This window comes from Rhodococcus sp. NyZ502, assembly GCF_041464245.1.
GTDB lineage: Bacteria > Actinomycetota > Actinomycetes > Mycobacteriales > Mycobacteriaceae > Rhodococcus_F > Rhodococcus_F qingshengii.
The window spans coordinates 3560687-3791372 of the sequence record NZ_CP167155.1; the positions used below are offsets into that span (position 1 = coordinate 3560687).

216 protein-coding genes, 3 tRNA genes, 1 other RNA gene, 1 pseudogene and 1 riboswitch (2 of these 222 cut by a window edge) are annotated in these 230686 nt (G+C 62.5%); of the genes and pseudogenes, 97 read left to right on the forward strand and 124 right to left on the reverse strand.

The window, feature by feature from the left end:
• Positions 1 to 725, reverse strand: the 5' portion of a protein-coding gene (locus ACBG85_RS16345; RefSeq protein WP_285182776.1) for an 8-amino-7-oxononanoate synthase. It extends 421 nt beyond the left edge of the window; 725 of the gene's 1146 nt are visible here — the first part of the coding sequence; its start codon is at positions 723 to 725; its stop codon lies beyond the left edge, outside the window.
• Between the two features lie 38 nt (positions 726 to 763).
• On the opposite strand from ACBG85_RS16345, the gene ACBG85_RS16350 reads away from it, so the two are divergent.
• The 5 genes from ACBG85_RS16350 to ACBG85_RS16370 all read left to right on the forward strand — a co-directional run bounded on the left by ACBG85_RS16350 (position 764) and on the right by ACBG85_RS16370 (position 8736).
• Positions 764 to 2056, forward strand: coding sequence for an adenosylmethionine--8-amino-7-oxononanoate transaminase (locus ACBG85_RS16350; RefSeq protein WP_030537108.1), 1293 nt, complete (start codon positions 764 to 766; stop codon positions 2054 to 2056).
• A gap of 57 nt (positions 2057 to 2113) precedes the next feature.
• Positions 2114 to 4453 carry a glycogen debranching protein GlgX gene (glgX, locus tag ACBG85_RS16355; protein ID WP_030537109.1) on the forward strand — a complete coding sequence of 780 codons (2340 nt, stop codon included), beginning with the start codon at positions 2114 to 2116 and terminating at the stop codon, positions 4451 to 4453.
• Between the two features lie 13 nt (positions 4454 to 4466).
• A complete protein-coding gene (gene treY / locus ACBG85_RS16360; RefSeq protein WP_007733123.1) occupies positions 4467 to 6833 on the forward strand; it encodes a malto-oligosyltrehalose synthase in 2367 nt (788 codons plus the stop codon).
• 94 nt (positions 6834 to 6927) lie between these two features.
• Positions 6928 to 7740, forward strand: coding sequence for a mycofactocin-coupled SDR family oxidoreductase (locus ACBG85_RS16365; RefSeq protein WP_007733124.1), 813 nt, complete (start codon positions 6928 to 6930; stop codon positions 7738 to 7740).
• A gap of 66 nt (positions 7741 to 7806) precedes the next feature.
• Complete coding sequence (locus ACBG85_RS16370) at positions 7807 to 8736, forward strand: NADP-dependent oxidoreductase (RefSeq protein ID WP_007733125.1); 930 nt, start codon at positions 7807 to 7809, stop codon at positions 8734 to 8736.
• 18 nt (positions 8737 to 8754) lie between these two features.
• Here ACBG85_RS16370 and ACBG85_RS16375 read toward each other — a convergent pair whose 3' ends face one another.
• Positions 8755 to 9174, reverse strand: a complete 420-nt coding sequence (locus tag ACBG85_RS16375; protein ID WP_230587613.1) for a PaaI family thioesterase — start codon at positions 9172 to 9174, stop codon at positions 8755 to 8757.
• A 55-nt stretch (positions 9175 to 9229) separates the two neighbouring features.
• Between ACBG85_RS16375 and ACBG85_RS16380 the strand changes: the two genes are divergently transcribed.
• Positions 9230 to 9823, forward strand: coding sequence for a TetR/AcrR family transcriptional regulator (locus ACBG85_RS16380; RefSeq protein WP_158646501.1), 594 nt, complete (start codon positions 9230 to 9232; stop codon positions 9821 to 9823).
• Positions 9824 to 9857: 34 nt separating this feature from the next.
• On the opposite strand, the gene ACBG85_RS16385 is transcribed toward ACBG85_RS16380, so the two are convergent.
• Positions 9858 to 10754, reverse strand: a complete 897-nt coding sequence (locus ACBG85_RS16385) for a DMT family transporter (protein ID WP_042921816.1) — start codon at positions 10752 to 10754, stop codon at positions 9858 to 9860.
• A gap of 83 nt (positions 10755 to 10837) precedes the next feature.
• Between ACBG85_RS16385 and ACBG85_RS16390 the strand changes: the two genes are divergently transcribed.
• Positions 10838 to 11728 carry a LysR family transcriptional regulator gene (locus ACBG85_RS16390; protein ID WP_063316133.1) on the forward strand — a complete coding sequence of 297 codons (891 nt, stop codon included), beginning with the start codon at positions 10838 to 10840 and terminating at the stop codon, positions 11726 to 11728.
• A 1-nt stretch (position 11729) separates the two neighbouring features.
• On the opposite strand, the gene ACBG85_RS16395 is transcribed toward ACBG85_RS16390, so the two are convergent.
• Genes ACBG85_RS16395 through ACBG85_RS16405 form a run of 3 tightly spaced genes read right to left on the reverse strand, consistent with a single transcriptional unit; the run spans position 11730 to position 13019 of the window.
• Positions 11730 to 12086 (reverse strand): PLD nuclease N-terminal domain-containing protein, encoded by a 357-nt coding sequence (locus tag ACBG85_RS16395; protein ID WP_003941757.1) that lies wholly within the window; start codon positions 12084 to 12086, stop codon positions 11730 to 11732.
• A gap of 57 nt (positions 12087 to 12143) precedes the next feature.
• A complete protein-coding gene (locus tag ACBG85_RS16400; protein WP_037129760.1) occupies positions 12144 to 12767 on the reverse strand; it encodes a TetR/AcrR family transcriptional regulator in 624 nt (207 codons plus the stop codon).
• Between the two features lie 57 nt (positions 12768 to 12824).
• Positions 12825 to 13019: a DUF1918 domain-containing protein gene (locus tag ACBG85_RS16405; protein WP_003941743.1), complete on the reverse strand. Its 195-nt coding sequence runs from the start codon at positions 13017 to 13019 to the stop codon at positions 12825 to 12827.
• Between the two features lie 179 nt (positions 13020 to 13198).
• On the opposite strand from ACBG85_RS16405, the gene ACBG85_RS16410 reads away from it, so the two are divergent.
• The 4 genes from ACBG85_RS16410 to ACBG85_RS16425 all read left to right on the forward strand — a co-directional run bounded on the left by ACBG85_RS16410 (position 13199) and on the right by ACBG85_RS16425 (position 16432).
• Positions 13199 to 15211, forward strand: a complete 2013-nt coding sequence (locus ACBG85_RS16410; RefSeq protein ID WP_030537115.1) for an MFS transporter — start codon at positions 13199 to 13201, stop codon at positions 15209 to 15211.
• Positions 15212 to 15263: 52 nt separating this feature from the next.
• Complete coding sequence (locus tag ACBG85_RS16415) at positions 15264 to 15854, forward strand: TetR/AcrR family transcriptional regulator (RefSeq protein WP_003941800.1); 591 nt, start codon at positions 15264 to 15266, stop codon at positions 15852 to 15854.
• Positions 15851 to 15982, forward strand: coding sequence for a hypothetical protein (locus ACBG85_RS16420; protein WP_256082667.1), 132 nt, complete (start codon positions 15851 to 15853; stop codon positions 15980 to 15982). Before ACBG85_RS16415 ends, ACBG85_RS16420 begins: the two co-directional genes overlap by 4 nt.
• Positions 15983 to 16105: 123 nt before the next feature.
• Positions 16106 to 16432: a VOC family protein gene (locus ACBG85_RS16425; RefSeq protein WP_230691664.1), complete on the forward strand. Its 327-nt coding sequence runs from the start codon at positions 16106 to 16108 to the stop codon at positions 16430 to 16432.
• Here ACBG85_RS16425 and ACBG85_RS16430 read toward each other — a convergent pair.
• The 4 genes and pseudogenes from ACBG85_RS16430 to ACBG85_RS16445 form a co-directional block, all read right to left on the reverse strand.
• Positions 16431 to 16820, reverse strand: a pseudogene (locus ACBG85_RS16430) (arsenate reductase ArsC); the annotation flags it as partial. The gene ACBG85_RS16425 and the pseudogene ACBG85_RS16430 sit on opposite strands and share 2 nt — an antisense overlap.
• Positions 16817 to 17920: an ACR3 family arsenite efflux transporter gene (gene arsB, locus ACBG85_RS16435; protein WP_003941673.1), complete on the reverse strand. Its 1104-nt coding sequence runs from the start codon at positions 17918 to 17920 to the stop codon at positions 16817 to 16819. The pseudogene ACBG85_RS16430 and the gene arsB, both read right to left, overlap by 4 nt.
• Positions 17917 to 18303, reverse strand: coding sequence for a helix-turn-helix transcriptional regulator (locus ACBG85_RS16440; RefSeq protein ID WP_030537016.1), 387 nt, complete (start codon positions 18301 to 18303; stop codon positions 17917 to 17919). Before ACBG85_RS16440 ends, arsB begins: the two co-directional genes overlap by 4 nt.
• A gap of 64 nt (positions 18304 to 18367) precedes the next feature.
• A complete protein-coding gene (locus ACBG85_RS16445; protein ID WP_042921823.1) occupies positions 18368 to 19252 on the reverse strand; it encodes a metalloregulator ArsR/SmtB family transcription factor in 885 nt (294 codons plus the stop codon).
• A gap of 96 nt (positions 19253 to 19348) precedes the next feature.
• On the opposite strand from ACBG85_RS16445, the gene ACBG85_RS16450 reads away from it, so the two are divergent.
• Both ACBG85_RS16450 and treZ read left to right on the forward strand, forming a co-directional pair.
• Positions 19349 to 20710 carry an NAD(P)-binding domain-containing protein gene (locus ACBG85_RS16450; RefSeq protein ID WP_372024038.1) on the forward strand — a complete coding sequence of 454 codons (1362 nt, stop codon included), beginning with the start codon at positions 19349 to 19351 and terminating at the stop codon, positions 20708 to 20710.
• Between the two features lie 69 nt (positions 20711 to 20779).
• A complete protein-coding gene (gene treZ / locus ACBG85_RS16455; protein ID WP_003941746.1) occupies positions 20780 to 22501 on the forward strand; it encodes a malto-oligosyltrehalose trehalohydrolase in 1722 nt (573 codons plus the stop codon).
• 21 nt (positions 22502 to 22522) lie between these two features.
• Here the strand turns inward: treZ and ACBG85_RS16460 are convergent, their stop codons facing one another.
• Positions 22523 to 24067: an MFS transporter gene (locus ACBG85_RS16460; protein ID WP_007733146.1), complete on the reverse strand. Its 1545-nt coding sequence runs from the start codon at positions 24065 to 24067 to the stop codon at positions 22523 to 22525.
• Positions 24068 to 24195: 128 nt separating this feature from the next.
• On the opposite strand from ACBG85_RS16460, the gene ACBG85_RS16465 reads away from it, so the two are divergent.
• Positions 24196 to 24717, forward strand: a complete 522-nt coding sequence (locus ACBG85_RS16465) for a TetR/AcrR family transcriptional regulator (protein WP_007733148.1) — start codon at positions 24196 to 24198, stop codon at positions 24715 to 24717.
• Positions 24718 to 24731: 14 nt separating this feature from the next.
• On the opposite strand, the gene ilvA is transcribed toward ACBG85_RS16465, so the two are convergent.
• From ilvA to ACBG85_RS16480, 3 genes are all read right to left on the reverse strand, one after another.
• Positions 24732 to 26087 carry a threonine ammonia-lyase IlvA gene (gene ilvA, locus ACBG85_RS16470; RefSeq protein WP_007733150.1) on the reverse strand — a complete coding sequence of 452 codons (1356 nt, stop codon included), beginning with the start codon at positions 26085 to 26087 and terminating at the stop codon, positions 24732 to 24734.
• A gap of 78 nt (positions 26088 to 26165) precedes the next feature.
• Positions 26166 to 27941, reverse strand: a complete 1776-nt coding sequence (locus ACBG85_RS16475; protein ID WP_372024040.1) for a pyruvate dehydrogenase — start codon at positions 27939 to 27941, stop codon at positions 26166 to 26168.
• Between the two features lie 97 nt (positions 27942 to 28038).
• On the reverse strand, positions 28039 to 28473 hold the full coding sequence (locus ACBG85_RS16480; RefSeq protein ID WP_003941666.1) for a nitroreductase family deazaflavin-dependent oxidoreductase: 435 nt from the start codon (positions 28471 to 28473) through the stop codon (positions 28039 to 28041).
• A 186-nt stretch (positions 28474 to 28659) separates the two neighbouring features.
• Between ACBG85_RS16480 and ACBG85_RS16485 the strand changes: the two genes are divergently transcribed.
• On the forward strand, positions 28660 to 28893 hold the full coding sequence (locus ACBG85_RS16485) for a hypothetical protein (RefSeq protein WP_372024042.1): 234 nt from the start codon (positions 28660 to 28662) through the stop codon (positions 28891 to 28893).
• A 92-nt stretch (positions 28894 to 28985) separates the two neighbouring features.
• On the opposite strand, the gene dnaE is transcribed toward ACBG85_RS16485, so the two are convergent.
• The 5 genes from dnaE to lspA form a co-directional block, all read right to left on the reverse strand.
• Positions 28986 to 32522, reverse strand: a complete 3537-nt coding sequence (dnaE, locus tag ACBG85_RS16490; protein ID WP_003941755.1) for a DNA polymerase III subunit alpha — start codon at positions 32520 to 32522, stop codon at positions 28986 to 28988.
• A gap of 99 nt (positions 32523 to 32621) precedes the next feature.
• Positions 32622 to 33575, reverse strand: a complete 954-nt coding sequence (rarD, locus tag ACBG85_RS16495) for an EamA family transporter RarD (protein WP_372024044.1) — start codon at positions 33573 to 33575, stop codon at positions 32622 to 32624.
• Positions 33572 to 34255: a hypothetical protein gene (locus tag ACBG85_RS16500; protein ID WP_372024046.1), complete on the reverse strand. Its 684-nt coding sequence runs from the start codon at positions 34253 to 34255 to the stop codon at positions 33572 to 33574. The genes rarD and ACBG85_RS16500 overlap by 4 nt, the downstream gene beginning before the upstream one ends.
• A complete protein-coding gene (locus ACBG85_RS16505; RefSeq protein ID WP_007733161.1) occupies positions 34252 to 35178 on the reverse strand; it encodes an RluA family pseudouridine synthase in 927 nt (308 codons plus the stop codon). Before ACBG85_RS16505 ends, ACBG85_RS16500 begins: the two co-directional genes overlap by 4 nt.
• Positions 35175 to 35861, reverse strand: coding sequence for a signal peptidase II (lspA, locus tag ACBG85_RS16510; protein ID WP_003941684.1), 687 nt, complete (start codon positions 35859 to 35861; stop codon positions 35175 to 35177). The genes ACBG85_RS16505 and lspA overlap by 4 nt, the downstream gene beginning before the upstream one ends.
• Before the next feature lie 68 nt (positions 35862 to 35929).
• Here lspA and ACBG85_RS16515 point away from each other — a divergent pair, with 68 nt between their 5' ends.
• Positions 35930 to 36856, forward strand: coding sequence for a hypothetical protein (locus tag ACBG85_RS16515; RefSeq protein ID WP_003941753.1), 927 nt, complete (start codon positions 35930 to 35932; stop codon positions 36854 to 36856).
• Positions 36853 to 37620 carry a sensor domain-containing protein gene (locus ACBG85_RS16520; protein ID WP_372024048.1) on the forward strand — a complete coding sequence of 256 codons (768 nt, stop codon included), beginning with the start codon at positions 36853 to 36855 and terminating at the stop codon, positions 37618 to 37620. The genes ACBG85_RS16515 and ACBG85_RS16520 overlap by 4 nt, the downstream gene beginning before the upstream one ends.
• A 259-nt stretch (positions 37621 to 37879) precedes the next feature.
• Here the strand turns inward: ACBG85_RS16520 and ACBG85_RS16525 are convergent, their stop codons facing one another.
• The 3 genes from ACBG85_RS16525 to ACBG85_RS16535 all read right to left on the reverse strand — a co-directional run bounded on the left by ACBG85_RS16525 (position 37880) and on the right by ACBG85_RS16535 (position 41506).
• On the reverse strand, positions 37880 to 38674 hold the full coding sequence (locus ACBG85_RS16525) for an NAD(P)-binding protein (RefSeq protein ID WP_372024050.1): 795 nt from the start codon (positions 38672 to 38674) through the stop codon (positions 37880 to 37882).
• 189 nt (positions 38675 to 38863) lie between these two features.
• Complete coding sequence (locus tag ACBG85_RS16530) at positions 38864 to 40279, reverse strand: DUF1254 domain-containing protein (RefSeq protein WP_372024052.1); 1416 nt, start codon at positions 40277 to 40279, stop codon at positions 38864 to 38866.
• A 285-nt stretch (positions 40280 to 40564) separates the two neighbouring features.
• Positions 40565 to 41506, reverse strand: a complete 942-nt coding sequence (locus tag ACBG85_RS16535; RefSeq protein ID WP_372024054.1) for a helix-turn-helix domain-containing protein — start codon at positions 41504 to 41506, stop codon at positions 40565 to 40567.
• Positions 41507 to 41790: 284 nt separating this feature from the next.
• Here ACBG85_RS16535 and ACBG85_RS16540 point away from each other — a divergent pair, with 284 nt between their 5' ends.
• The 5 genes from ACBG85_RS16540 (at position 41791) to ACBG85_RS16560 (ending at position 46867) form a co-directional block, all read left to right on the forward strand.
• Positions 41791 to 43260 (forward strand): MFS transporter, encoded by a 1470-nt coding sequence (locus ACBG85_RS16540; RefSeq protein WP_372024055.1) that lies wholly within the window; start codon positions 41791 to 41793, stop codon positions 43258 to 43260.
• Entirely contained in the window at positions 43244 to 44077 is an 834-nt protein-coding gene (locus tag ACBG85_RS16545; protein ID WP_063316146.1) for an SDR family NAD(P)-dependent oxidoreductase, read from the forward strand. Before ACBG85_RS16540 ends, ACBG85_RS16545 begins: the two co-directional genes overlap by 17 nt.
• Positions 44074 to 44436, forward strand: a complete 363-nt coding sequence (locus ACBG85_RS16550; protein WP_054781930.1) for a YidH family protein — start codon at positions 44074 to 44076, stop codon at positions 44434 to 44436. Before ACBG85_RS16545 ends, ACBG85_RS16550 begins: the two co-directional genes overlap by 4 nt.
• On the forward strand, positions 44433 to 44765 hold the full coding sequence (locus tag ACBG85_RS16555; RefSeq protein ID WP_218694883.1) for a DUF202 domain-containing protein: 333 nt from the start codon (positions 44433 to 44435) through the stop codon (positions 44763 to 44765). Before ACBG85_RS16550 ends, ACBG85_RS16555 begins: the two co-directional genes overlap by 4 nt.
• A 710-nt stretch (positions 44766 to 45475) precedes the next feature.
• Entirely contained in the window at positions 45476 to 46867 is a 1392-nt protein-coding gene (locus ACBG85_RS16560; protein ID WP_042452846.1) for a glutamate decarboxylase, read from the forward strand.
• Positions 46868 to 46950: 83 nt separating this feature from the next.
• Here ACBG85_RS16560 and ACBG85_RS16565 read toward each other — a convergent pair whose 3' ends face one another.
• The 25 genes from ACBG85_RS16565 to ACBG85_RS16685 form a co-directional block, all read right to left on the reverse strand.
• On the reverse strand, positions 46951 to 47439 hold the full coding sequence (locus tag ACBG85_RS16565; protein ID WP_230587603.1) for a hypothetical protein: 489 nt from the start codon (positions 47437 to 47439) through the stop codon (positions 46951 to 46953).
• Positions 47440 to 47570: 131 nt separating this feature from the next.
• The gene (locus ACBG85_RS16570; RefSeq protein WP_042452844.1) at positions 47571 to 48935 is read right to left on the reverse strand and encodes a DNA polymerase IV; all 1365 of its coding nucleotides are present in this window, start codon (positions 48933 to 48935) and stop codon (positions 47571 to 47573) included.
• A gap of 36 nt (positions 48936 to 48971) precedes the next feature.
• A complete protein-coding gene (locus ACBG85_RS16575) occupies positions 48972 to 49310 on the reverse strand; it encodes a TfoX/Sxy family protein (RefSeq protein ID WP_003941748.1) in 339 nt (112 codons plus the stop codon).
• A 68-nt stretch (positions 49311 to 49378) separates the two neighbouring features.
• Positions 49379 to 52492, reverse strand: coding sequence for an isoleucine--tRNA ligase (ileS, locus tag ACBG85_RS16580; protein ID WP_047270136.1), 3114 nt, complete (start codon positions 52490 to 52492; stop codon positions 49379 to 49381).
• A 281-nt stretch (positions 52493 to 52773) separates the two neighbouring features.
• Positions 52774 to 53088, reverse strand: coding sequence for a hypothetical protein (locus tag ACBG85_RS16585; RefSeq protein WP_007733197.1), 315 nt, complete (start codon positions 53086 to 53088; stop codon positions 52774 to 52776).
• Between the two features lie 49 nt (positions 53089 to 53137).
• The gene (locus ACBG85_RS16590; RefSeq protein WP_003941722.1) at positions 53138 to 53965 is read right to left on the reverse strand and encodes a DivIVA domain-containing protein; all 828 of its coding nucleotides are present in this window, start codon (positions 53963 to 53965) and stop codon (positions 53138 to 53140) included.
• A gap of 126 nt (positions 53966 to 54091) precedes the next feature.
• On the reverse strand, positions 54092 to 54370 hold the full coding sequence (locus ACBG85_RS16595; protein WP_003941780.1) for a YggT family protein: 279 nt from the start codon (positions 54368 to 54370) through the stop codon (positions 54092 to 54094).
• Between the two features lie 189 nt (positions 54371 to 54559).
• Positions 54560 to 55210: a cell division protein SepF gene (locus ACBG85_RS16600; RefSeq protein ID WP_003941752.1), complete on the reverse strand. Its 651-nt coding sequence runs from the start codon at positions 55208 to 55210 to the stop codon at positions 54560 to 54562.
• Positions 55211 to 55295: 85 nt separating this feature from the next.
• On the reverse strand, positions 55296 to 56045 hold the full coding sequence (locus ACBG85_RS16605) for a YggS family pyridoxal phosphate-dependent enzyme (RefSeq protein ID WP_007733204.1): 750 nt from the start codon (positions 56043 to 56045) through the stop codon (positions 55296 to 55298).
• 6 nt (positions 56046 to 56051) lie between these two features.
• Positions 56052 to 56819, reverse strand: a complete 768-nt coding sequence (pgeF, locus tag ACBG85_RS16610; RefSeq protein WP_007733207.1) for a peptidoglycan editing factor PgeF — start codon at positions 56817 to 56819, stop codon at positions 56052 to 56054.
• Between the two features lie 108 nt (positions 56820 to 56927).
• Entirely contained in the window at positions 56928 to 58115 is a 1188-nt protein-coding gene (ftsZ, locus tag ACBG85_RS16615) for a cell division protein FtsZ (protein WP_003941788.1), read from the reverse strand.
• A gap of 239 nt (positions 58116 to 58354) precedes the next feature.
• Complete coding sequence (locus tag ACBG85_RS16620; protein ID WP_007733212.1) at positions 58355 to 58993, reverse strand: cell division protein FtsQ/DivIB; 639 nt, start codon at positions 58991 to 58993, stop codon at positions 58355 to 58357.
• A 164-nt stretch (positions 58994 to 59157) separates the two neighbouring features.
• The gene (gene murC, locus ACBG85_RS16625; RefSeq protein WP_030537033.1) at positions 59158 to 60666 is read right to left on the reverse strand and encodes a UDP-N-acetylmuramate--L-alanine ligase; all 1509 of its coding nucleotides are present in this window, start codon (positions 60664 to 60666) and stop codon (positions 59158 to 59160) included.
• Positions 60663 to 61832: an undecaprenyldiphospho-muramoylpentapeptide beta-N-acetylglucosaminyltransferase gene (gene murG / locus ACBG85_RS16630; RefSeq protein ID WP_003941767.1), complete on the reverse strand. Its 1170-nt coding sequence runs from the start codon at positions 61830 to 61832 to the stop codon at positions 60663 to 60665. The genes murC and murG overlap by 4 nt, the downstream gene beginning before the upstream one ends.
• Entirely contained in the window at positions 61829 to 63307 is a 1479-nt protein-coding gene (gene ftsW / locus ACBG85_RS16635; protein WP_007730088.1) for a putative lipid II flippase FtsW, read from the reverse strand. The genes murG and ftsW overlap by 4 nt, the downstream gene beginning before the upstream one ends.
• A complete protein-coding gene (gene murD, locus ACBG85_RS16640; RefSeq protein ID WP_047270101.1) occupies positions 63304 to 64827 on the reverse strand; it encodes a UDP-N-acetylmuramoyl-L-alanine--D-glutamate ligase in 1524 nt (507 codons plus the stop codon). Before murD ends, ftsW begins: the two co-directional genes overlap by 4 nt.
• A gap of 5 nt (positions 64828 to 64832) precedes the next feature.
• A complete protein-coding gene (gene mraY, locus ACBG85_RS16645; RefSeq protein WP_003941699.1) occupies positions 64833 to 65915 on the reverse strand; it encodes a phospho-N-acetylmuramoyl-pentapeptide-transferase in 1083 nt (360 codons plus the stop codon).
• A complete protein-coding gene (gene murF / locus ACBG85_RS16650) occupies positions 65912 to 67471 on the reverse strand; it encodes a UDP-N-acetylmuramoyl-tripeptide--D-alanyl-D-alanine ligase (protein ID WP_372024062.1) in 1560 nt (519 codons plus the stop codon). The genes mraY and murF overlap by 4 nt, the downstream gene beginning before the upstream one ends.
• The gene (locus ACBG85_RS16655) at positions 67468 to 69102 is read right to left on the reverse strand and encodes a UDP-N-acetylmuramoyl-L-alanyl-D-glutamate--2,6-diaminopimelate ligase (RefSeq protein WP_042921840.1); all 1635 of its coding nucleotides are present in this window, start codon (positions 69100 to 69102) and stop codon (positions 67468 to 67470) included. Before ACBG85_RS16655 ends, murF begins: the two co-directional genes overlap by 4 nt.
• Positions 69103 to 69285: 183 nt before the next feature.
• Positions 69286 to 71160: a penicillin-binding protein 2 gene (locus ACBG85_RS16660; protein ID WP_003941764.1), complete on the reverse strand. Its 1875-nt coding sequence runs from the start codon at positions 71158 to 71160 to the stop codon at positions 69286 to 69288.
• The gene (locus ACBG85_RS16665; RefSeq protein ID WP_050655308.1) at positions 71157 to 71801 is read right to left on the reverse strand and encodes a hypothetical protein; all 645 of its coding nucleotides are present in this window, start codon (positions 71799 to 71801) and stop codon (positions 71157 to 71159) included. Before ACBG85_RS16665 ends, ACBG85_RS16660 begins: the two co-directional genes overlap by 4 nt.
• Positions 71798 to 72811, reverse strand: coding sequence for a 16S rRNA (cytosine(1402)-N(4))-methyltransferase RsmH (gene rsmH / locus ACBG85_RS16670; protein ID WP_007730079.1), 1014 nt, complete (start codon positions 72809 to 72811; stop codon positions 71798 to 71800). Before rsmH ends, ACBG85_RS16665 begins: the two co-directional genes overlap by 4 nt.
• A gap of 190 nt (positions 72812 to 73001) precedes the next feature.
• Complete coding sequence (gene mraZ, locus ACBG85_RS16675) at positions 73002 to 73433, reverse strand: division/cell wall cluster transcriptional repressor MraZ (RefSeq protein WP_003941779.1); 432 nt, start codon at positions 73431 to 73433, stop codon at positions 73002 to 73004.
• Between the two features lie 557 nt (positions 73434 to 73990).
• Entirely contained in the window at positions 73991 to 74437 is a 447-nt protein-coding gene (locus ACBG85_RS16680; protein ID WP_003941660.1) for a DUF3040 domain-containing protein, read from the reverse strand.
• A 237-nt stretch (positions 74438 to 74674) separates the two neighbouring features.
• Entirely contained in the window at positions 74675 to 75226 is a 552-nt protein-coding gene (locus ACBG85_RS16685; RefSeq protein WP_232329871.1) for an SAV_6107 family HEPN domain-containing protein, read from the reverse strand.
• Between the two features lie 147 nt (positions 75227 to 75373).
• Between ACBG85_RS16685 and ACBG85_RS16690 the strand changes: the two genes are divergently transcribed.
• The 3 genes from ACBG85_RS16690 to ACBG85_RS16700 all read left to right on the forward strand — a co-directional run bounded on the left by ACBG85_RS16690 (position 75374) and on the right by ACBG85_RS16700 (position 78439).
• Positions 75374 to 75979: an N-acetyltransferase gene (locus tag ACBG85_RS16690; RefSeq protein ID WP_003941672.1), complete on the forward strand. Its 606-nt coding sequence runs from the start codon at positions 75374 to 75376 to the stop codon at positions 75977 to 75979.
• Complete coding sequence (locus ACBG85_RS16695) at positions 75976 to 77574, forward strand: NAD(P)/FAD-dependent oxidoreductase (RefSeq protein ID WP_042452826.1); 1599 nt, start codon at positions 75976 to 75978, stop codon at positions 77572 to 77574. The genes ACBG85_RS16690 and ACBG85_RS16695 overlap by 4 nt, the downstream gene beginning before the upstream one ends.
• A 70-nt stretch (positions 77575 to 77644) precedes the next feature.
• Entirely contained in the window at positions 77645 to 78439 is a 795-nt protein-coding gene (locus ACBG85_RS16700; RefSeq protein ID WP_064444269.1) for a hypothetical protein, read from the forward strand.
• A 48-nt stretch (positions 78440 to 78487) separates the two neighbouring features.
• Here ACBG85_RS16700 and ACBG85_RS16705 read toward each other — a convergent pair whose 3' ends face one another.
• Entirely contained in the window at positions 78488 to 79477 is a 990-nt protein-coding gene (locus ACBG85_RS16705) for a methylenetetrahydrofolate reductase (RefSeq protein WP_003941803.1), read from the reverse strand.
• A 170-nt stretch (positions 79478 to 79647) separates the two neighbouring features.
• Between ACBG85_RS16705 and ACBG85_RS16710 the strand changes: the two genes are divergently transcribed.
• The 4 genes from ACBG85_RS16710 (at position 79648) to ACBG85_RS16725 (ending at position 85013) form a co-directional block, all read left to right on the forward strand.
• Entirely contained in the window at positions 79648 to 80787 is a 1140-nt protein-coding gene (locus ACBG85_RS16710; RefSeq protein WP_372024066.1) for a polyprenyl synthetase family protein, read from the forward strand.
• A 2-nt stretch (positions 80788 to 80789) separates the two neighbouring features.
• Entirely contained in the window at positions 80790 to 82382 is a 1593-nt protein-coding gene (gene crtI, locus ACBG85_RS16715; RefSeq protein WP_372024068.1) for a phytoene desaturase family protein, read from the forward strand.
• A gap of 98 nt (positions 82383 to 82480) precedes the next feature.
• Positions 82481 to 84058 (forward strand): alpha-(1->6)-mannopyranosyltransferase A, encoded by a 1578-nt coding sequence (locus tag ACBG85_RS16720; RefSeq protein WP_003941737.1) that lies wholly within the window; start codon positions 82481 to 82483, stop codon positions 84056 to 84058.
• A gap of 10 nt (positions 84059 to 84068) precedes the next feature.
• Positions 84069 to 85013 carry a phytoene/squalene synthase family protein gene (locus ACBG85_RS16725; RefSeq protein WP_064689161.1) on the forward strand — a complete coding sequence of 315 codons (945 nt, stop codon included), beginning with the start codon at positions 84069 to 84071 and terminating at the stop codon, positions 85011 to 85013.
• 20 nt (positions 85014 to 85033) lie between these two features.
• Here ACBG85_RS16725 and ACBG85_RS16730 read toward each other — a convergent pair whose 3' ends face one another.
• Positions 85034 to 85402, reverse strand: a complete 369-nt coding sequence (locus tag ACBG85_RS16730; RefSeq protein WP_075833441.1) for an Rv2175c family DNA-binding protein — start codon at positions 85400 to 85402, stop codon at positions 85034 to 85036.
• 303 nt (positions 85403 to 85705) lie between these two features.
• On the opposite strand from ACBG85_RS16730, the gene pknB reads away from it, so the two are divergent.
• Both pknB and ACBG85_RS16740 read left to right on the forward strand, forming a co-directional pair.
• The gene (pknB, locus tag ACBG85_RS16735) at positions 85706 to 87769 is read left to right on the forward strand and encodes a Stk1 family PASTA domain-containing Ser/Thr kinase (protein ID WP_003941667.1); all 2064 of its coding nucleotides are present in this window, start codon (positions 85706 to 85708) and stop codon (positions 87767 to 87769) included.
• A 27-nt stretch (positions 87770 to 87796) separates the two neighbouring features.
• Positions 87797 to 88225 carry a protein-tyrosine phosphatase family protein gene (locus ACBG85_RS16740; protein ID WP_003941706.1) on the forward strand — a complete coding sequence of 143 codons (429 nt, stop codon included), beginning with the start codon at positions 87797 to 87799 and terminating at the stop codon, positions 88223 to 88225.
• Between the two features lie 84 nt (positions 88226 to 88309).
• Here ACBG85_RS16740 and ACBG85_RS16745 read toward each other — a convergent pair whose 3' ends face one another.
• The 8 genes from ACBG85_RS16745 to ACBG85_RS16780 form a co-directional block, all read right to left on the reverse strand.
• On the reverse strand, positions 88310 to 89695 hold the full coding sequence (locus tag ACBG85_RS16745) for a class II 3-deoxy-7-phosphoheptulonate synthase (RefSeq protein ID WP_007730070.1): 1386 nt from the start codon (positions 89693 to 89695) through the stop codon (positions 88310 to 88312).
• A gap of 90 nt (positions 89696 to 89785) precedes the next feature.
• A complete protein-coding gene (locus ACBG85_RS16750; RefSeq protein WP_003941683.1) occupies positions 89786 to 90277 on the reverse strand; it encodes a polyadenylate-specific 3'-exoribonuclease AS in 492 nt (163 codons plus the stop codon).
• 66 nt (positions 90278 to 90343) lie between these two features.
• Positions 90344 to 91150, reverse strand: coding sequence for a 1-acyl-sn-glycerol-3-phosphate acyltransferase (locus tag ACBG85_RS16755; RefSeq protein WP_218694892.1), 807 nt, complete (start codon positions 91148 to 91150; stop codon positions 90344 to 90346).
• Positions 91151 to 91244: 94 nt separating this feature from the next.
• Positions 91245 to 92285 carry an ROK family protein gene (locus ACBG85_RS16760; protein ID WP_020969875.1) on the reverse strand — a complete coding sequence of 347 codons (1041 nt, stop codon included), beginning with the start codon at positions 92283 to 92285 and terminating at the stop codon, positions 91245 to 91247.
• A gap of 124 nt (positions 92286 to 92409) precedes the next feature.
• The gene (locus tag ACBG85_RS16765) at positions 92410 to 92805 is read right to left on the reverse strand and encodes a hypothetical protein (RefSeq protein ID WP_372024072.1); all 396 of its coding nucleotides are present in this window, start codon (positions 92803 to 92805) and stop codon (positions 92410 to 92412) included.
• On the reverse strand, positions 92802 to 94052 hold the full coding sequence (locus ACBG85_RS16770; RefSeq protein WP_218694893.1) for an ArsA family ATPase: 1251 nt from the start codon (positions 94050 to 94052) through the stop codon (positions 92802 to 92804). Before ACBG85_RS16770 ends, ACBG85_RS16765 begins: the two co-directional genes overlap by 4 nt.
• Positions 94053 to 94490, reverse strand: a complete 438-nt coding sequence (locus ACBG85_RS16775) for an SRPBCC family protein (protein WP_003941701.1) — start codon at positions 94488 to 94490, stop codon at positions 94053 to 94055.
• Between the two features lie 63 nt (positions 94491 to 94553).
• Positions 94554 to 94940, reverse strand: coding sequence for a hypothetical protein (locus tag ACBG85_RS16780; RefSeq protein ID WP_003941776.1), 387 nt, complete (start codon positions 94938 to 94940; stop codon positions 94554 to 94556).
• 159 nt (positions 94941 to 95099) lie between these two features.
• Here ACBG85_RS16780 and ACBG85_RS16785 point away from each other — a divergent pair, with 159 nt between their 5' ends.
• Positions 95100 to 96911: a long-chain fatty acid--CoA ligase gene (locus tag ACBG85_RS16785; protein WP_007730067.1), complete on the forward strand. Its 1812-nt coding sequence runs from the start codon at positions 95100 to 95102 to the stop codon at positions 96909 to 96911.
• 82 nt (positions 96912 to 96993) lie between these two features.
• Here the strand turns inward: ACBG85_RS16785 and ACBG85_RS16790 are convergent, their stop codons facing one another.
• The 4 genes from ACBG85_RS16790 to ACBG85_RS16805 all read right to left on the reverse strand — a co-directional run bounded on the left by ACBG85_RS16790 (position 96994) and on the right by ACBG85_RS16805 (position 101567).
• On the reverse strand, positions 96994 to 98121 hold the full coding sequence (locus tag ACBG85_RS16790) for a glycosyltransferase family 4 protein (protein WP_003941734.1): 1128 nt from the start codon (positions 98119 to 98121) through the stop codon (positions 96994 to 96996).
• Positions 98122 to 98199: 78 nt separating this feature from the next.
• On the reverse strand, positions 98200 to 99558 hold the full coding sequence (locus ACBG85_RS16795; protein WP_372024075.1) for a peptidase MA family metallohydrolase: 1359 nt from the start codon (positions 99556 to 99558) through the stop codon (positions 98200 to 98202).
• Positions 99559 to 99632: 74 nt separating this feature from the next.
• Positions 99633 to 100685 carry a C40 family peptidase gene (locus tag ACBG85_RS16800; RefSeq protein WP_003941704.1) on the reverse strand — a complete coding sequence of 351 codons (1053 nt, stop codon included), beginning with the start codon at positions 100683 to 100685 and terminating at the stop codon, positions 99633 to 99635.
• A gap of 324 nt (positions 100686 to 101009) precedes the next feature.
• Complete coding sequence (locus ACBG85_RS16805) at positions 101010 to 101567, reverse strand: C40 family peptidase (protein ID WP_003941754.1); 558 nt, start codon at positions 101565 to 101567, stop codon at positions 101010 to 101012.
• 14 nt (positions 101568 to 101581) lie between these two features.
• Positions 101582 to 101760, reverse strand: a riboswitch (cyclic di-AMP (ydaO/yuaA leader).
• Between the two features lie 522 nt (positions 101761 to 102282).
• On the opposite strand from ACBG85_RS16805, the gene ACBG85_RS16810 reads away from it, so the two are divergent.
• Both ACBG85_RS16810 and ACBG85_RS16815 read left to right on the forward strand, forming a co-directional pair.
• Complete coding sequence (locus ACBG85_RS16810; protein WP_167349886.1) at positions 102283 to 104043, forward strand: DEDD exonuclease domain-containing protein; 1761 nt, start codon at positions 102283 to 102285, stop codon at positions 104041 to 104043.
• A 78-nt stretch (positions 104044 to 104121) separates the two neighbouring features.
• Complete coding sequence (locus ACBG85_RS16815) at positions 104122 to 104397, forward strand: Lrp/AsnC family transcriptional regulator (protein ID WP_003941677.1); 276 nt, start codon at positions 104122 to 104124, stop codon at positions 104395 to 104397.
• 8 nt (positions 104398 to 104405) lie between these two features.
• Here ACBG85_RS16815 and trpD read toward each other — a convergent pair whose 3' ends face one another.
• Together trpD and ACBG85_RS16825 are read right to left on the reverse strand one after the other, a co-directional pair.
• Positions 104406 to 105497, reverse strand: a complete 1092-nt coding sequence (trpD, locus tag ACBG85_RS16820) for an anthranilate phosphoribosyltransferase (RefSeq protein ID WP_372024078.1) — start codon at positions 105495 to 105497, stop codon at positions 104406 to 104408.
• Between the two features lie 139 nt (positions 105498 to 105636).
• Positions 105637 to 106125, reverse strand: a complete 489-nt coding sequence (locus tag ACBG85_RS16825) for a hypothetical protein (RefSeq protein ID WP_030537046.1) — start codon at positions 106123 to 106125, stop codon at positions 105637 to 105639.
• A 127-nt stretch (positions 106126 to 106252) separates the two neighbouring features.
• On the opposite strand from ACBG85_RS16825, the gene ACBG85_RS16830 reads away from it, so the two are divergent.
• From ACBG85_RS16830 to ACBG85_RS16845, 4 genes are all read left to right on the forward strand, one after another.
• Positions 106253 to 106864, forward strand: a complete 612-nt coding sequence (locus tag ACBG85_RS16830) for a heme-copper oxidase subunit III (RefSeq protein WP_007730060.1) — start codon at positions 106253 to 106255, stop codon at positions 106862 to 106864.
• Positions 106865 to 106928: 64 nt separating this feature from the next.
• Positions 106929 to 107780 (forward strand): cytochrome c, encoded by an 852-nt coding sequence (locus ACBG85_RS16835; protein WP_003941682.1) that lies wholly within the window; start codon positions 106929 to 106931, stop codon positions 107778 to 107780.
• Entirely contained in the window at positions 107777 to 108919 is a 1143-nt protein-coding gene (locus ACBG85_RS16840) for a ubiquinol-cytochrome c reductase iron-sulfur subunit (RefSeq protein ID WP_007730058.1), read from the forward strand. The genes ACBG85_RS16835 and ACBG85_RS16840 overlap by 4 nt, the downstream gene beginning before the upstream one ends.
• Positions 108920 to 108978: 59 nt before the next feature.
• The gene (locus ACBG85_RS16845) at positions 108979 to 110583 is read left to right on the forward strand and encodes a cytochrome bc complex cytochrome b subunit (RefSeq protein ID WP_372027869.1); all 1605 of its coding nucleotides are present in this window, start codon (positions 108979 to 108981) and stop codon (positions 110581 to 110583) included.
• Positions 110584 to 110732: 149 nt separating this feature from the next.
• Here the strand turns inward: ACBG85_RS16845 and ACBG85_RS16850 are convergent, their stop codons facing one another.
• Positions 110733 to 111029, reverse strand: a complete 297-nt coding sequence (locus ACBG85_RS16850; RefSeq protein ID WP_019748908.1) for an antibiotic biosynthesis monooxygenase — start codon at positions 111027 to 111029, stop codon at positions 110733 to 110735.
• Between the two features lie 66 nt (positions 111030 to 111095).
• On the opposite strand from ACBG85_RS16850, the gene ACBG85_RS16855 reads away from it, so the two are divergent.
• The gene (locus ACBG85_RS16855) at positions 111096 to 111485 is read left to right on the forward strand and encodes a DUF3224 domain-containing protein (RefSeq protein WP_030537047.1); all 390 of its coding nucleotides are present in this window, start codon (positions 111096 to 111098) and stop codon (positions 111483 to 111485) included.
• A gap of 109 nt (positions 111486 to 111594) precedes the next feature.
• Here the strand turns inward: ACBG85_RS16855 and ACBG85_RS16860 are convergent, their stop codons facing one another.
• Complete coding sequence (locus ACBG85_RS16860; RefSeq protein ID WP_003941723.1) at positions 111595 to 112011, reverse strand: cytochrome c oxidase subunit 4; 417 nt, start codon at positions 112009 to 112011, stop codon at positions 111595 to 111597.
• 39 nt (positions 112012 to 112050) lie between these two features.
• Positions 112051 to 113115, reverse strand: a complete 1065-nt coding sequence (locus ACBG85_RS16865) for a cytochrome c oxidase subunit II (RefSeq protein WP_030537048.1) — start codon at positions 113113 to 113115, stop codon at positions 112051 to 112053.
• A gap of 319 nt (positions 113116 to 113434) precedes the next feature.
• Between ACBG85_RS16865 and asnB the strand changes: the two genes are divergently transcribed.
• On the forward strand, positions 113435 to 115360 hold the full coding sequence (gene asnB, locus ACBG85_RS16870; RefSeq protein ID WP_003941790.1) for an asparagine synthase (glutamine-hydrolyzing): 1926 nt from the start codon (positions 113435 to 113437) through the stop codon (positions 115358 to 115360).
• 63 nt (positions 115361 to 115423) lie between these two features.
• On the opposite strand, the gene ACBG85_RS16875 is transcribed toward asnB, so the two are convergent.
• The 3 genes from ACBG85_RS16875 to ACBG85_RS16885 form a co-directional block, all read right to left on the reverse strand.
• Complete coding sequence (locus ACBG85_RS16875) at positions 115424 to 116401, reverse strand: carbohydrate kinase family protein (RefSeq protein WP_003941700.1); 978 nt, start codon at positions 116399 to 116401, stop codon at positions 115424 to 115426.
• 196 nt (positions 116402 to 116597) lie between these two features.
• The gene (locus tag ACBG85_RS16880) at positions 116598 to 116948 is read right to left on the reverse strand and encodes an iron-sulfur cluster assembly accessory protein (protein ID WP_007730053.1); all 351 of its coding nucleotides are present in this window, start codon (positions 116946 to 116948) and stop codon (positions 116598 to 116600) included.
• A 150-nt stretch (positions 116949 to 117098) separates the two neighbouring features.
• A complete protein-coding gene (locus ACBG85_RS16885) occupies positions 117099 to 118166 on the reverse strand; it encodes a glycerate kinase (protein ID WP_064075446.1) in 1068 nt (355 codons plus the stop codon).
• A 134-nt stretch (positions 118167 to 118300) separates the two neighbouring features.
• Here ACBG85_RS16885 and ACBG85_RS16890 point away from each other — a divergent pair, with 134 nt between their 5' ends.
• The 6 genes from ACBG85_RS16890 (at position 118301) to ACBG85_RS16915 (ending at position 123415) form a co-directional block, all read left to right on the forward strand.
• Positions 118301 to 118957, forward strand: a complete 657-nt coding sequence (locus ACBG85_RS16890; RefSeq protein WP_007730051.1) for a DUF3043 domain-containing protein — start codon at positions 118301 to 118303, stop codon at positions 118955 to 118957.
• A gap of 2 nt (positions 118958 to 118959) precedes the next feature.
• On the forward strand, positions 118960 to 119547 hold the full coding sequence (cobU, locus tag ACBG85_RS16895) for a bifunctional adenosylcobinamide kinase/adenosylcobinamide-phosphate guanylyltransferase (RefSeq protein WP_054828420.1): 588 nt from the start codon (positions 118960 to 118962) through the stop codon (positions 119545 to 119547).
• Between the two features lie 23 nt (positions 119548 to 119570).
• Positions 119571 to 120716 carry a nicotinate-nucleotide--dimethylbenzimidazole phosphoribosyltransferase gene (gene cobT / locus ACBG85_RS16900; protein ID WP_047270132.1) on the forward strand — a complete coding sequence of 382 codons (1146 nt, stop codon included), beginning with the start codon at positions 119571 to 119573 and terminating at the stop codon, positions 120714 to 120716.
• 2 nt (positions 120717 to 120718) lie between these two features.
• Entirely contained in the window at positions 120719 to 121486 is a 768-nt protein-coding gene (locus ACBG85_RS16905; protein WP_372024083.1) for an adenosylcobinamide-GDP ribazoletransferase, read from the forward strand.
• Between the two features lie 9 nt (positions 121487 to 121495).
• Positions 121496 to 122470, forward strand: a complete 975-nt coding sequence (locus ACBG85_RS16910) for a GlxA family transcriptional regulator (protein WP_058226930.1) — start codon at positions 121496 to 121498, stop codon at positions 122468 to 122470.
• A 123-nt stretch (positions 122471 to 122593) separates the two neighbouring features.
• Entirely contained in the window at positions 122594 to 123415 is an 822-nt protein-coding gene (locus ACBG85_RS16915) for a dienelactone hydrolase family protein (RefSeq protein ID WP_372027871.1), read from the forward strand.
• On the opposite strand, the gene ACBG85_RS16920 is transcribed toward ACBG85_RS16915, so the two are convergent.
• Together ACBG85_RS16920 and gcvT are read right to left on the reverse strand one after the other, a co-directional pair.
• Positions 123409 to 124512, reverse strand: a complete 1104-nt coding sequence (locus tag ACBG85_RS16920; protein ID WP_372024085.1) for a branched-chain amino acid aminotransferase — start codon at positions 124510 to 124512, stop codon at positions 123409 to 123411. The genes ACBG85_RS16915 and ACBG85_RS16920 overlap by 7 nt on opposite strands.
• Before the next feature lie 32 nt (positions 124513 to 124544).
• The gene (gcvT, locus tag ACBG85_RS16925) at positions 124545 to 125645 is read right to left on the reverse strand and encodes a glycine cleavage system aminomethyltransferase GcvT (protein ID WP_372024087.1); all 1101 of its coding nucleotides are present in this window, start codon (positions 125643 to 125645) and stop codon (positions 124545 to 124547) included.
• Positions 125646 to 125803: 158 nt separating this feature from the next.
• Between gcvT and ACBG85_RS16930 the strand changes: the two genes are divergently transcribed.
• Positions 125804 to 127321 carry a leucyl aminopeptidase gene (locus ACBG85_RS16930; protein ID WP_372024088.1) on the forward strand — a complete coding sequence of 506 codons (1518 nt, stop codon included), beginning with the start codon at positions 125804 to 125806 and terminating at the stop codon, positions 127319 to 127321.
• A gap of 55 nt (positions 127322 to 127376) precedes the next feature.
• Here the strand turns inward: ACBG85_RS16930 and ACBG85_RS16935 are convergent, their stop codons facing one another.
• On the reverse strand, positions 127377 to 127727 hold the full coding sequence (locus ACBG85_RS16935) for a hypothetical protein (RefSeq protein ID WP_003941713.1): 351 nt from the start codon (positions 127725 to 127727) through the stop codon (positions 127377 to 127379).
• A gap of 364 nt (positions 127728 to 128091) precedes the next feature.
• Here ACBG85_RS16935 and sucB point away from each other — a divergent pair, with 364 nt between their 5' ends.
• The 5 genes from sucB (at position 128092) to ACBG85_RS16960 (ending at position 133533) form a co-directional block, all read left to right on the forward strand.
• Positions 128092 to 129840, forward strand: a complete 1749-nt coding sequence (sucB, locus tag ACBG85_RS16940) for a 2-oxoglutarate dehydrogenase, E2 component, dihydrolipoamide succinyltransferase (protein ID WP_118603049.1) — start codon at positions 128092 to 128094, stop codon at positions 129838 to 129840.
• Between the two features lie 120 nt (positions 129841 to 129960).
• A complete protein-coding gene (locus ACBG85_RS16945; protein WP_003941584.1) occupies positions 129961 to 130848 on the forward strand; it encodes a TIGR01777 family oxidoreductase in 888 nt (295 codons plus the stop codon).
• Between the two features lie 29 nt (positions 130849 to 130877).
• Positions 130878 to 131639 carry a lipoyl(octanoyl) transferase LipB gene (gene lipB / locus ACBG85_RS16950; protein ID WP_209447544.1) on the forward strand — a complete coding sequence of 254 codons (762 nt, stop codon included), beginning with the start codon at positions 130878 to 130880 and terminating at the stop codon, positions 131637 to 131639.
• Between the two features lie 51 nt (positions 131640 to 131690).
• Positions 131691 to 132701, forward strand: coding sequence for a lipoyl synthase (gene lipA, locus ACBG85_RS16955; RefSeq protein WP_151098073.1), 1011 nt, complete (start codon positions 131691 to 131693; stop codon positions 132699 to 132701).
• Positions 132702 to 132777: 76 nt separating this feature from the next.
• On the forward strand, positions 132778 to 133533 hold the full coding sequence (locus tag ACBG85_RS16960) for a DUF4191 domain-containing protein (RefSeq protein WP_003941625.1): 756 nt from the start codon (positions 132778 to 132780) through the stop codon (positions 133531 to 133533).
• 71 nt (positions 133534 to 133604) lie between these two features.
• Here ACBG85_RS16960 and ACBG85_RS16965 read toward each other — a convergent pair whose 3' ends face one another.
• Positions 133605 to 134078, reverse strand: a complete 474-nt coding sequence (locus ACBG85_RS16965) for an RDD family protein (protein WP_003941579.1) — start codon at positions 134076 to 134078, stop codon at positions 133605 to 133607.
• Between the two features lie 213 nt (positions 134079 to 134291).
• Between ACBG85_RS16965 and glnA the strand changes: the two genes are divergently transcribed.
• A complete protein-coding gene (gene glnA / locus ACBG85_RS16970; protein ID WP_003941609.1) occupies positions 134292 to 135728 on the forward strand; it encodes a type I glutamate--ammonia ligase in 1437 nt (478 codons plus the stop codon).
• 56 nt (positions 135729 to 135784) lie between these two features.
• On the opposite strand, the gene ACBG85_RS16975 is transcribed toward glnA, so the two are convergent.
• Both ACBG85_RS16975 and ACBG85_RS16980 read right to left on the reverse strand, forming a co-directional pair.
• Positions 135785 to 136774, reverse strand: a complete 990-nt coding sequence (locus ACBG85_RS16975) for a tyrosine-type recombinase/integrase (RefSeq protein WP_372024091.1) — start codon at positions 136772 to 136774, stop codon at positions 135785 to 135787.
• A gap of 124 nt (positions 136775 to 136898) precedes the next feature.
• Positions 136899 to 137570, reverse strand: a complete 672-nt coding sequence (locus ACBG85_RS16980) for a helix-turn-helix domain-containing protein (protein ID WP_372024093.1) — start codon at positions 137568 to 137570, stop codon at positions 136899 to 136901.
• A gap of 26 nt (positions 137571 to 137596) precedes the next feature.
• Between ACBG85_RS16980 and ACBG85_RS16985 the strand changes: the two genes are divergently transcribed.
• The 11 genes from ACBG85_RS16985 to ACBG85_RS17035 all read left to right on the forward strand — a co-directional run bounded on the left by ACBG85_RS16985 (position 137597) and on the right by ACBG85_RS17035 (position 150662).
• The gene (locus ACBG85_RS16985; RefSeq protein ID WP_372024095.1) at positions 137597 to 137896 is read left to right on the forward strand and encodes a helix-turn-helix transcriptional regulator; all 300 of its coding nucleotides are present in this window, start codon (positions 137597 to 137599) and stop codon (positions 137894 to 137896) included.
• A gap of 1 nt (position 137897) precedes the next feature.
• On the forward strand, positions 137898 to 138107 hold the full coding sequence (locus ACBG85_RS16990; RefSeq protein ID WP_372024096.1) for a hypothetical protein: 210 nt from the start codon (positions 137898 to 137900) through the stop codon (positions 138105 to 138107).
• Positions 138108 to 138288: 181 nt separating this feature from the next.
• Entirely contained in the window at positions 138289 to 140196 is a 1908-nt protein-coding gene (locus ACBG85_RS16995) for a hypothetical protein (protein ID WP_372024098.1), read from the forward strand.
• 69 nt (positions 140197 to 140265) lie between these two features.
• Positions 140266 to 140430, forward strand: coding sequence for a hypothetical protein (locus ACBG85_RS17000; RefSeq protein ID WP_372024100.1), 165 nt, complete (start codon positions 140266 to 140268; stop codon positions 140428 to 140430).
• Positions 140431 to 140509: 79 nt separating this feature from the next.
• On the forward strand, positions 140510 to 142417 hold the full coding sequence (locus tag ACBG85_RS17005) for a DNA methyltransferase (protein WP_372024102.1): 1908 nt from the start codon (positions 140510 to 140512) through the stop codon (positions 142415 to 142417).
• The gene (locus ACBG85_RS17010; protein ID WP_372024104.1) at positions 142414 to 145350 is read left to right on the forward strand and encodes a DEAD/DEAH box helicase family protein; all 2937 of its coding nucleotides are present in this window, start codon (positions 142414 to 142416) and stop codon (positions 145348 to 145350) included. Before ACBG85_RS17005 ends, ACBG85_RS17010 begins: the two co-directional genes overlap by 4 nt.
• Before the next feature lie 298 nt (positions 145351 to 145648).
• Positions 145649 to 146434 carry a hypothetical protein gene (locus ACBG85_RS17015; RefSeq protein ID WP_372024106.1) on the forward strand — a complete coding sequence of 262 codons (786 nt, stop codon included), beginning with the start codon at positions 145649 to 145651 and terminating at the stop codon, positions 146432 to 146434.
• A gap of 181 nt (positions 146435 to 146615) precedes the next feature.
• Positions 146616 to 147164: a recombinase family protein gene (locus ACBG85_RS17020; protein WP_372024108.1), complete on the forward strand. Its 549-nt coding sequence runs from the start codon at positions 146616 to 146618 to the stop codon at positions 147162 to 147164.
• Between the two features lie 309 nt (positions 147165 to 147473).
• The gene (locus ACBG85_RS17025) at positions 147474 to 148283 is read left to right on the forward strand and encodes a hypothetical protein (protein WP_372024109.1); all 810 of its coding nucleotides are present in this window, start codon (positions 147474 to 147476) and stop codon (positions 148281 to 148283) included.
• 96 nt (positions 148284 to 148379) lie between these two features.
• The gene (locus ACBG85_RS17030; RefSeq protein ID WP_372024110.1) at positions 148380 to 149120 is read left to right on the forward strand and encodes a hypothetical protein; all 741 of its coding nucleotides are present in this window, start codon (positions 148380 to 148382) and stop codon (positions 149118 to 149120) included.
• A gap of 744 nt (positions 149121 to 149864) precedes the next feature.
• The gene (locus ACBG85_RS17035) at positions 149865 to 150662 is read left to right on the forward strand and encodes a hypothetical protein (RefSeq protein WP_372024111.1); all 798 of its coding nucleotides are present in this window, start codon (positions 149865 to 149867) and stop codon (positions 150660 to 150662) included.
• A 348-nt stretch (positions 150663 to 151010) separates the two neighbouring features.
• Here the strand turns inward: ACBG85_RS17035 and ACBG85_RS17040 are convergent, their stop codons facing one another.
• Both ACBG85_RS17040 and ACBG85_RS17045 read right to left on the reverse strand, forming a co-directional pair.
• Positions 151011 to 151283 (reverse strand): YdeI/OmpD-associated family protein, encoded by a 273-nt coding sequence (locus ACBG85_RS17040; protein WP_372024113.1) that lies wholly within the window; start codon positions 151281 to 151283, stop codon positions 151011 to 151013.
• 469 nt (positions 151284 to 151752) lie between these two features.
• Positions 151753 to 152718 carry a YafY family protein gene (locus ACBG85_RS17045; RefSeq protein ID WP_064444137.1) on the reverse strand — a complete coding sequence of 322 codons (966 nt, stop codon included), beginning with the start codon at positions 152716 to 152718 and terminating at the stop codon, positions 151753 to 151755.
• 110 nt (positions 152719 to 152828) lie between these two features.
• On the opposite strand from ACBG85_RS17045, the gene ACBG85_RS17050 reads away from it, so the two are divergent.
• Positions 152829 to 153770 carry an alpha/beta fold hydrolase gene (locus ACBG85_RS17050; protein ID WP_372024114.1) on the forward strand — a complete coding sequence of 314 codons (942 nt, stop codon included), beginning with the start codon at positions 152829 to 152831 and terminating at the stop codon, positions 153768 to 153770.
• A 42-nt stretch (positions 153771 to 153812) separates the two neighbouring features.
• Here the strand turns inward: ACBG85_RS17050 and ACBG85_RS17055 are convergent, their stop codons facing one another.
• The 3 genes from ACBG85_RS17055 to ACBG85_RS17065 all read right to left on the reverse strand — a co-directional run bounded on the left by ACBG85_RS17055 (position 153813) and on the right by ACBG85_RS17065 (position 155401).
• A complete protein-coding gene (locus tag ACBG85_RS17055; RefSeq protein ID WP_228232664.1) occupies positions 153813 to 154130 on the reverse strand; it encodes a hypothetical protein in 318 nt (105 codons plus the stop codon).
• Positions 154131 to 154450: 320 nt separating this feature from the next.
• Complete coding sequence (locus ACBG85_RS17060; protein WP_042921868.1) at positions 154451 to 154909, reverse strand: DUF5994 family protein; 459 nt, start codon at positions 154907 to 154909, stop codon at positions 154451 to 154453.
• A 96-nt stretch (positions 154910 to 155005) separates the two neighbouring features.
• Positions 155006 to 155401 (reverse strand): PPOX class F420-dependent oxidoreductase, encoded by a 396-nt coding sequence (locus tag ACBG85_RS17065; RefSeq protein WP_042445944.1) that lies wholly within the window; start codon positions 155399 to 155401, stop codon positions 155006 to 155008.
• Between the two features lie 187 nt (positions 155402 to 155588).
• Here ACBG85_RS17065 and ACBG85_RS17070 point away from each other — a divergent pair, with 187 nt between their 5' ends.
• The 5 genes from ACBG85_RS17070 (at position 155589) to ACBG85_RS17090 (ending at position 158978) form a co-directional block, all read left to right on the forward strand.
• Entirely contained in the window at positions 155589 to 156776 is a 1188-nt protein-coding gene (locus ACBG85_RS17070; RefSeq protein WP_003941590.1) for an inorganic phosphate transporter, read from the forward strand.
• A 14-nt stretch (positions 156777 to 156790) separates the two neighbouring features.
• Positions 156791 to 157072 carry a hypothetical protein gene (locus ACBG85_RS17075; protein ID WP_003941641.1) on the forward strand — a complete coding sequence of 94 codons (282 nt, stop codon included), beginning with the start codon at positions 156791 to 156793 and terminating at the stop codon, positions 157070 to 157072.
• A gap of 34 nt (positions 157073 to 157106) precedes the next feature.
• Positions 157107 to 157433, forward strand: coding sequence for a DUF3349 domain-containing protein (locus tag ACBG85_RS17080; RefSeq protein WP_003941653.1), 327 nt, complete (start codon positions 157107 to 157109; stop codon positions 157431 to 157433).
• A gap of 11 nt (positions 157434 to 157444) precedes the next feature.
• Positions 157445 to 157783 (forward strand): DUF3349 domain-containing protein, encoded by a 339-nt coding sequence (locus tag ACBG85_RS17085; protein ID WP_007735437.1) that lies wholly within the window; start codon positions 157445 to 157447, stop codon positions 157781 to 157783.
• Positions 157784 to 157934: 151 nt separating this feature from the next.
• A complete protein-coding gene (locus ACBG85_RS17090) occupies positions 157935 to 158978 on the forward strand; it encodes an alpha/beta hydrolase family protein (protein ID WP_172827113.1) in 1044 nt (347 codons plus the stop codon).
• A gap of 72 nt (positions 158979 to 159050) precedes the next feature.
• On the opposite strand, the gene ACBG85_RS17095 is transcribed toward ACBG85_RS17090, so the two are convergent.
• Positions 159051 to 159443 (reverse strand): VOC family protein, encoded by a 393-nt coding sequence (locus tag ACBG85_RS17095; protein WP_058039444.1) that lies wholly within the window; start codon positions 159441 to 159443, stop codon positions 159051 to 159053.
• A gap of 56 nt (positions 159444 to 159499) precedes the next feature.
• On the opposite strand from ACBG85_RS17095, the gene ACBG85_RS17100 reads away from it, so the two are divergent.
• Both ACBG85_RS17100 and ACBG85_RS17105 read left to right on the forward strand, forming a co-directional pair.
• The gene (locus tag ACBG85_RS17100; protein WP_207624275.1) at positions 159500 to 160279 is read left to right on the forward strand and encodes an AraC family transcriptional regulator; all 780 of its coding nucleotides are present in this window, start codon (positions 159500 to 159502) and stop codon (positions 160277 to 160279) included.
• 2 nt (positions 160280 to 160281) lie between these two features.
• Positions 160282 to 160632, forward strand: a complete 351-nt coding sequence (locus ACBG85_RS17105) for an inorganic pyrophosphatase (protein ID WP_047270827.1) — start codon at positions 160282 to 160284, stop codon at positions 160630 to 160632.
• On the opposite strand, the gene ACBG85_RS17110 is transcribed toward ACBG85_RS17105, so the two are convergent.
• From ACBG85_RS17110 to ACBG85_RS17120, 3 genes are read right to left on the reverse strand one after another with little or no spacing between them, the layout of a single operon-like run.
• Complete coding sequence (locus ACBG85_RS17110; protein ID WP_058039443.1) at positions 160625 to 161734, reverse strand: LLM class flavin-dependent oxidoreductase; 1110 nt, start codon at positions 161732 to 161734, stop codon at positions 160625 to 160627. The two genes, ACBG85_RS17105 and ACBG85_RS17110, sit on opposite strands and share 8 nt — an antisense overlap.
• Positions 161734 to 162579 (reverse strand): hydroxyethylthiazole kinase, encoded by an 846-nt coding sequence (gene thiM / locus ACBG85_RS17115; RefSeq protein WP_058039442.1) that lies wholly within the window; start codon positions 162577 to 162579, stop codon positions 161734 to 161736. The genes ACBG85_RS17110 and thiM overlap by 1 nt, the downstream gene beginning before the upstream one ends.
• A gap of 43 nt (positions 162580 to 162622) precedes the next feature.
• Positions 162623 to 163543: a sulfurtransferase gene (locus ACBG85_RS17120; protein ID WP_082661509.1), complete on the reverse strand. Its 921-nt coding sequence runs from the start codon at positions 163541 to 163543 to the stop codon at positions 162623 to 162625.
• A gap of 128 nt (positions 163544 to 163671) precedes the next feature.
• On the opposite strand from ACBG85_RS17120, the gene ACBG85_RS17125 reads away from it, so the two are divergent.
• Positions 163672 to 164358, forward strand: a complete 687-nt coding sequence (locus ACBG85_RS17125; RefSeq protein WP_058039441.1) for a GntR family transcriptional regulator — start codon at positions 163672 to 163674, stop codon at positions 164356 to 164358.
• Positions 164359 to 164406: 48 nt separating this feature from the next.
• Here ACBG85_RS17125 and ACBG85_RS17130 read toward each other — a convergent pair whose 3' ends face one another.
• From ACBG85_RS17130 to ACBG85_RS17145, 4 genes are all read right to left on the reverse strand, one after another.
• Complete coding sequence (locus ACBG85_RS17130) at positions 164407 to 164928, reverse strand: hypothetical protein (RefSeq protein WP_165638822.1); 522 nt, start codon at positions 164926 to 164928, stop codon at positions 164407 to 164409.
• An 18-nt stretch (positions 164929 to 164946) separates the two neighbouring features.
• On the reverse strand, positions 164947 to 165978 hold the full coding sequence (locus ACBG85_RS17135) for a cupin domain-containing protein (protein WP_075833459.1): 1032 nt from the start codon (positions 165976 to 165978) through the stop codon (positions 164947 to 164949).
• Positions 165979 to 166038: 60 nt separating this feature from the next.
• The gene (locus ACBG85_RS17140; protein WP_003941629.1) at positions 166039 to 166860 is read right to left on the reverse strand and encodes an alpha/beta fold hydrolase; all 822 of its coding nucleotides are present in this window, start codon (positions 166858 to 166860) and stop codon (positions 166039 to 166041) included.
• Between the two features lie 188 nt (positions 166861 to 167048).
• On the reverse strand, positions 167049 to 168176 hold the full coding sequence (locus ACBG85_RS17145) for an NDMA-dependent alcohol dehydrogenase (protein WP_003941634.1): 1128 nt from the start codon (positions 168174 to 168176) through the stop codon (positions 167049 to 167051).
• Positions 168177 to 168342: 166 nt separating this feature from the next.
• On the opposite strand from ACBG85_RS17145, the gene ACBG85_RS17150 reads away from it, so the two are divergent.
• Positions 168343 to 169203: a spermidine synthase gene (locus ACBG85_RS17150; RefSeq protein WP_083059123.1), complete on the forward strand. Its 861-nt coding sequence runs from the start codon at positions 168343 to 168345 to the stop codon at positions 169201 to 169203.
• 9 nt (positions 169204 to 169212) lie between these two features.
• Here ACBG85_RS17150 and ACBG85_RS17155 read toward each other — a convergent pair whose 3' ends face one another.
• From ACBG85_RS17155 to ACBG85_RS17165, 3 genes are all read right to left on the reverse strand, one after another.
• A complete protein-coding gene (locus ACBG85_RS17155; protein ID WP_372024120.1) occupies positions 169213 to 172227 on the reverse strand; it encodes a bifunctional [glutamine synthetase] adenylyltransferase/[glutamine synthetase]-adenylyl-L-tyrosine phosphorylase in 3015 nt (1004 codons plus the stop codon).
• Complete coding sequence (locus ACBG85_RS17160; RefSeq protein ID WP_003941637.1) at positions 172224 to 173564, reverse strand: glutamine synthetase family protein; 1341 nt, start codon at positions 173562 to 173564, stop codon at positions 172224 to 172226. The genes ACBG85_RS17155 and ACBG85_RS17160 overlap by 4 nt, the downstream gene beginning before the upstream one ends.
• 107 nt (positions 173565 to 173671) lie before the next feature.
• Positions 173672 to 175243 carry an alpha/beta hydrolase gene (locus ACBG85_RS17165; protein ID WP_007735453.1) on the reverse strand — a complete coding sequence of 524 codons (1572 nt, stop codon included), beginning with the start codon at positions 175241 to 175243 and terminating at the stop codon, positions 173672 to 173674.
• A gap of 207 nt (positions 175244 to 175450) precedes the next feature.
• Between ACBG85_RS17165 and panB the strand changes: the two genes are divergently transcribed.
• From panB to pip, 3 genes are read left to right on the forward strand one after another with little or no spacing between them, the layout of a single operon-like run.
• On the forward strand, positions 175451 to 176320 hold the full coding sequence (gene panB / locus ACBG85_RS17170; RefSeq protein ID WP_007735454.1) for a 3-methyl-2-oxobutanoate hydroxymethyltransferase: 870 nt from the start codon (positions 175451 to 175453) through the stop codon (positions 176318 to 176320).
• Between the two features lie 51 nt (positions 176321 to 176371).
• Positions 176372 to 176809, forward strand: a complete 438-nt coding sequence (locus ACBG85_RS17175) for a hypothetical protein (RefSeq protein WP_007735455.1) — start codon at positions 176372 to 176374, stop codon at positions 176807 to 176809.
• Positions 176809 to 177801 (forward strand): prolyl aminopeptidase, encoded by a 993-nt coding sequence (gene pip / locus ACBG85_RS17180; RefSeq protein WP_070160789.1) that lies wholly within the window; start codon positions 176809 to 176811, stop codon positions 177799 to 177801. Before ACBG85_RS17175 ends, pip begins: the two co-directional genes overlap by 1 nt.
• A gap of 4 nt (positions 177802 to 177805) precedes the next feature.
• Here the strand turns inward: pip and ACBG85_RS17185 are convergent, their stop codons facing one another.
• From ACBG85_RS17185 to rnpB, 3 genes are all read right to left on the reverse strand, one after another.
• The gene (locus ACBG85_RS17185) at positions 177806 to 179215 is read right to left on the reverse strand and encodes an RNB domain-containing ribonuclease (RefSeq protein WP_007735456.1); all 1410 of its coding nucleotides are present in this window, start codon (positions 179213 to 179215) and stop codon (positions 177806 to 177808) included.
• Between the two features lie 108 nt (positions 179216 to 179323).
• Positions 179324 to 179509 carry a hypothetical protein gene (locus tag ACBG85_RS17190; RefSeq protein WP_007735457.1) on the reverse strand — a complete coding sequence of 62 codons (186 nt, stop codon included), beginning with the start codon at positions 179507 to 179509 and terminating at the stop codon, positions 179324 to 179326.
• 320 nt (positions 179510 to 179829) lie between these two features.
• Positions 179830 to 180244: RNase P RNA component class A (gene rnpB, locus ACBG85_RS17195), an RNA gene on the reverse strand.
• Between the two features lie 54 nt (positions 180245 to 180298).
• Here rnpB and ACBG85_RS17200 point away from each other — a divergent pair.
• Both ACBG85_RS17200 and ACBG85_RS17205 read left to right on the forward strand, forming a co-directional pair.
• On the forward strand, positions 180299 to 180826 hold the full coding sequence (locus ACBG85_RS17200; RefSeq protein ID WP_007735458.1) for a DUF1697 domain-containing protein: 528 nt from the start codon (positions 180299 to 180301) through the stop codon (positions 180824 to 180826).
• A gap of 28 nt (positions 180827 to 180854) precedes the next feature.
• On the forward strand, positions 180855 to 182090 hold the full coding sequence (locus ACBG85_RS17205; protein ID WP_372024123.1) for an SLC13 family permease: 1236 nt from the start codon (positions 180855 to 180857) through the stop codon (positions 182088 to 182090).
• 29 nt (positions 182091 to 182119) lie between these two features.
• On the opposite strand, the gene ACBG85_RS17210 is transcribed toward ACBG85_RS17205, so the two are convergent.
• The 4 genes from ACBG85_RS17210 to cobC form a co-directional block, all read right to left on the reverse strand.
• Complete coding sequence (locus tag ACBG85_RS17210; RefSeq protein ID WP_030537561.1) at positions 182120 to 183259, reverse strand: bifunctional RNase H/acid phosphatase; 1140 nt, start codon at positions 183257 to 183259, stop codon at positions 182120 to 182122.
• Positions 183256 to 183993 carry a zinc ribbon domain-containing protein gene (locus tag ACBG85_RS17215; protein ID WP_003941604.1) on the reverse strand — a complete coding sequence of 246 codons (738 nt, stop codon included), beginning with the start codon at positions 183991 to 183993 and terminating at the stop codon, positions 183256 to 183258. Before ACBG85_RS17215 ends, ACBG85_RS17210 begins: the two co-directional genes overlap by 4 nt.
• 108 nt (positions 183994 to 184101) lie before the next feature.
• Entirely contained in the window at positions 184102 to 185235 is a 1134-nt protein-coding gene (locus tag ACBG85_RS17220; protein WP_372024125.1) for a Nif3-like dinuclear metal center hexameric protein, read from the reverse strand.
• Positions 185232 to 186266: an Rv2231c family pyridoxal phosphate-dependent protein CobC gene (gene cobC / locus ACBG85_RS17225; RefSeq protein ID WP_064074748.1), complete on the reverse strand. Its 1035-nt coding sequence runs from the start codon at positions 186264 to 186266 to the stop codon at positions 185232 to 185234. The genes ACBG85_RS17220 and cobC overlap by 4 nt, the downstream gene beginning before the upstream one ends.
• A gap of 56 nt (positions 186267 to 186322) precedes the next feature.
• Between cobC and ACBG85_RS17230 the strand changes: the two genes are divergently transcribed.
• From ACBG85_RS17230 to ACBG85_RS17240, 3 genes are read left to right on the forward strand one after another with little or no spacing between them, the layout of a single operon-like run.
• Positions 186323 to 187018, forward strand: coding sequence for an HAD hydrolase-like protein (locus tag ACBG85_RS17230; RefSeq protein ID WP_372024128.1), 696 nt, complete (start codon positions 186323 to 186325; stop codon positions 187016 to 187018).
• Positions 187005 to 187496: a low molecular weight protein-tyrosine-phosphatase gene (locus ACBG85_RS17235; RefSeq protein WP_030537565.1), complete on the forward strand. Its 492-nt coding sequence runs from the start codon at positions 187005 to 187007 to the stop codon at positions 187494 to 187496. The genes ACBG85_RS17230 and ACBG85_RS17235 overlap by 14 nt, the downstream gene beginning before the upstream one ends.
• Positions 187497 to 187544: 48 nt before the next feature.
• Positions 187545 to 188483 (forward strand): SURF1 family protein, encoded by a 939-nt coding sequence (locus ACBG85_RS17240; protein ID WP_372024130.1) that lies wholly within the window; start codon positions 187545 to 187547, stop codon positions 188481 to 188483.
• Here ACBG85_RS17240 and ACBG85_RS17245 read toward each other — a convergent pair.
• The 6 genes from ACBG85_RS17245 to ACBG85_RS17270 form a co-directional block, all read right to left on the reverse strand.
• Positions 188424 to 189443 carry a cobalamin biosynthesis protein gene (locus ACBG85_RS17245; RefSeq protein ID WP_372024132.1) on the reverse strand — a complete coding sequence of 340 codons (1020 nt, stop codon included), beginning with the start codon at positions 189441 to 189443 and terminating at the stop codon, positions 188424 to 188426. The two genes, ACBG85_RS17240 and ACBG85_RS17245, sit on opposite strands and share 60 nt — an antisense overlap.
• Before the next feature lie 65 nt (positions 189444 to 189508).
• On the reverse strand, positions 189509 to 189733 hold the full coding sequence (locus ACBG85_RS17250) for a hypothetical protein (RefSeq protein WP_050656439.1): 225 nt from the start codon (positions 189731 to 189733) through the stop codon (positions 189509 to 189511).
• 91 nt (positions 189734 to 189824) lie between these two features.
• Positions 189825 to 189896: transfer RNA gene (locus tag ACBG85_RS17255), tRNA-Val, on the reverse strand.
• Between the two features lie 32 nt (positions 189897 to 189928).
• Positions 189929 to 190393, reverse strand: a complete 465-nt coding sequence (locus tag ACBG85_RS17260) for a peroxiredoxin (RefSeq protein ID WP_003941619.1) — start codon at positions 190391 to 190393, stop codon at positions 189929 to 189931.
• Positions 190394 to 190428: 35 nt separating this feature from the next.
• Positions 190429 to 190854, reverse strand: a complete 426-nt coding sequence (locus ACBG85_RS17265; protein ID WP_003941575.1) for a DUF3052 domain-containing protein — start codon at positions 190852 to 190854, stop codon at positions 190429 to 190431.
• 177 nt (positions 190855 to 191031) lie between these two features.
• A complete protein-coding gene (locus tag ACBG85_RS17270; RefSeq protein WP_372024135.1) occupies positions 191032 to 191562 on the reverse strand; it encodes a hypothetical protein in 531 nt (176 codons plus the stop codon).
• Between the two features lie 262 nt (positions 191563 to 191824).
• Here ACBG85_RS17270 and aceE point away from each other — a divergent pair, with 262 nt between their 5' ends.
• The 6 genes from aceE to ACBG85_RS17300 all read left to right on the forward strand — a co-directional run bounded on the left by aceE (position 191825) and on the right by ACBG85_RS17300 (position 200304).
• Positions 191825 to 194680, forward strand: a complete 2856-nt coding sequence (aceE, locus tag ACBG85_RS17275; RefSeq protein WP_042445740.1) for a pyruvate dehydrogenase (acetyl-transferring), homodimeric type — start codon at positions 191825 to 191827, stop codon at positions 194678 to 194680.
• Between the two features lie 99 nt (positions 194681 to 194779).
• Positions 194780 to 196108, forward strand: a complete 1329-nt coding sequence (locus ACBG85_RS17280; RefSeq protein WP_003941635.1) for a CdaR family transcriptional regulator — start codon at positions 194780 to 194782, stop codon at positions 196106 to 196108.
• 127 nt (positions 196109 to 196235) lie between these two features.
• The gene (locus tag ACBG85_RS17285; RefSeq protein ID WP_064689135.1) at positions 196236 to 197144 is read left to right on the forward strand and encodes an ACP S-malonyltransferase; all 909 of its coding nucleotides are present in this window, start codon (positions 196236 to 196238) and stop codon (positions 197142 to 197144) included.
• 84 nt (positions 197145 to 197228) lie between these two features.
• Complete coding sequence (gene acpM, locus ACBG85_RS17290) at positions 197229 to 197504, forward strand: meromycolate extension acyl carrier protein AcpM (RefSeq protein WP_003941649.1); 276 nt, start codon at positions 197229 to 197231, stop codon at positions 197502 to 197504.
• Between the two features lie 7 nt (positions 197505 to 197511).
• Positions 197512 to 198762, forward strand: a complete 1251-nt coding sequence (locus ACBG85_RS17295; protein WP_003941591.1) for a KasA/KasB family beta-ketoacyl-ACP synthase — start codon at positions 197512 to 197514, stop codon at positions 198760 to 198762.
• Positions 198763 to 198870: 108 nt separating this feature from the next.
• On the forward strand, positions 198871 to 200304 hold the full coding sequence (locus ACBG85_RS17300) for an acyl-CoA carboxylase subunit beta (RefSeq protein ID WP_003941597.1): 1434 nt from the start codon (positions 198871 to 198873) through the stop codon (positions 200302 to 200304).
• A gap of 110 nt (positions 200305 to 200414) precedes the next feature.
• Here the strand turns inward: ACBG85_RS17300 and ACBG85_RS17305 are convergent, their stop codons facing one another.
• The 13 genes from ACBG85_RS17305 to ACBG85_RS17365 form a co-directional block, all read right to left on the reverse strand.
• Positions 200415 to 200924 (reverse strand): DUF3145 domain-containing protein, encoded by a 510-nt coding sequence (locus ACBG85_RS17305; protein WP_003941617.1) that lies wholly within the window; start codon positions 200922 to 200924, stop codon positions 200415 to 200417.
• Between the two features lie 128 nt (positions 200925 to 201052).
• Positions 201053 to 201892 carry a serine hydrolase gene (locus tag ACBG85_RS17310; RefSeq protein ID WP_007735479.1) on the reverse strand — a complete coding sequence of 280 codons (840 nt, stop codon included), beginning with the start codon at positions 201890 to 201892 and terminating at the stop codon, positions 201053 to 201055.
• Positions 201893 to 201928: 36 nt separating this feature from the next.
• Positions 201929 to 203056, reverse strand: coding sequence for an NDMA-dependent alcohol dehydrogenase (locus tag ACBG85_RS17315; RefSeq protein ID WP_007735481.1), 1128 nt, complete (start codon positions 203054 to 203056; stop codon positions 201929 to 201931).
• A 310-nt stretch (positions 203057 to 203366) separates the two neighbouring features.
• Complete coding sequence (locus tag ACBG85_RS17320) at positions 203367 to 204665, reverse strand: DUF222 domain-containing protein (RefSeq protein ID WP_372024140.1); 1299 nt, start codon at positions 204663 to 204665, stop codon at positions 203367 to 203369.
• Positions 204666 to 204690: 25 nt separating this feature from the next.
• Positions 204691 to 205404 (reverse strand): response regulator transcription factor, encoded by a 714-nt coding sequence (locus ACBG85_RS17325; protein ID WP_217017324.1) that lies wholly within the window; start codon positions 205402 to 205404, stop codon positions 204691 to 204693.
• Positions 205401 to 206603, reverse strand: coding sequence for a sensor histidine kinase (locus tag ACBG85_RS17330; RefSeq protein ID WP_372024142.1), 1203 nt, complete (start codon positions 206601 to 206603; stop codon positions 205401 to 205403). The genes ACBG85_RS17325 and ACBG85_RS17330 overlap by 4 nt, the downstream gene beginning before the upstream one ends.
• 18 nt (positions 206604 to 206621) lie before the next feature.
• Complete coding sequence (locus tag ACBG85_RS17335) at positions 206622 to 208838, reverse strand: MMPL family transporter (protein ID WP_372024144.1); 2217 nt, start codon at positions 208836 to 208838, stop codon at positions 206622 to 206624.
• Positions 208839 to 208933: 95 nt separating this feature from the next.
• The gene (locus ACBG85_RS17340; RefSeq protein WP_042921922.1) at positions 208934 to 209851 is read right to left on the reverse strand and encodes a carbohydrate kinase; all 918 of its coding nucleotides are present in this window, start codon (positions 209849 to 209851) and stop codon (positions 208934 to 208936) included.
• Between the two features lie 95 nt (positions 209852 to 209946).
• Complete coding sequence (locus ACBG85_RS17345) at positions 209947 to 211041, reverse strand: ABC transporter ATP-binding protein (RefSeq protein ID WP_125051414.1); 1095 nt, start codon at positions 211039 to 211041, stop codon at positions 209947 to 209949.
• Between the two features lie 27 nt (positions 211042 to 211068).
• Complete coding sequence (locus ACBG85_RS17350) at positions 211069 to 211935, reverse strand: carbohydrate ABC transporter permease (protein WP_165638834.1); 867 nt, start codon at positions 211933 to 211935, stop codon at positions 211069 to 211071.
• The gene (locus ACBG85_RS17355) at positions 211935 to 212885 is read right to left on the reverse strand and encodes a carbohydrate ABC transporter permease (protein WP_372024147.1); all 951 of its coding nucleotides are present in this window, start codon (positions 212883 to 212885) and stop codon (positions 211935 to 211937) included. Before ACBG85_RS17355 ends, ACBG85_RS17350 begins: the two co-directional genes overlap by 1 nt.
• Positions 212882 to 214234: a sugar ABC transporter substrate-binding protein gene (locus tag ACBG85_RS17360; RefSeq protein WP_003941577.1), complete on the reverse strand. Its 1353-nt coding sequence runs from the start codon at positions 214232 to 214234 to the stop codon at positions 212882 to 212884. The genes ACBG85_RS17355 and ACBG85_RS17360 overlap by 4 nt, the downstream gene beginning before the upstream one ends.
• 63 nt (positions 214235 to 214297) lie before the next feature.
• A complete protein-coding gene (locus ACBG85_RS17365) occupies positions 214298 to 215296 on the reverse strand; it encodes a sugar-binding transcriptional regulator (protein WP_165638836.1) in 999 nt (332 codons plus the stop codon).
• 139 nt (positions 215297 to 215435) lie between these two features.
• Here ACBG85_RS17365 and ACBG85_RS17370 point away from each other — a divergent pair, with 139 nt between their 5' ends.
• Positions 215436 to 216446: an NAD(P)-dependent alcohol dehydrogenase gene (locus ACBG85_RS17370; protein WP_039973217.1), complete on the forward strand. Its 1011-nt coding sequence runs from the start codon at positions 215436 to 215438 to the stop codon at positions 216444 to 216446.
• Between the two features lie 7 nt (positions 216447 to 216453).
• Complete coding sequence (locus ACBG85_RS17375) at positions 216454 to 217926, forward strand: mannitol dehydrogenase family protein (protein WP_338925169.1); 1473 nt, start codon at positions 216454 to 216456, stop codon at positions 217924 to 217926.
• Here ACBG85_RS17375 and ACBG85_RS17380 read toward each other — a convergent pair whose 3' ends face one another.
• Positions 217927 to 218445 carry a DinB family protein gene (locus ACBG85_RS17380; protein WP_165638838.1) on the reverse strand — a complete coding sequence of 173 codons (519 nt, stop codon included), beginning with the start codon at positions 218443 to 218445 and terminating at the stop codon, positions 217927 to 217929.
• A gap of 49 nt (positions 218446 to 218494) precedes the next feature.
• Between ACBG85_RS17380 and ACBG85_RS17385 the strand changes: the two genes are divergently transcribed.
• On the forward strand, positions 218495 to 218785 hold the full coding sequence (locus tag ACBG85_RS17385) for a hypothetical protein (RefSeq protein ID WP_165638839.1): 291 nt from the start codon (positions 218495 to 218497) through the stop codon (positions 218783 to 218785).
• Between the two features lie 370 nt (positions 218786 to 219155).
• On the opposite strand, the gene ACBG85_RS17390 is transcribed toward ACBG85_RS17385, so the two are convergent.
• The gene (locus ACBG85_RS17390) at positions 219156 to 219560 is read right to left on the reverse strand and encodes a hypothetical protein (protein WP_372024150.1); all 405 of its coding nucleotides are present in this window, start codon (positions 219558 to 219560) and stop codon (positions 219156 to 219158) included.
• Between the two features lie 932 nt (positions 219561 to 220492).
• Positions 220493 to 220566, reverse strand: a tRNA-Ile gene (locus tag ACBG85_RS17395).
• 177 nt (positions 220567 to 220743) lie between these two features.
• On the opposite strand from ACBG85_RS17395, the gene ACBG85_RS17400 reads away from it, so the two are divergent.
• Together ACBG85_RS17400 and ACBG85_RS17405 are read left to right on the forward strand one after the other, a co-directional pair.
• A complete protein-coding gene (locus tag ACBG85_RS17400) occupies positions 220744 to 220941 on the forward strand; it encodes a hypothetical protein (RefSeq protein ID WP_223304512.1) in 198 nt (65 codons plus the stop codon).
• 132 nt (positions 220942 to 221073) lie between these two features.
• Positions 221074 to 221697 (forward strand): HAD-IA family hydrolase, encoded by a 624-nt coding sequence (locus ACBG85_RS17405; protein ID WP_223304513.1) that lies wholly within the window; start codon positions 221074 to 221076, stop codon positions 221695 to 221697.
• A 72-nt stretch (positions 221698 to 221769) separates the two neighbouring features.
• Here the strand turns inward: ACBG85_RS17405 and ACBG85_RS17410 are convergent.
• Positions 221770 to 221842: transfer RNA gene (locus ACBG85_RS17410), tRNA-Asn, on the reverse strand.
• Positions 221843 to 221978: 136 nt separating this feature from the next.
• On the opposite strand from ACBG85_RS17410, the gene ACBG85_RS17415 reads away from it, so the two are divergent.
• A complete protein-coding gene (locus ACBG85_RS17415; protein WP_003941570.1) occupies positions 221979 to 222230 on the forward strand; it encodes a hypothetical protein in 252 nt (83 codons plus the stop codon).
• Between the two features lies 1 nt (position 222231).
• On the opposite strand, the gene dnaG is transcribed toward ACBG85_RS17415, so the two are convergent.
• Positions 222232 to 224151 (reverse strand): DNA primase, encoded by a 1920-nt coding sequence (dnaG, locus tag ACBG85_RS17420; RefSeq protein ID WP_030536590.1) that lies wholly within the window; start codon positions 224149 to 224151, stop codon positions 222232 to 222234.
• A gap of 84 nt (positions 224152 to 224235) precedes the next feature.
• On the opposite strand from dnaG, the gene ACBG85_RS17425 reads away from it, so the two are divergent.
• Positions 224236 to 225774 carry a serine/threonine-protein kinase gene (locus ACBG85_RS17425; protein ID WP_372024153.1) on the forward strand — a complete coding sequence of 513 codons (1539 nt, stop codon included), beginning with the start codon at positions 224236 to 224238 and terminating at the stop codon, positions 225772 to 225774.
• Between the two features lie 13 nt (positions 225775 to 225787).
• Here the strand turns inward: ACBG85_RS17425 and ACBG85_RS17430 are convergent, their stop codons facing one another.
• Both ACBG85_RS17430 and ACBG85_RS17435 read right to left on the reverse strand, forming a co-directional pair.
• Entirely contained in the window at positions 225788 to 227086 is a 1299-nt protein-coding gene (locus ACBG85_RS17430) for a deoxyguanosinetriphosphate triphosphohydrolase (RefSeq protein WP_003941643.1), read from the reverse strand.
• 5 nt (positions 227087 to 227091) lie between these two features.
• On the reverse strand, positions 227092 to 227670 hold the full coding sequence (locus ACBG85_RS17435) for a YdcF family protein (RefSeq protein ID WP_128638009.1): 579 nt from the start codon (positions 227668 to 227670) through the stop codon (positions 227092 to 227094).
• Positions 227671 to 227850: 180 nt separating this feature from the next.
• Between ACBG85_RS17435 and ACBG85_RS17440 the strand changes: the two genes are divergently transcribed.
• Together ACBG85_RS17440 and ACBG85_RS17445 are read left to right on the forward strand one after the other, a co-directional pair.
• Entirely contained in the window at positions 227851 to 229917 is a 2067-nt protein-coding gene (locus tag ACBG85_RS17440) for a TPM domain-containing protein (RefSeq protein ID WP_165638841.1), read from the forward strand.
• A gap of 99 nt (positions 229918 to 230016) precedes the next feature.
• A protein-coding gene (locus ACBG85_RS17445; protein ID WP_003944487.1) for a polyprenol monophosphomannose synthase crosses the window boundary here: on the forward strand, positions 230017 to 230686 show its 5' portion. Its footprint extends 68 nt past the window's final position; 670 of the gene's 738 nt are visible here — the first part of the coding sequence; it begins with the start codon at positions 230017 to 230019; its stop codon lies beyond the right edge, outside the window.

The following is a 230686-nucleotide window of genomic DNA, read 5'->3' on the forward strand; positions in this document are numbered from 1 at the left end:
CCACCCTGGCTGGCGAGCGACTTGGACAGTGTTGCCGTCACGACGACGTCGGGTTCACCGGCCAGGCCCGACTCGTGGACGAGTCCACGTCCACCGGCACCGCGCACACCGATGCCATGCGCCTCGTCGACCAACAGGATCGCCCCGTACTCGCGGCACACCTGATGCATCTGCCGCAGTGGCGCAAGGTCTCCGTCGGCGCTGAAGACCGAATCGGTGACGACCAGTGCTCGCTCTTCCACTCTGCTGCGCAACGTGTCGGCGAGAAAGCCCACGTCCGAATGCGGAGCCACGGCAACCCGAGCACGTGACAGGCGGCAGGCATCCACCAGCGAGGCATGCGATCCCGCATCGGAGACGATCAACGACCCTGGACCCGAGAGCGCCGTCACCGCGCCGAGATTGGCTGTGTAACCGGAGGAGAAGACAAGTCCGGAGTCCGCCCCGACGAATTCGGCCAGTTCGACTTCGAGCAGTTCGTGTTCGGTGGTGGTGCCGGTGACCAGACGCGAGCCCGTGGCGCCCGCGCCCCAACGGCGCAGAGCCGCCGCGGCACCCTCGATCACATCGGGGTGCCGCACGAGTCCGAGGTAATCGTTCGACGCCAGGTCGATCAACGGGGAGTCGACCGTGCGAGGACGGAGTTCGCGACGCAGTCCAGCGGCCCTGCGGTCCGCTTCGACGGCCGTCAGCCAATTCAGCGAGGTGTTCACTTTTCCGACCATACTTGAACACCGTTCAACTCAATGGCTAGGGTGCATCCGTGCTCACAACCGGACTTGATCCCCATGACGTCTCCGCCATCGATGCCGATGTCCTCTGGCATCCGTACGGATCGTTTCCCGCGTCGACTCGTCCGCTGATCGTCGACTCTGCGCAGGGGGCTACCCTGACGCTCTCCGACGGCCGCCGATTGGTCGACGGGATGAGCTCGTGGTGGGCCGCCATTCACGGCTACCGCAATCCCGTGCTCGACACCGCCGCCGCACGGCAGCTCGGCAAGATGAGCCATGTCATGTTCGGTGGACTGACGCACGAACCCGCCGCTCGCCTCGGGCGACTGCTCGTCGACATCACACCACCTCACCTCGACAAGGTGTTCCTCTCCGACTCCGGTTCGGTGGCCGTCGAAGTCGCAGTGAAGATGTGCCTGCAGTACTGGCGGAGCCTCGGAAAGCCGTCGAAGAATCGTTTGATGACCTGGCGCGGCGGATACCACGGTGACACCTTCACCCCCATGAGCGTCTGCGATCCCGACGGCGGCATGCATTCTCTCTGGACCGACGTCCTGCGCCCTCAGGTCTTCGCGCAGGCTCCCCCGGCGGGCTATCTCCCCGAATACGTGCAGGAGTTGGAATCGCTCTTGGCCGAGCATCACGAGGACCTCGCAGCGGTGATCGTGGAACCGGTGGTTCAAGGCGCCGGCGGAATGCGTTTCCACGATCCCGCGTACCTGATCGACCTGCGTAACCTCTGCGACAAGTACCAAGTCCTCCTGGTCTTCGACGAGATCGCGACCGGATTCGGACGCACCGGAGAATTGTTCGCCGCCGATCACGCCGGCGTCAGTCCCGACGTCATGTGCGTCGGCAAGGCACTGACCGGCGGGTACATGAGTCTGGCGGCAACGCTGTGCACCACGGAGATCGCGGAGACCATCACTGCCGGTGAGGGCGGCGGGCTGATGCACGGCCCCACCTTCATGGGCAATCCACTCGCGTGCGCCGTCGCGGTGGCGTCGACCGAACTTCTGCTTGCGATGGACTGGCGGCGTGACGTCGCAACCCTCGAACGTGGCCTCGCTCGAGGCCTCGCCGAAGCCGTCACAATTCCCGGGGTCGTCGACGTCCGCGTCAAAGGCGGAATCGGAGTGATCGAACTCGAACAGCCGGTCGACATGCAGAGCGCGACCGATGCAGCCGTCGACGCCGGCGTCTGGCTCCGGCCGTTCCGCAACCTCGTATACGCGATGCCTCCGTACCTGTGTTCGGAGGCAGAGGTGGAACAGATCACAGCCGGAATGCTTGCAACCGCCCGCAGCCAGGCGAAACGGTGATCGGCACCGTAGACAGTCGACGAGATTCGATCGGCTGCACCCGATAGGGTCTGATTCATGGATCAACCGCCGAGCGAGACCTCAGCCACTCCCATCCCGGTATGGCCTGGCAGTGCGTACCCACTCGGTGCCACCTACGACGGCGCGGGGACCAATTTCTCGCTCTTCTCCGAGGTCGCCGAGGCCGTCGAGCTGTGCCTGATCGCCAAGGACGGAACCGAAACCCGCATTCGGATGGACGAGGTCGACGGTTACGTCTGGCATGCGTACCTTCCGTCGGTATCCCCCGGCCAGCGATACGGCTACCGCGTACACGGGCCGTACGATCCGGCTGCAGGTCTGCGATGCGATCCGAGCAAGCTCCTGCTGGACCCGTACGGAAAAGCGTTCGACGGAGACTTCGACGGAGACCGTTCGCTGTTCTCGTACGACGTCGAATCGGCGGCGGACCCCGAACCTTCAGGAGACGACGAATCTCCCGCCGTGGGGCCGCAAGAGGCTACCGACGAAACGAGTTCGGAAGCCGAATCGGACGAGGTGGGCCTCGAAGACGACTCGCCCACGGGCGATCAGGAATCGGACGAGATCCTCGAGCCCGAACCCTTCGAGCCGGAACCACTCGTCGACGAACCCGCCACCATCCCTTTCCCCCAACATGATTCGCTCGGCCATACGATGTCGACCGTCGTCATCAACCCGTTCTTCGATTGGGCGTCCGACCACTCGCCGAAGCGTCCGTATCACGAGACGGTAATCTACGAAGCGCACGTCAAGGGTATGACCGCGACGCATCCCGGAGTTCCGGAGGAATTGCGCGGCACGTACGCGGGGCTCGCTCATCCGGTGATCATCGAGCACCTCACCGATCTGGGTGTCACGGCGATCGAACTGATGCCGGTCCACCAGTTCATGCACGATCAGGTGCTTCTCGACCAAGGTCTGCGAAACTACTGGGGTTACAACACCTTCGGCTTTCTCGCTCCGCACACCGACTACTCCTCGGCCACGAAACCCGATGCGGCCGTAGCGGAATTCAAAGCCATGGTGCGCAGCTTCCACCAGGCTGGTATCGAAGTGATCCTCGACGTGGTCTACAACCACACCGCCGAGGGCAATCACATGGGGCCGACCATCAGTTTCCGCGGAATCGACAATGCCGCCTACTACCGCCTGGTCGACGGCGACGAAGAGCACTACATGGACTACACCGGAACGGGCAACAGCCTCAACGCCCGTCATCCGCATACGCTGCAATTGATCATGGACTCTCTGCGGTACTGGGTCACGGAGATGCACGTCGACGGATTCCGCTTCGACCTCGCCTCGACACTCGCCCGTGAACTGCACGACGTGGACCGCCTTTCGGCCTTCTTCGATCTCGTGCAACAGGATCCGATCGTCAGTCAGGTGAAGCTGATCGCCGAACCGTGGGACGTCGGCGAAGGCGGTTACCAGGTCGGCAACTTCCCCGGCCTGTGGACCGAATGGAACGGCAAATACCGCGACACCGTCCGCGACTACTGGCGTGGTGAGCCGGCAACGCTGGGGGAGTTCGCCTCCCGTCTCACCGGATCCTCTGATCTCTACGAGGCCACCGGACGTCGCCCTGGCGCGAGCATCAACTTCGTCATCGCTCACGACGGTTTCACCCTCCACGACCTAGTCTCGTACAACGAGAAGCACAACGAAGCCAACGGCGAGAACAACAACGACGGCGAATCGCACAACCGATCGTGGAACTGCGGGGTCGAAGGCCCCACCGACGACCCGGAAATCCTCGAACTGCGTGGCCGTCAGAGCCGGAACATACTGGCTACGCTGATGCTCAGCCAGGGCACCCCGATGCTTGCTCACGGCGACGAGATGGGCCGAACTCAGCAGGGTAACAACAACGTTTACTGCCAGGATTCGGAACTGTCATGGATGGATTGGACTCTCGCGGAAACCAACGCCGACCTCGTCGAGTTCACCAAGCGCGCAATTGCCTTGCGCGCCAAGAACCCGGTCTTCCGGCGTCGTCGATTCTTCGAGGGGCGACCTATTCGAAGCGGCGATCAGAGTCGCGACATCGCCTGGCTCACGCCGTCTGGCGAAGAGATGACTCCGGCCGACTGGGACAGCGGTTTCGGCAAGTCGTTGGCTGTCTTTCTCAACGGTGACGCGATCCCGGAACCGAACTACCGTGGCGAGCGCGTCACCGGAGATTCGTTCCTTCTCTGCTTCAACGCCCACTACGAAGATCTCGAATTCTCCACCCCCAACGCGGACTACGCGTCGGAGTGGACCGTCGTACTCGACACCTCGGTCCCCACCGGTGAGAGCGATACCGTGATCAAAGCCGGAACAACATTGGATGTAAAAGCGCGAGCATTGACGGTACTTCGCAGAACCGCTTGAGGGAGACGTGCACATGGCCCCGATAACCAGCACCTACCGACTGCAGTTGCGACCGGATGCATTCACTCTTCGTGATGCGGCCGCACAGGTGGACTACTTCGAGGCATTGGGGGTCTCACATCTCTATCTCTCCCCCATCCTCACGGCAACGTCCGGATCGACGCACGGCTACGACGTCACCGATCCGACAACCGTGTCCGAAGGACTTGGTGGCCGCGAGGCCCTGGTGGAGCTCTCGCGCGCCGTTCGATCACGTGGGATGGGCCTGATCGTCGATCTGGTCCCCAACCATGTCGGTGTCGCCAAACCTCGCGAAAATGCTTGGTGGTGGGACGTTCTCACGCACGGGCAGTCGTCGGAGTACGCGCATTTCTTCGACATCGATTGGGCCGAGGACAACGGAGCCAACGGCGCCGACGGCAAACTCTCACTCCCGGTACTGGGCAGCCCGGACGATCTCGACGCACTGACTGTCGAGAAAGATGGCGAGGAAACACTTCTCGCGTTCTACGAGCACCGCTTCCCCATCGCTGCCGGTACTGAATTCGGATCTCCACAGGAGGTGCACTCCAGGCAGTCGTACCGACTCGTACCGTGGAACGCCGGGATCGTCAACTACCGACGGTTCTTTGCCGTCAACGAACTCGCTGCGCTGCGCCAGGAGGACCCCCAAGTCTTCGAACTCTGCCATCGGCAAGTGAAGTCGTGGGTCGACGAAGGACTGATCGACGGCGTTCGCATCGATCATCCGGACGGACTCGCGAATCCGGCGGAATATCTCGGGCGCCTGCGAGAACTGATCGGACCAGATCAGTGGCTCGTGATCGAAAAGATCCTCGGCCATACGGAACCACTCGATCCGATGCTCCCGATCGACGGCACCACCGGATACGACGCCCTCAATCAGCTGGGCGGCGTTTTCGTCGATCCCGCCGCCGAACTCGAATTGACCGAACTCTCGGCAGATCTGACCGGCGACGACGGGGACAGTACGTGGTTGCATCACACCGAACGTCAGTTCAAACGCGACACCGGGCGCGGTGACCTGGCACCGGAGGTTCGCAGGCTCGTACGTGCAATCCGACGCGAAACCGGAAGTCGTTGCAGTGAGACCGAACTGAACGACGCAGTTGTCGTCGCGATCGCTCGGATGCCGGTGTACCGATCCGACTACAGTCCCCTCGCCGGTTTGGCCGCTCGGATCGTCGGCGACATGCACGAATTGGCTCCCGGACATGAACCATCGTTCAACGTGTTGGCGCAATCCCTGGTGAACAGCGGTGAAGCCTCAGTTCGCTTCCAGCAGGTGTGTGGCGCTGTCATGGCCAAGTCCGTCGAAGATCGACTCTTCTATCGGACGGCGCGCCTGGTCTCACGTCAGGAAGTCGGCGGCAACCCGGCATCGCTTGCCGTCTCCGTCGCCGAATTCCATCTCCACAACGCGGACCGAGCGAAGCGGTGGCCGCGCGCGATGACGAGTCTGTCCACTCACGACACCAAACGCGGCGAGGACGTGCGGGCACGGATCGGTGTTGTGTCTCAGGTGCCGACGCTGTGGGCCCGGCTGATTCGCGAGTGGGAAGACGTGTGCCCCAGCCCTGATCCGCTTACCGGATTGTTCTTGTGGCAGAACATCATCGGTGTGTGGCCGGCGGACGGCCGCTCGGCAGCCTCGGTTCCAGAGCTGCGCGAGCGTTTGCACGCCTATGCGGAGAAAGCCGTCCGCGAGTCCGGCGCCAGAACTTCCTGGAACGATCCGGACGTCGACTTCGAGTCGGCAGTGCACCGCTGGATCGACGAGGTGATCGACGGCCCGGTCGGTGATTCGGTCAGCGAATTCGTCGGCAGGATCGCGCGTCACGGCTGGTCGGACTCTCTGGGCCAAAAGCTGCTCCAACTTCTCGGGCCCGGCGTTCCCGACGTCTACCAGGGCACTGAGCTGTGGGAGGACTCGTTGGTCGATCCGGACAACCGGCGGCTTGTCGACTACGGAACGAGGCGATCACTGCTCGATTCCGGCGCCGCGCCGATCGACGCAACAGGAACCGCAAAGTTGCACCTCGTTCGCACGGCACTGACACTGCGGCGGGAGAACCCCTCGTGGTTCGATCACGGTGAGTACCGGCCGGTCTTCGCTTCAGGTTCCGGATCCGGTCATCTGGTCGGCTTCTCGCGCGGCCCGGCGGGTGATCCGCCTATGGTCGTTGCTCTGGCGACGCGACATTCGCTCAGACTCTCGTCGCACGGTTGGAGAGATACGCGAGTGGACCTGCCAGATGGCGAATGGGTCGACGCACTGAGCGGACAACCCGTCTTGTCTTCGGATGCGCGGGACATCTTCGCTGCCGGGCCATGTGCCCTGTTGACCAGGGTGCGCTGAGCAGTTTCCGCTGACTGGGCATTCACCCCCGAAAAGAACTTCGTCGCGCTAACTTCCGAAGAGCAGATCATCACCACTAGTCGGAGGTTTGAGCATGGCCGCCAGTCGATTCACCGGAAAAGTTGCCTTCATCACCGGAGCCGCCCGTGGTCAGGGGCGCGCCGAAGCTGTCCGGCTGGCAGAAGAGGGCGCAGACATCATCGCCGTCGACGCGTGTGTTCAATTCGAATCCACGTCGTATGCCGGCGCCACCGACGACGACCTGGCCGAGACAGTCGAACTGGTCAAGGCCCTGGACCGTCGAATTGTCGCTACCAAGACCGACGTTCGCGACTTCTCTGCGCTGTCCGCGGCGCTCGCGGCCGGCATCGACGAATTGGGGCGACTTGACGTCGTCGTCGCGAACGCCGGAATCTGTTCTGCCAACATGTCCTGGGAAATCACGCCCGAGCAGTGGCAGGAAACGCTCGACGTCAACCTGACCGGCGTCTTCCACACCGCCAAGGCAGCGATCCCGCACCTGATCAAGCAAGGCACCGGTGGCTCGATCATCTTCACCAGCTCCGTCGCCGGCCTGCGCGGCCTCCCCTTCCTCGGCCATTACGTCGCGAGCAAACACGGCATCACCGGTCTGGCCAAGACGATGGCCTCGGAGTTGGGGCAGTACAACATTCGGGTCAACACCATCCACCCACACGGCGTGGAAACCGGAATGCAGATGACGGACATGCGGCCGCTCATCGACGCCAACGCCCACACACTCGGTCCGATCTTCATGCAGACCTTGCCCGACCCGGTCAGCCAGCCGGAGGACATCGCCGCCGCCGTCGCGTTCCTCGGTTCCGACGAGGCCCATCACATCACCGGCATCGCGATGCCGCTCGATCTGGGCACCCTGATCCGCTGATCGAATCTTCTCGAGTTTTTCCCGTCCTCGGGGAATATCGCTTCCCCGAGGACGGTTGCGCGAGACATGACCAAAACTGTTGTAGCGCAGACGTACGGCACGCCCGAGGTCCTGAAGCTGGTGGACGTCGATTTACCGGCACCGAAATCAGGTGAAGTCCTGGTCGACGTGAAGGCGATCGGCGTCAATCCCTTCGACTTCAAGCTCTACAGCGGCGCTTTCGGCACCGACCCCGAGAAACTTCCCATCCGCCTCGGCGGCGAGGCAGCGGGCGTCGTCTCGGCTGTCGGCGACGGCGTCACAAATGTGAACGTCGGCGACGAAGTGATCGTCAGCCCCGGCAACGGCCTCTACTCCGAACAAGTAGTCGTGCCGGTCTCCTCTGTCACCGCGAAGCCCGCAGGCATCAGGTGGGAACAGGCAGCCGGCCTCCTTCTGGTCGGCGGAACTGCAGTCGACGCCCTCGACACCATTCGGGTCGGTTCCGGCGACACCGTTCTCATCCACGGCGCGTCCGGCGGCGTCGGCGCGATCGCTGTTCAGCTGGCAGTTGGTCGCGGAGCTACGGTGATCGGCACTGCGGGAGCCTCGAATCAGGATTACGTGCGCTCGCTCGGCGCCACGCCTGTGCTCTACGGCCACGGCCTCGAAGCGCGTGTCCGTGAACTCGCGCCGAACGGCGTCGATGCGGCGTTCGACACCGCCGGAACGGACGAAGCCGTCGATGCATCTCTGGCTTTGGTCACCGACAAGAGTCGCATCGTCACCATCGTCGCGTTCGGACGCGCCCAGACCGACGGCTTCGCTTCCGTCGGCGGAGGCAATCCGGCAAGTGCGGAAGCGCGTTTGAAGGCTCGATCCGAACTTGTCGAACAAGCCGGTTCCGGACACCTCATCGTGAAGATCGCCAAGACCTTCCCGCTAGCGGACGTGGCACTCGCTCACACCGAGTTGCAGAGTTCGCACCCCGCGGGAAAGTTCATCCTCGTTCCGTGACCTTCAGCTCTGTCTTGCCTAGGCCTTAGGGGCGAGTGGAACCAACAGGGTGGTGCCGAACGCGACGAGCACCGATTCGCCTTCGCGTTCGGCATGTACCTCGGCAGTGACGAACACCTGCTTGCGCCCGGCCTTGACCGAGCGCGCCGTAGCGACAAATGCGGTTCCGACGCCCGGACTCACGAAATTGACCGCGCAGTTGGACGCCGCCACGACACCTACCTGGGTGAAAGCAGCAAATCCGCACGCGGTGTCGACGAGTCCCGCCACGAGCGCAGCGTGCAGGTGTCCCGAGTACTGGCCCAGATCCTCACGCCATTCGAGCCGCAGACAAACGCGACCCGGTTCGGCCTCCGTGACTTCGAATCCGGCCCACCGGTTGAAGGCCGCCGAGGCGTTGACCGCGCGCAACTGTTCGAGCATTTCAGAATTTCCCATGTAGACCAGTCTACATATATTGTGGTGGATCGCTGGGGTGTTTAAGCTCCAACTCGTGGCGACTCCCCCGAAACACCGCGAAGCACTCGTACGAGCTGCGGCCGATCTGTTTCGCCGCCAGGGGTATGCGGCAACGGGCCTCAACGAGATCCTCAAGTCGAGCGGGGCGCCGAAAGGTTCGCTCTACCACTACTTTCCCGGCGGCAAAGAGCAGATCGGCGAAGAGGTCGTCCGCGTCGGCGGGCAGTTGGTCACCGACACCCTGACCGAACTCGCCGACAGCCAATCGGACGCCGGGTCGCTGCTGCGCGAGTACGCGCGGTTGCTCGCCGGATGGGTGAGCGATTCGGATTTCCACGAAGGCTCGCCGATCACGACGGTGTTGTTGGAACTTGCCCCCGATTCGGAGAGCGTGACAGCCGCCGGACAGGCGGTGTATCGACAGTGGACTTCGCTAATGCGCGACACACTGATCGCGTCCGGGGTCGGACGTGCGCGAGCGGAACGGCTTGCCGTCCTTGCAGTGTCCGCGCTCGAGGGCTCGCTGGTGCGGGCTCGCGTCGAACGATCCGGTCAGCCGATTCTCGACTCCCTCGGCGAGGTCGCCGACGTGTTCGACGGAGCAATCGCCGCGGCGCACTCGCACTGAGCGAACGCGACCTGAGCGAACGGCACTCTCGGTCTCATGAAGGCGCCGAAAGGTACGTTCGCTCGGAATCGGAGGGTGGCTCAGTCGGCTTCCGGGCGCCACCTCGAGCACCACCGCGAGCCGCGCCGATCCCTGCGACGACGACGCACGCGATACCTGCCACGGCCAGAACACTCGGAACCTGTTGCAGCACAACCAGACCGATAAGCTGCGCGAAAGCAGGCTCGAGACTCATCAGCGTGCCGAACGCCGCCGTGGACAGCCTTCGCAACGAGACCATCTCCAGAACGAACGGCACGACGGGCAGCAAGATCGCGAGTCCGAGGCCCACGAGAATCAGATGCGGAGTCAGCCGCCCGATAGCCGAGTGGCCTACGGCAATTGTCGCGGCCAACCCGGCTACCGCCATCGACACCGCCAGCCCGTTGATACCGGCAACCTCGTCGCCGACGCGCTGGGTGAGCAAAATGTACATCGCCCAGCAGAGCGCCGCACCGAGTGCGTACGCCACACCGACCAGATCGACTGTCCCGGCCCATGGTTCGGTGAGAAGCACGACGCCCACGCCTGCCAGAACCGGCCACAGAACACGGCCACGCCCCCGGAGCAATGCAACCGTCAGCGGACCCAAGAATTCCAATGCGCTTGCTGTTCCCAGCGGAAGGCGCTCCACCGCTGCCATGAACAGGAGCGTCATGCCTGCGGTGACCACACCCAGAACCACGCAAGCCAGAAACGCCTTGCGAGTGAACGCCGAAGGGCGGGGCCTGACGATGATCAGAAGAATGATGCCTGCCCAGGCGAGTCGTAGCCACGCCGCTCCGTCTGCGCCGAGCTGATCGATCAGGCCCACCGACACGGCGAGCCCGAGCTGCACGCACAACATCGCCAAAACAGCCAGGCCCACTCCGGCCCGCGCTTTCGTATCCATAGCTGAATTGAACGGGAGGCCAACCGTTCGTGTCCACGCGATTTTGACCTACATTATGTTCACGATTAGTGAATGATCGAAGGATGGAAACCCGTCGACTCCATCTCCTCCTCGAACTCTCCCGCTTGGGTTCGATGCGTGCGGTCGCCGAAGCGCACAACCTCACGACGTCGACCGTGTCCCAACAACTCGCGGCCTTGACCGCGGAGACCGGTACCGCACTGATCGAGCCCGACGGTCGCCGGGTGCGGCTGACGCCGGCCGGTCAACGACTGGCCGATCATGCCGTCACCATCCTGGCAGCCGTCGATGCAGCTCGCCTGGACCTCGATCCGGACGCGGAACCGGTGGGGACCCTGCGAGTCGGCGGATTCGCAACTGCGATCAGAACCGCGATGCTCCCCGTCGCTCGAAGCCTGCAACGCAGTCACCCGCAGGTGGACGTGATGATCTACGAATACGAACCCGTCGAGGCTTTTGCACTCCTCGAACGCGACGATCTAGACCTCGCACTGACGTACGACTACAACCTTGCCCCCGCGTCGCCGAGCCCACTACTCGAAGCAATTCCGCTCTGGTCGACGCCATGGGGACTGTGTGTTCCCGGCGACGCCAAAGCTCCCGACAAGTCCACAGAATCCGGAATCGATCTCCGCGCCTTCGCCGACACGTCATGGATAGTGAACTCACGCAACACGGCAGACGAGCGCGCTGTGCGAACCCTCGCGTCGCTGGCCGGGTTCACCCCTCGGATCACTCACCAGATCGACAGTCTCGACTTGGTCGAACTCTTGATCCTCAGTGGTTACGGCGTGGGGCTGATGCCGCTCGAACGCAAGACTCGCGAAGGCGTGCGCGTCGAACCACTCGTCGATCCGCCCGTCATCCTCACTGCCTATGCGGTGACGCGTCGCGGCCGATCGTCGTGGCCGCCGCTTCGGCTCGTGTTGGACCGACTCACGGCCTACCGATAACTCACATCCGATCAGCGTCGCCGTCGCGGCGCTGCTGCTTGGCAATTCGACGCTGCTCTTCCGCCCGTTCGCGGCACTGACGCAAGAAGGCTTCGTCCGCCGCCGGATCCTGCGCAACGGCACGTCCCGGGCGCTCGTATTCGCCGTACCCGGTTGGGCCGACGTATCCGCGGGGCGCGTTCTGTCCGCGCCCGACCACCAGCCACAGAACCGATCCCAAAGTAGGAAGGAAGATGATGATCAGAATCCAGACGACCTTGGGTAGGTACTGGATGTAGGCGTCATCTCTCGTGATGGCGTCGACGATGCAGAAAATCCACAGCAACATCGTGATGAGGCCGAACAAGGCATAGGGCACGCTGGCGATTCCTCCCGAGAATAAAAAACCCTCGCCATGCTAACGAAAACAGACCAATTAGTACATTAGATTCTGGCGAATGTTGAACTCGAGCCATCCTCGGTACGCATCGACGTCCCATCCACTGACCCGACGCAATTGCTGATGAAGCTGAGGCGAGACGAAAGCGGCAAGTATGCCCGCAGCTTTCTCGAGCGAAATCTCAGGCCTCAACAAGCCATGCTCGGAGAGACCCTCGGCTATCGACATCGCATTGACGGCCGACTGATCCGACGACTCCTCGGATAGTCGACGCATGTCGGCATCCGCACCCGAGGATTCGACCGCGACCATCATCAGAGCGCCGGCACGTTCGAGCAGTCCGATGCCCTGAGCCACGATCTGGGAGACGATCCGGCGAACGTCATCGGGGTCCGCGGCCAGGTTCGGCGCGCCGAGTGGAACCTCTTCGGCATCGAGCGCCGCAGCGAGGGCCGCTTCGAAGATCTCGAGTTTCCCGCCAGGGAAGGCTGTGAACACCGTCCGATCGGCGACGCCGGCCGAGGCGGCAATCTGCTTGACGGTGGCACTGACATACCCGTCTCGAACAAACAAGGCCGTCGCCGCATCACGAATGAGTTCACGCGTTCGCTGCGCGGAAGCTTCACGCACGCGGGAGTGGTACTGGCGTCTGCCCTCCATTGCGCACACTTTAGCCGCATTCGATGCAACGACCATGCATGGAAAGAATCGTGCAGCTCAGGAGCCTTTTCCGGGGTGATCTATCCAGCCGTCGCTACCGGGAAACACCAACGCCTCGTGGCCGTTGTCGTACCTGACCAGATAGGGAGGACCGCCGTCCTCGCCGTGCACCTCGAGAACCTCGGCAGTTACCTCCGCCTGCCCCACCACGCGCCCCTGGACGTGGAGACGGTCACCCACTTCGGCATGCATCACTCCTCCTCGCTGCCCGCTCGCGCAGGCGCAGACCAACCACTGACGTTGTTCCCGCCATGCCGACTCGGAAACCCTGGGGCGAGTTGCCGTCGTGAGAAATCGCATATTCACCGAAGATGACAGTGACGGGTGAACAGTGGTTCACTCATCGGTGAATTCCCGTTCACCATCGCCGCGTGAAGGACCGTCTCTTGGCATTGCACTCGTCTCCGACCACTCGCCGTTCAAGTCGGCTCATTACCGCAATTCTCTGTCTTTCCGGCACCGTGGTCGCGCTGCAACAAACGATGGTCATTCCGTTGTTGCCCGATTTCCCGAAGATCCTCGGCGTCAGCGCTGACGACGCCTCCTGGCTCGTCACCGTCACGCTCCTCACGAGTGCCGTCGCCACTCCGATCGTCTCCCGCCTGGCAGACATGTTCGGAAAACGACGCATGATGCTGATCTCGATGACGATGATCGTGGTCGGATCACTGGTGGCGGCGATCGGCGGCAACTTTGTCGCCCTGCTGATCGGACGTGGTCTCCAGGGCTTCGCGATCTCGATGATCCCCGTCGGAATCAGCATCATGCGCGACGAACTGCCCAAGGAGAAGGTGGCGTCGGCAACAGCGTTGATGAGTGCCACTCTCGGAATCGGCAGCGCACTCGGGCTCCCGCTGTCCGGGTTGATCTTCGAGCATCTGGGCTGGCCCGCCATCTTCTGGCTCTCGGCGATCGTGGGCGTCCTGCTGATCATCGCGGTAGCCGTCGTCGTCCCGGAATCGAGTGTTCGTACCCGCGGCAAATTCGACTTCCTGGGCGCGGTCATGCTCTCGACAGCACTCACGGCGATCCTCCTCGCCATCTCCAAGGGCGCCCGTTGGGGATGGACGAGCGAACTGACATTGCTGATGTTCGTCATCGGAATCGTGACTCTCGCATTGTGGTTCCCTTACGAACTCCGCGTCACCCAGCCGATGGTCGATCTACGAACGTCGGCCAAGCGGCCTGTTCTGCTGACCAACGTCGCCTCGATCCTCGTCGGCTTCTCGATGTACGCGAACAACCTCTCCACCACCCAACAACTTCAGATGCCGAAGATCTCCGGCTACGGCTTCGAACTGGGCGTGATGGCGGCCGGACTGTGCATGATTCCGGCAGGCCTCGCGATGGTCTTCTTCGCGCCCGTCTCCGCGAACATCACGAAGCGATTCGGAGCCAAGATCACCCTGATCGTCGGCGGCACGGTGCTCGCGCTCGCCTACATCGCGCGAGTGTTCCTGACCGGTTCGATAGCACTGATCATCATCAGCGCGGCGGTGGTCAGCATCGGAACCGCAATTGCCTACTCCGCGATGCCGATGCTGATCATGCGATCGGTTCCGATTACCGAAACCGCGTCGGCAAACGGCCTCAATTCGCTGCTCCGCTCAGTCGGTACTTCCACGTCCAGCGCGGTGGTTGCCGCCATGCTCACGTCGATGGTCATCCCGTCCGGGCCGGGCGAGGGCCTTCCGTCGATCGACGCCTTCAAGAACATCTTCTGGCTGGCCGCCCTCGCCGCCGTGGCTGCTGCCGCTGCCGCTGCGTTCATTCCTCGCCGCGGCGCAAAACCGGAAGCGGCACTTCGCCCGGTGACCCCGGAAGGGTTCGAGCTTCCCGACGCCGCCGTGTCCGAAACGGAAATTGTGGTTGCCGGTCGTGTGATCCGGGCCGACAGCCGACCGATCCGGCAGGCCGTTGTCACCGTGATGGACATGGAGGGTCGACCGATCGATTGGAGTCGCGCCGACAACGAGGGCAACTTTTCCCTCGCCCTACCCCGGCCCGGACGGTATTTGGTAGTGACGAGTGCCGACGGCTGGTCCCCTCGGTCGCAGGTGATCGCTTTCGACAGCGCGCAATCGACGCACACCGTCGAACTCGGTGACCGCCTCACCATCTCCGGCAAGGTCGGAGTCGGCGGCCGAACAACCTCGGGAACCGTCGTCACGCTCACGAAACCGACCGGCGAATTCGTCGCATCCACCGTCACCGACGGAACCGGGCACTACGGAATCGCGCTCCCGACATCCGGCCGGTACATCCTGACCGCGCTGACCGAGAGCGGACACGGCACATTGGCTCGTCAGATAGCGGTCATCGCGCAGTCCACCGTCGTCGATTTCGACGTACCCGTCGATGCCGAGCCGTTGACGACAGTATGAACGCCAGTACGAGCAACCGAACGCATGGCGATCGGGTATCGAGGCGAGCGACATGAGCAGCGGCGAAGCCAGCATCCTCACAGCAGCGAAAGCCTTGTTCGCGGAACGAGGTTACGCATCGACGACCATCAAGGACATCGCGGTCGCAGCCGGCTACTCCCCTGCCCTGGTCATGAAGATCTACGGCAGCAAAGCTCGGCTGTACTCGGCTGCGATCCCGTCCGCACCTCCGATGGACGAGGATCCGAATGCCGACGCCACCGGAGACATCGGCTGTCAACTGGTCGAGAAACTTGTCGCTCGTAGAGAATCCGACGAAACCGATCCGTGGGCAATGCTCGCAGTACACGTTCACGAGGCGCCAGATCCGGCCGCCGCTCGGGCCGAGATCAAGCAACGATACGTTCACGGGATCGCGCGCCGCATCGGCGACACGGAGCCCGGTTTGGTACGCAGCCAGATCGTCGTCTCACTGCTGCTCGGACTGGCCACCGGCATGCGGACGCTCGAACTCCTCGGTGAGGATTCACTGTCGTCGGAGGATCTGATCCGGCGCTACGGAAGGCTGATTCAAATAGCCGTCGACGAAATCGAACCGGTATCCGAGCACGAATCGTTCATCAGTGACACGGTGGAGGAATGACTACTTACCGATACCTCGACGCCGACCGGAATCTCCTCGAAGAGAAAGATTTCGAAACCGAGCAGGACGCACAGGAATACCGACTCTCCGTCCTCGGTGCCGAACACATCGAGCCCACCGACGAATGACGCCTCCGCAAAGGAAGCCGAAGCAAGGCATTCTGTAGCGTCGAGACCATGCCTGTAGCTCGCTTGGGATCGATCACCCTCGATTGCAGTGATCCACAACGCCTTGCGGAATTCTGGCGAAATATGCTGGGCGGCGAAATCACGTACAACACTGAGAAGTTTGCGACCGTCAGCACAGGCGGTGGCCAGATCACCGCAATCCGCATCGACGAACACCGCCCGAGCACGTGGCCGATGGCTGCAATACCGAAGCAGATTCATCTGGATTTAGTGGTCGATGATCTGGACATCGCACAGGAGCAAGCTGTCAGCCTCGGTGCTCAAATCGGTAGCCGGCAGAACGCGCCGGAGCGTTGCCGCGTTCTACTCGATCCCGCTGGTCATCCGTTCTGTTTGTGTCTGGCGGGTCCGAATCTGTCGCCGTGGTCAATGCCTGGCGAATCTGCGTGAGTTCGTCGATCAAGGCTTGAACGCGACGCTCGATTTCGTCACAGATCGGGCGAACTGCTTCAAGGCCCTGTCCGGCCGGGTCGTCGAGAACCCAGTCTCGGTAACTCTTGCCGGGGAAGATCGGGCACGTGTCGCCGCAGCCCATGGTGATGACGACATCCGAATCCTGGACGGCGTCGACAGTGAGGATCTTCGGAGACTGCGCTGAGATGTCGATACCGCGCTCTGCCATCGCCTCGACCGCTGCCGAATTGACGGTCTCGGCGGGTCCGGATCCGGCGGAACGGACCTCGATGGCGTCGCCTGCGAGATGGCTCAGGAATCCCGCGGCCATCTGAGATCGACCGGCATTGTGGACGCAGACGAACAACACCGATGGTTTGCTCATGACCTCGCTCTTTCTCGACTGGATGAAACCTCTTCGACTGCAAAGCGTTTGCGTAGAGCAAGGGAGACATAGACCAGCCCGACGAGCACCGGTACCTCGATCAGCGGGCCGACGACACCGGCAAGAGCTTGCCCCGAGGTGGCGCCGTAGGTGGCGATGGCTACCGCGATCGCGAGTTCGAAGTTGTTGCCCGCGGCGGTGAACGCCAGGGTCGTGGTGCGTTCATAGCCCAATCCGATTGCGGCGCCGAGGATGTAGCCTCCGCCCCACATGAGCGCGAAGTACGCGAGCAAGGGCAGCGCGATCCGGACGACATCCCAAGGCTGGGAGGTGATCTGTTCGCCCTGCATCGAGAAGAGCACGACGATGGTGAACAGCAGACCGTAGAGCGCCCAGGGGCTGATCTTGGGGATGAACTTGTTGTCGTACCAGTCGCGGCCTTTGGCGCGTTCGCCGAAGAAGCGGGACAGAAAACCTGCCAGCAGCGGGATACCGAGGAAGATCAGGACCGATTTCGCAATCTGCCAGGGCGAGGTGTCGATGGTGGTCTGTTCGAGGCCGAGCCACCCGGGCAGGACCGAGAGGTAGAACCAACCGAGCACGGCGAACATGATCACCTGGAACACCGAATTGATGGCGACCAGCACCGCGGCGGCTTCGCGGTCTCCGCAGGCCAGGTCGTTCCAGATGATCACCATCGCGATGCAGCGAGCGAGACCGACGATGATCAAACCGGTTCGGTATTCCGGCAGGTCAGGCAGAAACAGCCAGGCGAGGGCGAACATCAGCGCCGGGCCGAGAACCCAGTTCAGGAACAGGGAGCCGGCGAGGAGTTTCTTGTCCCCGGTGACTGTGTCGAGGCGGTCGTAGCGGACCTTCGCCAGGACCGGGTACATCATGATCAGCAGACCGAGGGCGATCGGTAGCGAGATGCCGTCGATCTGCACCTTGTCCAGGGCAGTGTTCACACCGGGGATCCAGCGTCCAACCAGCAGGCCGACGACCATGGCCACGCCGATCCAGACCGCCAGATAGCGGTCGAGGGTGGAGAGTTTTCCGACGACTTCGGGGTGTTCGGTGGTGGCAGCGGTGTTGCTCATGCGGTGACCTCTACGCACGCGTCCGCGACACTCACGCTCGTACCTTCAACCAGTAGAACGGCGGAAAGCTGTTGCAGCGCAGCCGGAATAACCCAGTAGTACACCCAGGTCCCGCGTCGTTCACAATCGAGTAACCCGGCCTGGCGCAACACCTTGAGGTGATGCGAGATAGTCGGCTGAGACAGATCGAACGAGTCGGAGATGTCGCAGACGCAGGCTTCACCACCCTCGTGACTTGCCACCAAGCTGAGCAAGCGGAGACGAACCGGATCGCCGAGGGCCTTGAACATCCGAGACAAGTCGCCGGCCCAATCCTCGGTCAACGGTTCACGAACGAGCGGGGTGCAGCAAGCCTCGGAATCCGGCAGCTCTTGATTCGACATTCTTCGATATTGACAGATATCGAATCAACGCGCAATCGGGCATCCGGTCAGCCGGATCCCGGACTCATCCCTCGGCGATCGCCGTTCGACGCTCGAGCAGAACAGTGTCGCGCCACACGCCGTCGAGTTCGGCGATCTTCTCGCGAAGGCCGACCGTTCGAAACCCGGCCGAATGATGGAGCGAGATGGAGGCACGGTTCTCCGGGAACATCGACGTCTGCAGAGTCCAGAGTCCGTCGGCGTCGGCGGCCATGACTTGCTTGCGCAACAACGCCTTTCCGACGCCACGACCACGCATGCCGTCCGCAACGTACACGGAGTTCTCGGCAACCCCGCGGTAGCAGTCACGCTCGGAAACCGGACTCAACGCAGCCCATCCGACAACAACACCCCCGACAGTCGCCACCCATCGATGCTGCGGCAGCCACCGTTCGTGGAGATGCTCACGCGAGGGGACCTCAGCGGCAAAGGTGGCATTTCGGGTGTCGATACCCTCGCCGTAAATACGGCGAACCGCATCCCAGTCGTCGTCGATCATGGCCCGGACAGAGACATCGTCGGGCAGATCACTCGGGCAGCACGGACGCGGAGCAAGGACTCCCATCACCACATCCGCCGCCTGCGGCAAGGCAACGCAACACGTCGGACTCATCGCGACGACCGTGCTCGTCCCTTCCTTACGCATGGTCACAAAACCCACATCGGCGAGCTTGCGCAGGTGGTGCGACACCGTCGGTTGCCCGATCCCCAACGCCTCGGCGAGCGCTCCGACGGTAATACCACCGACCGCGCTCGCTACCCGGTGAAGCAATCGGACGCGCATCGGCTCGGCAAGGCAGGCGAACCACTGGGCGTAGGTATCGGCATCGCCCTGCGCGAGGACGGAAGAACGGATCTGATCCGGGTCCGAATCGCCGACTCGCACCGTCGGAGTCTGCAGCGAAGTCATCTCTCCATTATATCGACAGCTGTCGATGGTTGCCTACATTGATGATCGTCGATACAGTTCCCCGTAGATCGATAATCGTCGATGAAAGGCACGAAAATGAACCCCCTACCCGTTGTCGTGATCGGGGCCGGCCCGATCGGCCTGGCAGCCGCAGCAGAACTGCGCGAGCGCGGACTCACACCCCTTGTATTCGAGCGCGGAACCACAGCCGGTGCTGCGATCTCCGAGTGGAATCACGTTCGACTGTTCTCCCGGTGGTCCGAACTCGTCTCCCCCGCCGCGCGGCGACTCCTCGACCAGAATGGATGGAGCTCACCCGACGGGCAGACCTATCCGACCGGCCGGCAATGGCGCGAGCTCTACCTCGAACCACTCGCCTCGGCCCTCGCCGACCTGGTCCAGTTCGACACCGAGGTGATCGGCGTCGCTCGACGCGGACGTGACCTGGTCGTCGACGCCGGACGCGACAGCGAACCCCTCTCGATTCACCTGCGGCGCCGGGACGGAACCGAGGATCGGATGTTCGCCCAGGCCGTTGTGGATGCGTCCGGCACCTGGGGCACCCCGAACCCGCTCGGTGGTGAAGGTCTTCCTGCACTCGGCGAAGGCGCTGTGGGTACTGCGATCCGGTACCGGGTTCCTGATCTCGACGATCCGGCAGTGCGGGCACAGTTCGCCGGAACGCACACCGTCATCGCAGGTAGTGGCCACTCCGCGCTGACGGCGATCGTTGCGCTGTCAGGGTTGGCAGAGCAGGCTCCGAGCACCCGCATCACCTGGGCGGTCCGCCGAGGAAACATCGGCTCTGCATTCGGAGGCGGCGACGCTGACGAACTGCCCGCGCGCGGCGCCCTGGGATTGCGCGCAAAGAAGGCCGTCGAGGATGGCCTGTTGAGAGTCGTCACCGGCTTCCGCACCGCAGAGGTGACAACTACCCCTTCGGGACAACTCATACTTGCCTCCGATGCGGGTGATCGCATCGAGAACGTGGACAACGTCATAGCGCTGACCGGCTTCCGCCCCGATCTGTCCTGGCTCTCGGAAATTCGACTCGGCCTCGACCCGGTCTTACAAGCACCGGTCGAGCTTGCTCCGCTGATCGATCCGAACGTCCACTCGTGCGGCACCGTTTACCCGCATGGCGCGAAGGAGCTCCGCCATCCGGAGCCGGGGGTGTACTTGGCAGGAATGAAAAGCTACGGCCGGGCACCCACCTTCCTGGCGATGACCGGCTACGAGCAGGTTCGCAGCATCGCAGCCGAGCTCGCCGGCGATCACGAAGCAGCGGCCCGTGTCGAGTTGATCCTTCCGGAGACCGGAGTCTGCGGCGGCGCAGGCATTTTCGACGAACCTGACACATCAGAAACCGACACAGGGAAAGCCGAGGGCGGATGCTGCAGCGCCCCCGCTCCGAAACTGATCACGCTGTCTGCACCGTCCGGCAACACCTGCGGATAGAAACAGTCCTTGACGACGGAACCAGCCCGCCGGGCTGCCACATCCGGCCGAACAAGGCATGCTGATCGTGTGCATACATTCGAAGTCTGGGCGCCAACACCGGAATCGGTCCGGGTCGAAGTCGACGGCATCACGCACGAGATGGACCGGACCGACGACGGGTGGTGGCGCGCCGAGGTCGACTGCGACAACCGCGCTCGCTACGGCTTTGTCGTCGACGGTGAAACACTCCCGGATCCGCGTTCACCACGCCAGCCCGAAGGCGTGCACCTTCGCTCCCAGTTGCATCAGCTCGACGAGGCGTCCTGGACCGACTCTCAGTGGACCGGACGACAACTCCCAGGATCATCGGTCTACGAACTGCACATCGGAACGTTCACCCCCGAAGGAACATTCGACGCCGCGATCGAACGTCTCGATCACCTGGTAGACCTCGGCGTCGGCTTCGTGGAAATCATGCCGGTCAACGGCTTCAACGGAACTCACAACTGGGGCTACGACGGTGTGCTCTGGTACACGGTCCACGAGATCTACGGTGGCCCGGACGGATTGCAACGCTTGGTGAATGCGGCCCACGAACGCGGACTCGGCGTGATTCTTGACGTGGTCTACAACCACCTGGGCCCGTCGGGCAACTATCTCGAAAAGTTCGGCCCCTACATTGCCGATGGAGCGAACACCTGGGGCCGAACGATCAACATCGGCGGTCCGCAGTCGGGCGAGGTTCGCGAGTACATCATCGGCAATGCCCTGCGATGGATGCGCGATTTCCACATCGACGGTCTACGCCTCGACGCCGTCCACGCGTTGGTCGATCACACCGGAACGCACATCCTCGAGGAACTCGCCGTCCGAACGGAAACACTGTCGGCCCATCTGGGTCGACCGCTCACGTTGATCGCCGAAAGCGATCTCAACGACGCCACTCTGATCACGCCACGAGCGGCCGGCGGGTTCGGCTTGGACGCGCAGTGGGACGACGACATCCACCACACCATTCACACGGCCGTGTCCGGCGAACGCCAGGGTTATTACGCCGACTTCGGATCCTTGGAATCCCTTGCAAATACATTGCGGCGCGGTTTCTTCCACGCCGGAACGTATTCCTCGTTCCGTGGACGGGTTCACGGCCGGCCGATCGACATCACGCATCAGCCCGCCAGCGCCCTGCTCGCATACACGTGCACCCACGATCAGATCGGCAACCGCGCGATCGGGGACCGCCCGAGCGCCTATCTGACGCCAGGACAATTGGCGATCAAGGCGGCGCTGGTCCTGCTATCGCCGTACACGCCGATGCTGTTCATGGGCGAGGAATGGGGAGCGACCACGCCGTTCCAGTTCTTCACCTCGCATCCGGAACCGGAACTCGGCGAGGCCACTGCCAAAGGCCGCAAAGCGGAGTTCGCGGCGCACGGCTGGAACAGTGACGACATTCCGGATCCGCAAGACCCACAGACATTTCTGCGATCGAAACTGGACTGGGACGAGCGAGACGACGAGACACGCGCTCGCGTCCTGGCCTGCTATCGCGATCTACTTGCCCTGCGCAGGAAGCGAATCGAGATCACCGACCCTTGGCTGGGGCACCTGCACGTCGACTATGACGAGGACGACCAGTGGATCACCTTGCGCCGCGGCGCATTACAGATCGTGTGCAATCTGGGAACGGACGCGGCCTCGGTCCCTGCCGGTGGAACCCCCATCCTCTGGTGGGATCCGCCGACACAGGACGAGACCGCGTCCGCAACAGTGGTGCCGGGGCACTCGTTCGTCGTACTCGAAAGCTGACTAACTCTCGAGATTCCGGTATTAACGCTTCGCGTTCTCTGGTGTACTCCGCAGCATTCGCAACACCAATGCGGCACTGACGAACAGAACCAAAGCTGTTGCACCGGCAGCAACGTGCATACCGTCGACAAACGCCGACTTCGCGGAATCGGCAAGCACCGAACCGAGTTCACCAGGTAGGTACGTTGCTTCCTGCAGGGCACCGCCGAGCGTGCCCTGTGCAGCGTGCGCCTGATCTGCTTCGAGCATCGAGGTGTCGATTCCCTTGCGGAAGATCGCCATCACCACGCTGCCCAGGATCGCCACGCCGAGCGCGATGCCGAGTTCGTACGCGGTCTCCGACACAGCGGACGCAGCGCCGGCGCGTTCGGGTTCCACCGAGCTGACCACGAGATCCGATGTCAACGTCAACGCGACACCGACACCAGCACCGGCCAGACCGAAGCCGATCACGAACATCAACGGGCCGCTGTCGACGCCGAGCGCGAGCAGCATCGCAGCACCGATACCGGCAACCGCAAGGCCCGCGCTGAGCACGTGAGACACCGACCACCGGCGAATCAACCAGGCCGCCGCAACCGCGGTGAATGCGCTGAGCAACATACCCGGGAGCATCAGCAGGCCGGCGTCGAGCGCCGAGTTACCCAGCACCAACTGCAGGTACTGCGAGCCGAAGAACAGGACACCTGCCAGCGCGAAGATCGAGAGCAGGTTGGTGATGACGGCGGTGGAGAACGACGCGTTGGCAAACAGCTTCAGATCCAACATCGGATCCTTCAGCATCCGCTGACGACGCACGAACACGTAACCCGCCGCGAGACCAACGAGGCCGATCACCAGCAACGTGATGCTGACGCCGTGCACCACGGATTCCTTGACCGCGTACACCAGCGGCAACATGGTCGCCATCGACAGACCAGCGCTGATGAGGTCGAATCGACCCGGATTGGGGTCCTTCGACTCCGGGATCAGGATCGGGCCGAGTACAACCAGCGCGATCATGACCGGAATGTTGATCAAGAAGACCGAACCCCACCAGAAGTGCTCGAGCAACCAACCACCGACCAACGGGCCGGCCGCGGTACCGCCACCGGCCATCGCGCCCCAGACACCGATCGCCTCGGTGCGCTGACGCGGGTTGACGAAGATCGTGCGGATCAGACCGAGGGTGGCCGGCATCAGCGTTGCACCGGAAATACCCTGCAGCACGCGGGCGGCAATGAGCATCTCGGGACTGACAGCGAGAGCGGCGATGATCGAGGCGAGACCGAAGCCGACTGCGCCAATCAGGAGCAGTTTTCGCCTACCGATCCGGTCGCCGAGCGTACCCATGGTGATGAGCAGACCGGCGAGCACGAACGAATAGACGTCGATGATCCACAGCAACTGCGTGCTGCTCGGTTCGAGGTCGGCGCTGATGAACGGAAGCGCAAGATCGAGCACCGTGCCGTCGACTGCGATGAGCAACACAGCAAAGGCAAGGACTATCAAGCCCGCCCAGTCACGCTTTGTCGCCCGAACCTCGTCGGGATTGATTGCAGACGTGTGATCTGCCGACACTGACATTGCTCCCCTGCGACTTTCTCTGAGTTCTTTCGAAAAGACTTCACTGCACCGTCCAGCCGGTACAGTAGGTCTACGGTAACAGTGAACCGTCCGAGCGGTAAAGTTATTTCCGGGTAGGGTCACATCACATGGCTGCCGACACTCGCGATCGAATTCTCGACGCACTGGAGAAGCTGCTGCTGGTCAGCGGCGTTGCCCAAGTCACGCTCGAAGGCGTTGCCGCCGAAGCCGGGGTTTCCAAGGGCGGACTTCTCTATCACTTCCCCAGCAAGGAAGCACTGCTCGCGGCGATGGTCCGCAGACTCGGAGAACGCTCGGATCAGCAACTCGAAGACGCCGTAGCAGGCGGTACGACGGTCACCGAGTTCTATCTGCAGATCCCCGATGCGAACGAAAGCGAAGAACTCTCACTCTTCCGGTCGATCATCGCGGCACTGAGAACAGTCGACGGACAACACGACGAAATCCAGAAGGCCGTCACACATGTGATGCGGAGCTGGGACAAGGGCCTTCAGACCGAGATCGCCGACCCTGTGCAGGCCGAGATCATCCGACTCGTCGGCGACGGCCTGTATCTGGCGGCCATGCTCGGACTCCCCCAGCCGGATCCCGAACTGCATCGACAGGTAGTCGAGCGACTGCGGCCCTGACCGGGGGGCGTCCCTTACGTCAGATAGCGGTACGCCGGGCTTCCCGGCTCGAGCCTCTCGGACTGCATCGGCGCGCGCTCCATCCGCTCGAGTAACGCCGCCAACCCGTCGGCGGAACCGAGTTCGATACCCACCAACGCGGCACCCGTCTCGCGATTGTTTCGCTTGACGTACTCGAACAGCGCGATGTCGTCGTCCGGCCCGAGCACGTCCGAGAGGAAGCGACGGAGCGCTCCCGGTTCCTGCGGAAAGTCGACCAGGAAGTAGTGCTTGAGCCCGAGGTGAACGAGCGAACGCTCGAGAATTTCGCCGTAACGAGAGACGTCGTTGTTGCCACCGGAGATCAGGCACACGACGGTCGAGCCCGGCTCGAACGTCAGATTCTGCAGTGCCGCAACGGAAAGCGCACCTGCAGGTTCGGCGATGATGCCCTCGCTCTGATACAGCTCGAGCATCGCCGTGCAGATAGCGCCCTCGTCGATCTGATTGACGACAAACGATCCCGAACCGGACCGCGTCTGAAGTTGACGAGCCACGAGCGGCAACGACGCGTGCGACACGACGGCGGCACCCAGACGTGAAACGACCTCGTAGGGGACATCGCCGATCCTCTTGACCGCTGCTCCGTCGACAAATGGATCGACGTCGGGAAGAGTCACCGGGCCTCCGGCAACAAGAGCGGCCGTCATGGACGCCGCGCCGGACGGCTCGATCCCGACGATCGACGTCTTGGGCGATCGCTCGTGCAGGTAGGTGGCGATGCCCGCAATGCAACCGCCGCCTCCGACCGGCACGACGATCGTGTCGAGAGGGGCGTCCAATTGCGTGAGAATCTCCGCTGCAATGGTTCCTTGCCCCGCAGCGGTGCGCACGTCGTCGAACGGCGGAACCATGGTTGCGCCGGTTTCGGCTACGTCCTCCGCGGCCGCAGCAGCGGCGGCGTCATAGGTCTCACCGATCATGAACAGTTCGACAAATGCTCCACCGTGCGCGCGGATGCGATCACGCTTCTGCTTGGGGGTATTGGCCGGAACGTAGATCCGACCCTTGATCTGCATCGTTCGGCACGCGAAAGCAACACCCTGCGCATGGTTACCGGCACTGGCAGTCACTACGCCGGCACCGCGTTCGGCCTCGTTGAGCTGAGCGATCAGGTTGTACGCGCCACGAATCTTGTACGAACGAACGCCCTGGAGGTCCTCACGCTTGAGATACACGTGTGCCCCGGTCAACGCCGAAAGACGATCGCTGTACTGCAGGGGCGTCGCCGCAATGACGTGCTGAATTCGCTCGATGGCCGCGTCGATCTCCTGCGCGTCGAGCGCGGGGACGGTGGACTTCGTTACTACGACATCGGGCGAGTTAGACACCCCGCCATTTTCGCACGTCGGAGATCAACCTTCCCACCACCCCGCCCCGCATGGTCTGCGAGGCAGGGTGGCGGTAGGTCAGCCGCGCGGATCCAACTGTGAGGGACGTGGCACGTTCCGCAGATTCGACTTGGCCATCTGTACTGCCTCGCCGACGCCGCCGTTCATCACCATCTTCGACATCGCCAAAGCGAAGCCCTTCATCTGACCACCGGTGATGGTGGGCGGCAACGACAATGCCAACGGATCGGTCACCAGATCCACCAAGGCCGGACCGTCATGATCGAGCGCGGCGCGTAGGCCCGCTTCGATGTCCGCAGGATTCTCGATTCGGCGCGAGAAGATACCGAGCGCAGCAGCAACCGCCGCGTAGTCGACCGCGGGCACGTCGACCCCGAAATCCGGAAGGCCGTCGACCAGCATCTCGAGCTTGACCATTCCGAGCGTCGAGTTGTTGAACACCACGATCTTGACCGGCAACTTGTACATCGCGACGGTGACCAACTCACCGAGCAGCATCGACAATCCACCGTCGCCCGACACCGAGATGACCTGACGCCCCGGACTCGACCATGCAGCACCCATCGCATGTGGGAGCGCATTGGACATCGATCCGTGCAGCGCCGAGGAGATGAAGCGTCTCGATCCGTTCGGATTGAGATAGCGCGCCGTCCACACGTTGCACATCCCGGTGTCGGCGGTGAAGATTGCGTCGTCGGCCGCCAGATCGTCCAAGATCGAGGCCGCATACTCGGGGTGAATCGGCGTCCGCTGCTTGACCGGATCCGTGTATGCACCAACCACTTTGGTCATCAAAGTGTTGTGCTTGGCGAGCGTATCCTCCAGGAACCCGCGGTCGGTCTTTCGATCGAGCTGCGGAATCAGTGCGCTCAAGGTGCTCGCGACGTCGCCGTGCACAGCCAGGTCCAGGCTGGTTCGACGCCCCAACCGCTCGGCCGCGATGTCGATCTGAGCAGTGCGAACGTCGTCGGGCAAGAACTGATCGTAGGGAAAGTCCGTACCGATCAGGAGCAGGAGATCGGCGCCGTGGATACCGTCGTGCGCCGCACCGTAACCGAGCAATCCGGTCATCCCGACGTCGTATGGATTGTCGTACTGGATCCATTCCTTGCCACGCAGTGAATGCCCGATGGGAGCGCCGACGGTTTCGGCCAACGCCAGAACCTCCGCGCGCGCATCTCGCACGCCCGCGCCGGCGAAGATCGCAACCTTACGCGAGCCGTTGATCACATCTGCCAACGCCTTGACGTCACCGGCATCCGGAACGACTGTCGGCCTTCGCGTTTCGACGAGCGTCGGCGGAGTGCCCTCGGCCGGGCAGTCGGCGATGTCCCCGGGAAGCACGATCACCGAGACGCCGTTTCGAGCCACCGAATGCTGAATCGCCGACTGCACCACGCGTGGTGATTGCACTGGGGTGCTGACGAGTTCGGTGTAACTCGAACATTCGATGAAGATCCGCTCGGGATGCGTTTCCTGAAAGTAGCCCATTCCGATCTGGGCGCTGGGGATGTGCGAGGCGATCGCGAGGACCGGCGCGCCCGAACGATGAGCGTCGTACAGGCCGTTGATCAGGTGAAGGTTTCCGGGGCCGCAGGATCCGGCACACACTGCGAGTTTTCCGGTGATCTGGGCATCCGCTGCGGCCGCAAACGCAGCTGCTTCCTCATGCCGGACGTGTATCCAATCGATTCCGCCCTTCTCGGAACCACCGGTGCGACGAACCGCATCGACGATGGGATTGAGACTGTCACCGACAATGCCGTAGATCCGACTGACACCCGCGTCAACGAGCTGCTGAACCAATTGATCTGCAACGGTTTTCGGACTCATCAGACCTCCATGACACACTCACGGGAGTCGGGATCGCCGACCCCCGGGAGTGACGATTTACTTGTGATTGATGCAGCGCTTCTTGTGGAATGCGGGGTTACTTGGGTTCGAGCACGAACACCGGAATCTCACGATCGGTCTTCGTCTGATAATCGGCGTAGTCGGGGTACGCAGCGACAGCGCGCTCCCACCAGACCGCCTTCTCGTCGCCGGTGACTTCCCGAGCAACCAGGTCGAAGACCTGCGTCGCGTCACGCAGCGTGACGTGCGGGTCGGCTTTGACGTTGTAGTACCAGACCGGATTCTTCGGGGCGCCACCGAGCGAAGCCACAACGGCATACGAACCGTCGTGCTCGACCCGCATCAGCGGCGTCTTCCTGACCTTGCCGGACTTTGCGCCGATGGTCGTGAGAACGACGACGGGCATGCCGTTCATGTCGTTTCCCTCGGTGCCACCGGAGTTCTCGATGCGTGCGACCTGATCGGCGGCCCACGACGCTGGACTGGGTTCGTACTCACCTGTGATTGGCATGTGTACCAGTGAACACCCACTCGAGCACCTTGGCCACCGAACCACGCCGACCAGGCCTGTCGCCCGCGGACTTCCCTGGTTGATCGATTAAGTGAGCTGCCGATCAATAAAGTTCGCTTGCCCGAACTCTCATCTCTGGCTACTCTGAAACCACAGCTTCGAACAGCCGTATCAGAAAGGGACGAGATGACCACCGCAGATATCTCCACTCGCGAATCACGCCCCTCCCCCGACTATTGCGTCGATCTGGCCGGAACTCGGTGGCCGCTGTACAAGATCGAAGCTCTCGTGGTCGGGTTCGTGCTGTTCGTCGTCGCCGGTGCCGTCACGCAGTCGATGCAGGTGGCCGTACTGACTGCCGCAACGGCCGCTGTAGTCACGTGGTGGGTACGGCGCGTGCACTACTCACACACCACCTGATCACCGCACTCCCCCGAACTCCCGCGAACCACGAAGGGACCTTGCTGCATCAGCAGCAAGGTCCCTTCGTTCGGCTCAGGTCCGCTCGGCGGTCAGACCGTCAGGCAACTCGGTCCGAGCAATGCCTTCAGGTCGCCCATCAGTGCCGAGGACGGTTCGACCCGAAGGACGTCGTCGACCTTCCACAAGCTGATTTCGGTTCCGCCAATCAGTCGGACATGGACATCGGACGTCCCCGGATGCCTGGTCAACACCTGCTTGAGAGCACTGAGCTTGTCCTTGGTGCATTGCCGAAGCGGCAGCGAGACCGACAGCGGACGCGCAACCCCTATCGCCGAAATATCAGGTACCGCAAGGTCGTTGCCGATCAGTGACATCCGATCGTCTCGGATCGAGACGCGAGCCTTGACCAACACGATGGCATCCTCGGCGATGTCCATTCCGTACACGGCGTACGCCTGCGGGAAGAACAGCACCTCGATTCCACCCACGAGATCTTCGAGCTGCACGATGCACCAGGTCAGACCGTTCTTGTTGACCCGGCGGTCCACCGAGGCGATGATGCCGCCGAGAGTTACCTGGGCACCGTCCTGGACGCCGCCTTCGAGTATCGCGGCGATGGACGTGTCGGACTGCTGGCGAAGAATGTGCTCGACGCCGTTGAGCGGGTGACCGGAAACGTACAGCCCCAGCATCTCTCGTTCGAGCGCCAGGCGATGCTTGGAATCCCACTCTTCGTCAGGAATCTTGACGTCGAACACCGAGGTGATCGACTCGTCCGCCTCGGCACCGCCGAAGAGGTCGAACTGTCCGATCGCCTCCGCCTTCTTGGTGCTCATCACGGAATCGATGGCGTCGGCATGAACCAACATCAGGCCCTTGCGCGGATGACCCAACGAGTCGAAAGCACCGGCCTTGATGAGCGATTCGGTGACCTTCTTGTTGCAAGCCATCGCGTCGATCTTGCCGAGATAGTCGGAGAAATCTGTGAACTTCGACTTCTCGGTGCGCGCCTTGATGATCGAGGCGACGACGTTGGCGCCGACGTTGCGCACCGACCCCATACCGAAACGGATGTCGTCGCCGACGGTCGCGAAGTCGACGCGTGACTCGTTGACGTCCGGCGGGAGAACGGTGATACCCAACTTGCGGCAGTCGGCGAGATAGATCGCGGACTTGTCCTTGTCGTCACCGACGGAGGTCAGCAGACCCGCCATGTACTCGGCCGGGTAGTTCGCCTTGAGGTACGCAGTCCAGTACGACACGAGTCCGTAGCCGGCGGAGTGCGACTTGTTGAACGCGTAGCCGGCGAAGGGAAGGACCGTGTCCCACAGCGCCTTGATGGCGGCTTCGCTGAAGTTGTTGTCCAACATGCCCTGCCGGAAGCCGGCGTAGGCCTTTTCCAGCTCGGACAGCTTCTTCTTACCCATGGCGCGACGCAGCAAGTCGGCCTGGCCCAGGGTGTACCCGGCCACCTTCTGCGCCAGTTGCATGATCTGCTCCTGGTAGATGATCAGGCCGTATGTCTCCGAGAGGATCTCCGCGAGCGGCTCCTCCAATTCGGGGTGAATCGGCTTGACGTCTTCCAAGGCGTTCTTGCGCTTGGCGTACGAGATGTGGGCGTCCACACCCATCGGTCCCGGTCGATACAGCGCCAAGGCGGCGACGATGTCGCCGAATCCGGTGGGCTGCATCAGTTTCAGCAACTCGCGCATACCGCCGCCGTCGAGCTGGAACACACCGAGAGTGTCGCCGCGGGCGAGCAGTTCGTATGTTGCCGCATCGTCCATCGGCAAAGTGTCGAGGTCGAGGTCGATGCCGCGGTTGGCTTTGATGTTCTCGAGCGTGTCGCCGATGACCGTGAGGTTTCGCAGACCGAGGAAGTCCATCTTGAGCAGGCCGATGGCTTCACACGAGGGGTAGTCCCACCCGGTGATGATGGCGCCGTCCTGGGCGCGCTTCCAGACCGGGATTGCGTCGGTGAGCGGTTCGGACGACATGATGACCGCGCAGGCGTGCACACCGGCGTTACGGATCAGCCCCTCCAGACCCACCGCAGTCTTGTAGATCTTCGCGACGTCCGGGCTGGAGTCGATGAGTGCTCGAACCTCGACGGCCTCCTTGTACCGCTCGTGCTTCGGATCGGTGATACCGGAGACAGAGATGTCCTTGGCCATGATGGGCGGCGGGAGTGCCTTGGTGATCTGATCGGCGATGGCGAAGCCCGGCTTGCCGAACTGGACGCGAGCCGAGTCCTTGATGGCAGCCTTGGTCTTGATGGTGCCGAAGGTGATGACCTGGGCGACCTTGTCGTTGCCCCACTTGTCCGTCGCGTAGCGAACCATCTCGCCGCGACGGCGATCATCGAAGTCGATATCGATATCGGGCATGGACACACGCTCGGGGTTGAGGAATCGCTCGAACAGCAACCCGTACGGGATGGGGTCGATGTTGGTGATACCCATCGCGTAGGCCACCAACGAACCGGCAGCCGATCCACGGCCGGGCCCGACACGGATCCCGACGTCCTTGGCGTGGTTGATCAGGTCGCCGACCACGAGGAAGTAGGCCGGGAAGCCCATTTCGTTGATGACGCCGATCTCGTAGTCGGCGCGGGCGAGGTACTCCTGCGGCGGTCCGCTCGGGAAGCGGCGATCGAGTCCGCGCATCACCTCGGCGCGCAGGAAGGTCTGCTGCGTGTGTCCCTCCGGGACCGGGAAGATCGGCATGCGGTCGTGGAACGCCCACACGTCCTCGTACGACTGCACACGCTCGCCGATGGCAACGGTGTTGTCGCATGCCCCCGGTACCTCGTTGTCCCAGATGGCGCGCATCTCGGCAGCGGACTTGAGGTAGTAGCCGTCGCCGTCGAACTTGAAGCGAGTGGGGTCGGAGAGCGTCTTGCCGGTCTGAATGCAGAGCAGCGCCTCGTGATTCTCGGCGGCGTCCTTGGTGACGTAATGGCAGTCGTTGGTGGCAAGTGGCGGAATACCGAGTTGCTTGCCGATGTCGAGCAGACCCTCTCGCACACGGCGCTCGATCGAGAGACCGTGATCCATCAGTTCGAGGAAGAAGTTGTCCGGGCCCCAGATCTCCTGCCACTTCGCGGCAGCTTCGAGAGCCTCGCGATCGTGGCCGAGACGAAGGCGGGTCTGGATCTCACCGGACGGGCAGCCCGTGGTGGCGATGATGCCCTCGGCGTGCGCCGCGATGAGCTCCTCGTCCATGCGAGGCCACTTGCCGAGCTGTCCCTCGATGGACGCGAGAGAAGACAGCTTGAAGAGGTTTCGGAGTCCGGTCGCGTTCTCGGCCACCATCGTCATGTGCGTGTACGCACCGCTACCGGAGACGTCGTCGGACTTCTGGCTTCGATCGCCCCACAGAACTCGCTTTGTGTTGAAGCGGGATTCGGGTGCGATGTACGCCTCGATGCCGATGATCGGCTTGATGCCGGCGCTCTTTGCCTCGTTGTAGAACTGGCTGGCGCCGTACATGTTTCCGTGGTCGGTCATGCCGACTGCGGTCATTTCGAGACGAGCGGCCTCCTCGAACATGGCGCCGACCTTGGCCGCACCGTCGAGCATCGAGTACTCGGTGTGATTGTGAAGATGTACGAACGAGTCAGCCACGTGCGCCTCTCTGAAGGTCTGGGAGCGAGATCGAGTGTATGCCGCGCTGCCGACACGACCGGCGACCGACGTAGCGGAGTCGCCGTGCGCCGCCTCCGGTCACGTAACCGGAACCTCGGGTTCGGCGCTCGACCTCACCGAACGCCGCGAACGTCGACTGGCGACGAAGGTGTCTGTCGTGAAGATCACCAGTGCAGCCCAGATCAGAACGAAGCCGATCCACCGTGACGCCGGCATGTCCTCGTGCATGACGGCCACACCCCACGCCATCTGGAGCGCCGGGGTGAGGTACTGCAGCATGCCCATCGTCGCCAACGGAACTCTCTGAGCGGCGACGCCGAACAGGAGCAGCGGCAGCGCGGTGACCGGGCCGGCGGCAAGCAGCAACAGGCTGTGACCGGAACCGCTGCTGATGAATGCACCGGCCCCGGTCAGGCCGAGAAACACGAGGTAGCCGACCGCGAACGGTGCGGCAACGACTCCCTCGGCAGTCAAACTGGTTCGAGGATCGAGCGGAACCACCTTCTTGACCAACCCATAGGTGGCAAACGAGCCGGCGAGCAGCAAAGCGACGATCGGAGGTTTCCCGAAGTCGACCGTGATCACGACAACTGCCATGGCAGCGAGAACGAGCGCGGCGATCTGGGCGGGACGCAATCGTTCGCGGAAGATCACGACGCCGAGCAGAACGGTGACCAGCGGGTTGATGAAGTACCCGAGAGCCGCCTCCACGACGCGGCCTGACACCACGGCATAGATGTACGTCCCCCAGTTCACGGCGATCGCCGCTGACGCCGCGGTCACCAGCAGCCAGGTGCGTGCGCTGATTCCGCGAAGCGATCCGAGGCGGCCGGCAAAGGCCAACACGATCAGCATCAACAGAAGGGTCCACACCACCCGGTGCGCCAGGATCTCGACCGGATCGGCGAAGTCGAGTAATCCGAAGAAGGCCGGGAACGTTCCCCACAACAGGAAAGCCGCCACACCGTAGAAGATCCCCGAGGACGAACGGGACTCAGCGCGTTCGTCCTTGTTCACAGAACCGGAGTTCACGGGACCGGTCCGTCGTCGGGGCCGGGAGCAACGACGTCCACGTACTCCGGCAGCAAGGGACGGACGGCCGCCAACCACGGCGAGGCGTCGGACGGCAACGCTTCCACTGCACGGACGTTCGAGTCATGTTCGACCGCTTCGAGTCCTTCTGGAGTAGCTCGCACCAGCACGCCCACCGCGCAGGCGCACCCGCCGGACAATCGCTTCGCCGACGCGAGCGCCACCTGTTGCTGACGATCGGTGTCGCCGCCGAGCGAGACCAGTCGCGTGGCTGCAACCCCGGGCGATCTGCGCACTGCTTCGTCGTTGTCGGGAACGGGCACCGACATGAGCGGCGTCTGGACGCGCTCGATCGGAACTCGGAACATGACCCTGGACACGCGAACGCCCGAGACCTCAGCGCCCGGCACCTGAACACTGCTGGTCGTCGTCATGACATCGTCGACGGTGAGTGCCTTCGTGAACGAGACCAACGCCCACACCGGCCCGTCGACCGACGCAACAGAATCTCGCGCTCGGTCGAGGTAGTCCGGGACAGCTTCCCCGCTGTCCGGACCCAGAGTGTCCGTCCGGATCGGCGGGGTCGGCACGGGATTCGCGAACCCCACGCCCACCACCGCCGCCACACCGACCACCACCGCGACGACGGCCGGCGCGGGGGTAAGCCCGCGCGGTGTCATGAGGACCGGAGAACTTCGAGTGCGTGTTCGAGATCCTTCGGGTACTTGCTCTTGATCTCGACCCAGCGACCGTCCGCCGGATGTGCGAATCCAAGAGACACGGCGTGCAGCCACTGGCGCTCGAGGCCGAGCCTTTCGGCAAGTCGAGGGTCCGCGCCGTAAGTCAGGTCGCCGCAGCACGGATGGCGCAACGCCGAAAAGTGGACACGGATCTGGTGTGTGCGACCGGTTTCGAGGTGCACGTCCAGCAGACTCGCTGCCTGGAACGCCTCGATGGTGTCGTAGTGCGTGACGCTGGGCTTGCCGTCGGCCGTGACCGTGAATCGCCAGTCGTTCCCGTGATGGCGTCCGATGGGCGCGTCGATCGTTCCGCTGCTCGGGTCGGGGTGTCCCTGCACGAGAGCGTGGTAGCGCTTGTCGATGGTCCGCTGCTTGAAAGCGCGCTTGAGCAACGTGTACGCGCGCTCGGATGTGGCAACCACCATGACACCCGACGTTCCGACGTCCAGGCGGTGGACGATGCCCTGACGCTCGTGGGCACCGGACGTCGAGATGCGGAAACCGGCCGCGGCAAGTCCGCCGATGACGGTCGGTCCCGTCCACCCGACGCTGGCGTGCGCGGCAACTCCGACGGGCTTGTCGACTGCCACGACGTCGTCGTCGGCGTAGAGGATCTCCATTCCCTCGACCGGTGTCGCTTCGATGGTCAGGGGCCGCGGCGGTTCGGGCAGGACTACCTCGAGCCACGACCCTGCGGTCAGACGATCGGACTTGCCGACGGCCACACCGTCGACGAGTACCGAGCCTTCTTCCGCGAGTGTCGCGACCACGGTGCGCGAGAGTCCGAGAAGGCGCGCGAGGCCGGCATCGACGCGCATGGCATCGAGACCGTCGGGCACGGGCATCGAACGGGATTCCCTCACTTGGTTTCTCCCTCGGCTGCAGCCTTCGATTCGGTGAGCTTCTTGTCGTCCGCCTTGTGATCACGCAGGCGTTCACCGTTGGGTTCGAAGCCGAACAGTGTCAGGACGACGAGCAGAATCGCGCCACAGACGATCGCGGAATCCGCGATGTTGAACACCGGCCACCAGCCGACGGAGACGAAATCCACCACATGTCCGCGCATGATTCCGGGAGAGCGGAAGAATCGGTCGACGAGGTTACCCAGCGCGCCGCCGAGAACGAGGCCGAGACCGAGCGCCCACCACGGTGATCGGAGCGTGCGACCGATCTTGATCACACCGATGACCACACCGATTGCGACGAGAGTGAGGATCCACGTCATCGACGTCGCCATCGAGAACGCTGCCCCCGGATTGCGCACCATCGTGAATGTGACCACGTCACCGATGATTTCGATCGGCTGCCCCGGTTTGACCGCGGCGACTGCCCACACCTTCGTGAGAATGTCCGAGAGCAGGATGACAGCGGCGATGGCAATGAGCATGGTCAGCCGGCGGGGCTTTTCGACCGGCGCAACCGCCAGGTCACCGTCTTCCGATTTCACGGCTTCCGGTTTCACGGTTTCGGGCTCGTCGGCCTTCGAGATTTCGGTAATCGGCTGATCCTCCGCGTTGACATCTCGGTCTGGGTGGTCTGTACTCACGCAACCATCATCCCTCATGTTCACCGCACCGGGTCACGCACTCTGCAACTGCGGCTAGCCTGGAGCGCGTGCCACTGCTGTCCACGACCGGCCGACGCGTTCCGTTCGCCCTCGCTGCCCTCGCTCTCACCACCGTTCTCACCGCTTGCGGCGACTCGGATCAACCTCCGAACACCCCGACCTCCTCGCCGAGTGAGGTGACTGTTCCGGTGACCGCCGCGACGGTCGAAGTTCTCGAGGCGGGAAGCGAGCCGCGCGAGGTTTTGCGTACGAACTTGCCTGTCGGCACCACGCAGACGGCGACGCTCGTCACCCAGGCCGTCGTGAGTCAGCAGATCGATCAACAACCGGCGCAGGATTTCTCTTCGCCGGAGATCACGATCCCGCTCTCGGCAAACGTGACCGCTGACGATCCCACCGCAGTCGTTGACCTCACGCTGTCGTCGATGACCTCGCCCGATGCAACGCTGCAGGCTGCGCTGAGCGGGGCCGACGGGTCTGCGGCCGGATTGTCGGTCACGGATTCGGGCGCCATCACCGCCCTACGGTTGAAGCCCTCCGCCAACTCGGCCAATGCTGCCCGCGCTGCAATCGAACAAGCGCTGGGCCAAGCGGTCTACCGGACCGTCGCACTCCCCGACGCTCCGGTCGGTGTCGGCGCACGTTGGGTGGTTCGGCAGCAAGTCAGCAGCGAAATCCTGCTCGATCAGACAACCACCGTCACGCTCACCGCGCGCGAGGGCAATCGGCTTTCGCTCGCGGTGGACGTATCGCAGACCCCGCAGAGCCCGGTCTGGAACCTGGCCGGTGACGCCGGAACGCTGAACATCGATCAGTACGTCATGGCCGGCTCCGGAAACCTCACCGTCGACCTCTCACTCCCCTTGCCGATCGACGGACAGATGACCGTCGGCGGCGACCAGGCATACGGCGACCCGGACAGCTCCTCGGTGATCCGGCAGACCATCTCCAACAGCATTCGGTGGGAATCGTGACACGCCGGTCGCTTCTCGCACTTGGTCTGACCGCAACGGCGGCACTGTTCGTCGTGACCGGTTGCGGCTCGGACGACTCGCCTGGTGCCGACACGACTACGCAGGTTTCCGCCCCACAGGTCGGCTTGGCGCCGTTCACGGCTGCTCCGGCCGCACCGCTGAGCGGGGCGCCTCTCGACCGTGACGGCCTGCAACGAGCCGCGCTCACCCTGTCCGAGCTACCTGCCGACTTCGACGTAGTTCCCGACCCGGTCGACGACCTCGGCCTCGCACCGGCGCCGGAGAATTCGGAGGCGGACAAGTCGAGCACCGACCCCGCCGTCTGCGCCCAGGTTCTGGCGTCGATAGCCACCCAGGCTCCCGGATCGGTCGCCGACCTCTCCGACATGTTCACCGGCCCCGATTTCACGAGCATCGATCAGGACTCTGCTTCGTACGCCGACGGCACCGCGGCAGCAGCAGCTTTCGAGAAACTTCAGACCACGCTGGCCGGGTGCGCGGAATATTCAGGAACCGATGCCGACGGAACGACAATCACCTATCGCGTCGGCGGAGCGTCGGACCCGAACATCGGCGACGCGTCTTTCGCTTTCCGAATCATCACGGAGAGTGGCGGTTTCACCTTGGTTGCCGACGCGATCGTGGCCGCAGTCGGGACGACGTTGACTCAGCTGTCCGCGACGGCGCCGAGTCCGATCGCCCCCGATGTTCTCCACTCGATGGCATCGGCCGCCGCCGATCGCCTGCGCGCCCAGTCACCGTAAACAGTTCGGCCGGAAACACTCTCGCGAACCTCCGGACTATGTTCTTGTGAATGGAATTGCCTCGCTGACGCTTCTGTGGTCTGTCAGCGCTCGGAAGATCGCTGTCTTCGGCCTTGGAACACGAAAAGGACGGCGGCGTTCGCAGAGCGCCGACAGCCCTCGATTCCGTTCCGTTCACCGGCACCCTGGCGAGCGTGCGAATGCATCTACGACCGCAGTGAACAGCACCGTCTCGAACATCTACGCCGAGCAGGGAATGTCAATTGGTGACGGCCACCGCGCCCGCGTCGACCAACTGGCCGTTAAGGCTCGCAAAATATCGGCTCGATGTCCGCACGCGCCGGCGTATCGAGATCAGGGTGCCACATTCGGCAGGCGTCATTATGCACACGTGCTCACGCTCGGCGAATCCGCGGCCGGCGGCGTACAGCTCGCCAACCTGGGTACGGGCCCATGCCTCGGCCTGTTCCGTCTCCGGCTCGTGTACCCAGTAGATCGCAAGGTACGAACCGTCCGCGATCTCGGCCGCGACCGGTCCGCTCGCCGGGAAGCGCAGGTCTTTGAGTCGCATCGGCGCCACCCAACGGCGACCTGCGAACCAGCCTGGACCGATCATGCAGCCCGAGTAGATATGCTCAGTCGGGATGTAACCGGTCTTTTCCAGGTAAGGCAGGTAGACGTACGACTCGACGTCACAGCGCACACCCGGGTACCGATTCCAATACCAGGTGCCGCCGAAGTCCGTTGCGACATCAAGAATCTTGAAGTTGGTGACACCGACTTTCTTCAGTTCGACGCCAGCACTGATACCCATGAAGCCGGCGCCGACGATGAGCACGTCGAGATCGGCGGTCAACGGCGGTGCGGTGCGAGAATCGCTCGCATTCGGATCGCTGTCGAACGATGCGAAAGTACCTTCGAAATCAATCGCCTGAACGGTGTCGGCCCCGGTATTCGGCAGACGTTTGTCGCGCTCGGCCGCGTACTTCTCCCGAAACGATTCGAGATCTTCCACCTTCCGTTGTGATACCCAGAGGTGCGGATCTTCTCGCACAGGTTGCCTTCGACAGTCGCGGAACCGATACGGTCCGGCAGATTTCCACTACTGCCGGACCGCCTCGGCACTGGGTCCGGCTCGCATCATGGATCCGACTCAACTTGTACACCAACTCAATTCATACACAGACAGTCGATGAAAGAGTGGCCATTCGCGCCTACGAAGGCGGGGACCGGAACCCGAGGGTCATGCCCCCGCGCGCACCACCGGGGGCATCGGATAGGTGCCGTCGATCAGCTGCGCCAGGGGGCCGTAGAAGCGAGCCGCAATCCGGAAGCCATCCGTCGCGGAGACAGGAAGCCAATTCCTGGCAAGATCAGAATCAGAGGGTCGCTCAGCCTGGAGGTAGAACGTCAACTTCCCGTCCCGAACGGCGTATTCTCCGGCTCGCGCGAGGTAACTCGTTGCGCTGTAACGGTTCTCAGAGTTTTCGATAAAGTAGCCCTGAGAGTCGTATACCGGGAGCTCCCAGAACTCGGTGACCGGCGGCAAATCCTCCACGTCGAATGTAATGGTGTAGCAGTTCGCACCATCGAGAGGGAAACCCTCGGCGTCGTCGAACAGGTAACCAATTGTGTGGGACTGAAAGGGCACTGGGGTGCCCCACGCCACGTCGTTAGCACCAGCTTTGGCACGGTAGTCGAGATCGTCGTAGAAAAGGCTGGATTGCAACTTCCACCCGCTCATATCCACCTGCGTCTTCTCGAATGCCTGCCTGGCATCGGTCCGCGCCCGCGCGAATCCGCGATCGATCACCTCGCGCTGTTCATCGGTGATCTGCGAGGGGTCGAAGCAAGTCCCCGGACGCAACCCGAGCCGAGCGAGATTCGCGAGGGCTTCCCGCTCCTTTACCGAATCCGACCGGCGAGTCATGGAAGGATCGTTGATTACCAAACTCAGGAGCTGTAGATAGTCGATCGCGGTCATCGACTTTCCGATGTCGGCAATCAGGTCCATCCGCGGAAACGTGGCGTAGTCGGACTTGACAATTGGCTGATCCACGAGGTCCGGAACGCGGCCACCGCCGGCGTGCCACAGCGAAAGTGGAGCCGCGCGGACGCCCGTCACCGCGGCCCGTGCACCGGCCAGGTCCTGCTCAGTTCGACTCGTCACTGCCACGCGAATAGTGAGCACGAATGCATCGGACGGTGATCGCACGACCTCAGTGCCAGCGAACCCGGCAGGTAGGAGGCCTCTCCACCTCGGACCAACGATCACGTATCGCTGCGGCCCATTTCCGGTGAATTGCGATCCGGCCATGAAGAACCAGTCAATGTTCGGGCCAAGTGCCTGAATACTCCAGTACCGACCGTCAGCTACGCCCGGAGCTTCGATGACGACCGGATCGTTCGACAAGTCGAACATCCCACCGGAATAGAGCGTCGAGGCATTTACTGTCGTGGCGATGCGAACCTTGGCGTCGAACAAATCGAGGATCGGCTGGAGACGATTGAGCCCGCGATATGCCGGCTGCCCCTCCAAACCCGTGTAGACGTGCCGCAATTCGTAAAACCCGGCAAGATGTATGCCCCAGTCGAAGGCATCGGCGATCAGATCGCTGACATCGTCGACACTCAAAGACTGGTCGATCATGGTGGTCATCAAGGAACTCCTCGGGAGTCGTTACGTGTCAGTGAGATTCGCTCGACGCAAAGCCCCACACATCGCCGAAGAGGCGTCAGCGACAGCCTCCTCGCACGGCCGCAGCCTTAGCGTCGATACGCCTCACACAAATTGCGTCCCAGAACTGAACGACCCGGGCAGTGCGGCGACCGGGAGCAATCGGACTCGGGCGCCGCAACTTCCATTGACGGTCTAAATATCGACCAGCATGGTCGGATATGGGAACGGATTGAGGTTACAAGCCAATTCCTGACCAGTCAACGGTCAATTTCCGCGGCCGGCAAAGGGATTGCGGCCACCGACGTCGGATGTCACCGCGTCGGCCACCTGTTTCAGTGCCAACGCTCGGTTGGCGATTTCAAGGTTGCTGATCTCGCCGCCGACGTAGACGGTCAAAACGAGAGACTGGTGACCGTCCGCGTCGAAGGTCGGGGCCGCTACCAGGCTGACTGGGTGTATTCCAGCGGAAGCGCGAACCGCTTCCCCGAGGAATCTCCGCTCGCCCAGACTCGACACCAGGTCACCGACAAGCTCGAGTACGGCAGGCGGCACGTCGTGCGCAGCAACCCCGGCCATCAGCCGGTGCAACCGCTGAACGGTCGGCGAGAGGTTCTCAACCAGATATCCTTCCGCCCGGCACTCGGCGGCCATCAGCCGGATGTGTTCGAAGTCTGTCCCGACAGCCAGCGCGGACTCGCTCCGCAGCCAACGTTCCAGCTCCTCGTCCGGTTCCCACAGCATGAACATGAGCCCCAGCGGCGGCGCGAACGGATACACGTCGCCGACACTGGCCGGCGGCTCGACGCCCGGGGGCGCGACCATCTCGAGAACCATGACATTGTCGCCAACCACGGCCGATGCCATACAGATAGCGCTGAACTGCTCACTCAGGCCCTCGAGACGGTCGCGCACCATCGAGCCCAGCGCAAAATCGCGCTGGGCCGCCCGCCCGGCCGAGACCAATGCTGGCCCAAGCCCGTAAGACTTGGTCTGTGTGTCACGAATGAGATATCCGCACGCGGTCAGTTCGGTCACGATGCCGAGACAGGTCGGTTTGGTGATTTCGCATCGGCGCGCAAGCTCTGAAAGACCGAAGCGCTTCCCCTGGTTACGCACCAAAAAGTCGATAACCTGCACTACGCGCGCAGTGGGCGGCGACACGACCTCCCTGCCTGCCGAGCGGTCCGCCACTTCGGAATCAACCATTGACCAATCCTTCCCAAGGCACTTACAGTAACGCGCATCACCTTACCGCATCGGTCGATATTTCGACCAATTGCGACACAACCTTGATACGCGCACTCCGTGCTACCAAAGTCCCTCACGGCCGACATCGCCGAATGTTCCGGGTCCGCGGACTCATGGATCGACGTTCGAATCGCCACGAAACCACAACTCAAGGAAACGAGACTGTCGTGACTCGACCTACCCCCCCACCGCCGCAACAACGCCGAGCGCCTGAACGATCAACCAAATACTATGTGGGCCTGTTGATCTCGATCGTTCTACTGTTCGAAGTCGCTCCCCTCGAATACAGCATGGTGTACCCATCACTGCGATACATGGCGGCCGAATTCAACACTCCTGACATCGGCTGGGTGGTGACCATCCTCGGTCTTGTCGGGGTCGTCAGCTTGCCGATCATCGGCAAGCTCGGAGACATCTACGGCAAGAAGCGCATGCTGATGATCGTCGCCGGCATATTCGCCATCGGAACGCTGACCTGCGCCCTCGCCCCGACCTTTCCGATTCTGCTGCTCGGGCGCGCCCTCGAGGCCGCGAGCGTCGGCATGACCCCGCTCGCTTACGGCCTCATCCGCGATGTCTTCCCACGACGCATGATCCCCGTGGCCCTGTCGGCAGTGTCCACCGGCATCGGATTCAACGGTATCGCCGGCCCGCTCATCGGCGGCTACCTCTCGACCGAGTTCGGTTACCGCGCAATCTTCTGGTTCCTCCTCGCCTATGTCGCCGTCATCGCCCCGGCGGTCTATTTCACCGCGCCGGAATCGCCGCTGCGCCTGTCCCACCAGCTCGACTGGGTAGGCGCGGGCCTGCTGGGCGGCGGATCATTGCTGCTGATGCTCTCCATCAACCAGGGTCGCTCTTGGGGATGGGACTCACCAAAGACGCTGATTGCGTTCGCGGTCTCTGCGGTCCTGATCGCGGTGTTCGTCCTCTACGAATTGCACACCACGCAACCTCTGATCGACATGCGGGTGCTGTGGGCGCGTGCCATGCGCAGCACGATGCTCGCAAGCTTACTCGGCTCATTCGCTATCGGTGGATACGCGTTCGCGTTGCCACTGATGCTCATGACGCCACGGGTTGACGGCATCTCTTACGGGTTCGGGCTCACTGCCTTCGCCTTCGCGCTGTGGACTCTCCCACATGGCATCCTCGCCATGGCGAGCGGCCCCCTGGCCGGACTGCTCGCGCGCAGCAGTGGCCCCCGGGCGAGCCTCATCGTCGCCATGACCGCGATCATGATCAGCCTGAGCCTGCTGGCCTTTGTGCACGACCAACAGTGGCAGATCATCACACTGGTCGCCATCTTCGGCGTCGGCCAGGGATTCTTCTACGCAGCCAGCGCCAACCTTGTCGTCGAAGCGGTACCGCCATCTCAGACGGGGGCGAACGCCGGCGTACTCGGCTCCAGCAACAGCCTCGGCGCTGCATTCGGCGTCACCATCCTCAGCGCGATCCTCTCCGCGCACATTTGGTCCGTCGACCAAGGCACACGCCAGATCATTTACACGGATGCGGGATTCACCTACGTCTTCCTACTACTCGGTGCACTCGGCGCCATCGGTCTCATAGTGGCGTTCACGATGAGTCACGGACGCGCCCCCGCCTCCGGCGGAGCAACGATTGGCGCGAATACTGCACGTCCTGCCGCCGCGACAATACCGGTCAAGCAACAGTCCCCCACGGAGGCCACAAGTGACTATCACGCATGACAAGTTCTCCGGCGGCACCGCCGTCATCACCGGCGCGGCATCCGGAATCGGCGAGGGGCTCGCACGACACGCGGCCTCCATCGGAATGAACGTGGTGTTAGCGGACATCGACATGCCCCGGGCCGAACAACTCGCGGCCGAACTGTCAACGGCAGCCACCGAGGCCACTGCGGTCCAGACGGACGTCAGTGACCCGTCGTCGGTGGAGGGGCTGGCCCGGGCCGCGTACGAGCGGTTCGGCTCTGTCCGATTGCTCGTCAACAACGCCGGGATCGAGGCCCCTGGCCTATTTTGGGAGGTTCCGATAGACCGCTGGCAGCGGTTGCTGTCGATAAATGTGGGCGGTGTGCTCAACGGGGTCCACGCATTCCTCCCACGAATGATCGCGTCTGGCGAGGAGGCATACGTGCTCAATCTCAGCTCTATCGGTGGCCTCAGCGCGGGCGCACTGCAATCGCCATATCTCACGAGTAAGCACGCGGTGCTAGCCCTGACCGAGACGCTCTACCTGGACGTGAAGACCGTCGGCGCTCCCATTCAGGTATCGGCAGTGCTCCCGGGCGCGGTACGGACCCAGATCTATTCAGGTGCGTCAGCCAGCGGCCTGGCCGGTGAAGCGCTTCGCGAGCAACTCGACCGGTACCTCGGCCAGGGCCTGACACCCGAGCAGGCTGCAGAGAGCATCTTCGCTCAGCTCGCGAAAGGCGCATTCTGGATCGGCACACAGCCGGAGGTCCTCGAGGCCTTCGCCGCATATCACGCGGATCATCTCACGAAGCTCACCCCGCCGGCCCCCTTCGTCGCCGTCGCCAAATGAGACCGTTCTGGTGCCCCGGTGCGTTCCGGGTCGGCGAAGACCCGGACCCTCGATTCACCCTGGCCAACGAACGCACATTCCTCGCCTGGATCCGGACCGCCCTGGCTTTGGTTGCCGCCGCCGTCGGCTTCGAGGCATTCGGCTCCGAGATGGTTGGCCCCACCGTTCACGCCACCCTGGTAGTTGGCGTGTTGACTGGGTCAACCATGCTGTCTGTCAGTGCATTTCATCGATGGATCGCGGTCGAACGCGCTTTGCGGTTGGGGCGAAGCCTCCCAGTCCCTACGTTCGCAGGCATCGCCGCGGGGCTTGTACTGGGATCCGCGCTGACGTTGTTGATGGTCGAGGTGACGCGGTGACACCCCTTCAACCCACACATGCCGACCGAGGGCTACAGCCAGAACGAACCACGATGGCATGGGTTCGGACTGGTACCTCCTTGGCTACGGCGGCGCTGATCTACCTGCGCTATGTCCCCGGCCCAACAGTCGCAATCGGTATTCTCGGGGGAAGCACGCTGATCGGTGCAGTCGGCATTATTGCAATCAGTCACCGAGGGCACCGCCGCAGATCCGACGATTTCGGGATCGGCCGCAGCTTCCCGGGGCCAACACGAAATTCAGCGCTGGTGTTGCTGGTCGCCACCTTGGCCATCAGCGCCGGGATCTTGGTGCTCGCCAGCCTGTGAATCGATGATGCTCCACGACCAAGCACGGCGCCCTGAACGCAATTTCACCAAAGGAGCCGAGCGCCGAGGCCAGGCGCCCCCGACACCCGAATCACCAAACCTCCAAAGTTCGACGGTTTTCGAAGATGTGGAATCCGCTGGCGGACAGGCTCACCGGCGATCAGGTCGCCGCGGGACAGACATGCGAACTCGCTCGCTGCACTGACGAGCGATGGGCAGGATCCTGTCGGCCGAAGGGTGTTTGCCGACAGGATCCGGCCCGAAGCTTCACTCGCGCTGTCGCAACTCGCGTTCGATCGTGCCTGCGTACCTCCAGCCACGAAATCTCCCGGGTGACGCTACTAAACCGTCGGAGTCGCGGTGACTCTGCGAATTCATGTCAACCCGTGGATCGCTCCAGGAGGCAAGCCATCTGCGATCCGGCCCTTTCGTCGCAGTTGCGATCAGCGAAACAGAAGTCCGTCCTCGATTGCGGCGCGGCGGGCGCAGGGCCTCTGATTCTCGCCTGTCCTTGCCTCGCATCGTAGGCCCACTCATGATTGTCACCACCGTGTGTTCTTTCGCCGCTTTCTACGATGTGTGCAGACTAGGACTTCAGACCGGATACTTGATTGATCATGGACCCTTTGACAACTGCCCGTCCACACTGAACGGTGAGAGTAGGTACGAAACAGACCAACGCGACACACTGATGTGAGGAGCCAGAGTTCATGCCGGAACCCAGAAGGTCAGATCACACCGATTACGTAGCCGTCAATCCGATCTTCTCGAGGCCTGGCGAGGATTCGGTTGCATCGAAGTACACACTCGAACCCGACGGCATGCTTCCCGAGACCGCGTATCAGATCGTCCACGACGAAACGATGCTCGACGGCAATGCGCGGCTCAATCTCGCGACGTTCGTCAGCACGTGGATGGACGATCACGCCACCAAACTGTATGCCGAGTCGTTCGACAAGAACATGATCGACAAGGACGAGTATCCGCAGACCGCCGCGATCGAAACCTATTGCTGGCGTATCCTTGCCGACCTCTGGCACTCACCCTCCCCCAAGGACGCAATCGGCACCTCGACGATCGGTTCGTCCGAAGCCTGCATGCTCGGCGGCCTGGCGATGAAACGACGCTGGCAGCACGCACGAAAAGCCGCGGGCAAGTCCACCGAAAAGCCAAATCTCATCATGAGTTCCGCGGTCCAGGTGTGCTGGGAGAAGTTCTGCAACTACTGGGACGTCGAAGCGCGTTACGTGCCGATCAGCGAGGAACACCGGACCCTCGACGGTCACGATCTGGACAAGTACGTCGACGAGAACACCATCGGCGTAATCGCGATCATGGGTGTCACGTACACCGGGATGTACGAGCCGGTCCTGGAAATCTCGAAGGCACTCGACGCGATCCAGGAAAAGACGGGACTCGACGTTCCCATCCACGTCGACGGCGCTTCCGGCGCAATGATCGCCCCGTTCCTACAGCCCGAACTCGAATGGGATTTCCGACTACCGCGCGTCCACTCCATCAACACCTCGGCGCACAAGTACGGACTCGTCTACCCCGGCCTCGGCTGGGTGGTCTGGCGATCGCAGGATCTACTTCCCGACGACCTCGTCTTCAAGGTGAGCTACCTCGGCGGCAGTATGCCGACCTTCGCACTGAACTTCTCGCGACCCGGCGCTCAGGTGATCCTGCAGTTCTACTTGTTCCTGCGTCTCGGCCACGACGGCTATCGCGCGATCCAGCAGTCCTCCCAGGACGTGGCGAAATTCCTCGCCGAAGGAATCGGGAAACTCGACGCCTTCGAACTGTGGAACGACGGTTCCGACATCCCGGTCTTCGCGTGGCGCCTCGCCGAGGGCCACACGTCCAACTGGACGCTGTACGACCTCTCGGACCGGTTGCGAGGCAAGGGCTGGTTGGTGCCGGCCTACCCCATGCCGGACGATCTCGCGGATCTGACAGTGCAGCGCATCGTGGTTCGTAACGGACTGAGCATGGACCTGGCGGCCAATCTGCTGCGCATCATCGAAGAGGAAACCGCGTTCCTCGACGAACTGGACAGCCCGATGCCGCGGCCGCGCGTCACCGAGGGATTCCATCACTGACGTCGCTTACCACGTGAAGAGCGGCCGCCCACTCCACTTCGGGAGTCGGCGGCCGCTCTGGTGTTTCAGGTGTTACCGAGAGATCAAGCAGCGCAAGCCGGCGAGGTCAGACCTGCAACGCCGACGATCTGGCAAGCGGTGGTCTTCGAGAGCTTCCAGACGCCGTCTTCGTAGACGAACGACGCCTGCAGGCCCTGCTGCAGCGGCTGGCCGTTGACGACGATGTTCAGCGAAGCTGCTGCCGTCTCGCTGCCTGTGTCGGTGACCGGGTCGAGGATCTCGACCTGCGCGCCGGCAGCCTTGGCGGCAGCAGCGACCTGGTTGATCAGCTCGGGATCCTGCTCGGCGCCCTGGACGAGGTTGACCTTGTCTGCGGCCGGAACGGTCTCGTCGAGTGCCTGGGCGACCTTGCCGTTGAGCTCAGCAGACGTCGGCAGTTCAACGGTGGTCGTCGCTGCCGCAGAGGTGGTGGTCGTAGGCTTCGCCGAAGTCGTCTTGTCGGAGTCTCCTCCGTCTGAACCACACGCGGTCATCGTCAGGGCTGCTGCGATCGCCACGGCTGCAACGGTCATCTTCTGAAGCTTCAACTTCTCAGTCCTATCCATTCGGGTGTTCACATTCGAGCGTCAGTCGAACATCGTGCTTGCTCGAGGATCGTCGACAACATTACCCAACGGTAAGCGGAAAAAGTCTAAGGACATCCTCAGAGAAGGCTGTCGACCGCATCTGCTACCTCGAGCACCTCATCGGATTCGGCAAAGGTTTTGGCGATTCCCGTTCCGCTGGAACGGGTTTCGAAGCGAACTGTCACCACTCCGTGCCCGGCACCCTGCACCCAACCGTGTCCGTATTCTGGATGCTTCACGTCCAAACCGGGGTGCCAGTAGCGCTGAGGGACACGTGCTGCCACCGGAACGTCGAGTTCGGCCTCATCGAGGGCACCCGTGAGAGTCTCGACCGGATAGCCGGGAACATCCTGATCCAACTCGGGAAAAAGTGATCCTTGCCGAACGGTGGACAAACCGGCGAATCCCACACCGACCAGGCGAATCGGCCCCAATTCCTGTGGATCGATGACCTGTTTCTGCGCAGTCGCGATGAGGATTTGGCGGTCGATGGTGGCAAACGGCAGCGTCACGGATCGAGTCAAGATACTCATATCGGACTTCTTGAGCTTCAGTACGACGGTGCGAGCAGCTCTTCCGTCCTTCTCCAGCCTGGAAAATGCTGCACGACCACTACTTTCGACGGCGGCGCGCAGTTGCGCCATCGTGACGATGTCTGCGGCGAACGTGGATTCCGCGCTGATCTGCTTGGATTCGGCACGCTCGGCGACCGGCCGATCGTCGATCCCCTGTGCGAGCCGATGCAACCCCGGTCCGACAGTGGTTCCGAGTATCGACGCCACCTCCGCTATGGGAGTGCGGGCAAACCCTCCGATGGTTTCGATGCCGAGACGCTTGAGCTTTTCCTCGGCAACAGGGCCGATCCCCCAGAGCTTCCGCACCGGCAGTGGATCGAGCAACTCGTGCTGCATCCCGGGAGGAATGACTGCGACGCCGTCGGGCTTTGCCAGTCCCGACGCGATCTTGGCGACCTGCTTACCTGCGCCGGCCCCGATCGAAGCGACCAACCCGGTCTCGGCTTTGATCAACGCCCGCAGGTCCTCGCAAAACGCGCGGACCTCGTCAGCTCCGACACCGGCCAACTCCACCGGTTCACCAAAGGCTTCGTCCACCGACAATTGCTCGAGGATCGGCATACGAAGGCGCAACGCGTCGAACGTGCGTTTACTGAGAACCGAGTACAGGGACATCCGTGGCGGCAATACCACCGCTCCACCACCGACCATCCGGCGTGCTTGATGCATCGGCATTGCCGATCGCGCACCGAAAACTCTCGCTTCGTAACTTGCCCCGGCCACCACCCCGCGCCCACCCAAGCCGCCGACCAGCACCGGGCGACCTCGCAGAGTGGGGCGGGTCAACTGCTCGGCGGAAGCGAAAAACGCATCCATGTCGAGATGCAGCACCCACCTACGACTTCGTGTGGGATCACCTTGATTCATCGGGCGTTACGGTTCTCTCAAAAGTAGGTGCAGAATTTACGTCCGCGCCTTCTTCTTCGGCGACTTCTTCTTCGGCAGGGGCAATACGTCGGCAGTCCGTTGAATGAAGGCGTGCAGGTGATCGAGGTCCTGCAACCGTTCCTCCGTCACCCGGTAATAATCCTTCGCTCCCGGGTACGGCGGAGCCAGATCGGCCTCTGATCCGAACTCCGTACTGACCTCGGTGGGTTTGACGAACAGAACGTCTCCGCAGATCAAGCCCACGATCTTCTCGTCGCAATACAGTCCGTACTCGCCGAACATCGCCCTTGCCCGCACGTCGAGCGGTTCCAACTGCTCGAGAATGCGCGCCACGGTTTCCTTGCTCGTGCTCATGAGAGCAAACTACTCCGGCACCCCGACATACAGACATTCATCGGGGAGCCGGAGTAGCTATGGCGGTATTAGACCTTCGTGATCGCGGCGCGGATACCGTCACCGAGATCGACGGCGTCGTCTCCCGCTTCACCCACCGAGAAGGAGGTGGCCAGAACCTCACCGGCGATCAATTCGCGATGACGCTCCGCCCACTCCTTGCAGTCCTGCGGAACCTCGAGCACGACGTTGATCCGGTCCGAGACGTCGAAACCGGCGGCGCGGCGCGCATCCTGCAACTGACGGATACGGTCCTTCGCCCATCCCTCGGCTTCGAGTTCCTCCGTCACCGCGGAATCGAGTACGACCAGTCCCGCACCGTCCGGCAGTGCAGCCGTCGAATCCGGCTCGGCCGCAACCAGTTTCTGCGTGTACTCCTCGGGCAGCAGTTCGATGCCCGCCGCAACCACGACGCCGTCCGCGTTCTCGGTCCAGTCGCCCGCCTTGACCGCCTTGATGACAGTCTGAACGGACTTGCCCAGACGCGGTCCTGCAGCACGCGCATTGACCGCGATCTCGAAGCGCCCGTGCACGTCGACGTCATCGGTCAGATCAACCTTCTTGACGTTGACCTCGTCGGCGATCAGTCCGAGGAACGGACGCAGACGCTCGGCATCCGGCGCCGCAACCGTGACCTCGGGCAGCGGAAGACGAACACGCAGATTCTGCGCCTTGCGCAGGCTCAGCACCGTGGAGCACACGGTCCGGACGTCGTCCATCGCCGCTACCAGCTCGGGGTTCGCGGGGAGCTCCGACGCCTCGGGCCAATCAGCCAGGTGAACCGAGCGCTCCCCGGTCAGCCCGCGCCAGATCACCTCGGACACCAGCGGCAACAGCGGCGCAGCGAGACGCGTCACGACCTCGAGCACGGTGTGCAGGGTGTCGATCGCGTCGCGATCCTCGTCCCAGAACCGCGAACGAGACCGTCGCACATACCAGTTGGTGAGCGCATCACAGAACAACCGAAGCTCGTCGCACGCGCCGGCGATGTCGTTGACCTCGAGGGCCTCGGTGATCACGTCGCGGGTGGTAGCGAGCTTGGCCAGGATGTACTGATCGAGGATGTTCTCCGAGTCGGTACGCCACACACCGGATTCCGGGGCGTACAACTGCAGGAAGCTCCAGGCGTTCCACAGCGGGAGCAATGCCTGACGCACACCTTCGCGGATGCCCTGCTCGGTCACGATGAGGTTTCCGCCGCGCAAGATCGGCGAAGACATCAGGAACCATCGCATCGCATCGCTGCCGTCGCGGTTGAACACCTCCTTCACGTCCGGGTAGTTGCCCTTGGACTTGCTCATCTTGAGTCCGTCGTCGCCGAGCACGATGCCGTGCGCAGCAACGGTTTTGAACGCCGGACGATCGAAGAGTGCGGTGGCCAGCACGTGCAGCGTGTAGAACCAGCCGCGAGTCTGCCCGTTGTACTCGACGATGAAATCGCCCGGGAAATGACCCTCGAACCATTCACGGTTCTCGAATGGGTAGTGCACCTGCGCGTACGGCATCGAACCGGATTCGAACCAGCAGTCGAGCACCTCGGGAACGCGGCGCATCATCGACTTCCCGGTCGGGTCGTCGGGGTTCGGGCGGACCAGGTCGTCGATCATCGGGCGATGCAGATCGGTCGGACGCACACCGAAGTCTGCCTCCAACTGATCGAGCGATCCGTAGACGTCCGTACGCGGGTACTGCGGATCGTCCGACACCCACACCGGGATCGGGCTGCCCCAGTAGCGGTTTCGGCTGATGTTCCAGTCGCGTGCACCTTCGAGCCACTTGCCGAACTGGCCGTCACGGATGTGCTCGGGCACCCACGTGATGTCCTTGTTCAGCTCGACCATGCGATCGCGGAACTTGGTGACCGCGACGAACCACGAGGGAACCGCCATGTAGATGAGCGGCTGCCCACTGCGCCAACTGTGCGGGTACGAGTGCTCGATCGTCTCGTGCCGCAGCAGCTTTCCAGCGGCCTTGAGGTCCTTGATGATGACCGGGTTGGCGTCGAAGACCATCAAGCCCTCGTACGGCGGAACCATCGAGGTGAACTTTCCACCCGGATCGAGCGGCTGCACGACCTCGATACCGTTGGCCGTGGCGACATCCATATCCTCCTCACCGAAAGCCGGTGCGAGGTGGACGATTCCGGTTCCGGAATCGGTTGTCACGTAGTCGGCCGAAAGCACGACGTGCGCGTTCGGATGTCCGAGGAAGAAGTCGAACGGCGGTGTGTACGACAGTCCGACCAATTCGGCGCCCTTGTGGCGGGAAACGACCTCGGGGTCCTCCCCCAGCTCACGTGCGTAATGAGCTACCCGTGCTTCCGCGAGCACGTACCGCTTTCCGTCCTCGCCGAGCACCTGGACGTAGTCGACCTCGGGATGAACCGCAGTGGCCAAGTTGGACGGCAGTGTCCACGGAGTCGTGGTCCAGATGATCGCGTTTGCGCCGTCCAATGGTGAACCCGGAGCGACCAGCGGCATGTCGACCGTGACTGCAGGATCCTGACGCATCTTGTACGCGTCGTCGAGACGAGTCTCTTGATTGGACAGCGGAGTCTGCTCGTACCAGCTGTAGGGCAGCACGCGGAAGCCCTGATAGATCAGGCCCTTGTCGTGCAGCTCCTTGAAGGCCCACATGACGGACTCCATGAAGTCGACGTCCAGGGTCTTGTAGTCGTTGTCGAAGTCGACCCAACGTGCCTGGCGGGTGACGTAGTCGCGCCACTCGTCGGTGTACTTGAGCACCGAGGCCTTGCAGTACTCGTTGAACTTGGCCAGACCCATGACTTCGATCTCGGCCTTGTCCTTGATGCCGAGTTGCTTCTCCGCTTCGAGTTCTGCGGGCAGGCCATGGCAGTCCCAGCCGAAGCGTCGCTCGACCTTGCGTCCACGCATGGTCTGGAAGCGCGGCACCAGGTCCTTGACGTACCCCGTCAGCAGGTGACCGTAATGCGGCAAGCCGTTTGCGAATGGCGGTCCGTCGTAGAAAACGAACTCTTCGCTGCCGTCCCGATTGGAAACCGACGCACGGAAGGTGTCGTCGTCGTCCCACTGTTTCAGGACTTTCTGTTCCAGTTCGGGGAACTTGACTCCGGTGTCGGCGGGGACACCGTAGTCGACTTTGGGATACCCGTTACTCGCCATGGCGATCTCCTCGTGCCAGTCGGACTCGGCACGGGGACGACGTGGCGCTTGTGCGCCGACACCGCGGTACCACCCCGTTTGCACCCCGTAGATCCGCGCTTGGATCCCGAGGTGCCACTCGATCGAGCTGTGACGGGCTCACCCGTTCGGTTCTACTGAGTTCTGGGCGCCTGAAGCGACAAGAACCGTTCTTCCGAAAGCTCCCCGGTGATTGCCGGATCACAGCCTGGTATTCGTGTTGGACAGTCTAATACTCGTCCTGGACCTTGTCGGAACTCGCCCTAGGACTTGTCGGGGCCACCCGGCGACTCGCCATGATTTCTCTGATTGTCATCGTTGGCGGTGGCTGCATCGTCGATCGACGAATTCGAGGAACTCTCGACTCGACCGTAAGGCGACGACATTCCGCTGCCCGATGCCGGGTCATCCAACGAAGGAACCGCCTTCCTGCTGGTCAGCGCACTGACCAGCAGGAGGACGGCACCTGCTACACAAATCGCGATACATGCCCACGCCCAGATCAACGACCCTGTGGTCAGGGCGACGATCAGGAGAGCGAAACCAACTCCCGCGAGAACCAACGTCACGACCAGCACGTATCAACCTTTGTCCGGTCCGATAGCTGAGCCGACGGGGCGCTCTCGGTCAGCTGTTTCCCTTGGCGAAGGACGGGCTGTAGGAATCCTGTCCACCGTCGACCGGAACGGCCGAGCCGCGCTGTTCGAGCTCTTCGAGCTGCGATTCCAGGTAGGACTTCAGGCGCACCCGGTACTCGCGTTCGAACGTCTTGAGCTGCTCGATACGGCCCTCGAGGACCGAACGCTGCTGGTTGATGGTCGCCATAATTTCGGTGTGCTTCTTCTCGGCGTCCGCCTTGAGAGCGTCTGCCTTCTCCTGAGCCTGGCGAAGCTGGGTCTCGGAGCGAGTCTGAGCGTCGGTGAGCATCGCCTCCGACTTGTTGCGCGCATCCGCGATCATGCCGTCAGCCTTGCTGCGAGCCTCGCTCATGAGCTGCTCGGAGTTGGTGCGGGCACTGCCGAGCAGCTGCTCGGACTCGGTCTTGGCATCGTTGGTGAGGCGATCCGCCATCTCCTGAGCCAGTCCGAGGACCTTTGCGGCCTGCATGTGGGTGTCGCCACTCTGCGGCGCTGCAACGGCAGCGGCGGCGGGAACCGGCGCTGCAACAGGTGCAGGCTTGGGCGGTTCGACGACCCGAGCGGGCTCCGGCTTGGGCTGCGCTGCGACGGGTGCTGCCTGCTGAGCAGGTGCCGGCGACTTCTTGGCAGCCGCGAGCTCCTGATCCAGCTCACCTACGCGCTGGCGCAGGTCCGCATTCTCTTCGATGAGCTGCGACAGCGCCTGCTCGACGAGGTCGAGGAATGCGTCGACCTCGTCCTCGTTGTAGCCACGCTTGCCGATAGGCGGCTTGCTGAACGCAACGTTGTGCACGTCAGCTGGAGTCAGTTGCGGCATGGAAGGATCCCTTCACGCGTCATTTGGCGGTCTAGCAAGCATTCAGTTGCAACACAGTCTACGTAGTGGCGAACCACTGGATGAGTTATGGCATCCATTCTGGCATACCACTCACTCGGACTGCGCTCAGCGAACAACCGACATCAGGATGATGACGATGAAAAGCAAGACCATGATGGATAGATCCAAGCGAACTCCACCGAGGTTGATCGGAGGGATCAACCTGCGGAGCAGTTTCACCGGAGGATCGGTGATCGTAAAAATGGTTTCGAGAATGACTGCGACCAATCCGGTCGGTCGCCAATCTCTGGCAAACGAACGAACGAACTCGACGATCACTCTGCCGATCAGCAACAGCCAGAAGACAACCAGCACCAGATAGATCACAGAGAGAAGCGCGTCCACACCCTCACTCTGCCTGACTTCTGCGGTGTGTCCAAAACAGACACACCGCAGCAATTCCGGAACCGGTCCGCATCGAGTCCGTCTTGTAACGGCCGGCGATGGGTCCGAATGCGGCGTCCGCCGAGGCGGGCCGCCGTTCGAATGTGCTCACGTCACCCCTGCTCAGGGGCCGGACTGCGGTCGAGACCATCATTTCTGGCTGTAGAAACCCGTCTCGGCGATCCGACGGCGCTCCTCGGCGGAAACGTCGATGTCGGCCGGTGAGAGAAGAAACACTTTGGTGGCTACCTTGTCGAAAGAACCACGCAATGCGAACGCCAGGCCGGCCGCGAAATCGACCAGACGCTTCGCGTCGGCGTTGCTCATGTCGACCAGATCCATGATGACGGGAGTGCCGTCCCGGAACCGCTCACCGATCGTGCGGGCCTCTGCGTAGCTCTGCGGACGCAGTGTCGTGATCTTGGCGAGCGGGCCGCCGTCGTCGACAACCGGCGCACGTCGCGCTTCGGGTCGCTCTGCGCGCGCGTCGACCGCGAGGTTGCCACGGCTTGCCGGGCGCGGCGCCATCGCCGGGCGGCTGCTGCGGCTGGGAACGGTGTCGACGCGGGGCCGGGAATCGTAGCGATCGAACTCCGCGTCCTCTTCGTCACGACGACTGGGCGCGTAGCTCGCCTTCGAGAAGGCAGGTTCGACGAACTCGCGGTCGTCGCGCTCGGCATAGCCGTCGTGACTACGACGGGGTGCGCGGCGAGCCTGATCGGGCTCCTCCACGTATTCGTCCTCGTAGTCATCGAGGGGAACCATGCCGAAGTAAGCCTTGAACTTATGCAGGTTGCTCATTGATCGACCTTCCTTGGCGCGGCGGAATCAATCCGACTGCGACCGGTCGCAGCGGTGTGGACGGGTTGGGCGATCACCTGAGCGATCACCTCGAGATTACTGGTCGTGAGCCGAGCAGTGCGGTTCCGACACGCACGCAGGTTGATCCGTGGCGCACTGCAGCCTCCAGATCGCCGGTCATACCGGCCGAGAGTTCGGTTGCCCGGGGATGCGATTCGAGGATCAAAAGATGTGCCCTGCGGAGGATTTCGAACTGCTCGTCCGGATCTGATCCAAGCGGCGGGACGGCCATCAGTCCCGCGAATTCGAGACCTTCGGCTGATTCGATCCGCTCGGCGAGAGGCGTTAGCTCGCCCGTCGGAACTCCGCCACGCGCGGGGTCTCCGTCGAGACTTACCTGGATGAGCGCCCGGAGCGGCTCCGTGCGCTCACCGTCCGACAAAGCACTCAGCGCAGCCCGATCGAGTGCATCGACCAGTCGCGCACTGTCCACCGAGTGAATTGCATAGGCCCACTTCGCTACCGACCGAGCTTTGTTGCGCTGCAACTGTCCGATCATGTGCCAGCGAACCGGATCATCGATCGCGCCCGTCTGTGCAGCGCCGTCGAAGTCCGCGACCTTCTCCACTGCTTCCTGCTCACGAGACTCACCGAATTCACGGCAACCCAGTTCGTACAGGATTCGAGCGTCGGACGCCGGAAAGAATTTGGTCACCGGCAGCAGTGCTACGTCGGAAACCTCGCGACCGGCGGCAAGGCAGGCGGCCGCCAATCGCGCCCTCACCGAGTCGAGTGCCGTCGATATTTCTGTCAGCCGCATTTCCGTCTCGCGCATTTCTGCCTAGACGGTTTCCTGCGCTGCGGGCGCTTCCATCCAGATCACTGCAGCTTGACGCCCGGTCAGAGATTCTCGGCGATGACTGAACAACGCGCGATCCTCGATCGTGCACCGCGGGTCCTCGGCGACACCGGACACACCCGCGGCGAGCAACTGCTTACGCAGTCCCGCACGCAGATCGAGCCCCGGCGTGCCCTTCTCGGTGCGAGTTGCGCTGCCCGGCAAGTGCTTTTCCACGTCCGCGCGCATCGCAGCGGGAACCTCGTACTGGCGTCCGCTCGCAGCCGGACCGAGGAAGGCGCCGATACGCGAAACGTCCGCGCCCTGACGCACCATCTCCGCGAGGACGCGCGGGACGATACCGATGCGGGCACCGATCCGTCCGGCATGAACGGCCGCGATCACACCGGCCTCCTCGTCGGAGAGCAGAACGGGAACACAATCTGCACTGAGGGTGGCTAGCGCCAGGCCGGGAACAGTGGTGACCAGAGCATCCGTCACCGGAATCACTTCGTCGGTCGGTTCCGTCACGACAGTGACGTTGCGCGAATGGATTTGTTCCATCCACACGAGATGGTCAGGCTCGACGCCTATTTCGCGTGCCAGACGTCGGCGATTCGCATCGACGGCTGCCGGATCGTCTCCGACGTGATCGCCCAGATTGAACGACTCGTACGGTGACGCGGAAACACCACCGGCTCGGCTGGTCACGACGCGGCGAATGCGGGTGCGGGTGGTCGACTTCTCGGTACTCAAGATAAGTGTGCTCACAAACGTCGAAAGTTGTCGTCCGGCTCAGACGTGACCGGACATCCAGTCAAGAACAGGGTACCCAGAAATTCCGGGCACCCTGTTCTCGAAACTGTTTGTAGCCCTACGTCAGCGACGCATGAAGACCGGCACGTCGACGTCGTCGTCGCCCTCGTCTTCCTGGACCGGCGCATGGCGGGGGCCACCGATCGGAGGCAAGCTGCCCGAACCGGTGGTCTCGCGCGCTGCGGAAATCGGCTGCTCGCCAGCAGGTTCGGCGGCCACCGGCGACCGGCCGACCTCACCCGCGCGCCCGGCGCCGATAGCTCCACGTCCCTGCGCGGTCGACTCCACGGGACGACGAGCCGGAGCTCCTCCGTCGAATCCCGCAGCGATGACCGTCACACGAACCTCGTCACCGAGTGAATCGTCGATGACCGTTCCGAAGATGATGTTGGCGTCGATGTGGGCAGCTTCCTGCACCAGCGAAGCCGCCTCGTTGATCTCGAACAGACCCAGATCGCTACCGCCGGCGATCGACAGGAGCACGCCGCGGGCGCCTTCCATCGAAGCTTCGAGGAGCGGGGAATTGATCGCGGATTCCGCCGCCTTGATCGCGCGTCCCTCACCCCGCGAGGAACCGATTCCCATCAACGCACTACCGGCACCGGACATGACACCCTTGACGTCCGCGAAGTCGACGTTGATCAGACCCGGAGTGGTGATGAGGTCGGTGATGCCCTGGACGCCGTTGAGGAGAACCTCGTCCGCGCTGCGGAACGCGTCCATCAGGCTGACGGCCGCGTCACCCAGCTGGAGCAGGCGATCGTTGGGAATGACGATCAGCGTGTCGCAGGACTCGCGGAGCGCCTGGATTCCGGTATCCGCCTGTCCCCCACGACGCTTGCCCTCGAAAGAGAACGGTCGCGTCACGACACCGACGGTGAGTGCGCCCAGCTTCCGGGCGATGCTTGCCACGACAGGGGCACCACCGGTTCCGGTGCCACCGCCCTCGCCTGCGGTCACGAACACCATGTCGGCGCCCTTGATGACCTCTTCGATCTCGTCCTTGTGATCTTCGGCTGCCTTGCGACCCACTTCCGGGTCGGCACCGGCGCCGAGGCCACGGGTCAATTCACGACCGACGTCGAGCTTGACGTCGGCGTCACTCATCAGAAGGGCTTGCGCGTCCGTGTTGACCGCGATGAACTCGACTCCCTTGAGTCCCTGTTCGATCATGCGGTTGACTGCGTTCACGCCGCCGCCGCCGATGCCGACGACCTTGATTACGGCGAGGTAGTTGTGCGGGGGCGTCATCGGCTCTCGCCTTCCGTGTCGTGTTTCACGCTGCTTGTCAGTGCTGCTGTCTTTGTTACTGCTGTTTTTGTAGCTTCATGCTCTTCGAGAACAACCCTAAACCTCAACCACAGGGTTAGAGTTATGTCAAGTATTCGATCTGAAACGAAACGCTATGCACCGTCGTCGCGTTCCGCCATTAGGCGCGCCGAGACACACCGAAGTATTTGCTGCGCACTGACGCACGGCTGCACCGTGCGCTATCGGACCGTCGGCAGATCGGGACTGGACACGTCGTACGTCTGCCCCGGTTGGGTCAACAGCGGAAGCGTCACAGCAGCCTTACGATCCGAGTGCTCGACACCGCCCCAGTTTACGACGCGACCGTCGAGCAGAGTCAGCGTGACACTCGAAATCGACCGAGCGGCAACCTCTCCCACCTGAAATCTCAGATCCGGCGGCAACACCGACAACACCTCGAGCGCGGCAAGCGTCGGCTCGTCGTTCCACCCGGGCGTCGGTGTCACCAGACGCGGAACCCCGGGCGGCGGGACGCCCATCTCGAAGTCGACGCCCTTCTCGTCCAGCAGGTGTGCACCCTCAGGTGAGTCGACGAAGACGACCGGTACCCGTTCGGTGACGGTGACGCGGATAGTCGACGGATACATCCGCTGCACACGAGCCGAGGCCACCTTCGGAATCGTCGCCACACGTGCGGCGGCGGCGCCGGTGTCTACCCGCATCAACGGCTGACCGGTCGGTACGGCCAGGAGCGAAAGGATCTGTTCCTCACTGACGGTCGTCGCACCGAGAACTTCGGTGCCCCGGACCGAGAGCACCGGAGACAACCAAGCCGTCAACGCAATTCCCACCACCAGCACGATTGCCAGCGGTGCCACGATCAGCGGTCGCTTGAACCACTTACGAGTCGGTGTGGGTTCGGGAGCCGGCTCCGTCGACCGTGTCGAGTATCGCGATTCGGTGCGAGTACTGCGCCGACGCGTACTGGTGGCTTGTCTGGCTCGAGGATCTCGACGCCCGCGCCGACTTCGTGCGTCGGGTGTCATCGCGGCGCGGGATGCGGCGCCGAACGCAAAGCATCGAGGATCTGTTTGCCGAGCATGGTCACGTCACCGGCACCCATCGTGATGACGATGTCGCCGGGGTGAGCCAACGCCGCCACCTGCTTCGGCGCCTGTGACAGATCCGGTTGATAGTGAACAGGTTTCGTGACCGACTGAGCGACCAGCGCACCACTGACGCCCGGCATCGGCTCTTCGCGAGCGCCGTAGACATCGAGAACGACAACCTCGTCGGCCAAGTCCAGCGCCTGCGCGAACTCCTCGGCAAACGCGGCGGTGCGTGAATAGAGATGAGGTTGGAAGACCACGATCACGCGTCCGGCTGCCGAATTGGTCGACGACGAATCGTCCTCCGGTCGAACCAGATCCGCCGCCGCGCCGAGAACCGCACGAACTTCGGTCGGATGGTGGGCGTAGTCGTCGAACACCCGGACACCACGCTCGCGGCCGGTGAACTGGAACCGGCGGTGTACGCCACCGAATCCGGCGAGCCCCTCGACGATCTCCTCCGTCTCGGCGCCGGCGTCACGGGCAGCCAGTAGAGCCGCAAGTGCGTTGAGCGCCATGTGACGACCCGGCACTGCCATCCGCACGGTTCGCGCGGCGCTCTCGCCCGCCAGGTGGAACTGCAGGACTCCCCCGACGTCGTGCGCATGGAAGCCCAGTAGTCGGACTCCGACCTCGACACCGTCGACAGGCTCGAAGGCGGTGCCCGCCTCCACTTCCTGCGCGTCTGCCGATCCGTAACCGAGTACCCGGATGTCCGAACGGCCCGAGGCCACGATTCGCTTCGCGAGATCCGCCGATCCCGGGTCGTCGAGGCAAGCAATCAAGAGCCCACCCGGACGCAACTTGTCGACAAAATCGTCGAACACCTTCACATACGCTTCGACACTCCCGAAATAGTCGAGGTGATCGGCCTCGATGTTGGTCACGACGATCACGTTGGGGTCGTACTGCAGCAGCGACCCGTCACTCTCGTCCGCCTCCGCGACAAAGACGTCACCGCTGCCGTGATGGGCATTCGTTCCCGCTTCGTTGAGTTCGCCGCCAACGGCGAACGAAGGGTCGAAACCACAGTGCTGCAGGGCGACCACGAGCATCGACGTTGTCGACGTCTTGCCGTGTGTACCCGAAACCAGGAACGTGCGATTGCCCTGCATCAGTGATGCAAGGACAGCCGGACGAAGAATCACCGGGATTCCGCGGCGAGCGGCCTCGACGAGTTCCGGGTTGTCCTTCGGGATAGCCGCGTGCGTCGTGACGACGACGGTCGGACCACCCGGCAGCAGGTCGAGAGCATCGGCGTCGTGGCCGATCCGGACCTGTGCCCCGCGTGCACGAAGCGCCAGGACTCCTCGGCTCTCCTTGGCGTCCGAACCCGAGACGAGGCCCCCGCGGGAAAGCAGAATTCGAGCGATGCCGGACATACCGGCACCGCCGATTCCGACCATGTGTACTCGCTCGAGGTGGGCGGGCAGCGCGGTCATCGGTTTCCCCTTGCGTTTTCCTGGACGGCGTTTTCCTTTGCCGCGATGTCGAGCACGATCCGTGCGATCTCGGTTGCCGCGGTGCGGTGCCCGACGTTGGCAGCACCACTGCTCATCTTGTCGAGGCGCGCGCTGTCGCTCAGCATCGGGACGACGGTACCGGCGACGAACGTCGGCGTGAGCTCGTTGTCGGAGACGATGATCGCACCGCCCGCTGCGACAACGGGTTTCGCGTTGAGTTCCTGCTCACCATTGCCGTGCGGCAACGGAACGTAGACGGCCGGAAGCCCGACCGCCGAGACCTCGGCGACCGTCATCGCGCCCGAACGACAGATCGTCGCGTCGGCTGCGGCATACGCGAGATCCATCCGCGAAAGATAGGGAACAGCCACATACGGTGCCGTCTCCGAGTACTGCGTGACTTCGAGAGAGTTCTTGGGTCCGTGTGCGTGAAGGACCGAGATCCCGGCCTTCGCCAGTTCTTCCGCTGCTCCGGACACCGCGTCGTTGAGCGACTTCGCGCCTTGCGATCCGCCGAAGACGAGCAGAACGGGACCGTCCTGAGGTAGTCCGAAGTACTCGCGAGCTTGCGAGCGGAGTCCCGCTCGATCGAAATTGGCGATCGACGCGCGAACCGGGATGCCAACGATCTCGGCGTCCTGATCGCCGCGGTTCTTCACTCCGGAACCCGGAACAGCAGCAAGCACCCGCGTCGCCAGGCGAGCACCGATCTTGTTCGCGATGCCGGCACTGGCGTTCGCCTCGTGGATGACGATCGGAATCTTGCGGCGGCGCCGAAGAACACCGCCACGTGCGGCAAGATACGCCGGAAGCGCGACGTAACCACCGAAACCGACGATCACGTCGGCGTCGACGGAATCGAGTACCTCACGGGTCTTGCGCACCGAGGCAAGGATGCGTGTCGGCAGTTTGACGAGATCCATCGTGGGCTTACGAGGAAGCGGAACCGGGGGAATGAGCTCGAGCGTGTACCCGCGAGCCGGCACCAAGGTGGTTTCGAGACCACGCGCCGTCCCGAGCGCAGTGATTCTGGTGTCGGGCGCAGCGGCCTTGACCGCGTCCGCGACAGCAAGTGCGGGTTCGATGTGACCAGCCGTGCCTCCCCCTGCCACCACTACCGACAGAGCCGATTTGTTGCCGCTCACCTACGAATTCCTCGCTCTCGAACTTCTCGTGGATCTTGTGCCCTACGTGTCGGCGCCTGCCGACGCTGACCATTCTGCCCTCCCGCGGTGCGCTTCCGTGACCCAGCGGCCGCACCTCGGTTGGAATCCGAGGAAGGGCGAGCACCTTGATCTGCCCGCTTGCGTCGATCGCCCGTCTCGATCGCGCGCCGGCCGTCGCGTCCGCGTGCCGGTTCGATCTGCCGTGCGGGCTTCGGTCGACGGATCGGCCGGCCCCCTGACGGCGGGTGGTACAGCACGGGCTTCGGCAGTCTGAGCAACTTCGAGATCTTGCCGTCCTGCCCGGAGTTCAGAGCGGCAACTGCTTCGGGCTCGTGGCGCGCTGCATTGGCGATGACACCGAACATGAACAATGTGATCGCCAAGGACGAACCGCCGGCGGAGACCAAGGGCAACTGGAGTCCGGTCACCGGCAGCAGTCCGATGACGTAACCGATGTTGATCATTGCCTGGCCGACGATCCAGGTAGTTGCAGTGGCCGACAGGAGCCGCCAGAACGGATCGATGCTGCGGGCTGCGATCCGCAATCCCGTGTAGACGAATACAGCGAACAAACCGATCACCACTGCGCAGCCGACAAATCCCAACTCTTCGCCGATGATCGCGAAGATGAAGTCGTTGTGCGCGTTGGGTAGGTAGTTCCACTTGGCGACGCTCTGACCGAGTCCGCGTCCGAAAAGGCCCCCGTCGGCGAGCGAATACAAAGCCTGCTTGGCCTGATAGTTGTTGCCCTGCAGGTCGTCGCTCTTGTTGAAGAAGGCTTGAACTCGATCGGAACGATAACCGGCCGTCATCGCCAGCACGCCCGCCACGACGACGCCCGTCACCGCGATCGAGCCGAAGAGCTTCAGTGGCAGCCCACCGAACCACAGCAGGGCCCCGACGATGATTCCCAATGCGATGGTCGTACTGAGGTTCGGTTGCGCGACGACCAGCGCGAAGACCAGCATTGCTGCGGGCACGAGCGGAATCAGGATCGACTTCACGGATCGGTCGTCCGGCCGCCGCGAAGCCAACAGATGGGCGCCCCAGATCGCCAACGCGACCTTCATGATTTCCGAGGGCTGCACCGAGAACCCGCCGACGTTGAACCAGCGACGCGCGCCCTGCGCTTCTGTGCCGATTCCCGGAATCAGGACGAGTACCAGCATGATCAGCACGACGACGAACAGCGGAAACGAATACTGCCGGAGCACTCTCGCCGGGATCCGCAGCGCGACGTAGAAGAGCACAGCTCCGAGAATCGCGAAGATCAACTGCTGGGTGAACAACGAATACGCCGAGCCACCGGACACGTACTGCTCGACGCTCGACGCCGACAGAACCATCACGAGCCCCAAGACAGTCAACATCGTGGCAATCGTCACCACCAGGTGGAACGACGCCAACGGCCGCGCCAACCAGGCACCGATTCGGGTCTTGGGACCCTTGGTCATAGCAAGTTCCCGGCTTGGCCAGGCGAATCCGTGAACGGATCGGGTAATGCGGCGACGGCGGCGGCGAAGCTGTCACCACGATGTCCGTAGCTGGCGAACATGTCCAAGGACGCGGCGGCCGGGGCGAGTACAACTGCATCACCGGGGGACGCCAACTCGGCAGCTTCGACTACCACTGCGGCCATGACGGCATCCGCGTCGGCACCCGACGGCAGCCGGATGGTGAGAGTCGAGTTGCTGCTGTTTTCGCTCACCACTGCATCGTCCCCCGACATCACGTGCACCACGGGAACATCGGGCGCGTGTCGCGCGAGCGCGTCCTCGATCACACCAGCGTCACGCCCGAGAAGGACAGCGCCGGAGAGTCGAGGGCCGACTTCGCTCACCAATTGGTCGACGCTGGCTCCCTTGAGCAGACCGCCTGCAACCCAGACGACGCGATCGTGCGCGAGTATCGACGGTCGGGCTGCGTGCGGATTGGTGGCCTTGGAGTCGTCGATGTACACAACGGACCCGACACGGCCGACCAGCGCCCCTCGGTGTGGGCCGACCTTGTGTGCGGCCAGACCGCGTTCGACGACGTCTGCCTCGAATCCGAGTGCCCGCGCCAACGCGGCGGCGGCCAGCGCGTCCATGACGCCTGCCGGGCCGGCGGGATCTATCGACGCTGCTTCGGCCAAGCGGACGTGATCGCCGAATGCGTTGTCCACGAGGTGTCCCGCTTCGACACCCAGTTCTCCTTCGCCCGGTTCACCCAATCTGAACCCGGTGACAATGTCTGCAGTTGCGCGAGTTCCCAGTTCGGAAGCGATCGCGTCATCGAGGCCGACCACCGCGACCTTTCCGCTCAGCGCCCGCGACTTGGCCTCGGCGTACGCGCTCATTCCGCCGTGCCAGTCGAGGTGATCCTCGGCGACGTTGAGGACCACGCCGGCATCCGGACGCACCGAAGGCGCCCAGTGCAATTGGAAGGACGACAGTTCGACAGCGAGGTACTCCACGCGCGGCGACGTCTCGGCGAGTGCGTCGAGTATCGGCAGCCCGATGTTTCCGCAGGCTCGGCCGACAACTCCGGCGGCGTCGAGAATCGAGGCCAGCATCGACGTCGTCGTGGTCTTTCCGTTCGTCCCCGTCACGACGAGCCATTTACGGGGTGTGCCGAAGTGCCCGCTGTGGTCGACGCGCCAGGAGAACTCGACGTCTCCCCAGATGGGAATCCCGTGACCGGCGGCGGCTGCAAGGATCGGTGCATCCGGCCGAAAGCCCGGACTGGTGACTACGAGCCCGTACTCGGTGATCGAATCCGGAGCATCCTCGATCGAGGTGGTGGTCACCATGTCCGCGCCGAGCTCCGCGCAGCGCTCCGCGAAGTCCAAGGTCGAATCGGCAACCGTCACGACAGCACCGAGGGCGACGAGAGGTTCGATGGTCGCTTGACCGGACACCCGCCCACCGGCGACCAGCACTCGCGTACCGCGGAGCCAGGACAGGTCGTTCTCGGAATCCGCTGAGCTGGTCATGGTTTTCAGCCTCCGAGCGCTGCGAGGTATTCGCTGTAGAAGAGTGCCAATCCGATAGCCGACGCAATAGCCGCCAGCAACCAGAATCTGATGATGACCGTGGTTTCAGCCCACCCGGCGAGTTCGAAGTGGTGATGGAACGGCGCCATTCGGAAGACCCGCCGTCGGCTGGACCGGAACACCGCTACCTGGATCACCACCGACGCGGCCTCCGCGACGAACAGTGCACCGATGACCACCATCAACAGTTCCGTGCTGGTGGTGATCGACAATCCGGCGAGCATGCCGCCGAGGGCAAGTGAACCAGTGTCGCCCATGAAGATCTTGGCGGGTGCGGCATTCCACCAGAGGAAACCGATGCACGCGCCGGCGCCGGCCGCGCAGAGCACCGCGAGATCGAGCGGGTCTCGGACGTCGTAGCAACCCTTACCGGGATTCGTCTCGCACGAGTAGCGGAACTGCCAGAACGTGATGATGACGTAGGCGCCGAGAACGAAACTCATCGCACCGGCGGCCAATCCGTCGAGGCCGTCGGTCAGGTTGACGGCATTGGACCAGGCGCTGACCAGTAGGTAGCAGAAGGCGATGAAGACCACGGACCCGAGTGAGACGGTGGCGATGTCGCGGACGTACGACAGATGAACACTGCCCGGAGTCAGCCCGTCGTCACCGCGGAACTGAAGGGCCAAAATTCCGAAGGCAATGGCAGCGACGAACTGGCCGACCAGCTTCGCTGTCTTGTTCAGTCCCAGATTGCGCTGCTTGCGGATCTTGATGAAGTCGTCGAGGAAACCGACTCCACCGAGCGCGGTGGTCAGACCGAGAACGAGTAGGCCGGACGCCGATGGCCCCTCCGCGTTGTCCATGCCGAGACCGATGAGGTGTGAGCCGAGATAGCCGGCCCAGATTCCGGTCAGGATCGCGACGCCGCCCATTGTCGGCGTGCCGCGCTTGGCCTGGTGACTGGCTGGACCTTCGGTTCGGATCTCCTGCCCGAAACCTTGTTTCGAGAACGCCTTGATCAGAATCGGCGTGAGCATGATGGAGACCGCCAGCGCGATGCCTGCGGCGAGAAGAATCTGGATCACTGCGAATCCCCGCCGTTCTCGCCATCGGTGTTCGCGTCACCGGTGTTGTCGCTGGGCGTTGCGGCCAGAATCGCTTCGGCGACCGTCCACAGTTCAACCGACTTGGACGCCTTCACCAGGACGAGATCGCCCGGTTCGAGTTCCGCTTCGAGAATGGCGATTGCCGCAGCTGCGTCGGGCACGACGACGGACTCGTCACCCCACGACCCCTCCATCACTGCTCCTTGATGCATCGCACGCGAGGTGCGGCCCGTCCCGACGACGATCAACTTGCTGACATCGAGTCTGACGGCCAGGCGACCGATCGCGTCGTGCTCGACAACTGATTCCGGTCCGAGCTCACCCATCTCTCCGAGCACAGCCCAGCTACGGCGACCGAAGTGCCGATCCGATCGCGCCATGGACACCAACGCTTTGAGGGCGGCGCGCATGGAATCGGGATTGGCGTTGTAACTGTCGTTGACGACGGTGACGCCGTCGGCGCGCTCGGTGACTTCCATCCGCCTCGCGGACGCTGCCTTCGTGCCCTCGAGGACACGCGCGATGTCTGCAACCGCGAGGCCGTTCTCGAGTGCGACGGCCGCCGCGGCCAGGGCGTTGCTCACGTGGTGTTCGCCGTGAACGGCCAGGCGAATACGTGCAGAACCCTGTGAACAGTTCAGTGTGAAGGAAGCCCTGGCCTGGTCGTCGACAACCACGTCGGTCGCCCGAACGTCGCAGTCTTCGGACTGACCGACGAATACGATCCGGGCCTTGGTTCGACTCGCCATTGCGGCGACCATGCGGTCGTCGGCGTTGAGGACCGCAACTCCACCGTCGGCTGCCGACGGGAGTGCTTCCACCAGTTCACCTTTGGCGACCGCGATCGCTTCACGCGAACCGAACTCACCGAGATGGGCAGTGCCCACATTGAGAACTACGCCGATCTTCGGCGGCGCGATCTTCGTCAGTTCGCCGACATGACCGACCCCACGGGCCGACATCTCGAGAACGAGGAAGCGGGTCCTCTCGTCGGCGCGGAGCACTGTCCACGGCAGACCTAATTCGTTGTTGAACGACCCGGGGGGCGCAACCACCTCGCCGCACTCGCGCAGCAGCGCTGCTATCAGATCCTTGGTCGAGGTCTTGCCGGCAGAACCGGTGACACCGACCAGCGTCAGTCCACCATCGGCCGGTGTGCCATCAGTTGCCAGTTCGTCGACGACTGCTCGGGCCAGAAGGCCGAGGGCATGCAGGACCGCGGCTCCGGACCCGTCGGTGTCGTGTTCGAGCAGCATCACTGCACTGGGACCGTCGTTCGGCACCGATGGAACGACAATTGCCGGAACTCCGACCGGCCGCGCCGCGAGCACCGCCACAGCGCCCGCTGCCACCGCCGCTTCCGCGTGATCATGACCGTCGACACGCGCTCCGGGTAGGGCGAGGAAGAGCCCACCTGGAGATACTTTGCGCGAATCGAATTCGACGGTTCCAGTCACCTGCGTCGACGAATCGTCGACGTCGTGCAGGGTTCCTCCGACGATCTCGGCGATCCGAGAGAGCGTCATCGGGATCATTGCTTGCCTCCATGTGCTGTGTTGATCGCGAATCGGCCGATCATTTCGCCCAACACCTCGCGGTCGTCAAACGGGTGTTTGACCCCGTCGATTTCTTGACCTACTTCGTGGCCTTTGCCTGCCACCAGGACGACATCTCCTGGCTGTGCCCACCGGACTGCTTGCTCGATCGCGGCGGCCCGGTCCCCCACTTCGCGAACCTCGCCGCGTTCGGATTCGGGCACGTCCATGGCGCCTTGCATCACCGAAGCGCGAATCTTCGCCGGATCCTCGGTGCGTGGGTTGTCGTCGGTGACGATCAGCAGGTCTGCGCCTCGCGCACCCGCTTCACCCATGAGTGCCCGTTTGCCGGCGTCGCGGTCACCGCCCGCACCGACCACCACGGCCACTCGGCCGGGAACCTGGTTGCGCAGCGTGGCGATCACGGCTTCGAGCGCTGCCGGCTTGTGGGCGTAGTCGACCACGGCGAGAAAGCTCTGCCCCCGGTCGATCCGCTGAACTCGCCCCGGGACGTCCACGGTCCCGAGCGCTCGAACAGCCGCGTCCGGGTCGAGTCCCGCAGCAAAACTGACGGTCAACGCCAGCGCAGCGTTGGCCACGTTGTATCGCCCGGGGAGACGAAGTGAGACTGGCCACGACTGTCCGTCCGGCCCGACCAACTCGAAGGTCTGCGAGCCGTCCTCGGCAACCTCGACTGCGCCGACCGTCCACTCGGCCTCGGCCGTCGAGGTCGAGACCGTGGTCACCGCGTCGCTCTCGTCGGTCGCGGCCAACTCGGCCATCCGTCGACCCCACACGTCGTCGACGCAGACGACGGCATGCTCGGCTCGCACCGTCGACTCAGGATCGAACAACCGAGCCTTGGCCTGGAAGTACTCCTCGAAGTCCCGATGGAAATCCAGGTGGTCCTGCGAAAGATTGGTGAACGCGCCGATGTCGAAGCGGATGCCGTCGACGCGTCCGAGAGCAAGAGCGTGACTGGAGACCTCCATGACGACGGTATCGATCCCCTGCTCTGCCATCACGGCGAACAGAGCATGCAGTTGCGGAGCTTCCGGCGTGGTCAGAGCGCTGGGCACCCGGCGGCCGTCGATTCGAGTCTCGATGGTCCCGACCAGGCCGGGCTTGCGGCCGGCTCCGGCAATCGCAGCTTCGAGCAAGTACGACGTCGTGGTCTTGCCTGATGTACCGGTAATGCCGACGACCTGCATCTTCTCCGAGGGCCGGCCGTAGATTTCCGCGGAGATCTCACCGAGCACATCCCGAGGGTTCGGATGAACGAGAACTGGGACGGACCGGTCAGGCGCCTTGTCCGCGGCCTCGATCAGTTCGAGGCCGGCCTCGTCGGTCAAGATCGCGGTCGCACCGCGCCCCAGAGCGTCGACGGCGAACTGAGCGCCATGGGTCCGTGCACCGGGCAGAGCGGCGAAGAGGTCATCGGTCACGATTCCCTGCGCACGCAGGTCGACGCCCTTGACGACGACCTCCGAGGACTGTGATCCCGGTTGCCCCACCCATTCGAGGCGAGCCCCGGACAGTTCGGAGAGCGCCGTGATCGCGGTAGCAACCGGTTGTGTCGGACGCGTCCCGGGAGCGCCGTCCGAGTTCGACGATTGCAAACGATTCGGCACTGTCACTCGACTCCTGGCAATTGTCGTTGTTCTATCGCGGTCGTTGTCTATGGCGGTCGTTGTCTATGGCGGTCGCAACGCAAGCAAAGTTCGGCGCACTGCGATGAATGAGGTTACTGCGACGTTTGAGATTACCGTGTCCGGGATTCACCCGAAGACCGTGTCGAAACCGACACACCGCAATCAGTCCGCCTGCAACACCAACTTGCGACCGGGGTCCGGCGACATCGGGACACTGTCACGCTGGAGCATCCACGACGCGATGTTGTGGAACAACGGTGCCGCCGACTGACCGCCGCCGCCGTCCACGCCGCGAACCGGTGCGTCGAGCATGATTCCGATCACGAATCGAGGATTGTCCGCAGGCGCGATTCCCGCGAAGGTGATCCAGTAGTTGGAGTTGGAGTAGCACTTGCACGCGGGATCCACCTGCTGCGCGGTCCCGGTCTTTCCACTGACCTGGTATCCCTCGACGCCCGCGGCAACACCGGTTCCTCGTTGGTTGCCGGTGTCTTCCTGAGTGACCGACCGGAACATGTCCCGAACGGTCGCCGCTGTCTGGGCGCTGACCACCTCGACGCCCTCGGGCTGCGGCGTCTCGGTCCGCGTGCCGGAAGAGTCGACAGTCGACTTCACGATCCGCGGAGGAATTCGCACGCCGTCGTTGGCAATGGCCTGGTACATCCCGGTCATCTGCAGGGTTGTCATCGAGAGACCCTGCCCGATCGGCAGGTTCGCGAAGGTTCCGCCGGACCACTGGTCGCGACTCGGAACGCTGCCCGCGCTCTCGCCGGGAAGTCCGACGTCGGTGCGTTGTCCGAGGCCGAACCTGTTCAGCATGTCTGCGTAGCGATCCTCGCCCACTCGCTGAGCGAGCATCAAGGTGCCGACGTTCGAGGACTTTCCGAACACACCGGTAGAGGTGTACGGGGCCACACCGTGATCCCACGCGTCCTTGACTGTGGCACCGGACATCGTGATGCTGCCCGGGACCTGCAGAACTTCGTCCGGAGTTGTCTTACCGTCCTCGATGGCCGCTGCTGCGGTGACGATCTTGTTCACCGATCCGGGCTCGAACGGCGTACTGACCGACGGATTGCCCATTTCGGCTGTCGGCGCGTTCTTGTCGATGCCGATTGCGGGGTTGAAGGTGCTGTCGTTGGACATGGCCAACACCTGTCCCGTCTTGGAGTCCATGACCACAACCGAAGCGTTCTTTGCGCCCGACTTGTCCTTGGCGATCTGGACCTGCTGCTGAACGTAGAACTGGAGGTCCGAATCGATGGTCAGCTCGACACCCGAACCGTTGACTGCCGGTTGCTTGTCACGCCAGCTACCGGGGATCACAGCGCCGTCGGAACCGCGGTCGTACGTTTCGGATCCATCGGTTCCGGCGAGCGTGGAGTCCATCGAATCTTCGAGACCGAGCAAACCGTGCCCGTCCCAGCCGGTCGCGCCGACGAGATTCGCGGCCAGAGAGCCACCGGGGTACTCGCGGATGTCCTGACGCTCGAGGCCGACCTCCCGGAACTTGTCCGAGATCTCGGCAGCAACCGCCGGATCCACGCTGCGCGCGAGGTACGTGAAAGTCTCGTTGCTGTTCATCTTCTGAAGCAGATCTTTTTCCGGAACGGTATCGCCGAGCTTGGCGTGGATTCCGGCGGCGATCTCGGCGAGGCGATCGCTCACTTCCGGCGCCTGCTTGTCACCCTCGGCGCCCTGCTCGATGCTCTTGGCGCGCGCTTCCTCGAGTTCCTTGCGTACCCGCACCGGCTGGAAAGTCAGCGCCTTGGCTTCCATGGTGAAGGCGAGGGGGTTTCCGTTGCGATCGGTTATCGAGCCACGTACAGCCGGATCGACCTGGGTCGTGGTTCGTTGATTGGCAGATTCCGCAGCCAGACTCGGCGCGTCGATTCCCTGAATCCACAAGAGCTGCAATGCCGCAACGGCGAGCGCACCACACATGGTGATACGACCGACTCGCTGACGAAACGGAAATGAGGCGGTGGCCGAGCGGCGCGGACGCCGACCGGGGTTGTTACGGGAGTTCTGACTCACCGACGTTCCTCAGGCGGAGCAGGCACCGCCGTCGTGGTGGCGGGTGCTGTCGTCGTGGGGATCACAGGAACCAATTGTTCACTCTGCGCGAGGTTTCGCGTGTTATTCGGAACGCTCGGCGTGGCTCCGGGAGCAACCGGCGTTGTGGTGCGCGGGGGTGTCGCAGTCGGTGCGGGCACCGATGCGGGCGCATCGAGCGGAGGCATAGCTCCGGCAGTCGCGGGAGTCGGCGTTCCGACGACCTCGACCGAACCGTCCGGATGAACTACCAGTCGTGCAGGGTCCTTGGCGGGGACCATGCCGAGAGCGCTTGCCTGATTTGCCAACTCCGGAGCCGAGTTACGCGACTGGAAGTCACGTTCGAGCGCTGCTTTCTGCTCGACCAAAGACTGGTTGTATGCACGTGCATCACTGAGTTGGTACGAATCCTCGGCAGCGCGAGTGGTCAGCAGCAGAGTCACCGCGAGACCGATGGACAGAAGTCCGATGACGGAGGCCACGAACGGCACTCTCCCCTTGAGCATCGCCCGAGGAGAGATAGACGGGCCGGCAGCAGCGACAGTTCCGGTCCGGCCTGCCGCCCGTGCGGTGCGCTTGTCGTATGCACGTTGCGCTGCACCGGATTTGCCCTGACGACTCATGCCCGCCTCCTGGAAATGCGTTCTGCGGCACGCAAACGCACCGGAGCTGATCGTGGGTTCTCTTCGATTTCCTGCTCTGACGCACGTTCTGCGCCACGGGTGAGAATGCGGAACTCCGGTCCCATACCCGGCAACTCGACCGGTAGTCCTTCAGGACTGGTGGACTTCGAGCGGGGAACCAACTCCGCCTTCACAACTCGATCCTCGAGCGACTGGTAGGACATGAACACCACTCGCCCACCGACTGCCAGTGCGTCGAGCCCGGCAGGAACGGCTGCACGAAGCGAATCCAACTCGGCATTGACTTCGATCCGCAGCGCTTGGAAGGTGCGCTTGGCCGGGTGTCCCCCCGTACGCCGCGTGGCTGCCGGGATTGTTCGGTACAGCAATTCGACCAGAGCTGCACTGGTGGTGAAGGGTTCACGCTCACGCTGCCGAAGGATCTCGGACGCAATCTTTCCCGCGAACCGTTCTTCGCCGTACGTGCTCAGAATGCGAGCAAGGTCGCCGTGACTGTAGGTGTTCAGGACCTCTGCCGCGGTCAGCCCGACCGTCTGATCCATCCGCATGTCGAGAGGAGCGTCGATCGAGTACGCAAAACCTCGGTCGGCTTCGTCCAACTGCATCGACGACACACCCAGATCGAAAAGGATCGCGTGAACCGACTCCGTCGACGGCAGACCTGCCTGTTCGAGCGCGTCCTCGATCCCGTCGTACGTGGTGTGCACGAACGTCGTTCGGTCCGCGAATGGCGCCAGACGCTCGGAAGCGATCCGGAGTGCGTTGGTGTCGCGATCGAGACCGATGAGGTGAAGGCCCGGGTACTTGCCCAGGAAGAATTCGGAGTGGCCACCGAGCCCCAACGTCGCATCGATCATGTATGCGCCCGCTCCACCGTCACCGACGGCGGTGATGGCAGGGCCGAGAAGATCGTCGGCGCGGTGCAGAAGTACAGGGACGTGCGCGAAGCCATCGGCATCCGAGGGTTCGTTCACCTCGTGATCCACCATGATTGCTCCGGCTCCTACTTTCATGATTTCCGATGACTTTTCGAAAAGGTGCTGACTTTCCGAGAAGGCGATGACTGTTCGAGAAGGCGAATGCTTCGAGGTCCCTGCCCGAAGGAGAACCTGGCGCTGGGGAAGTGCGTCAGGGTCTTTCCGGGCAGAGGCCTCGCGGCATTCGCCGGGGGCTCTTCGCCTAGACGATCTCGCTGAGAGATTCGCCTGTTGCCTGCGAATAGTCCTCTTCGTTGTCTCCGAGATACCTCTCCCAGGCTGCTAGATCCCAGATCTCGAGGTAATCGACGGAGCCGGTCACTACGCATTCCTTGGACAGGTTTGCGTAACGCCGATGATCAGCCGAGAGGGTGATTCGCCCCTGGGCATCGGCGTGCTGTTCATCTGTGCCGGCGGCCAGAGCACGGACATACGCCCGAGCTGCCGGATCATTGCGTGGAGCTGCCGCTGCCTTTCGAGCAAGCTTGACGAACTCGTCCCGGGGGTAGATGGCGAGGCTGTGATCCTGACTCTTGGTGATCATCAATCCTCCTGCCAGTTCGTCTCGGAACTTTGCCGGCAACGTGAGCCGACCTTTGTCGTCGAGCTTCGGCGTGAAGGTACCGAGGAACACTCGACACCTCCTGCGAGCTTGCGCTGAAACCCTCCCTATCGAGCGGATCGTGCTTCAGCTCTCCGCCCGAACCCACAGTACCCCACTTTCCCCCACAAACAAGGAGCACATGGTCCCTATTCAGCATCATTTGCTGATAAATAGCAGGTCAGCGCAGGTGGGGAGACGTGGGGGAAATTTGTAACCGTGTCCCGGCCCACACCGCCGTCAGATCGACCCTTTACGCCACGATCTGTTGCTCCCCCACACAAAATCGCAGTACAAGCGCGGTTTTCGAATAGACGTGAGCGGGACGAGGTCTGGTCGTGCGTTGCAGTTCGACCAGGGTGGAGGAAAGTGGAGGGCCGAGTGGAGCGAAGTGGAGGAAGCCCGCGGGCATGCCCTGAGGCAGCAGGGAGTGGCGAGTGATTCGCTCGCACGTCACTGATTCACTCGATGGATTGCCGGCGCACACGTACAACACCCACAGCAACGGCGTGTGGTCGTCCGTGCCCTGAAGAGGGCGTCACGTCCGAACTGCATCACTCTCGAAGTACGCCCGAAGAAGGGCGGGAGAGCTAGTCCTGCTCGAACCTGCGTTTGAATCGATCTTCCATCCGCGACGAGAATCCACCGCCGGACTTCCGGCCGCGTCCCCGCCCGGATCCGCCGGCACTACCCCTACCCGGCGGACCGGAGGGATGATTGCCACCTTCGGAAGCGGAGTCGGCGGCCGGCGCAGACTTACGTCCACCACCCCAGAGGAACAACACCCCTGCGCCGAACATGAACAAGAAACCGAACAGGCTGATGATCGGAAAACCGCCCGGCTTGAGCGGGAGTGCAACCCCCGCGATCAGCAGGACCAGACCCAGCACGAATAGAGCCGCTGCTTGGAACCGCCGTCTACTCGACGGCGCCCGCATACGGCCGCCCCTCACATTGGAGGCGAACTTGGGGTCTTCGGCATAGAGAGCGCTCTCGATCTGATCGAGCATGCGCTGCTCGTGCTCGGAGAGTGGCACGGTACCTCCCCCGGCACTGGAAGTTTGGCAACCACCCCACGGTGTGAGGCGGCGGGTAATCAAGTTGGACGATTACCTGTTTTCATAATACGAGCAGTTTAGGTCTCGGACCACCAACTCCGGGTACGAGTTCCGCCACAAGCGTACGTATTCGTGCCGAAGGGCCCCGATTCGGCTCCATTTGCCTGTGCGGACCAGGAAATTCCCCGGAAACAACTGCCGACACGGACCATTTGTTCACGACGCTCGCAAATGCTCGGACGCGTCCTGACCGATGAAATCTTCGACCGCCGTGAGAAAACGGCCGACCTCGGCGAAGAATGCGTCGGAATCGGAGTCCGTGATCACGATCGACACGCCGGTTTCCACGGCCGCACGCGTAGAGGACCACCCTGCGAAGAACTTCGACCACGCTCCGAACGCGGGCGCTGCGGCGTCCATCAGAACCCACGCGTTTCCGCTTCGCTTGCGCCTCGAGCCGGCACCGGCAGGAGCTGCGGCCAACACTGCCCCGGCACCACGTAGGGCCGCCAGGTAGGCACACCGGAACCGGTCGGCAGGATCGCCCGCCCCAATCGCTTCCTCTAAAAGCGCATCCGCCTTCCGGAGCAGCCCCCACGCCACACCGGACTTTCCCACTCGAGCAGTGCGGTCGCTGGCGTCCCTCGCGCCGAAGGACCGCCTCGCCGACATCGGCAATCGAGAAATTGCGGCATCCGACGGACTCGACAACTCGGCAGGAAGAGTTCGTTGGCACTTCACACGTTCAGGCTTCACACGCTCGGACATCGGGGCACCTCCTGCACCGTGAGGATCCAAGACCAGGTGGGCCGGAGATGCCCGCTTCCCTTCGGGCATCTCCGGATCACCCACATCGAACATCTGTTCGACCTATTCAATATAACTGCACCCACCGACACGCCGTCAAGAGAAGAGGTGAGACCGGTCGACCCGCAGATCGCCTGGACACCACATACGGTCGACCTCGATCGCGCAGAATTCGCGAGTCGACTCCACGAGGCACTGGCCGTGTACGTCACCGCGATGGACTATCCGCGAGGAACCGAGTTCCATCGCGCACCGATGTGGCAGGAGCACGCGAACCGGCCTGGCTGGAAGGCCGTCGGCGCATTGGCGGTTCCTCAGCAACCGTCACACGAAAATCTGCCGCTGGTGGGGATCGCTTACGGGTATCGCGGGAGCCCGGACCAGTGGTGGCATCAACAGGTACTGCACGGGCTTCGGCGCTCGGGTCGTCCCCAGAGCGAGATCGACGCGATTCTGAGCGACTACTTCGAACTCACCGAACTCCACGTGCATCCGAACGGACAAGGTCACCGGTTGGGCGAATCGCTCTTGCGTCACCTCCTCGTCGATCGACCCGAACGCAGTGTTCTGTTGTCGACACCCGAGGTGTACGACGAGGACAACCGAGCCTGGCGGCTGTACCGTCGCCTCGGCTTTCGTGACGTGCTCCGCAGATTTCGTTTTGCCGGCGACAACCGGCCGTTCGCAGTCCTCGGCCGTGGACTGCCGCTGTGAGCGCGCTTCTCGACGCCGTCGTCGTCGGCTCCGGACACAACGCGCTCGTATCGGCCGCCTACCTCGCACGCGAGGGTTGGTCGGTCGAGGTTCTGGAGAAGGACACGGTTCTCGGCGGCGCCGTCTCGACCGTCGAGCGATTTCCCGGATACAAGGTGGACCGGGGGTCGTCGGCACACCTCATGATCCGACACAGCGGCATCATCGAGGAACTCGGACTCGGCGCGCACGGACTGCGCTACATCGACTGTGACCCGTGGGCGTTCGCGCCGCCCGCCCCGGGCACCGACGGGCCGGGCATCGTGTTTCACCGCGACCTCGACGCAACCTGCTGGTCCATCGAACGAGCATGCGGGACAAAGGACGCCGACTCCTACCGGCGATTCGTCGCGGTCTGGTCGGAGCGCAGTCGACATGTCATGAAAGCGTTTTCCGCACCGCCCACCGGATCGAACCTGATCGGTGCGTTCGGAGGTCTCGCCACCGCACGCGGCAACAGCGAACTGTCTCGGCAGTTCCTCGCGCCTGGCGACGCACTGCTCGACGAGTATTTCGACAGTGAGGCACTCAAAGCAGCGCTTGCGTGGTTCGGCGCCCAGTCCGGGCCTGCGATGTCGGAACCGGGAACCGCTCCGATGGTCGGCTTCGCGGCCCTCATGCACGTCTTGCCGCCAGGGCGAGCAGTCGGTGGAAGCGGCGCACTGAGTGCTGCGTTGGCCTCCCGGATGGCTGTCGACGGCGCCACGGTCGCGCTCGGTGACGGCGTGACGTCGATCCGTCGAAACTCGAGTCACTGGACCGCCACAACCGAGAGCGGTCGAGAAGTTCACGCTCGCAAGGTAATCGCCGGGTGCCACATCCTGACCACGCTCGACCTCCTGGGCCGAGGGGGCTTCGACCGAACCACGCTCGATCACTGGCGGCGGAAAATCAGGGTCGGCCCCGGCATCGGCGCGGTACTTCGACTGGCGACATCCGCGCTTCCGTCGTACCGCGGCGACGCCACGACACGGGAAAGTACCTCGGGATTGCAATTACTCGTCTCCGATCGCGCACACTTGCGCACTGCACACGGCGCAGCACTGGCGGGGGAACTTCCTCCTCGCCCTGCGGTTCTCGGAATGAGTTTCAGCGGAATCGATCCCACGATCGCCCCGGCCGGGCGGCATCAGGTGACACTGTGGTCGCAGTGGCAGCCGTATCGCCTCAGCGGACATCGCGATTGGGCATCGGTCGCCGAGGCGGAGGCCGACCGGATCGTCGGCGAGATGGAGGCTTTCGCACCCGGGTTCGCCGATTCCGTCCTCGACCGATTCATTCAGACTCCCCGGGACATCGAGTCGGAATTGGGGATGATCGGCGGAAATGTCATGCACGTCGAGATGTCACTCGATCAGATGATGTTGTGGCGACCGCTTCCGGAACTGTCCGGCCATCGCGTTCCGGGAGCAGACGGGTTGTATCTGACCGGAGCATCGACTCATCCCGGTGGCGGTGTGTCCGGAGCCAGTGGTCGCAGTGCGGCTCGAATCGCACTGTCGGACAGCCGCCGCGGCGCGACTCGTCGTTGGATGCGTCGTTCGAGCAGGTCGTGAAGGTCACCCGCCGAACTTCACCCGCCGACACGCCCCCGCCTCGATGACTGGCTACGCCACGGCTGGCACGATGACCACTGTGCAACAGTCCACCGATCCCGCCGCCAAGCCGACCAGTCGGAAACGTTTCCTGACGGTTGCCGCGCTCGCCCTCATGCTTGTTCCCTTGCTTGCCGGGTGCATCCGCGTGCAGGTGTCGATGGGAGTGTCCGCGAACGATCGTGTGACCGGACAGGTGGTAGCTGCCGCTATTCCGGCGAACGAGGCGGACAAGGGTCCGCAGCTGACCCCACCTTCGTCGCTGGAGGACAAGATACGGGTTCAGGAGTACAAGAAGGACGGGTACGTCGGCAGCCAGGCGTTCTTCAGCGACTTGTCCTTCGGTGACGTCGCCCAACTGGGCTCCATGTACGCCGAGGGGTCCGGGTCGTTCCAGATCACCCTCAAGCGATCCGGGGACACCGTCACGCTCGACGGCAAGGCAGACCTGAAGACGGTTCCAACTCAGGGCGCCGACGTCCAGGTCAGCATCGCCTTCCCGGCACGGGTCGGCACGACCAACGGAACACGAGACGGCGATTCCCGGGTGTCGTGGACCTTGCCCGCCGGCGAGGTGTCCACGATGCGCGCCGAGGTCAACTACGCGGACCCAAGCACCCGAAGCTTCGCCGGGTGGGCAGGAATCATGGCCGGGCTGGCGCTCGGTGTCGCGATTGTCGTCGGTGCGATGGCCTGGATGGCGCGCAATCGAGCACCGATCAAGCGCGCGCCCGCCGCGAAAGCACCGGTCATGAAGACGCCTGTCACGAAATCACCTGCCAGCAAGCAAGCTGACAACAAGAATCCGAAAAACACCACGAAGTAGCGCCTGGCGATTGCCCCCCTCGATTGGTGTCGAGCGGGGCAACCGGGATCAGACGGCTTGTGCTGTCCCGACAGAGGTGTCGGGGGTGAGACCGAGTCGCTCGAGGACCTCACTGGTGGCGCGCGCGAAGTTCAACGTGATGAAGTGCAGGCACGGAGCGCCTTCGGCGATCAACCGCTCACCCATCTCGGTGGCCAAATCGATGCCGAGTTCGCGGACCGCTGCACGGTTCTCGTCCGGACCGCTTCCGGCCGCGGCGTCGAATCGACGCTCGAGAGCGGGGGGCAATGACGAGCCCGAGAGCTCGAGCATGCGCCGCACCGAGCGTAGCGACGTCACCGGCATGATCTCCGGGATGATCGGCTTGGCGCCCTGTTCTGCGTCGTACGCACTCACCCGGTCACGAAGACGCAGGTAGTCCTCCACGTCGAAGAACATCTGTGTGATCGAGTACTCGGCGCCGGCACGCAACTTCGACACCAGGTACTTCGTGTCGTATGCCAAGTCCGGAGCACGGTAGTGCCCCTCGGGGAACGATGCGACGCCGACGTGGAAGTCGCCCAGGTCACGGACCATCCGCACGAGTTCCTCGGCGTACTCGACGCCTTCGGGATGCTTCTTCCACTCGCCGAGCGGATCGCCGGGCGGATCGCCGCGCAATACGAGGATGTTGCTGATCCCACGATCGGCGTAGGCACCGACCATGGCGCGAAGCTCTTCGGTGCTGTGTGAGACAGCAGTCAGGTGAGCAACCGGCAGCAGGGTCGTCTCTTCGGCAAGTTCGCCGGTGACACGCACCGTACGATCGCGCGTCGAGCCACCTGCGCCGTAGGTCATCGAGACGAACGCCGGTCCGAGCCGCTCGAAGGTACGCACCGCACGCCACAGGCGCGCTTCGGCGTCCGCGTCACGCGGCGGCGAAAACTCGACCGAGAACGGAATACGGCTACCTGTCGAGGAAGCGATCCGATCGACGATCGACGGTGTTCGGGTGGCCCACCCCTCGCTGGAGCGGCCCCTGACTGGATCGAATGTCACCGGTCAAGCATATGTTTTCCAGCTGCAAACAAGCTCATCGCCCAGTACTGCGTATCCCGAATGTCAGGATCGCGCAGTTCACGGCCCGACCCGCCGTTGATTCCAACCCCTACTAAGCTGGGCTCCAAGCTCGCTTCCGTGTAACCCTCCGGCGCGAGAACATACCGATCTTGGAGGCCACCCTGTCCGCAGGAACCGCGCGCGTTGGACAGAGTTCGACCAACACCGCACCGCATCCGACCTCACTCGAACTGCCAGGTCTGTTCGAAGCAGCGCTCCGCGACTTCTTCGCTTCACGCCGCGAACCCGTCTCGAACATCGGCGGTGGATACGAGGAGGCCGTCAGCACCCTCGAGGCCTTCGTCCTGCGCGGAGGAAAGCGCGTCCGACCGTCGTTCGCCTGGACGGGATGGCTCGGCGCCGGAGGCGACCCGAACGGTAAGGGCGCAGACGCGGTGATTCGTGCGTGCGCCGCCCTCGAACTGGTGCAGGCCTGCGCGCTCGTCCACGACGACATCATCGACGCATCCACGACCAGGCGCGGCTTCCCGACCGTTCACGTCGAATTCGAGAACCAGCACCGAGACGAGGAGTGGAGCGGCGATTCCGCGCACTTCGGCGAGGCCGTCGCCATTCTTCTCGGCGACCTGGCCTTGGCCTGGGCGGACGACATGATCCGAGAATCCGGGATCAGCCCCGAGGCGGCCGCACGTGTCAGCCCGGTCTGGTCGGCAATGCGCACCGAGGTGCTCGGTGGCCAATTCCTCGACATCAGCAATGAAGCCCGAGGCGACGAGACCGTCGAGGCAGCCATGCGGGTCAACCGCTACAAGACCGCCGCGTACACGATCGAACGCCCACTGCACCTCGGCGCCGCGCTGTTCGGTGCGGACGCCGAGTTGGTCGATGCCTACCGGACCTTCGGCACGGACATCGGTATCGCCTTCCAACTTCGCGACGACCTGCTCGGTGTCTTCGGAGATCCGTCCGTCACGGGCAAACCGTCGGGCGACGATCTCATCGCCGGTAAGCGAACTGTCCTGTTCGCGATGGCGCTTGCCCGCGCCGACGCCGCAGATCCGGCGGCAGCAGAACTGCTCCGCAACGGAATCGGCACCCAGCTGACCGACACCGAGGTCGACACTCTGCGCCAGGTGATCACCAATCTGGGCGCCGTCACCGACGTCGAAACGCAGATCGACACCCTCGTCGAGGCAGCTGCGAACGCCCTCGACTCGAGCACGGCAACGGCAGAGTCCAAGGCTCGCCTGACCGACATGGCGATCGCGGCCACGAAGCGAAGCTACTGACTGTGGCACACGTGCACCGCACTCGAACCGTCAGCTCGCCGACCGATCGAGTCGTGATCGTCGGCGCGGGACTTGCCGGACTGTCTGCGGGGTTGTATCTGCGTGGCGCCGGCCGCGACGTCACGATTCTCGAGAGCAACAGCTCGGTCGGTGGGCGAGTCGGTGTCTACCAGGGCAATGACTACAGCATCGACAACGGCGCAACGGTGCTCACGATGCCCGAACTCGTCGAAGACGCGCTTGCCGCCGTCGGTGCCGACCCAGCCTCGACAAACCCCAAATTCGTTGTGCACAAGCTCGATCCGACGTACCACGCGCGATTCGCAGACGGCACCGCTCTCGATGTCCACGCCGACCCAGAAGACATGGCTGCCGAGGTCTCCCGTGTCTGCGGGCCGGAAGAAGCGCAGCGATACCGTGCATTGCGGCGATGGCTGAACCGGATCTTCGACGCGGAATTCGACCGCTTCATGGACGCCGACTTCGATTCTCCCCTCGGACTGGTCAATTCGCGTGACGCAGTCAAAGATCTGAGCCGGCTCGTCGCACTGGGAGGATTCGGGAAACTGGGCGGGCAGGTGGATCGCAAGATCCGCGACCCTCGCCTCCGGCGGATCTTCACCTTCCAAGCGCTGTATGCGGGCGTTGCTCCGTCTCGGGCCCTCGCGGTGTACGGGGCGATCGCTCACATGGACACCTCACTCGGCGTCTACTTCCCCGAGGGCGGGATGCGCACGATCGCCGAGTCGATGGCCGACGCCTTCACCGAGGCCGGCGGAATTCTGCATCTCGGCCGCACTGTCGAACGCCTCGAGGTGAGCGGACGGCGCGTGCACACCGTTCACACACGCGACGGCGAGCGCTTCGACTGTGACGCCGCCGTCCTCACTCCCGACATGGCCGTCACGGACTCGCTCTTGCGCCCACATACGCGATTGCGCCCGCGCCCGGTGCGTACATCGCCGTCCGCTGTCGTGATTCACGGCACTGTTTCCTCCGCGGTCGCCGACGAATGGCCCGCGCAGCGACACCACATGATCGACTTCGGCGAGGCGTGGAAGCGTACCTTCGCCGAGATCACGGCACGCCGCGGCCGCGGGCGGCTGATGAGTGATCCGTCACTGCTCGTCACCCGACCGGCGCAGACCGACCCGAGCCTGGTCTTCTCGCGAGACGGCCGGATCCGTGAACCGCTGTCAGTCCTCGCGCCGTGCCCGAATCTGGACAGTGCAAGGCTCGACTGGTCGACTCTCGGCCCGGCCTACGTGCGTGAAATCATCCTCACGCTGCAAGAACGTGGCTATACGGGACTGGTGGAGGGGTTCGATATCGATCACATCGACACCCCGCAGACCTGGCTCGAAAAGGGCATGGCCGCGGGTAGCCCGTTCGCGGCGTCACACACCTTCACCCAGACGGGGCCGTTCCGACGCAAGAACCTCGCCCGCGGCTTCGACAACGTCGTTCTCGCCGGATCGGGAACCGTTCCGGGGGTGGGAGTACCGACCGTTCTGCTGTCCGGACGGCTCGCCGCCGAACGTATTACCGGTACACGCGAGCGAGCCAGCGCGGTGGGCACTCGTGCGAGCAACTAAACTAGCCCCTCGTAACCGACCATTCATCCACGATTCACCGACTCGGGCGCTGCATGCGCCGATCGACACCGATCTCCTCGGGGGAGGAACCTGCACCGATGACGTCCTCTGCCGCAGCCACTGAAAGACCGTGGCACCTAAGGGCCGCCAATTTCCTTCGGACTCCCGAAGGTCACAGTGCACTGCTCGGTTTCTTCGGCGCAGTCATGATCACTTTCGGCGGATTCGGTGCCGGTAGCGTCCGGCGCCAAGATCCGCTGCTCGAGTCGATGCATCTGTCCTGGCTCCGTTTCGGCCACGGATCGATTCTGTCGGCGGCCATCGTCTGGATCGGTGTCCTGTGCATGATCGCCGCCTGGGTTCGACTGGGCCGCTCGACTCTGCGCGGTGACGTCTCGTTGCGCGGATTGCGCTACGTCGTCCCGGTCTGGACGTTTCCGCTGCTGTTCGCGGTGCCCATGTTCAGCCGTGACGCCTACTCCTACCTGGCGCAAGGCGCGTTGTTGCGCAACGGCTTCGACCCGTATGCCGTCGGCCCCGTCGTCAATCCGGGAATCCTGCTCGACAACGTCTCCAACGTGTGGACAACGACAACTACCCCGTACGGTCCGGTTCACCTTCTCCTTGCCGACGCCATCGTTCGGCTGACCGGTGAGAACGTCATCGCCGGCACGATGCTGTTGCGGATCACGATGCTCCCCGGACTCGCCCTGATGATGTGGGCCGTTCCCCATCTCGCGACGAAGCTCGGCGGAAACACCTCGATCGCCCTGTGGCTCGCAGTACTCAATCCCCTCGTCCTGATCCACCTGATCGGCGGCGTTCACAACGAGATGCTCATGGTCGGCCTCATGGCCGCAGGCATTGCGCTCGCTCTCGAACGCAAGCACCTCTTCGGGATCGGGCTGATCGCGCTTGCCGTCGCGATCAAGGCAACCGCAGGCGTCGCACTTCCCTTCATAGTCTGGATCTGGATGATCCATGAGCGGGAGGACGCCGCAGCCGCCGGGCGAGAACCGGCGTCACCGATCCGATCGTTCGTCAAAACGGCCGGCGCAGGTTTCGCGGTGTTCGTGGCGGTACTCGGATCCACCTCACTGATCGCCGGAGTCGGCCTCGGCTGGACGACGGCACTCTCCGGTTCGGCAAAGATCATCAACTGGCTCTCGCTGCCCACGATCGTGGCGCACATCGGAACCATGGCAACCTCCTGGTTCGCCGGCGACCATTTCAACGACATCCTCGAAGTCTCCCGGACCATCTCGGCGGTTGTGTTGATCGCGATCATCGCCGTCGTGTGGTGGCGCTACCGCAAGACCGAGCGCGACGCCGTCATGGGCATCGTGATCGTGATGGTCGCCATCGTCGTTCTGTCCCCCGCAGCACTCCCCTGGTACTACTCCTGGCCGCTGGCAGTAGCTGCCGGTTTCGCAATGTCGCCGACGACTCTCGCCGTACTGACCGGGCTGTCCACCTGGCTGATGCTGGTGTTCCAGCCGGACGGATCGATCGGCCTGTACACCTTCCCGCACGTGGCTCTGGCCATCGTCGCTGCCGTGATCGCGGCGATGTCCTTGCAGACGGAAGACCCACTGCGACTTCGTGGACGCAAACACGAGAAACCGATCGAAATGACGTCAGCCGCCTCGGCGCCCTCGACGTCAGGATCTGCGTGATCCGCGTGTCATGAACGCACTGCCTGCGTCCTATGAATTCTGCGAGGACGTGACGAGGGAACACGGCCGAACGTACTTTCTGGCCACCCGGTTGTTGCCCGTACCTCGACGCCGCGCAGTTCACGCGCTCTACGCATTTGCTCGCGTCGTCGACGACATCGTGGACGAACCCTCGGGTCCGCATGAACGAGGCACGGTGCTCGCCGACGTCGAACGTGCAGCCGTCAACGCACTCGACAACCCCACTGCGACAGGTGGCTTCCCGTCGACGGTTCCCCTCGACCTGACACGCGTACTCCCCGCCTTCGCGGATGCTGTGAAGACGTTCGACATCCCGCGCGCATATTTCGACGCCTTCTTCGAGTCCATGCGGATGGACGCCCCCGACACGGCGAAGTTTCGACCCGTCTACGACACGATGGACGAGCTTGCCGAGTACATGTACGGCTCCGCCGTCGTCATCGGTTTGCAGATGCTCCCGATTCTCGGAGTGAGCGTTCCGCAGCAGGAAGCTGTAGTGCCCGCGTCGAATCTCGGTGAGGCGTTTCAGCTGACCAACTTCATCCGCGACGTCGGTGAAGACCTCGACCGGGGACGTCTGTATCTACCGGCAGGCGAGTTCGCCGCATTCGGGGTCGACATCGAGATGCTCGAGCACGGGCGCAGAACCGGAACGGTGGACGTTCGGGTCAAGCGCGCGCTGGCGCACTTCATTGCCGTGACGCGGGGGCGGTATCGGTCTGCCGAATCCGGCATCCCGATGCTCGATCGGCGGGTCCAGCCGTCGATCCGCACGGCTTTCGTGTTGTACGGAGCAATTCTCGACCAGGTCGAGCGCGCCGACTTCCGGATACTGCATCGACGTGTGTCCGTTCCCGGACGCACGCGACTTCGAGTCGCTGCGCCGGGTCTGGTCCGGTCGGCAACCTACGCGGCGAAAAACCGCATGCGGTGAGTTGTCAGAAGGCCGGCAGCTCAGAAAGCCATGGCCTGTGCGCGGCGGATGACCTCACGCGCGAGATCACCATGCAGTGCGTCCACCGGGCGCCCCGGCAGGGAATCGTCGGCCAGGAACAACCAGCGGAGGATTTCGATCTCGGTGTAACCGCCGTCGTGCAGCACCGCCAGCAGACCGGGCAGCCACTTGACGATCTGGCCGTCCTCGCCGAAGAACACTTCGGGGACACCGAGAACGCCATGCCGCTTGACTGCGATGATCTTGTGATCGCGAAGCAACTGGTGAACCTTGCTCACCGGCAACCCGACGTTCTTCGCCACATCCACAAGCTGGAACAGGGAAACCGAAGAATCCAGGACATCATCACAATAAGGAATCGCGCTCACCGCGAGAAGTTTATCCGGTCCGGCGAACCCGCTGTGTACCGCCCGGTGCAGTGCTCGAAACTGCCGCTCCGCTCAGGTCACAGCGCTCTGTGACGTTGTCGAGACTTCCGCGTCGGTATCGCTGGCTACGATGGACGGGATGCGGCGTATCAGTAACCGGGATTTCGCGGTGGATGTGAATCGGTGCCCTCACTGCGGGAACCAGTACGCGGTATACAACCACCCACATGCTGACAGCTACCACCCAGACCGCAAGCAGACAGATCGCAAGCACGGAGGAACAGTCATTACGGAGGTCGAGGGTTGATCGGCGAAATGCTCGAGCGCCGCTATCGAGTGGACGCACCGATCGCGCGCGGCGGTATGTCGACCGTGTATCGAGGCCTCGATACACGGTTGGATCGGCCTGTCGCGATCAAGGTGATGGACCCGCAATTCGCCGGCGATCCAGCGTTCCTGACTCGTTTCGAGTTCGAGGCCCGGGCCGTGGCCCGACTCAAGCATCCGGCCCTTGTGGCCGTCTACGACCAAGGCAGCGATCGCAATCACGTGTTCCTCGTGATGGAACTCGTCGACGGTGGAACCTTGCGTGAACTCCTTCGTGAGCGCGGACCGATGCCGCCACACGCAGTCGCTGCAGTCGTGGCACCTGTCCTGGACGCGTTGGCGGTGGCGCATCGAGCGGGACTGGTTCACCGTGATGTCAAACCCGAGAACATCTTGATCTCGGACACCGGCGAAGTGAAGATCGCCGACTTCGGATTGGTGCGTGCAGCTGCGGCAGCAACCACCACCTCCAACAGCGTGATCCTCGGCACCGCGGCCTATCTGTCGCCGGAACAGGTGACGTCAGGAATTGCCGACACTCGAAGCGACGTCTATTCCACCGGCGTGTTGATGTTCGAACTTCTCACCGGTACAACACCGTTCACCGGCGATACGTCACTCTCCATCGCCTACCAACGCATCCACGACGATGTCCCGCGCCCAGGTTCACGTATCCCCGGTGTACCGGCGCAGTTCGATCGTCTGGTTGCCGAAGCCACTCACCGCGAGCCCGCACATCGTTTCGCCGACGCCGGTGAGATGGCAGCTGCACTTCGCAGTGTGAGCGAGCAACTGGAACTTCCGTCATACCGCGTTCCCGCTCCGCGTCGAAGCGCCCAGCACCAGAGCGCGCAAGTTGCCCCGGCCCGGCCACAACCGGCGCCTGCGCCTCCCACGGAGGTACACCCGAACTCTGCTGCGCGCCCGAACCCTGCTGCCACGACGGTATTGGCGTCCGGCGTGGCCCCGGCTGTGGCAGCCACCACGGCGCTCGGCACGGGCTCTCCTCCCCCTGGCGGTATCCAGCACACTCGCGCGGTCACCGCACAAACTGCTCGTCCGGCGACGGTCGACGGCGACTCGGATTTCGACGACGGTTCCGATTTCGGCGACGACCACCCGGGGCACGACGATCCGCATGCTCATTTTGTCGAGGCACGTCGTAAATCGCGACGAGCCACCCTGATCTGGCTGCTCGTCATCGCGGTCCTCGCGCTCGCGTTGGGCTTCGGCGGATGGTGGATGGGCTCGGGCCGCTATACAGCTGTTCCCTCGATCGACGGGCTGACCAAGGACACTGCGGTCACCGCTCTGCAGGACGCCGGGCTCTCCCCCGACGTCCAGGGTCAGTACTCCGACGCCCAACCCATCGACACGGTGATCGGGACGGACCCGGCCTCCGGCTCGAGGGTTACCAAAGGCTCGACCGTCGCGCTGCTGACTTCGCTCGGGCGTCCGACTGTCCCGCCCATTCCGGCCGGCGGCGACGTCTCGGCCCTGGGCGCACAACTCGCCGACCGCACTCTCGTCGCGGTCGACGGCGGGGACACATTCAGCTCCAAGATCCCGATCGGCGGCGTGGCCGCGCTCGACCCGGCACCGGGAACCGAAGTTGCCGTGGGCTCCTCGGTCAAGGTCATCACATCCAAAGGGTCACCGCCCGTGGACATTCCCGATGTGAAGGGCATGTCCGAGAACGCTGCGCGCGCCGCCCTCGACAAGGTAGGCATCTCAGTCAGCACCACCAGAACAACGTTCGACGACGCCGTCGAGGGCGGTAGCGTGATCGGCACCGATCCCGCAGTCGGGTCCTCCGTCAACGCCGGCACCTCCGTGGTTCTGCTCATCTCCGATTCCGTCAAGGTTCCCTCGCTGATCGGCCGCTCCGTCTCTTCAGCACGCGAAGAACTCGGCCGCCTCGGCCTCGAGATCACCGTGCGTCAGCTCACCCAGAACGACAGCTCGGTCATCATCAGCCAGAGCGTCAAGAACGACCTCGTTGCCAAGGGCACCGACATCAGCGTCGTCGCAATTCCCTGACAGTCCGCTTCGGCCTAATCTGAATTCATGGCCACGTGGGAACCCGAGAGCATTGGGATACTCGACTTGCCGTCGGGGAGATCGATTCGGGGTCGAGGACTCCGCAATCCACTTCCTTCGGGACCTCTCCCCACCTTCGGCGTCTATCTGACCGGTAAAGAACCTCCCGACACCGAGTGGGAGTCGGAGTGGGTCCGCTGGCGAGATTTCTGGTTGCCTAGCGATCCCGATGCGCTGCGCAGGGCCTTGCACGAAGTGTGGGTGCGCTCGGAAACCGAAAGAGTCGAGATCGCGTGCGGTGGTGGATACGGCCGCACCGGAACAGCGTTGGCCGCTCTTGCCGTCATGGACGGAGTGCCCAGTAAGGACGCCACCGCGTACGTTCGCGCACGTTACTCACCTCGCGCCGTCGAAATGCCCTGGCAGCGCCGATTCGTCACACGATTCACGCAATAGCGAACGCCCCCACCTGCGCGAGCGGGTGAGGGCGTTTGCCGAAAATCAATGCCGGGCGCGAATCAGCTTCGGCGAAGCAAGGTTTCAGCCTCGCAGCATCTCGGCCACGAGGAACGCGAGCTCCAACGACTGTTGGGTGTTCAATCGGGGGTCGCACGCCGTCTCGTAGCGACCGCCGAGATCGAGGTCGGAGATGTCCTGCGCGCCGCCGAGGCACTCGGTGACGTTCTCACCGGTCAGCTCGACGTGGATGCCACCCGGATGCGTGCCGAGACCGTTGTGGACCTCGAAGAATCCCTGAACCTCGTCGACGATGCGGTCGAAGTGGCGCGTCTTGTACCCGGTGGAGGCTTCGTGGGTGTTGCCGTGCATCGGATCGCACTGCCAGATGACCTGGTGACCGGTGGCTTGGACCTTCTCGATGATCGCCGGCAGCAGGTCGCGGACCTTGCCGTTGCCCATGCGCGAGATCAGAGTCAGACGACCCGGCTTGTTGGTGGGGTCGAGACGCTCGACGTATTCCACCGCCATTTCCGGCGTCGTGCTCGGGCCGATCTTGAGGCCGATCGGGTTGGACACCAACTCGGCGAAGGCGATGTGCGCGCCGTCGAGCTGACGAGTGCGGTCACCGATCCAGAGGAAGTGAGCCGACAGGTCGTAGAGCTTGGGGTGATCGCTGTCGTTGTCGAGACGCAGCATCGCGCGCTCGTAGTCGAGAACCAGGGCCTCGTGGCTGGCAAAGATCTGTGCCTGGTGCAGGCTCGGATCGGTGACGCCACACGCGTTCATGAACTGCAGGCCGCGGTCGATCTCGGCTGCCAGTTGCTCGTAGCGTGCGCCCGCGGGCGACGCTGCGACGAATTCGCGGTTCCAATCGTGCACCTTGTGCAGGTCGGCCATGCCGGCGCCGGTGAGTGCGCGAACCAGGTTCATCGCGGCGCTGGCGTTGGCGTATGCACGCACCAGTCGCGAAGGATCGTGGGCGCGGACTGCCTCGTCGGCGACGAGCGAGTTGATCATGTCGCCGCGGTAGGACTTCAGACCCAACGAGTCGATGTCGGCCGAGCGCGGTTTGGCGTACTGGCCGGCGATGCGAGCGACCTTGACGACCGGCATCGAGGAACCGTAGGTGAGCACGACGGCCATCTGCAGCAACGTGCGGATGTTTCCCTTGATGTGCGGCTCGGTGTTGTCCGCGAAGGTCTCGGCGCAGTCACCGCCCTGGAGCAGAAATGCCTCACCACGCGCGACCTGCGCGAGACGCTCTTGCAGCGCCTCGACTTCGCTGGCCACCGTGATGGGAGGCACGCTCTCGAGCACAGTCCGCATGGCGGCCGCCTGGTCAGCGGGCCACGAGGGCTGCTGAGCAGCGGGCTTCGCGAGCGCCTCGTCGAGCTGCTTACGCAGTCCGGCAGGCAGCGGCGGGAGTTCGGGCAAGCGGTCGATCGGCACGTCGACAGTCCAGTTCACCTCTACAGGATATTCGCTCGCTCGTCGGCGCGTCACACAGGCTCTCGATCGCAGCCCAATCGGAACACTTCCCGCGCACCGAAACCTGGGTCAGCGAAGTGACCGTGCAGCCGAAATGGCGTCGAACTTCACGAGGTTGTGCCTGGCGTCGGCAAGTGCGTCGTGTGCGTCGGCGGGCGCCGACGGGAGGGCAGGACTGCCGTTGTCTTCCCAGAACTGTCGGAGTTCGCGGGTGTACCGCGGCATCGACTGCGGTAGTTCCGTCATGTCGCCCCACAACTGGCACAGCGCGACGTGGTCGTAGGCGGCGACCCACGCCCAGAGCTCCGGAACCACCATCGGCCGCGGAACGAAGAATTTCAGAAGATCGTCGCGGATCTTCTCGCGTGATTTCCACAGCGGCGACGAAGGCTGCGGCAACTTCGGCAGCACGTTCTTGCGCACCCAACTACCTGCACGGGCGGGATCGAACTCCGTCGAAACCGCGTAGTACTCTCGGCCGTCCTCACAGACAACGCCGATGGACACGAGATCGATGGTTCGACCGTCTTCGATGAATTCACAGTCGTAGAAGTAGCGCACGTCCGAAAACTATGCCGCACGCGCAGGCTCTGGAGCCAATGCGCGTGCGGCCGGTGTGGGAAATCTCTAGCTGGCTTGTGCGTCCGGGAGCGAATCCTTGTCGGTCTTCGCGGATTCCTTCGACTCGGCCGAGGCCACGAGATCGACAACCGACTCGCTGCCTTCCGCCGGAACGTCGACGGCAGCTTCGGGTTTCGTGAGCGCCTGGTTCTTGAGGCTCGCCGCGTAGATGTCCACGTACTCCTGGCCGGAGAGTTTCATCAACTTGTACATCACCTCGTCGGTCACAGCGCGCTCGACGAAGCGGTTTCCGCCCATGCCTTCAAAGCGGGAGAAATCGATGGGTTCGCCGACGATCACGGTGACCTTGGCGGGACGCCACATCCGTGAGCCGATCGGATTCATCTTGTCGGTGCCGACCATCGCTACCGGGATCACCTTGACGCCCGATTCAAGTGCGAGGCGCGCCATTCCGGTCTTGCCTTTGTAGAGGCGACCGTCAGGCGAGCGCGTCCCCTCGGGGTAGATACCCAGCAGGCTGCCCGAACCGAGGACCTTGAGACCGGCGTTGAGTGCATCCTGCGCCGCGTCTGCACCGGTTCGGTCGATGGGGACCTGACCGACCGCGGTGAAGAACCACTTCTGGAAAGCGCCCTTCAGACCGGAACCGGTGAAGTACTCACTCTTGGCAAGGAACGTGATGCGGCGGTTGACGCGAAGCGGAAGGTAGAACGAGTCCAGAACCGCCTGGTGATTGCTGGCCAGAATGGCCGCCCCGTCAGTCGGAATGTTCTCGTGACCCTTGACCGTCGGACGCCCGAGCAGCCAGAGAATCGGCCCCAGCAACACATACTTGAAGAGCCAATACCACACGGCGTCCCTCCCATTCACAGCTGAATTTCGCTGAGTACGACCTTACTGCCGACCGGTAACCCCCGCTACACACGCCCCTGCAGGATCGACCCGATCACAGTCCGGCAGACGTGGTTCCAGCGCCGTCGACCCCACCGAGATCCTGAGGCACTACCGATCGGGCCAATGCGGCGGCGCCGACCATGCCCGCAGCTTCGCCCAGCTGAGCGGAACGGATGCGGGCCAGTGGGCGGTGCTTCGCCCCGGTCAACAATGTCGCGTACTGCTCGCGGGCGTCGTCGAGAAACAGTGGGGCAGAACTCGCGACGCCGCCGGCGATCACGACCAGATCGGGATCGTAGACGTCACCGACCATGGCCAGACCCACGGCCAGCCAACGGGTGAACTCGGCGATCGTTGCCAGCGCGAGTGGGTCACCGTCCTGCGCGGCGTTGGCGATCCGGCGACCGGTGAGCGAACCAGGATCCACCGCAACCTCACGCGCCAGGACCGTCGACGCGGCCGGGTCGGCGGCAAGCAGTTCGATTGCCGTGTCGACGAGCGCCGTTCCGCTGCAATAGCGCTCCCAACACCCACGTTTGCCACACGCGCACTGACGCCCGCCCGGAACGACCTGGATGTGGCCCAGTTCGGGGGCGACGCCGTGACTCCCCCGGTACAGCTCACCGTTGATCAGCAGCGCACCACCGATGCCGGTCCCGATTGCCACCATCACGACATTGCGGCCACCTGCGGCCGCGCCGAATCGATGCTCCGCGAAAGCCGCTGCATTGGCGTCGTGTTCGAGAACGACCGGCAAGCCGAGCCGCTTGCTCAAGTCACTTCCGACCGGCGCGTCCACCCACGGCAAGTGCGGAGCGAACCGAACCGAGCTTCGATCGGAGGTGATGAAGCCGGCGACCGCCAACCCCACGGCCGATACCTCGTGCCTGGTGACCAATTCGCGCACGACGCGATCGAGACCGTCTTCGAGTGCCCTGGCCGACTGCGGGGTCGGGGCTTGAATCATCTCGAGCACTTGTCCGTCGACGTCCACGACGGAGGCCCTGATACTCGTCCCGCCGACGTCGATGCCGACCGTCAAGATGTCGTCCATGGTGGAGTCGGAGACCGCTTTCAAGCGGCGCGCGCTCATCGCGACGATTCCCGCGCGAGCGGCGTCCGCTGGAGTGCGCACCCTGAATCGGTGCCTCGTGCGTCGGTGACCATTGTGTCGATTGTGCTCATCTCGGGCCGTTCGCTCTACCCGGGGTACTGAGTCAGTCCTTGACCGACACGTTGATCGGGACAAATGCCGCCGTCCGAGTTCGCTCCGCACCTGGCGTCGTCGGACCGCCTTCGGGTCCACGATCGGGACCTGACGGCCCCCCGAGAAACTCGTCGAGAATCTCACGAAGCAACGCAAGGAATGCTGCTGCTTGACCCGCGAGGAATGCCAACAGTTCGTGGTGCTCACCGCGAACCAGTGCGGCGAGGGCGCACACCGGGCACCAGCTGCAGCCGGTGAACACCGGCTGCGTGTCCGTGGACGCCGAGTCACTCGCAACGTCGGCCGTCGCTGCTGCGGCCTTCTGCAGCACCGGTTCCAGGCGCGTCAGAACGGTTTCCGCCAGCGCGCGAAACTCCGCGACGAGGCGCTCGTGCTCTTCGCTCATACCGGCCACACCGCGGGATCCGGGCTGAACCGGATGATCAGGTAACTGCCGTCCAACTCCGCCCCGTTCACGACACAACGACGCAGCACCGACGCCAAACGAACTCTGCGTCGTACGCCGTCTGCTCCCACCAGCACATCGTCCTCCACCCGGCCCAACGACAACGACGACGGATCCACGAGCGGAAGGTACATCCGCATCACGTACACCGAATCGACTCCGGTCCCGGACTCCAACGACACCACGATGTTGTCCGCGGTACCGACGGTGCCCGAATCCGTGCCCGTTCCACCCTCGAACGTGGCCGCGATCTCGCCCAGAGCGGCCAACCCTACCGGTTCGGCGCAAGCGCGTTCGACCGTTGTGACGGACATTCCATCGGTTGATCCACGCAGTTCGTCCACGACGAGTGCCTGAGCCGCCCGGATCGACGCGAGCCACTGCGCCGCCGGTGAATCGTCGACACCCTTCCCGGCGGACGAGTTGAACTGCGGGACAAGGTTGTTGACCACAATCCCGTCAACTCGCAACCCGGCCAGAGCCAGCCCGGACAACGTCCGACGAGTCGCCGCGACCGACACGCCGTCGGCCGACGTCACCACACGCACGCCGGTGTTCTCCCGATCCGAGAGGTGAACCGCGATCCGATCCACCGACGCGAGCACGCGTTCGACGACGGACACGAGCAGGAGCAGCCGCATGTCCGTACCTGTCACAGCGACCATCCGCCTGTGCCGCGGCCACAATCGCTCGAGATACTCCGACACCATCGACGGCGAGCCGAGTATCCGCAGCGCTTCGGCGGCGGCCGGACAGTCCACGATCACGAGGTCGTAGTCGCCGCTGTCCGAGAGGTCGACGATCTCGGCGAGCCCGAGCATGTCTTGGATGCCCAGGGATCCCGTCAACTCTTCCGGTTCCAAGCCCTCGAACGACGAACCGTGTTCGTGATCTCCCGCTCCGAAAGTTCCTGCAGCGTCGATCAACCCCGACAATCCTCGGAACTTGTCCTCGAGGAGCGCTGACGTGTCGAGTTGCCGGACGTCGAGACGCTCGGTGAGAGATGTGGTCGTTCGCGGATTCGGCACGGCCAGGACGTCTGCAAGAGAACCTGCCTGATCGATCGACACGAGCAGCACTCTCGCCCCATCGGTCGCAGCCGACACAGCAGTCGCTGCGGCAAGCGTCGTCGTGCCTACTCCGCCTTTACCGACGAACAGTTGGACGCGCGATCGTTGCTCCGGCACTCAGCCCTCGACTCGCTTCTTCAGTTCCTTCAGAGCTGTGTCGGTGATGATCTTCTCGGCCTTGCGCTTGAACAGTCCGATCATCGGAATCGTCAGGTCGACCGTCAACTCGTATGTGACCGACGTGGTGCCGTTCGGGCCGGGCTCGAGTGTGTACGAACCGAATTGGGACTTCTGAATCTCGCCCGAGATCAGCTCCCAACTCACCGCCATACCGTCCGGTGCCCACGAATACTGCAGTTCGTAGGTGTCCTTCACCATCCCCGCGTCGAGGACGAAACGTACTCGGTCCGCGCGGCCGCCCTGTCCCGGCGCCGTCACCTCGACGGACTTCGCCGCGGCCACCCACTCGGGGTACCGCTCGAAATCGGCGATGACGTCCATCACGGCGTCGGCAGGAGCGTCGATGCTGATCAACCCCTTGGTCTTCTCGGCCATACGACTGCGCTACCTTCCTTCGTCAAAAGTCCAGAACCTGCACAACGTGCAGTGCTTCGATTATCAGTCCGGTGCTACTCCGGCGGCACGTCCCGCTTCGAGTTCGCGTTTGAGCTGGAACGACATGACCTTGCCATCGACCCGACGCTTGCGGTTCATCCCGGCGAGGTCGAGGGTCGCCAGATCGGACGGCGATACGCCGACCGGCTCACAGTGCAGGAAGTAGTGCGCGATCGTCCCGTCCATGACCGGTTCGAGCCACACCTCCATGGTGCCGACCAGCTGACCTGACACTCCCCAACGGAATCCTGCGGGACCGCGATCTTCCCGGACTTCGAGCTCGAGATCACTGAACCAGCGACGCCACTGCGCGCGCGAGGACAACAGTTCGGCGACCCGCTCGGGCGGGGCGGCGATGAAAGTCTGGTCTGCGACCTGAATGCTGCTCACCGAAGTAGCTTCACATATCGCGTCCGCGAAGCGTCGAGGGGTGTCGCAACACTACATACCGGACAGACTGTAAGCCTGGCCACAACTGCGTCGGACATGCGACTACAGTAGGAGACGAAAACCCTACTCGTCAGTATTTCGCAGTGTCGGAGGTATTTCGTGCCTGAGTTCAGCGCACCCCAGACGTTCACCATTCCCGAGGATGCCTCCGCGGTCGACTCGGTCTTCGCCTTCGCGAAGACGAAGCCGGCGGCGGTTGTCTACAAGCGCAAAGTCGGAAATGCATGGGTCGATGTCACTGCAGGCGATTTCGCCGCTCAGGTGACTGCCGTCGCCAAGGGCCTCATCGCGATCGGAGTCGAGCAGGGCGACCGCGTCGGCCTCATGTCGGCGACGCGTTTCGAATGGCCGCTCGTCGACTACGCCATCTGGGCAGCCGGTGGCGTGACGGTTCCGATCTACGAAACCTCCGCAGCCGAGCAGGTTCGTTGGATTCTCGAGGACTCCGAAGCAATCGACCTCATCGTCGAGAACGACACTCACGCCGCGACCGTGAAGGACGTCGCTGCAGCCGCACCCGCGCTGCGCACGGTCTACCAGATCGATGCCGCGGCGGGCGGTAAGGGTGTCGTCGAGGAATTGACCGCACTGGGCGCCGACATCTCCGACGACGACGTCCACGCCCGCGTCGCGGCACTGAAGGCATCCGATCCCGCGACCCTGATCTACACGTCGGGCACCACGGGCCGACCCAAGGGCTGCCAGCTGACGCACTCCAACCTGATTGCCGAGTCGAAGGGCATCCTCGACTCCAACCTCGGCACGCTGCTCAAGACTCCTGGCGTCCGCACGCTGATGTTCTTGCCGCTCGCGCACGTTCTCGCTCGCGCAGTCAGCATCGCGTCGTTCGACGCCGGTGCAGCGCTGGGGCACACGAGTGACATCCCGAACCTCGTTCCGACGTTCGGCGAGTTCAAGCCCGACTTCATCCTCTCGGTGCCGCGCGTGTTCGAGAAGGTCTACAACAGCGCACGCGCCAAGGCGCACGGCGACGGCAAGGGAAAGATCTTCGACGCGGCCGCAGACACCGCCGTCGCGTGGAGCGAGGCGCAGGACAAGGGCGGCGCCGGCATCGTTCTCAAGGCCAAGCACGCTCTCTTCGACAAGCTCGTGTACTCGAAGCTGCGCGCAGCGCTCGGCGGGCAGTGCCAGCTGGCCATTTCCGGTGGTGCACCTCTGGGCGCTCGACTCGGCCACTTCTTCCGCGGTATCGGCGTCACGATCTACGAGGGCTACGGACTGACCGAAACCACCGCGGCCTTCGCCGTCAACACCATCGGCGCACAGAAGGTCGGTTCTGTCGGAAAGCCGTTGGCCGGCAACTCCGTTCGTATCGCAGAAGACGGCGAAATCCTCCTCTCGGGACCGGTGGTCTTCACCGGCTACTGGCGCAACGAGAAGGCCACCGCCGAGTCGATCGAGAACGGCTGGTTCCACACCGGCGACCTCGGCACCGTCGACAAGGACGGCTACATCACCATCACCGGCCGCAAGAAGGAAATCATCGTCACGGCAGGCGGCAAGAACGTCTCCCCCGCTCAGCTCGAAGATTCCCTTCGCGCGCACCCGCTGATCAGCCAGGCCATCGTGGTCGGCGACCAGAAGCCTTTCATCGGCGCCCTCATCACCATCGACGCCGAAGCTCTTCCCGCCTGGAACGAGCGCAACAACAAGGCCGCAGGAACCACAGCGGCCGACCTGGTTTCGGACGGCGAACTGGTCGGCGAAATCCAGGACGCCATCGACGAGGCCAACAAGCTCGTCTCACACGCCGAGGCGATCAAGAAGTTCCGCATTCTTCCGGTCGACTTCTCCGAGGACACAGGCGAACTCACGCCCACGATGAAGCTCAAGCGCAACGTCGTGCACGAGAGCTTTGCCGCCGACATCGAAAAGATCTACGCCAAGTAGGTTTTCGGCAAGCAGCTTCTCGCAGCAACGAACGGCCCGCACCGAATTCGGTGCGGGCCGTTTGCGTTCGAGTCCCGGTAGCTCAGCCGAGGAGATTACGCAGCTTCGAAGCGAGCGTGTCCCACTTCCAGTCTTCGGCAACCCATGCCCGGCCGGCTGCTCCCATCGCGGCCGCGCGATCACGATCGGACAGCACCTCGATCACGGATTCGGCGACGTCGCGAACAGAGGTGCCGTCGACCACGAGCCCGGTCTTGTTCTGCTGCACCGTTTCCGGAGCGCCACCACTGCGCCCGGCGATGACCGGCACACCGGTAGCCGAGGCCTCGAGGTAGACGATTCCCAGTCCTTCGACGTCCAATCCGGCGCCTCGGGTACGGCACGGCATGGCGAACACGTCGGCGATCGTGTGGTGCGCCGCCAACTCTGCGGCGGGCACCGTGCCCGTGAAGACGACGTGATCGTCCATCCCGGTCTTACGCGCCAATTGGCGGAGATGGTCCTCGTACGGCCCACCTCCGACGATCACCAGTACCGCCCCGTCAATGCTCTTGCGTACGGTCGGCAGCGCCTTGATGAGCATGTCCTGCCCCTTGCGTGGCACGAGCCGCGACAGGCACAGGATCGTGGGCCGCTCGCCCAGCCCGTATCGCTTACGCAGTTCCGCGCGGGCGACCGAGTCCGGGTGGAACACTGACGTGTCCACTCCGGAAGGAAGGTGCTCGAGCGCCGCTTGCGGGCCGAAGGCCGCCGAGAACCGCCCACGGGTGTATTTGCTGACGAACGTCACCGCATCGGTGTGGTCACCGATCACACGCAACGACTGCCGCGCACCGGGAATCATCGACCATCCGACCTCGTGGCCGTGAGTACTCGCGATCACTCGGCTCGCTCCGGCGCGTCGAACAACCGGTGCCAACAACGCCAACGGTGCTGCCGCACCGAACCAGACCGACTCGCAGTCGTGCTTCTTGACCAACTTCGCGGCTCGACGAGCGACAAAGGGCGACGGCAGCATCAGCGTCGTCGGGTGCCGAACGACCTCGAAAGGCTGTGCCGCATCGAACTTCTTGTGCGAGTCGCCCCGCCACCGCGGTGCGTACACCACCAACTTGTCCGGCGGCAGATGCCCGGCGAACGTGTGGAGATAAGACTGGATACCTCCGGGGCGAGGAGGAAAATCGTTGGTCACCAAGAGGGTCCGGCGCATCCGTCCACCGTAGGGCACTCGGTGCTTCAAACGTGCGAAGGGCACCTCGCCGCTGCAATCGACCCAGCCGCGAACTACTCAGCCCAGATGGCTGTTGGTCCAGTCGACCCATCCGGTTCGCAATTCTTCGGTTCCGACGCCAACGACCGCTCGGATCCGCGAATCGAGGTCTTCGGCCGTCATCTTTCCGGAGGCGAGAGCGCGAAAGAGGTCGGTCAGCTTTGCTTCTCCGAATCGATCGGCGATATACGCGTTGATCGACCACGCCGATTCGTACGCCAGTGAACTCACGACCGGTACACCGCTGAACTGCGTGTCGTCCGGAAACTCGGTCGGAGTATCGCCGGAGCGTACCGCTGCCGCCAGAGTCGGCGCGATCTCACCCCAGGCCCGCGAGGATCCACGGTTTCCCGCGTATTCGGCAAACCCTTCCAATACCCACATCGGCGACCCGTCACGGGTTTTCGATCGGGCGGCTATGTGCATCAGTTCGTGGCGCAACACCGTTCGCCTGGTGATGTCGGTCAACCTCGAAGCCGCGGCAGGCGAGAAGACCACTCGCTGGCCACTCACGTCGGATGACCCGTCCGCCGTCGCATCCGCGACCGACACTGCGGCAATCGAAGCGCCGTCGTGATGGGAGCCGACCAGTGCGGTGAATTCCTCAGCGGACCCCGCCACCATGAGCACCGCGCGCTCGGACCACCACGGCCCCCACAACTGCGTCGTGTTCTCGATGGCTGAGTCCACATCGGCAGCCAAAGCGTCGACGAACGCCTGCTGACCCGGGTGGCCGATCACCAGCGCGTTACCCGCAGAATTCTCGGCGACGGCAAGCGGGCCGAAGTCCCAGGGGCCGTTCCAGGATTCGCCCGCCGTTCGGGCGCCGTCCAGTCCGACGATCGACCCGTCCGCAAGAACCGACCACTGATCGCCGCGTTTCGCGAGCGTCATGGACACTGCCTTGCGCGTGGGCAATGCGTCGACGCCGTCGAGGGCGTACCGCAACAGAACTTGCGCATTCCATACTTCGACGTCTCCGTCCGGCGCACCGGTTCGCGGCGCCGGAGTCAGGCCGCCGCTGGGAATCTCGTATCCCCAGTCGGAGAATTCGAGCGCTCCCGCTGCAGTGGCTCGTCGAACTTCCGCCTCGAGCGCACCGGGTGCGGCGGCACTGTCGACGAACTTCGCCAGCCCCGACGGATCGTCGGACATCTGAGCCGCGGCCCATGCATCGAGAAAGCTCTGGACTTGAGCGCTGCGTTCCGCGTCCTGTTCGGCGGCGGCATTTTCGTCGGAATCGGACCTGTTCGTCAGGAAGATCGTCAGGCCCAGAACGAGCACCACGGCTACACCGAGCGCCACGAGGGCCGGATACTCCCAACGGCGTGGTCGATCTGCGCCGACGTCGGGCGTCGTCATCGGTTCAGTCGGCACGGTGCCGAGTGTAGGAGAACTCGACTCGACGCTTCACGGCGGCTGGCCACACGCCGCTCGGGCGCAGCAAGCCGTCAGTAACGACGCGCAGTGGAGAACTCCATGCCTGCCATCGACTGGACCTTCACCGGTACGCCGAACGTCGACGCATGCAGAATGTTTCCGTCGCCGGCGTAGATGCCGACATGCGAGTTGTCGCTGTAGAACGTCACGACGTCGCCGGGCTGTAGTTGGTCCCTCGACACCGGTACACCGCCCTGCGCCTGCGCTTGGCTCGATCGCGGCAGAGTCTTTCCGATCTGCTTGTAGGCCCACACCACCAGACCTGAGCAGTCGAACTCGTTCGGGCCGGTCGCGCCCCAGACGTACGGGTCACCGATCCGCGTGAGGCCTGCCTGCAGAGCAGCAGCACCCGAGCCAGGGGTCAAGTTAGCCAGAATTTTGCTGAGATCGACGTCCGGCGGGAAAGGCGTACCGCTCAGTTGGTTACGTTCGTCGTCGGTGAGATTCTGGAAGGCTTTGGTCACGTCGGCGATCTGCGTCTGCAGTTCACTCTGCTTGCGCTGCAAATCGTCACTGAGCGCGCGGGCTTGATCGGCGGCGGTTCGCGCTTCTTCGGCCGATCGCTTCGACGCTTCCGAGGCGGCACGCGCATCGGCAGTGGCTTGGTTGAACTGAGAGACCTGTACTGCCGCGTCGTTGGAAATCACGTCGAGCGCAGACATCTGGTCGAGCAACTGCTGCGGCGAGTCGCTCACCATCAACGCAAAGAGGCGATTGGTTCGCGCACCCTGGTAATTCGCTGTGGCAATACGGTTTACCGCCGGAGCGAACTCGGCGACGCGCGCCGAAGCCGCGTCGAGAAGACCCTGATCGGCTGCCGATCGCACGTCCGCATCATTCGCGACTGCCAGCTTCGCGTCGAGGTCGATCTGCGCGTTGTGCAGCGCTTCGTTGGTCTGCTCGGAAACCCGGGAGAGTTCACCGAGCTTGTCGAGCGCCTCGGTGGGGTTGGTGATGACGGGGTCGGCACCGGCCTGCATCGAAGGCCCTGCAACGAGTCCGAACGCCAGCACTCCCACTGTTAATGCGGCCCGTACTCGACTGTTGTTTTTCGATGAAACCACGGAATGCAACTCTCCGTCTCGGTGAAGCGACGCCGACCGGGGCCGGTCGACGATCTGTTAGCTGGCTGTCAACTATCCACAGTACCTGTCTCGGCCGCGCAATGTCTCGATAAGGTTACGGAACGGCATACGTTTGTGTCTACTCGCCGGTAGGCGTGTCGGGGTGAAGTACCGGGCGAATTGTCGCGAAACGAAAATGTGGGCCCCGAATCGAAGATTCGAGGCCCACATTCGAAGATCCGGAGCTCCCCCGAGCTCCGCCGCATCACAGCGGCGGATCGTTCCGACTGCCTACCGGAGACAGCCGTCGAGCGTGTTCAGAAATCAGTAACGGCGAGCGCCGTCGTACGGCATCGAGGACACCGGAGCGAGCTTCACGGGCTGACCAGCGGTCGACGCGTGGATGACATTGCCGTTACCGGCGTAGATGCCCGAATGCGATCCGCCGTAGAAGGAGATCACGTCGCCGACCTGAAGATCGGACTGTGCGACGGCAACGCCGGCTGCAGCCTGGTCGTAGCTCGTGCGAGGCAGGTTGAGACCGGCCTGCTTGTATGCCCACTGAACGAGACCGGAGCAGTCGAATGCGTCCGGGCCGGCTGCGCCGTACACGTACGGGGAGCCCAGCTTGCTCTCTGCGGCGCGAACTGCCTGCTCACCAACACTGGAGATGGGAGCGGCCGGTGCAGCCGGTGCGATGTCGGTGATGCCCGGAATGACCGGCAACTGAGGAATAGAAACGCCCGGAACCTCGAACGTGCCGACGCCGGGGATGGTGATGGGGTCTGCCGAGGCAGGTGCAGCGGTTGCAGCGAATGCTCCGACTGCGAGCGCGCCGGCTACTGCCAACTGCGCTGAACGCTTGAAACTCTGTGACGCCACTTAAGGGGTGCTCCATTTCTTCCATTCATCCGCCGACCGAGTTAGCTGACGGGTTCGGGCTGGGAAGATCAGCCCTACCCGCGTGGTCTGCAGCGATCCTGCGTGCTGCACCCCAGGCGGGATTCACCCCAGTGGAAACTTGGGTTCCCGGTTCGGGTTCCTCGCGGAGATCCCGATTAGGCGGTTCCTGACGATGCCGGTCCTGTTTGGTCCGGCAAGACTTCGTTAGGTCTCAGGAAGGTTACGAAATGATCGCGACGATGTCGACCGCTTCGTGACAATCGTGCCCGATTCGCCGGAAATCGTGGTGCCGCGCCCGCGATACGCCCGGCGGGTCACGGGGAGATAACAACAGGTCGGTTCGGCGACCCACTCCAGGCCGTCAAACCCGCGCCCGCTACCCACTGCCAAGGCTCACCAAACCCGACAATCCGATCTTCCATGCAGTTCAACGATGATTACTTGAAACTAGAACTTGTTCCGGTCACGGACGCGGTTTCAGCCGTCGACAGACGCACCGAAGACCCCCTCGACTCGCCCTACTCACAAGTAGGCGCGCGTCCACATTCGCGAGTTCCCACCGCAAGTGTGATCCTCGTCTCTCCTACTTTTGTCGGGCGTTCATCGACCGATTTCGCAACGGAAGTCCGTGCGGGTCGGATTCCGTGTCTGCACTCTCGAATTCGTGTCGGGGGGTACTTCTACTGTCTGCGGTGTGAGTCCCGCCTCGGCCCGAGAATTTCCGTCTCCGCCCCCGTTCTCCGACGGGGAGAAGTTCGACGTCGGGCGGCAACTGAGCTTCGACGAACTGGACACACCGCTGAGCGAGACAACATTTGTCGTCGTCGACCTCGAGACCACAGGGGGCAGCGCCGACCAGGACTCCATCACCGAGATCGGCGCCGTCAAGATCCGCGGCGGCGAGGTACTGGGCGAAATGGCAACACTCGTCGACCCCGGCCGGTCGATTCCGCCGTACATAGTCGAACTGACCGGAATCACCACAGCCATGCTGATCGGTGCACCTCCCATCGAACGTGTCCTGCCTGCTTTTCTCGAGTTCGCCGAGGGCGCGGTGCTGGTGGCACACAACGCGCCGTTCGACATCGGTTTCCTCAAAGCAGCGGCGTCACGCAGCGCGCGCCCGTGGCCTGCGTTCCGTGTCCTGTGCACCGTCAAACTCGCCCGGCGCGTACTCACACGCGACGAAGCACCTTCGGTGAAGCTCTCCGCACTCGCCCATCTCTTCCAAGTGACCACCCAGCCGACGCACCGGGCTCTCGACGACGCGCGTGCGACCGTCGACGTCCTCCACGGACTGATCGACAGGGTCGGAAACCAGGGTGTCCACAGTTACAGCGAACTAGTCGACTACCTGCCCAACATTTCCTCGCATCAACGGGCCAAACGGTCCTTCGCCGCAAACCTGCCGCGAAGCCCCGGTGTCTACCTTTTCCGCGGTCCTTCCGACGAAGCCCTCTACATAGGAACTGCTACCGACCTTCGACGCCGCGTCCGCAACTACTTCACCGGTTCGGAGACCCGCGGCCGGATGAAGGAAATGGTCGCGCTGGCCACCCGTGTGGACCATGTCGAGTGCGCGCACGCTCTCGAGGCCGGGGTGCGTGAACTACGACTGCTGAGCGCGCATGCGCCGCCGTACAACCGTCGCTCCAAGTTTCCCAAGCGAGGTTGGTGGATCACCCTCACCGACGAGGCGTTTCCGAGACTGTCCGTGGTTCGCACGCCCACGGCCGATTCGATCGGCCCGTTCACCTCTCGCGCCGACGCAGTCGACGTCGCCGACACCGTCGCAGAGTTCAGTCGTCTGCGCACGTGTACCAAGCGTCTCGGACGCGGCGCCGTTCACGGCCCTGACTGCCCCGCTCGCGAACTGGGGGCGTGTCCAGCCTCCTGGACCCCGGAAATCAACGCAGAGGACTACGCGGCCGCCCCTGAGGCCGTGCGTGGATTCTTCCGAGGAACCAACGACGCTCCCCTCCAACAGATGCAGGCCCGGATCGACGAGCTGTCCGCACACGCGTTGTTCGAGAATGCTGCTCGTCTGCGTGACCGAACGGTCGCAGTCGCCACCGCAGTGCGGCGCACTCAGCGACTCGCTGCAGTCGCGGCGATCGAACAACTCGTTCTCGCCCGCCCCACCGGAGACGGCGGCTGGGAGCTGTCGGTGATCCGGTCCGGGCGTCTCGCGTCCGCCGGGCTCGCCAGACGTGGGACTCACCCGATGCCCGTCGTCGACGCCATCACCGCGGCGGCCGAAACCGTCCTACCGGACGACGCCCCGTTCCGCGGCGCGTCACCCGAAGAACTGGGACTGATCGCAAGGTGGCTCTCGTCGGACGGTGTCCGAATCGTGTCGGCGACGTCCGGATACGTCGAACCTGTGAGCGGCGCCGGCAAGTGGGAAGCCTGGTGCCGACTCGCCCGAGCCGGAACCGAATCCGAACATCGATGACGTAACGGCGGGGCGGCACCCCTAAGCTCGATCGAAACCACCGGGTCATCACAACCCGCAGGGAAATCGAGGAGAGAAATGATCAACGCCATCGTCATGATTCACGCCGAGTCCGCTCGGATCCCGGAAACCGCGCAGGCCGTCGCCGACCTGTCCGGAGTGACCGAGGTCTACTCGTGCGCAGGTGACGTCGATTTGATCGCCATCGTGAAAGTGCGTGACCACGCCCAGATCGCCGACGTGGTCACCGGAGGAATCAACAAGGTGCCCGGCGTTCTCCGAACCGCCACACACATTGCGTTCCAGTCATTCTCCAGCGCAGACGTCGAGGCCGGTTTCTCGCTGGGTGAATAGCCCCTCGATCAGGCTTGGTCGGCCAGCTCGGCGGTGAGCGCCGCCCACTTGTGAAGCAGTTCAGCGCCCGCGCCGCTGTCGATCGCGGCAGCGGCTGCAGTCATCCCGGAAGAGATCGCACTCTCGAGATCGTCGCCGACACCGTTGAATGCCGCGATGGCTGCTCCCGCGTTCAGCAGGACCGCGTCCCGGACCGGCCCCTTCTGCCCGGAAAGCAGCGTTCTGGCGACGGTGGCGTTGATTTCGGCGTCGCCTCCACGCAACTCTTCGAGAGGAACGCGGTCGATTCCGAGGTCACGCGGATCCAGCGTGACAGTTCGCACACTTCCACCCCCGACGATGTGAACCGTCGACGTCGTCGATGTGGTCAGTTCGTCCAGTCCGTCGTCTCCCCGTACCACCAACGCCGAATTGCCGCGCTGCGCAAGGACTCCCGCGACGACCGAGATCAGTTTCGGAAATGCGCACCCGATCAGCCCGGCACGCGGACGAGCCGGATTGGTCAGTGGACCGAGCACGTTGAATGCCGTCGGAATGCCGATTTCCTTGCGAGGCACCGCCGCAAAGCGCAGTGCAGGATGGAAGACCGGCGCGAAACAAAAGCCGATGCCGACCTCTTCGACACACCTCGCAACCTGCTCCGGCCCGAGGTTGATGCGAACGCCGAGCGCCTCGAGCACGTCGGCGCCACCGCTCTTGGACGAAGCAGCGCGGTTGCCGTGCTTGACAACTCGCACACCGGACGCGGCAACCACGATCGAGGCCATCGTCGAGATGTTCACCGTGTTGGAGCGGTCACCACCCGTGCCGACGATGTCGACGACGTCGGAATCGACCGGCACGCGCCTGGAGTGTTCGAGCATCGCGGCGGCGAGCCCTTCCAACTCCGCGGGGGTTTCGCCCTTCATCTTCAGACCGACCCCGAAAGCAGCGATCTGAGCGGAGGTGGCGTTGTCCGACATGATCTCGCCCATAGCCCAGCGACTGTCGGCTTCCGACAAGTCACTGCCGTCCGTGAGCAAACCGAGAATCATCGGCCAGGACCGCACCAGTGCACTCGAATCGACGTTCACGGCGTTGGATGCGTCGGTGCCGGCCATAGTGCCTTGGTCCCCTGTCGTTCAAGTGGGCTGGATTTCGAGATGTCGTTTCGAGCTGTCGTTTCGCGCTGCCATTTTGTGCTGCCGATGACCCTCGCAGCCTAGTCAGTGAGGTAACGAGGAAACCGAATAGGGCCGCTCAGGACTTTCTGCGACCGCGTTTGGGCGGCGCCTCCGCAAGTATCGGGGGCTGGAGCGCGTCCCACCCGGCGACCGAACCACCGAGTCGCTGCGCCAGACCAGCCATTCGTGACCGCTCCTGGGAGCAATGCAGGGCGTCAAGCACCTGGACACGCTCGAAGACGACGCGAACCGAATTCTCGACCACCGGAGTCACGTCCTCGGGCCGACCCACGCCTCGCACATATCCGTCCTGGGCGACGATGCTCTCGGCATCGGCTACCGAGCCCTCCGGGAGGTCGAGATGGTGCCGCAGAACCACTTCGGACTCCGCCCTGAACTCCGGCTCGGTGGAGGCGGCACGTTCGAGAGCCGTCGAGCTCGCCTCGGCGTCGTCGAAGCCTTCGGCAACGACGACCAGATCCGACCGCCCTGCATCGAGCGGTGTCGGAATCTTCGTGCCGAAAATTCTCAGGAACCACGGTCTACTCTTGTGTGTAGCTGCCATCGCGCCAGCATATTCCGACCACGCCACCAGCGCGTTCGCCGCCCGATCCCGCGAACTCGAGCCGAGCGACGCGCCGATGGTGGACCCGAGTGGTCGTCTCTTACGACGAAGCGTCATACTTCTGTCTGTGACGAGCGCAGTAGGGACTTCAGGATCGGCAATCACCCAACGCGTGCACTCGCTGAACCGGCCGAATATGGTCAGCGTTGGCACCATCGTGTGGTTGTCAAGTGAGCTCATGTTCTTCGCAGGGCTCTTTGCCATGTACTTCGTGGCACGAGCTCAGGCGAACGGAAATTGGCCGCCGGAGCCAACCGAATTGAACCTGTATCTGGCCGTGCCGGTGACCTTGGTGCTTATCGCATCTTCGTTCACCTGCCAGATGGGTGTCTTCGCGGCTGAGCGTGGCGACGTCTTCGGACTTCGTCGCTGGTACACCATCACCTTGGTCATGGGGGCGTTCTTCGTCGCCGGCCAGGGTTACGAGTACTACCACCTCGTGCACGAGGGCACCACGATTTCGAGCAGCGTGTACGGCTCGGTGTTCTACATGACCACCGGCTTCCACGGTCTGCACGTCATCGGCGGTCTCATCGCCTTCGTCTTCTTGATCGCACGTACCCGGGTCAGCAAGTTCACGCCCGCCCAGGCCACCGCCGCGATCGTTGTTTCGTACTACTGGCACTTTGTCGACATCGTGTGGATCGCGCTGTTTGCCACGATTTATTTCATCCGTTAATCAGCTGTACGCCCCAGGCAGCCCCTGACGTCCAGTTCCGTCCCGACATACCAAAGGGATACAGATGAGTTCATCCCCCCCTCCCGCATCCGATAACTCAGCGAATGCCGCGAAGTCGCGTCGCCAGCGGAAAATCCGCCGGCGCGTCACTGGCGCGCTCGTATTGATGATGGGATTGATCAGCGCAGGTTTCCTCGCTTCGGCGTTGACACCAGCTCCGCAGGTTGCGACCGCCAGTGACGATTCAGCAGCCCTGATTCGTGAAGGCAAGCAGCTGTACGACACGTCATGCATCACGTGCCACGGCGCGAACTTGCAGGGCGTGCAGGATCGCGGTCCCAGCCTCATCGGCGTCGGCGAAGCAGCCGTGTACTTCCAGGTCTCCTCTGGTCGTATGCCGGCAGCTCGCAACGAGGCCCAGGCTGCACGCAAGGACCCCAAGTTCGATGCTGCGCAGACCGACGCCCTCGGCGCTTTCATCCAGGCCAACGGCGGCGGCCCGACGCTCATCCGCGACGAGAACGGCGAAATCGCCCAGTCCTCGCTGCGCGGTGGCGACGTCGGACGCGGCAGTGAGCTCTTCCGGCTCAACTGCGCGTCGTGCCACAACTTCACCGGCCGCGGTGGCGCACTGTCCTCGGGCAAGTACGCCCCGGTCCTGGATCCGGCCAGCGAGCAGCAGATCTACGCTGCCATGGTTACCGGTCCCCAGAACATGCCGAAGTTCTCGGATCGTCAGCTGACGATCGAGGAGAAGAAGGACATCATCGCCTACGTCAAGTCGTCGGGCGAGTCGAAGGACCCCGGTGGGTACGGGCTCGGTGGCCTCGGTCCGGCCTCTGAGGGTCTCGCCATGTGGGCCGTCGGAATCATCGCTGTCGTCGGTGCAGCATTGTGGATCGGAGCAAGGTCATGAGCGACGCTGGCCAGCATGGCGGCGATACGCCTAAGAAGTACACAGATGAAGAGCTCGACGCGATGTCACGCGACGACCTGGTCAAGCTGGGTACCAATCTCGATGGCGTCGATGTCGTCTACCGCCGTGATCGTTGGTCGGTAAAGGGCACCAGGGCGGAAAAGCGCGCCGAGCGCAACGTCGCCTTCTGGTTCGGCCTCGCCGGCGTTTCGGCGATCGCGTTCATCGCGATCTACCTGTTCTGGCCCTGGGAGTACGCAGGCGCCGGTGACGAGAACTACGGCAAGTACAGCCTGTACACCCCGCTGATCGGCTTGACCATGGGTCTGGCGATCCTCGGCGTCGGCATCGGTGCCGTTCAGTTCACCAAGAAGTTCATCCCCGAAGAGGTCTCGATCCAGGACCGCCACGACGGTGGTTCCACCGAGGTCGATCGTCGCACGATCGTCGCCGAGCTCGGCGACACCCTCGAGACGTCCACCCTCCCCCGCCGCAAGGCCATCAAGCGCAGCTTGATGTTCGGCGGCGGCGCACTCGGCGTCATGATGGTCATGCCCCTCGGCGGACTCATCAAGAACCCGTGGGCCAAGGGCGACGACTCACCTCTGTGGGTGTCCGGCTGGACCCCGAACTACCCGGGCGAGACCATCTACCTGCGTCGTGACACCGGCCGTCCCGAGGACATCGTCCTCGTTCGCCCGGAAGATCTCGATGCCGGTTCGATGGAAACGGTCTTCCCGTTCCGCGAGTCCGACCGTGGCGACGAGCACGCTCTGCTCGCAGCACTACGCGGCATTCGTAACTCGGTGATGCTCATCCGCCTCCGCACGGAAGACACCGCGCGTGTCACCAAGCGTAAGGGCCAGGAAAGCTTCAACTACGGCGATTACTTCGCCTACTCGAAGATCTGCACCCACCTGGGTTGCCCCACCTCGCTCTACGAACAGCAGAGCAACCGTATTCTGTGCCCCTGCCACCAGTCGCAGTTCGACGCACTGACCTACGGCAAGCCGATCTTCGGTCCCGCTGCTCGCGCACTTCCGCAGTTGCCTATTACAGTGAACGAAGAGGGCTTCCTGGTCGCCGACGGTGACTTCATCGAAGCACTCGGCCCGGCATTTTGGGAGCGTCGACCGTGACCACAACAACAACCAAACCGTCCAAGATCAGCGCGGCAGCGGCTGGACAAGCGGAGGCTATGGACTCCCGCTACCACCTCGCCGCAGGCATGCGCCGGCAGATCAACAAGGTCTTCCCGACGCACTGGTCCTTCATGCTCGGCGAGATCGCGCTCTACAGCTTCGTGATCCTGCTGATCTCCGGTGTGTTCCTGACGCTGTTCTTCGATCCGTCGATGGCACACGTCGTCTACCAGGGCGCATACCAGCCGCTTCGCGGTGTCACGATGTCTCGCGCCTACGAGACGACCCTGAACATCTCCTTCGAGGTGCGCGGCGGTCTCTTCGTTCGCCAGATTCACCACTGGGCTGCACTGATGTTCGCGGCGTCGATCATCGTTCACCTCGCTCGCATCTTCTTCACCGGCGCCTTCCGTCGCCCACGTGAAGCGAACTGGGTCATCGGCTGCCTGCTGCTCATCCTGGCGATGTTCGAAGGCTTCTTCGGTTACACCATCCCCGACGACCTGCTCTCGGGCACCGGCCTCCGCGCCGCCTTCGGTGGTATCACGATGAGTATCCCGATCGTCGGTACCTGGATGCACTGGCTGATCTTCGACGGCGACTTCCCCGGCGACCTCATCATCCCGCGTCTCTACGTCGCTCACGTGCTGCTGTTCCCGGGCATCATCCTGGCTCTGATCGCCGGCCACCTCGCGTTGGTCTGGTACCAGAAGCACACGCAGTTCCCCGGCCCCGGCCGTACGGAACAGAACGTCGTCGGCGTCCGCATCCTCCCGGTCTTCGCGATGAAGGGTGGCGCGTTCTTCGCCATGACCTTCGGCGTGCTCGCACTGCTCGGTGGTCTGTTCCAGATCAACCCCGTGTGGAACATCGGTCCGTACAACCCGTCACAGGTCTCGGCAGGTTCCCAGCCCGATATCTACATGATGTGGACGGACGGCCTTGCTCGACTGTGGCCGGCGTGGGAGATCTACCTGTTCAACCGGTACACGATCCCTGCAGTGTTCGCCGTCGCCCTGATCATGGGCCTCGTCTTCGCACTGTTGATCGCGTACCCGTGGATCGAGAAGCGTCTCACCGGAGACGACGCTCACCACAACATCCTGCAGCGCCCGCGCGACGTGCCGGTCCGTACCGCTATCGGTGCGATGTCCATCGCGTTCTACCTGGTGCTCACGATCTCCTGCATCAACGACATCATCGCGTATCACCTGCACATCTCGCTGAACGCAATGACGTGGATCGGCCGTATCGGCATGGTCGTCCTTCCGCCCATCGCGTACTTCGTGACGTACCGGTTCTGCATCGGCCTGCAGCGCAGTGACCGTGCAGTCCTCGAACACGGCATCGAGACCGGCATCATCAAGCGGATGCCGAACGGCCAGTACATCGAGATCCACCAGCCGCTCGGCCCCGTCGACGAGCACGGACACCCGATCCCGCTCGAGTACCAGGGTGCTGCTGTCCCGAAGAAGATGAACAAGCTCGGCCTCGCCGGCAAGCCCGGTAGCGGTAGCCTGATCACCGCTGACCCAGTCGAGGAGAGCGAGGCTCTCGAAGCCGCTCATCACGAAGCTGAGCACGAGCAGCTTCAGATCCTTCTGGACTACCAGAACCGAACCAACGGCAAGTCCGATGGTTCCAGTGGAGAACTCCACTAAGAACGTCAGTTGACCAGTGAGGCCCCGAACCGGATTCCGGTTCGGGGCCTCACTCGTTCTCTGAGCGATTCAGTATGGACAACCTCCAAGTGGGCACCACTCCCCCGGTTCGTCGTCTGAGCGCCGACAACAGCAGGCACTACGCTTTGCTAGACCTCGAGCACAGTCGAATAGTGCTCCACCGTCGGGAACGGCTCGTAGAAGTGATGGAGAAGTTCTCGCCACTTCTCGTATCCTGGCGACTTACGGAACCCGATGGTGTGTGACTCCACGTCTTCCCACTCGACCAGCAGGAGATATCGCTCCGGTGATTCCAGGCAGTGCGAGAGCCGCAGCCTGATGAATCCGGGAACCTCGGAGATGATGGTTCGGGCCACGTCGAATGCGGCCTCGAAACGCGCTGACTGCGACGGATCGACCTGCAGGACGGCATGTTCGAGAATCATCTACCGAGTGTTGCACGTTCTCGGGAGTCCCCTCGAGGCGTTGTCGCCTGGTGAGATACTCGGACCATGACATCCCATGCACGCGGCACCTTCGAGATCGATCTTCGCCCCGCCGATCCTGAGCTCTCCGGACGCGTCGGACGCTTCGAGTTCGACAAGACGTTCATCGGCGGCGTCGAAGGCACGTCGTCCGGACTGATGCTGTCCGCGGGCGATCCGACAGCCGGTGCAGCGGGCTATGTCGCTTTGGAGTTTGTCACGGGGCAGGTCGACGAAGCTGTGGGATCGTTCGCCCTTCAGCAGTTCGGTCAGATGATCGACGGAACGCAGAAGCTTCTGTACGAGATCGTGCCGGGGTCCGGAACCGGCGAGTTGAAGGGCATCGCAGGCACTCTCGAGCTGGAGGTCGTCGACGGTCTGCACCGCTACGACCTCGAATACTCGCTCCACGATTGACAGAGAGCGGTTGTTGACAGGCACCCTCCTACCACCGAAACGTACATAAACGACAACAGAGGCGCCGTACCCGGGTGGGTGCGGCGCCTCTGTTCGAGTGCGGGTGAAACTAGTGCTTCTCGGGTCCGGTGTAGTACTCGAACACCAGGCCTGCGGCTGCGGCGAGCACACAGACAACTGCGACTGCGATGAGCCACGGCTGGAAGTACGCCAGCGACACTGCCGCGAGTGCAGCAGCAGCGGCAAGCAGGATCGGCCAGAAGCTACCCGGGCTGAAGAAGCCCAGTTCTCCTGCACCATCCGAGATTTCAGCGTCGTCGTAGTCCTCGGGACGGGTGTCCAGACGACGGGCGACGAAGCGGAAGTAGGTACCCACGATGAGCGTCAGACCTGCAGACAGGACGATGGCCGTCAGTCCGGCCCACTCGATACCTGTGCGTGACAGAGCGGTGAACACTCCGTAGATGATCGCGACGAGAATGAAGAACATCGTCAGGATCTCGAAGAGCTTGGCTTCGATCTTCATATCAGCACTTGTCCTTGTTCAGTGAAGAGGCTGGCCGGCTCAGTTGCCTGCAGTGGCGACGGTTGCCTGACGGTACTCGCGGTCGGTGTTGAACGGCGTGGTCGACGTAGCCACCGGCGACTGACCGATTGCCTGCAGAGCCTCGGCGGTCGTCAGACCACCCTTGCCCTCCGCGTCACCCTTGCGCAGTTCGATGTACTTGGCGAAGTCCTCGGGCGAAACCGCACGAACCTCGAAGTTCATCATCGCGTGGAACGTGCCACACATTTCTGCACAACGCCCGACGAACGCGCCTTCCTTCTCGATCTCACTGATCTGGAAGATGTTGTCCGAGTGGTTCTCCTTGGGGTTCGGGAGAACGTCGCGCTTGAACAGGAACTCAGGCACCCAGAAAGCGTGAATGACGTCCGAGGAAGCAAGTTCGAACTGGATCCGCTTGCCGGTGGGCAGAACGAGGATCGGGATCTCCTGGCTGGAGCCGACGGTCTCGATCTTGTCGTAGTGCAGGTAGCTCAGGTCCTCGGTGCTGTTGCCGTGGATCGGGCCGGGAACTTCTTCCCCGTGTTCGTTCACGGTCGAGCCCTCGGTCTTGGCAGCCTCTTCGGCCTCGACGTCGATTCCGTTGTACTTGGCGGAACCGTCACCGAACTCGATGGAGCGGTAGCCGAACTTCCAGTTCCACTGGAAGGCCGTGACGTCTACAACGACGTCAGGGTTGTCCGTCTTGTCCAGAACATGGTTCTGAACGATGACGGTGAAGTAGAAGAGAACCGCGATGATGACGAAGGGAACTGCCGTGTAACCGAGTTCGAGCGGCACGTTGTATGCCGTCTGACGCGGGAATTCCGGCGAGTCCTTCTTCTTACGGTGGAAGATGACGGCCCAGAAGACCAACCCCCACACCAGCACACCCATGACGAGGGCGGCTACAACCGACCACGTCCACAGCTCACGCATGCGCGTCGCCTCCGGGGTGATGCCCGAAGGCCACCCGAAACGAAGCACTTCGTTGTCGATGGAGCAACCCGACAGCAGCAAGGCAGCAATGCCCAGAGATACTGCCAGCCCCGCTCGCCGAAGGATCCGACCTTGCGCCACGTTCACGCCTTCCTGATCGCCACAAAATTCAACTAGGGCATGCCCGGAGGGAAGGCCCAATTACTACGCAGCGTAGACCAAAGCCGGGCGCTATCCATCCTCGGGTCCTCGCCCGTGTCGCGGCGGACGTCACACAGCTCTCTCAGGTGCTGCTCAGGAACGGCTCAGGTCGTTTCGGCGACGCACATCACGTCGATTCGTTCCGCCGCGATCGGCAGGGACGTCGATCTGCGGCATACTTTCGTCAAGAGTTCGTTGACCTCTCCCCGACACTCGTGTCCGGGAGCCTTCTGTACAAAAATTCTGAATCGAGGAACCGGACGCTGTGTGTGGACTGCTCGGGCTACTGACATCTGGCGGAACCAGCGAGGACGCCGTCTCGCGGGTCGACCAGGCGATGCATTGCCTTCGTCACCGCGGGCCGGACGAACACGGGACGTGGAACGACGATCACCTCGTCTTCGGGTTCAACCGCCTGGCGATCATCGACATCGCTCATTCCCACCAGCCGCTGCGTTGGGGCCCACCGGAGAACCCGGAGCGTTATGCGCTCACGTTCAACGGCGAGATCTACAACTACTTGGAGATCCGCGCCGAACTGGTCAAGGACCACGACGCCAAGTTCTTCACCGAGGGCGACTCCGAGGCCATCGTCGCTGCATTCCACTACTGGGGTGAGGACGCGGTCCGGCGCCTGCGCGGAATGTTCGCGTTCGCGATCTGGGACACCGACACACGCGAGCTGTTCATCGCGCGCGATCCGTTCGGGATCAAGCCGCTGTTCATCGCGACCGGCGCCGGCGGCACCGCGTTCGGCAGCGAGAAGAAGAGCCTGCTCGAACTCACCGATCTGATCGGCATCGGTACCGAGCTGGATCCGCGTGCCATCGAGCACTACACCGTTCTGCAGTACGTACCGGAGCCGGAAACACTGCACAAGCAGATCCGACGCCTGGAGTCGGGCAGCTTCGCCCGGGTGCGTCCGGGCGAGGAGCCCACGTTCACGCGGTATTTCACGCCGAAGTTCCCGGCCAAGCCTTTTGCACCTGGCACCGAGAAGGCGCGCTACCAGGAAATCGCCGAGGCACTCGAGGATTCGGTCGCCAAGCACATGCGCGCCGACGTCACCGTCGGTTCGTTCTTGTCCGGTGGTATCGACTCCACGGCGATCGCGGCGCTGGCGATGCGCCACAACCCCAACCTGATCACCTTCACGACCGGTTTCGAACGTGAGGGCTATTCCGAGGTCGACGTCGCTGCAGAATCTGCCGCAGCGATCGGCGCGAAGCACGTCGTCAAGGTGGTCTCCCCCGCCGAGTTCGCCGCTGCCATTCCCGAGATCGTCTGGTACCTCGACGACCCGGTAGCCGATCCGGCATTGATTCCGCTGTGGTTCATCGCGAAGGAAGCGCGCAAGCACGTCAAGGTCGTGCTGTCCGGCGAGGGTGCTGACGAGCTGTTCGGCGGCTACACGATCTACCGTGAGCCGTTGTCGCTCAAGCCTTTCGAGTACCTCCCCAAGGGACTGCGTCGGGCTGCCGGCAAGTTGTCCGAACGCATCCCGGACGGCACTCGCGGCAAGAGTCTGCTCAACCGCGGTTCCTTGACGCTCGAGGAGCGCTACTACGGAAATGCTCGTAGCTTCAACGACGCTCAGCTCCGCGCCGTCCTGCGCGATTTCCGCCCCGAGTGGACTCACCAGGACGTCACTGCGCCGATCTACGCGCAGTCACGGGACTGGGATCCGGTTGCGCGGATGCAGCATCTCGACCTGTTCACCTGGCTGCGCGGCGACATCCTCGTCAAGGCAGACAAGATGACGATGGCCAACTCGCTGGAACTGCGTGTGCCGTTCCTCGATCCCGAGGTCTTCGACGTCGCGTCACGCGTACCGCTCGATCAGAAGATCACGAAGGACACAACCAAGTACGCACTGCGCCAGGCCCTGGAAGGCATTGTGCCGCACCATGTTCTGCACCGTGCGAAGCTCGGATTCCCGGTTCCCCTACGCCACTGGCTGCGCGGCACCGAACTCTTCGACTGGGCACATCTGCAGATCGAGGAGTCGGGTACCGACCACATCTTCGACAAGCAGGCCGTCGTGAAGATGCTCAACGATCACCGCGAGGGCGTGTCCGACCACAGCCGACGCCTGTGGACCGTCCTGACCTTCATGGTCTGGCACGGAATCTTCGTGGAGAAGCGCATCGTGCCGCAGATCCAGGAACCGGTGTACCCGGTCAATATCTAGGCCTTCGGCCCCGTGAGCGGTTAGGGAGTCTCCGGACTCCTCAACCACTCACGGGGCGGAGCCCTACTTCGGCAGGATCGTCGCGATCTCGTCCGCTGCCGCGCTGCCGTATGCGTCGGTAAGGCGCTTGAGTGCCTCGTCGCGATTGAACACCCACTCCTGCGTTCCCACGGTCTCGAGAATCAACACAGCGACCAAAGATCCCAACTGTGCAGCACGCTCAAAGCTCAGACCGGCGCCGTGTGCGAGCAGGAACCCGGCGCGGAAGCCGTCACCAACGCCCGTCGGATCCACCTTGCCGGTCTCGGGCACTACGTCGACGCGCACCCAATTACCTTCGGCGTCAACAATTTCCACACCCTTGGAGCCGAGGGTGGTGACACGGATGCCGACCTGCGCGCGGATCTCTTCCTCGCTCAGACCAGTCTTCTGCTGAAGCAGACCCCACTCGTACTCGTTGGTGAACAAGTACTTCGCGCCGTGAATGAGCGCCTTGGCCTCGTCACCGGACAGGCGGGCAAGCTGCTGCGACGGATCCGCTGCGAACGGAATCCCGAGCAGACGGCATTCGTCGGTATGGCGAACCATGGCCTCGGGGTCGTTGGCGCCGATCAGCACCAACTCGACTGCGCCCGCAGTCTTGGCCACTGCCGCGAGTTCGATCTCGCGAGCCTCGCTCATCGCACCGGGGTAGAACGACGCGATCTGCGCCATGTCCTCGTCGGTGGTGCACACGAAACGCGCCGTATGTGCCTTGTCCGAGATACGGACCGCGCTGCAGTCGACGCCGTTGTCCTCGAGCCACGTGCGGTACTCGGCGAAGTCGGCACCGACTGCGCCGACGAGTAGCGGGGACCCACCGAGCACGCCCATGGCGTAAGCGATGTTGCCGCCGACACCACCGCGGCGAATCACGAGATCGTCGACCAGGAAACTCAGCGAAACGTGGGCGAGCTGATCGGCGAGGAGCTGATCGGCGAAGCGGCCGGGGAAGCGCATCAAGTGGTCGGTGGCGATGGAACCGGTTACCGCAATAGTCACGGATCGTGGCCTTTCAGCGAAGTGAGTATATGAATGAAAGAGGAGCAAAAGTTCACGTTACCGCCCGTAGCGCCGTCATCGGCGCCCGAGCTGTCGGATCGGAACGGTCTACGTACGAGTCACCACAAACAACTGACGCGAAACCGAATGTCGGTTCCGCGTCAGTTGTTCGTGAATTGAGTTGTGATCGACAGACTCAGTTGAACGAGTCACCGCAGGCGCAGGAGCCTGTTGCATTGGGGTTGTCGATCGAGAAGCCCTGCTGCTCGATGGTGTCGAGGAAGTCGATGGACGCACCTTCGACGTACGGCGCGCTCATCCGGTCGACAACCAGGTTGACGCCGTTGAAGTCGACAGTGAGGTCACCGTCGAGCGTGCGGTCGTCGAAGAACAGCTGGTACTTCAGTCCGGCACAGCCGCCGGGCTGCACTGCAATACGCAGCGCGAGGTCGTCGCGACCCTCCTGATCGAAGAGTGCCTTCGCCTTGGCGGACGCGGCCTCGGTCATCTTGACGCCGTGGGTGGCGGTCTCGTTCTGCACAGTCATGGGCTCTCCCTAATGTTCGTACCAACCCGTGAACGCTTCAACGGTACGCCGCTGCCGACTTATTCCCGCCAGTCCTTTACCGGGTGCGATTCGTCTTCATCCTATCCGGTCTTCCCGACACGGCAACGGCGCGTCGACGCTTGTGGATCCTCAACTCCGGACGCCGCGCCAGATGTTCCACTCGCGCGCCGTGTGTTCGGCGAGTCCCTCGAGACACGCCGACGCCTCCTCCATCGCACGTTCCACCGACCCGGCGAAATCCGTCACCGACTTCGCCGCGACTATCGAGGTCGACGCATAGTCCGCCTCGTCGAGCGTCACCTGGCCGGCAAAGACGAGCGTCGGAACGCCGTGCGCTGCCCCCGCCGAAGCGAGCGTTGTGACGAGTTTGCCGCGCAGAGATTGGTGGTCGAACTTGCCTTCGCCCGTGATCACCAGGTCAGCGGAAGCCAGTAGCGCGGCCTGTCCGGTGCGATCCGCGACGACGTCGGCCCCGGATCGCCGCTGTGCACCGAGCGCAAAGAGCGCGGCACCGATACCACCCGCGGCGCCGGCACCCGGAAAACTCGACACTCGTTTTCCGGTGACGGACTCCAACTGTTCGGCCCATCTCGCGTTGCTCGCTTCGAGGACTGCGACGGCTTCGGCGTCGGCGCCCTTTTGCGGGCCGAACACCGCTGCCGCACCGTGCTCGCCGAGAAGTACGTGTTCGACGTCGGTGGCGGCGACCAACTGAATGCCTGCCGTAGCCGCCGTTGCAGCCTGCAGGCCGCCCAGCGCCTCCACCAGTCCACGTCCCCCGTCGGTGCAGCAACTCCCACCGAGTCCGACGACAACCGTCTTCACGCCTGCCTCGAGCGCGACAGCAATCAGCTCTCCCACACCGAGACTGTGCGCGGCGAGTGCGGTGTCCCGCGTCGGCGGACCTCCGAGCAGGCCGAGCCCGACGGCCTCGGCGGACTCGATGTACGCCGTGTCCGAATCGAACAGCCACGTGGCGTCGACGGCGGCGGTCAAAGGCCCGGACACCCGTGCAGTCCGGATGTCGCCCCCGGCCGTGGCCAAGACGTCGACGAATCCCGGACCACCGTCGGATTGTGGCGCGGTGACGACGTCGTCTTCGGGTCGGCCACGTCGCCAACCGGCAGAAATGGATTCGGCCGCTTCGACGGCCGTCAACGTCTCACCGAACGAATCTGGAGCAACTATTACCCGCATAGCCGAAGTCTAAGAGTCCCGAATGACCCCGATGTTTCACGATCTCGCGCGTTTCAGTGCCTCGGGCGATTGGGTTTTTCAGAAAGACCGAGGTCGGTTTCCCAGACCGTGCACTTATCCAATAGCCTGGAGGTGTGAAATTGTTACGCCGCGGTGACTCAGACAACTCCGACAAACGTGACGTCGAGGGCACTGAGGCATCCTCGGCCTCCGAAGAGGCGCCCATCGAGCAGGTGGGCAAGGGCCGCCCCACACCCAAGCGTCGTGACGCCGAGGCGAAGAGGCGTGGCCCCGTTGCCCCTGCCCCGCTGACCGCGAAGGAAGCCCGCGCCCGCCGCAAGGCGACCCGCGGCTCCAAGGAGGACCGCAAGGCCGAAGCCGCCGAGCGTCGCGCATCGTCGGCAGACCGCCGCGCCCGCATGCTCGCCGGCGAGGACAAGTACCTGCTCCCCCGCGACAAGGGACCGGTTCGCGCCTACGTCCGTGATTTCATCGACGCTCGCCGCAACCTCGTCGGGCTGTTCATGCCGCTCGCGTTGATCCTCATCATGACCATGTTCGTCACGCCCGCGCTCCAGCAGATCGTCACACTGGCAATGCTCGTGATGATGCTCTTCATGGTCGGTGAAGGCATCTGGCTCGGTCGCATGATCAACAACCGCGTCGCCGAGCGCTTCCCCGACAGCACCGACGGCGGCTTCAAGCTCGGCTGGTACGCGTTCGTTCGCGCGTCGCAGATCCGCAAGCTGCGCGCACCGAAGCCTCGTGTGGGGCCGGGCGACGCAATCTGAGCGTGACGAACACGTATAGAACTTTGGTCCTCGGCGGCGCGCGGTCTGGTAAGTCCGCGCACGCCGAGGATTTGGTTTGTGGAGGCCACTTACCCGAAAGTTCGGCACCGATCCGGTATCTGGCGACAGCCAGACGTGATGTCTCCGACGCAGACTGGGAGAGCCGGATCGACCAGCACCGCAACAGGCGGCCTTCCCATTGGTCGACTGTCGAAACCGCAGATGCCGGCGATCTCGCGGCGCAGCTCGAAAGCGATTCACACACAGCGACGTTGGTCGACGATCTGGGAACGTGGCTGACCACGGAACTCGATCGGCAAGGCGCCTGGGACGCACCGCGCGGCACCGTCACGCCCGCTGCGGACAGCCTGGTCGCCAGTGTCGAGAACTATCGCGGACACCTGGTGCTGGTCAGCCCCGAAGTGGGTTTGGCCGTCATCCCCGAGACGCGGTCCGGACGATTGTTCCGCGACGAGATCGGCACTCTCAACGCTCGTATCGCGGCGGTGTGCGATCGTGTCGTACTAGTGGTTGCAGGGTTACCGCTCATCTTGAAAGATACTGCTGCACAACCGGAAGGCACGATGTGAGTACCGAGGCCAATCCAGGGGCCATTTCAGGGGCGAATCCAGATGCCAACCCTGACGTCGCGCCAGTCAGTAGCGCCGACTTCGAACCCGTCACCCCGCCCGACCGCGAGGTGCGAGCGCAGGCCGATGCGCGTCAGCGTGATCTGACCAAGCCGGCCGGTTCGCTGGGCCGACTGGAGGCTCTCGCCGGCTGGGCATCAGCCTGCCAAGGAGTTTGTCCCCCACACGCTTTCGCTCGGCCTCGCGTCGTCGTGTTCGCGGGTGATCACGGAATCGCCCGCAACGGCGTCTCCGCCTATCCGCCGGAAGTGACCGCACAGATGGTCGCCAACTTCCTCGGGGGCGGCGCGGCGGTCAACGTCCTCGCCGAGGTTGCCGGCGCCACGGTACGCGTCGTCGACATCGCAGTGGACGGCGATACCGATCCGTCCGTCTCGAACCACAAGGTGCGCAGGTCTTCCGGGTCCATCGACCGCGAAGACGCCATGTCGAACGAGGAAACCCTTCAGGCCATCGCCGCCGGCCGAGCGATCGCGGACGAGGAAATCGACGGGGGCGCAGATCTCCTCATCGCCGGCGACATGGGCATCGGCAATACGACGCCCGCAACCGTACTCATCGCCGCACTCACGGACAGTGAACCCGTCGCGGTCGTGGGTCGAGGTACCGGTATCGACGACGCCGGATGGATCCGCAAGACCGCAGCGATTCGCGACGCTCTCCGGCGTGCCCGTCCGCACGTTCGCGACACAGTCGCGCTGCTGCGCACGTCTTCGGGTGCCGACCTCGCCGCGATGGCCGGCTTTCTGGCCCAGGCAGCTTCGCGTCGCACGCCGGTGATCCTCGACGGCGTAGTGGTCACCGCAGCCGCCATGGTTGCCGACGAACTGGCTTTCGGCGCACGTGAATGGTGGGTCGCCGGACACCGCTCCACCGAACCCGCCCACACCATCGCATTGACCCGCATGGGTCTCGACCCGATCGTCGAGTTCGACATGCGTCTCGGTGAAGGTTCAGGCGCAGTCACAGCGCTCCCGATTCTTCAGGGCGCAGTGGCAATCCTGGGCAAGATGGCGACATTCTCCGAAGCCGGTGTCAGCACTCAGGGCAGCGCACCTGTCGACGAACCCGAGTCGATCGACCTGACCAAGACCGATACGGCGGAGTGAGCGTGGCGGGCCCGCTGTCCGGAGTGCCGCTGGCCTTCTCGTGGCTGACGGTCCTTCCGGCTCGTGGTCCCTCCGACATCGATCGAACTGCCGGCCGTCGCGCCATCGCCGCAGCTCCGCTCACCGGGATCGCTCTCGGCATTGCCGCGACGTTTCTGCTCTGGGGCACAACCAGTATCGGCCTGAATCCCTATCTCGCAGGCTTGCTGACGGTCGGTGCGCTCGCTCTCGGGACACGCGGGATGCACGTGGACGGACTGGCAGACTCCGTCGACGGACTGGGTTGTTACGGTCCACCGGAGCGCGCCCGCGAGGTCATGCACAGCGGCGGTGCCGGACCGTTCGGGGTCGCGGCGCTGTTCATCTTCCTTGGGCTGCAATCGGTCTCCTTCGGCGTCCTCGCTGTTGCCGACTCCCCCACGCAGTGGATCGCCGTTCTCGTATCTGTCGCTGCGGGTCGTGTGGCCGTCGTTTTTGCCTGCCGCCGAGGTATTCTCGCGTCTGGCCCGAGCGGATTCGGTGCGCTCGTCGCCGATTCACAACCGTTGTGGGCCGCAATCGTGTGGTCGGTTCCGCTGATCGCCGCTTCCGGCTTTGCCACCGACCGGTGGTGGCTCGGCCCTCTCGTGACCGCGTCGGCGCTGGTGATCAGTGTGCTGTGCGTGCGTCACTGCGTCCGTAGATTCGGCGGACTCAACGGAGACGTTCTCGGATTCGCACTCGAACTCACTGTGACGCTTACGGCCGTCGGCCTCACTCTCGGACTGTGATCCGACGTCGTGCGAGTAGGTGTCCTTGCGTACGAAGGTTGCCTCGCGGCCGAGATCTTCGTTTTCACCGACCTTCTCCTGATCGCCAATCGCGTCGCTGATGGAGCGCCCGCCGACCCCTTCGAGGTATCGGTCATCGCAGCGTCCGGCACGCCCGTCGTTGCGGCAGGTGGATTTTCGCTCGGCGTGCAGGAGGGGCATCACGACATCGATCACCTGGTTGTGCCGGGGTTCGAACTCGTGCCGTCCGAAGACCCTGCGACGCGTTTGTCGCTGTGGGACAGAGAAATCGAGTTCATCCGTGCGTGCGAGGCGCGCGGCGTTCGGGTGTCGTCGGTCTGTGTCGGCGCGTATCTGCTGGGCGAGGCGGGACTGCTCGACGGACGCCGATGTACGACGTCGTGGCTGTACGGTGCGGACCTCGCAAGTCGTTACCCCGGTGCGACGGTTCGAACCGACTCGTTGATCGTCCAGGACGACGGCGTCACCACCACTGCTGCGTTCACCGCCGCGCTCGACCTCGCAACAGCACTCGTGCGCGAGCATCTCGGCGACAAGATTGCGCGTACGACCGCAAGAATTACGCTGGCGCCCGAAAACCGAACCAGTCAAGCTCCGTACATCCTCGACTCGATGCTGCCCGCCAAACACACACAGTTTGCCGACGACGTCGGAAGGTGGCTGGTCGAACGGATGGCGGAACCTTACGACTTGGATTTGCTGTCGAGTGCTTTTCACCTCAGCACCCGAACCATGCTTCGGAAGTTCAAGGACGAGACCGGGGAATCGCCGCGCAGTTATCTGCAGCGTGCACGGATCCGAAAAGCGAAACGGTTGTTGGAATCGACCGACTGGCCTCTCGGAAAGATCCTGGGGCACATCGGCTATCAGGATCCTGGAACCTTTCGTGGCCTGTTCACCGACCGCGTCGGCATCAGCCCGGCCGACTACCGAAAGCGATTCCGCAACGGCGGCGCCGGATAGGTGCGAGGCGAGCCCGCCCGAAAACATGGCGAACCGCCCTCTTCTGTAGTCGATCCCGCGCCGAAAGACTGTGCAGAGGAATTGTTTCGACTACTGAGAGGGCTCACCGTGCCGAACCGGAGCATGACCGAAGACGATCCGCTCGAAGACTTCGACCGTCGAACGATCACCATCGACGCAGTGGCGAAGTCCGTGTACGTGGCCGGCACCGGTCCCGCAGTAATCGTCATGCCGGAGATGCCGGGCATCAGCCCGCATGTAGCGCGATTCGCCCGCTGGGTGCGCGACGCCGGTTTCACTGTCTTCGTTCCGTCACTGTTCGGCCGCGACGGAGCGGTCCCCACAGTGAACGAGGGGCTGACGGTATTCAAGAGAGCCTGCGTCAGTGCAGAATTCCGCGCCCTCGCTGCCGACGAACCGAGTTCGGCGGTCCGTTGGCTGCGTTCACTCGCCGCTTCCGCCCATGAGGAGAGCGGCGGACCTGGCGTCGGCGTGATCGGAATGTGCTTCACCGGTAACTTCGCGTTGTCGATGATGCTCGAACCCTCGGTCATCGCGCCGGTTCTCGCCCAACCGTCGTTACCGCTCGATCGACCGGACGAAACCGACAGCGGGCCCGAAGAACTCGAAGCCGTGCGCTCGAGACTCGAGGCCGAAGACCTCACGGTGCTTGCATACCGCTTTCGAGGTGACTCGTTCTGCCGCGCACAACGATTCGCCGCCTATTCGAAGGCCTTGGGCGAGCGCTTCGTCGGGAAGGTACTACCCGACGAAGCGGCCAACGCGACAACGTCGCCGTTCTTCGAACACGTCATTGCCAATCCACACAGCGTGGTGACGGCTCATCTCGTCGACGAGGCGGGATCGCCCACCACCGTCGCACGAGACGAGATTCTGCAGTTCTTCCGGGAGCGATTGCTCGCGGAACGAACCAGCGATCAGTGAAGTTTCGTCATCCAGCCGTGGGTGTCGGCGAAGGTTCCGCGCTGGATACCCGTGAGGGTGTCGCGCAGTGCCATCGTCACCTCACCCGGCTCGCCGTCGGCGATGGTGAACTCGCCCTCGGCGGACTTGACGCGTCCGACGGGGGTGATGACTGCTGCTGTGCCGCAAGCGAAGACCTCGGTGATTTCACCGCTCTTGCACTTGGTGCGCCATTCGTCGGTGCTGATCTTGCGCTCCTCGACGGCGAAACCGGAATCGGCGGCAAGGGCGAGCAACGAGTTGCGCGTGATGCCTGGCAACAACGAACCGGACAGCGACGGCGTCACGAGGCGAGCGTCGGGGCCCGAGCCGAAGACGAAGAACAGGTTCATTCCACCCATTTCCTCGACGTACGTGCGCTCGATGGCGTCGAGCCAGACCACCTGGTCGCAACCCTCGTCGGCGGCTTGCGCCTGGGCGAGGAGTGAAGCGGCGTAGTTGCCGGCGAACTTGGCCGCGCCGGTACCACCGGGGGCCGCGCGAACGTATTCGGTGGACAGCCACACACTGACCGGCTTGACGCCGCGCGGGAAGTACGCACCGGCAGGCGAGGCAATCAGCAGGTAGCGGTACTCGTCGGCGGGACGGACACCGAGTCCGGCTTCGGTGGAGAACATGAACGGACGGAGGTAGAGCGCGTCCTCGCCACCGGCTGCGGGAACCCAGTCGAGATCGACGTCGATCAGTTCGGTGATGGAATCGATGAACATCTGCGACGGGAGCTCCGGCATGGCCAGACGGCGCGCAGATGCCGCGAAACGCTCGGCGTTGGCCTCGACGCGGAACGAGCTGATCTCGCCACCCGGCTGACGGTATGCCTTGAGGCCCTCGAAGATGGCCTGTCCGTAGTGCAAAACCATTGCGGCCGGATCGAGCTCGATGTTTCCGTACGGCAACACCTGGGCGTCGTGCCAGCCCTTGCCCGCGGCGTAGTCGATCGAGACCATGTGGTCGGTGAAGTGCCGCCCGAAGCCGGGCGCCGCCAAAATGTCACGGCGCTCGGCGTCGGACTTCGGGGACGAGCTCTGAACACGAACGAAATCGGCGGCACCTGTCATGGGCGCAATCCTATCGAACGTGAAAAAGCTCTCTACTTGGTGTTGGTCTCCACGAACGGAGGAGACACCACGACGCACCGAAGAGCACGACCACGGACGTCGACTTCGATCTCGTCGCCGGCCGAGACATTGGCACCGGAATCGAGGAGCGCCAACGCAATTCCCACTTTGAGCGAGGGCGAAAACGTCCCCGAGGTGGTCTCGCCGATTGCCTCGCCGTCACGCAGAACACCGAGGCCGGCACGAAGCACGCCGCGATCGAGAGCCTTGATCCCCCAGAGTTTGCGAGCCGGGCCGGCAGCCTTCTCGTCGGTCAAGGTCTCTTTGCCCCAGAATGTCGGCTTCTTCCAACCGATCGCCCATCCGCAGCGCGCTTCGAGCGGAGAAATCTCGAGCGAAAGCTCATGCCCGTGCAGCGGATACCCCATCTCGGTACGAAGAGTGTCACGGGCGCCGAGTCCGGCGGCCTGCCCACCCTCGGCGCGCACTGCCTCGAGAAGCGCGCGGAACAACGGCTCGCTGTCGTCCCACCGCGGCAGGAGTTCGTAGCCGACCTCACCGGTGTAACCGCTGCGGCACACACGAACAGGCACGCCGTTCCATTCCGCATCTTCGTACGCCATGTACTCGATCTCGGTGGGAAGTCCCAGAGCGGTCAGAACCGCCACCGATTTCGGACCCTGCACTGCCAGCACACCGTAGGCACGATGCTGATCCTCGACGGTGATTCCGTCCGGTGCCACAGCGACCAGAGCCGCAACGACGTCCGCGGTATTGGCTGCGTTCGGGACGAGGAAGATCTCGTCGTCGCTGACGTAGTACGCAATGAGGTCGTCGATGACACCACCGGACTCGTTGCAGCACAACGTGTACTGAGCCTTACCCGGCCCGATCTTCTTCAGGTCGTTGGTCAGTGCGGAGTTCACGAATTCCGCGGCGCCCGCGCCACGCACGACGGCCTTGCCGAGGTGACTGACGTCGAAGAGTCCGACATTCTCACGCACAGAGGTGTGTTCGGCCACGACGCCGGCGTACGAAACCGGCATCTGCCACCCCCCGAACGGCGCGAACGTCGCGCCGAGTTCGACGTGGACGGGGTGGATCGGGCCCTGCAACAGTTGTTCGTCGGTCATGGCCCACAACCTATCGGACTTCGCCGATCGAAACATGTCCGCAGCGAGAGCTCACCCGGCCGTGACGATCGCCCGTCCGCAAACTGCAAAGGGCCTAACATCGACTCAGGCATCCGCCAGAACCGGACGCATCGCACACTCACCTCACAGGAGACACCTTGAGCACTCGCACAGCCCGATCGTTGGGACCCGACCTCGTTCTCGCCGGCACAGTCGCCAAGCGCGCAGAGATACTGGTCGTCGGTCTGACGTCGGGTCCGGACGGCCCCGAAATCGCACTCAGCGAAGGCATCGTCGCCGAAGACGTACTCGCCGAGATCCTCGACAGCCTCATCGCCGTCGGCGCCACGGGCAAGCCCGAGCAGCTCACTCGTGTCCCGGCACCGAGCGAACTGTCGGTCACCAGCGTTCTCGCCGTCGGACTCGGCTCTGCCGACAAGCTCGGCAGCGAGCAGATCCGTAAGTCCGCCGGCGCCGCAGCTCGCTCGTTGTCCGGCATCGACACCGTCGCAACCACGCTCTCGATCCTCGACCTCGGTGCAGCCGCCGAGGGATTTGCGTTGGGCGCGTACAGCTTCACCGAATTCAAGTCGTCCATGACGGCTCCCGGTCCCGATTCGCAGCCACTGGCCCGCGTCGAACTGCTGGTGCCGTCGCCGCGCACGAAGGAGACCAAAGCGACGCTGGCACGGTCGGCTGCCATCGCCGAGGCCGTCGCCACCGCACGCGAGTTCGTCAACACTCCCCCGAGCCACCTCTACCCCGCCGAGTTCGCCGCGCGCGCGAAGGCACTGGGCGTCGAGGCCGGGCTCACCGTCCAGGTTCTCGACGAGAAGGCACTCGAGAAGGGTGGCTACGGCGGAATCATCGGCGTCGGCAAGGGCTCGTCACGCCAGCCGCGTCTCGTCCGCCTCGAATACGCGTCGAAGAAGCGTGGTGCCCGCAAGGTCGCACTGGTGGGTAAGGGCATCACCTTCGACACCGGCGGAATCTCCATCAAGCCCGCCGCCGGTATGGAGAACATGACCTCGGACATGGGCGGCGCCGCAGCCGTCATCTCCACCGTCGTGCTTGCCGCCAAGCTCGGCCTGCCCGTCAACGTCGTCGCATACGTACCGATGGCCGAGAACATGCCGTCCGCGACCGCCCAGCGTCCCGGCGACGTGCTGACCCAGTACGGCGGAATCACCATCGAGGTCGTCAACACCGACGCCGAGGGCCGTTTGATCCTTGCCGACGCGATGGTTCGCGCGGGTGAGGACAATCCCGACTACATGATCGACACCGCCACCCTGACCGGTGCGCAGATGGTCGCGCTCGGCAACCGCACCCCCGGAGTCATGGGCACCGACGAGTTCCGTGACCGCGTCGCCTCCATCTCGCAGAGCGTCGGCGAGAACGGCTGGGCCATGCCGCTGCCGGAGGAATTGCGCGGAGATCTCGACTCCAAGGTCGCCGACATGGCCAATGTCACCCAACACCGCTGGGGCGGCATGCTGGTCGCAGCTCACTACCTCAAGGAATTCGTTCCCGAGGGTGTCCAGTGGGCGCACATCGACGTCGCGGGGCCGGCCTACAACACGTCAGGGCCGTGGGGTTACACCGGCAAGGGCGGTACCGGCGTTCCCGTTCGCACGATGATCTCGGTCCTGGAGGACATCGCGGTAAACGGCTGACCCCTTGCTGTGCGCCTTTATTAACCCCCCGCGGTTAATAATGGCGCACAGCAGTTCAGGCGCCGTCGCGCAATTCCTGCTCTCGGGCCCGCTTGCGTTCGATTCGCTTACGTTCGTCGTGATCGCGCATACGCTGCGGATATCCCGTCTTGCGGACGTCGTAGACCGGGATCTTCAAGTCTTGTCCCAATTTGCGGGCGCCACGTTCGCCGCCGACACGACGACGAGTCCACTCCCCGTCCTTCGCAACCAGGACGACGGTCACCTCGGTCACCGTCGTCTGCGGTTCGACATAGGCTTCGACGCCTTCGTGCGAGTGCGCCCAATTCGCCAGATGATCCGCATCACTTTGCGCTGCGGCCTGAGCCGCACTCGGCGGACGCTTGAAACGATCGAACAGTCCCACGGTCGTACCCTCCTCGGTACCGACGCCGCGGATGCACCCCGGCGATATGTCAAGTTTGCCAGGCGATGTCCGTTGTGCCTGCGCACGACATACCGTTTGGTCCGCTTACGACGTTACAGCCGGACCCCCGACGCATACCTACTCGCCAGTAGCCGACACACCCGAAACGGACGGCATCCCCCTCATCGGACACGCCCGGCGTATCAATGGAAAGATGAACGACGGTGACGCCGCGCCCGCGCGTCGACATCGGCAAAATAGCTACAAGTAGCCGCACGTCGCGCGCCACTCGAGCACAATGCATTACGACCACAAGTCGACAAAATTCAACAACCCGAACACAACTGTCGAGGAGTCAAAAGACATGGCCTTCTCCGTCCAGATGCCAGCCCTAGGTGAGAGCGTCACCGAGGGAACTGTCACACGGTGGCTCAAGCAGGAAGGAGACACGGTCGAAGTCGACGAACCCTTGCTCGAAGTCTCCACGGACAAGGTCGACACCGAGATTCCGTCTCCCGTCGCCGGCGTCCTGACCAAGATCGTCGCGCAGGAAGACGACACCGTGGAAATCGGTGGCGAGCTCGCCCAGATCGGTGAAGCCGGCGAAGCCGCAGCACCCGCGGCAGAGGCACCCGCCCCCGCCGCCGAGGAAGCTCCCGCCGAGGAAGCGCCGGCTGCCGAAGCTCCCGCTGAAGAAGCTCCCGCTGCCGAGGCACCCGCCGCTTCGAGCGGTTCCGCTGAAGGTACCGCCGTGACGATGCCCGCCCTCGGCGAGTCCGTCACCGAAGGCACCGTCACCCGTTGGCTCAAGGCTGTCGGCGACGAGGTTGCCGTCGACGAGGCGCTGCTCGAAGTCTCGACCGACAAGGTCGACACAGAGATCCCGTCCCCCGTCGCCGGAATCCTGCTCGAGATCAATGCGCAGGAAGACGACACCGTCGAGATCGGTGGCCAGCTGGCCGTCGTCGGCTCCGGCACACCCGCCGCGGCTCCGGCACCCAAGGCCGCTCCCGCAGCACCGGCCGCACCCCCTGCCCCCAAGGCTGAAGCACCGAAGGCTGAGGCACCCAAGGCCGAGGCACCCAAGCCTGCTGCCGCACCGGCCGCCCCCGCTCCGAAGCCTGCTGCGGCTCCCGCACCGGCGGCTGCCCCCGCAGCTTCCGGCGACAGCAGCCCGTACGTCACCCCGCTCGTGCGCAAGCTCGCAACGGACAACGGCGTCGACCTCGCGACCGTCACCGGCACCGGCGTCGGCGGCCGCATCCGCAAGCAGGATGTGCTCGCCGCTGCGGAGGCCAAGAAGGCTCCCGCCGCCGCTGCTCCTGCTGCAGCACCCGCGGCCGCACCGGCCGCCACCGCAGCCGCAGGCGTCCGACCCGAACTGGCACACCTGCGTGGAACCACGCAGAAGGCCAACCGTATTCGGCAGATCACGGCCACCAAGACACGTGAGTCGCTGCAGAACACCGCTCAGCTCACGCAGACCTTCGAGGTGGACGTCACCAAGATCGTCGCCCTGCGGGCCCGTGCCAAGGCCGGCTTCATCGAGCGCGAAGGCGTCAACCTGACGTTCCTTCCGTTCTTCGCCAAGGCAGTCGTCGAGGCGCTGAAGTCGCACCCGAACATCAACGCAAGCTACGACGAGGCTGCCAAGCAGATCACCTACTACGACGCTGAGCACCTCGGCATCGCAGTGGACACCGATCAGGGCTTGCTCTCCCCCGTCATCCACAACGCCGGCGATCTCGGCCTGGCCGGCCTGGCCCGAGCCATCGCCGACATCGCCAAGCGTGCACGCTCGGGTGGCCTGAAGCCGGACGAGCTCTCGGGTGGCACCTTCACCATCACCAACATCGGCAGCCAGGGCGCGCTGTTCGACACCCCGATCCTGGTACCGCCGCAGGCGGCCATGCTCGGAACCGGCGCGATCGTCAAGCGCCCGATGGTGGTCACCGACGAGAACGGCAACGAGTCCATCGGCGTTCGCTCGATGATCTACTTGCCGCTGACCTACGATCACCGTCTGGTCGACGGCGCCGACGCCGGCCGATTCCTCACCACTGTGAAGCAGCGGTTGGAAGAAGCCTCGTTCGAAGCTGATCTGGGCCTGTAAGCAACTGCTCGGCCGGCCGGGGCGTCATCTCCATCAGGAGGTGGCGCCCCGGCTTTTTCAGTACGGTCGGAGATATACGTTCGGATATCGAAGCACGCTGAATCGAAGGAGGCTTTCCGAATGCGAGTAGTCATCGCCGGCTCGTCCGGTTTGATCGGAACGGCCTTGGTGTCATCGTTGCGCTCCGACAACCACGACGTGGTGCGTCTGGTGCGACGCTCGACCGCCGGCCCCGACGAATCGCGTTGGGACCCGGACCACGACCGTCTGGACCTCTCCGTCCTGCAGGGCGCCGACGCCGTCGTGAACCTCTGCGGCGTCGGCATCGGCGACAAACGGTGGTCGGGTTCCTACAAGCAAGCGATCCGTGACAGCCGCATCGTCGCGACCGACGTCTTGGCCGAAGCGGTCGCGAGTCAGAAGGTTCCCGTCCTCGCCAACGCGAGCGCCGTCGGCTATTACGGCGACACCGGCGACAAGATCGTCGACGAGGATTCGCCGGCAGGCACAGACTTTCTCGCCACGACGTGTCGCGATTGGGAACTTGCCACCGAACCGGCGCGTGCGGCGGGTGCCCGCGTCGTCAATCTGCGGTCCGGCGTCGTGATTTCACCTCATGGGGGCATGCTCGGTCGGCTTCGGCGCCTTTATTCGTTCGGCCTCGGCGGGCGACTGGGCAACGGTCGCCAGTACTTTCCGTGGATCTCACTCGAGGACGAGTGCGACGCGATCAAATTCGCGCTCACGAATTCCGAACTCTCCGGTCCCGTCAACCTGACCGGTCCGGCCCCTGTCACCAATGCCCAGTTCAATGACGCCATGTCCCGTGCGGTCCACCGCCCGGCTCCCTGGATCGTTCCCGGGTTCGCACTCGAAGCGTTGATCGGAGAATTCGCCAAGAGCGGCATCCTCGGTGGCCAGCGCGCCATTCCCGCAGCTTTGGAAAAGGCGGGATTCTCTTTCCGCCACAACACGATCGGCGAAGCGCTGGCGGCCGCACTCGGTTGATTCCGAAGTCGGGCGTAATCTCTACGTCCATGAGCAGCGCTGCCGTTTCCGCCCGGTTCTCGAAACTGCCGATCGCCGTCGAGCAACTCGGTTCGATCGACTACAACGCCGCGTGGGACCGCCAGCGTGAGCTCGCGGCAGTGCGGGCGGACGACATCGGACCGGACACGCTACTGCTCCTCGAACACCCGCCGGTGTACACGGCAGGACGACGCACGGAACCCGAAGATCGTCCCGTCGACGGCACGCCTGTCATCGACGTCGACCGCGGCGGGAAGATCACCTGGCACGGCCCCGGCCAGCTGGTGGGATATCCGATCGTGAAACTGGCCGAGCCCATCGACGTGGTGCGGTATGTCCGACGCATCGAGGAAGCACTGATCACGGTGTGCACGGACCTCGGCCTGAACTGCGGGCGCATCGACGGCCGCTCCGGCGTCTGGCTGCCTGCCGAACTCGCAAACGGGCAATGGAAGCCCGAGCGCAAGGTTTCTGCCATCGGCGTGCGCGTCCAACGGGGCGTGGCACTGCACGGCTTCTCCCTGAACTGCAATTCGGTCCTGACCGGATTCGACAACATCATTCCCTGCGGCATCCGTGACGCCGGGGTCACGACGCTGTCGCATGAACTCGGTCGCGACGTCACCGTGGACGAAGTCACTCCCGCTGTGACCGAGGCAGTGATCGCTGCTCTCGACGGAACCATGCCCGTCACCGAACGGAACGTCGAGCGCGTCACCTTCGAAAGCGCCTCGCCTACTCCGACTTTTACTACCGTTCAGTACAGCTGACGGGCTCGCCCGAACCCCGTTGCAGTAATCACCGGGCGTAGGATCACTGTCGTGACTATCGCCCCAGAAGGACGTAAGCTGCTCCGTCTCGAGATCCGAAACGCGGAGACGCCCATCGAACGCAAACCCAACTGGATCAAGACCCGAGCAAAGATGGGCCCCGAGTACACGGAGCTCAAGGGCCTGGTCAAGCGTGAAGGTTTGCACACCGTCTGCGAGGAAGCGGGCTGCCCCAACATCTACGAGTGCTGGGAAGACCGCGAAGCCACGTTCCTGATCGGCGGTGAGCAGTGCACACGCCGCTGCGACTTCTGCCAGATCGACACCGGCAAGCCCGAAGCCCTCGACCGCGACGAGCCCCGTCGCGTCGCGGAAAGCGTTCAGGCCATGGGCCTTCGGTACTCCACGATCACCGGCGTCGCCCGCGACGACCTCCCCGACGGCGGCGCCTGGCTCTACGCCGAGACCGTCCGCAAGATCCACGAACTCAACCCGGGCACCGGCGTCGAGAACCTGGTTCCGGACTTCAACGGCAAGCCCGAACTGCTCGACGAGGTCTTCGCCTCACGCCCCGAGGTCCTCGCACACAACCTCGAGACCGTCCCCCGCATCTTCAAGCGGATCCGTCCGGCATTCCGGTACCAGCGCAGCCTCGACGTCATCACCGCAGCACGCGACTACGGACTGGTCACCAAGTCCAACCTGATCCTCGGCATGGGCGAAACCCCTGAAGAGGTCACCGAGGCGATGGCAGATCTCCACGCCGCCGGTTGCGACATCCTCACCATCACCCAGTACCTGCGCCCCTCGCCCCGGCACCACCCCGTCGAGCGGTGGGTCAAGCCCGAGGAGTTCGTCGCACACTCCAAGGCTGCAGAAGCGATGGGCTTCGCCGGCGTCATGGCCGGTCCGTTGGTTCGCTCGTCGTACCGCGCCGGCCGCCTGTATGCGCAGGCCATGGCACATCACGGCCGTGAACTTCCCGAGGCGCAGCGTCATCTGACCGAGGGCGGCGACGCTTCCCAGGAAGCCAGCTCACTCATGGCGCGCCTGAATCGCTGATCCACTTTTTGCTGTGCGCCTTTATTAACCGCGGGCGGTTAGTAAAGGCGCACAGCAATGGACGTATCCTGGGTACATGGCGAACGGCAGCAAATCCGGTAAGGGCAAACCCACCAAAGAGGCAAAGGCTGCAGCGAAGGCTGCCCGCAAGCAGGCTTCCAAGGAACGTAGAACTCAGCTCTGGCAGGCATTCCAGATGCAGCGCAAGGACGACAAGCTCCTCCTGCCGCTGATGATCGGCACCCTCGTCGGTGCGGCTCTGGTCTTCTTCCTGGTCGGCCTCATCTGGGGCCTTCAGTGGTTCCTGCTGCCGATCGGCATCGTTCTCGGTCTCCTCGGCGCCTTCATCATCTTCGGTCGTCGCGTCCAGAAATCGGTGTACAAGAAGGCTGAAGGTCAGGCCGGTGCCGCTGCGTGGGCGCTCGACAACATGCAGGGTGCGTGGCGCGTCACGAATGCCGTCGCCGGCACTACCCAACTCGATGCCGTTCACCGCGTCGTCGGACGGCCGGGTGTCATCCTCGTCGCCGAGGGTTCGCCGCAACGCGTCAAGGGCCTCCTCGCGCAGGAGAAGAAGAAGACTGCCCGCCTCATCGGCGACACCCCGATCTACGACATCATCATCGGAAACGACGAGGGCCAGGTTCCGCTCTCGCAGCTCCAGCGCTACTTGAACAAGTTGCCCCGCAACATCGACACCAAGCGCATGGACAACATCGAGGGTCGCCTCGCTGCACTGAGCGCACGCGGCGGCGGAGCAGCGCTTCCCAAGGGCCCGATGCCCGGAGGCGCGAAGATGAAGGGAATGCAGCGAACCATTCGTCGTCGCTGACACTCCCCCACAGCAAACGAAAGACCCGGGCCCATACGGACCCGGGTCTTTCTTCGTTCGAGAAGTTTGTGTCAGCGCGATTTCACGAGCAAAGTGCCGGTCGCGCGGTCCTGCATACCGCGACCGTCGATGTCGGTGATGGTCGCGGGAATCACGAACACAAGCAGTGCCTGACGTCCGAGCGCGCGCACGAAGCCCACTCGAATCGGGCCTTCGATTCGTGCAACCTGAAGTCCGAGGACGAACTGCCCCGGTGTGAAGTTGAACAGCGCCACCGTGACGACGCCGACTGCGAACCACACCATCAGCGTGACAGTCGAGGTCATACCGTCGAAGAAGTCGCCGGTGATGAGCGAGGCCACTCCCACAGCCATCACCCAATCCACCAACAGTGCCGCGATACGACGGCCCGAACCGACCAGCGAACCCGGACCCTCCTGAGGGAAACCGAGGAGCTCGCCACGGTACGACTGCTCACGGCCGTCCGCGCTCTTCGGCAAAGCTGCTTGCGGCCCAGAGAGCCAAGTTCCGGTGATACGTGCCATGCTGTCCAGGATAGGCGTCGCAGCACCGTAGTCCAGATTTGCCGGGTTTTAACTGTGTGGCCGGTCACATGGACTTCGGAAATCCCCAGGATGCTGCGACGCGTAACACTGCCGAAACAAAGGGTTGACGAGCGGGCAACACCAGCTCCCTACCGTCTGCCTCGACGGATTCAACCGACATCACTTGGCTGAAGCGACTTAAGGAGCACAAGCGTGGCGTTCACCACGGCCGAAGAGGTCATCAAGTACATCGCGGACGAGAACATCGAGTACGTCGACATTCGGTTCAGCGACCTGCCCGGCGTCCAGCAGCACTTCTCGATCCCGGCGTCTGCTTTCAACCAGGACGTGTTCGAGGACGGCCTCGCATTCGACGGATCTTCGGTCCGCGGATTCCAGTCGATCCACGAGTCCGACATGATGTTGCTTCCCGACGTCACCACGGCGCAGATCGACCCCTTCCGCAAGGCGAAGACCCTCAACATCAACTTCTTCGTGCACGACCCGTTCACCCGTGAGTCCTACAGCCGCGACCCGCGCAACGTTGCCCGCAAGGCCGAGGAGTACTTGGTCAGCACCGGCATCGCGGACACCGCATTCTTCGGCGCCGAGGCCGAGTTCTACATCTTCGACTCGGTTCGCTACGACTCCGGCATGAACTCCGCGTTCTACGAGCTGGATTCCATCTCCGGTTCCTGGAACACCGGCGCAGAGACCAACGCCGACGGCTCCCCGAACCTCGGCTACAAAGTTCGCGCCAAGGGTGGCTACTTCCCCGTCGCTCCGTACGACCACTACGTGGACCTGCGCGACGAAATCTCCACCAACCTGACCAACGCGGGCTTCGAGCTCGAGCGCGGCCACCACGAGGTCGGCACCGGCGGACAGCAGGAGATCAACTACAAGTTCAACACGCTGCTCGCAGCTGCTGACGACCTGCAGTTGTTCAAGTACATCGTCAAGAACACCTGCTGGCAGCACGGCAAGTCCGCAACCTTCATGCCGAAGCCGCTCTTCGGTGACAACGGCTCGGGCATGCACGTCCACCAGTCCCTGTGGAAGGACGGCAAGCCCCTCTTCCACGACGAGTCCGGCTACGCAGGCCTCTCGGACATGGCGCGCCACTACATCGGCGGCATCCTGCACCACGCTCCGTCGCTGTTGGCCTTCACCAACCCGACGATCAACTCGTACCACCGTCTGGTGCCGGGCTACGAAGCCCCCATCAACCTCGTGTACAGCCAGCGCAACCGCTCGGCAGCTGTCCGTATCCCGATCACGGGCAACAACCCGAAGGCAAAGCGTCTCGAGTTCCGCGCACCCGACTCCTCGGGTAACCCGTACCTCAACTTCGCTGCACAGATGATGGCCGGCCTGGACGGCATCAAGAACAAGATCGAGCCGATGGCTCCGGTCGACAAGGACCTCTACGAGCTTCCCCCGGAGGAGGCTCGCAACATCCCGCAGGCTCCGACCAGCCTCGAGACGGTCATCAACCGCCTCGAAGCCGATCACGAGTACCTGACCGAGGGTGGCGTCTTCACCACCGACCTGATCGAGACCTGGATCTCGCTCAAGCGTGAGCAGGAAATCGCTCCGGTCAACCTGCGTCCGCACCCGTACGAGTTCGAGCTCTACTACGACGTGTGATCCGCTTGACCCACTGACCAGCACTGGAAGGTAGAAAACGTCCCTTCGGTACGCAGTCAGTACGCAGTAGTTTTAACCGAGTCCATCCGCTTCGTGATCACAGCATCGATCGCCAAGCGGGTGGACTCGTCTGCATCCGGCCACATGTGCCCATAGACATCGAGCGTCGTCTTCGCACTCGCATGTCTCATCCGCGCCTGAACAGTCTTGATGTCCGCACCCGATGCAATGAGAAGTGACGCCAAGTAGTGACGCAGATCGTGGTAGCTGAACTCATCCGGCAGATCGATCTCCCCCGCATCCTTCACCGCCCGCAAGGCTCGCTCAACCAACCACGGTGCTGCAGCCTTCCCTGCGCCGTTCGTCACCATCTGTTCGTGAGGCCACTGATTCACCGACGCCGAGAGCATGAGCGCCAGCGTCTGAGGTACCGGAATCGGAACCTCGCTCCCCCGCGTCTTCAACGGCTTGTCGGGCCACTGCTGTTTCGGGTAGACAACTCCCCTTATGAAATCAACGTCAGTCACACGGAGCGCCGACGCTTCCGCTATCCGAAGGCCAGCGAATGCACCGAGCAGGATTGCCACTCGATAATGCTCGGGCATTCCGTCGTGCAGCGCCCACAACTGTTCTGTTGTAATTACGTAGACCTTGGCGCGACCCATTGGTGGTGACGTTCTACGGGAGCAGGGATTGCGCCCGAGCAGACCATCATGAACCGCATCGCCAAGAATCTGCGCCAGACGTGAATGCAACGCGTAGACGTACGAGTCCGCGAATCCGTCTACCTTCAGTTTCGACGTCCACGCCTTTACAGCCGATGGGCGAACAGCAGAGAGTTGTATCTTGCCGAACTCGGCAACAATCTGCGCGATGTGAGTACGCGCCTGCCTGACCGTCGAGTCGCGGTGTACCGCGTAGCCGAGAATCCACTGATTACACCATTCTTGGACGGTGAGCTGTGCATCACGCGGTGCCACGTGCGTGCCCTGGGTCAGTGCCGTAGTTGCACTATCGAGCCAGTCCTGAGCGTCCGCTTTGCGCACAAACCGCTTTGTATGCTCCCGGCTTTGATCGTCTACATACCTTGCGCGCCAGCGCTTTCCCTGTCCGTCAAGCTTGGAACGCGTGCCGTCTGCCTTCTTCCAGAGATCCTCGACACCCGCACGCCTATTGCGCTTCGGCGGCACTCTCAACCCTTCCCCGACGCAGGTAATCGATCAATCCCAAGTAGTGCACAACCTCGTCCGGCACATCCTCCTCGTCGAGACCAAGGCTTTCGGCCCCCCGAAGCTTCGCCCACGAATCCGCCTTCGAAGCCTCCGCTTCGGAGACGAGTTCGTGGAAGATATCCAAAAACGAAACTTCCAGATAACCTCCAGTTCCGAAGCGGGCGAGCGTCTCAAGGTCAGTCAATTCATCCGCTGTAAATCGTTGCTCGCTCCCCGACATGATCGCAAGGCGCGCCGCAGCTGCCGCAGCGACCGAAACGTGCTCGATATCTTCCTCAAGTTCACTCACCCGCGCTTCGGCCAGAATTCTTTCTCGTCGCAGCCCTCCTTCCGTGAATTTCAGATACATCGCCGCGAGTTCTACTGGCGAATCACGGCGCCCGGGAAGGAGATCGTGAACTGGAACCCCGAAGACGTTTGCGAGGGCGTATAGCTCGAGGATGGTGGTCGGCCTAGCGCCTCGCTCCATCCGAGTGATTGTCGTGGGGTCAACATTCTTTCCGAGTTCCTCGCTGAGCCGCGTCGCTAATGCGGTTTGACTCAGGCCCTTGTCTGTACGAAGTCGTGTCACGAGCTGACCAAAGAGTTCACCTACGTCAGTTTGCTGCATGAGGATCAGTATGCAGACTGCTTGCCATGCAGGCAAGTGTGTGCAATCCTTTTGCTGCACAGGATGCAGCTTGCGTTCTGCATGAAATGCATTATCTGATGCACTACACAGGAAGGTTGTCGACTTTGGCAACGGAAATCATCACTACGAAACAGCTCTGCGCGGAATACGGGATTCCGGAGGCCACCCTGAGGTGGTGGCGTCATACGGACCAGGGACCGGCGTCGTTCAAGCTCGGTATGAAGCGCGTCGTCTACCGCAGGGGCGAAGTAGAGAAGTGGGTCGCATCGCGGGAGATCGCCACCACCCGCGGGGGGGTTGGCTGATATGGCTGACTTGATGGCCCACAGCTCCGCAGGTACCGACGTAGTTGCAATGCCCTACACAGGAAAGGTCAGTCTCCGGATCGGACAGCACTTCACGTTGATCTTGACGGTCGACGAAGCGCGCACCGTTATCGCTCAACTCGCTGAAGGCGTAAGGGAAGTCGCCGAACGCCAGACGTCACTTCGGTTCAACGCTCAGAAGATTGAATGATGGCCAGATACGAGAAAAGCGGATCCGGCCAGGGATCCGCTTCTCGAATTCTCAATTGCCGTCAGACAATCAATCAGATTCACGCTAACACAGAGAGCCTCAATATTTTGATCAGCCATGACCCGTCTTGCAGGCGCACCAGGTGTCAGTGCGCGACACGCGCGAAGTCGGAGGCCACTGCGTGAGATCGTTCGAACGTGTAATTCGGGCATTCGAGGACGCTGGAAGCATCGTCGACCTCAACTCCGCTGGCGATCGGGCCACGATTCAATCGCCTGGTCACAGCGACAAAGACAGGTCGATCAGTGCTATGTACGGACGAGATAGGACTCTGATTTACAGCCATGCGGATGATCGCGACGAGGTGCTTTCCAAAGTCGGTCTCACGATGCACGACTTATTCGACAATCGGAGTGGTGTGACCTACCGATACCAAGGTGGGCGGGTTGTGAGGCGCACGCCGGACAAGCAATTTCCGCAGTCGGGGAACAAGGATGATCGGTCGCTCTATCGCGTTGAAACCCTCCCCGAAGATCGAACCTTAACCGTTTACGTTACGGAAGGTGAACAGTGTGCGGACGCGCTCGCTGTGCTTGGTGTGGCGGCTGTATCGCCGCCCCAGGGCGCCAATACTGCAGCTAGTCGTTTTGACTGGAATCCGCTGTCAGACAGGAATGTTCAAATTGTCGCGGACAAGGATGTGGCTGGGCGCAAGCATGCCCAGGACGTCGCGAAGAACCTCAATGGGGTTGCCGAGACCGTAACGATTGTCGAAGCGAAAGTTGGAAAGGATGCCACTGATCACGTGACCGCGGGGCACGATGTCCACGAGTTTGTTCCGGTGACGGTCACGAACCATAGCGATCCTGATGACGGATTCTGGAATGAACGAAAGGTTCTGGCGCATATCCGGGACTTCGCTCGAGCGCGTCGAGCTGGTCCATGGTCGACGCTCGGCGTTGTACTCGCCCGTGCGATAGCCTCGAATGAGCCCAACGTAATGCTGCCTCCGACAGTGGGAGCTGCGGTGTCTATGAACCTCTTTCTCGCTGCAGTAGGGGCTTCCGGTGCCGGTAAGGGTGCATCGGACGGCGCAGGGTTTGCAGCTGTCGAATTCGTCGACTTCGGGAACCGCAAAATTGAGATTGATCAGCCGAACATCGGCAGTGGCGAAGGACTCGCTCGTGCATTTCGGGCACCCGACTCCGATGACCGCGAATCATCAGCTCGAACCCGTGCGTTGATTGCGGTGTCGGAAATCGACACGCTGGCAGCTCTCGCAGGTCGAAAGGGCGCCACCTTGATGGCTGAGTTACGCAAGGCCTACATGGGTGAATCGATCGGATTCAATAATGCGTCGAAGGCTACAACGTCGGCAGTGAGGAGCCACTGCTACCGCCTGTGCCTCACTGTCGGCGTGCAGCCAGAGAATGCAGCCCCGCTGCTTGATGACGCGGGTGGTGGAACCCCGCAGAGGTTCGTGTGGCTGCCTGTAAGTGACCCGAATGCACCCGACATGCGCCCCCCTGAACCTGCGCCGTGGGTGGTCAAGTTTCCGCGGTGGGAAACCACCCAAGAGCTTGTCGCTATTCCAGATAGAGCTCGCGAGGAGATGGACGCTCACAGAGTGGCCGTACTCCGAGAGAACGCCGAGAATCCACTCGACGGGCATGTGATGCTCTGCCGACTCAAGGTCGCTGCCGGATTGATGGTTCTTGATGGCCGCAGCGTCATGAGCGACGACGACTGGCGATTGGCAGAACAGGTGATGGTCGTATCGAGTCGCACCCGGGGGAAAATTGAGCAAGTGCTGTCCGAACGGAGTCGAATGCGGCGCACGGCGCAAGCAGTCGCTCGAGGTGAGGATGAGGACACGACCGCTGCCACCCGGATCGACAAACGGATCGATCGCATTGCGAAAAACATTGCCCGCCAACTGAGAAATGGGGCGATGACTCGCGGCCCGTTGCGTCGTTGCCTGAGTTCGGCGGACCGCGACGAGTTCGATCCAGCGGTTGCACTAATGATCGAGGATGGATCAGTCGCAAAGCGAACTGATGGAGATAAGGAGTGGTACAGCCTTTGCTGACGGGCTGGGGTGGAAACCTCCACCACGGCGTCCACCTCGATTTATGCAGGTCAATGCACAATTCTTAGGGTGGCGATAGGGGTGGAGGATTCCACCCCTATCGCTTCGGCCGTACGACGAGCCTTGACCGCCGGCGCCCAGACCGCGGAATCGACAGCGCTCACCCCCATTCTTGCCATGCCGAGAGCTAGATCCGGCCTGGCGAAGACCGAGCGCGAGATGTCAGCCTACTGAGGCAGAATGGCTCCAGACCAACCAGCCAACGGTAGGGTTGGCACAGAGTATTGGGATTCAATGAGAAGTCGGGGAAACCTTGAGTAAATCGCTACTGGAACAGCTGCCTGGAATCGTCTCGGATGGAAAGCGCAAGGCCGCGCAAATTCTGGAGAACCTCGAGGGCCGGAACCGGGTCACGTTGCAGACGCGTGAGCTGGTTATCCCCAATAAGGATACTTCGGAAGCGGACCTATTTCGAGAGTTTCAAAGTGGCGATATAGACCGCGACGCTCCGAATCGTCTTGTTTACGGGGACAATCTCCTGGCCATGGCCGCTCTCCTGGCTGGGGATTCGGACCATCCCTCCATGCGCGGGAAAATTGATCTAATTTACATTGATCCCCCATTTGATTCGAAGGCTGACTACCGGTCGAAGATTACACTTCCGGGTGTTACTCTAAATCAGAAGCCGACTGTCATGGAGCAGTTTGCTTATTCCGATGCATGGTCGGATGGAACGGCATCGTATCTAGCCATGATTGTCCCTCGCTTTATATTGATGAGGGAGTTACTATCGGAATCGGGATCTTTGTTTGTTCACCTCGACTGGCATGTCGGCCACTATGTAAAAATTATCTTGGACGAGATCTTCGGAAAAGAAAATTTCCGAAACGAAGTAGTTTGGCATTATTACAACAAGATGCAGGGCAATATCGGTCGATTCGCCTCGAATCACGATACCATATTCGTCTACAAGAAAGATCAAAAGCCAGTTTTTAATACGTTGAGGGAACTGCGAGACGCTCCTAAGACGCAACAAAAGCGGGCATGGGACCCAGTAACAAAGACTTTGAAGCAGGCGCGTGACGAAGACGGTAAACTTATGTACTACGAAGACACACATAGAACTGTCGATGATGTTTGGCGTTTGCCGTACATTATGCCTGCTGATAAGAAGCAAAAATTGGACTACGCAACGCAGAAGCCAGAGGCACTGTTAGAGAGAATTATTCAGTCGGCATCTAACCCCGGCGATATAATTGCCGACTTCTTCGTAGGATCTGGGACAACGGCAGCCGTGGCCGAACGGACAGGTCGTCGTTGGATTGCAACTGAGCTAGGTAAACCTGCGATGATGATAACGCGAAAACGGATGATAGACCAGCAGTCAAAACCGTTTCTCCTTCAAGCAATAGGCGATTATCAGGTCGAACAGGCCAAATCTGTCCTTGGCCGTAAATTTCGTGTTGGCGAGCTTTCTCAGGTTGTTCTTCAGCTTTTTGGGGCAGTCCCTCTGCCGCCCGAGATCAACCAAGGCGGTGCGTTGGGACGAATCCCTACAGATAAGACGCTGGTGATCGCGACGAGTCCGAATGCGCTGGTGACGGGGGCGACATTGAAGCGTGCTCAAGCTGCTCGACTCGCCACAATGGGTGGATTCGACAAGGTCATAGTGCTCGGTTGGAACTTTTCGGATTCAATTGGACACGACATTGAAGCCTTGAATGATGATCGCCTTGAAGTTTTGGTCATTCCACCGGACCTGCTCGACCGCCTCAAGAAGAAGGGGTCCGTAGAGAAGCTGGCGAACGAGGTCAGATTCGCGACGCTGCAGTACTTGCAAGCTTCCGTAGTAAGCCGAACCCAGCAGTCGGATTCAGAAACAATCACCGTAAATTTGGAGAACTACGTTTTGCTCTCTCCTGACGCTATCAACTTGGATGAGAAGAACCGGGAACAGCTGGTCAATGTTATGAACCACGAGCCGTTGGCGCTCCTCGAATACTGGGCAGTTGACCCGGACTATGACGGTCAAGTTTTCCGCTCAGTTTGGCAGGATTACCGAGGAAATATCGAAAATGACGGCGATGAGCTGCGCGTGGTTACCACTGCCGAAGTGGAAGTCCCATTCAAGCCGAGCTCTCGTCGCGTCTGTGTGAGAGCAGTCGATGTGTTTGGGTATGAGTCCGAAGTTATCATAGAGAAGGTCGAGGTCGAGGCATGAGTGTCATTCGAGACAACTTTCCTCTAGCAGCGGCACTTCAACGAATCGTTGACGAACAGATGCCCGACATCGTCAAAGGTCAGCCGACCGCATTGATTGATGAGGTTACTCCGACGACTGCGGAACTATTGAAGTACTGGTTCCAGGATGACTACGTTCAGCTACGTCCCGTAAATTTTCATGAGGGGCAGCGCGCCGCAATTTTACAAATAATCTATGCTCATGAGGTTCTGAAAGCGCCTAACCTCGAAAATCTCTACCGTCAAATAGCTTCCGAGGCACTTCTTAGCGGAGATACTCTCGCGGAAATCAGTCGAAAACAGAATAACCATCCGAAGTATGCCGCAAAAATGGCGACTGGCACTGGCAAAACTTGGGTGCTGAATGCCCTCCTTATTTGGCAATACTTGAATAAAGGCAACTATCCGGACGATGAACGGTTCACATCCAACTTTCTGATCGTCGCTCCTGGACTCATCGTGTATGATCGCCTACTTGATTCATTCCTGGGTAAAGAGCGTCATGGCGAGCGCGATTTCAAAACATCCGATATTGTCAAGCATCAAGAGATATTCATTCCCGACAATTATCGTGACCAGATATTCGGATTCGTCCAGTCATCTGTAGTAACCAAAGAAGATATCGGCAGGAAGGTTACAGGCAGTGGTCTGATAGCCATCACAAACTGGCACCTACTTGCAGGAGTAGAAGATCCCGATTTTATACTCCCGACTGACGCGCCTGGTGCTGACATCGATGCAAAGGCGGCCATTGAGAGTTTCTTCCCTATAAGTCCTGGGCTGAATGCTGGTAATAGCCTAGACGTCCTCGATCGAAAGCACTTGCGCGGCGGTCCACTGGAGTGGCTGAAAGACCTTTCAAGTCTCATGGTCTTCAATGACGAGGCGCATCACATTCACTCGATCACAAAGGGGCAGCAAGTTGATGAGGTCGAGTGGCAAAAGAGTCTCACCGAGATAGCGTCAACCAAGGGGAAGCGGTTTGTTCAGATAGACTTCTCGGCTACACCCTACAACGAAGTAGGAAAGGGCGCGAAGAAAGGGATCAAGTATTTCCCGCATATTGTAGTTGACTTCGATCTGAAACAAGCTATGCGTTCAGGGCTTGTAAAGTCCTTGGCACTTGATAAGCGCAAAGAGATTGCAGACCTTCCACTCGATTTCAGCGCCGAGCGCGACTCCGGAGGTAAGGTAACCGGACTGTCATCGGGTCAACGCACCATGCTTCGTGCGGGCCTGAAAAAACTCTCAATGCTGGAAACGAGCTTCGGTCACGTAGATCCAGACAAACATCCAAAGCTTATGATTGTATGTGAAGACACATCGGTAACGACCCATATTGAAGAATTTCTCCACTCGGAGGGGTTGGCGGAAGAAGATGTCTTAACTGTCGACTCTAACCGCAAGGGTGAGATGTCTAAGTCGGAATGGGGGCTTGTTCGGGAGCGACTGTTCGATGTAGATCGTCACAAATCGCCGAAGATTATAGTCAGTGTCCTGATGCTGCGCGAGGGGTTTGACGTTAACAATATCGCGGTCATCGTTCCACTGCGCTCGAGTCAGGCACCAATTCTCCTGGAACAGCTGATCGGACGAGGACTCCGATTAATGTGGCGCGGGGACGAAACGATCGATGAGATGAAGCGGGACACGCGAAGGCGGATCGCCAACAAGCTTGAGCCAGCGAACTACTTTGACGTTCTCTTCATTGTCGAACACCCCGCGTTCTCGGCTTTTTATGATGAACTGATGGCCGAAGGACTTGCAGGTGAAGTCGGAGACGAGTCGGACGCGACACCGCAAGCAACCGGAGACCTGGAATTGGTTGAGTTGCGGCCAGGGTACGAGAAGTTTGATTTCCATATCCCGATGATGGTCCGAGATCGGGAGGAAGAGCTCAGAACGCCGATACTCGACCCCTATCAATTGCCGCGATCCCGGGTCCTGTTTGCTGACGCTAAGAAGTTTGTCGGTAAGGGTGACCGATTCGTTTCAGTTGACGCACAAACCAAGACACAGTTTGGCGATTACCGCGTCGACGGCGGTGTCATGACGGCAACCGGATACAACGACTTCCTGTCACGTCTTACCGTCCGCATAACCGAAGCATTGGGCGGTTCGCGAGCTGAGATGACTTCCAGCGCGAAGAAGTACAACTCGTTGGCTGCATTCCCTATGCTTCAAACCTTCCGACCTCAACTTCTCGGATGGATCGATACCTACATTCGAAACCGATTCTTCAACCAGGTAATCGATCCGTTAGCGGACGAGAACTGGCGGGTGTTATTGACAGACATGATCGCGAACGAACTTGCAGGGAATATATCGTCAGCGTTGGTGCGGTCGCTGACTCAGGAAGTCGTATCGATTGCCGAAGTAAACTTACGTCGATTGTCCGAGGTTCCAACACTCAGTGTCAGAACGTCGTCGTGCGTCGAGGTCACTAAGTGCATCTATCCGAAGCTGCCATTTCCCACGCACAGTGGTGGCCTCGAACGTAAGTTCCTAGAATGGGCAAACAACGATACCAACGTTGAAGCATTTTGCAAGATTAGCGAGTACAAACATACCTTCATCCAACGACCGTATCTAAAGGCTGATGGTATGCCGGCCCGGTACTCGCCAGATTTCTTGTTTCGTACGGAAGAAATGATCTACGTCGTTGAGACGAAGGCGGATTTCGCGCTCTCAGATATCAATGTTCATAGAAAACAGGCCGCAGCAATCGCCTGGTGCGAGCAAATCAATGAACTTGAACCATCTCAACGTAGCCATCGACGGTGGGCTTACGTTTTGCTTGGTGAACAAGCCGTCAAGAACTCGATTGCAGGCAACGAGAGGACTTCTGACTTGCTTGATCGCACGCGATTAAGGACACGTGCAGAAGAAATTGCACAGGAGCAGATTTGGTAAACCCAAATGTTGATTGAACCGATATGCCTAGCTATCAGCTTCAACTATGACGGCAACGGCGGTGCGAGTATGCCACACAACCGGCCGTCGCAGGGTCAAGCGTGTCTCGCAAACGATAGAGTTCTGCGTTTCCGATCGATATTCCACCCGATACACACGCACACCGCGACACGCATGCTTCGGAGAGGTTGAGTGGCAGGTCGACTCGGCAATTGAAGGGGCAAGGGCCTATACCAGGTGGATGCAGGTGTGGAATTATGTCGGCGCAACTGACTGAATTGAAGACTGGAGTTTTTCGATGAGTACGCCTGTCGAGATCGTCAATACAGATTGGCCGGGGATCGCCACGTCAGGAGTGATCGCTGGTCTCGTTTCGACCGGAGCAGTTCTAACAACCTGGAAGCTGAGCACGAAAAGCGAGAACAAAAGACGCGACACGACAGATCTCTCTGTGTGGCGTGAATACCTTCTTCGTGCCGAAAAAATATTCGAAGACGACGCGATGCGGAGATCGTCGGAGGAAAAGGATGCAGAAAAGTCGGGTCACGTACCCCATTCTGTCTGGGACAGTAAGGCCTTCAACAATGTGGAAACCGAGTACTGGGCGATGCTGCATTCTGCACCCCCCGGTCGCGGGACCTCGGCCGATGTAATTCGTCAGTGCCTTGAGGCGGAATTCGATTTTCTGAGCAATCGTTTCGGTCCGCGCTTAGCAGAGAAGCAGGCATACGAGCTGGAAGAATCATTGCAAGCGGAAATGAAAGATGCGTTACGGAAATTTCGTGCATGTCCCGACGGCGGTGATGAGGAAAAACAGCTGAAGGTGCTGTTCGATGATGCGCATGCGCACTGGGGGTTCGCTCGTTTGGATAGTGAGGATGCATTCCGATGGTCTGCGGAATGCAGAAGTAGGACCCTGCTCCGAACGATCCGAGTACTCAAGGCCAAGAGCTTTGAATGGGCATCTGCAGGTCGAGGACTAAGAGTCAGGTCGGAGATCAGAAGGCGCCAGAGCGACCTCCGCTACAAGGCCACTCACTTGTGCGAGCGAGGGCAGGATCGTCAGGAGGGTTACTGGGAGTGATTCGCTTCTGGCGTGGCATTGACTGTCTTGAAAACGATCGATTGATGCGACTGCGACCACCCGGGTCCGTCGATTAGATTTCGCCTGGTCGCTGTCGCGCGCCACCGTCTTGTAATCCCGTCTCATAACCAATAGTCTCATAACCGAGGGGTTGACGAGATAATGAGACGGAAGCGAGACAATGGCAGTCATCGGATACGCACGGGTGAGCACCACCGAGCAGAATGCGCAGCTTCAGTTAGACGCGCTCACAGCAGCAGGTGCAGCCCGGATCTTTACCGACCACGGCGTTTCCGGTTCCAAGACCACGCGCCCCGAGTTGGATGCGTGCATCGACCACCTGCGCGAAGGTGACGTACTCACCGTGTGGAAGCTCGACCGACTCGGCCGCAACACTGTCCACGTCCTGCAACTCATAGACGAACTCACCGAGCGCAGAATCGGATTTCGTAGCGTCACCGAGGGCCTGCATACCGATGGACCGATGGGAAAGGCGATGCTGACGATCATGGCCGCATTCGCTCAGCTCGAACGAGACACGATGATCGAACGCACACGTGCCGGACTGGTTGCGGCTGCCGCGAACGGACGCAAGGGTGGACGGCCCCGCAAGGTGACCGATGCTGATGCGATCAAAGCTCAACAGTTGCGCGAAAAAGGTATCAGCGCTCCGGACATTGCACGGATGCTCGACTGCTCACGTGCGACGGTCTACCGGTATCTCGCGTAACTCTTGAACCGATATAGATACAAAACGCGTCGCAGATGTCAATTGGTCACACCGTAATTGTCAACGTAGTGCAGCATCAGATGCTGACCGTTGAAGCCAAACGCTCGCCGGACGCACATTACCCCAATCTACCTGTATAAATACACTCTTCGGCGTCAGCCTTAGCCCCGAAGTAGCCCCCTGCCAACTCTGATTGCGCCAAACGCTGCGGCGCGATGCGCGTCTCGTGAGCCGCCGACGGAAGCTTCCCGGAAACCCTTCCTGATCGAAATTTGACCCAACTGAGTTCAGGCCAGACATAATGCTCAGATGATTCTCGAAATACTCGCGCAGTCGGATGCGGGCGGCAACGATTGGTATTCAACAGTTGCTGCTGTGGCCGCCACGACAGCAACGGTAGGCGCGGCAGTAGGTGCGCTAATTGCGGCGAGGGAACGCGGATTAGATTCGGAACAGACCCTTGACCAAGCAGAGGCCCTCGCCCGGCGAGCACACAAAGTCGCCAACAACGCGAAAGCGCAACTGAGCGAGCGGCTAGAAACGTCACAGCCAGAGTTAGAGGCTGCGGAAGATTCAAGTCATCCTTCACTTCAATACTTTGATGTTTCCCATCACACGGACATTCTCGTTGCAAGCCTTGAGGCAGATTTCAGCTCCATCGCTGACGAACAAGCACAGATCTATCTCGCGCACTTGCGTGGGGCCGAGTCTCAGAACAACAAACTTCGAGCCGTTTCGCTCTGGGTTGGTTTGGTCGGAATTTTGGCAATCTTCGCTGGTTGTGGAGTCACTATGTTCGCCGCCGTAGACATCGGCGTCTTCACGGCGGCATGCGGTGCCGTTTCGACCGGAGTCGGCGCCCTAATTTTCAAGCAGGCCAATGCCGCCGAGGAAGTCGCAGCGCAGAATTTCGCCAAACTCAATGAGTCGGTTGCAGAGTCAGAGCGACTGAGAAGAGCAGTCAGTCTTGTCTCGCAACTATCGGATCAGAGTCAGCGCGAACACATCTTGTCCACCATTGCACTGTCACTAGTCTTCGACGGGGCGGCGCCTGCAGAACTTTCATCTGCACTGACAGTTGCGGTTGAGCGTTCGCGAACGGATCTACCTAGCCTTTGATTGCTCACACTTCTAGCGACTCCGGGATTGCTTGCGCGGCAAACGCTGCGGAGGCGGTCTGGCCCACTTGTCGGTACGAGGAGTCACAATGAACGAATGCCTGATCCCCAACTGATCATCAACAATATCGCTCAGTCATCCCCATGGTGGCAGGCTTGGCTGCCGTTACTCGGCTCGGCAATATTAGCGTTGGTGACCCTGCTGGGGATCTTGAAGACAAACAGCACTACCCGCGCCTCGATTACCGCAGCTGACACCCGCGAGCAGGAGCGGTGGCGTCGGGATCGCGTCATCGACTACGCGGCCGACTTCCACGATGAGTACTCACGACTCGTGGATCTTTGTGTAAAGGGTATGTACGATCCACGTTCTGTTCTCGAGGAACCGCCTGCCGCCGAGAAGTTGCACTATTACATGTGGGACTTCCACAAACTTGTCGATATCCAGGCGAAGGCTGTCGACCTGCAAGTACGGAAACTTCAACTCGTTTGCCACGAAGGGACATCCCAAGCTCTGAGCGCGGCGCATGATTTGGTGTTCGAATTCAAATCTACGACTCGAAATCGTTTCCTGGCCCAGGACCGATGGGACGGCCTCCAAAGCACTTCTACGAGTGATCCGGAGGAGATCGCACTGTCGAATGAAGTAGAAGAGACTAGAAGTCGCTCCGAAGCTGTCGTCTCGTCGATGCGCGCAGCGATTCCGGAGCTTGCCGAACTCATTCGGGCTGACGTTGGAATTTCGTCACAGCCACCATCGACTCCTAGCTCCACATCTGACGTACGTTTGACGACTCCGGCTTCGACTGCCCGAACGCCGCACCCATTGCGTCGGTAACGGCGTCGCGGGCGTCTTCGTAGAGGCGCCCGTAAATGTCCATCGTCACCTTGAATGAGCTGTGTCGGAGATGCGCCTGGATCCTGTATCGCCTTGGTCTCGGTCAAATCGTCGAGGTCGTTCGCCAATCGTTCGGCTTCATCACGAATGTCTTGGCGTCGCTTCTCCCGCAGTTCCTTTCTCCGACAGGGTCATTGACACGGAATGCAATCGATGGAATCGAGTTCCAGAGGCGATCAGGAACAATCCAAGCGCGATGCCGGTCGACCTCGATCAAGGCAGGCACCTGATCGGAGTTGACCTACTCGATGCGGTCACTCAGTTCCGAACTCGTCGTAGTCGTCTCGCCTACCGACTGCTCGTGTTCACTGTCATTCCGCATGGCTTCGATTATCGCAGTGAAGCCTGCCATACAGGGGAGCTTTGATCGTGCCCTCAGTGGTGACTCCCCTGGGGGGAGTACCTCCCCCCGGCATCGATCACGCCCCCCCGACTCGCTCACGTGATCGCAACCTGTACGGGTTTCCAGGTCTCGAATGGCATCGAACGTATCTACGTCCTACGGGTCTAAATCCGCGATGCTCAGACTTATGGCAACGGGAACACCTCACGTCGACTGATAATCGTGCGATATCGTATGTGGCACTTGCTAAACCGTATCCACTCTCTCTGCGTGCGTAAAGCCCGTGATGATTCGGCAACTTTCGCAGAGCGAGGGAAATCCGAACACGAAGGACTGCGATATTGAAGATTGACGAAATCGAAATTGGCCACGACTACGCCTACCGTGTCGGCGGTCGAGGCGCATTCACCCGTGTGAAATGTGTTGAGATTCAAAAGAGAAGTTCCCCGCCTCGCGTGGTTGTCCGTTTTGAGGCTGACGGAGTCAAGGATCGCGTAACCCCTGCCAGGTTGCACGTCGAGTGGGACCGCCGCGATGCACTCATGGAGAAGGAGAGCCGGCAAGCCGCAGTCCGTAAGGCTTCGCTCGGTTACAACGATCCGCGGGAAGACGCGTGCCATATTGTATTCGACGAACTGATTGATCGAACTATTGCTTCTGCAGGGCACAGCAGAGAGGCAGGTGTCATCACGATTTCTGATGTTGATGCGTTGGCTCGAATTCTCGAGATTGACCCTACTCATCTGGAATCTGACTCATTGGCGTTCCGTGACGGTGATGATTTGGTGGCGCCGTGGGCGACGACAAGCCTTGTCCTGTCCAGGCTATGCAAACTGAACTCCGAGAAGATTTTGAAGCGGGTGGAGTCGAATGAGCGGGAGGCCGCTGCGAGGATCCGCGAGCATGGCAGCGATGATCCATGGTGGTCGGGGTTTGAAGAAAATCAGGTGCAGGCGCGGAGTATCTTGAGGCAATGGTGCGGAACTGAAGCAGTTGAGCGGCGCGATGAGCTGATCGTGCTACGCGAGCAGGTGAAACACGCGTGGGATGCGGCTGAATCAGCGATCAAACTGCTGGGGAACTACGGGTACGACACCGATGCTGACCGACTGAGCCGCGAACTTCATTCTCTTGATTAAGGCCAAGCAACGCGCTCTGGTCATCGTGAGTTGATAGCAGCCAGAAATGACGCATTCGGTACGCAGAGAGTACGCAGTAGATCCGAAATTGTTCAGTTCATGCCAACGGTTCCAACGGCATATCCGCAGGTAGATTCATTTCTTCGACAGATGCCAACAACAGCAAACGCTGAGAACGCAGTTCGAGCTCTACTACGACGTGTGATCCGCATCCTGACGTAAGTCAGACCTGCGAGTACCGAGTCCACCCGTCCCGCTTCTGCGGGGCGGGTGGACTTGTTTCGTCCGAGGGAAATCCCTCGGACAGATGATGACCGGCCTTCATACCGGACGCGGTCGAATCGCGGATCAGCCGCGGGCACGTTGACCGATGGCCGCATTGTGGACGATATGGGCGATTCGACCTGCCCGTGTTGCGTCTCGATCGGCACTGACGATCCACCACAGCATCTGTTTGCGGGCGCTGGGCGGAAAACTGTCCCAGTTGCTTCGCGCTTGCGTGTCCAGGTCCAGCGCCGCCTGCAAGTCAGATGGTTCCTCGAGGTCTTCGACTTGGTCGAGAATCGTCCACCAACCAGTGGATTTCGCGGCAGCAATGGCACCACGACCAGCAGCGGTCATGAGGCCACGCGCCTCCATATCAGCTGCGCGTTCGCGGTTGAGTCGGGTCCAGGAACTCTTGCGTCTCCGCGGTGTGAACAGTTGCAAATTGCGCTCTTCGTCGAAGATGGTGTTAGTGGAATCGATCCACCCAAAGCAGATCGCTTCCTCAACGGCCTGAGGGTAGGGGCAGCGTGGTCGGCTGGTGGTGGTGCGCCAGGAGCACAACCACACTCCACGGCCTGACGTGTGATTGTCCGTCAACCAAGTTCGCCACTGTTCGCGAGTCTCGGCGTGGATGATCGGGTAGTCGAACTTCCACGTCGGGGGGTGGACGGAAGCCGGCGGCGATGATTTCGAATCGGTCACTTACTCTCCAAGCCTAGAGGGAATCGGATACGTGTCTCGATAGACGGGGGCCTGCGCAGGGAACACGTCCCCGCGGCAACTTGGACGTGAATGGTCTTGTCGCGCAATCCTCTTCTGACTGTCATGGTGGCGAGACCCTGAGGTGAAGGGCGAGCCGACTGACGGTGTCGGCAAGCTCGGTTGGTTCGATGACGACCACTGGGGCGGTGAGCGCAATGCGCGCAACCGTCATGGCGAGCCTGCCGAGATCTTCGCTGCGGATCTCGACAAGGCAGCGGTCCGCTGCCACCTCGATCGGTGTGTGGTCAATCCATCTGAGTACGCCCGCGAGGTCGGCGAACGTAGCTTCGATGGCGAGTTTTGCATCGTGATGACGGGGTGGCGAGCCCACTGATCTCGCGACGAAGCCTGCCGCGTCACCGCCCGGGATCTCGCGTGGCGTGAAATGACTGCCTGCCAGCCAGGGCTCCGAGAGCCGGTCCAGTCGAAATGTTCGCCAATCCGAACGATGGTGGTCCCATGCTACGAGATACCAACGACGCCCCGCCGTGACAAGGCGGTGCGACTCGACGAGTCGTCTGCTGCTCTCGCCATCACCTCGCCGATAGTCGAAACGAACGTGCTCGTGGTCACGACATGCCGCAGCGAGCACACTGAGTGCTTCGGGATCGACGATGTCGTCATTTGCCCGCCGCATGGAACTGACGCTCGAATGCAGTGCCGACACACGTCGGCGAAGTCGATGGGGCAGGAGTGTTTCGATCTTCGTCAGCGCGCGCAGCGCCGTTTCTTCGATGCCTCCGATGGCGGCCTCGGCGGCGTAGCGCAGTCCGACGGCTACCGCCACGGACTCGTCATCGTCGAGGATCAGGGGCGGCACGTGCGCCCCCGTTGCAAGTCGGTAGCCCCCGTATTTTCCGGACGTGGAATCGACCGGATAGCCGAGGTCGCGTAGGCGATCGATGTCGCGGCGCACCGTCCGCTGCGTGACATCGAGTCGTGCGGCAAGTTCGGCACAGTGCCAGAAGCGATGAGTCTGAAGGAGCGAGAGCAGTTGCAGTGCTCGGCCTGTGGGATCGTTCCGCATTTCTTCAGATTGCCAGCGATCTAGGACTTTATGTGTCCACGATGCTCCCTATCGTCGGAGCAACCGGTCGATCCAGACACGAGATCGGTACTCGACTCAAAGGAGCATCCGTGAATCCATCCGACTTCCCCAGGCCCGTCCACATCCCAGTGAACGGCGTGGAACTCGAAGTCTTCGAAGCAGGGCGACACAATGCCGGGAAACCCATCGTGTTGTGTCACGGATGGCCAGAGCACGCCTATTCCTGGCGATACCAGGTGCCCGCCCTTGTCGAGGCGGGCTACCACGTCATCGTCCCGAACCAACGCGGCTACGGCAATTCGTCACGTCCGACCGAAGTGACGGACTATGACATCGAACATTTGGCGGGTGATCTCATCGCACTTCTCGATCACTACGGCTACGACGATGCCACCTTTGTCGGTCACGATTGGGGTGCCTTTGTCGTGTGGGGCCTTACCCTGTTGCACCCGGACCGGGTAAACAAAGTGATCAACCTGAGCCTGCCCTACCAGGATCGCGGAGAGCAGCCGTGGATTGAGTTCATGGAAGCCGTGCTTGGCGGTGATTTCTACTTCGTCCATTTCAATCGACAGCCGGGCGTCGCGGACGCGGTGTTCGAAGACAACACCTTCCGGTTCCTCCGCAACCTGTACCGGAAGAACGAACCCCTCAGGGAACCTCAGCCGGGTATGGCGCTGATCGATCTCGCCAAAGCAGAGACACCACTCGGTGAGCCCCTGATGAGCGATAGAGAATTGGCCGTTTTCGTCTCCGCCTTCGAATCGACAGGATTCACGGGCAGTGTGAACTGGTACAGGAACCTTGACCGCAACTGGCATCTGCTGGCGGAGGTGGACCCGATCATCCAACAGCCCACACTCATGATCTACGGCGACCGTGACGCGATCGCGAGAGCTGAGAACCTGACAGAGTTCGTGCCCAATGTGGAAGTAGTCAATCTCGATTGCGGTCACTGGATCCAACAAGAAAGACCCGAAGAGACCAACCAAGCGATCTTGAACTGGCTGGAACGGCAGGATGCCACATAGTTTCAAGGCTAGGTGCGGTCTCAGTGAAAATGTCAGTCTCATTCAAGTCCAGTAGGGGGCTTGATCCGGACCGACCGTCTTCGAGATTTGGCGAGAGCGGCGGTAAACAAACCATGCACTCAACCCGACGATGGGCACAAGCCAAATCCCGACAGAGAAGGCGACAGCGCGCCACACACCGACTCGCCCGGACACAGAAACCACATCGGCCGTTCCGACAAGACACAGGGAAAGCCAAATCAAGGCGAGAATGAATCCGCCGCCGTACAGAAGAAAGAATGCTTCGAATCCGTCCATGCAGTCCATTCCACTGTCGGCGCAGTCCTGAAGCCCAGCCGCACCGAGTAGGGAAATGTTCACGGTGGCGATGCTACGGGCCAGGGCGTCCCGAACTGCCGAACAAGCGGGCGGATTCGGCGATGCGAACGCCGCTCAGCCCGAACAAAGTAGAAGCCCCACCCCCGTGGGGAGGGCGGGGCTTCCTCTGGTCCGGCGCTCACGCACAGTGGGAGGGTGGTGGACATGCCGGACCGACGACACGGCAGGGAGTCAAGCTGCCGCGCCCAAGCGCTGACCTGAAGGAATGCGCCTGAGATCGTGGTTACGAGAACCATCAAACCAGACAAACTGGACGCATGTTCAGGAATCGAGAGATTCGACCCCCGCACGTCAGAAAGATCTCACTGCACCCGATAGGTTTCACTGCGGACAGGATCCACCAACCGCCGCATGACCTCGTACGCGCGGTCCGGATCCGTGTACGGCGGAATCATCATCAAAACGAGTTGACGACCATAGATGTCGTCGAGATACATCAAATCGTGGGGCTGGCCAGGGTACGGACCCCGCACTTCCAGTCCGTCGACCTCGTCGATACGACGCTGCGCGCTGCTGATCGTGTTCCAGTCGAACGCAACCCGCGCGATCGGCCCCAACCTCAGCGAAAGTGCGGATATCAGATCGTGAAGCTCCGCCGTGACGTTCGTGGTCCACGGGAACCACGCGCCGTCAACCGATGCCTTGACGGCACCTTGCCCACGAAGCAGGAATCGCGGAGTCCGCGTCGGCGACGGGAAAGGTTGCCCGACATGGCGCTGCGGCGCTTCCATTGCATAGTCGAGAGTGCTGATGTGCGCCATGACGAGGCTCCTTGACGGAGGATTCGTGGAACCGTCAGGCAGAGGTGCCCGGTCGTGGGTTCCATACCTTCAGACTACTCCGCTACGCAATCCCGACTACGCATCGACGGAAATGATCACGCCGGTGTCGCCGTACGGGAACGGACCATTACCGATGTGACCAAGGGTGTTGAAGAATTTCGAAATAGGCACCATCACACCGTATTTCGCTTTGACTTTGCTGCGGATCTCGTCGAATTCAGCTCCACCGCTCACCAACTGAGCGGTCCCGGTGACCGGCGACGCACCGTCGGCAACCTTTCCGCGGTTGTTGCACGGCACTACGGTGACGCGTGGGTTGTTTCGCAGCCGCTTGGCCTTACCCGATTTCGAGGAAGTCCAGAAGCCGATACGTCCGTCAGGCAGAGGCACGACCCACGTCGGCGTGGCTACGCCGTCACCGCTCTTACGGAATGTGGTGACCGAGATCGTCTTCTCTTCGCCCAGGGACATGAAACGAGCGTATGCCTCCACAACCTCCACGACCATGCACGCGAATGAATTTTCTCTACCCCAGGAGTTTCAAAACGGACAATTATCCGGACGAAGGTGAACAACAGGTGCCGAGTGGTGGAAATGTCGCGGAACGACCACGTCTGAGGTCGATTTGAGGCCCGGAGGTGTTGGAACATGACTTCTCGTGAATGCGGAACTCATCGTTCTCCTCGTCGTCGTCGTAACCGCTCTGGGGTTCGACTTCACCAACGGTTTTCATGACACTGGCAACGCTATGGCCACGTCGATTGCAACCGGCGCCCTCAAGCCCAAGGTGGCAGTCGCTCTGTCTGCTTCCTTGAACCTGGTCGGAGCTTTCCTCTCGGTAGAGGTTGCTGCCACCGTGGCCAAGGGCGTGGTGAACCTCGGAAATGTGGGTGGCCAAGCGCTGCTCACCATCGTCTTCGCCGGCCTTGTCGGCGGCATCATCTGGAACCTGGCAACGTGGTTGCTCGGCATCCCCTCGAGTTCCTCACACGCACTGTTCGGCGGCCTGATCGGCGCCGCCATCGCGTCCCTCGGCATGAGCGGTGTCGCCTGGAGCGGCGTCCTCAGCAAGGTTGTCATCCCCGCAGTTCTCGCTCCCGTCGTGGCCGGCTTGGTTGCCGCGGCCGGCACCTGGCTCATCTACCGCATCACCTCCAACGTCGGAGAAGAAACCAAGGACAAAGGTTTCCGACTCGGCCAGATCGGTTCGGCTTCGCTCGTTTCCCTCGCACACGGCACCAACGACGCTCAGAAGACCATGGGCGTCATCTTCCTCGCCCTGGTCGCCCACGGAACCATTTCCGCCGACGCGGACATGCCGTTCTGGGTCAAGCTCACCTGTGCGCTCGCGATCGCTGCCGGAACCTACCTCGGCGGTTGGCGAGTCATCCGCACTCTCGGCAAGGGACTTGTCGAGATTGCCGCACCACAAGGCATGGCAGCCGAAGCATCCTCTGCTGCAATCATTCTCACCTCCAGCCACCTCGGCCTTCCGCTCTCCACCACCCATGTGGCGACGGGTTCCATCATGGGAACCGGTCTGGGACGCAAGGGCGCCGAAGTTCGTTGGGGCGTAGCCGGACGTATGGCGGTCGCCTGGTTGATCACTCTTCCGTCCGCTGCAATCGTCGGCGCTCTGTGCTGGGGACTGGCCAACATCGTCGGCGGCCTGCCCGGTGTCCTGGTCGTCTTCGCCGTGCTCATCGCGTTGGCCGGCTGGATGTACCTGCGCTCCCGCAAGGAGCCCATCGATCCGAGCAACGTCAACGCCGAGTGGGACGGCGGCCTGGTGCCTGCAGAGGTCCCCGGTCCGGACGCCCGCGTCACCACCGACGTCAAAGCCTGAAAGAGGGAATCGACATGGATATCTTGAAAAACACCGTCGACTCGCTCTGGCAGGTCGTACTGGTCGGCCTCCTGCTGGGCGCCGGACTACCGGCGATCTTCGCAATCGGCCTGAAGTCGCTCGACGCCGGACAACGTGGCAGTGGCGGCGGGAGCACTGCCGTCGCGGCTCGCAGTCCGTTGGCCGTGGCAGGCGCAGTGGTGTGCTTCGCGGTCGTGCTCATCGCGATCGTCACCGGAATCCTCTTCATCATGCAGGGCTTCCTCAGCCACACATTCGGCATCGAGATCTTCTGATCCCGTGCGCCCTCACGAGCGGAAAGACATCACCGTGACTGCACCGACTCCATCCCTTCCTCAATCCATTCTTGACTGGCTTCGCGCCGGCTACCCCGAAGGCATACCGCCCAAGGACCGCATTCCGCTGGTCGCATTGCTACGACGCAAACTCTCGGACGCGCAAATTCGAGACATTGCCATCGGCGCTGCACTCGCAGAACTGAGCGACGTCAACAGCGACCAGGTGATCTCGAGCGACGAGATCAGCGCTCAGATCGCCGATCTGACGAGCCAGACTCCCTCGGACGAGGACATCGCGCGCGTTGCCTCCGTCCTTGCTGCCGCCGGGTGGCCCCTCGCCGATCTCGACAACCACTGAAGCTCGATTCGTTGAGTCTTCCACCACTTCTGGCTTCGATACTCGGCTGGCTGCGTGCCGGGTATCCGAACGGTGTGCCGGAGCAGGACTACGTCCCTTTGATGGCCCTGCTCCGGCGACAACTGTCCGACGACGAGATCGCCGTTCTTGCTGACGATCTCGTCGCCGGCTTTCCGCTTCCGGTCGATCCGATCGACTTTCCCGGTTCGGTCGATCCGATCGACATCGGCGTCCTCATCACCAAGGTCACCGACGATATTCCGCACGAATCGGACGTCGCTCGGGTACGTGAACACCTGATTCGTGGAGGTTGGCAAATCGTGGCACAACCTCCGGTCGACGACGCCTGACGGCATTACGGTAAATCGGACCAGTTTGATAACGAACCGGTAACGGTGCCGTCGAGGTCAATACAGACCACTTAGTGTCATAAGGAATTCCGCGCCTCGGGGGGCTCGGTCGGATTTCGGTGTGCAAGCACCTTTGGGGCGGGAGTGATACATGCACGAGGCTCACACAGATTTGGCGAAGAACCCAGATATTTCGAACCCGGATCTTTCGAGAAACCGTATTTCGAAACGAATCAAGCGTCGGATCCTGGGCCTCGCAGCGACAGCACTCGCACTCCCCCTGACCGCAGGCCTGATCAGCGGATCGGTAGCGACCGCAGCGCCCGCGCGTACCGCCCCGGCCGGTGGCTACGAGGAAGTGTTCGTCGACTCGTCGATGGGACCGATCAAGGTTCAGATCCAGTGGGCTTCGCGCGGCGGCAACGCGGCGCTCTATCTTCTCGATGGCCTACGAGCACGCGACGACCGAAACGCATGGAGTTTCGAGACCAACGCTCTCGAGCAGTATCGCGGCGACAACGTCACCCTGGTCATGCCGGTCGGCGGGCAGTCCAGCTTTTACTCCGACTGGTATGCGAACAGCAATTTGAATCGCCAGCCGGTCACGTACAAATGGGAAACCTTCCTCACCCAGGAACTTCCCGCCTATCTGGAATCGCGCGGCGTCTCCCGAACCAACAACGGCGTGCTCGGACTGTCCATGGGTGGCAGCGCGGCACTGACGCTAGCCGCCTACCACCGCGATCAGTTCAAGTTCGCCGGTTCGCTCTCGGGATACCTCAACATCTCAGCTCCAGGCATGCGTGAGGCGATCCGGGTGGCCATGGTCAGCGCCGGGTCCTTCAATGTCGATGCAATGTGGGGACCGCCGTGGAACCCCGCTTGGCTCCGCAACGATCCCTTCGTGTTTGCACCCGAACTGGCTGGGCTCTCGCTGTACATATCCGCTGCGAGCGGCCTGCCCGGGCAGTTCGATCAACCGCGTCGGCCCGTCGACTTCGTGAATACCGGTAGTGCCATCGGGCTCGAGGCCCTTGCCTTGATGAACTCACGGGCATTCCAACTGCGCATGAACTCCCTGGGAATTCCGGCAACGTACAGCTTCCCGGCCAACGGCACTCATTCGTGGCCGTACTGGGGTGCAGAACTGTGGAAGGCCCGAGGCCAGATCCTCGACACCCTGAACGCTTGGTGAACTGACAACGACTCGATCACCGACAACCGCAGGCCCCGACCGATATTCGTTCGGGGCCTGCGTCGTTCGAATTCAGAGCGCGGCAAAGAGATCCACGGTATTGCCGTCGGGATCGAGAAGAACGGCGTAACGCTGCCCCCATACGGCGGCGAAGGGCGCCTTGTGCCCGGGGAAGTCGGCTGTCATGCGCTGATACGCCTCGTCTACTGCGGCGGGAGTCCCGAAATCGAAGGCCAAAGCGACGGGGTGTCGACCTTCCCCGACAGCGAAGTCCGGATCGAAGCTCGCGATGGTGGACAGCGCGTCCCAGGCCAGCCGAAGCCCACCGTCGAAAGTGAACTCCACATGCGGAGCGTCAGCGGGTGTTTCCGGAATGTCGAGCCCGAGGGTTCGGTAGAACGCGAGGGAACGCGCGAGATCGTTGGTGACGATTCCGACGAGATCGAGTCTCGGAGAGACGGACACGGTATTTCTCCTGTTTCGGGTCGAGAAGTGATCGGCGAGTGTGTGACGATGATCTGATGACCGGCACTGACACCCTCGCTCTCGACGGTAGTCGGACGGTAGCGTCGAGTCTTGAACAAAACGGCCACACCTATGTCGAGACTCGGATCACCGGTTCTGCCGGCCTCTTCAGTTGCACGTGGAAAAGCACCAGCGAAGCCCATACGCCCACGGAAGCAAAGCGGATTCTTCCCGATCTCTGCGCCGACTTCATCGTCGACAGCACCGGAAAGTCGTGGCTCGTCGGACCTGCCACCGGTGCCGATCTGGTTTCGGTCGCCGCCGGTACAACCATGTGGGGCATCCGGATCAATCCACCGGCTCTGCGGAGCCTGCTCGGCACAGCTGCCGACGCGGTGCAGGATTCGAAGATCGCCTTCGACGACATCCTCACTTCCAGACAAGCGCGGGTACTTGCCGACGCCCTGAGCCACGAGGCAGTCGACGCTCACCTACTGGGCCAGTTGTGGCGCGGACTGGAACCCGACCACGGAATCGAGCGTGGTTACTCCGCGCTCATCTCCTCCCCTTCCACGCCGATACGAGAGATTGCTGCAGACCTCGGTGTTTCCGAACGTCATTTCAGACGATCGATCACATCGGCGGTCGGGCTGTCCCCCAAACTGATTCAGAAGGTGCAACGAATGCAGGACGTGTTGACTCTCAGCCGCGGCGCAAATCTCACGCTGTCGTCGCTGGCCGGTCGCGCCGGCTACGCCGACCAAGCCCACCTCGCACGCGATACGCGTGCACTGGCAGGCCTGACACCGACTCAGCTACTGCGCGAGCACCGGTAACGATGAGTGAAGAACTGTTCGCCGCCCTCGATCACCTGGCTGCCACGTCAGCTGTCGTGATCGATCGCCCCCGAGGGTCGGCACACCCGCGGTACCCCGATGCGATCTATCCGCTCGACTACGGCTATCTCGACGGCACGGTCAGCGCGGACGGCGACGGGATCGATCTGTTCCGAGGCTCGGCCGTCGGCAACGGTGTTGTCGCCGTGGCCGTTGTTGCCGACATCGTCAAGAAGGACGTGGAAGTCAAGATCCTTCTCGAATGTACTGCGTCTGAAATCGACACTGCCACAGCATTTCTCCGCGACGTTCTAGGTCTCGGTGCCACTGTCTTGCGGCGCGCCGTCAGCTGAGTTCGTCGAATCGCGGAACAAGATGCTCCGCAACCCACTTCGCTTCCTCGATCAGAGGCCAACCTGCCAGGATCAGTGCAGTCAAACCGGTTCGGCTGCGAAGCGTGCGTACCGAGTCCGTGATCGAATCCGGATCGCCGACGTAGTACACGGCCGATGACCCGGTGCCGAAGATGTCGAGGGGTGACCACGCCGTGATACCCGCGTACAGCCCGTCACCGACGTACAACTCCTCCGGTTCCGGAAGTCGGCCGGAGGCAATCTTGTCCGCCCAACCCTGTCGCTGAGCGTCGCGGGCGGTGAAGGTCTTGAGGTCTTGCTTCCCCTGAGTACGACGACGCACTGCGTTGTCCAAGACATGAGCGATCTGCTCGACGCCCGTCTTCTCGAACAACGAACGGAACCGGTCGTGCGCCTGCGCCTTGGTGGGGCGAACGATCACACCGGTGAGCGCACCGAAGTCGGTGAACTCGCGCCCGGCTGCCTCCGCCGCCGCCCGTGCGGCAGAGAATTTGTCTTCGATGAACGAAGTCTCGCGCAGCATCGCCAAGTAGGTGTCGAGCACCTTGCCTGAATTCGCCAGGCCTGCAGGCGAATCACCGGTACCCCACAGCTGAACCTGATGCCCAGCGGGCGCATCGATACGCAGTGGTGTGTTGGGAAAGTTCGACTCCGTGCCTTCGGCGTAGATGCGGCGGAAGTTCGCCCAGTACTGCTCCCCCAACTCGTAACGCTCGTCGTGGGGCACGTTCATGTCGTACTTGGTCAGGATGTTCTCGCGTCCGTTGACCGAGTTGATCAACAGTCGGCCGCCGCTGAAGGCGTCGAAAGTCAATGCCTTCTCCGCCAGCAGTCGCGCCGGCGTCATGTTCGCGTAGACAGCGACGAGGAACTTCATGCGCGTGGTGTGCGCTGCCGCCCACGTCGCCGAGATGAACGGATCGTTCGGCCAGGTGGCAACAAGCGCACCTTCGAATCCGCCGTCGTCGATGGTCTTCGCGAGCTCGATCTGCCTGGCCCCGTCCACGGGGAACAGCCCACCGGGGCTCCACGGGTAGTCCCCGTCGGCCTGGGTGAGATACCAGAATGTCTTGATGCCCATCAGTTCTGCACTCCAGCCGGCAGGTCGAACGATTCGATTCGGGCACGTGAGCGGATGGTGTCCGCATTCACGTTGTAGAGCGCGTCGAGGTACGCGACCGCGAAAGAACCAGGACCTGAGGCATTTTCCTCGGCGATCTCCGATGCCACGGCAACATGCGTATGCGCGGCAACCAATCCGTCCAGCGCGGTCGGCGTCACGGCGAGGTAGGCAGCGACCAGGCCTCCCAGAGAGCAACCGGTACTGGTCACGCGCGGCAACTGAGCGCTGCCGCCGGAGACTCGGACGCCCCGGGTGTCACCGCCCGCATCGCGGCCGACGATGTAGTCGACCGGTCCGGATGCCGACACGGCATCGGCATGCTTCAAGAGTGACAGAGCGGCGGGCACTGCGTCGGCGGACGCGGAGGCACTGTCGACGCCGCGGGTGTCACCGCCGAGTCCCGCAAGCGCGATGATCTCCGACGCGTTCCCTCGGATGGCGTTGGGGTGAAAGCGCAACAAGTCCACAGCGATACCGCTCCGCCAGGGCAGTCCACCGACACCGACGGGATCCAAAACCCATGGCGTACCCGCAGTTCGCGCCGCTTCTGCTGCTATCAGGAAGGCTTCGGCAGTCCCGTCGTCCGGCGTCCCGAGGTTGACGAGCACTCCCCCGGCGACGGCAGCGAACCCACCGGCTTCGTGAACGTTGTCGATGTGAGCGTTGCTTGCGCCGGCAGCGAGCAGAACATTGGTCAAGAAGTTCGCAGAAACGATGTTGGTCAGCGACTGGACGAGCGGTACCTGATCGCGGAGTGCGTCGATCGCCGACGCGACGGTTTCGACAGAGACAGTGTCAGACATGAGAATTCCTTCAGGACGGGAGGTAATTGAGGACTGCGGCGATTCAGGACCGCGGACATCGAACATCCGCAAGCGCGCCGCCGGGCTCACCGCCGACAACCATCGGCAAAACCGGATCTGCAGTCCATTCCTCCAACGAGCCGTCGTAGACCTTGACGTCCTCATAACCGCCGCGGATCAGCGCAAGTGCTGTCAGGCACGCCGAAACTCCACCGCCGCAATAGATCACGACAGGGTCGGCGGCGGTTGGTAGAACGTCAGCAGATTTCGACAACACTTCCTCGACTGGAAGCATCCTGGAGTCGGTGTCGAGGAGACTCTTCGCGGACAGATTCACGCTTGACGGAATGTGTCCGCGTCGCGAGTATCTCGTCTTCTCCGTTCCCTCGTACTGCTCAGGCGCGAGAGCGCACACCAGCGTTCCGGCTTCTTCTCCTGAGGACAGTGAGGCAACGCGAGGTAGATCGACCCACAGGCCAAGGTCCGTCACACTCCAACGCTTCGACGCCGACGTGTGGGTGACGTCGTCGCCGCTCGCGAGGGCGAAGCCGCATCGAGTCCATTCGGCGAGGCCACCGTCGAGGACCCTTGCTTCGATGCCGGCGTTGCGAAACACCCACCAGAGCCGTGATGCCCAGGTGGTCGAACCCTGGTCGTAGATCACGATTGTCGCACCCGGTTCGATACCACTGGATTGGAGATCGGACATCAACTGCTCCGTTGACGGGCGTGTGAAATGCAGCGCCGCTTCCCTTTCGGAAAAGACGTCCATGAGGTCGACGTGTCGGGAACCCGGGATGTGCGAGGAAACCCAGCCGTCGTACCCGGACTCCGGGCGATAGTCGCCGTCGAATCGCGCGGGAGGAAAATGAACCGTCGCGTCGAGCACAGCGACGCCTCCCTCGCGCAGCATCGCGTCGAGTTCAGCAGCACTCACCAGCGGCGACGCGGTCTCTCCAGCCACTTCAGACCCTCTCCCTCGGAAACGAACAAGCACGAACCTAAATGAGTACTAGCGTATACGCAAGTACTCACTCGTCGCCGATGGCATAATCGAACGCGCTCTACTTGCATGCACAGGAATGAGGACACATGGATCTCGACGCCGATACGAGCACCACCGATCTGCTGGTGCCGGAGGCTGCGCTCGGCCGGTCCGATCAGACCTCGCGGCAGTACCTGCGCCTGCGAGCCGACATCCTGGCCGGCAAGTTCCCCCAGGGCGCTCCGCTGCACGAGACTCAATTGTGCGAATCGTACGGCGCATCGCGTACCCCGATCCGCGAGGCACTCAACTGGCTCGCGCACGACGGTCTACTCGAACGAGCCGCCCGCGGTTTTCGTGTCCGCTCCGGCACTCCCGAAGACGTCATCGAAATCTACGCAGCGCGGGTTGCCCTCGAATCGGAAGCCGCCGGCGCCGCCGCACTCCGCCACAGCGATCTCGACCTTGCCCGCCTGGACGGATTGCACGAGTTCTGCTGCACTGCAACAGAAGGCACCGAGGTTCGTGCCGGAAACTTCAAGTTTCACGAGGCCCTCTGGCAGGCCGCCCACAATTCCACGATCACCTCATTGCTGATCCGCCTCACCACCCAACTGCGAATCTACGACAGCGGCCCGCCGTCGAACTACGGCGAACCTGACCTGCTCAATTCGGAGCATCAAGAGATCCTGAACGCCATCCGCGCCCGGGACGAATCGTCCGCACGTGGTCACATGCGCAACCATCTCGAGCGCAGCCGCGACCAACGAATAAGGATGTTCGCCAGCCGCTGACTTCAGACAGCCCAGATTTCTGCACGCCGACGCCTGCGCCGCCGTCGCTCAGACGGGGAGCGTGCCGGTCTCGAGGTCGTACACGCTCTCGGCCGGGCTCGACATCACTCGATCCGCCATCTCCTGCTTGAGCTCTGTCAGCCGTGACTCGTCTTCGGCCGTCCGGTCGGACTTACGGGACAGAGTGATGAACTCGTCGACGACGAACCCCTCCCGAACAGTCAGCGTGACGCTCGCGCCGCGATAGGTGATCCGAAATACGTACAGCGCGAGCGTGTTTCCACGTTCACGCCTGGCCAAGGAACTGTCAACGGTGTACCGCCCTTCGGTCACCGCGCGCGTGACCAACTCGAACGAATCGCGCACTCCTGGTCCGCCGTGTGCGGTGGTGACGACCAGCTCGCGACGCTCGACGGAGCCTTCCCCGCCGAGCACACCGAGAGCGCGCTCGAGAACCTTGTAGGCATGCGCCACGCCGCCCGGGGCCTGCGGACCGTGATAGCGGAGGGCGTCCTCGTACGTGAAGTCGAGCGTCGTCCCGTGATCGGTCACGGTGAGCGTGGTGGTCATGATGGGCGTCCTTGCCGATCAGTGCTGGCGGTCGATCGGATTGATCCGCGAGACGATGAGCGGATCGATCGGGGTGAAAGGAAAGTGCGGCAGATCCCGTTCCGGAACACCGAACGAGGCCGAGAGAACGCCGCGTGAGAACGCGGAAGCCGTTGCACGGTAGCCTATGTCGCCCGGCGTCGGCTGGTCGAAGAAGATGAGGAAGTTGATGTCCTCGTCACCTAGAACCTCGATGTGATGGGGATAGGCACGCGGAACGAAATACACCTGACCAGGCTCCAGTAGGTAGGTGTCGAGCGAACCGTCCGGATCGAGGACCGTCATCCGCCCGTGACCACGATGCACGTATCCCATTTCGGCAGTGACGGGATGCCAGTGTGGCTCACGCATCCCACTCTCGCGAATAGTCAACGAGTACATCGAAAGATCCTCCAGCGCCGCCCAATACTGCTTGCGCGCCACTTTCGCCTGTCCGTACGGATATGCGAGAGGCGCGATCTGGCCTTCGAGATCGAAGAGATGCGCGTTGGGAAGGCCGGCGGTATCGGGAACGACGGCGGCGCCGTCCCGCCGAACTATCTGGGACGCATCGGCTCTACCGAAGACGTCGAAGGCCGATGCGGCGAGATCGTACGTATTGCCGAGCACCGCGTTCGACATTGCGCTGACGCTACTCTGCAACGAAAAGTGCTGCGGCAGAGAAGTACGCAGGGCGGCGATGATCTCCGCCTCCTCCTCTCCGACATTCTCGATGTGATAAATCGCGCCGGATTCGACGTGATACATCTGCCCCGCTCGCACCACGAAACTGGCGAACTCGTCAGCATTGCCCAACATCGAGACGAGCACGGTTCCGCTGGTGACGTAGGCGATCTGGTTCGCGTTGACGTTCCATTGTGGTTCACGGATCGCGCCGGGACCGAGAACAATTCGTTTGATCGACAGACCGGACAGGATCGGCAACGAACTCGTGTCGAGCTGCGAGATCGACCCGAGTTCGTTCTCGAAGACACTGGGGCCATTGCGTAGTGAGGCAACGTGTGTAGACATGGCAATTTTATCCTTCCCACTCTGGTCCTTTCGACTCCGCTCCCTTCCGCCTCGCTGACGTCAGTCCTCGATGAACGCGAGAATGTCCTGGTCCAGTGTCTTCTGATATGAGCCGTAGATGCCGTGAGGTGCGCCCGGATACACCTTCAGCGTGCCCTTCTTCACCAGCTTGATCGCCTTCTCGGCCGCTGCGCCGATCGGCACGATCTGATCGTCGTCGCCCTGAGCGATGAGGAACGGAACGTCGATGGCTTCGAGATCGGAGGTCTGGTCCGTCTCCGAGAATGCCTTGACGCAGTCGTAGGCCGCGGCGAGGTTGACCAACATACCTTGCCGCCAGAAGTCGTCCTTCGCCCCTTGCGAGACGTCGGCACCTTCGCGGTTCGCGCCGTAAAAGCTCTCGCTGAGATCCTTGTAGAACTGCGATCGGTCTCGCAGAACTCCCTCACGGATGCCGTCGAAGACCTCGATCGGTGTGCCTTCGGGGTTGCCGTCCGACTTGACCATGATCGGCGGTACGGCGCCGGCGGTGATCACCTTCGCCACGCGCCCTTTGCCGTGCTGCGCCGCGTACCGGACCACTTCCCCGCCGCCGGTCGAATGGCCAACCAGGACCAGGTCTTTCAGGTCGAGTGTGTCGATCAGCTCAGCCAGGTCCTTGGCATATGTATCCATGTCGTTGCCGGTGTACGTCTTCGACGAGCGACCGTGTCCTCGACGATCGTGCGCGATGGTCCGGTATCCGGCGTCGGCGAACAACTTCATCTCGACCTGCCACGCGTCAGAACTCAGCGGCCACCCGTGGCTGAGGACGATCGGCCGGCCGACGCCGTGCTCGGTGTAGTAGATCTCGGTTCCGTCGGAGGTGGTGATGTAGGGCATGCTCTGCTCTTCTCTGTCGAGTCGTGGACTGAGATCCGGACACGGTGCCCGGTTTCCTCACTCTGCGAGTGCCCACTACGGGGGCAGTCGACTCATCGATCGACAGAAATGTGCGTGGGGGCAGAAGACTCCGGCCCGACACCACGAAGCGTGGTGCCGGGCCGGAGCCTTCAGTCAAAGGGAAACGATCAGTAATCGTCCTCCGTGTAGACGATCATCCCGCGCAGATTCTTTCCTTCGAGCATGTCGGCGTACCCCTCGTTGATCTCCTCGAGCTTGTAAGTCTTGGTCACCAACTCGTCGAGTTTGAGTGCGCCGCTTCGGTAGTGATCGAGCAACTTGGGAATCTGGGACCGTGGCCCTACCCCGCCGAAGATGGCTCCCTGCAAACGCTTCTGCAGAAGGGTCAGCTCGAAGAGGCTGAGCGTCACCTGCGAATCCGCGTAATGCCCCATTCCGACGACCACGACCTGTCCACCCTTGCCCGTCGCGCTGAGCGCGGGCTGAATGATGTCGCCGTGAATCTCGCCCACGGTGATCACGGTGACGTCGGCCATCTTGCCCCAGGTGATCTCGCCGATCACCGGTAGCGCTTCCTCGAGGGAGGCAAAAGTGTGTGTGGCGCCGAATTCCTTTGCCTTGTCGCGCTTGAACTCGACGGGATCGATCGCGATCACAAATCGTGCTCCGGCGGACGCCGCACCCTGCACCGAGTTGATTCCGACGCCGCCGACGCCGACGACCACCACCGTGTCGCCGACCTTGGCTCCACCGATCGCGGTGGCCGATCCCCAACCGGTGGCAACACCGCAGCCGAGCAAGGCCGCCTTGTCGAGCGGGATGTCCTTCTCGATCTTGATCACCGACGCCTCGTTGACGGTCACGTACGGCGAAAATGTTCCGAGCAGGCACATCTGGATGACCGGCTCGTCGTCGAGGGTGACGCGGTACGTCTTGTCGGAGATCGCCTGCCCGGTCAACAGGCCGGCTCCTTCGTCGCAGATGTTCTGCAGACCCTTCGCACAGGACGGACAACGTCCGCACGCCGGGATGAAGGCGAGAACCACGTGGTCGCCTTCTTCGACGCTCGCGACACCCGGTCCGACCTTCGTCACCACTCCGGCTCCTTCGTGCCCGCCCAGGGCCGGGTAGAAGGGCAGCGGGCTGGCGCCCGTACGCAAATGTTCGTCCGAATGGCACAGCCCCGATGCGGCGAGTCGGACCTGCACCTCACCCGAGACCGGGTCCCCCAGCTCGACCTCTTCGATCTCCCACGCCTGACCTGGCGCCTTGACTACCGCTGCCTTGACCTTCACCTGCACTCCTCGAAATTCTTCGTGATGCACGGACGACGAAAGAACGCGCCGGCATTTGTGTCGCCGATCACACTCCATGTACGAGTGTGCCTGAAGTAGCCCGAGAATACCGTCGGTCCGTGTGCCTTTTTGGTAGCCGCCTCTACCAGAAAGGCGCACGGCTAACATGGACACAGTGGCCAAGGGAACTCGCAAGACCAGAACTCGCAGCAGTACTCCCGAGCGAGGCGAGTCCGGTCCCGTCGCCGGCACTTTTCCGATCGATACCGGGACGTGCGAACTAGTCCGCGATCAGTACTCCGATGACAGTTGGATCATCCAGATCAACGGAGTGCCCAGTTCCCACGTGAACGTCGCGGATCCCACGGTGCTCGATTTCGAGTACATGCGGTGGATCGCGCATCTGGTCGATTCCGAACGTGACAAGGCCGAGCGCCTGCGGGTGCTTCATCTCGGCGGTGGCGCCTGCTCCATGGCCAGATACTTCGCCGCCACCTACCCTGACGCGCGTCAAGTGGTGGTCGAAATCGACGGTGCTCTGGCGGAACTCGTACGCGATTGGTTCGACCTCCCGCGCGCGCCTCTTCTGCGCATCCGCGTCGGAGAAGCCCGCGCCGTCACCGAAACTCTCACCGAGTCCACCCGGGACATCGTGATTCGAGATGTCTTCGCCGGCAGCACAACTCCGACACCACTGACGACGGCGCAATTCACCACCCACGTACGACGCGTGCTCGCACCGGGCGGCATCTACATCGTCAACTGCGGCGACACCCCGGATCTCCAGGGCGCGCGCAGCGAGGCCGCAACCATCGGCGCACAGTTCGAACACATGGCGATCATCGCCGATCCCGCGATGCTCAAGGGCCGCCGCTACGGCAACATGATCATCGCGGGCAGCGACGTACCGATCGGCGGGCAACCCGCGCTCGCGCGCGAGCTACTCGGCGGCGGAGTTCCCGCCCACGTGTGGCAGAACGCCGAAGTCCGCAGGTTTGCCGCGAACGCGGCGATTCGGCAGGACTGACCGAGAGCGCTACTCGCCGCCGAAGACCCTCTCCACCACAGCTTTTGCCCGACGCGTGATGCGCAGGTAGTTGTCGAGGAACTCCCCTGCGTCGTCGCCGTATCCAGCGACCTGCGCCACCGCCGCGAGAACACGGCCCGGGCCGGGAAGCTGATCGGTCGGCTTGCCTCGCACCAGAACGAGGCAGTTGCGTGCCTTCGTCGCGGTGATCCAGGCGTCACGCAGCAGTTCGACGTCACCTTCGCTGAGCAGTTCCGCGGCGCCGATGGCGTCGAGAGTCTCGAGGGTCGACGTGTTGTGCAGCGACTCGATCTTGTCGGCGTGGCGCAGCTGCAGCAATTGCACAGTCCACTCGATGTCGGCCAAGCCGCCGCGACCCAGTTTGGTGTGCGTCGCCGGATCGGCTCCGCGCGGGAGCCTTTCGGAATCGACTCGCGCCTTGATGCGCCGGATCTCGCGCACCGCCGCATCACTGACGCCGCCCTCGGGGTAGCGGGTCTTGTCGATCATGTGCAGGAACCGCAGTCCCAATTCAGGATCACCGGCAACCGGGTGCGCACGAAGCAGCGCTTGAATCTCCCACGCCTGAGCCCACTTCGCGTAGTACGCGTCGTAGGACTCGAGAGTGCGCACCATCGGACCGTTACGGCCTTCCGGACGCAATCCGGTGTCGACTTCGAGCGGTGGATCTGTACTCGGTGCCCCGAGAAGCTTGCGCACCTTGTCGGCAATGCTGTTGGCCCACTTGACCGCAACGGTCTCGTCGACGCCCTCGCGGGGTTCGCACACGAACAGAACGTCCGCATCGGATCCATAGCCGAGTTCGCCACCGCCGAGTCGACCCATGCCGATGACGGAGAAACTGGCCGGCGCCTCGGTCCCGAGTTCGGCGACGCTGGCCTTGATCACCGCGGAGAGCGATGCATTGAGCACCGCGGCCCACACCGAGGACAGCGCCTTGCAGACTGCAGGAACATCGAGCATGCCGAGGATGTCGGCCGACGCGATTCGCGCAAGTTCGTGTCGCCGCAACGAGCGGGCCGCAGCAACAGCACGATTCGGATCACTGTGTCGGCCGGAGGCGGTGAGGATTCCGCGAGCGACGTCCTCGGGCTTCGGCTCGACAAGGCGCGGTCCACTCGGCGAATCCGCGAACAAGCGAATCACGTCGGGAGCCTTGATGAGCAGGTCGGGTAGGTACGCCGACGAGCCCAGCACGGTCATCAGACGCTCGGCCACCGCAGCCTCGTCGCGGAGCAGGCGCAGGAACCACGTCTGGTCGACGAGCGCGTCCGAGAGCCTGCGGTAAGCGAGCAGACCTGCATCGGGATCCGGTGTGTCCGCGAGTGATTCGAGCAGAGTCGGCAACAGGAGCGCTTGAATGCGCCCCTTGCGTGAAGCGCCACTCGTCAGTGCAGTCAGATGCCCGAGAGCATGCTCGGGTGCCGTGTAACCCAGAGCGGCCAACTGCCGAACCGCGGCTTCTGGTCCCAGGACCAGTGCTTCCTTGTCCATCCGCGCCACCGATTCGAGAAGCGGGCGGTAGAACAACTTGGCGTGCAGGCGGCGAATCCGATGCGAATTCCGCTTGATCTCGGCGCGCAGGACTCCCAGGGAATCCAGACGACCGTCTGGCCGCATGTGCGCGGCGCGGGCCAGCCAACGCAGCGCTTCCTCGTCGTCCGGCGGCGGCAGGGTGTGTGTGCGCTTGAGCTTCTGCAACTGCAGACGGTGCTCGAGCAGGCGCAGGAATTCGTATGACGCAGTCAGGTTGGCGGCGTCGTCGCGGCCGACGTATCCACCCGCCGCCAATGCAGTCAGTGCATCGACGGTGCTCTGGACATGCAACGAACTGTCGGCGCGCCCGTGCACCAATTGCAGGAGTTGGACGGCGAATTCGACGTCGCGCAAACTTCCGCGGCCGAGTTTGAGTTCACGCTCACGCAGTTCGGGGGGAACCATTTCCTCGACGCGTCGACGCATGGCCTGGACTTCGGGGACGAAGTCCTCGCGCTCGGAGGCGATCCACACCATCGGGCTCATCGCCTCGGAGTACTGGCGACCGAGCTCCATGTCGCCGGTCATCGGACGAGCCTTGAGCAGTGCCTGGAACTCCCAGGTCTTGGCCCAGCGCTTGTAGTACGTGATGTGGGATTCGAGGGAGCGAACCAATTCTCCGCGCTTGCCTTCGGGCCGCAGCGCAGCATCGACCTCGAAGAATGCGGAGGTACCGATACGCATCATCTCACCGGCAACGCGACTGGCCGTCGCATCGGCCGGTTCGGCGACGAACACCACGTCGACGTCGGAGACGTAGTTCAGCTCGCGCGCACCACATTTGCCCATGGCGATCACGGCGAGCCGGATCGGACAGCTGCCCTCGGGACACACCGTTGCGATGGCCACCGCAAGTGCAGCGGTCAGCGCGGCGTCGGCCAGATCGGAAAGCTGGTGCCCCACAGTCTGATACGGCACCACCGGCTCGTTCTCGACGGTCGCCGCAAGATCAGCCGCAGCCAGCAGCATCAACTGGTCCTTGTAGCTCTTACGCAGAGCAACAACAGCTTCCGGCCCGGTCACCGTGGCGCGGTAGGTCAATGAACCTTCGGTGGCACCCTCGTCGACAGTTGCACCCACGACCTCCAGCAAGGCTGCAGTCGCCTCGTCCTTGGTCGGCAGAGCGGTGCCGTCGAGCAGTTTCCAGCCGATCGGATCCGCGGCCAGGTGGTCGCCGAAGGCCGACGACGCACCCACCAGTGCGAACAAACGGCCGCGCAGGCTCTTGTCCTTGCGCAGGACCTGATCGAGTTCGCGCCACCCGTCGCCGAGCCCGTCCTTGATCCGCACAAGGGTGCGCAGAGCGAGGTCGGCATTCGCGGCACGCGAAAGCGACCACAAGAGTTCGATGCTCTCGGCGTCGACCCAACCGAGCTGACGCAACTCGTCGGCAGCGGTGGGCTCGACCAGCCCGAGTCGACCCGGTCCTGGAACTGCTGATCTCGCAGCGGGCGGTTTCACCGTCACAGACCGAGGTAGGTCTTGAGCTCGAACGGCGTCACGTGGCTGCGGTATTCCTCCCACTCACGACGCTTGTTGCGCAGGAAGAAATCGAAGACGTGCTCGCCGAGTGCTTCGGCCACGAGCTCCGACTTCTCCATCTCGCGCAGAGCGCTGTCCAAGTTGCTCGGCAGTTCCTTGTAACCCATGGCGCGACGCTCGGCGGAGGTCAACGACCACACGTCGTCTTCTGCCTCGGGCGGCAAGGTGTAGCCCTTCTCGATGCCGCGAAGACCGGCAGCAAGCAGGACCGCGAAAGTCAGGTACGGGTTGCAAGCCGAGTCTGGGCTACGGATCTCGACGCGACGTGACGACGCCTTGTTGGGGGTGTACATCGGGACGCGGATGAGAGCCGATCGGTTGGACGGGCCCCACGACGCGGCAGTGGGCGCCTCTCCCCCGTGAACGAGTCGCTTGTACGAGTTGACCCACTGGTTCGTGACCGCACTGATCTCGTTGGCGTGCTCGAGGATGCCGGCGATGAACGCCTTGCCGGTCTCGGAGAGCTGCATCGGATCGTCAGGATTGTGGAAGGCGTTGGTATCGCCCTCGAACAAGCTCATGTGGGTGTGCATCGCGGAGCCGGCCTGATCGCTGAACGGCTTGGGCATGAAGCTCGCCCGAACGCCTTCACCGATCGCGACCTCCTTGACGACGTACCGGAACGTCATGACGTTGTCGGCCATCGAGAGTGCGTCGGCGTAGCGCAGATCGATCTCCTGCTGACCCGGCGCGGCCTCGTGGTGGCTGAACTCGACCGAGATACCCATCGACTCGAGTGCGTCGATGGCATGGCGGCGGAAGTTCGGAGCCGAATCGTGCACAGCCTGGTCGAAGTATCCACCCGAGTCGGCCGGGATCGGCGGAGTGCCGTCGATCGGACCGTTCTCCAGCAGGAAGAACTCGATTTCCGGGTGAACGTAGCAGCTGAAGCCCAAATCGCTGGCCTTGCTCAACTGGCGACGCAGGACGTGGCGCGGATCTGCCCACGACGGCGAACCGTCGGGCATCGTGATGTCACAGAACATGCGCGCGGAATGCTGCGCACCGTCCTTGTGGGCCCACGGCAGGATCTGGAATGTCGAAGCGTCGGGCCGAGCGACGGTGTCGGCTTCGGAGACTCGAGAGAATCCCTCGATGGCGGAACCGTCGAATCCGATTCCCTCCTCGAAGGCGCCTTCGAGTTCGGCGGGGGCGATCGCCACCGATTTGAGGTACCCGAGAACATCGGTGAACCACAAGCGGACAAACCGAATGTCGCGCTCTTCCAGGGTACGAAGCACGAATTCTTTTTGGCGATCCATGCACGCGAGACTAAGCAAGCCACGTTAAATCTGTGTTACATCAGTGGTCCCGGTTAACAGAGTGATTGGTCACCATCGAATAGGCGCAGCGTACGGCGTCGCGCCGGCTAACATGTCAGACCCTCTTCCGGAGCCTTCAAGTAAACGAAGTAGTCGACGACGGCATCGTCGACGCAGGAGTTTCCGTCCAGAACCACCGTGTGTTGGGTTCCGTCGAACGTGATCAGAGCAGCGCCCAACTGCTTCGCGAGATCCACTCCGGCCTGATACGGGGTCGCCGGATCCTGCGTCGTGGACACGACGACCAGCTGCGGCAGACCGGCGTCAGCGAGTGCCTGGGGGTCGAGCGCGTGAGGGCTGCCGGTAGCCGGAACGGGCCAGAACGCGCACAGGTCCAGCGGCGCTTGACCCGTCCCGCGGCCGTCGTCGAGGAACGGCGCCGCCTCGCGGTACCGAGTGTCGGATTCGCCGGCCTCGGCGCGGTCGGTGGTTGCCGGATCGTCCACGCAGCGAATGGCGTTGAACGCGTCGTTGATGTTGGAGTAGCTGCCGTCATCCTCACGGCCTTCGTACATGTCGGCGAGATTGAGCAGCGAGTCGCCGCGTCCGTCGGCCAGACTCGACAGACCCCCACGCAGCGGCGTCCACAACTGTGGCGAGTACAGAGCTTGCTGCACGCCCGTGATCGCGTCGGAATAACTCAGCCCGCGCGGATCGGTGGTCTGTGCCGGCTTCTCGATCAACGGATCGACGAGTGCCTGAAAGCGTGCCTGCGCCTGCGCCGGATCATCACCCAGCGGGCAATCCGTTCGCGAGACACAGTCGGCGACAAAGGCGTCGAACGCGCCTTGGAAGCCCTGCCCCTGCAAGACCACTTCGTCGACCGGATCCTGCTCGGGGTCGAGCGCGCCGTCGAGGACCATCGCTCGGACGTTCTGCGGAAAGGTTTCCGCGTACGTGGATCCGAGCCGGGTCCCGTACGAGAACCCGAGGTAGTTCATCTTCGGATCGCCGAGAACGCCCCGAATGACGTCCATATCTCGCACCACCTCGTAGGTACCGACATGAGCGAGGAACTCCGTACCGGTCCGCTCAGCGCACTTGGCGGCGTAGTCCTTGCTGTCCGCCTCGGCGAGAGCGATGCCCTCCGGCGTCATGTCGACGTTGACCTCCGCACGCTCCGCGTCGGTCTCCTCCGGCGTCAAACACCGAACCTGCGGGGTCGACGCCCCGATCCCCCGCGGATCGAAGCCGATCATGTCGAAACGTTCCTGCAATTCGGTGCCCGAACCCGAGGTCGCCATCGACAGCCCGGACCCACCCGGCCCGCCGGGGTTCAGCAACAGTGAGCCGATGCGGTCGCCGGTTGCCTTCGAACGCGAGATCACCACCTTCGCGGTGTCGCCGTTCGGATTCGCGTAGTCGACGGGAACGCTCACCTCGGCGCAGTCGATCCCACGCCCCAGCGGCGCAGTTCCTTCTTCGACAAATTGGTCGCACGAACCCCAGTCGAGCGTCTGCTCGTAGAATTTCTCGAGGCCGGACGGCACCGCGGACGCGGCAGAACCAGCAGGTTCCACTGATTCGGGCGTGCCTTCCGAACTGGTGCAACCGACAACCAACACGAGCACTGCTGCGCTTCCGGCGAGGGCACCGGAGAGGCGAACGAACTTCGACATGCCATCGATGGTGCCAGGAAACCGCGATAGCCAGCGGTTCGCCTCGTCTCGGCACCTACCTGATACGCGCGCGGTGATGTGACCCATTGCACCCCGTCAACTATTCGTGTCGGCGATGTCCGGTGGCAGACTGAACACGTCATCACCCACACCCGGGGACCCGAAGGCGATCAACGCTCAGGGCCTCGAGGCCAGAAAGGGACAACGATGTCCGAAACACCTCTCTACGGTTCTGTACCCAGTGCAGTTTCTGTACCCACTGCAAGCTCTACCGATGCACCGAAGCGTAAGACGCGCATTCACCACCTCGCCGAGATGAAGCAGAACGGCGAACGCTGGTCGATGCTCACCGCTTACGACTACTCCACGGCACGCATCTTCGAAGACGCAGGCATCCCGGTGCTGCTCGTCGGCGACTCTGCCGCCAACGTCGTCTACGGCTACGACACCACCGTGCCGATCACCGTCGACGAACTGCTCCCGCTAGTGCGTGGCGTGGTTCGCGGCGCCCCGCACGCACTCGTCGTCGCCGACCTCCCCTTCGGCACGTACGAGGGTTCCGCCGAGCAGGCCCTGGCGACTGCGACGCGGTTCATGAAGGAAGGCCTCGCGCACGCCGTCAAGCTCGAGGGCGGCGAGCGGATGAGTAAGCAGATCGCGGCTATCACCTCGGCCGGCATCCCCGTCATGGCTCACGTCGGATTCACCCCGCAGAGCGTGAACTCGCTCGGCGGTTTCCGCGTCCAGGGTCGCGGCGACGCGGCCGAGCAGCTTGTGGCGGACGCCATTGCAGTCCAGGAAGCCGGGGCGTTCTCCGTCGTCATGGAAATGGTTCCGGCCGAGATCGCGGGCCAGGTCAGCCGCAAACTCACCATCCCCACCGTCGGCATCGGGGCCGGTTCCGAATGCGACGCTCAGGTACTCGTCTGGCAGGACATGGCGGGTTACACGAGTGGTAAGACAGCCAAGTTCGTCAAGCGTTTCGGTAACGTCGGTGACGAACTGCGTTCCGCAGCCGCAGCCTATGCATCAGAAGTTCGCACTGGCGCTTTCCCGGCCGCAGAACACAGTTTCTGATCCGAGACCGGCGAACGCCGCCTGTCTCTCAACCAGCCAGGGGTGCGTTCAATGATCGGTAACCGTCGAAGTTCTACTGCCGCAGCTGTAGTCGGCGCGGCAGCTCTCGTCACGGTGCTGAGCGGATGCGCGGGAGGGTCCACCAACTCTCCCGCGCCCAGCAGCACTACGCCCGCGAGTTCCACCACGACGGCGCCGGCAACAACCGCGTCCGGTTCGACGTTCACCGACGCTCAGGTCCAGCAGTTGTGCTCGGATATGGAAGGGCAGCTGCAGAACTGGCGGACCGTCACCCCGACGCTCGGCAAGGGCGGACTGAACACGATCGTCATCACGTGGGCGACGCAGAACGGCATCAACCTGCTCGATCTCGCTCAGAACCGCGAAAGCATCGACGCGGCAACCTCAGCCGCGTGCCCCGACGTCCGGAGCGGCGCGATTTCCGCACTCGAGATCCCCGATCTCGCCTCCGGCCTGGTGGGCTTCTGATGACCGACACGTCAGCCACTTCAGGGCAGCCGTCGGCTCTCCGGAGTCTGTATCCCCCGATCGAGCCTTTCGTCACCGGCTTCCTCGATGTCGGTGACGGCCAGAGCATGTACTGGGAAGTCAGCGGAAATCCGGACGGCAAGCCCGTGGTGTTCCTGCACGGTGGCCCCGGCGGTGGTGCGCAACCGGCGGTACGCCAGTTCTTCGATCCGGCCGCATACCGCATCGTTCTACTCGACCAGCGCGGCTGCGGGCGGTCCACCCCTCACGTTGCCGACGGCGCCGACCTGTCGGTGAACACGACGGACAAGCTGCTGGCCGACATCGAAGCCCTGCGTGAACATCTTTCGATCGACAAGTGGATGGTCTTCGGCGGGTCCTGGGGTTCCACGCTGTCCATCGCCTACGCCGAAACATTTCCTACGCGCGTCACTGAGCTGGTCCTGCGCGGGATCTTCCTCCTGCGTCGTAGCGAGATCGACTGGTACTACAACGGCGGCGCGGGAAACATCTTCCCGGAGCGCTGGGACAAATTCCTCGAACCGGTACCCGAGGCGCAGCGCGGCGAAGACCTCGTCGCGGTCTATCACCAACTGCTCCATTCCGAAGACCCCGCCGTCGCAGCCCGGGCAGCCATCGCCTGGTCGGCCTGGGAAGGATCGACGAGCTACCTGTACCCACAGGCGGACAAGATCGAACAGAACTCCGAGACCAGGTTCGCCTTGGCCTTCGCTCGTATCGAGAACCACTACTTCGTCAACGGCGGATTCTTCGACGAGGGTCAACTCCTACGCGAAAGCTCCGCACTGCACGGCATTCCGGGGACGATCGTCCAGGGCCGCTACGACGTCGTCTGCCCCGCCACCAGCGCGTGGGCGCTGCACAAGGCGTGGCCCGAATCCAAGCTCGTGATCGTCGACGACGCCGGACACTCCGCCATGGAGCCCGGCATCGCACATCACTTGGTGGAAGCCACCGATTCGTACCGGTAGCTCGCTACGCCGGGAACGTGAACTCCACCGTCCGTTTGACGGTGTCGACGGCGGTGAGTCGCACCTTTGCGCGCTCACCGTCGTCGGGCGTTCCGACGCATTTCGCAATCACGGCGACCGACGGGACAAACACTTCCGCCGAGCGCTTTCCGTCCTTGGCGCGCATCACCACTGCGTCGAAGACCTCGCCGACCCGGCCGTCGAGCAGCGTGGACTCGGTCAGATCGATGCACGCACGGTCGACCTTGTTCGCCAGCGAGTCGGACCCACTCATGATGTCGGGCAGCTCGGGAAGGGCAGTGCGCGCCCATTCCGGTACCGGCGTACCAGCTGTGATCGCCAGACACACCTCGGTGCTGAAACGATCGGACAGCCGGCGCAGCGGAGCAGTCACGTGAGCGTAGGGCGCTCCGATCCCCGCATGCACCGTCAACTCCGGTAGTCGGCCGTCGAAGGCCGCGTAGTCTGCCCCGCGCAGCAACGACGGCGCAACCGACATCAGCGCCATAGTCGACGGCTCGTTGGAATCGAGTCCGGCAAGAATCTGCCCGACGCTTTGCCCCTCCGGCCACGTGATACCCAGCGCCACTGCAGTTCTCCGCAAGGTCCGAACCGCGGACTCCTCGGCCGGCGGCAGCGTGCGAAGCAACCCGATACCTGCGTCGATCATCATGCGGCCGGCACACATCCCGGTCAGCAGCGACACTTCTGCGTTCCAGTCGTCCGCTTCGGTGCGTGGCTCCAGTTCGATCCGCCAGCGAGCCGAGGACTCGTCCTCCGGCTGATCCCGAACCACTGACTGCTCGGGCAGTTTCAGCTCGATGGCACCCCTGGCAACCGCCGAGACACTGCGCAATCGTCCGAACTCCGGTAGTGCGGCGATGGACGGATGCAAGGTTCCCGCGTCGGCATCGCGCTGCACGGTCGAATAGTCCAGACGTGCCACCGATTTCACCAGAGCGCGTCTCACCTGCCACGACGTCGGCTCGGCCTGCGCGTCGAGTTCGATCCGCCACAGCGCGGCGGGACGAACCACGTCCGGCAGCAGACTCGCCGATCCCTCCGACAACGCTCGGGGATGCAGCGGGACGGAACCGTCCGGGAGATAGAAGGTTTGGCCCCGCTTGCGGGTTTCGATGTCGAGAGCGCCACCCGGCGTCACCACCGCCGCGACGTCGGCGATCGCGTAGTGCACGACGTACCCGGTCGAGATCTTCTCGATGTGCACTGCCTGGTCGAGGTCCATCGATCCGGGAGGGTCGATGGTCACGAAGGCGATACCCGTTTCGTCGACACGCCCGGCACCGAAACGATCCACGGCATTCTCGGCCTCGGCCTGCGCCGCAGCCGAGAATGCTCCTGGCAAGTCGAACTCCGCCCGAACCACTCCGAAGTCGATTCCCTGCACCATCATTCGACTTGCGGGCACGCATCCTCCATGATCGGTTCGGGCCGGTGTAGCAGCAGTACCGGTCCCAGTTGTTCGAGTCCCGGCCGTTCCAAGGCTCAGTTATTCCAAGGCTCAGTTGTTCCAGTCTTCGTCTGCCCGATCGGCGGCTTTGTTGCGTTCGGCAGCGATCTTCAATGCATGCTCGGCAGAGTCCCGATCAGGGTACGGCCCCATCCTCGTCAGCGAGGACGCACCCTTTCCCTGCGTGACGGAACCGTCGGACACGTCGAAGTACCAGAGTCGATCTTCATCAGTCATATCCACAGTGTGACATCAGAGTGAGATAGAAGCTTGTAGATCGCTGTGAGACTGATATTCTTTCTACTTGGCCTGGCAGGTGAGAACCGGACATTCGAACGGTGAGTTCTGCTTGAATGCCCAACACAAGCTACGAACAGAAAATGGAGTGCGCATGTCCGCAATTCTTTACGATTACCTCCTCCCGCTCATGGGCCATGACGCGGCAACGTACTGGGCTACGCTGCTGGTCATCAAGCCTGTCTGACAGCTTTCGACCATAGAGAAGACCCCCACCGATCCGGTGGGGGTCTTCTTTGTGCTCTCTTGCAGATCGCGGGCGGACGAGTCGGCGTGTAAGCCGGATCCTGTCCTGCGGCACCGAAGTGCCGAGTGGCGACCATCCATCTGGGCACACCGTCGCCGGGTGCCTCGAGCGGTTCACCCGCAGGCTCGGGCGAGCAGCCCTCGAACACCTGCGCAGCCGCACCGCGAGCGATGCGACCTTCAACCTTGCTCCGGGCGGGGTTTACCTAGCCACCCCGGTCACCCGAGGTGCTGGTGCGCTCTTACCGCACCGTTTCACCCTTACCTGCCTCGAAAGGCAGGCGGTCTGTTTTCTGTGGCACTGTCCCGCGAGTTGCCTCGGGTTGCCGTTAACAACCGCCCTGCTCTGTGGAGTCCGGACTTTCCTCGGCCCCAGGCCTGTGCGCGATACGCGCTGGTTCCAGAAGCCGCGGCCGCCCGGCCAACTCGTCCGCCCCCGTATGCTACCGGGCGCCTGTCGGTGGCCGGCACTATGGTCACCGTATGACTCGGTACGTGGCCCTGCTACGCGGTATCAACGTGGGCGGCATCAACATCAAGATGGCGGACCTGGCGAGAGTCTTCGGTGACCTCGGATTCCAAGGGGTGAAAACCGTGTTGGCCTCAGGCAACGTTCTGTTCGACAGTCCGAGCACCGACATCCCGACGCTGAAGAAACAGATCGAATCCGCCCTTGCCCGCGAGTTCGGCTACGAGGCTTGGGTGTTCGTCCTCGACCTTCCGACACTGCAGGCGATCGTGGACAACTACCCGTTCGAGCGCGAACGCGAGGGTTGGCATGCTTATGCGATGGTTGCCTCCGAGCCGGAAATCCTGGAGGAATTGAGCACTGCAGCAGCGCAACTCGATGCCTCGGTCGAGCGTGTGGCGGCAGGCGACGGAGTCCTGTACTGGGAGGTCGAGAAGGGGCAGACCGTCAAGAGCGCGTTCGGCAGGAACACCGGAAAACCGAAGTTCAAGGCGTTCACCACAACCCGAAACCTGAACACGCTCTACAAACTGCTCAAATGACGCTCGCCCCGACACGGAGCACCATCGCGTGACTCTTCTACCGATCCTGCTCGTCGTCCTCGTCCTCGTCTTCGCGATAGTGCGTCCACGCGGGCTTCCCGAGATCGTCATCGCCGGGCCGGCAGCTGTCGTCGTTCTCCTGACCGGCGTCGTAACTCTCGACGAAGCCCGCGACGAACTGGCGAGCATGGCACCCACCGTCGTCTTCCTGGTTGCCGTGCTGGTTCTCGCTCATGCCGCCGATGCTCTCGGCGTCTTTCGCTGGGTCAGCCAGATCCTGCAGCAAAAATCCCTCGCCGATCCACACCGGTTGCTGATTTACGTATTCGGCGCCGCTGCCCTGACCACGGCGGTCCTGAGCCTCGACGCCACCGTCGTACTTCTGACACCCGCAGTGATCGCGGCCGCACGATCCATCGGAGCAAGTCCCCGGCCGCATTCCTATGCCAGTGCGCACCTGTCGAATTCGGCGTCGACCCTGCTGCCGGTGTCCAACCTGACCAACCTCATCGCGTTTGCCGCAACAGGTTTGACGTTCTTGCACTTCACCGCATTGATGGCGTTGCCGTGGGTCGTGACGATCGCTGTCGAGTACCTGATTTTTCGACTGTTCTTCCGTTCGGAACTCGCGCGGGGCGACAGCGCCGAACCGCCGGTGGCAGCCAGATCTGCGCCTGCGCCGATTCTGCCGCTGACGGTGATCGGAATGACGCTGCTCGGTTTCGCGGTTTCGGGTTTCTTCGGGATCGAGCCCGCCTGGATCGCGGTGGTGGGTGCGAGTGTCCTGGGAGCGATCGCTCTGGCTCGGCACCGTACGACCGCCGCCAAGATGCTCTACGCTGCCGACCTCTGGTTCTGCGCGTTCGTCCTGGTTCTCGGAATCATCGTCGCCGGAGTCGCGAACGGGCCGGTGGGCGAATGGATTGCGCAGATCCTGCCAGGCGACACCAGCTACGGCTCACTGCTCTTTGTCGCCGCGGTAGCGGCGGTTGCGTCCAATCTCGTCAACAACCTGCCGGCAACCTTGCTGATGATCGCAGCGCTCGGAACGGCGGCACCTCCAGCGCTGGTGCTTGCGATGTTGATCGGCGTCAACCTCGGCCCCAACCTCACCTACGTGGGCTCACTGGCAACGATGCTCTGGCGACGAGTCGCCACCAGCGCGGGCGCACCGCCCACGCTGGCGACATTCACTCTGCTCGGGGTCATCACGACGCCACTGACGCTGCTCGCCGCCGTGAGCGCCCTGTGGTTGGTGATCTGATCAGAGGCTGATCAGCCGTCGGGGCTCTTTCAGCGAAGGTGTGACGTGTCGTTGACCAACCGGACCGAGGCTCCCCCGTCGGGATAGAACTCGGTGATACTCAGCGACGCCAGATCCAGATGCAACCGGTACAGCAACGACGGCCCGGCATCGAGGGCCAGCTGCACCAAAGTCTTGATCGGGGTGACGTGAGAGACGACCAACAGCGTCGCGCCGCCGTAGGTCGAGATCAGGTCGTCACGCGCGGCGACGACTCGTTCGCGTACCTCGTCGAAACTCTCGCCGCCCGGTGGACGCACCGAAGTGTCCGAGAGCCATTCGCGATGCAGGTCCGGGTCACGCTCGGCTGCCTCGCGGAACGTGAGTCCGTCCCAGTCGCCGAAATCGGTTTCGATCAAACCCTTGTGCTCGACGACGGGTAAGCCGAGCACGCGGGCCGATGCCTCTGCCGTCTCACGGGTTCTGCCGAGGGGTGAGCAGACGATGGCGTCGATACCGCCTCGGTTCCCGAAGCGTCCGGCTGCGCCGGCAGCCTGCGCGCGGCCCAGTTCCGTGAGCTCCGGATTCCCACGTCCGGAGTACCGGCGATCGACCGACATCGCTGTCTGTCCGTGACGTAGCAACAACATTCGTGTCGGCTTGCCGGTGGTGGCGATCCATCCCGGAGAGCCGGCGATCTGCGGCTCCGACGTCTCTTCGGACGGCGCGGCAGGTGCAGCAGGTGCGGGGGCCGAAGGTGCGACTGGGCCGGTTTCGATGCCGGCAGCCGCGTCCATCGCCTCGTTGGCAAGGCGATCGGCATGAGAGTTCTCGCCGCGAGGAATCCACGTGTAGGTCACTCGCGAGAACTGCGTCGCCAGCTCGGCAGCGCGCCGCTGCAGCGGAATCATGTCCGGGTGCTTGACCTTCCAGCGCCCGGACATCTGCTCGACGACCAACTTGGAATCCATGCGGACGTCGACCGTCGACGCGCCGAGTTCACCGGCAGCGGTCAACCCGGCGATCAGTCCGCGGTACTCGGCGACGTTGTTGGTCGCGATACCGATGCTTTCCTTGCGTTCGGCCAACACCGAGCGCGAGGCGTCGAACACCACCGCTCCGTAGCCGGCCGGACCGGGGTTGCCCCGCGATCCACCGTCGGCCTCGACGATGACCTGCGAGAGAGTCACAGACCGGACTCCTTGGTACGCACCATGATTGCATTGCACTCTGGGCAACGAACTACGACGTCGGCCGGTGTCGCGGCGATTCGGGAGATCTCGCCGCGGTCGATCTCGATCCGGCAAGCGCCGCATCGGCGTGCCTGCAGAAGCGCCGCGCCCGGTCCGCCCAGGCTGCGCTGCTTCTCGTAGACAGCAAGGAAATCGGCGGGAAATTCACCGACGAGTCGTTCACGATCGGCAGCGCAACGCTCCTGCGCCTTGTCCAGATCAGCGACGGCATCGTCGCGGCGACGCTTGGCGTCGATCAGCTCTTCTTCGGCCTGGGACAGCTGGGCACCGGCGTGATCGTGATCGGCCTGCAACGCCTCACGCTGCTCCATCACTTCGAGCAACTCGTCTTCGAGGAGCCCCTGACGCCGGACCAGGCTGCCGAGTTCGTGTTCGAGTTCGGTGAGCTGCTTCGCCCCGACCGACCCGCTCTGCAAGAGTGTGCGGTCACGATCCTCGCGCTGACGAACCGCGTCGACCTCGCCTTCGAGCTTGCGAATGTCGCGATCGATGTCGTCGATCTGGATTTCGACGGCTACGGACGCGTCTTTACGGCTGATTCGCTCGGCCTCGAGACGTTCGACTTCCTGCTGCTCGGGAAGCGCTCCGCGTCGGTGGGTGATCCGAGTGAGCTCAGCATCCACCCCGGCGAGGTCGAGAAGCTTGGATTGCACCTGTGGTTCGACGTTCACGCTGTATAACTCCTGCTGTAAGTCCGATGTCGGCAGTGCTCGCGAAGGACGGCTCTCGAAGAACTGCTCTTGAATTGTTCGTGCAACCGTACCTTGCAGAGCGCTGCACTAATGCGCACTCAAACACCATGGATCGGTGCGAATTGTCGAAACCCGGCTTTCCCACTCCGGATTGTCGGCAAACGCGGCGTCGAGCACCGATTTCGCCTGCGCGCACCACGGGTATTCACTCGCCCAGTGCGCGACGTCGACCAGAGCCGGGCCACCGGCGCGTAGATGCTCGTCCGCGGGATGATGCCGCAGGTCCGCAGTGACGTAGACGTCGGCGCCCAGTGCCGCCACCACGTCGAGATACGAGTCGCCGGAACCGCCGCACACCGCCACGGTACGAACGGTCGCGTCTGGATCTCCGGCCGCGCGAACACCCCACTCGGTCGAGGGCAGTGAGCGCGCCACTCGCGCGGTGAATTCCCGCAAGGTTTCGGGGTGGTCGAGCTCACCCAACCGCCCCAGTCCGAGTGAACTGGGGAACGCTGCGAGTTCGAAGACATCGAAGGCCGGTTCCTCGTACGGATGGGAGGCACGCAATGCGCCCAGCACTGCGCTTCGCTTTCCGCGAGGGGCAATCAATTCCACACGATTCTCGCGAACCTGCTCCACAGCGCCGACGGTCCCGATCGTCGGATTCGCTCCGTCGGCGGGCAGGAACTGACCCGTACCCGTGACGGTCCAACTGCACTGGCTGTAGTCACCGATCCGCCCAGCCCCGGCCTCGAAAAGTGCATCCTGCACGGCCGATGCATTCTCCACCGGAACCATGACGACCCACTTGTCGAGCGGCTGCGTCGGCTTGGGTTCGATCGGACGCAGCACGGTCAGGCCCAGAGCCTGCGCCAACGCGTCGGACACTCCGGGGTCGGCCGAGTCCGCATTGGTGTGCGCCGAGAACAGCGCGCACCCCGCCTTGATGAGCTTGTGAACCAACGCACCTTTGGGTGTGTGAGCACCGACGGTGTCCACCCCACGCAGCAGAAGTGGATGGTGAACGACCAGAAGGTCGGCACCGGAGGCGATGGCGTCGTCGACCACTGCCTCGGTCGGATCCACCGCGAAAACCACTCTCGTCACAGCGTCGGCCGGATCGCCGCAGACCAGGCCGACCGAGTCCCACGATTCCGCCAGGGCCGGCGGATACGCGGATTCCAGCACGGCTATGACGTCCGCAAGGGTTGGGCCACTCACAAGATCTCCTTCATCGCTTCGATCAGTACCGCAACCTGCTCGGCTGGACGGACGGCCACGCGCAGCCGATCCGGGCCGAGTCCGGGAAAGGTGTCGCACCTGCGGACGGCGATTCCGCAGGCACGCAGGTGCTCTCGCATCGTGGCGCCGTCACGGACATCGATGAGCACGAACGGCCCCGCAGCGGGTTGGTGCACGGCAATCCCGATCTCGGTCAGTCGCCGCGACATGTCTCGGCGGTCCACGGCAATCGCGTCGGCTTTGATCCTCGACTGCTCGACGGCAAACGGTTCGCAGCACGCCGTGATGGCCTCGATCTGCAGACTGCCCAATGGCCAGTGGGCTCGGCCGTGACTGAGTCGAGCCAGAAGATCGGGAGAGCCGATCGCGTATCCACACCGCAATCCGGCGAGCGCCCACGTCTTGGTCAGGCTCCGAAGGACCAGTACATCCGCCGACTCGACACCGGCGATGCTCTCCGTTTCGCCTGGGACCGCGTCGCCGAAGGCCTCGTCCACCACCAGGATCCGGCCCGGCTGACGCAATGCCAACACATCGGCCTTGGGGTGAAGCACGGACGTCGGGTTGGTCGGATTGCCCAGAACGACAAGGTCCGCGGATTCGGGTACCTGCGCGGTCCGAAGCTCGAAAGGCGGCTCCAGAATCACTTGAGTCACCGGCACACCGGCCTCTCGCAGTGCCAGTTCCGGTTCGGTGAACGACGGATGGATCAGCGCTGCCGAACGAGTGCCCAGACGCGGCAGCATCGCGAATCCCTCGGCACCGCCCGAGAGCAACAACACCTCTTCGGGCCGGCGCCCGTGCCGCTGCGCGACCGTTTCGCGAGCCTTCAGTTCCGCTGCGGCCGACGGGTACGAACCAAGCGTCGCCAGCCCTGCGGCCAGCCGATCCCGCAACCACTTCGGCGGGCCGGAGCCTTGAACGTTGACGGCAAAATCGAGTAACCCGGGCTCCGCTTCGACATCGCCGTGATGTCGCAAGCTCTCCAGGTCAACCGTTCCGGTACTCACCCGGTCAGCCTACGGTCGAGCACCGTGCGCGGACATCACCCCTGCCGTCCGGGACAATGAGTGCCGTGACGACACCACCGCTCGACCGCTTTCCCGTAGTTCTGTTCGATCTGGACGGCACCATCACCGATTCCGCTCCCGGCATTCACGGCGGCTTCCGACATGCGTTGGCAACTGTCGGCCATCCGGAGCCGACGGAAGCGATGTTGGCATCGGTGATCGGCCCGCCGATGGTCGACACATTCAGGTCACTCGGTATGGCCCCGGCGGACGTGGATCGGGCGATCGCCGCGTACATCGAGCGTTACGACGCGACCGGGTGGCAGGAGAACTCGGTGTACGAAGGCGTGGACGTCGTCCTGGGTAAGGCTCGCGCGAGCGGAACCCGACTGGCCGTCGCCACCTCCAAGTCGGAGCGATTCGCCATTCGAATCCTCGAGCATTTCGGCCTGGCCGAGCACTTCGAGTTCATCGGCGGCGCGAGTGACGACGGAACTCGTCGGGCTAAACCCGATGTGATCGCGCATTCGCTGACCTCACTCGGGATCACTCCCGTCCTCGCATCCGACGGCGGAACCCCCGACGTTCTCATGATCGGCGACCGTGATCACGACGTGCTCGGCGCCGCGAAGTACGGCATCCCCACCGTCGTCGTCGAATGGGGCTACGGTTCCGCCGAGGAAGCGCGGCAAGCGTTTCGCTCCGTATCGTCGGCATCCGAACTGGGAGGACTTCTCGATGGCCGCCACTGAACCACTCCACGTGACTGAACCACTTCATGTGACGTTTGTGTGCACCGGCAATATCTGCCGGTCACCGATGGCCGAAAAGATCTTGCTCGCGCATCTGGACCGTGAAGGCCTCGCCGACCGAGTCCGTGTCAGCAGTGCAGGTACCGAGGGGTTTCACACCGGTAGCGAGGCCGACGAGCGGACCAACGTCGTGCTCCGAGCGGCCGGATATCCGACGGGCCACAGTGCCGCGCAGGTCAATGCAGATCATCTCGCGGCCGATCTGGTCGTCGCCCTCGACACCGGCCATGAACGTGAGCTTGCTCATCTCGGCGTGCCAACCGAGCGTCGGCGCCTACTGCGATCGTTCGACCCCGAGGCTGACGGAGAATCGGTTCCGGACCCGTACTACGGGGCTCAGGAGGACTTCGAACTGGTGCGAGACCAGATCGAAGCAGCCATTCCCGACATACTCGACTGGATCCGCGAGCGAGCCTGAACCCGGAGCAAAATTCACTCCCGTTCGGGCAACGGATACCGTGGACGTGTGCGAAGACTGAAATTCCTGTTGCGGCCCGGTTGGTTGGTACTGGCAGCTGTGGTCGGGCTCTTCGCCTACCTGTGCTTCACCGTGCTCGCTCCGTGGCAGCTCGGCAAGAACACGAAGACCGAGCACCGCAATGATCTGATCTCGAACTCGATCAACGCGGAGACCGTGCCGATCGGTGATGTCATCGCCGATTCGACGATCGCACCGGACGACGAATGGCGAAACATCACCGCGGCAGGCACCTATCTGCCGGACGCCGACATCCTCGTTCGACTGCAGTCCATCGAGGGCGCACCGTCGTACGAGATCCTGACGCCTTTCCGCCTGGACGACGGTCGCACGATCCTCGTCAATCGCGGATACGTTCGGCCGATCAACGGCGCCGAGGCACCGCCCATCGCCGCGCCGCCGACCGATCCGGTCACTCTCAACGGTCGCGTGCGTCTGTCGGAAGGCACCGCGCCCGGCCGAGTTCCGATGTTCGAGGACGGCGCGAAACAGGTCTACTCGATCGACGCACAACCTATCGGCGAGTTCATCGGAACGGACCTCATCGACGCGTACATCCAACTCGAACCCGACCAGCCCGGCGGCCTGGGGACGATCCCTCTCCCCCAACTCGATGCAGGTCCCTATCTCTCGTACGGGTTCCAGTGGCTGGCGTTCGGCATCATGGCGCCGCTCGGACTGGCCTACTTCATTCGCGCGGAGTGGCGCGAACGTCGCAAGGAGAAGGCAGCTCAAGCAGCTGTCGACGGTTTCGCAGCGGACGACGCCGCTACCGAGACGACCCCGGAAGCGGCAGTGTCCGCGCCTGCCGCACCCCCCGCCGAACCGGCTCGTACCTTCAGCCGTCGCAAGAAGCCGGAGCCGGAATCAGTGCCGCTCACGGCGCAGGAAGCCAAACTTGCCGATCGATACGGCAATACCCGCTGAAATACCCGCTGACACCACAACTGCACTGATCTGCACCGCCGACGAAAGCCTCGCCGCGCGGCGCAGATCGTTCGGCGTCGGCACAGGCCCGCGGCCGAGGACGGGACGCATCTCCACCCCGTGCGCGTACTCGGTCCGACCACCCAACGAAATGCCCAACGCCCCTGCCGCCGACGCTTCCGCGACGCCCGCATTGGGGCTTGGATGAGCCGCTGCGTCGCGTTTCCACGCTGCCAGTGATTCCTGAACCGAGCCGCCCACCACCGGTGCACACGCAGCCGTCAGCGCACCGGTCAGCCGAGCGGGGACGATGTTGACCAGGTCGTCGAACCTCGCCGCAGCCCACCCGAATCTGAGGTATTTCTCGGAGCGGTAGCCGATCATCGCGTCGAGTGTGTTGGCAGCGCGGTAGACGAACAGACCCGGCACGCCCACAATTGCACCCCAGAACATTGCACCGACGCTTGCATCCGAGGTGTTTTCGGCGACCGACTCCAGCGCTGCACGCGTGAGGCCCTCCTCGCCCAGCACCGATGGATCGCGTCCACAGAGTGAAGGAAGTAGCTCACGCGCTTTCGTCAGGTCACCATCGACCTGTGACGCCTCCAATCGAGCGGCCATGTCGATGCCGGTGCGTGCAAGCGACGTCCCGCCGAGCACAGCCCAGGTAGCCATCGCTGTCGTACCCGTGACGGCCACCCAACCGGCCCGGCGCGACGCTGTTTCGGCTGCGAGCCCAAATCCTGCGGTGCCGGCCAAGAGCACGGCGACATGAAGTGTTCCGGCCGCGCGCGAGTCCCGGTAGGACATCTTCTGCAGCGCGATGGCCGCGGTTCCGAAGCCGGCAACCGGATGGAACCGCCCCGGATCGGCGAAGACCCGATCCGCGACGAAGCCGAGGAGAAGCCCGGCAGCTCGCGCATTGAATCGAGACTGGGACGAACGAACCGAAATCTGCACGAGCGTAGTTGTAGCAGCGACGCTCGTTCTCTGGCCAACCGTCACGTGTCTGCACGAGCCGATCTCTACCCGTCCCAGTCGATCGTCAGGTAGATCAAGCGGTGCATTCGGTTGATTTCCCAGACACGGGCAATCCCGGTCGCCAGTGCGTCGCTCTGGGAACGAACCCGGATCGTCTGCCCCGCGAACAACGCAACACTGAGACTGGGCATCTCGGCGATGTGTATGTGCGGACGGGTGGGATGCACGCGCGTCGGGTCGACGGCTACTTCGATCACAGAACTGGACATGCGTCCAGAATGGCGTATTGCGGACAATTCGTTGTCGAAAACGAAAAACCCCCGATCTGCGTCGACGCAGATCGGGGCTTGAATTCTTCGGTGGGCGCGGAGGGTTTCGAACCCCCGACCGCTGGTGTGTAAAACCAGAGCTCTACCACTGAGCTACACGCCCGAACTCCCGGTGAGACCCTCACCGGGAGTGCTCTAAGACTCTAGCGCGGCAAGCGCGTTTGCCCAAAGTCCGTGGTCACGGGCTTCTCCGGGGCCGTTCATCTCGGCAAAACGAATGATTCCGTCTTTGTCGATGACAAAGGTGCCACGATTCGCGAAGCCCAACTTGTCGTTGAACACCTCGTACTTCTGAGCGACCTCACCGTGCGGCCAGAAGTCCGACAGCAAGGGAAATGTGTATCCCTGCTCAGCTGACCAGATCTTGTGAGTCGGCGAAGCACCGACAGAAATCGCGAGAATGGCGGTGTCGTCGTTCTCGAACTTCGGAAGCTCGTCACGGACCTTGCAGAGTTCCCCCTGACAAGTCCCGGTGAAGGCCAACGGATAGAAGACCAGCAGAACGTTCTTCTTACCGCGGAAATCTGCTAGCGAGACTTCCTGGTTGTTCTGGTCCTTCAAGGTGAAATCCGGTGCCTGGGCACCAACTTCGAGAGGCATGTGCGATTCCTTGGGAAAGTGCGGAAAGGACCGGGTCAGCGCTTGTTGGCCGGACGAGCCTTCGGCTGAACCAGTCGACTTCCCGACCAGTCACCGAGGTTGGCTGCCGATGTCTGCGTCAGGCCGGCAGTCGGCGCCGATTCGGCGATCTCGCTGGGCTCGACGTGTCCGTCGAGACCGGTCTTGGGAGTGAGAACCCACACGAAGCCTTCGTCGGCGAGGGGCCCGATGGCATCCATCAAGGCATCTACCAGGTCACCGTCCTCGTCGCGCCACCACAGCAGCACGACGTCGATGACCTCGTCGGAATCCTCGTCGAGCATTTCCCCGCCGATGGTTTCCTCAACCGCGGCACGAATGCCGTCGTCGGTATCCTCATCCCAGCCCAGTTCCTGCACCACCATGTCAGTGGTAATCCCGAGTTTCTGAGCGTAGTTCTGGGCATCCGCCGCGGCGACCACGGTGGGGTCCTCCTTTTGTTGATGGTGTGTGGCGACCCCGCACACCTACCGTTTGACGATCAATTAGGGAAAGCGAACATGGTCTGAGGCGTTAGCGCAAGCCGACCACGCCGAAAACTTTCACCAAAGATCGTCTTCTGACACACGGCGAACCTTACGCCTGCGGATTACCGCAGGTCACAGGGATCCACATTCATCGAAGATCGACCTGCGAATCGAATTGCTCGTATCGCTGATCGAATTGATTTCATCGGCCGAATGATCACTCTCGATCACGACAGCAGATGAACGTAGGTTCGCGGCCAATTCGGCGAACAGTCCGGAAAGTTGCGCCGGAAGTTCACTCGCGACCGAGTCGAACCACGAGGCGGTGTCCCTGGCCGACGAAGCAGCAGCGCTTGCTTCGGCTCTCAGGTCGGTCTCACCATGATTTCCGGCGTCGACATAGGCGTTGAACGCGACCACGTCGTTTTTCGATCGAGAGACCGCTTCCTCACAGATCGCGAACGCCGCCTCTGCCGCATCTGCCGCCGCTTTCGACGAGGACGCGGCGGCCATCGAAATACTCACCTCGGATTGGTATGCAGCCACGTGCGCTTCATTGGGTACTGCCGATCCGGTCACCGCCGCCGAACATCCCACGATCACCGACAGTCCCACTGCGATCGATCCGACCGAGACCCACGCCCCGACCCTGCCGTAATTCATTTCTTTGTTTATTTTTTCCCACCCCTTCATACGTTCCGATCGATCCCCCAAGCCTGTGACTACGGGGAACCATCACACCCTGCGTCACGCCGAAAAACGCTACCCGAGAGTAACCAGAGGCGAGGTGTGCCGGACCGACCGGGATGGTGAAAGATGAGGTACGCGCCATATTCACGATGGAAGTGCGTCGGACCTAACAAGGCCTCGATCACCTATGTAAGGACGCCCCACCACGCGTCCCCAAACCAATGAGGAGCACACGTTGTCTGACCTGATCCAGGGTCCCGCGTCCGGGCAGAACGCCGATTCCGGCGCCGCCGGCGAGTCGGGTTCGCCCGCGTCGAATACGCCGGGGGGAACCGACGGTCGCGTTCGCGTCATTCGCGAAGGTGTTGCGTCGTACCTGCCGGACATCGATCCGGACGAGACCACCGAATGGCTCGAATCATTCGACGGACTTCTGGATCGATCCGGACCCACGCGTGCCCGCTACCTCATGCTCCGCATGCTCGAACGCGCCGGCGAGAAGCACGTCGCACTCCCCGCGCTCACTTCGACCGACTACGTCAACACGATTCCGACCGAAAACGAGCCGTGGTTCCCCGGTGACGAAGAGGTCGAGCGCCGCTATCGCGCCTGGATCCGTTGGAACGCCGCGATCATGGTCCACCGCGCTCAGCGACCGGGCGTCGGCGTCGGCGGTCACATCTCGACCTATGCATCCTCGGCAGCGTTGTACGAGGTCGGCTTCAACCACTTCTTCCGCGGCAAGGACCATCCCGGCGGCGGCGACCACATCTTCATCCAGGGTCACGCCTCCCCCGGCATCTACGCACGCGCCTTCCTCGAGGGCCGGATCCCCGCGGAACAGCTCGACGGATTCCGCCAGGAGAAGTCCCACGCCGACTTCGGCGGCGCACTGCCGTCCTACCCGCACCCACGGCTGCTTCCCGACTTCTGGGAATTCCCGACGGTCTCGATGGGCCTCGGCCCGATGAACGCCATCTACCAGGCCCGGTTCAACCACTACCTCAACGACCGCGGCATCAAGGACACCACCGATCAACACGTGTGGGCGTTCCTCGGCGACGGCGAAATGGACGAGCCCGAGTCACGCGGCCTCGCTCACGTCGCGGCAACCGAAGGCCTCGACAACCTCACGTTCGTGGTGAACTGCAACCTCCAACGCCTCGACGGCCCGGTCCGCGGCAACGGAAAGATCATCCAGGAACTGGAATCGTTCTTCCGCGGTGCCGGCTGGAACGTCATCAAGGTCGTCTGGGGTCGCGAGTGGGATGCGCTGCTGCACGCCGATCGCGACGGCGCACTGGTCAACCTGATGAACGTGACGCCGGACGGTGACTACCAGACGTACAAGGCCAACGACGGCGCGTTCGTACGCGATCACTTCTTCGGACGTGACCCCCGCACCAAGGAACTGGTCAAGGACCTCACAGACCAGGAAATCTGGAACCTCAAGCGCGGTGGCCACGACTACCGCAAGGTCCACGCCGCCTACGCAGCGGCCATGGCACACAAGGGCCAGCCGACGGTCATCCTGGCGCACACCATCAAGGGCTACACCCTCGGTAAGCACTTCGAGGGCCGCAACGCCACACACCAGATGAAGAAGCTGACGCTGGACGATCTCAAGGCGTTCCGCGACATGCAGCACATCCCGATCTCGGACGCCGAGCTCGAGAAGGATCCGTACCTGCCTCCGTACTACCACCCGGGCGCCGACGCACCCGAGATCAAGTACATGCTCGACCGTCGTAAAGCACTGGGCGGGTTCCTGCCTTCCCGCAACACCGACGCTGCTCCGCTCAAGCTCCCCGAGGACAAGACGTACGACGTCATCCGCAAGGGTTCGGGCAAGCAGGAAGTCGCCACCACCATGGCGATCGTGCGCATCCTCAAGGAACTGTTGCGCGACAAGGAGATCGGCAAGCGAATCGTGCCGATCATCCCGGACGAGGCTCGCACGTTCGGCATGGACTCGTGGTTCCCGTCGCTGAAGATCTACAACCGCAACGGTCAGCTCTACACGTCCGTCGACGCCGAACTCATGCTCGCCTACAAGGAGAGCCCGATCGGCCAGATCCTGCACGAGGGCATCAACGAGGCCGGTTCGACGGCATCGTTCACCGCAGTCGGCACGTCGTACGCCACCCACGGTGAACCGATGATTCCGCTGTACATCTTCTACTCGATGTTCGGTTTCCAGCGCACCGGCGACGGCCTGTGGGCGGCTGCCGACCAGATGGCTCGGGGATTCGTTCTCGGCGCCACCGCCGGTCGTACAACTCTGACCGGTGAAGGTCTCCAGCACGCCGACGGACACTCGCTGCTCCTGGCATCCACCAACCCCGCAGCTGTCACGTACGACGCCGCGTTCTCGTACGAGTTGGCGCACATCGTCAAGGACGGCTTGCGCCGCATGTACGGCGGCACCGAGGGCGTCGACGGTTTCGGTGGCGAGAACATCTTCTACTACCTGACCATCTACAACGAGCCGTACGTTCAGCCGGCCGAGCCCGAAGGTCTCGACGTCGAGGGCTTGCTCAAGGGCATCTACCTCTACAAGACGTCCGAAGCATCGGGCCCGAAGGCACAGATCCTCGTCTCCGGTGTCGCTATGCCCGAGGGGCTGCGCGCGCAGAAGCTGCTCGCCGACGAATGGGGCGTCTCGGCCGACGTCTGGTCGGTCACGTCCTGGGGTGAGCTGCGCCGCGAAGGCGTCGAATGCGAACGTCAGGCGCTGCTCAATCCGTCCGAGGATGCTCCGGTTCCCTTCGTCACCACGGCGTTGTCGTCGGCCCAAGGCCCTGTCGTCGCGGCTTCGGACTGGATGCGGGCGGTCTCGGACCAGATCCGTCAGTGGGTTCCCGGCGACTACACCACGCTCGGTACGGACGGGTTCGGGTTCTCCGACACACGCACTGCAGCGCGTCGCTACTTCAACGTCGATGCCGAGTCCATCGTCGTTGCCGTGTTGATCGGTTTGGCGAAGGAAGGATCGATCGAGCGGTCGAAGGCCGTCGAAGCAGCGAGCCGATACCGCATCGACGACGTGAATGCTGCTCCCGAGCAGACCGGGGACACCGGTAGCGCCTAAGTCGTAGGGCAACAGTCCCAGCGATCGAAAACAGACCTACGCCCATCGCCGCGGGTGTCATCTCGACATCCGCTGCGGCGATGGGCGTAGGTTTTTCTCATGCCCGAACCTGATCCCGAGAAACCCGAAGAGGGCGTACGCCGCACTCGACCACAGTCGTCCGGGTTGCAGGCTGTACTCGCCCGCCGTCGTCAGGTTCGCGATCCACTTCCAGAAGCCTTGCTCCGCCGCGTCAAACAGTTCTCCGGCCGGCTCTCCACCGAGGCCGTGACCGTGATGGAGGAGCAGCTTCCGTTCTTCGACAGTCTCGACGCTTCGCAACGCGCCGACGTTCAACTGTTGGTGCAGACGTCGGTGGTGAATTTCCTGGAATGGCTGCGGCAACTCGACTCGGAGATCAGCTTCGGATACGAGTCGTTTCCGGTCATCCCTCAGGATCTTGCTCGACAGCTCACGCTGCGCCAGACCGTCGACATGGTCCGGGTGGCGATGGAGTTCTTCGAGAAATGGCTGCCGGCTCTCGCCCGCAACGATCAGCAGCTGATCGCGCTGACAGAAGCCGTCCTGCGCTACGGGCGTGAACTCGGTTTCGCAGCAGCGACGGTGTACGCAAGCGCTGCCGAGTCGCGGGGTGCCCTGGACACGCGACTGGAAGCGCTCGTCGTCGACGCCGTCGTGCAGGGAGACACCGGCTCGGACATGCTCTCTCGCGCCGCCACCTTGAACTGGGATGCCACGGCTCCGGCCACCGTCATCGTCGGGTCTCCCCCGCCGGACGAGCGGGTCTCGGTTGCCGGCACCGTCCACGCGACTGCCGCCGCGCACGGGCGCGCTGTTCTCGCCGTGGTGCAGGGTCCGCGACTGGTGATGATCGTCAGCGGCGAGCTGAGCAGTAAGACGGAAGGCAGCCAATTCCTTCAAGACCTGCTCATGAGTTTCGCCGACGAGCCGGTGGTGATCGGCCCGACGACACCCTCGTTGAGCGCAGCGCACTTCAGTGCGTCCGAAGCTCTGGCGGGAATCAAGGCTGTTGCCGGGTGGCGCGGCGCACCTCGTCCCGTTTTCGCGACTGAACTGCTCCCGGAACGGGCACTACTGGGAGACGCCGCTGCCGTGAAGGCTCTTCGCGATTTCCTCGTCGCACCTTTAGCTGAATCCGGCACAGTCTTGACCGATACTTTAGACAGTTATCTCGACTGTGGAGGTGCGGTTGAGACTTGTGCACGTCTTCTGTTTGTTCATCCAAATACCGTTCGGTACCGCTTGAAGCGAATCGCCGAAGTTACCGGCCGGGATCCAACGAATCCACGCGACGCGTATGTACTACGGATCGCCGCTACCGTGGGCCGATTGACACAAATCGATCTCAAATCGAACAATTCGGTTACTTCAGTCACATCTTTAACATCCGGACAAACAAACCTGTAACCCCTGAGCGTCCAATTTCGATGGCCGAGCGCGACGTGGGATTTTGTGGGAACCCTACAAAACACTTCGCCAGAGTTCATCGCGACCGACATCTCGCAGGTCGCTCGCGGCGGTGTTCTCTTAATAAGTGATTTCGTTGCTCGCCCCGGGACAGGGCTCTCAGACACCCGGCATGCTCAGCCCCTGGCTGGCACTGCCCGGAGCACAAGACCGCCTCGAAGTGTGGTCGAAGGCAGCCGGCCTGGACCTCGTCCGACTCGGCACGACCGCGACCGCCGAAGAAATCACCGACACCTCGGTAACCCAGCCCCTCGTCGTTGCCGCTGCTCTGCTGGCATACGAGGAAATCGAATCACGTGGGCTCCTCGGCGCCGACGTCATCGCTGCCGGCCATTCGGTGGGTGAACTTGCCGCTGCTGCGGTCGCCGGTGTTATCTCCGCTGACGACGCGGTCGCGCTTGCCGCCCTCCGTGGCGCCGAGATGGCCAAGGCTTGTGCGCTCGAGCCCACGGGCATGTCAGCCGTTCTCGGTGGAGACGAAGCCGAAGTGCTCGCACGAATCGAAGAACTCGGGCTGGAAGCAGCCAACCGCAATGCGGCCGGCCAGATCGTGGCGGCCGGACTGCTCACCGCGCTCGAAGAACTCGCAGCAAACGCACCCGAAAAGGCCCGAGTCCGCGCACTACCCGTCGCCGGAGCTTTCCACACCCGCTTCATGGCGCCTGCGCAGGACGCCGTCGCAGCTGCTGCCGCCAAGATCACCCCTTCCGATCCGACGCGCACGCTGCTTTCCAACTCGGATGGCGCACCCGTCTCCTCGGGCGCCGACGCCCTCACCAAGCTTGCCGCGCAGGTAACCCGCCCCGTTCGTTGGGACCTCTGCTCCGCGTCGTTGCGGACAGCAGAAGTCAGCGCGATCGTGGAACTCCCGCCGGCCGGAACCCTCGTCGGAATTGCCAAGCGTGAAATGCGTGGCACACCGACGGTGGCCCTCAAGAACCCGGAGGATATCTCCGCACTGTCCGAGCTGACCTAGCTCGGACGCCCACCCGGCCGATCAGCCCGAACGGCGGCCGGACGTTTCACCCCACCTCAATCGATCAAGAAGGGAGCCACACCAGTGGCCCACACTCAGGAAGAAATCATCGCGGAACTCGGCCAGATCGTGGAGGAGGTCACCGGTATCGAGCCTTCCGAGGTCACCGTTGACAAGTCCTTCGTGGACGACCTCGATATCGACTCCCTGTCCATGGTCGAGATCGCCGTTCAGACCGAAGACAAGTACGGCGTGAAGGTCCCCGACGAGGATCTCGCAGGCCTGCGCACCGTCGGCGACATCGTCGCGTACATCCAGAAGCTCGAAGCCGAAGGCGCCGAAGCCAAGAACGCAGAGTGAGCCGACCGTGACTTCCGCTTCTACCCGCAAAGGGAAATTCCCCGACATCGTCGTCACGAGCCTCGCGACGTCGACCTCGGTGGCTGGTGATGTGGATGGCACGTGGAAGGCGCTACTCGCCGGCGAAAGCGGCATCGGAATCCTCGATGACCCGTTCATCGACGAGTTCGACCTTCCCATTCGCATCGGCGGGCACCTGAAGGTTTCACCGGACGAGGGCTTGTCCCGCGTCGAAATTCGACGGATGAGCTGGGTGGAACGCCTTGCCCTCACGTTGAGTCGCACGGTCTGGAGCAACGCCGGCAGCCCTGAAGTCGATCAGGACCGCCTGGCCGTTGTCATCGGCACCGGACTCGGCGGCGGCGACACGCTCATCGACGCCGTCGACAAGCTCCGTGGCGGCGGATACCGCAAGGTGTCCCCGTTCTCGGTGCAGATGGTCATGCCCAACGGACCGGCCGCAACGGTCGGACTCGAACTCGGGGCCCGCGGTGGCGTCATCACTCCGGTGTCGGCATGTTCATCAGGTTCCGAGGCAATTGCTCACGCTCACCGCATGCTTGTCATGGGTGACGCGGACATGGTTGTGGCTGGTGGAGTCGAGAGCTTCATCGACGCCGTTCCGATCGCGAGCTTCGCCATGATGCGTGCGATGAGCACCAACAACGACAATCCGGCCGCAGCTTCACGTCCTTTCGACAAGGACCGCGACGGATTTGTCTTCGGCGAAGCCGGCGCCCTGATGATCCTCGAAACCGAGGAGCACGCAAAGGCACGCGGGGCGACGATTCACGCCCGCCTGCTCGGTTCCGGAATCACTTCGGACGGGTACCACATCGTGGCACCGCATCCGGAAGGCCTGGGTGCGGCGCGAGCCATGACCCGAGCAATCGAGATGGCCGGACTGACGAAGTCCGACATCAAGCACATCAACGCCCACGCCACTGCGACGCCGATCGGTGACATCGCAGAGGCAAAGGCAATCAACGCAGCGGTCGGCAATCACGCTGCGGTGTACGGCCCGAAATCCGCGCTGGGACACTCGATCGGCGCTGTCGGCGCCCTCGAATCAGTCCTCACGGTTCTGGCAGTGCGTGACGGGATCATCCCGCCCACGCTCAACGTTGACAGCCAGGATCCAGAGATCGATCTCGATGTCGTCAAGGGTGAACCCCGAACCGGCTCTTTCGATTTCGCACTGAACAACTCGTTCGGTTTCGGTGGGCACAATGTCGCGCTCGCCTTCGGTCGGGCCTAGCCCGAACCGCGGTTTGCATCTGTCCGCGGGTGTCGTTGCAACACAACGTCACCCGCGGACAACACCGACCTTTCGTTCCACCCAAGGCTCGTACTGAAGGAGGACGCGATGACCATCCTGGCCCCCGTGACAAAGTCCGAATCATCGACAGACCCGCGCGATCCTCTTGCGCGCCTGGAAAATCTGTTCGACCCCGGCACAACAGTGCCGCTCCACGCCCGTGACAAATCCGGTGTGCTCGCCGCGTCCGGAAACATCGACGGCGTCCGCACCATCGCGTACTGCTCCGACGCCACTGTCATGGGTGGCGCCATGGGCGTCGACGGTTGCAAACACCTCGTCAAAGCCATCGATACCGCTATCGAGGAAGAGTCCCCCATCGTGGGCCTCTGGCACTCCGGTGGCGCGCGTCTGGCTGAAGGCGTCGAGGCGCTCCACGCCGTCGGACTGGTCTTCGAGGCCATGGTCCGCGCGTCGGGTCTCATACCTCAAATTTCCGTCGTGCTCGGCTTTGCCGCTGGCGGAGCCGCGTATGGTCCAGCCCTCACCGATGTCGTGATCATGGCGCCGGAAGGCCGAGTGTTCGTCACCGGGCCAGACGTAGTTCGTAGTGTCACCGGCGAACAGGTCGACATGGTGTCACTCGGCGGTCCGGACACACACACCAAGAAGTCGGGTGTCGCGCACATCGCCGCACACGACGAGGCCGACGCATTGCACCGCGCGCGCCGCCTGGTCTCGATGATGTGCGAGCAGGGCGAATTCGATCAGCGGGCAGCGGAACTCGGCGACAGCGATCTGCGCGCCATGATGCCTGCCTCCGCGAAACGCGCGTACGACGTTCGTCCGATCGTTCACGAAATGCTCGACAACGTCGAAGGCGAGTCGAGTTTCGAAGAACTGCAAGGCAATTACGCTCGGAGCATCGTCACCGGTTTCGGCCGGATGGCCGGACGCACCGTTGGCGTCATTGCGAACAACCCACTGCGACTCGGGGGGTGCCTGAACTCCGAAAGTGCAGAGAAGGCCGCTCGATTCGTGCGACTGTGCAACGCATTTGGCGTGCCGCTCGTGGTCGTCGTCGATGTTCCCGGGTATTTGCCGGGCGTCTCGATGGAGTGGGAAGGCGTTGTCCGACGCGGAGCGAAGTTACTTCACGCCTTCGCCGAGGCAACGGTCCCCCGCGTCACCGTCGTCACTCGAAAGATCTACGGCGGCGCCTACATCGCGATGAACTCGCGAGCACTGGGAGCCACGGCCGTATTCGCTTGGCCCAACTCCGAAGTAGCCGTGATGGGTGCGAAGGCTGCTGTCGGCATCCTGCACAAGCGGGCCCTCGCAGCTGCACCGGACGACGAGCGTGAAGCATTGCACGACCGACTCGCTGCCGAGCACGAGGCAATCGCGGGCGGCGTCGACCGCGCGGTCGAAATCGGCGTCGTCGACGAGGAAATCGACCCGGCGAAGACTCGCAGCATCGTGACCGCTGCCCTCGCGTCTGCACCATCTGTCCGCGCGCGGCACAAGAACATTCCGCTCTGACAACCCTGGACAGCAAGGTGGGCCTCGCCGATACGGCGGGGCCCACCTTTGTCATTCAAGTCTTTGTCGTTCAAGCCGCGAGAGCACTCCGGGTTCAGGATGGACCTCGGTCAGCTGACACGCCTTCGCAGCCATGTCACTTCGGCACCTTCGCCTGAACTCCGGAAGGGTTCAAGTTCCTCGTCCCACGGTGCGCCTATCGCCCGATCGATTTCCGCGGCGATGTCTCCACCGGAATTCATGATGGACCGCAGTTTCATCTCCCCTACGACGACATCACCGTTCGCACTGGTGGATCCGCGCCACAGGCCCAGACCGGGCACATGGCTGTACCGTTCGCCGTCGACGCCGTGACTCGGGTCCTCGGTGACCTCGAACCGCAACATCGGCCACGCGCGTAGCGAGTCGACCAGGCGGGCACAGGTTCCGACGGGACCCGTCCAGTCCGTCGTCGCACGCAGAAGCCCGTCGTAGGCAGGCTGTGAGGTCCATCTGAGCTTGGCAGGGCTGTCCAACGTGGCGGACAAAGCCCAATCCACGTGCGGGCACAGCGCCGCGGGCGACGAGTGGATGTAAACCACACCAGTCGTCACGTCCGCGAATTGATTCATTTCGCGCACTCGAGCCTCCTGCTTCGACGAGGGACGTCTTCCCCAACGACCTCTGTCGAGTTCGTGCAGCACGCTCGATTGAACAGTGTGCCTTGTGTTACCCGTGTTGCGCCAGTGGAAGGAGAGAAATTTGTGCTCTACCGCGAAACTTCACCGACCACGCCATCCGACAATTCGGTCCACAAAGGCTTGGCCCAATCACCGAAATCGCGATCGGTAAGCACGACGCACGCAGTATCGATCGTGGGATCGACCCACAGGAACGTCCCGGACTGGCCGAAATGACCGAAGGTAGCGGCCGAGTTCTCGAGACCCGTCCAATGCGGACGCTTGTCGCCCCGAATTTCGAATCCGAGCCCCCAGTCGTTGGGGCGCTGAGAGCCGTAACCCGGAAGAATTCCGTTGAGCCCCGGGAACTGCACAGTTGTCGCCTCTGCGAACGTCTGCGCCGAGACCAGAGTCGGCGAGAGCAGTTCAGCCGCGAACTTGGCCAAGTCGTCTGCCGATGCCTGCGCACCGTGACCGGCCGGACCGACAAGAGCCGCGCTGGTCATCGCCAACGGCGCGAACACCGCCTCGGCCAGATAGTCGGCAAATTCGATCTCGGTCTCCCGGGAAACCAACTCGGCAAGCACCTCGAACCCCGCACTCGAGTAGATCCGCTTCGACGCCACCGGCGCCTGAACAACACGTTCGGCGAATGCCAATCCCGAAGCATGTGCGAGGAGATGACGAACGGTCGACCCCTCAGGCCCGGCCGGCCCATCCAACTCGACCGCCCCCTCCTCCACTGCCACGAGAATCGCGTAGGCGCACAACAGTTTTGTCACCGAAGCCAGGGGGAAAACATGCGCCTGGTCGCCACTGAAACCACGAATGCGGTCGCCCTCACCGGGATTCTTCCCGGAGAGGACGACCGCTGCCGCATTGTCGACCGGCCACTGCTGGATTACGTCGAGACTGTGAGTACTGGGCACCCGATCAGACTACTGGCACAAGAGTTGCGCTTCCGATCACCAGTCAGCTTCGGTGTAGCGGATGACGCCGCGGATGTTCTTGCCATCCAACATGTCCTGGTAGCCGTCGTTCACGCCTTCGAGCGTGTAGGTCCGAGTCACCATGTCGTCGAGGTTCAGCTTGCCTGCCTTGTACATCGCGAGGAGGTTCGGCACGTCCTGGCGAGCGTTGCCACCGCCGAAAATGTTGCCCTGAAGGTCCTTCTGAAGCATCGCCATCAGGAACAGGTTCAGCTTCACATCCATGTCCGTCAGGTGCCCCATTGCGGTGACGACACAACGGCCGGCCTTTGCCGTCAGAATCATCGCTTCTTCGACGTACTCACCCCTCATTTCGCCGACGGTGATGATCGTCTTCTGTGCCATGCGGCCATACGTAGCGTCGATGATCGGCTGAATGGCAGCGGCAGCGCTTTCGAAAGCGTGCGTTGCGCCGAACTTCAGAGCCTGCTCACGCTTCCACGGCACGGGGTCGATGGCAAAGATGTACCGGGCGCCCGATGCAACTGCACCCTGTAGCGCACTGATACCGACGCCGCCGACACCCATGATCACAACGTCTTCGCCGGGCTTCACATCGGCGATGTGGGTTGCCGATCCCCAACCGGTCGGAACGCCGCAACCGACGAGTGCGGCAACCTCGAACGGAATGTCCTTGTCGATCTTCACCACTGACGACTGGTTCACGACCATGTAGGGCGAGAACGTCCCTAGCAGGCACATCGGGATCACGTTTTCGCCGCGAGCCTGGATCCGGTAAGTGCCGTCACTGATGGCCTGGCCGCTGAGGAGGCCCATCCCGAGGTCACACAGGTTCTGATGACCGGCCGAACACGCCGGACAGGTTCCACAAGCCGGAATGAAGGACAGAACGACGTGGTCGCCGACCTCCAGACCCTTGACCTCCGGGCCGAGCTTGGTGATGACGCCCGAACCCTCGTGCCCACCCATGACGGGGAACGACGGCATCGGGGTCGCGCCGGTGACGATGTGGTGATCGGAGTGGCACATTCCGGCCGCTTCCATGCGAATCTGAACTTCGCCGGCTACCGGCTCACCGATCTCGATCTCCTCGACGGACCACTTTTCATTGAGGCCCCACAGGATTGCACCCTTGGTCTTCACGTCACTTCACCCTTTCATTCGCACACCCGCATCTATCTCTGTGACCATAGCCACAAATCTGCGAAATTGGAACGTGTTCTAACGAAAGATTTTGCACTGCAGGTCAGACGTCCAAATGACCTGGCACAACCGGCGCGGCAACAACGGAATAATGACCCACTGAGTGGGACAGGCCACACGGGCACCCGAAAGTAGAGCCGCCCCGAAAGCACGCAACCATTCGACTCCACCTCCCACCAATCGGTCGGACACAGAGCAGCGGGTCTGAAACAGGCCTGGGCATGTTCTGGTGCATCTGAGGTTTGGCCCCTCAGGTTTTGAAGGTGGTGTTCGCCGGCCGTGGGTGCTGCCCGGGGTCGATCGAGAGCGGCGGGATGAACCACGGTTTGTTGTCGACACCGATCCGAATCGCCCATTTGCCGACGAACTCGGATTTGCGGTGCATCAACCGGTGATGTGAACGGCACAGCAGGACCAGGTTGTTCATCACCGTCGGCCCACCGTTCGCCCAGTGCCGGATATGGTGCGCATCCGTCCAGGCTGGCACGCATGTGCAGCCCGGGAACGCGCAGCCTCTGTCGCGGGCAATCAACGCAGTCCGTTGTTCGGCGGTGACCAACCTCTTTCCTGGTTGCGCATCCAAGGGCGCGCCGTGAGCGTCGAGTAGGACGGTGGACAGGAAGCAGTCGCACCCGAGAAGCCTCGTCTGCGACACCGACAGCGGTCCGAGCCATGGCATGTGCCCGACATCGAGATCCGACGGGGACTCTTCACCATTCGAGGGCGCGGCGGCGCAGTCCCGATGCTCAGCGAGATCGCGCGCGTTGATGTGCACGTTCACGTGTGGGCGTTGGCCGCCGTCGGTTCCGGTTTTTGCGCAGTCGAGGTAGCGGCGGATCAGTTCGGTGAACCCGTCCGCGGTCCGCTTTGCCGCCGACCGTGCGTCGGGGGTTCCGTCGGGTGCCGGGGTGGGCATCGTCAAATTCGACAGGGCCGAGAGCAGCATTTCGCCGGTGAGGGCGTCGAATTCCCCACGAACCACCACCCGACCGTTCAAGGTCGAGGCGATCCGCAGTTCGTTCCGATCGACATCTTCGGCGGGCGGAATCTCATCGGATTCGAAAACGCGCTCCAAGGTCGCGATAACGTGCCGCACCTTAGTCGTCGTCGCCTCCACCCCCGAGGCTGCCGCAAGCAGCAGGTCGATACAGCGAGGTAACGCCTCGTCCGGCATCCCCTTCGGCGGGGATTCGCAGAACGCCACGATCAACACTGCGTGATCGAACGAGCAATCCCCACAATCGAATCTCGCTGCTACCGCGGGAAACGGCCGCAGCGCTGCGCCCAGGGCGGCGATCTTCTTCCCGTCCCGAACCTGCAGCATCGTGTTCGCCGCCAACCATGACCCGACTCCACGGCTGGCAATCACCTGATCATCCGGACGCATCGACAGTTCGTCCACCACCGCCACCCGCACCGCTTCCAGGCGCAGAATCTCCGCACTCGACGACACCGCAGCCTCACGCAACTCGGCAGAAGACAACCGCCACAGGCGTCCGCGTAACCCCACCGCAGAACCAGACACCACATCCGACGACAAGACACTCATTGAATCCCCCGATCCCCTCCCCAAATCATACTCGAACACCCGTTCGAGTCAAGAGTTTCTCGAGTAAATCCACCGAGCGTCCCGGAATCACCACACCGCATTGATAGGCGAGAACCACCAGTTGCGCGCGGTCGCGGACATCCAGTTTTGTCATCGCCCGGTTCACGTGCGTTTTTGCCGTGACCGCGCTGATCACCAATTCCGCAGCGATTTCGTCGTTGGACATCCCGAGGGCAACGAGGGTTACCACTTCGAGTTCGCGTGGGGTCAACTGACCGAAAATCCCAGAAGTCGAGTCGGCCCGCGACGGAGTGGAAAGGAACCGAGAAATCAACGCGCTGGTCGCAATCGGCGACAGCAAAGAGTTCCCACCTGCGACCGTCCGAACAGCATCGAGTAGATCCTCGGCTCGGATTCCTTTGCCGATGAAGCCGCTGGCTCCCGCCCGGATCGCCTGTGCCACATGCTCATCCACTTCGAAGGTGGTAAGAATCATCACGTGCACGTCGGTCAAATCCGGATGATCGGCAATCATGGCGGTCGCTTCGACTCCGCTGGTGCCTGGCATTCGAATGTCCATCAATACAACGTCGGGTCGGTGCTCGAGCGCCGCCTGGAATGCCTGCTCTCCGTCTGCCGCCTCGGCGACCACCTCCATGTCCTCTTCCGAACCTATCAGCAGCGCAAGCGTTTGACGGAAGAGCGCCTGATCGTCTGCCACTACTACCCGAATACTCACGACTCCTCACGCTCCGAACCCCTGGACACCGAGACAAGCGGTAGTTGGGCGTCCACACGAAATCCCCCGTCGGCGCGGAATCCTGCTGAGACCTCGCCTCCCATCGCCTGTGCCCTCTCCTTCATTCCCAGCAGTCCGTACCCGGGTGGTGACGTCGAAGGCACTGCCGTTCCGGAGTTTTCGACCGACAGCATCAGAACCTCGGCTTCGTATGACAACGACACGGTGACGGCTCCTGGCAGCGCATGCTTGCTCGCATTCACGAGTGCCTCCTGGATAATTCGGTACGCTGTGAGATCTACTGCGGGCCCGAGTGGGCGCAGCGAACCCACAGCGCGCACATCGATTTCCATTCCTGCACTGACGAATTGATCCACCAGTGCCGGTAGATCCGAAAGCCCCGGAGCCGGCTTCATCGAGCGATCACCGTCCTGAGCATCACGGAGAACTCCGACCGTGGCCCGAATTTCATCGAGTGCCGCCTTGGACGTTTCCTCCACTCCGCGTAGTGCAGTCGTCGCCTTCTCCGGGTCTTTCCCGATCAAGTGCGACGCGACCCCGACTTGCAGGTTGACCAAGGCAATGTGGTGCGCGACAACGTCGTGCAGGTCTCGCGCAATCCGCATCCTTTCTTCGACGACGCGGTGTCGGGCCTCGTCCTCGCGCATTCTTTCCGCTTGCACCGCACGCTCTTCGACGGACTCCAGATATGCACGGCGAGAACGGACCTCAGCGCCGGCGAAGCTCGCCATCAGCAACCAAGACAACAACCCCAGCGCTTCCTGTAGGAGGTTGTTTCCTACTCCGAGGAAAATCGTGACAAGCATCAGCGATCCGACTGTGATTGCCGCTGCGAAAAAGGTCTTCCGGCGGTCACTCGTGCTGGCAATGTAATAGAGGCATACCATCGCCGCCGAACCTGTGCCGGCATTCGGCGGCGCCGACAGCGCAATCATCAAAACGCCGAGAAATACTGCCACCGCGAGTGCCGAGAACGGATAGCGCCTTCGGAACACGATGGTTGCGGCTGCAATAGCTGTCACGACAACTCCCACAACCGTGACCTCGCGGGTCTCATTGCCGTCGAGCGCGATGCGGTGCGCCGTCCACGTGGCAAGGAGCACGAGGATGGTCAGTGCCAGGTCGATGGTGCGCGGGTGTTCCGCACACCATCGACCCCACGTCGATGTCGAGGTCATCGATCTACCGTATCCGGGTCACACCGACAACTTGTCGCTCGTGGGTTCACTGGATTCCTTCGAATCTGCGAGCAGCGCAGTCAACTGCTCCCCCTCGACATCGACGTTCGGGACCAACCGGTCCAGCCATGAGGGGAACCACCATGCCTTCGAGCCCAACAGGGACATGACGGCCGGTACGACGGTCATACGAATCACGAAGGCGTCGAACAGAACCGCGAACGAGAGTCCGAGTCCGATCTGCATGATGAAGGCGTCGCCGCCGAAGATGAAGCCCGCGAAAACGGCGATCATGATCAGCGCCGCGGCCGTGACGACTCGCGCGCCCTGGTCGAAGCCCTTCACAACTGCTTCATCCGGTCCGTCACCGTGGACGAACGCTTCACGCATTCTGGTCACCAGGAACACCTGGTAGTCCATCGCCAACCCGAAGACGATGCCGATCATGAAGATGGGCAACATCGCCACAACTGATCCGGTTTGGCCTTCGATTCCGAGAATGCCTGCGAACCAACCCCACTGGAAGATCGCGACCAGCACACCGAACGTCGCGCCGATCGAGAGCAGAAATCCGAGAGTTGCCTTGAGCGGTACCAAGATCGAGCGGAACACCAGCATCAAAAGGATGAAGGCGAGGCCGACGACCAATGCGAGGTAGGGAACCAGGGCGTCGGCCAGGCGATCCGAAACGTCGATCGTCAACGCTGTCTGACCGGTGACCGACATCGTGGCTCCGGTCTCGTCGGTCAGTGATCCGGCGACCTCACGTATATCTGCGACGAGCGCCTTTGTTGCCTCGGTTTCCGGGCCACTCGAGGGAACCACCGTGATGACTGCTGTATCGCCGGCCTGATTGAGTGCTGGCGGCGTCACTGCCGCTACGTCGGGCAGAGCACCGAGCTTTTCCTGGGCGCCGCTCAATGCCGCTGCCGGATCTGCGGCGTCGGCAACGTCGACGACCACCATGAGCGGACCGCTGAACCCGGCACCGAACCCCTCGGATAGTCGGTCGGTAGCCCTGGCGGCAGTTGTGTCGGGCACTGGTGGGCTCGCCAAACTCAGGTTGATTCCGAAGGTGGGGATCGCCAGCAATCCCAGCCCGAGGACTGACGCGAGCAAAACCGGAACTCGACGCCGGATCACGAACTTGGCCCATCGCGAGCCTGCGCCTTCCTTCGTCTTGCGATGCGTCAACTGACCACCGGACGCAAGCAGGCGACGATCGGATCGGCTCAGAACGCGCGATCCAGCAAATCCCAGCGTGGCGGGCAGCAGGGTCAGTGAAATCACCACTGCAACAGCAACTGCAAACGCCGCAGCCAGACCCATGCTCGTCAGGAACGGGATGTTCACGACGAACAGTCCTGCCAATGCGATGAGCACCGTCAACCCCGCGAACACTACGGCCGAACCCGCCGTCCCCGCTGCGCGGCCCGCAGCAATTTCCGGATCATGTCCGTCACGTAGTTCGGAGCGGTAGCGCGAGACGATGAAGAGCGAATAGTCGATCGCCACGGCGAGCCCCAGCATCATTGCCAGGACGGTTGTGCTCGAACCCAATTCGATGAAACCAGTTGCGATAGTGATCGTGCAGATCGCGATGCCGATGCCGATCAACGCGCTGATCAAGGGAAGCCCTGCTGCCACCAACGAACCGAAAGTGACCGTCAGGACCACAGCGGCGATCGCGACGCCGATCACTTCGCCCATCGATTCGGCACTGCTTTCCATCAGCACGTTGCCGGCAACATCGACTGCCAGCCCTGAATCCGCGGCGTCGTGGACGGCGGACTCGAGCAGTTCTTTCGAGCTGTCCGGCAAGTCGATCGAGTCGGCGGTATAGGAGACCTGCATGTATCCGATCGTCCCAGTCGGCGACACTCCGCCGGAGGCATACGGATCCGATACCGCTGCAACCTCGGGGTCCTTCCCGAGCGCAGAGACCAAGTCACTGACGGATTGTCGAATCGCCGGATCGGTGAGCGTCGTGCCTGCCGGAGATTCGAAGACGATGCGAGCACTGGCTCCGTCGGTGGACGATTGCGGAAATCTTTCAGCCAGAAGATCTTGCGCCGCTTGTGATTCGGTGCCCGGAATCGACAACGTATTGACGGTCGGACCGGACAGCGTTGCTGCGCCTACTCCGCCCGCCACCAGCAGGACGACCCAGAAGCCCACCATTGCCCAACGGCGCCGAAACGCGAGTCGCGAGAGTTTGTACAGGAATATCGACATGCGTGTCACTGTGCCGATACACGACCCCGTCGCACATCGTGCACAGGTAGACAGTTCGACGTACTGCGCTCGCAGTAGGGCGGTGGTCCCCAGTGCTAGACGGGCAGGCCCAACTCCCTTGACCACGGCGGATCCGCCCCGGGACGTGACACGGTGACGGCTGCCGCGCGTGCGGCAAAGGTCAACGCGGCCGACCAATCTGCCTCGGTGAACGCACGCACAACAGCGACGTCGAGTGCGTCGTGACGATCAAGGTAGGCCAACAGGGCTCCGTGAACGGTATCGCCCGCACCGATCGTGTCCGCGACGTCGACCGCGGGCGCCGGCACCGAAACATCGAGTTCCTCGGTGATCAAACGCAACCCGTCACCACCACGGGTGAGCAGGACGGCGCCGACGCCTTCGTGGAGCCACTCGGCGCCGTCGACCGAACCCAACCACTTCGCGTCGTCGTCGCTCACTTTGAGAATATCGATGGCGGGCAACCACGAACGAAACCGTCGTCGATACGCGTCCGGGTCGGAGATCACCGCCGGACGAATGTTGGGGTCCACCATGGTGAGTCGACCGCGGGCGTGTGCTTCGTGCAGCAAAGCTTCGTAGGCAGAGGCCCCGGGCTCGAGCACCAGCGACAGCGTTCCGAACGAGAATGCCCGGGCAGAGGGAAGTTTCGGCAGCGCGAACTGTCGATCCGCCGTTCCCTCGAGGTAGAAGGAATACCGCGCACCTCCGTCCGCTGCAAGGTTCACGACGGCCAGAGTTGTCGGCTCGGGCCCACGTTCGACCCCAGTTGTGTCGACATTGGACGCGGCCAGCGAGTCGATCATCCGATCTCCGAAGGCGTCGGTGGACAAGCGAGAGACGAATCCCACGTCGGATCCGAGTCGGCCCAATGCAACCGCAACGTTGAACGGTCCACCGCCCAACTTGGGCGAGAAGTTCTCCCCCACCGGAACCAGATCAACCAGTCCCTCACCACACACCACGACGGATCGTTCGCGTGTATCACTCATCGGTAGACCCTAACCTTCTCACCAGTCGAAGATGGATGTGACCTGCTCGGCACGAACGAGTTCGGGTGCCGAGCAGGTCACGAATGCGATGGGATTCAGCTACCCACACGCTCGCCCGTAGCCGGGTCGAAGAGGTGAACGAGGCCGTCCACCCGCTCGAAGCCCAGCGTCTGGCCGTACTGCAGCTTCGATCGCCCGCCGGTGCGTGCGACGAGCGAAATCGGATCGGATTCCGTGCCAGGTACGTGCGCGTAGATGTACGACTCGTTGCCCAGTTCCTCCACCAGGTCGATCTGAGCTGCGATTCCGTCTCCAGCCGCAACCACCTGGAATTGCTCGGGTCGAATTCCTACTGTGACCGAGTCCAGACCGGCCGCGGCGATTGCCGCCATCTGCTCGCGGTCCAGCGGAACCTCGACGTCACCGAAACGCACCCCACCCGAACTGACCGGCGCCGTTACCAAGTTCATACCTGGAGATCCGATGAAACCGGCAACAAACGCATTGGCCGGCCGATCGTAAAGTTCGGTCGGAGAGGCGAATTGTTGCAACTTGCCGCCCTTGAGCACTGCCACTCGATCACCCATCGTCATCGCTTCCACCTGATCGTGCGTGACGTAGACGGTGGTGGTTCCGAGACGACGCTGCAACGCCGCGATCTGCGTGCGGGTCTGGACGCGTAGCTTTGCGTCGAGGTTGGAGAGCGGCTCGTCCATGCAGAACACTTGCGGTTCACGAACGATTGCACGGCCCATGGCAACTCGCTGCCGTTGACCACCGGAAAGCTTGGCCGGCTTGCGGTCGAGGTATTCCGTCAGGTCAAGCAGTTTGGCCGCTTCGGCCACTTTCTTCTTACGCTCCTCGACGGGCACACCGCGCATCTTCAACGCGAACCCCATATTTTCCCCGACGGTTTTGTTGGGGTACAGCGCGTAATTCTGGAAGACCATTGCGATGTCGCGATCCTTGGACGGGACATCGGTCATGTCCTTGCCGTTGATGGTGATCGCGCCGGAATCGATGTCCTCGAGCCCTGCCAACATGCGCAGGGCCGTGGACTTTCCGGAACCTGACGGACCGACGAGCACGATGAACTCCCCGTCGTTGATGTCGAGATCGAGTGAATCGACAGCGAGGGTCCCGGCACCTTCGTAGATGCAAGACGCTTTCTGGTACGAGATTTCAGCCATGACGAACTCCTGAGAGGGTGAGGAGAATTATTTGATTGCACCGAAGGACAGGCCGCGCACCAGTTTGTTCTGGGCGAACCAACCGGCCAGGATGACGGGCAATGCCGCCATGGTCGCTGCCGCGGAGAGCCGAGCCCAGTACAGTCCCTCGCCGGTGATGAACCCGACCAGGAAGACCGGAATCGTCTGCGCTTGAACAGCTGTTAGGTTGACTGCGAAGAAGAATTCGTTCCACGAGAAGATCACGCAGATCAGCGCAGTCGCAGCAATTCCGGGCGAGATCAGCGGGAGGATCACCTCGCGAACCGAGGTCCACAAACTCGCGCCGTCCATGCTGGCAGCTTCGAGAAGTTCGCCGGGGACTTCGAGAAAGAACGAACGCATCATCCACACTGCGATCGGCAGATTCATCGATGTGTACAAGATGACCAGCGCCCAGATGTTGTCGAGCAACCCGATGTCGTTGACGATCACGTACAGCGGCACGATTGCAGCGACGACTGGGAGCATCTTGGTACTGATGAAAAAGAACAGAACGTCCTGAGTCTTGACTACCGGGCGAAGCGACAATGCAAACGCAGCCGGAACACCCAGTAGCAGAACAAGAATCGTCGACATGGCCGTCGCAAATGCGGAGTTTGCCAGCGTCGTGCCGAGACCGGAGTCGAGGACGGCACGGAACTGTTCGAGGGTGGGAGTGAAGAACAGCTTCGGCGGATCCGTGTAGGCGTCTGCCTCGGTCTTGAACGCGGTGAGGACCATCCAGAAGACCGGGAAGAAAAATCCGAGAGCGGCGATCCACGCCACAACCGACCACGGACTGAACTTGCTGCTCTTCTTTTTCTTGACGACGGGCTTGTCGGCCGTCGCGCTTGTCGTCTCTACGGCAGTCATCACGCCGCCTCCTCGTTGCCGGTGAAGCTCTTGAAGATCAATCGGAGCGCAAGTGTCGACACGATGATCGTCGCGATCACTGTCACGACACCCATCGCCGCAGCTTGACCTACGTCGAAGCCGAGGAACGCGCGCTGGTAGATGTAGAACGGCAGGTTCGAACTGGCCACGCCTGGCCCGCCCGACGTCATCATGTACACCGCGTCAAAGGTGTTCACGAGGTAGATCGCACCCAGAACTGCACCGAGTTCGATGAAACGGCGCAGGTGCGGCAGTGTCAGTTCGCGGAACATCGCAAACGGCTTGGCTCCGTCCACCCGTGCGGCTTCGAGGATGTCTCGGGGCATGGACTGCAAGCCGGCCAGAATGAGCAGCATCATGAAAGGCGTCCACTGCCAGATCAGATTGATCATGACGGCGGCGAGCGGAAACTTGCTGACCCAGTCGACCTGGCCGACACCGAAAGGCTGGAGGACGAAGTTCACGATACCGAACACCGGGTCGAACATTGTTGTCTTCCAGAGCAATGCGCCAGCGACGGGGGTGATGAGAAACGGCGTGATCAGCAGTGTCCGCACGATCCCGCGACCGAGGAAGGCTCTGTCGAGTAGCAGTGCCAACGCGAGTCCGAGGATCACCGAAACGATGACCGTCCCCACGATCATGATGACCGTGTTGACCGCGACTTCCCGAAACTGACTGTCCTTGAAAACCTCGATGTAGTTGTCGAACCCGTTGAAGTGCCGCGATCCCGGCCGGACAAGGTTCCACGACTGCGTCGAGTAGTAGAGGGTGAACAGAAACGGAATCTGGGTGACGACGATCGAAAAGATCAACGCCGGCAACAGGGGACCTCTACGACGCCAACCCTCGGCGCGGGAGATCTTCTTTTCGACACGGACCGGTGGCGTGTCGTCCACCGTAGTTCTGGGCTCGGCAACCGTAGTCATCGGTTCTCCTGATAGGTCTTGCCGACCACCTCGGCATACTGCTGGGATTGTTCGAGTGCTTCTTTCACGCTCTTCTGACCCGCGATGGCCGCACTGATCTGCTGGCTGACGCGAGTGCCCAGGTCCTGAAACTCAGGGATGGTTAGGAACTGGACGCCGGTGTACGGAACCGGTTGCACTGTAGGGTTTTTCGGATCTGCATTGTTGATCGATTCGAGGGTGATCGGACCGAATGCCTGTGCGGCCTCTTGATATTCCGGAATCTCGTAGGTCGATAGGCGACTTCCCGGAGGAACTCTCGACCAGCCGAGTTCGGTTCCGACCTTCTGGATGTAGTCCTTGTTCGTCATCCAGGAAATGAACTTCCAGGCATCATCTTTGTTCTTTGCCGACTCCGGGATTCCGAGCGCCCACGTGTAGAGCCAACCAGGATCGGACTTCTCGACCTTCGGGGCCTTCGCATATCCGATGTTGCCGACTACCTTCGACGACGCAGGGTCCTCGAGAACCGACACAGCCGACGTCGCGTCGTACCACATCGCCGTGTTGCCTTGCGCGAATTGTGTTGCACATTCACCGAATCCGCTTGTGGCAGGACCCGGCTGACCGTGCTCCTTGACCGTGTCCACGTAGAACTGAACCGCATCCTCGACCTGCGGACTGGTCAGCTGCGCATTCCAATTCTCGTCGTACCAGCGTCCACCGAAGGTGTTGATCACTGTGTTCAGCGGTGCGAGTACCTCACCCCAGCCAGGCTTTCCGCGCAAGCAGATTCCCGCCATCTTGGCATCCGGGTTGTCGAACTGCGCTGCCCAACCTGCGACTTCTTGCCACGTCGGGTCTTCGGGAACTGTTATCCCCGCCTGATCGAACAGATCCTTGCGGTACATCAGGAACGACGACTCCCCGTAGAACGGAACCGCGTACATACTGTCCTCGTATGACAGAGAAGTCTTGATCGACGGTACGAAGTCGTCCTCGTCGTAACCGGGCGTCTTGTCTGCATACTCGGACAGGTTCGTGAGCCAACCGTTGGCGGCCCACTGAGGTGTCTCGTAGTTGCTGATCATCACGACGTCGAACTCACCGCCGCCGGTTGCCGTCGACGCCGTGATCTTGGCGCGCGCCTGGTTCTCGGAAAGGCTGACGAATTTGAGGTCGATGCCAGGGTTCTCGGCTTCGAAAGCCGGCGCCAGTTTGATGGCGTCCTGCATCTGCGAGTTCGACACCATCGCGATGGTGACTGTTCGTTCGCCGGAACCACCGAGCGCACCAGCGCCCGCACATCCCGACACCAGGAGGCAGAGCGCCGCCGCGGCAGCGCCCCACACTCGTCTTCCTGTTTTCACGGATTACCTTCCTTCACACTTGCGTGTCAGTCGCGCGCTCGGACCGCGAAACTCGTGAGATCGCTAGCCTTCGAGCAGCCACTGGGCGCACTCGACGTCGGTGACGAGTACGTTTGCCAAACCTCCGCGCAATGCGCCCAGAACGGCCTGGCGTTTGTGTGTTCCCCCCGAAATCAGAATCGTCTGATCGCAGGATTTCACTGCGTCGAGCGATACTGAGACCGTTCGCTCAGGCAGTGGCCCCTCCACTGGATTGCCGTCGATCGTGTAGAAACGGCCGCCGATTTCACCGACAGCGCCTCGACTTTCCAACTCGTCCAGCATGGTCGAGTCGACGAAGCTACCGGCAAACAAGGTCGTGGCAGTCGAGACGGCACCAACTCCGAAAACCATGATGTCGGAATCAGTTCCGGCTTGCAGCGCCTTCGAGATCACCGAGTCGTTTCGCATCGACTCCACAGTCGCCGGGTCGGCATACAGCGGAGCGTTGAGACGAATAGGATTGGCCTGCAACTGTTGTGCACATCGGCCGATGGTGAAGTCGACACCGGTTTGGTAGTCGGTCACCGTCATGGAGCCGTCAAGTTGTACCACAGCCGAGCACTTCGCCGCCTTGTCTGGCAAAGATCCTGCTACCGCAACGGTTTCCGGACCCCAGGTAAACCCGAGAACGCTCGACGGCTGCAGACGACGAACCAGAACTTCCGCTGCTCGTCGGCCGAGCGCGTCGAAGTCCGGATCGTCCGAGTCCGAATTTGCTTCGGGCACAATCAAAACTTCGGCCAACCCGAAGTGCTTCTCCAGTTTCGATTCCAACTCCGTGTTCACCGAACCTTCGAGCTCCGGCGGTACCAAAATCTCGACCCTGACCAAACCTTGCGTCCGCGCCCTGGCCAACAGTCGCCCGGCTGTCGGCCGCGAGACGCCCAACTTCGCTGCAATCTCCGCCTGAGTGGCACCTTCGAGGTGATACATGGTCGCTGCCCGCAAGGCGAGCCGCACATCCTCGGAAGCGGGCAACTTCGACGTCTTGAGTCCTGTGGGCTGAGCCGACTGGTTCACACGGTCTCCTTGTGCATCAGGTTCAAAGTTTCTCGATCGTGAGCAAATGCTCACTAGATGTTCTTATGCTCATTAAGCTAACATCTACGTTGTGACCCACACAACAGTTTCCGGAGAATCCGTCGATCTACCTGCGACAATTCGGGCAAATGTCCTCGTTGAGACCGGAAAGATGCAGATGGTCGAGAGACCACGACCCTCCCCGAAGGCGGGTGAAGTCCTCGTTCGCATCCATGCCGTGGGCGTGTGCGGGTCGGACGCGCACTACTTTCACGAAGGTCGCATCGGCCCTTACGTAGTGAACTCACCGCTCGTTCTCGGACACGAAGCATCGGGACGCATCGCCGCGGTCGGTGACGGCGTCGACCCAAGACGCATCGGGCAGCGTGTCTCCATCGAGCCTCAGAAGCCCGATCCGACAAGTCCCGAATCCAAGGCAGGCAGATACAACCTCTGCCCTCATATGGAGTTCTTCGCGACGCCGCCGATCGACGGTGCGCTGACCGACTACGTCACGATCGGTGCCGACTTCGCCCATCCCATCGCAGATTCCGTGTCCTACGAGGCAGCTGCGCTGTTCGAGCCACTCTCCGTAGGGATCGCCTCAGCCCAGAAGGCGGGGATCACTGCCGGCTCTCGGGTGTTGATCGCCGGCGCCGGCCCGGTAGGAATCGTGACGACGCAGGTGGCCAAGGCATTCGGCGCGACGGAAGTCATCGTCTCGGACATCGACGCGGCCCGACGTGATGTGGCCCTGAAATTCGGCGCAACAACCGTCGTTGATCCACGTGAGGGCGACGTACGCTCGCTGGCCGTCGACGCATTCATCGACGCCTCGGGTGCCACGGCCGCGGTGATCGACGGGATTCACGCAGTTCGGCCCGCTGGGACCGTCGTTCTGGTCGGAATGGGTGCCGACGAGATACCGTTGCCGGTCCCGATCATTCAGAATCGCGAACTGATGCTGACCGGAGTGTTCCGGTACGCCAACACGTGGCCGATCGCCGCCGCATTGGTCGCTGCCGGGCGCGTCGATCTGGACTCGATGGTCACAGCACGCTTTTCACTCGAACAGTCGCAAGAGGCCCTGGTGGCCGATCGCATTCCCGGCAGCATCAAAGCCGTAGTCATTGTCGCCGAAGGAGACTAGTACTTTCATGGAACTCAATACGAAGACCCTGCTCGACTTCGATGCTGCACTCGAAGTGCCGACCTACGACCGGAGCAAAGTTACTACCGGCATAGTGCATTTCGGTGTCGGAGGCTTTCACCGTGCACACCAGGCCATGTACATCGATGCTCTCCTGCGACGCGGTGAGGGCTTCGACTGGGGAATCTGCGGAGTGGGAGTGATGCCGTCGGACAAGCGAATGAAAGACGCACTCCGCGCGCAGGACGGCCTCTACACGCTGGCGCTCAAGCATTCCGACGGAACCCTCGAGGCCCGGGTCATCGGGTCGATCGTCGAGTACCTGTTCGCTCCAGAGGATCCGGAGGCGGTGATCGAAAAGATGGCATCCGAATCGACGAAAATCGTATCTCTCACCATCACCGAGGGCGGATACAACATCTCGCACACTACGGGCGAGTTCGACGCGTCCCATCCCGATGTGATGCACGATCTCGAGCCGGGAACACTCCCCCGCACCACCTTCGGTCTGATTTGTGCGGCACTCGCACTCCGTCGCGACCGGGGCCTCACCCCGTTCACGGTCATGAGTTGCGACAACATCGAAGGCAACGGATCGGTCGCCAGGACGGCTGTCGGAGCGTTCGCCGCTCTGAAGGATCCCGAACTTGCGGAGTGGATCGACGAGAACGGCGCCTTCCCCAACTCCATGGTCGACCGGATCACACCCGTCACGACAGCCGAGGTGACCACCGAGATCGCCGAGACGTTTGGCGTGGACGATCAGTGGCCGGTCGCAGCTGAGCCGTTCACCGCGTGGTTCCTCGAGGACGAGTTCACCTCAGGCAGGCCACCTCTGGAGAATGCCGGCGTCAATCTCGTGCCGGATGTTCGCCCGTACGAACTGATGAAACTGCGCCTTCTCAATGCCAGCCATCAAGGCATCGCGTACTTCGGCTACCTTGCCGGATACCGCCTGGTCCACGAGGCATGCCAGGACGAACTCTTGTCAGGGTTCCTGCTCGACTACATGAATCTGGAAGCGACGCCGACCCTTGATCCGGTACCCGGCGTCGACCTCGATCAGTACAAGAAGACCCTCATCGAACGATTCTCGAACCCCCAGATCCGCGACACGATTGCACGTCTGTGTGCCGAGTCGTCCGATCGAATTCCCAAGTGGCTGTTGCCCGTCATCCGGAACCAACTCGACACCGGTGGGTCGATCAACCTGTCCACCGCAATTGTCGCTAGCTGGGCCCGCTACGCCGAGGGCACAGACGAGAACGGAGATCCCATCACCGTCGTCGATCAGCTGTCGGACGCTCTGGTGCCGCTCGCCCAGAAACAGTCGAGCGACCCGTTGGCCTTCATCGGGTACCGCCAAGTGTTCGGCGATCTCGTGGACGATCGCCGATTTGTCGCTAGCTTCCGAAAGACCCTCGACTCATTGCACTCCGTCGGAGCCAGAAGAACCCTCGAGGAGGTGCGCGGGCTCTGACTACACCGAGACGTCGTGCAGGTGATGGATCGGATCGTGAATGAAGTAGGCCGCCAACGATTCGACGGTGAACGCCGATCCGTCACTGCGGAGACCCCGTCGTTGGCGGCTACCCTCTGGCACGGTTTCGAAGGCATTCGCGACTTCGGCCGCGGCGTCGGACAATTCCGATGCCACCGTTGCCGGATCTTGGTCGTTGTACCGCTCGGCCTCAGCTGTTGCGTCTTGATCCCAGTTCTCGAATAGCGGATCGTCGAATTCGAGCATCTGTTCCAACCGCACCTTGAAGATCCGGAACACGTCGCGTACGTGGGCGGAATACTCCAGCGCTGACCATGTTTCGCTGTCCGGTCGCTCCGTCACATTCTCGCCCTCCAGTACCTCGGCCCACGAGACGGCATTGCTACGCACAAGATCTGGAACATCCGCGAACGCAACAGCGGACGAATCAAACCCGCACTCGCCGCATGGGCGTTCGAGGACCCAGGTCCAGTTCTTTGTATCCGGGGTGATCGGCATGCATCGAGAATAGTCCGCGGGAGCGGAGTCGGTCTGCTTCGATTGGCCGATGAAGCGCATCATGGTCGGTATTGCGATTCCATTCGTGCTGATGCTTACTTCGTGTGGCGGGGACGGGGGCGACGCCGAACCACACGAACTCGCCTTCACATGCGACGACGCACGTGCGTACCTCGAAGTTTTCGGGACGGTCGAGGCGGCGTTGGCCCGGCTACAGAGCCCTGGATGGAACGATGTCCCTGAACTCGCGGGTTCCGCCAGCGCCTGGGCAGCGTTCACACCACAACAGCAGACTGCGATAGTCAATTCACTTCATGCGGCTTCCCGAGGTGAATGTTGATCCGTATTTCGGTGCCGGTATCCGGCATCTGACTCCGTCGACAAGATTTGCCGGTCGATACTCGGACCGGCCGAAGAACTGGACATACTCCGACCGATTCCACGTCGCCGATCGATCGAGTCCGCGATGACATGAGCGGGCCGCACGACGACTGGAGAGGATTCGACGCTGAGGCGCGTGAGCGCACCAAGAAGCCTTCGAAGCAGCGGAATCGGGATCGAGCGACCGAGCAACGCCGGAGGCCTGATTCGCCGGTCGCACAACAGAATTACAAACGACGACGTAACTACGTCATTCCGATCGTGACAAAATACTCGTTCGTCGGCGACGGACCGATCACTTCGATTTCCTCGACGGGTCTCGTCGCCCCTCACGTGAAGGGCGTCGAGTCGACATGTACCCCTTCCGAACGCAGTAGATGCTCGGCCGCACCAATCAACAGGGAAAGGGATTCGTACGAGAGTCCCTCGATCGCATGGATCAGCCTGTCAGGCGCCGGAATCGACCGGTCGCCCGGCGAACCCTCGGATCTCCGTACAGAAAGGACGGTCGAGAGTTCTCGTTGATTCACCACCTGACCTGCGCTGTTCGCTCGCTCAAACATGGCATTCAGCCGCTGGACCAGTTCCTCACCTTCAGCTGATCGAAGAGTGTTGCCGAACAGCCTGTTTCCATGATCGGCTTCGACACCAGGCCCGATCGAGTTCTTGATTGTCACAGTATGTTCTCCGTTACGTTGGTCTGTCAGGTTGATCAGGGGTGCGACCCGGCGCAATTCGCAGAGCCTTTATCCGTGCCGCCCAACGGCGTCGCGTCCATCGACAGCAGACGAATCTCCCCCGGCGCCCATCGGCTTCCGATAGCGAGACCTTGAAGTTGCTGTTCACTTGCAGTTCGTCGTTACACTTTAACAATATTTGTAACGCATCGACAAGTGTTTTGTTCCGATTGCCCGGTTTTGCACCCGATCGAGGCAACTACTGAGCTCTCGCGGGCTGCGGATTCTGCAATTCACGAAGCTCGGCAAAATGGATCCGACGCAGACAAGGACGGCGAGACAGCCCTCGTTGGCTCTCATTTCCAGTGATCGAGCACGAAGTCCTCAATGGTGATGACCCAAGTCCGACAGCGCTTTTCAGACAGGGAAAGGGCCCCGCAGTTGCGGGGCCCACTATCGTTGCCGTTCCTTGCGTAGAGTCGTTTCCGACAGTCGGCTGCCGGTCAGCGCGTCAACATTTGGGTGCAGCCGAGCCGCGGGGGGGACGGCTCGACTGCCTTGTACCTACACCGGTAGGCACGTCTAAAGCGTGACACTTCTGTACGTCGAGCACATACGCTGAAATACCCGGATAGGTACCTACTTTTCCTTCACGTCCGGCACGTCGCTCGCTCGGTTGCGCCCAATTGCACTGCGCTCCCGATACTTGTCGAGGATTGGGTATCCGGATCCGAGACTTTCACCTCGTCCGAGATCGACGATCGCGGTACGACATTTACTTGTGTAGCCACGAAGGATCAACTCAGCCGTACCCGCATGCGCGTTGCGTGCGATTCAATACCAACTACGTGTGGGCAACTGCACCAACTACCTGTGGGCAACTGCCCTGTTGATTGCACTCTGCGCACTTGTCGCCGTTGCGATCGTCGGCAGCATGACTTTCGACAAACGTCATTGGGTCTGACCTGCGGGCTCACGGCAACTGAACGTGGGGCGGGCGGGGCTCGAACCCGCGACCAATGGATTATGAGTCCACGGCTCTAACCGACTGAGCTACCGCCCCATCCGGATGCGATGCATCGCGGCGAATCCGAATGTTACCGGCACATCCGACGCGGATCACAATCGGGCAGGCGGTGACGCGTTGCACTCTTTCGAGTCGAGTCTTCCAAGGTTGGTCGGCACAGGCGCGATGAGCCGATACCGTGGGAGTGCACACCCCACGGAACAGGATCACCACATGAAGCTTGCACTGACCGAATTCAAGAACTCGAAGGCCACGATCCGGATCATCATGTCCGACGGCGCGAAGCTGAACGGCACCGTCACCGATTTCACCGAAGACACTCTCGTTCTCAATTCTCCGAATGGTGTCTACTACATCAACCCCAGCCACATCGTCCGACTGTTCGAGCCTTCGGATCGCGCAGCGAAGTAAGCGCACCGGCCGAACAGTTCGACGGTTCCGCCGAAAGCCCGACGCAGAGTATTGCGTCGGGCTTTTCGTATCTCCGTCGCCATCGTCTTCGCTTCGCGTTCACTGATGCTGATGCCGCCTATCCTCTGCGACATGGCGAACGACAGCGGACCACCTGAACTCGTGTTGTTCGACTTGGGTGGCGTGCTGTGTCGATTCGAGCCTGACCGTCGCGCCGCAGAACTGGCCGCGGCCATCGGCGTCACGGAAGACGAGATTCATGCCCTCGTGTTCGCGTCCGGGTTCGACCAGGAATGCGATCTCGGCATTCACTCCGAAACCGCGATCCTGGAACGCTTTCGACGACTCGGGTTTCCTGGTGACCGCGACGAGCTACGCCGAGCCTGGGCCAAGGCCTTCATCCCGGACCGCGCGGTCATCGATCTCGCAATCGCGCTTCGAAGCGAGGGGGTCGTGGTCGCCACACTCTCCGACAACGGACCTGTTCTCTTGGCCGCCATCGAGAGTGTCGTAACTCCATCGGCAATCGACGAGCATGTTTTCTCCTGCATGCTCGGAGCTACCAAACCCGAACCTGCGGCCTTCCTGGCTGCGCTGGAGTTGCTCGATGCGCGTCCACAGCAGACCTTCTTCGTCGACGACAACCCGGTGAACGTCCTCAGCGCTCGACGGCTGGGAATTCGCGGCGAACAAGCAAACAAGGCGGCAGACGTTGAATCGGCACTTCGATCGGTGGGTCTGCTGCGAGCGCACTAGGTCAGACAAAAACAAGGTCAGACCACAACAAGAAAGCCCCCCACCCGATTTCTCAGGTGAGGGGCTTCGCTGCTCCCCCGGCTGGACTCGAACCAGCAACCGTCCGATTAACAGTCGGAAGCTCTGCCAATTGAGCTACAGGGGATTGTCTTGCTCGCTTCGCCCGTTCCGGCGTTGCCTGAGAAACTGTAGCGAATCCTTCACCGAAGTACCAAATCGCCTGCCCAGCGAGTCATCAGGCAGGATGGAGTCAGGACGATCGGTGCTGGAGGGAAGCAGGAATGATGCGTTTGTTGATCGGTGTTGCAGCTGGGTACGTCCTGGGAACCAAAGCGGGCCGCGCACGATACGAGCAGATCAGCCGGGCCGCGAAGGCGGTGGCCACCAGTCCGGCCACCAAGAAGGTGTTGGACGCGTCACGGCAGAAGCTGGCCGACTCACTGAGTACTCAGCCCAAGCTCGAGCCGATGAAGCCGATCAACGAGGAGACTACGATTCTGGTCCCCCACGACCAGTTGAAGAAAAACCGTTAGGTCAGACGCTTTGGTCGCCGACAGCCTGCTCACGCAGCTGTCGGCGATACTGCTCCAGCGCCACGAGGTCGCCGAACAGTGAGTTGTACTCCTCGGGGGCTGCAGCAGGTGAAACGCGCTGAAGCTTGGATTTGAGGTCGGCAACCTGCTCGCCCACCCACGCTTCCTGCAGTCGTGCGAGCACTCCGTTGATGTAGCGCGGAACCGTGTCTTCGTCACACGGCATCGGTTCGACGGCCAGCTCAGATACAACCGAGGCCACCGTCATGTCTTCGACGCCCTTGGTGACGACTTCGATCCACTCGGCGCCGCCGAGTCCCTTGCTCGTTCCACCGGCGTCAGCCATTGCCTGTCTGATGACAACGTAGGCGGGGTGGGTGAACGTCTCGGGCGGCAACGAGTCGAAGACACTGCCGGCGATGCCAGGGTGCTGCAATGCGGCCTTGAGGACAGCTCGCTGCGTCGAGAGCGCGGGATCGTTGGGCCGGGGCCTGGAGATTCCGATCGGCAGCGCAAGCGCATCGGCAGCAGGTTGGTCGACAACCTGACGACGCTTGGGCGCCGGTGACGATCCACGCGTCGACGCCCGTTTGCGAGCTTCGTCACGCACGCGTCGTCGAACCGACGGAAGATCGTCCCAACCGACCCATCCGCACAACAGATTCGCGTAGCTGTCGCGCAGAGTTGATTCCTTGATCTGCGCAACGACGGGCACGGTACGACGCAGTGCCTCGACGCGACCTTCAGCGGTCTCCAGATCGTGTTCGGTGAGGATGGACTTCACCACGAACTCGAACATCGGAGTGCGCCGTGCCACGAGGTCGCGAACGGCGGCGTCACCAGACTTCAGTCGCAGATCGCACGGGTCCATTCCGTCGGGCGCGACGGCGACGAACGTCTGCCCGGCCATCTTTTGATCACCCTCGAACGCCTTCATCGCAGCGGCCTGCCCCGCGGCATCACCGTCGAAGGTGTAGATGATCTCACCGCGAAAGTAGCTGTCGTCCATCAGGAGTCGGCGGAGCATCGCAAGGTGCTCCTCACCGAAGGCGGTCCCGCACGAAGCGACGGCGGTCTTGACGCCGGCCAAATGCATCGCCATGACGTCGGTGTAACCCTCGACGACTACCGCCTGGTGCCCCTTGGCGATGTCGCGCTTGGCGAGGTCCAAGCCGAACAAGACCTGAGACTTCTTGTAGAGAATCGTTTCCGGCGTGTTGACGTACTTACCCGGCATGGTGTCGTCGTCGAAGAGCTTGCGGGCACCGAAGCCGATGACGTCACCGGCGACGCTGCGGATCGGCCACAGAAGTCGGCGATGGAACCGGTCGATCGGACCTCGCCGGCCTTCTTTGGACAGCCCGGCTGCTTCTAGTTCTTTGAACTCGAAACCTTTGGACATCAAGTGTTTTGTGAGAGTGTCCCAACCTTCTGGCGCGTATCCACACCCGAACTGCAGGGCCGCTGCACCGTCGAAGTTTCTCTCGGTGAGGTAGTCGCGAGCCGCCTGGGCATCGGGTTCGCGCAGACGAGCGGCGTAGAACTCCTGAGCCGCCGCGTTTGCTGCGATCAAGCGTGCACGGGTGCCGCGATCGCGCTGAACGGACGGTCCGCCGCCCTCGTACGAAATCGTGTAGCTGAGTCGATCCGCCAACTGCTCGACGGCCTCGACGAAGCTGATGTGATCCATCTTCTGCAGGAACGAGTACACGTCACCACCCTCACCGCAGCCGAAGCAGTGGTAGAGGCCGTGGTTGGGTCGCACGTGGAACGACGGCGACTTCTCGTCGTGAAAGGGACACAGACCTTTGATCGAATCGCCACCGGCACGCTTGAGTGAAACGTATTCACCGACGATGTCCTCGATGCGAGTGCGTTCGCGAATGGCCGCGATGTCTCTGTCAGAAATTCGGCCCGCCACGTACATCAGTCTAGGCGGTCCCCCGGCACCTCCTGACAACGATATGTTGATGGCCGACTCTGCACCGCAGCGATGGGACCGACGATGACTGAAAACGCCTCGAGCGCGCACGAAGGGCGATCAGGAACCCGATTCGGCGTGTACGAGTTGCGTAGCCTCCTCGGCCGAGGCGGAATGGGTGAAGTGTACGAGGCGTACGACACCTCGAAGGATCGCCTGGTCGCACTCAAGTTGCTCCATCGAGAGCTTGCGGCCGACCCGTCATTCCAAGCTCGTTTCCGCCGAGAATCTCGCGCCACCGCCGCCCTGAACGAACCGCACGTGATCCCGGTGCATGACTGGGGCGAAATCGACGGAGTCCTCTTCATCGACATGCGTTTGGTCGAAGGCCACACATTGCGAGCCGAGTTGACCGAATTCGGCCGACTCACGCCTGTACGAGCCGTCGACATCGTCTCGCAAATCGCGTCGGCGTTGGACGCCGCCCATGCCCGCGGGCTCATCCATCGTGACGTCAAACCAGACAACATCATTCTCACGAACAACGGCTTCGCCTACCTCGTCGACTTCGGAATCGCATACTCACAGACGGACACGAAGATCACCACCGAGGGAAGCGCAGTCGGTTCGTATGCATACATGGCGCCGGAGCGGTTCGGAATCGAAACGCCGACGGCCGCAGCGGATGTCTATTCCCTGGCTTGTGTCCTCTACCAATCACTCACCGGAACAACACCTTTCAACACCACAAGCATCGAGCATCTGGTCAATTCGCACCTGAACGCTCCGCCGCCACGCCCCACACTGGCGGTTCCGTCGCTCCCGCAAGGCCTTGACGCCACCGTGGCTCGCGGCATGGCAAAGGATCCCGCACACCGCTATCCGACTACGGGAGCGCTCGCACTCCAAGCGCGGCAGGCCCTCTCGACGACCCACACCCCCGGTGCCGCCGGCGGATTGCAACCCACGATCGTCGGGCAGCCCACCTACACCACGGCGAATCCCGCTCACGGGAACTACACGCACATCGTGACAAAGACCAAGCGAAACCGAGCACCGATCGCGATCGGTGCGGCTGGAGTTGCACTCGTTCTGGCCGCAGGAGGCACGGCGGCCTGGGTGACGCTGGGGAATTCGGGCCCCGAATCACCAACCGCTGTAGCAGCTTCCACCGCCACGTCGGCACCGGCACCCATTCAGGATCCGGTCAGAACGCCGAAGCTCGAGCCGCTACCCACCGCCGGACAGCAGGCAACCACCACCACGCGGGCGCCGAACCCCGCCACGAAGAACGGCGACCTCGGGGTGAGCAAGCCGATCACCGTCCCCTCATGCAAAGGAACCGGAATCGTGGTGTTGGCCAATGCCACCGATCCGGCAACGTACGCCAGCGAGATCCAGAACTACCTCGACGCGTTCCCCGGCTCGAAATACCTACGCACAGACCAGTCCTGCCCGTCACTGCGTCAAGTCTCCGATTCGGGGACGGCGATCTACACGGTGTATCGCGAATCCGGGAACACCGAGTCGAAGATCTGCAAGGACGTTCGCGCAGCAGGTGGCGACGCTTACGGCAAGTGGCTCGATACCACTACCGACCCGTCGACGCGGATGACTTGCTGAGGGCGTAAGTGGCTCAGCCCCAGCTGGCCTGCGCGCCCAGGCTCGCTTTGTCCACCCGTTCGAGCCGACTCTCCGTGTACGACGCGATCTGATCCACCACCACCCGGACCCGAGCACCGTCGTCTGCGGCGCGTTCCCACGCGGGCAGCAGGATCGGATCGAGCCCGGCCGGCGCAGTTGCCAGCAGCCATTCCGCGACGCGATGAACACGATCACGCTGCCGATCCTGACGCGCTTTGTGTCCGGCGTCGGACATCACGTAGTACAGCGCCACGGTCTTGAGCAATGCCACCTCGGATGCGACGGCCTCGGGTATGTCGAGGTCGGCTTGATAGCGCGAGAGGGGTCGGTCACCGTGTGTCAGCCGGGTGCTGGCGATCGCCGCGGTGGCGAAGCGTCCCACCAATTCACTCGTCAGATTCTTCAACGCGACGGAACTTCCGAGTGTTCCGTCGAAACTTCCGACCCCGCGTACGACGGGGAGTTCGGACAGCCGTTGGGCGGCTTCGATCAGATCGTCGACTACCAATCCGCGAAACTCGGAGGCCCCCAGTTCTGCCAGTGCGCGCTGCTCGGACGGATCGGCAAGCGAGCGAAGGTCGATGCGGCCTGCGATCACCCCGTCCTCCACGTCGTGCACGGAATAGGCGATGTCATCGGCCCAGTCCATGACCTGAGCTTCCAGGCATTGCCGACGCTCGGGCGCTCCCTCGCGAACCCAGGCGAGCACCTCTGCGTCGTCGTCGTATGCCCCGAACTTCGCGCCGGGCTCAGGGCGGGTCCAGGGATACTTGATGGCTGCGTCGAGTGACGCCCTGGTGAGATTGAGGCCTGCGCTCAGACCGTCGGGGCGCAGGATCTTGGGTTCGAGGCTGGTCAAGATCCGCAGATTCTGCGCATTGCCCTCGAAACCTCCGCAGTCCTTGGCGACTTCGTCGAGGGCCTTCTCGCCGTTGTGACCGTACGGTGGGTGCCCGATGTCGTGCGCGAGACCGGCGAGGTCCACCAGGTCCGGATCGCAACCGAGTCCGTCGGCAATCCCTCGCCCGATCTGTGCGACCTCCATCGAGTGTGTCAACCGCGTACGAGGCGTGTCACCGTCGCGCGGGCCGACAACCTGGGTCTTGTCGGCCAGCCGCCGCAAAGCCGCGGAGTGTTGGACGCGGGCCCGATCTCGCGAGAAGTCCGAACGATGCTGCGCCGCTGCGATCTGCGAACCCGGCAACCCCGCTCGCTTCGGCGCCTCGACGACACGACGTTCGAGGTCGTGTTCGGAGTAGGTGCCGCCTCCGTAGGTGGTGTGAGCTGTCATGGTCTCTATTGCCCTGCCGTGTAGGGGAAGTCTGCCGAGAAGTGCGTGAGCTGATACCAGAGCAGCGCGCCGGTTTCGCGAGCGATTCCGTGTAACTGGGATTCGCGGGTGAACACAGCCGGGCCTTGACGAGTAGGTGCGGTCCACGCTTGAAGGCCCGTGTCGCGGGCCATCGTCCGCGTTCGCAAGGAGTGCCACGGATCACTGACCAGGACGGCGGAATTGATTCCCTGCGAAGACATCTCGGCACTGACTGCGTCGATGCTGAGCAGTGTGTCCGAACCGGTCTCCACCGCGGTGATCGCACTCGAAGGAATTCCGCGATCGGTCAGATACATCTTTCCCGACGCCGCTTCGGTGTACTCGTCGCCTTCCTGTTTACCGCCGACAGTGATGATCTGCGGAGCCACTCCGCGCTTGTACAGCTTGTACGCCTGCTCGAGTCGGGCCTCGAAGACGGACGACGGAGTGCCGGAATACTGAGCCGCGCCCAGAACGACTATCGCGTCGGCCGGCCGCGTGTCGTCGATGCGCGCCACCTGCCACACCCGGAACGCAGTACCCCCGACCAGAACCACGGCCATCAACACCGCACCGGCGATCAGACGGCGCGTCCAGCGAGCCAATCCTGCCCCGAAGCCGCCCGCCCGCGAGGGTGATGGGTCGTGGGGGCGGTTACCGAAAGCAGGTTTCACTCCCGCAATTCTGCCAGTTCGCAGCGATCACCTCCGATGCCGACGCGCCACAACGGATAGATTTGCGTCATGGCCCTCGCACCACACTTCGCGCAGTTGTCCTCGGTAGAGCAGAGTCGGACAACCACCCGACCCGTTCGGCGTCGGGGAAGCGCCGCCGCCGTCGCTGCGATTTTCGCTTTGCTGGCGCTCGTCTTCAGTCCTGCGCTCGCCTCGGCGGACGCCCCGATGGTGTTGCCGAATCACATCACCGACACCTCCGGGGTCCTCGATTCCGGGCAACGCAGCGATATACAAGCCGCGATCGATCAACTCGGCGAGGACCACCAGATCGATCTGTGGGTCGCGTTCGTCCCCGATTTCAACAACCTGGGTGGCCAGGCGTGGGCACAGCAGACAGCCACGAAGTCGACGCTGAGCACGAAGTCCGTCCTGCTTGCAGTTGCCACGGCGGAGCGTGCTTACTTCCTCGATGTGCCCGCTGAGCTGAGCAACATCACGGATTCCGACATCGAATCGATCAATACCGACGCGGTGGAACCGGCTCTCGCCGAGGATGATTGGACCGGCGCGGCAATTGCCGCAGCCGGCGCACTCGGCGACGCGAACAACACGAGCGGCGGAATGGGAGTCGGAACACTCCTCATCGCGGGCGGCGCTGTGGTGGTCGGGACGGGCGGTGTGGTCCTGTACTCACGCAAGCGCAAGAACGACAAGAACAAGGCAAGCGTCGAAGCCGCGAAGAACATCTCCCCCGACGACATCGCCAGCCTCAACGCACTCCCGCTGCCGACGCTCGACGAACGCGCGAAGGAGATCCTCGTCGAGACGGACAACGCGATCGCCGGCAGCCAGGAGGAGCTCGATCTGGCCCGCAGCGAGTTCGGAGATTCCGCCGTCGCACCCTTCTCGGCAGCATTCGACAAGGCCAAGGCCACCCTCGCCGAAGCCTTCGCGATCAGGCAGCGACTCGACGACGCCATCCCGGAAACTCCCGATCAACGCCGACAGATGCTGATCGACATCATTTCCTCGTGCGGTCGAGCCGACCAAGAACTCGAAGCTCGCGTCGAGGAGTTCGACGGGCTTCGCGACCTTCTCATCAACGCCCCCGCACGTCTCGATGCGTTGACGCAGAGTGTTGTTTCTCTCAGCGTGCGCTTGCCCGAATCCGAGGCGATTCTGACCAAATTGAAGGATCAATTCCCCGCGCCGACGCTGGCATCTGTCGTGAACAACGTCACGATGGCCAGTGAACGCCTGACGCTCGCCGAGAAGTCGATCGAGGAAGGCCGCGATGCCACCGCGCTGCCGGCCGGTAAGCAAGGCGCTGCCGTCACTGCGATTCGCACGGCCGAAGCCGCCCTCGATCAGGCACGCAAGCTACTCGACGGCGTCGATCACGCCGCCGACGACATCCGAAACGCCATCGCGACACTTCCGTCCGCGATGGACGACGTCCAACAGGGCATCACCGCTGCGGACGCTTACCTGGCGCAAGGCGGGCAGAAGTTGGCGGACGCGAAGGCCGCAGCCCAGGCAGCGTTGGCGAATGCTCAGACGTCGAAGGACAGCGATCCGCTGACAGCCTTCAACCAGATCGTCGCAGCCGACGCCCAACTCGACGCGCTTCTTGCCGACGCTCAGGAGCAGAAGCAGCAGCTCGAACGTGCACAGCAGCGCCTCGCCCAGGACATTCTGGCCGCACAGGCTCAGGTGACCGCTGCAGGCGACTTCCTCGGAACCAGGCGCGGCGCGATCGGGGCGGAGGCGCGCACTCGCTACGCCGAGGCTCAGCGGCACCTGCAGGCGGCCCAGCAATTGCAGGCCTCGGATCCGTCGAAGGCACTGCAACACGCCCAGGCCGCGACCACCTTGGCGACGCACTCACTTCGCGCCGCGCAGAACGACGTCAACACCTGGGAAGCAAACCAACGACCCCGCGGTGGCGGCGGCGATGCGACGGGAGCGATCCTCGGCGGCATCCTGATCAACAGCATTCTGCGAGGTGGCGGCGGGCCCCGCTCGTACGGCGGACCGAGCAGCAGCGGACGCTCCGGTCGCGGTGGCGGCGGCGGTGGTTTCGGCGGCGGGGGCGGCGGCCGAACCAGTCGAGGCGGCGGCGGCCGGTTCTGACGGATCCCGTCGAGGTAGTAAAATCCCTACTTTGTTCACGACCGCACTCGTCGTACGCTTCATCCGGCAAGTCGGGATCACAGATCATACGAAGGTGTTATGGAAAGCGTCGCCCCGCAGATAACCGTCGTTGTACCTACATACAACGAGCGTGAGAACCTGCCAAAGCTCGTCGATCGCCTCGCCGCGTTGAAGATCCCGAACCTGCACGTCCTCGTGGTGGATGACAACTCCCCCGACGGCACGGGTGAGGTTGCGGACAAGTTGGGTATCGACGGTCCCATCCCGGTCGGAGTGCTTCACCGCACGGTCAAGGACGGACTCGGCCGTGCTTACGTCGCGGGCATGAGCCGGGCTCTGGCAGAGAACGCAGACATCGTCATTCAGATGGACGCAGATCTCTCGCACCCGTCCGAAGCGATCCCCGCCATGATCGAGATCCTCACCACTACCGATGCGGCAGTCGTTCTCGGCTCCCGCTACGTCGAAGGCGGCGCAGTCGCCGGCGACTGGCCGTGGCACCGCAAGGCCTTGTCCGCCTGGGCGAACTTCTACGTCAACGCTATTCTGCGACTGCACGTCAAGGATGCGACCGCCGGCTTCAAGGCGTGGCATGCAAAGACCTTGCGCGACATCGACGTCGAATCGGTGCAGAGCAACGGCTACGCGTTCCAGGTCGAGATGAACTACCGAGTTGTTCAGCGCGGCATGAAGATCGCCGAAACGCCCATCCGCTTCGAGGAGCGCACCGAAGGCGTCTCCAAGATGA

Coding starts and splice junctions, on each gene's coding strand:
- glgX (WP_030537109.1), top strand. CDS start 2,114: ATGGATCAACCGCCGAGCGAGACCTCAGCCACTCCCATCCCGGTATGG.
- treY (WP_007733123.1), top strand. CDS start 4,467: ATGGCCCCGATAACCAGCACCTACCGACTGCAGTTGCGACCGGATGCA.
- ACBG85_RS16365 (WP_007733124.1), top strand. CDS start 6,928: ATGGCCGCCAGTCGATTCACCGGAAAAGTTGCCTTCATCACCGGAGCC.
- ACBG85_RS16370 (WP_007733125.1), top strand. CDS start 7,807: ATGACCAAAACTGTTGTAGCGCAGACGTACGGCACGCCCGAGGTCCTG.
- ACBG85_RS16375 (WP_230587613.1), bottom strand. CDS start 9,174: ATGGGAAATTCTGAAATGCTCGAACAGTTGCGCGCGGTCAACGCCTCG.
- ACBG85_RS16385 (WP_042921816.1), bottom strand. CDS start 10,754: ATGGATACGAAAGCGCGGGCCGGAGTGGGCCTGGCTGTTTTGGCGATG.
- ACBG85_RS16390 (WP_063316133.1), top strand. CDS start 10,838: ATGGAAACCCGTCGACTCCATCTCCTCCTCGAACTCTCCCGCTTGGGT.
- ACBG85_RS16400 (WP_037129760.1), bottom strand. CDS start 12,767: ATGGAGGGCAGACGCCAGTACCACTCCCGCGTGCGTGAAGCTTCCGCG.
- ACBG85_RS16405 (WP_003941743.1), bottom strand. CDS start 13,019: ATGCATGCCGAAGTGGGTGACCGTCTCCACGTCCAGGGGCGCGTGGTG.
- ACBG85_RS16415 (WP_003941800.1), top strand. CDS start 15,264: ATGAGCAGCGGCGAAGCCAGCATCCTCACAGCAGCGAAAGCCTTGTTC.
- ACBG85_RS16420 (WP_256082667.1), top strand. CDS start 15,851: ATGACTACTTACCGATACCTCGACGCCGACCGGAATCTCCTCGAAGAG.
- ACBG85_RS16425 (WP_230691664.1), top strand. CDS start 16,106: ATGCTGGGCGGCGAAATCACGTACAACACTGAGAAGTTTGCGACCGTC.
- arsB (WP_003941673.1), bottom strand. CDS start 17,920: ATGAGCAACACCGCTGCCACCACCGAACACCCCGAAGTCGTCGGAAAA.
- ACBG85_RS16440 (WP_030537016.1), bottom strand. CDS start 18,303: ATGTCGAATCAAGAGCTGCCGGATTCCGAGGCTTGCTGCACCCCGCTC.
- ACBG85_RS16445 (WP_042921823.1), bottom strand. CDS start 19,252: ATGACTTCGCTGCAGACTCCGACGGTGCGAGTCGGCGATTCGGACCCG.
- ACBG85_RS16450 (WP_372024038.1), top strand. CDS start 19,349: ATGAACCCCCTACCCGTTGTCGTGATCGGGGCCGGCCCGATCGGCCTG.
- ACBG85_RS16460 (WP_007733146.1), bottom strand. CDS start 24,067: ATGTCAGTGTCGGCAGATCACACGTCTGCAATCAATCCCGACGAGGTT.
- ACBG85_RS16465 (WP_007733148.1), top strand. CDS start 24,196: ATGGCTGCCGACACTCGCGATCGAATTCTCGACGCACTGGAGAAGCTG.
- ACBG85_RS16475 (WP_372024040.1), bottom strand. CDS start 27,941: ATGAGTCCGAAAACCGTTGCAGATCAATTGGTTCAGCAGCTCGTTGAC.
- ACBG85_RS16480 (WP_003941666.1), bottom strand. CDS start 28,473: ATGCCAATCACAGGTGAGTACGAACCCAGTCCAGCGTCGTGGGCCGCC.
- ACBG85_RS16485 (WP_372024042.1), top strand. CDS start 28,660: ATGACCACCGCAGATATCTCCACTCGCGAATCACGCCCCTCCCCCGAC.
- ACBG85_RS16500 (WP_372024046.1), bottom strand. CDS start 34,255: ATGACACCGCGCGGGCTTACCCCCGCGCCGGCCGTCGTCGCGGTGGTG.
- ACBG85_RS16530 (WP_372024052.1), bottom strand. CDS start 40,279: ATGACCACCATGATCGACCAGTCTTTGAGTGTCGACGATGTCAGCGAT.
- ACBG85_RS16535 (WP_372024054.1), bottom strand. CDS start 41,506: ATGGTTGATTCCGAAGTGGCGGACCGCTCGGCAGGCAGGGAGGTCGTG.
- ACBG85_RS16550 (WP_054781930.1), top strand. CDS start 44,074: ATGAGACCGTTCTGGTGCCCCGGTGCGTTCCGGGTCGGCGAAGACCCG.
- ACBG85_RS16560 (WP_042452846.1), top strand. CDS start 45,476: ATGCCGGAACCCAGAAGGTCAGATCACACCGATTACGTAGCCGTCAAT.
- ACBG85_RS16565 (WP_230587603.1), bottom strand. CDS start 47,439: ATGACCGTTGCAGCCGTGGCGATCGCAGCAGCCCTGACGATGACCGCG.
- ACBG85_RS16570 (WP_042452844.1), bottom strand. CDS start 48,935: ATGAATCAAGGTGATCCCACACGAAGTCGTAGGTGGGTGCTGCATCTC.
- ACBG85_RS16575 (WP_003941748.1), bottom strand. CDS start 49,310: ATGAGCACGAGCAAGGAAACCGTGGCGCGCATTCTCGAGCAGTTGGAA.
- ileS (WP_047270136.1), bottom strand. CDS start 52,492: ATGGCGAGTAACGGGTATCCCAAAGTCGACTACGGTGTCCCCGCCGAC.
- ACBG85_RS16590 (WP_003941722.1), bottom strand. CDS start 53,965: ATGCCGCAACTGACTCCAGCTGACGTGCACAACGTTGCGTTCAGCAAG.
- ACBG85_RS16600 (WP_003941752.1), bottom strand. CDS start 55,210: ATGAGCAACCTGCATAAGTTCAAGGCTTACTTCGGCATGGTTCCCCTC.
- ACBG85_RS16605 (WP_007733204.1), bottom strand. CDS start 56,045: ATGCGCGAGACGGAAATGCGGCTGACAGAAATATCGACGGCACTCGAC.
- ftsZ (WP_003941788.1), bottom strand. CDS start 58,115: ATGACGCCCCCGCACAACTACCTCGCCGTAATCAAGGTCGTCGGCATC.
- murC (WP_030537033.1), bottom strand. CDS start 60,666: ATGACCGCGCTGCCCGCCCACCTCGAGCGAGTACACATGGTCGGAATC.
- ftsW (WP_007730088.1), bottom strand. CDS start 63,307: ATGACCAAGGGTCCCAAGACCCGAATCGGTGCCTGGTTGGCGCGGCCG.
- murD (WP_047270101.1), bottom strand. CDS start 64,827: ATGACCAGCTCAGCGGATTCCGAGAACGACCTGTCCTGGCTCCGCGGT.
- murF (WP_372024062.1), bottom strand. CDS start 67,471: ATGATCCCGATGACGCTCTCTCGGATCGCCGAGATCGTCGGAGGAACC.
- ACBG85_RS16665 (WP_050655308.1), bottom strand. CDS start 71,801: ATGAGTCGTCAGGGCAAATCCGGTGCAGCGCAACGTGCATACGACAAG.
- rsmH (WP_007730079.1), bottom strand. CDS start 72,811: ATGGTGGATCACGAGGTGAACGAACCCTCGGATGCCGATGGCTTCGCG.
- ACBG85_RS16685 (WP_232329871.1), bottom strand. CDS start 75,226: ATGTCCGAGCGTGTGAAGCCTGAACGTGTGAAGTGCCAACGAACTCTT.
- ACBG85_RS16700 (WP_064444269.1), top strand. CDS start 77,645: ATGACCACTGTGCAACAGTCCACCGATCCCGCCGCCAAGCCGACCAGT.
- ACBG85_RS16720 (WP_003941737.1), top strand. CDS start 82,481: ATGACGTCCTCTGCCGCAGCCACTGAAAGACCGTGGCACCTAAGGGCC.
- ACBG85_RS16725 (WP_064689161.1), top strand. CDS start 84,069: ATGAACGCACTGCCTGCGTCCTATGAATTCTGCGAGGACGTGACGAGG.
- ACBG85_RS16740 (WP_003941706.1), top strand. CDS start 87,797: ATGGCCACGTGGGAACCCGAGAGCATTGGGATACTCGACTTGCCGTCG.
- ACBG85_RS16760 (WP_020969875.1), bottom strand. CDS start 92,285: ATGAGCGCGCGCCGCTTGAAAGCGGTCTCCGACTCCACCATGGACGAC.
- ACBG85_RS16765 (WP_372024072.1), bottom strand. CDS start 92,805: ATGAGCGAAGAGCACGAGCGCCTCGTCGCGGAGTTTCGCGCGCTGGCG.
- ACBG85_RS16775 (WP_003941701.1), bottom strand. CDS start 94,490: ATGGCCGAGAAGACCAAGGGGTTGATCAGCATCGACGCTCCTGCCGAC.
- ACBG85_RS16790 (WP_003941734.1), bottom strand. CDS start 98,121: ATGCGCCGGACCCTCTTGGTGACCAACGATTTTCCTCCTCGCCCCGGA.
- ACBG85_RS16815 (WP_003941677.1), top strand. CDS start 104,122: ATGATCAACGCCATCGTCATGATTCACGCCGAGTCCGCTCGGATCCCG.
- trpD (WP_372024078.1), bottom strand. CDS start 105,497: ATGGCCGGCACCGACGCATCCAACGCCGTGAACGTCGATTCGAGTGCA.
- ACBG85_RS16825 (WP_030537046.1), bottom strand. CDS start 106,125: ATGGCAGCTACACACAAGAGTAGACCGTGGTTCCTGAGAATTTTCGGC.
- ACBG85_RS16835 (WP_003941682.1), top strand. CDS start 106,929: ATGAGTTCATCCCCCCCTCCCGCATCCGATAACTCAGCGAATGCCGCG.
- ACBG85_RS16840 (WP_007730058.1), top strand. CDS start 107,777: ATGAGCGACGCTGGCCAGCATGGCGGCGATACGCCTAAGAAGTACACA.
- ACBG85_RS16845 (WP_372027869.1), top strand. CDS start 108,979: ATGGACTCCCGCTACCACCTCGCCGCAGGCATGCGCCGGCAGATCAAC.
- ACBG85_RS16850 (WP_019748908.1), bottom strand. CDS start 111,029: ATGATTCTCGAACATGCCGTCCTGCAGGTCGATCCGTCGCAGTCAGCG.
- ACBG85_RS16855 (WP_030537047.1), top strand. CDS start 111,096: ATGACATCCCATGCACGCGGCACCTTCGAGATCGATCTTCGCCCCGCC.
- ACBG85_RS16860 (WP_003941723.1), bottom strand. CDS start 112,011: ATGAAGATCGAAGCCAAGCTCTTCGAGATCCTGACGATGTTCTTCATT.
- ACBG85_RS16880 (WP_007730053.1), bottom strand. CDS start 116,948: ATGACTGTGCAGAACGAGACCGCCACCCACGGCGTCAAGATGACCGAG.
- ACBG85_RS16885 (WP_064075446.1), bottom strand. CDS start 118,166: ATGCGGGTAATAGTTGCTCCAGATTCGTTCGGTGAGACGTTGACGGCC.
- ACBG85_RS16915 (WP_372027871.1), top strand. CDS start 122,594: ATGACCGAAGACGATCCGCTCGAAGACTTCGACCGTCGAACGATCACC.
- ACBG85_RS16920 (WP_372024085.1), bottom strand. CDS start 124,512: ATGACAGGTGCCGCCGATTTCGTTCGTGTTCAGAGCTCGTCCCCGAAG.
- gcvT (WP_372024087.1), bottom strand. CDS start 125,645: ATGACCGACGAACAACTGTTGCAGGGCCCGATCCACCCCGTCCACGTC.
- sucB (WP_118603049.1), top strand. CDS start 128,092: ATGGCCTTCTCCGTCCAGATGCCAGCCCTAGGTGAGAGCGTCACCGAG.
- ACBG85_RS16945 (WP_003941584.1), top strand. CDS start 129,961: ATGCGAGTAGTCATCGCCGGCTCGTCCGGTTTGATCGGAACGGCCTTG.
- lipB (WP_209447544.1), top strand. CDS start 130,878: ATGAGCAGCGCTGCCGTTTCCGCCCGGTTCTCGAAACTGCCGATCGCC.
- ACBG85_RS16960 (WP_003941625.1), top strand. CDS start 132,778: ATGGCGAACGGCAGCAAATCCGGTAAGGGCAAACCCACCAAAGAGGCA.
- ACBG85_RS16965 (WP_003941579.1), bottom strand. CDS start 134,078: ATGGCACGTATCACCGGAACTTGGCTCTCTGGGCCGCAAGCAGCTTTG.
- ACBG85_RS16980 (WP_372024093.1), bottom strand. CDS start 137,570: ATGCAGCAAACTGACGTAGGTGAACTCTTTGGTCAGCTCGTGACACGA.
- ACBG85_RS16985 (WP_372024095.1), top strand. CDS start 137,597: ATGCAGGCAAGTGTGTGCAATCCTTTTGCTGCACAGGATGCAGCTTGC.
- ACBG85_RS16990 (WP_372024096.1), top strand. CDS start 137,898: ATGGCTGACTTGATGGCCCACAGCTCCGCAGGTACCGACGTAGTTGCA.
- ACBG85_RS17010 (WP_372024104.1), top strand. CDS start 142,414: ATGAGTGTCATTCGAGACAACTTTCCTCTAGCAGCGGCACTTCAACGA.
- ACBG85_RS17015 (WP_372024106.1), top strand. CDS start 145,649: ATGAGTACGCCTGTCGAGATCGTCAATACAGATTGGCCGGGGATCGCC.
- ACBG85_RS17020 (WP_372024108.1), top strand. CDS start 146,616: ATGGCAGTCATCGGATACGCACGGGTGAGCACCACCGAGCAGAATGCG.
- ACBG85_RS17025 (WP_372024109.1), top strand. CDS start 147,474: ATGATTCTCGAAATACTCGCGCAGTCGGATGCGGGCGGCAACGATTGG.
- ACBG85_RS17030 (WP_372024110.1), top strand. CDS start 148,380: ATGCCTGATCCCCAACTGATCATCAACAATATCGCTCAGTCATCCCCA.
- ACBG85_RS17040 (WP_372024113.1), bottom strand. CDS start 151,283: ATGACCGCTGCTGGTCGTGGTGCCATTGCTGCCGCGAAATCCACTGGT.
- ACBG85_RS17045 (WP_064444137.1), bottom strand. CDS start 152,718: ATGCGGAACGATCCCACAGGCCGAGCACTGCAACTGCTCTCGCTCCTT.
- ACBG85_RS17060 (WP_042921868.1), bottom strand. CDS start 154,909: ATGGCGCACATCAGCACTCTCGACTATGCAATGGAAGCGCCGCAGCGC.
- ACBG85_RS17065 (WP_042445944.1), bottom strand. CDS start 155,401: ATGTCCCTGGGCGAAGAGAAGACGATCTCGGTCACCACATTCCGTAAG.
- ACBG85_RS17075 (WP_003941641.1), top strand. CDS start 156,791: ATGGATATCTTGAAAAACACCGTCGACTCGCTCTGGCAGGTCGTACTG.
- ACBG85_RS17090 (WP_172827113.1), top strand. CDS start 157,935: ATGCACGAGGCTCACACAGATTTGGCGAAGAACCCAGATATTTCGAAC.
- ACBG85_RS17100 (WP_207624275.1), top strand. CDS start 159,500: ATGACCGGCACTGACACCCTCGCTCTCGACGGTAGTCGGACGGTAGCG.
- ACBG85_RS17105 (WP_047270827.1), top strand. CDS start 160,282: ATGAGTGAAGAACTGTTCGCCGCCCTCGATCACCTGGCTGCCACGTCA.
- ACBG85_RS17110 (WP_058039443.1), bottom strand. CDS start 161,734: ATGGGCATCAAGACATTCTGGTATCTCACCCAGGCCGACGGGGACTAC.
- thiM (WP_058039442.1), bottom strand. CDS start 162,579: ATGTCTGACACTGTCTCTGTCGAAACCGTCGCGTCGGCGATCGACGCA.
- ACBG85_RS17125 (WP_058039441.1), top strand. CDS start 163,672: ATGGATCTCGACGCCGATACGAGCACCACCGATCTGCTGGTGCCGGAG.
- ACBG85_RS17130 (WP_165638822.1), bottom strand. CDS start 164,928: ATGACCACCACGCTCACCGTGACCGATCACGGGACGACGCTCGACTTC.
- ACBG85_RS17135 (WP_075833459.1), bottom strand. CDS start 165,978: ATGTCTACACACGTTGCCTCACTACGCAATGGCCCCAGTGTCTTCGAG.
- ACBG85_RS17140 (WP_003941629.1), bottom strand. CDS start 166,860: ATGCCCTACATCACCACCTCCGACGGAACCGAGATCTACTACACCGAG.
- ACBG85_RS17150 (WP_083059123.1), top strand. CDS start 168,343: ATGGACACAGTGGCCAAGGGAACTCGCAAGACCAGAACTCGCAGCAGT.
- ACBG85_RS17160 (WP_003941637.1), bottom strand. CDS start 173,564: ATGGATCGCCAAAAAGAATTCGTGCTTCGTACCCTGGAAGAGCGCGAC.
- ACBG85_RS17165 (WP_007735453.1), bottom strand. CDS start 175,243: ATGTCGAAGTTCGTTCGCCTCTCCGGTGCCCTCGCCGGAAGCGCAGCA.
- panB (WP_007735454.1), top strand. CDS start 175,451: ATGTCCGAAACACCTCTCTACGGTTCTGTACCCAGTGCAGTTTCTGTA.
- ACBG85_RS17175 (WP_007735455.1), top strand. CDS start 176,372: ATGATCGGTAACCGTCGAAGTTCTACTGCCGCAGCTGTAGTCGGCGCG.
- pip (WP_070160789.1), top strand. CDS start 176,809: ATGACCGACACGTCAGCCACTTCAGGGCAGCCGTCGGCTCTCCGGAGT.
- ACBG85_RS17185 (WP_007735456.1), bottom strand. CDS start 179,215: ATGATGGTGCAGGGAATCGACTTCGGAGTGGTTCGGGCGGAGTTCGAC.
- ACBG85_RS17190 (WP_007735457.1), bottom strand. CDS start 179,509: ATGACTGATGAAGATCGACTCTGGTACTTCGACGTGTCCGACGGTTCC.
- ACBG85_RS17200 (WP_007735458.1), top strand. CDS start 180,299: ATGACTCGGTACGTGGCCCTGCTACGCGGTATCAACGTGGGCGGCATC.
- ACBG85_RS17230 (WP_372024128.1), top strand. CDS start 186,323: ATGAGTGCCGTGACGACACCACCGCTCGACCGCTTTCCCGTAGTTCTG.
- ACBG85_RS17235 (WP_030537565.1), top strand. CDS start 187,005: ATGGCCGCCACTGAACCACTCCACGTGACTGAACCACTTCATGTGACG.
- ACBG85_RS17250 (WP_050656439.1), bottom strand. CDS start 189,733: ATGTCCAGTTCTGTGATCGAAGTAGCCGTCGACCCGACGCGCGTGCAT.
- ACBG85_RS17260 (WP_003941619.1), bottom strand. CDS start 190,393: ATGCCTCTCGAAGTTGGTGCCCAGGCACCGGATTTCACCTTGAAGGAC.
- ACBG85_RS17270 (WP_372024135.1), bottom strand. CDS start 191,562: ATGAATTACGGCAGGGTCGGGGCGTGGGTCTCGGTCGGATCGATCGCA.
- ACBG85_RS17280 (WP_003941635.1), top strand. CDS start 194,780: ATGCCCGAACCTGATCCCGAGAAACCCGAAGAGGGCGTACGCCGCACT.
- ACBG85_RS17300 (WP_003941597.1), top strand. CDS start 198,871: ATGACCATCCTGGCCCCCGTGACAAAGTCCGAATCATCGACAGACCCG.
- ACBG85_RS17320 (WP_372024140.1), bottom strand. CDS start 204,665: ATGAGTGTCTTGTCGTCGGATGTGGTGTCTGGTTCTGCGGTGGGGTTA.
- ACBG85_RS17330 (WP_372024142.1), bottom strand. CDS start 206,603: ATGACCTCGACATCGACGTGGGGTCGATGGTGTGCGGAACACCCGCGC.
- ACBG85_RS17335 (WP_372024144.1), bottom strand. CDS start 208,838: ATGTCGATATTCCTGTACAAACTCTCGCGACTCGCGTTTCGGCGCCGT.
- ACBG85_RS17340 (WP_042921922.1), bottom strand. CDS start 209,851: ATGAGTGATACACGCGAACGATCCGTCGTGGTGTGTGGTGAGGGACTG.
- ACBG85_RS17345 (WP_125051414.1), bottom strand. CDS start 211,041: ATGGCTGAAATCTCGTACCAGAAAGCGTCTTGCATCTACGAAGGTGCC.
- ACBG85_RS17350 (WP_165638834.1), bottom strand. CDS start 211,935: ATGACTGCCGTAGAGACGACAAGCGCGACGGCCGACAAGCCCGTCGTC.
- ACBG85_RS17355 (WP_372024147.1), bottom strand. CDS start 212,885: ATGACTACGGTTGCCGAGCCCAGAACTACGGTGGACGACACGCCACCG.
- ACBG85_RS17375 (WP_338925169.1), top strand. CDS start 216,454: ATGGAACTCAATACGAAGACCCTGCTCGACTTCGATGCTGCACTCGAA.
- ACBG85_RS17380 (WP_165638838.1), bottom strand. CDS start 218,445: ATGCCGATCACCCCGGATACAAAGAACTGGACCTGGGTCCTCGAACGC.
- ACBG85_RS17385 (WP_165638839.1), top strand. CDS start 218,495: ATGAAGCGCATCATGGTCGGTATTGCGATTCCATTCGTGCTGATGCTT.
- ACBG85_RS17400 (WP_223304512.1), top strand. CDS start 220,744: ATGAAGCTTGCACTGACCGAATTCAAGAACTCGAAGGCCACGATCCGG.
- ACBG85_RS17405 (WP_223304513.1), top strand. CDS start 221,074: ATGGCGAACGACAGCGGACCACCTGAACTCGTGTTGTTCGACTTGGGT.
- ACBG85_RS17415 (WP_003941570.1), top strand. CDS start 221,979: ATGATGCGTTTGTTGATCGGTGTTGCAGCTGGGTACGTCCTGGGAACC.
- ACBG85_RS17425 (WP_372024153.1), top strand. CDS start 224,236: ATGACTGAAAACGCCTCGAGCGCGCACGAAGGGCGATCAGGAACCCGA.
- ACBG85_RS17430 (WP_003941643.1), bottom strand. CDS start 227,086: ATGACAGCTCACACCACCTACGGAGGCGGCACCTACTCCGAACACGAC.
- ACBG85_RS17435 (WP_128638009.1), bottom strand. CDS start 227,670: ATGGCCGTGGTTCTGGTCGGGGGTACTGCGTTCCGGGTGTGGCAGGTG.
- ACBG85_RS17440 (WP_165638841.1), top strand. CDS start 227,851: ATGGCCCTCGCACCACACTTCGCGCAGTTGTCCTCGGTAGAGCAGAGT.